This is a genomic window from Streptomyces sp. NBC_00122 (assembly GCF_045160845.1).
Classification (GTDB): Bacteria; Actinomycetota; Actinomycetes; order Streptomycetales; family Streptomycetaceae; genus Streptomyces.
On record NZ_CP108191.1, the window covers coordinates 655,001 to 880,394 of the forward strand.

216 protein-coding genes, 7 tRNA genes, 3 pseudogenes and 1 riboswitch (1 of these 227 only partly in view) are annotated in these 225,394 nt (G+C 72.0%); of the genes and pseudogenes, 70 read left to right on the forward strand and 156 right to left on the reverse strand.

Annotation, left to right across the window (positions count from 1 at the left end; genetic code table 11):
* Positions 1-685: 685 nt before the first annotated feature.
* Both OG737_RS03070 and ptsP read left to right on the forward strand, forming a co-directional pair.
* Positions 686-1,135, forward strand: a complete 450-nt coding sequence (locus OG737_RS03070) for a PTS glucose transporter subunit IIA (RefSeq protein WP_328924579.1) — start codon at positions 686-688, stop codon at positions 1,133-1,135.
* Positions 1,136-1,210: 75 nt separating this feature from the next.
* Positions 1,211-2,881: a phosphoenolpyruvate--protein phosphotransferase gene (gene ptsP / locus OG737_RS03075; protein ID WP_405921159.1), complete on the forward strand. Its 1,671-nt coding sequence runs from the start codon at positions 1,211-1,213 to the stop codon at positions 2,879-2,881.
* A gap of 112 nt (positions 2,882-2,993) precedes the next feature.
* On the opposite strand, the gene OG737_RS03080 is transcribed toward ptsP, so the two are convergent.
* Entirely contained in the window at positions 2,994-3,971 is a 978-nt protein-coding gene (locus tag OG737_RS03080; protein WP_405921160.1) for a hypothetical protein, read from the reverse strand.
* A 66-nt stretch (positions 3,972-4,037) separates the two neighbouring features.
* Positions 4,038-6,020, reverse strand: a complete 1,983-nt coding sequence (locus OG737_RS03085; RefSeq protein ID WP_405680287.1) for an acetoacetate--CoA ligase — start codon at positions 6,018-6,020, stop codon at positions 4,038-4,040.
* A 211-nt stretch (positions 6,021-6,231) separates the two neighbouring features.
* Here OG737_RS03085 and OG737_RS03090 point away from each other — a divergent pair, with 211 nt between their 5' ends.
* Positions 6,232-8,610, forward strand: coding sequence for a glycoside hydrolase family 31 protein (locus OG737_RS03090; protein WP_328924583.1), 2,379 nt, complete (start codon positions 6,232-6,234; stop codon positions 8,608-8,610).
* Here the strand turns inward: OG737_RS03090 and OG737_RS03095 are convergent.
* On the reverse strand, positions 8,598-9,110 hold the full coding sequence (locus tag OG737_RS03095) for an NUDIX domain-containing protein (protein ID WP_405680286.1): 513 nt from the start codon (positions 9,108-9,110) through the stop codon (positions 8,598-8,600). The two genes, OG737_RS03090 and OG737_RS03095, sit on opposite strands and share 13 nt — an antisense overlap.
* Before the next feature lie 22 nt (positions 9,111-9,132).
* Here OG737_RS03095 and OG737_RS03100 point away from each other — a divergent pair.
* From OG737_RS03100 to OG737_RS03115, 4 genes and pseudogenes are all read left to right on the forward strand, one after another.
* Positions 9,133-9,523, forward strand: a pseudogene (locus OG737_RS03100) (M15 family metallopeptidase); the annotation flags it as partial.
* 13 nt (positions 9,524-9,536) lie between these two features.
* Entirely contained in the window at positions 9,537-9,875 is a 339-nt protein-coding gene (locus tag OG737_RS03105; protein WP_328924585.1) for a DUF962 domain-containing protein, read from the forward strand.
* 60 nt (positions 9,876-9,935) lie between these two features.
* Complete coding sequence (locus tag OG737_RS03110; protein WP_405680284.1) at positions 9,936-10,397, forward strand: Zn-ribbon domain-containing OB-fold protein; 462 nt, start codon at positions 9,936-9,938, stop codon at positions 10,395-10,397.
* The gene (locus tag OG737_RS03115) at positions 10,394-11,584 is read left to right on the forward strand and encodes a lipid-transfer protein (RefSeq protein ID WP_405680282.1); all 1,191 of its coding nucleotides are present in this window, start codon (positions 10,394-10,396) and stop codon (positions 11,582-11,584) included. Before OG737_RS03110 ends, OG737_RS03115 begins: the two co-directional genes overlap by 4 nt.
* Before the next feature lie 205 nt (positions 11,585-11,789).
* Here OG737_RS03115 and OG737_RS03120 read toward each other — a convergent pair whose 3' ends face one another.
* From OG737_RS03120 to OG737_RS03135, 4 genes are read right to left on the reverse strand one after another with little or no spacing between them, the layout of a single operon-like run.
* Positions 11,790-12,416, reverse strand: coding sequence for an ATP/GTP-binding protein (locus OG737_RS03120; RefSeq protein ID WP_388568946.1), 627 nt, complete (start codon positions 12,414-12,416; stop codon positions 11,790-11,792).
* The gene (locus tag OG737_RS03125; RefSeq protein WP_328924588.1) at positions 12,397-12,837 is read right to left on the reverse strand and encodes a DUF742 domain-containing protein; all 441 of its coding nucleotides are present in this window, start codon (positions 12,835-12,837) and stop codon (positions 12,397-12,399) included. Before OG737_RS03125 ends, OG737_RS03120 begins: the two co-directional genes overlap by 20 nt.
* 10 nt (positions 12,838-12,847) lie before the next feature.
* Positions 12,848-13,285: a roadblock/LC7 domain-containing protein gene (locus OG737_RS03130; protein ID WP_328924589.1), complete on the reverse strand. Its 438-nt coding sequence runs from the start codon at positions 13,283-13,285 to the stop codon at positions 12,848-12,850.
* Complete coding sequence (locus OG737_RS03135; RefSeq protein ID WP_405680281.1) at positions 13,282-16,074, reverse strand: nitrate- and nitrite sensing domain-containing protein; 2,793 nt, start codon at positions 16,072-16,074, stop codon at positions 13,282-13,284. The genes OG737_RS03130 and OG737_RS03135 overlap by 4 nt, the downstream gene beginning before the upstream one ends.
* Before the next feature lie 418 nt (positions 16,075-16,492).
* Here OG737_RS03135 and OG737_RS03140 point away from each other — a divergent pair, with 418 nt between their 5' ends.
* Positions 16,493-16,969, forward strand: coding sequence for a hypothetical protein (locus OG737_RS03140; RefSeq protein WP_328924591.1), 477 nt, complete (start codon positions 16,493-16,495; stop codon positions 16,967-16,969).
* 94 nt (positions 16,970-17,063) lie between these two features.
* Here the strand turns inward: OG737_RS03140 and OG737_RS03145 are convergent, their stop codons facing one another.
* The 4 genes from OG737_RS03145 to OG737_RS03160 are packed head-to-tail and all read right to left on the reverse strand — an operon-like array spanning position 17,064 to position 24,356.
* Positions 17,064-21,743: a hypothetical protein gene (locus OG737_RS03145; RefSeq protein ID WP_405921161.1), complete on the reverse strand. Its 4,680-nt coding sequence runs from the start codon at positions 21,741-21,743 to the stop codon at positions 17,064-17,066.
* A gap of 59 nt (positions 21,744-21,802) precedes the next feature.
* The gene (locus OG737_RS03150) at positions 21,803-22,702 is read right to left on the reverse strand and encodes a hypothetical protein (RefSeq protein WP_328924593.1); all 900 of its coding nucleotides are present in this window, start codon (positions 22,700-22,702) and stop codon (positions 21,803-21,805) included.
* Positions 22,699-22,854, reverse strand: coding sequence for a hypothetical protein (locus tag OG737_RS03155; protein ID WP_328924594.1), 156 nt, complete (start codon positions 22,852-22,854; stop codon positions 22,699-22,701). The genes OG737_RS03150 and OG737_RS03155 overlap by 4 nt, the downstream gene beginning before the upstream one ends.
* A complete protein-coding gene (locus tag OG737_RS03160) occupies positions 22,851-24,356 on the reverse strand; it encodes a hypothetical protein (protein WP_328924595.1) in 1,506 nt (501 codons plus the stop codon). Before OG737_RS03160 ends, OG737_RS03155 begins: the two co-directional genes overlap by 4 nt.
* Positions 24,357-24,472: 116 nt before the next feature.
* Between OG737_RS03160 and OG737_RS03165 the strand changes: the two genes are divergently transcribed.
* The 5 genes from OG737_RS03165 to OG737_RS03185 all read left to right on the forward strand — a co-directional run bounded on the left by OG737_RS03165 (position 24,473) and on the right by OG737_RS03185 (position 28,025).
* Positions 24,473-25,240, forward strand: coding sequence for a 5-oxoprolinase subunit PxpA (locus OG737_RS03165; RefSeq protein WP_328930198.1), 768 nt, complete (start codon positions 24,473-24,475; stop codon positions 25,238-25,240).
* On the forward strand, positions 25,237-25,854 hold the full coding sequence (locus tag OG737_RS03170; RefSeq protein WP_328924596.1) for an allophanate hydrolase subunit 1: 618 nt from the start codon (positions 25,237-25,239) through the stop codon (positions 25,852-25,854). The genes OG737_RS03165 and OG737_RS03170 overlap by 4 nt, the downstream gene beginning before the upstream one ends.
* A complete protein-coding gene (locus OG737_RS03175; protein WP_405921162.1) occupies positions 25,851-26,717 on the forward strand; it encodes a biotin-dependent carboxyltransferase family protein in 867 nt (288 codons plus the stop codon). Before OG737_RS03170 ends, OG737_RS03175 begins: the two co-directional genes overlap by 4 nt.
* 73 nt (positions 26,718-26,790) lie before the next feature.
* A complete protein-coding gene (locus tag OG737_RS03180) occupies positions 26,791-27,363 on the forward strand; it encodes an RNA polymerase sigma factor (RefSeq protein WP_405921163.1) in 573 nt (190 codons plus the stop codon).
* The gene (locus OG737_RS03185) at positions 27,360-28,025 is read left to right on the forward strand and encodes a hypothetical protein (RefSeq protein WP_328924599.1); all 666 of its coding nucleotides are present in this window, start codon (positions 27,360-27,362) and stop codon (positions 28,023-28,025) included. The genes OG737_RS03180 and OG737_RS03185 overlap by 4 nt, the downstream gene beginning before the upstream one ends.
* Positions 28,026-28,185: 160 nt before the next feature.
* Here OG737_RS03185 and OG737_RS03190 read toward each other — a convergent pair whose 3' ends face one another.
* Positions 28,186-29,583 carry a HEAT repeat domain-containing protein gene (locus tag OG737_RS03190; RefSeq protein ID WP_328924600.1) on the reverse strand — a complete coding sequence of 466 codons (1,398 nt, stop codon included), beginning with the start codon at positions 29,581-29,583 and terminating at the stop codon, positions 28,186-28,188.
* Between the two features lie 339 nt (positions 29,584-29,922).
* Positions 29,923-30,345: an ankyrin repeat domain-containing protein gene (locus OG737_RS03195; protein WP_405680278.1), complete on the reverse strand. Its 423-nt coding sequence runs from the start codon at positions 30,343-30,345 to the stop codon at positions 29,923-29,925.
* 297 nt (positions 30,346-30,642) lie between these two features.
* Between OG737_RS03195 and OG737_RS03200 the strand changes: the two genes are divergently transcribed.
* Positions 30,643-30,837, forward strand: a complete 195-nt coding sequence (locus tag OG737_RS03200; RefSeq protein WP_030031218.1) for a hypothetical protein — start codon at positions 30,643-30,645, stop codon at positions 30,835-30,837.
* Positions 30,838-30,906: 69 nt separating this feature from the next.
* Positions 30,907-32,475, forward strand: coding sequence for a hypothetical protein (locus tag OG737_RS03205; RefSeq protein WP_328924602.1), 1,569 nt, complete (start codon positions 30,907-30,909; stop codon positions 32,473-32,475).
* Between the two features lie 43 nt (positions 32,476-32,518).
* Here the strand turns inward: OG737_RS03205 and OG737_RS03210 are convergent, their stop codons facing one another.
* A complete protein-coding gene (locus OG737_RS03210; RefSeq protein WP_328924603.1) occupies positions 32,519-34,021 on the reverse strand; it encodes a PLP-dependent aminotransferase family protein in 1,503 nt (500 codons plus the stop codon).
* Positions 34,022-34,202: 181 nt separating this feature from the next.
* Between OG737_RS03210 and OG737_RS03215 the strand changes: the two genes are divergently transcribed.
* The 3 genes from OG737_RS03215 (at position 34,203) to OG737_RS03225 (ending at position 37,113) form a co-directional block, all read left to right on the forward strand.
* The gene (locus tag OG737_RS03215) at positions 34,203-34,973 is read left to right on the forward strand and encodes a glycerophosphodiester phosphodiesterase (protein ID WP_405680274.1); all 771 of its coding nucleotides are present in this window, start codon (positions 34,203-34,205) and stop codon (positions 34,971-34,973) included.
* 68 nt (positions 34,974-35,041) lie between these two features.
* On the forward strand, positions 35,042-36,424 hold the full coding sequence (locus OG737_RS03220) for an MFS transporter (RefSeq protein WP_405921164.1): 1,383 nt from the start codon (positions 35,042-35,044) through the stop codon (positions 36,422-36,424).
* A 314-nt stretch (positions 36,425-36,738) separates the two neighbouring features.
* Complete coding sequence (locus OG737_RS03225) at positions 36,739-37,113, forward strand: RNA polymerase-binding protein RbpA (protein ID WP_007262928.1); 375 nt, start codon at positions 36,739-36,741, stop codon at positions 37,111-37,113.
* A gap of 139 nt (positions 37,114-37,252) precedes the next feature.
* Here the strand turns inward: OG737_RS03225 and fxsA are convergent, their stop codons facing one another.
* The 4 genes from fxsA to OG737_RS03245 all read right to left on the reverse strand — a co-directional run bounded on the left by fxsA (position 37,253) and on the right by OG737_RS03245 (position 41,177).
* Positions 37,253-37,843, reverse strand: a complete 591-nt coding sequence (gene fxsA, locus OG737_RS03230; RefSeq protein ID WP_405921165.1) for an FxsA family membrane protein — start codon at positions 37,841-37,843, stop codon at positions 37,253-37,255.
* 88 nt (positions 37,844-37,931) lie between these two features.
* The gene (locus OG737_RS03235; protein WP_328924607.1) at positions 37,932-38,720 is read right to left on the reverse strand and encodes a polyprenol monophosphomannose synthase; all 789 of its coding nucleotides are present in this window, start codon (positions 38,718-38,720) and stop codon (positions 37,932-37,934) included.
* A gap of 329 nt (positions 38,721-39,049) precedes the next feature.
* A complete protein-coding gene (locus OG737_RS03240; RefSeq protein ID WP_328924608.1) occupies positions 39,050-40,678 on the reverse strand; it encodes an amidohydrolase in 1,629 nt (542 codons plus the stop codon).
* 58 nt (positions 40,679-40,736) lie between these two features.
* Positions 40,737-41,177 carry an Lrp/AsnC family transcriptional regulator gene (locus tag OG737_RS03245; protein ID WP_030011705.1) on the reverse strand — a complete coding sequence of 147 codons (441 nt, stop codon included), beginning with the start codon at positions 41,175-41,177 and terminating at the stop codon, positions 40,737-40,739.
* A gap of 216 nt (positions 41,178-41,393) precedes the next feature.
* Here OG737_RS03245 and OG737_RS03250 point away from each other — a divergent pair, with 216 nt between their 5' ends.
* Entirely contained in the window at positions 41,394-41,843 is a 450-nt protein-coding gene (locus tag OG737_RS03250; protein ID WP_405921166.1) for a hypothetical protein, read from the forward strand.
* An 18-nt stretch (positions 41,844-41,861) separates the two neighbouring features.
* Here the strand turns inward: OG737_RS03250 and OG737_RS03255 are convergent, their stop codons facing one another.
* The 12 genes and pseudogenes from OG737_RS03255 to OG737_RS03310 all read right to left on the reverse strand — a co-directional run bounded on the left by OG737_RS03255 (position 41,862) and on the right by OG737_RS03310 (position 52,662).
* Positions 41,862-42,956 (reverse strand): phosphotransferase family protein, encoded by a 1,095-nt coding sequence (locus OG737_RS03255; protein WP_328924610.1) that lies wholly within the window; start codon positions 42,954-42,956, stop codon positions 41,862-41,864.
* Positions 42,957-42,985: 29 nt separating this feature from the next.
* Positions 42,986-44,119, reverse strand: coding sequence for a hypothetical protein (locus OG737_RS03260; protein ID WP_405680272.1), 1,134 nt, complete (start codon positions 44,117-44,119; stop codon positions 42,986-42,988).
* 634 nt (positions 44,120-44,753) lie between these two features.
* Entirely contained in the window at positions 44,754-44,882 is a 129-nt protein-coding gene (locus OG737_RS03265; protein ID WP_328924612.1) for a hypothetical protein, read from the reverse strand.
* A gap of 70 nt (positions 44,883-44,952) precedes the next feature.
* Positions 44,953-46,125 (reverse strand): acyl-CoA dehydrogenase family protein, encoded by a 1,173-nt coding sequence (locus tag OG737_RS03270; RefSeq protein ID WP_405680271.1) that lies wholly within the window; start codon positions 46,123-46,125, stop codon positions 44,953-44,955.
* Between the two features lie 146 nt (positions 46,126-46,271).
* Entirely contained in the window at positions 46,272-46,967 is a 696-nt protein-coding gene (locus OG737_RS03275; protein WP_405680270.1) for a TetR/AcrR family transcriptional regulator, read from the reverse strand.
* A 145-nt stretch (positions 46,968-47,112) separates the two neighbouring features.
* Positions 47,113-47,889, reverse strand: coding sequence for a class I SAM-dependent methyltransferase (locus tag OG737_RS03280; RefSeq protein WP_328924615.1), 777 nt, complete (start codon positions 47,887-47,889; stop codon positions 47,113-47,115).
* A gap of 48 nt (positions 47,890-47,937) precedes the next feature.
* A complete protein-coding gene (locus OG737_RS03285; protein WP_405921167.1) occupies positions 47,938-48,951 on the reverse strand; it encodes a transporter in 1,014 nt (337 codons plus the stop codon).
* Positions 48,948-49,772, reverse strand: a pseudogene (locus OG737_RS03290) (ABC transporter ATP-binding protein); the annotation flags it as partial. The pseudogene OG737_RS03290 and the gene OG737_RS03285, both read right to left, overlap by 4 nt.
* A gap of 98 nt (positions 49,773-49,870) precedes the next feature.
* A complete protein-coding gene (locus OG737_RS03295) occupies positions 49,871-50,335 on the reverse strand; it encodes a GntR family transcriptional regulator (protein WP_328924618.1) in 465 nt (154 codons plus the stop codon).
* 155 nt (positions 50,336-50,490) lie between these two features.
* A complete protein-coding gene (locus tag OG737_RS03300; RefSeq protein ID WP_328924619.1) occupies positions 50,491-50,643 on the reverse strand; it encodes an SCO1431 family membrane protein in 153 nt (50 codons plus the stop codon).
* A gap of 141 nt (positions 50,644-50,784) precedes the next feature.
* Positions 50,785-51,213: an SPW repeat protein gene (locus tag OG737_RS03305; protein WP_328924620.1), complete on the reverse strand. Its 429-nt coding sequence runs from the start codon at positions 51,211-51,213 to the stop codon at positions 50,785-50,787.
* Positions 51,214-51,300: 87 nt separating this feature from the next.
* Entirely contained in the window at positions 51,301-52,662 is a 1,362-nt protein-coding gene (locus OG737_RS03310) for a peptidase C39 family protein (protein WP_328924621.1), read from the reverse strand.
* A 121-nt stretch (positions 52,663-52,783) separates the two neighbouring features.
* Between OG737_RS03310 and OG737_RS03315 the strand changes: the two genes are divergently transcribed.
* Entirely contained in the window at positions 52,784-53,419 is a 636-nt protein-coding gene (locus tag OG737_RS03315) for a hypothetical protein (protein ID WP_328924622.1), read from the forward strand.
* A 357-nt stretch (positions 53,420-53,776) separates the two neighbouring features.
* Positions 53,777-55,696 carry an AAA family ATPase gene (locus OG737_RS03320; RefSeq protein WP_328924623.1) on the forward strand — a complete coding sequence of 640 codons (1,920 nt, stop codon included), beginning with the start codon at positions 53,777-53,779 and terminating at the stop codon, positions 55,694-55,696.
* A 46-nt stretch (positions 55,697-55,742) separates the two neighbouring features.
* On the opposite strand, the gene OG737_RS03325 is transcribed toward OG737_RS03320, so the two are convergent.
* The 10 genes from OG737_RS03325 to ribD form a co-directional block, all read right to left on the reverse strand.
* Positions 55,743-56,822, reverse strand: a complete 1,080-nt coding sequence (locus tag OG737_RS03325) for a hemolysin family protein (protein WP_328924624.1) — start codon at positions 56,820-56,822, stop codon at positions 55,743-55,745.
* A complete protein-coding gene (locus OG737_RS03330; protein ID WP_328924625.1) occupies positions 56,819-58,255 on the reverse strand; it encodes a hemolysin family protein in 1,437 nt (478 codons plus the stop codon). Before OG737_RS03330 ends, OG737_RS03325 begins: the two co-directional genes overlap by 4 nt.
* Before the next feature lie 203 nt (positions 58,256-58,458).
* Positions 58,459-58,923, reverse strand: a complete 465-nt coding sequence (locus tag OG737_RS03335; protein WP_328924626.1) for a PH domain-containing protein — start codon at positions 58,921-58,923, stop codon at positions 58,459-58,461.
* A 37-nt stretch (positions 58,924-58,960) separates the two neighbouring features.
* The gene (gene hisG / locus OG737_RS03340) at positions 58,961-59,809 is read right to left on the reverse strand and encodes an ATP phosphoribosyltransferase (RefSeq protein WP_328924627.1); all 849 of its coding nucleotides are present in this window, start codon (positions 59,807-59,809) and stop codon (positions 58,961-58,963) included.
* A 57-nt stretch (positions 59,810-59,866) separates the two neighbouring features.
* A complete protein-coding gene (locus tag OG737_RS03345) occupies positions 59,867-60,145 on the reverse strand; it encodes a phosphoribosyl-ATP diphosphatase (protein ID WP_328924628.1) in 279 nt (92 codons plus the stop codon).
* Between the two features lie 35 nt (positions 60,146-60,180).
* Positions 60,181-60,666, reverse strand: a complete 486-nt coding sequence (gene ribH, locus OG737_RS03350) for a 6,7-dimethyl-8-ribityllumazine synthase (protein WP_328924629.1) — start codon at positions 60,664-60,666, stop codon at positions 60,181-60,183.
* A gap of 61 nt (positions 60,667-60,727) precedes the next feature.
* The gene (locus OG737_RS03355; protein ID WP_328924630.1) at positions 60,728-62,026 is read right to left on the reverse strand and encodes a bifunctional 3,4-dihydroxy-2-butanone-4-phosphate synthase/GTP cyclohydrolase II; all 1,299 of its coding nucleotides are present in this window, start codon (positions 62,024-62,026) and stop codon (positions 60,728-60,730) included.
* Complete coding sequence (locus OG737_RS03360) at positions 62,023-62,676, reverse strand: nicotinamide riboside transporter PnuC (protein WP_405921168.1); 654 nt, start codon at positions 62,674-62,676, stop codon at positions 62,023-62,025. Before OG737_RS03360 ends, OG737_RS03355 begins: the two co-directional genes overlap by 4 nt.
* A complete protein-coding gene (locus OG737_RS03365) occupies positions 62,673-63,296 on the reverse strand; it encodes a riboflavin synthase (RefSeq protein WP_328924632.1) in 624 nt (207 codons plus the stop codon). Before OG737_RS03365 ends, OG737_RS03360 begins: the two co-directional genes overlap by 4 nt.
* A 1-nt stretch (position 63,297) precedes the next feature.
* The gene (ribD, locus tag OG737_RS03370; RefSeq protein ID WP_405680263.1) at positions 63,298-64,434 is read right to left on the reverse strand and encodes a bifunctional diaminohydroxyphosphoribosylaminopyrimidine deaminase/5-amino-6-(5-phosphoribosylamino)uracil reductase RibD; all 1,137 of its coding nucleotides are present in this window, start codon (positions 64,432-64,434) and stop codon (positions 63,298-63,300) included.
* A 149-nt stretch (positions 64,435-64,583) separates the two neighbouring features.
* Positions 64,584-64,714, reverse strand: a riboswitch (FMN riboswitch).
* A gap of 314 nt (positions 64,715-65,028) precedes the next feature.
* Here ribD and OG737_RS03375 point away from each other — a divergent pair.
* From OG737_RS03375 to OG737_RS03390, 4 genes are all read left to right on the forward strand, one after another.
* The gene (locus OG737_RS03375) at positions 65,029-67,410 is read left to right on the forward strand and encodes a chitinase C-terminal domain-containing protein (protein WP_405921169.1); all 2,382 of its coding nucleotides are present in this window, start codon (positions 65,029-65,031) and stop codon (positions 67,408-67,410) included.
* Positions 67,411-67,612: 202 nt separating this feature from the next.
* Complete coding sequence (locus OG737_RS03380) at positions 67,613-68,383, forward strand: NAD(P)H-binding protein (protein WP_328924634.1); 771 nt, start codon at positions 67,613-67,615, stop codon at positions 68,381-68,383.
* A gap of 116 nt (positions 68,384-68,499) precedes the next feature.
* Complete coding sequence (locus OG737_RS03385; RefSeq protein WP_328924635.1) at positions 68,500-68,688, forward strand: hypothetical protein; 189 nt, start codon at positions 68,500-68,502, stop codon at positions 68,686-68,688.
* Complete coding sequence (locus OG737_RS03390) at positions 68,682-68,873, forward strand: CorA family divalent cation transporter (RefSeq protein ID WP_328924636.1); 192 nt, start codon at positions 68,682-68,684, stop codon at positions 68,871-68,873. The genes OG737_RS03385 and OG737_RS03390 overlap by 7 nt, the downstream gene beginning before the upstream one ends.
* Positions 68,874-68,920: 47 nt before the next feature.
* Here the strand turns inward: OG737_RS03390 and OG737_RS03395 are convergent, their stop codons facing one another.
* Positions 68,921-70,081: an ROK family transcriptional regulator gene (locus OG737_RS03395; protein WP_328924637.1), complete on the reverse strand. Its 1,161-nt coding sequence runs from the start codon at positions 70,079-70,081 to the stop codon at positions 68,921-68,923.
* A gap of 56 nt (positions 70,082-70,137) precedes the next feature.
* Here OG737_RS03395 and OG737_RS03400 point away from each other — a divergent pair, with 56 nt between their 5' ends.
* From OG737_RS03400 to OG737_RS03410, 3 genes are all read left to right on the forward strand, one after another.
* Positions 70,138-71,352 (forward strand): MFS transporter, encoded by a 1,215-nt coding sequence (locus OG737_RS03400; RefSeq protein WP_405921170.1) that lies wholly within the window; start codon positions 70,138-70,140, stop codon positions 71,350-71,352.
* A gap of 62 nt (positions 71,353-71,414) precedes the next feature.
* Positions 71,415-72,809: a solute carrier family 23 protein gene (locus OG737_RS03405; protein ID WP_328924639.1), complete on the forward strand. Its 1,395-nt coding sequence runs from the start codon at positions 71,415-71,417 to the stop codon at positions 72,807-72,809.
* A gap of 76 nt (positions 72,810-72,885) precedes the next feature.
* Positions 72,886-73,539: a DUF5995 family protein gene (locus OG737_RS03410; RefSeq protein ID WP_328924640.1), complete on the forward strand. Its 654-nt coding sequence runs from the start codon at positions 72,886-72,888 to the stop codon at positions 73,537-73,539.
* On the opposite strand, the gene OG737_RS03415 is transcribed toward OG737_RS03410, so the two are convergent.
* The 4 genes from OG737_RS03415 to OG737_RS03430 form a co-directional block, all read right to left on the reverse strand.
* Positions 73,526-74,719 (reverse strand): GDSL-type esterase/lipase family protein, encoded by a 1,194-nt coding sequence (locus OG737_RS03415; RefSeq protein ID WP_328924641.1) that lies wholly within the window; start codon positions 74,717-74,719, stop codon positions 73,526-73,528. The two genes, OG737_RS03410 and OG737_RS03415, sit on opposite strands and share 14 nt — an antisense overlap.
* A 174-nt stretch (positions 74,720-74,893) precedes the next feature.
* Entirely contained in the window at positions 74,894-76,591 is a 1,698-nt protein-coding gene (locus tag OG737_RS03420) for an NAD(P)/FAD-dependent oxidoreductase (RefSeq protein WP_328924642.1), read from the reverse strand.
* 50 nt (positions 76,592-76,641) lie between these two features.
* On the reverse strand, positions 76,642-77,442 hold the full coding sequence (locus OG737_RS03425) for a carbon-nitrogen hydrolase family protein (RefSeq protein ID WP_328924643.1): 801 nt from the start codon (positions 77,440-77,442) through the stop codon (positions 76,642-76,644).
* Positions 77,443-77,627: 185 nt separating this feature from the next.
* Positions 77,628-78,011 carry a hypothetical protein gene (locus OG737_RS03430; RefSeq protein WP_328924644.1) on the reverse strand — a complete coding sequence of 128 codons (384 nt, stop codon included), beginning with the start codon at positions 78,009-78,011 and terminating at the stop codon, positions 77,628-77,630.
* Positions 78,012-78,379: 368 nt separating this feature from the next.
* Between OG737_RS03430 and OG737_RS03435 the strand changes: the two genes are divergently transcribed.
* Together OG737_RS03435 and OG737_RS03440 are read left to right on the forward strand one after the other, a co-directional pair.
* Positions 78,380-79,081, forward strand: coding sequence for a GNAT family N-acetyltransferase (locus tag OG737_RS03435; RefSeq protein WP_405921171.1), 702 nt, complete (start codon positions 78,380-78,382; stop codon positions 79,079-79,081).
* Between the two features lie 80 nt (positions 79,082-79,161).
* Positions 79,162-79,455: a WhiB family transcriptional regulator gene (locus OG737_RS03440; RefSeq protein WP_328924646.1), complete on the forward strand. Its 294-nt coding sequence runs from the start codon at positions 79,162-79,164 to the stop codon at positions 79,453-79,455.
* A 69-nt stretch (positions 79,456-79,524) separates the two neighbouring features.
* Here the strand turns inward: OG737_RS03440 and OG737_RS03445 are convergent, their stop codons facing one another.
* The gene (locus OG737_RS03445) at positions 79,525-79,980 is read right to left on the reverse strand and encodes an Lrp/AsnC family transcriptional regulator (protein ID WP_007262967.1); all 456 of its coding nucleotides are present in this window, start codon (positions 79,978-79,980) and stop codon (positions 79,525-79,527) included.
* Between the two features lie 10 nt (positions 79,981-79,990).
* Positions 79,991-81,445, reverse strand: coding sequence for an amino acid permease (locus tag OG737_RS03450; RefSeq protein ID WP_328924647.1), 1,455 nt, complete (start codon positions 81,443-81,445; stop codon positions 79,991-79,993).
* A gap of 456 nt (positions 81,446-81,901) precedes the next feature.
* Between OG737_RS03450 and OG737_RS03455 the strand changes: the two genes are divergently transcribed.
* From OG737_RS03455 to OG737_RS03485, 7 genes are all read left to right on the forward strand, one after another.
* The gene (locus OG737_RS03455) at positions 81,902-82,918 is read left to right on the forward strand and encodes a GDSL-type esterase/lipase family protein (protein ID WP_328924648.1); all 1,017 of its coding nucleotides are present in this window, start codon (positions 81,902-81,904) and stop codon (positions 82,916-82,918) included.
* A 124-nt stretch (positions 82,919-83,042) separates the two neighbouring features.
* Positions 83,043-84,020 (forward strand): SCO0930 family lipoprotein, encoded by a 978-nt coding sequence (locus OG737_RS03460; RefSeq protein WP_405681456.1) that lies wholly within the window; start codon positions 83,043-83,045, stop codon positions 84,018-84,020.
* A 109-nt stretch (positions 84,021-84,129) separates the two neighbouring features.
* Positions 84,130-85,002, forward strand: coding sequence for a LytR/AlgR family response regulator transcription factor (locus tag OG737_RS03465; protein ID WP_405921172.1), 873 nt, complete (start codon positions 84,130-84,132; stop codon positions 85,000-85,002).
* Positions 85,003-85,194: 192 nt separating this feature from the next.
* Positions 85,195-85,470: a hypothetical protein gene (locus OG737_RS03470; protein WP_328924651.1), complete on the forward strand. Its 276-nt coding sequence runs from the start codon at positions 85,195-85,197 to the stop codon at positions 85,468-85,470.
* A gap of 121 nt (positions 85,471-85,591) precedes the next feature.
* The gene (locus OG737_RS03475; protein ID WP_328924652.1) at positions 85,592-87,322 is read left to right on the forward strand and encodes a cation acetate symporter; all 1,731 of its coding nucleotides are present in this window, start codon (positions 85,592-85,594) and stop codon (positions 87,320-87,322) included.
* A complete protein-coding gene (locus OG737_RS03480) occupies positions 87,319-88,554 on the forward strand; it encodes a sensor histidine kinase (protein ID WP_405921173.1) in 1,236 nt (411 codons plus the stop codon). Before OG737_RS03475 ends, OG737_RS03480 begins: the two co-directional genes overlap by 4 nt.
* 57 nt (positions 88,555-88,611) lie before the next feature.
* Positions 88,612-91,419 carry a LuxR C-terminal-related transcriptional regulator gene (locus tag OG737_RS03485; protein ID WP_405921174.1) on the forward strand — a complete coding sequence of 936 codons (2,808 nt, stop codon included), beginning with the start codon at positions 88,612-88,614 and terminating at the stop codon, positions 91,417-91,419.
* Here OG737_RS03485 and OG737_RS03490 read toward each other — a convergent pair.
* Entirely contained in the window at positions 91,380-91,931 is a 552-nt protein-coding gene (locus tag OG737_RS03490; RefSeq protein ID WP_405921175.1) for a sigma-70 family RNA polymerase sigma factor, read from the reverse strand. The genes OG737_RS03485 and OG737_RS03490 overlap by 40 nt on opposite strands.
* Positions 91,932-92,204: 273 nt before the next feature.
* On the reverse strand, positions 92,205-93,647 hold the full coding sequence (locus tag OG737_RS03495) for a GuaB1 family IMP dehydrogenase-related protein (protein WP_405921176.1): 1,443 nt from the start codon (positions 93,645-93,647) through the stop codon (positions 92,205-92,207).
* A gap of 257 nt (positions 93,648-93,904) precedes the next feature.
* Between OG737_RS03495 and OG737_RS03500 the strand changes: the two genes are divergently transcribed.
* Positions 93,905-95,104: a serine hydrolase domain-containing protein gene (locus tag OG737_RS03500; RefSeq protein ID WP_405921177.1), complete on the forward strand. Its 1,200-nt coding sequence runs from the start codon at positions 93,905-93,907 to the stop codon at positions 95,102-95,104.
* A gap of 4 nt (positions 95,105-95,108) precedes the next feature.
* On the opposite strand, the gene OG737_RS03505 is transcribed toward OG737_RS03500, so the two are convergent.
* The 27 genes from OG737_RS03505 to OG737_RS03635 form a co-directional block, all read right to left on the reverse strand.
* Positions 95,109-96,266: an XdhC family protein gene (locus OG737_RS03505; RefSeq protein ID WP_328924658.1), complete on the reverse strand. Its 1,158-nt coding sequence runs from the start codon at positions 96,264-96,266 to the stop codon at positions 95,109-95,111.
* A complete protein-coding gene (locus OG737_RS03510) occupies positions 96,266-97,579 on the reverse strand; it encodes a transposase (protein WP_328924659.1) in 1,314 nt (437 codons plus the stop codon). The genes OG737_RS03505 and OG737_RS03510 overlap by 1 nt, the downstream gene beginning before the upstream one ends.
* Before the next feature lie 72 nt (positions 97,580-97,651).
* Positions 97,652-98,299 carry a TMEM175 family protein gene (locus tag OG737_RS03515; protein WP_328924660.1) on the reverse strand — a complete coding sequence of 216 codons (648 nt, stop codon included), beginning with the start codon at positions 98,297-98,299 and terminating at the stop codon, positions 97,652-97,654.
* 97 nt (positions 98,300-98,396) lie between these two features.
* Positions 98,397-98,738, reverse strand: coding sequence for a nuclear transport factor 2 family protein (locus OG737_RS03520; protein WP_257557273.1), 342 nt, complete (start codon positions 98,736-98,738; stop codon positions 98,397-98,399).
* A gap of 15 nt (positions 98,739-98,753) precedes the next feature.
* The gene (locus OG737_RS03525; protein ID WP_405921178.1) at positions 98,754-100,280 is read right to left on the reverse strand and encodes an ATP-binding protein; all 1,527 of its coding nucleotides are present in this window, start codon (positions 100,278-100,280) and stop codon (positions 98,754-98,756) included.
* A complete protein-coding gene (locus tag OG737_RS03530) occupies positions 100,277-101,524 on the reverse strand; it encodes an MFS transporter (protein WP_328924662.1) in 1,248 nt (415 codons plus the stop codon). The genes OG737_RS03525 and OG737_RS03530 overlap by 4 nt, the downstream gene beginning before the upstream one ends.
* Before the next feature lie 60 nt (positions 101,525-101,584).
* Positions 101,585-102,412 carry an FAD binding domain-containing protein gene (locus OG737_RS03535; RefSeq protein WP_328924663.1) on the reverse strand — a complete coding sequence of 276 codons (828 nt, stop codon included), beginning with the start codon at positions 102,410-102,412 and terminating at the stop codon, positions 101,585-101,587.
* On the reverse strand, positions 102,409-104,814 hold the full coding sequence (locus OG737_RS03540; RefSeq protein ID WP_405921179.1) for a xanthine dehydrogenase family protein molybdopterin-binding subunit: 2,406 nt from the start codon (positions 104,812-104,814) through the stop codon (positions 102,409-102,411). Before OG737_RS03540 ends, OG737_RS03535 begins: the two co-directional genes overlap by 4 nt.
* Positions 104,815-104,819: 5 nt before the next feature.
* A complete protein-coding gene (locus tag OG737_RS03545; protein WP_405921180.1) occupies positions 104,820-105,335 on the reverse strand; it encodes a (2Fe-2S)-binding protein in 516 nt (171 codons plus the stop codon).
* Complete coding sequence (locus OG737_RS03550; RefSeq protein ID WP_328924666.1) at positions 105,320-106,039, reverse strand: NAD(P)-binding domain-containing protein; 720 nt, start codon at positions 106,037-106,039, stop codon at positions 105,320-105,322. Before OG737_RS03550 ends, OG737_RS03545 begins: the two co-directional genes overlap by 16 nt.
* Positions 105,976-107,460: an aldehyde dehydrogenase family protein gene (locus OG737_RS03555; RefSeq protein ID WP_328924667.1), complete on the reverse strand. Its 1,485-nt coding sequence runs from the start codon at positions 107,458-107,460 to the stop codon at positions 105,976-105,978. Before OG737_RS03555 ends, OG737_RS03550 begins: the two co-directional genes overlap by 64 nt.
* A gap of 33 nt (positions 107,461-107,493) precedes the next feature.
* Positions 107,494-108,234: a type 1 glutamine amidotransferase domain-containing protein gene (locus tag OG737_RS03560; protein ID WP_328924668.1), complete on the reverse strand. Its 741-nt coding sequence runs from the start codon at positions 108,232-108,234 to the stop codon at positions 107,494-107,496.
* 69 nt (positions 108,235-108,303) lie between these two features.
* Complete coding sequence (locus OG737_RS03565; protein ID WP_328924669.1) at positions 108,304-109,047, reverse strand: MinD/ParA family protein; 744 nt, start codon at positions 109,045-109,047, stop codon at positions 108,304-108,306.
* The gene (locus OG737_RS03570; RefSeq protein ID WP_328924670.1) at positions 109,048-110,304 is read right to left on the reverse strand and encodes a PP2C family protein-serine/threonine phosphatase; all 1,257 of its coding nucleotides are present in this window, start codon (positions 110,302-110,304) and stop codon (positions 109,048-109,050) included.
* Complete coding sequence (locus OG737_RS03575) at positions 110,286-110,759, reverse strand: anti-sigma regulatory factor (protein ID WP_328924671.1); 474 nt, start codon at positions 110,757-110,759, stop codon at positions 110,286-110,288. The genes OG737_RS03570 and OG737_RS03575 overlap by 19 nt, the downstream gene beginning before the upstream one ends.
* Positions 110,756-111,067: an STAS domain-containing protein gene (locus OG737_RS03580; protein WP_328924672.1), complete on the reverse strand. Its 312-nt coding sequence runs from the start codon at positions 111,065-111,067 to the stop codon at positions 110,756-110,758. The genes OG737_RS03575 and OG737_RS03580 overlap by 4 nt, the downstream gene beginning before the upstream one ends.
* Before the next feature lie 16 nt (positions 111,068-111,083).
* Positions 111,084-113,219: a glycogen debranching protein GlgX gene (glgX, locus tag OG737_RS03585; RefSeq protein WP_328924673.1), complete on the reverse strand. Its 2,136-nt coding sequence runs from the start codon at positions 113,217-113,219 to the stop codon at positions 111,084-111,086.
* Positions 113,216-113,566 carry an STAS domain-containing protein gene (locus tag OG737_RS03590; protein WP_328924674.1) on the reverse strand — a complete coding sequence of 117 codons (351 nt, stop codon included), beginning with the start codon at positions 113,564-113,566 and terminating at the stop codon, positions 113,216-113,218. The genes glgX and OG737_RS03590 overlap by 4 nt, the downstream gene beginning before the upstream one ends.
* A 37-nt stretch (positions 113,567-113,603) precedes the next feature.
* Positions 113,604-115,427 carry an AGE family epimerase/isomerase gene (locus tag OG737_RS03595; RefSeq protein WP_328924675.1) on the reverse strand — a complete coding sequence of 608 codons (1,824 nt, stop codon included), beginning with the start codon at positions 115,425-115,427 and terminating at the stop codon, positions 113,604-113,606.
* A gap of 1 nt (position 115,428) precedes the next feature.
* Positions 115,429-115,905, reverse strand: a complete 477-nt coding sequence (locus tag OG737_RS03600; protein WP_328924676.1) for a VOC family protein — start codon at positions 115,903-115,905, stop codon at positions 115,429-115,431.
* Positions 115,905-116,516, reverse strand: a complete 612-nt coding sequence (locus tag OG737_RS03605) for a DJ-1/PfpI family protein (RefSeq protein WP_328924677.1) — start codon at positions 116,514-116,516, stop codon at positions 115,905-115,907. The genes OG737_RS03600 and OG737_RS03605 overlap by 1 nt, the downstream gene beginning before the upstream one ends.
* Positions 116,509-118,137 carry a GMC oxidoreductase gene (locus OG737_RS03610; protein ID WP_328924678.1) on the reverse strand — a complete coding sequence of 543 codons (1,629 nt, stop codon included), beginning with the start codon at positions 118,135-118,137 and terminating at the stop codon, positions 116,509-116,511. The genes OG737_RS03605 and OG737_RS03610 overlap by 8 nt, the downstream gene beginning before the upstream one ends.
* Positions 118,138-118,151: 14 nt before the next feature.
* Positions 118,152-118,523: a nuclear transport factor 2 family protein gene (locus OG737_RS03615; RefSeq protein WP_328924679.1), complete on the reverse strand. Its 372-nt coding sequence runs from the start codon at positions 118,521-118,523 to the stop codon at positions 118,152-118,154.
* A 16-nt stretch (positions 118,524-118,539) separates the two neighbouring features.
* On the reverse strand, positions 118,540-118,995 hold the full coding sequence (locus OG737_RS03620) for a nuclear transport factor 2 family protein (protein WP_328924680.1): 456 nt from the start codon (positions 118,993-118,995) through the stop codon (positions 118,540-118,542).
* A gap of 22 nt (positions 118,996-119,017) precedes the next feature.
* Positions 119,018-119,452, reverse strand: coding sequence for a nuclear transport factor 2 family protein (locus OG737_RS03625; protein WP_328924681.1), 435 nt, complete (start codon positions 119,450-119,452; stop codon positions 119,018-119,020).
* 40 nt (positions 119,453-119,492) lie between these two features.
* Positions 119,493-121,136: a thiamine pyrophosphate-binding protein gene (locus tag OG737_RS03630; protein WP_328924682.1), complete on the reverse strand. Its 1,644-nt coding sequence runs from the start codon at positions 121,134-121,136 to the stop codon at positions 119,493-119,495.
* Between the two features lie 33 nt (positions 121,137-121,169).
* A complete protein-coding gene (locus OG737_RS03635) occupies positions 121,170-121,994 on the reverse strand; it encodes a type 1 glutamine amidotransferase domain-containing protein (protein WP_328924683.1) in 825 nt (274 codons plus the stop codon).
* A gap of 277 nt (positions 121,995-122,271) precedes the next feature.
* Here OG737_RS03635 and OG737_RS03640 point away from each other — a divergent pair, with 277 nt between their 5' ends.
* The 5 genes from OG737_RS03640 (at position 122,272) to OG737_RS03660 (ending at position 125,707) form a co-directional block, all read left to right on the forward strand.
* On the forward strand, positions 122,272-122,544 hold the full coding sequence (locus OG737_RS03640; RefSeq protein ID WP_328924684.1) for a UBP-type zinc finger domain-containing protein: 273 nt from the start codon (positions 122,272-122,274) through the stop codon (positions 122,542-122,544).
* Positions 122,541-124,253, forward strand: a complete 1,713-nt coding sequence (locus tag OG737_RS03645) for an FAD-dependent oxidoreductase (RefSeq protein WP_328924685.1) — start codon at positions 122,541-122,543, stop codon at positions 124,251-124,253. Before OG737_RS03640 ends, OG737_RS03645 begins: the two co-directional genes overlap by 4 nt.
* Before the next feature lie 59 nt (positions 124,254-124,312).
* Positions 124,313-124,831 carry a hypothetical protein gene (locus tag OG737_RS03650; RefSeq protein ID WP_405921181.1) on the forward strand — a complete coding sequence of 173 codons (519 nt, stop codon included), beginning with the start codon at positions 124,313-124,315 and terminating at the stop codon, positions 124,829-124,831.
* Between the two features lie 73 nt (positions 124,832-124,904).
* Positions 124,905-125,228 (forward strand): antibiotic biosynthesis monooxygenase family protein, encoded by a 324-nt coding sequence (locus tag OG737_RS03655; RefSeq protein WP_328924687.1) that lies wholly within the window; start codon positions 124,905-124,907, stop codon positions 125,226-125,228.
* A 2-nt stretch (positions 125,229-125,230) separates the two neighbouring features.
* Entirely contained in the window at positions 125,231-125,707 is a 477-nt protein-coding gene (locus tag OG737_RS03660; protein WP_405921182.1) for a group II truncated hemoglobin, read from the forward strand.
* An 88-nt stretch (positions 125,708-125,795) separates the two neighbouring features.
* On the opposite strand, the gene OG737_RS03665 is transcribed toward OG737_RS03660, so the two are convergent.
* The 5 genes from OG737_RS03665 to rpe all read right to left on the reverse strand — a co-directional run bounded on the left by OG737_RS03665 (position 125,796) and on the right by rpe (position 128,808).
* Positions 125,796-126,194 (reverse strand): barstar family protein, encoded by a 399-nt coding sequence (locus OG737_RS03665; protein WP_328924689.1) that lies wholly within the window; start codon positions 126,192-126,194, stop codon positions 125,796-125,798.
* Entirely contained in the window at positions 126,191-126,613 is a 423-nt protein-coding gene (locus tag OG737_RS03670; protein WP_405921183.1) for a ribonuclease domain-containing protein, read from the reverse strand. Before OG737_RS03670 ends, OG737_RS03665 begins: the two co-directional genes overlap by 4 nt.
* Positions 126,614-126,663: 50 nt before the next feature.
* On the reverse strand, positions 126,664-126,885 hold the full coding sequence (locus OG737_RS03675) for a CarD family transcriptional regulator (RefSeq protein ID WP_189740325.1): 222 nt from the start codon (positions 126,883-126,885) through the stop codon (positions 126,664-126,666).
* An 81-nt stretch (positions 126,886-126,966) separates the two neighbouring features.
* Positions 126,967-127,983: a sugar-binding transcriptional regulator gene (locus OG737_RS03680; RefSeq protein WP_388567098.1), complete on the reverse strand. Its 1,017-nt coding sequence runs from the start codon at positions 127,981-127,983 to the stop codon at positions 126,967-126,969.
* Between the two features lie 138 nt (positions 127,984-128,121).
* On the reverse strand, positions 128,122-128,808 hold the full coding sequence (gene rpe / locus OG737_RS03685) for a ribulose-phosphate 3-epimerase (protein WP_328924691.1): 687 nt from the start codon (positions 128,806-128,808) through the stop codon (positions 128,122-128,124).
* 133 nt (positions 128,809-128,941) lie between these two features.
* Here rpe and OG737_RS03690 point away from each other — a divergent pair, with 133 nt between their 5' ends.
* Together OG737_RS03690 and OG737_RS03695 are read left to right on the forward strand one after the other, a co-directional pair.
* Positions 128,942-130,246, forward strand: coding sequence for an MFS transporter (locus tag OG737_RS03690; protein ID WP_405921184.1), 1,305 nt, complete (start codon positions 128,942-128,944; stop codon positions 130,244-130,246).
* A gap of 60 nt (positions 130,247-130,306) precedes the next feature.
* Positions 130,307-130,405 (forward strand): annotated as a pseudogene (locus OG737_RS03695) (DNA-binding response regulator); the annotation flags it as partial.
* A gap of 2 nt (positions 130,406-130,407) precedes the next feature.
* On the opposite strand, the gene OG737_RS03700 reads toward OG737_RS03695, so the two are convergent.
* The 9 genes from OG737_RS03700 to fmt all read right to left on the reverse strand — a co-directional run bounded on the left by OG737_RS03700 (position 130,408) and on the right by fmt (position 139,202).
* Entirely contained in the window at positions 130,408-131,835 is a 1,428-nt protein-coding gene (locus OG737_RS03700) for a DUF6177 family protein (protein WP_405921185.1), read from the reverse strand.
* Between the two features lie 75 nt (positions 131,836-131,910).
* The gene (locus OG737_RS03705; protein WP_328924694.1) at positions 131,911-132,396 is read right to left on the reverse strand and encodes a hypothetical protein; all 486 of its coding nucleotides are present in this window, start codon (positions 132,394-132,396) and stop codon (positions 131,911-131,913) included.
* A 178-nt stretch (positions 132,397-132,574) separates the two neighbouring features.
* Positions 132,575-132,889, reverse strand: coding sequence for a hypothetical protein (locus OG737_RS03710; protein ID WP_405921186.1), 315 nt, complete (start codon positions 132,887-132,889; stop codon positions 132,575-132,577).
* A gap of 252 nt (positions 132,890-133,141) precedes the next feature.
* On the reverse strand, positions 133,142-133,429 hold the full coding sequence (locus OG737_RS03715) for a hypothetical protein (protein WP_405921187.1): 288 nt from the start codon (positions 133,427-133,429) through the stop codon (positions 133,142-133,144).
* 12 nt (positions 133,430-133,441) lie between these two features.
* Entirely contained in the window at positions 133,442-135,886 is a 2,445-nt protein-coding gene (locus OG737_RS03720) for a hypothetical protein (protein WP_328924697.1), read from the reverse strand.
* Positions 135,883-136,266, reverse strand: a complete 384-nt coding sequence (locus OG737_RS03725) for a DUF6507 family protein (RefSeq protein ID WP_328924698.1) — start codon at positions 136,264-136,266, stop codon at positions 135,883-135,885. The genes OG737_RS03720 and OG737_RS03725 overlap by 4 nt, the downstream gene beginning before the upstream one ends.
* Positions 136,267-136,324: 58 nt before the next feature.
* Positions 136,325-136,504 carry a hypothetical protein gene (locus tag OG737_RS03730; protein ID WP_405921188.1) on the reverse strand — a complete coding sequence of 60 codons (180 nt, stop codon included), beginning with the start codon at positions 136,502-136,504 and terminating at the stop codon, positions 136,325-136,327.
* A gap of 165 nt (positions 136,505-136,669) precedes the next feature.
* Entirely contained in the window at positions 136,670-138,148 is a 1,479-nt protein-coding gene (locus OG737_RS03735) for an RsmB/NOP family class I SAM-dependent RNA methyltransferase (protein WP_405921189.1), read from the reverse strand.
* A 109-nt stretch (positions 138,149-138,257) separates the two neighbouring features.
* Positions 138,258-139,202 (reverse strand): methionyl-tRNA formyltransferase, encoded by a 945-nt coding sequence (fmt, locus tag OG737_RS03740; protein ID WP_328924701.1) that lies wholly within the window; start codon positions 139,200-139,202, stop codon positions 138,258-138,260.
* Positions 139,203-139,453: 251 nt separating this feature from the next.
* Here fmt and OG737_RS03745 point away from each other — a divergent pair, with 251 nt between their 5' ends.
* The gene (locus OG737_RS03745; RefSeq protein ID WP_328924702.1) at positions 139,454-139,975 is read left to right on the forward strand and encodes a hypothetical protein; all 522 of its coding nucleotides are present in this window, start codon (positions 139,454-139,456) and stop codon (positions 139,973-139,975) included.
* A 179-nt stretch (positions 139,976-140,154) separates the two neighbouring features.
* On the opposite strand, the gene OG737_RS03750 is transcribed toward OG737_RS03745, so the two are convergent.
* The 14 genes from OG737_RS03750 to pyrR all read right to left on the reverse strand — a co-directional run bounded on the left by OG737_RS03750 (position 140,155) and on the right by pyrR (position 156,737).
* On the reverse strand, positions 140,155-142,254 hold the full coding sequence (locus OG737_RS03750) for a primosomal protein N' (RefSeq protein WP_328924703.1): 2,100 nt from the start codon (positions 142,252-142,254) through the stop codon (positions 140,155-140,157).
* A gap of 109 nt (positions 142,255-142,363) precedes the next feature.
* A complete protein-coding gene (gene metK, locus OG737_RS03755) occupies positions 142,364-143,572 on the reverse strand; it encodes a methionine adenosyltransferase (RefSeq protein ID WP_328924704.1) in 1,209 nt (402 codons plus the stop codon).
* 195 nt (positions 143,573-143,767) lie between these two features.
* A complete protein-coding gene (coaBC, locus tag OG737_RS03760; protein ID WP_405680257.1) occupies positions 143,768-144,982 on the reverse strand; it encodes a bifunctional phosphopantothenoylcysteine decarboxylase/phosphopantothenate--cysteine ligase CoaBC in 1,215 nt (404 codons plus the stop codon).
* A 111-nt stretch (positions 144,983-145,093) separates the two neighbouring features.
* Positions 145,094-145,366, reverse strand: a complete 273-nt coding sequence (gene rpoZ / locus OG737_RS03765) for a DNA-directed RNA polymerase subunit omega (protein ID WP_004948662.1) — start codon at positions 145,364-145,366, stop codon at positions 145,094-145,096.
* A gap of 63 nt (positions 145,367-145,429) precedes the next feature.
* Positions 145,430-145,993: a guanylate kinase gene (gene gmk, locus OG737_RS03770; RefSeq protein WP_328924706.1), complete on the reverse strand. Its 564-nt coding sequence runs from the start codon at positions 145,991-145,993 to the stop codon at positions 145,430-145,432.
* Positions 145,994-146,054: 61 nt separating this feature from the next.
* Positions 146,055-146,378, reverse strand: coding sequence for an integration host factor (locus OG737_RS03775; protein WP_008740406.1), 324 nt, complete (start codon positions 146,376-146,378; stop codon positions 146,055-146,057).
* Positions 146,379-146,715: 337 nt separating this feature from the next.
* Entirely contained in the window at positions 146,716-147,558 is an 843-nt protein-coding gene (gene pyrF / locus OG737_RS03780) for an orotidine-5'-phosphate decarboxylase (protein WP_328930201.1), read from the reverse strand.
* Between the two features lie 2 nt (positions 147,559-147,560).
* On the reverse strand, positions 147,561-148,670 hold the full coding sequence (locus OG737_RS03785) for a quinone-dependent dihydroorotate dehydrogenase (protein ID WP_405921190.1): 1,110 nt from the start codon (positions 148,668-148,670) through the stop codon (positions 147,561-147,563).
* Between the two features lie 79 nt (positions 148,671-148,749).
* Complete coding sequence (gene carB / locus OG737_RS03790; RefSeq protein ID WP_328924708.1) at positions 148,750-152,058, reverse strand: carbamoyl-phosphate synthase large subunit; 3,309 nt, start codon at positions 152,056-152,058, stop codon at positions 148,750-148,752.
* Positions 152,051-153,193, reverse strand: coding sequence for a glutamine-hydrolyzing carbamoyl-phosphate synthase small subunit (gene carA / locus OG737_RS03795; RefSeq protein ID WP_405921191.1), 1,143 nt, complete (start codon positions 153,191-153,193; stop codon positions 152,051-152,053). Before carA ends, carB begins: the two co-directional genes overlap by 8 nt.
* Positions 153,190-153,771, reverse strand: a complete 582-nt coding sequence (locus OG737_RS03800; RefSeq protein ID WP_328924710.1) for a hypothetical protein — start codon at positions 153,769-153,771, stop codon at positions 153,190-153,192. Before OG737_RS03800 ends, carA begins: the two co-directional genes overlap by 4 nt.
* On the reverse strand, positions 153,768-155,054 hold the full coding sequence (locus OG737_RS03805) for a dihydroorotase (protein ID WP_328924711.1): 1,287 nt from the start codon (positions 155,052-155,054) through the stop codon (positions 153,768-153,770). The genes OG737_RS03800 and OG737_RS03805 overlap by 4 nt, the downstream gene beginning before the upstream one ends.
* A gap of 2 nt (positions 155,055-155,056) precedes the next feature.
* On the reverse strand, positions 155,057-156,043 hold the full coding sequence (locus OG737_RS03810) for an aspartate carbamoyltransferase catalytic subunit (RefSeq protein WP_328924712.1): 987 nt from the start codon (positions 156,041-156,043) through the stop codon (positions 155,057-155,059).
* Between the two features lie 118 nt (positions 156,044-156,161).
* On the reverse strand, positions 156,162-156,737 hold the full coding sequence (gene pyrR / locus OG737_RS03815) for a bifunctional pyr operon transcriptional regulator/uracil phosphoribosyltransferase PyrR (RefSeq protein ID WP_328924713.1): 576 nt from the start codon (positions 156,735-156,737) through the stop codon (positions 156,162-156,164).
* Positions 156,738-157,024: 287 nt separating this feature from the next.
* Between pyrR and bldD the strand changes: the two genes are divergently transcribed.
* The gene (gene bldD / locus OG737_RS03820; protein ID WP_007263032.1) at positions 157,025-157,525 is read left to right on the forward strand and encodes a transcriptional regulator BldD; all 501 of its coding nucleotides are present in this window, start codon (positions 157,025-157,027) and stop codon (positions 157,523-157,525) included.
* A gap of 163 nt (positions 157,526-157,688) precedes the next feature.
* Here bldD and nusB read toward each other — a convergent pair whose 3' ends face one another.
* The 16 genes from nusB to rpsD all read right to left on the reverse strand — a co-directional run bounded on the left by nusB (position 157,689) and on the right by rpsD (position 172,079).
* On the reverse strand, positions 157,689-158,117 hold the full coding sequence (gene nusB, locus OG737_RS03825) for a transcription antitermination factor NusB (RefSeq protein ID WP_328924714.1): 429 nt from the start codon (positions 158,115-158,117) through the stop codon (positions 157,689-157,691).
* A 3-nt stretch (positions 158,118-158,120) separates the two neighbouring features.
* Complete coding sequence (gene efp / locus OG737_RS03830) at positions 158,121-158,687, reverse strand: elongation factor P (protein WP_328924715.1); 567 nt, start codon at positions 158,685-158,687, stop codon at positions 158,121-158,123.
* A gap of 59 nt (positions 158,688-158,746) precedes the next feature.
* On the reverse strand, positions 158,747-159,853 hold the full coding sequence (locus OG737_RS03835) for an aminopeptidase P family protein (protein ID WP_328924716.1): 1,107 nt from the start codon (positions 159,851-159,853) through the stop codon (positions 158,747-158,749).
* 98 nt (positions 159,854-159,951) lie between these two features.
* The gene (locus tag OG737_RS03840) at positions 159,952-160,701 is read right to left on the reverse strand and encodes an AAA family ATPase (RefSeq protein ID WP_328924717.1); all 750 of its coding nucleotides are present in this window, start codon (positions 160,699-160,701) and stop codon (positions 159,952-159,954) included.
* A 98-nt stretch (positions 160,702-160,799) separates the two neighbouring features.
* Complete coding sequence (gene aroQ / locus OG737_RS03845) at positions 160,800-161,240, reverse strand: type II 3-dehydroquinate dehydratase (protein ID WP_328924718.1); 441 nt, start codon at positions 161,238-161,240, stop codon at positions 160,800-160,802.
* Positions 161,237-162,355 (reverse strand): 3-dehydroquinate synthase, encoded by a 1,119-nt coding sequence (aroB, locus tag OG737_RS03850; RefSeq protein ID WP_328924719.1) that lies wholly within the window; start codon positions 162,353-162,355, stop codon positions 161,237-161,239. Before aroB ends, aroQ begins: the two co-directional genes overlap by 4 nt.
* Positions 162,352-162,870, reverse strand: a complete 519-nt coding sequence (locus OG737_RS03855; RefSeq protein ID WP_328924720.1) for a shikimate kinase — start codon at positions 162,868-162,870, stop codon at positions 162,352-162,354. The genes aroB and OG737_RS03855 overlap by 4 nt, the downstream gene beginning before the upstream one ends.
* The gene (gene aroC, locus OG737_RS03860) at positions 162,867-164,051 is read right to left on the reverse strand and encodes a chorismate synthase (RefSeq protein WP_328924721.1); all 1,185 of its coding nucleotides are present in this window, start codon (positions 164,049-164,051) and stop codon (positions 162,867-162,869) included. The genes OG737_RS03855 and aroC overlap by 4 nt, the downstream gene beginning before the upstream one ends.
* Before the next feature lie 132 nt (positions 164,052-164,183).
* Positions 164,184-164,375, reverse strand: coding sequence for a hypothetical protein (locus OG737_RS03865; protein ID WP_328924722.1), 192 nt, complete (start codon positions 164,373-164,375; stop codon positions 164,184-164,186).
* A 31-nt stretch (positions 164,376-164,406) separates the two neighbouring features.
* The gene (locus tag OG737_RS03870) at positions 164,407-165,231 is read right to left on the reverse strand and encodes a shikimate dehydrogenase (protein ID WP_328924723.1); all 825 of its coding nucleotides are present in this window, start codon (positions 165,229-165,231) and stop codon (positions 164,407-164,409) included.
* A gap of 6 nt (positions 165,232-165,237) precedes the next feature.
* Entirely contained in the window at positions 165,238-167,010 is a 1,773-nt protein-coding gene (gene mltG / locus OG737_RS03875; RefSeq protein ID WP_328924724.1) for an endolytic transglycosylase MltG, read from the reverse strand.
* 78 nt (positions 167,011-167,088) lie between these two features.
* Positions 167,089-167,559: a Holliday junction resolvase RuvX gene (ruvX, locus tag OG737_RS03880; RefSeq protein WP_030028999.1), complete on the reverse strand. Its 471-nt coding sequence runs from the start codon at positions 167,557-167,559 to the stop codon at positions 167,089-167,091.
* Between the two features lie 2 nt (positions 167,560-167,561).
* The gene (gene alaS / locus OG737_RS03885) at positions 167,562-170,231 is read right to left on the reverse strand and encodes an alanine--tRNA ligase (protein ID WP_328924725.1); all 2,670 of its coding nucleotides are present in this window, start codon (positions 170,229-170,231) and stop codon (positions 167,562-167,564) included.
* On the reverse strand, positions 170,231-170,584 hold the full coding sequence (locus OG737_RS03890) for a DUF6167 family protein (RefSeq protein WP_328924726.1): 354 nt from the start codon (positions 170,582-170,584) through the stop codon (positions 170,231-170,233). The genes alaS and OG737_RS03890 overlap by 1 nt, the downstream gene beginning before the upstream one ends.
* 8 nt (positions 170,585-170,592) lie before the next feature.
* Positions 170,593-171,021: a DUF948 domain-containing protein gene (locus OG737_RS03895; RefSeq protein WP_328924727.1), complete on the reverse strand. Its 429-nt coding sequence runs from the start codon at positions 171,019-171,021 to the stop codon at positions 170,593-170,595.
* 446 nt (positions 171,022-171,467) lie between these two features.
* Positions 171,468-172,079 (reverse strand): 30S ribosomal protein S4, encoded by a 612-nt coding sequence (gene rpsD, locus OG737_RS03900; RefSeq protein ID WP_030026606.1) that lies wholly within the window; start codon positions 172,077-172,079, stop codon positions 171,468-171,470.
* A gap of 313 nt (positions 172,080-172,392) precedes the next feature.
* Here rpsD and OG737_RS03905 point away from each other — a divergent pair, with 313 nt between their 5' ends.
* The gene (locus OG737_RS03905) at positions 172,393-173,007 is read left to right on the forward strand and encodes a DUF2470 domain-containing protein (protein WP_405680253.1); all 615 of its coding nucleotides are present in this window, start codon (positions 172,393-172,395) and stop codon (positions 173,005-173,007) included.
* Positions 173,008-173,033: 26 nt separating this feature from the next.
* On the opposite strand, the gene OG737_RS03910 is transcribed toward OG737_RS03905, so the two are convergent.
* Complete coding sequence (locus tag OG737_RS03910; protein ID WP_328924729.1) at positions 173,034-174,383, reverse strand: replication-associated recombination protein A; 1,350 nt, start codon at positions 174,381-174,383, stop codon at positions 173,034-173,036.
* A gap of 32 nt (positions 174,384-174,415) precedes the next feature.
* Positions 174,416-175,033, reverse strand: coding sequence for a vitamin K epoxide reductase family protein (locus OG737_RS03915; protein ID WP_328924730.1), 618 nt, complete (start codon positions 175,031-175,033; stop codon positions 174,416-174,418).
* Positions 175,034-175,170: 137 nt separating this feature from the next.
* On the opposite strand from OG737_RS03915, the gene OG737_RS03920 reads away from it, so the two are divergent.
* The 4 genes from OG737_RS03920 to OG737_RS03935 are packed head-to-tail and all read left to right on the forward strand — an operon-like array spanning position 175,171 to position 178,739.
* Positions 175,171-176,049 (forward strand): ABC transporter ATP-binding protein, encoded by an 879-nt coding sequence (locus OG737_RS03920; protein WP_328924731.1) that lies wholly within the window; start codon positions 175,171-175,173, stop codon positions 176,047-176,049.
* The gene (locus OG737_RS03925) at positions 176,046-176,903 is read left to right on the forward strand and encodes an ABC transporter permease (RefSeq protein WP_405921192.1); all 858 of its coding nucleotides are present in this window, start codon (positions 176,046-176,048) and stop codon (positions 176,901-176,903) included. Before OG737_RS03920 ends, OG737_RS03925 begins: the two co-directional genes overlap by 4 nt.
* Entirely contained in the window at positions 176,900-178,099 is a 1,200-nt protein-coding gene (locus OG737_RS03930) for a sensor histidine kinase (protein WP_328924733.1), read from the forward strand. The genes OG737_RS03925 and OG737_RS03930 overlap by 4 nt, the downstream gene beginning before the upstream one ends.
* Positions 178,100-178,112: 13 nt before the next feature.
* The gene (locus OG737_RS03935; RefSeq protein WP_328924734.1) at positions 178,113-178,739 is read left to right on the forward strand and encodes a response regulator transcription factor; all 627 of its coding nucleotides are present in this window, start codon (positions 178,113-178,115) and stop codon (positions 178,737-178,739) included.
* A 57-nt stretch (positions 178,740-178,796) separates the two neighbouring features.
* Here the strand turns inward: OG737_RS03935 and hisS are convergent, their stop codons facing one another.
* Both hisS and OG737_RS03945 read right to left on the reverse strand, forming a co-directional pair.
* Positions 178,797-180,059, reverse strand: coding sequence for a histidine--tRNA ligase (hisS, locus tag OG737_RS03940; protein ID WP_328924735.1), 1,263 nt, complete (start codon positions 180,057-180,059; stop codon positions 178,797-178,799).
* Between the two features lie 10 nt (positions 180,060-180,069).
* Positions 180,070-180,792, reverse strand: coding sequence for an MBL fold metallo-hydrolase (locus OG737_RS03945; protein WP_328924736.1), 723 nt, complete (start codon positions 180,790-180,792; stop codon positions 180,070-180,072).
* Between the two features lie 152 nt (positions 180,793-180,944).
* Here OG737_RS03945 and OG737_RS03950 point away from each other — a divergent pair, with 152 nt between their 5' ends.
* Together OG737_RS03950 and OG737_RS03955 are read left to right on the forward strand one after the other, a co-directional pair.
* On the forward strand, positions 180,945-181,727 hold the full coding sequence (locus tag OG737_RS03950) for a peptidylprolyl isomerase (RefSeq protein ID WP_328924737.1): 783 nt from the start codon (positions 180,945-180,947) through the stop codon (positions 181,725-181,727).
* Positions 181,728-181,922: 195 nt separating this feature from the next.
* Positions 181,923-183,152 carry a DUF349 domain-containing protein gene (locus tag OG737_RS03955; protein WP_328924738.1) on the forward strand — a complete coding sequence of 410 codons (1,230 nt, stop codon included), beginning with the start codon at positions 181,923-181,925 and terminating at the stop codon, positions 183,150-183,152.
* 82 nt (positions 183,153-183,234) lie between these two features.
* Here OG737_RS03955 and OG737_RS03960 read toward each other — a convergent pair whose 3' ends face one another.
* The 15 genes from OG737_RS03960 to pgsA all read right to left on the reverse strand — a co-directional run bounded on the left by OG737_RS03960 (position 183,235) and on the right by pgsA (position 198,344).
* Positions 183,235-185,658 carry a bifunctional (p)ppGpp synthetase/guanosine-3',5'-bis(diphosphate) 3'-pyrophosphohydrolase gene (locus OG737_RS03960; RefSeq protein ID WP_328924739.1) on the reverse strand — a complete coding sequence of 808 codons (2,424 nt, stop codon included), beginning with the start codon at positions 185,656-185,658 and terminating at the stop codon, positions 183,235-183,237.
* Positions 185,659-185,894: 236 nt separating this feature from the next.
* A complete protein-coding gene (locus OG737_RS03965; protein ID WP_405681452.1) occupies positions 185,895-186,440 on the reverse strand; it encodes an adenine phosphoribosyltransferase in 546 nt (181 codons plus the stop codon).
* A gap of 5 nt (positions 186,441-186,445) precedes the next feature.
* Positions 186,446-187,501 carry a protein translocase subunit SecF gene (gene secF / locus OG737_RS03970; protein ID WP_328924741.1) on the reverse strand — a complete coding sequence of 352 codons (1,056 nt, stop codon included), beginning with the start codon at positions 187,499-187,501 and terminating at the stop codon, positions 186,446-186,448.
* A 3-nt stretch (positions 187,502-187,504) separates the two neighbouring features.
* Positions 187,505-189,298 (reverse strand): protein translocase subunit SecD, encoded by a 1,794-nt coding sequence (gene secD / locus OG737_RS03975; RefSeq protein WP_328924742.1) that lies wholly within the window; start codon positions 189,296-189,298, stop codon positions 187,505-187,507.
* Between the two features lie 156 nt (positions 189,299-189,454).
* Positions 189,455-189,934 carry a preprotein translocase subunit YajC gene (gene yajC, locus OG737_RS03980; RefSeq protein ID WP_328924743.1) on the reverse strand — a complete coding sequence of 160 codons (480 nt, stop codon included), beginning with the start codon at positions 189,932-189,934 and terminating at the stop codon, positions 189,455-189,457.
* Between the two features lie 165 nt (positions 189,935-190,099).
* Entirely contained in the window at positions 190,100-191,170 is a 1,071-nt protein-coding gene (gene ruvB / locus OG737_RS03985) for a Holliday junction branch migration DNA helicase RuvB (RefSeq protein WP_328924744.1), read from the reverse strand.
* Positions 191,171-191,285: 115 nt separating this feature from the next.
* Positions 191,286-191,909 (reverse strand): Holliday junction branch migration protein RuvA, encoded by a 624-nt coding sequence (gene ruvA / locus OG737_RS03990; RefSeq protein WP_405921193.1) that lies wholly within the window; start codon positions 191,907-191,909, stop codon positions 191,286-191,288.
* A complete protein-coding gene (gene ruvC, locus OG737_RS03995) occupies positions 191,906-192,442 on the reverse strand; it encodes a crossover junction endodeoxyribonuclease RuvC (protein ID WP_328924746.1) in 537 nt (178 codons plus the stop codon). Before ruvC ends, ruvA begins: the two co-directional genes overlap by 4 nt.
* Before the next feature lie 133 nt (positions 192,443-192,575).
* Complete coding sequence (locus OG737_RS04000; protein WP_328924747.1) at positions 192,576-193,328, reverse strand: YebC/PmpR family DNA-binding transcriptional regulator; 753 nt, start codon at positions 193,326-193,328, stop codon at positions 192,576-192,578.
* A gap of 57 nt (positions 193,329-193,385) precedes the next feature.
* Positions 193,386-193,976, reverse strand: a complete 591-nt coding sequence (gene pdxT / locus OG737_RS04005) for a pyridoxal 5'-phosphate synthase glutaminase subunit PdxT (RefSeq protein ID WP_328924748.1) — start codon at positions 193,974-193,976, stop codon at positions 193,386-193,388.
* A 5-nt stretch (positions 193,977-193,981) separates the two neighbouring features.
* Entirely contained in the window at positions 193,982-194,899 is a 918-nt protein-coding gene (gene pdxS, locus OG737_RS04010) for a pyridoxal 5'-phosphate synthase lyase subunit PdxS (RefSeq protein ID WP_215018835.1), read from the reverse strand.
* Between the two features lie 146 nt (positions 194,900-195,045).
* On the reverse strand, positions 195,046-195,585 hold the full coding sequence (locus OG737_RS04015; RefSeq protein ID WP_328924749.1) for a hypothetical protein: 540 nt from the start codon (positions 195,583-195,585) through the stop codon (positions 195,046-195,048).
* Positions 195,586-195,607: 22 nt separating this feature from the next.
* Positions 195,608-196,777, reverse strand: coding sequence for a glycosyltransferase family 4 protein (locus OG737_RS04020; protein ID WP_328924750.1), 1,170 nt, complete (start codon positions 196,775-196,777; stop codon positions 195,608-195,610).
* Positions 196,777-197,679, reverse strand: coding sequence for a phosphatidylinositol mannoside acyltransferase (locus OG737_RS04025; protein WP_328924751.1), 903 nt, complete (start codon positions 197,677-197,679; stop codon positions 196,777-196,779). The genes OG737_RS04020 and OG737_RS04025 overlap by 1 nt, the downstream gene beginning before the upstream one ends.
* Positions 197,679-198,344, reverse strand: coding sequence for a phosphatidylinositol phosphate synthase (pgsA, locus tag OG737_RS04030; RefSeq protein ID WP_328924752.1), 666 nt, complete (start codon positions 198,342-198,344; stop codon positions 197,679-197,681). Before pgsA ends, OG737_RS04025 begins: the two co-directional genes overlap by 1 nt.
* 238 nt (positions 198,345-198,582) lie before the next feature.
* On the opposite strand from pgsA, the gene OG737_RS04035 reads away from it, so the two are divergent.
* The 3 genes from OG737_RS04035 (at position 198,583) to OG737_RS04045 (ending at position 203,046) form a co-directional block, all read left to right on the forward strand.
* A complete protein-coding gene (locus OG737_RS04035) occupies positions 198,583-200,778 on the forward strand; it encodes an elongation factor G-like protein EF-G2 (RefSeq protein ID WP_328924753.1) in 2,196 nt (731 codons plus the stop codon).
* 142 nt (positions 200,779-200,920) lie between these two features.
* On the forward strand, positions 200,921-202,588 hold the full coding sequence (locus tag OG737_RS04040) for a hypothetical protein (RefSeq protein WP_328924754.1): 1,668 nt from the start codon (positions 200,921-200,923) through the stop codon (positions 202,586-202,588).
* Between the two features lie 56 nt (positions 202,589-202,644).
* Positions 202,645-203,046 carry a DUF1992 domain-containing protein gene (locus OG737_RS04045; RefSeq protein WP_328924755.1) on the forward strand — a complete coding sequence of 134 codons (402 nt, stop codon included), beginning with the start codon at positions 202,645-202,647 and terminating at the stop codon, positions 203,044-203,046.
* Here OG737_RS04045 and OG737_RS04050 read toward each other — a convergent pair whose 3' ends face one another.
* On the reverse strand, positions 203,047-203,607 hold the full coding sequence (locus OG737_RS04050) for an HIT domain-containing protein (RefSeq protein WP_328924756.1): 561 nt from the start codon (positions 203,605-203,607) through the stop codon (positions 203,047-203,049).
* A 71-nt stretch (positions 203,608-203,678) separates the two neighbouring features.
* Positions 203,679-205,655, reverse strand: coding sequence for a threonine--tRNA ligase (gene thrS / locus OG737_RS04055; protein WP_328924757.1), 1,977 nt, complete (start codon positions 205,653-205,655; stop codon positions 203,679-203,681).
* A 300-nt stretch (positions 205,656-205,955) separates the two neighbouring features.
* On the opposite strand from thrS, the gene OG737_RS04060 reads away from it, so the two are divergent.
* Positions 205,956-206,516 (forward strand): GNAT family N-acetyltransferase, encoded by a 561-nt coding sequence (locus OG737_RS04060; RefSeq protein WP_328924758.1) that lies wholly within the window; start codon positions 205,956-205,958, stop codon positions 206,514-206,516.
* On the opposite strand, the gene OG737_RS04065 is transcribed toward OG737_RS04060, so the two are convergent.
* The gene (locus OG737_RS04065; protein ID WP_328924759.1) at positions 206,410-207,630 is read right to left on the reverse strand and encodes a hypothetical protein; all 1,221 of its coding nucleotides are present in this window, start codon (positions 207,628-207,630) and stop codon (positions 206,410-206,412) included. The two genes, OG737_RS04060 and OG737_RS04065, sit on opposite strands and share 107 nt — an antisense overlap.
* Positions 207,630-208,232: a DUF4365 domain-containing protein gene (locus OG737_RS04070; RefSeq protein ID WP_328924760.1), complete on the reverse strand. Its 603-nt coding sequence runs from the start codon at positions 208,230-208,232 to the stop codon at positions 207,630-207,632. The genes OG737_RS04065 and OG737_RS04070 overlap by 1 nt, the downstream gene beginning before the upstream one ends.
* A gap of 223 nt (positions 208,233-208,455) precedes the next feature.
* Here OG737_RS04070 and OG737_RS04075 point away from each other — a divergent pair, with 223 nt between their 5' ends.
* On the forward strand, positions 208,456-209,181 hold the full coding sequence (locus OG737_RS04075; RefSeq protein WP_328924761.1) for a 3'-5' exonuclease: 726 nt from the start codon (positions 208,456-208,458) through the stop codon (positions 209,179-209,181).
* 57 nt (positions 209,182-209,238) lie between these two features.
* On the opposite strand, the gene OG737_RS04080 is transcribed toward OG737_RS04075, so the two are convergent.
* A tRNA-Val gene (locus OG737_RS04080) sits at positions 209,239-209,310 on the reverse strand.
* A gap of 38 nt (positions 209,311-209,348) precedes the next feature.
* A complete protein-coding gene (locus tag OG737_RS04085; RefSeq protein ID WP_328924762.1) occupies positions 209,349-209,837 on the reverse strand; it encodes an SRPBCC family protein in 489 nt (162 codons plus the stop codon).
* 114 nt (positions 209,838-209,951) lie between these two features.
* Here OG737_RS04085 and OG737_RS04090 point away from each other — a divergent pair, with 114 nt between their 5' ends.
* A complete protein-coding gene (locus OG737_RS04090) occupies positions 209,952-210,365 on the forward strand; it encodes a hypothetical protein (RefSeq protein WP_405921194.1) in 414 nt (137 codons plus the stop codon).
* Positions 210,350-212,302, forward strand: a complete 1,953-nt coding sequence (locus tag OG737_RS04095; RefSeq protein ID WP_405921195.1) for an SCO7613 C-terminal domain-containing membrane protein — start codon at positions 210,350-210,352, stop codon at positions 212,300-212,302. The genes OG737_RS04090 and OG737_RS04095 overlap by 16 nt, the downstream gene beginning before the upstream one ends.
* A 75-nt stretch (positions 212,303-212,377) precedes the next feature.
* Here OG737_RS04095 and OG737_RS04100 read toward each other — a convergent pair.
* Positions 212,378-212,449, reverse strand: a tRNA-Val gene (locus tag OG737_RS04100).
* 57 nt (positions 212,450-212,506) lie between these two features.
* Positions 212,507-212,983: a TIGR02611 family protein gene (locus tag OG737_RS04105; protein ID WP_328924764.1), complete on the reverse strand. Its 477-nt coding sequence runs from the start codon at positions 212,981-212,983 to the stop codon at positions 212,507-212,509.
* A 177-nt stretch (positions 212,984-213,160) separates the two neighbouring features.
* On the opposite strand from OG737_RS04105, the gene OG737_RS04110 reads away from it, so the two are divergent.
* Positions 213,161-213,574 (forward strand): SsgA family sporulation/cell division regulator, encoded by a 414-nt coding sequence (locus OG737_RS04110; RefSeq protein ID WP_030011909.1) that lies wholly within the window; start codon positions 213,161-213,163, stop codon positions 213,572-213,574.
* A 213-nt stretch (positions 213,575-213,787) separates the two neighbouring features.
* Positions 213,788-214,423 carry a CGNR zinc finger domain-containing protein gene (locus tag OG737_RS04115; RefSeq protein ID WP_328924765.1) on the forward strand — a complete coding sequence of 212 codons (636 nt, stop codon included), beginning with the start codon at positions 213,788-213,790 and terminating at the stop codon, positions 214,421-214,423.
* Here OG737_RS04115 and OG737_RS04120 read toward each other — a convergent pair.
* Complete coding sequence (locus OG737_RS04120; protein WP_328924766.1) at positions 214,364-214,537, reverse strand: hypothetical protein; 174 nt, start codon at positions 214,535-214,537, stop codon at positions 214,364-214,366. The two genes, OG737_RS04115 and OG737_RS04120, sit on opposite strands and share 60 nt — an antisense overlap.
* A 108-nt stretch (positions 214,538-214,645) precedes the next feature.
* Entirely contained in the window at positions 214,646-215,095 is a 450-nt protein-coding gene (locus OG737_RS04125; protein ID WP_328924767.1) for a hypothetical protein, read from the reverse strand.
* A gap of 166 nt (positions 215,096-215,261) precedes the next feature.
* Between OG737_RS04125 and OG737_RS04130 the strand changes: the two genes are divergently transcribed.
* Complete coding sequence (locus OG737_RS04130; protein ID WP_328924768.1) at positions 215,262-215,765, forward strand: DsbA family protein; 504 nt, start codon at positions 215,262-215,264, stop codon at positions 215,763-215,765.
* A gap of 15 nt (positions 215,766-215,780) precedes the next feature.
* On the opposite strand, the gene OG737_RS04135 is transcribed toward OG737_RS04130, so the two are convergent.
* The 3 genes from OG737_RS04135 to OG737_RS04145 all read right to left on the reverse strand — a co-directional run bounded on the left by OG737_RS04135 (position 215,781) and on the right by OG737_RS04145 (position 218,576).
* Positions 215,781-216,605, reverse strand: a complete 825-nt coding sequence (locus OG737_RS04135; RefSeq protein WP_405680242.1) for a GNAT family N-acetyltransferase — start codon at positions 216,603-216,605, stop codon at positions 215,781-215,783.
* An 88-nt stretch (positions 216,606-216,693) separates the two neighbouring features.
* Positions 216,694-217,515, reverse strand: a complete 822-nt coding sequence (locus OG737_RS04140) for an aminodeoxychorismate lyase (protein WP_328924770.1) — start codon at positions 217,513-217,515, stop codon at positions 216,694-216,696.
* The gene (locus OG737_RS04145; RefSeq protein ID WP_328924771.1) at positions 217,512-218,576 is read right to left on the reverse strand and encodes a chorismate-binding protein; all 1,065 of its coding nucleotides are present in this window, start codon (positions 218,574-218,576) and stop codon (positions 217,512-217,514) included. Before OG737_RS04145 ends, OG737_RS04140 begins: the two co-directional genes overlap by 4 nt.
* A 180-nt stretch (positions 218,577-218,756) precedes the next feature.
* On the opposite strand from OG737_RS04145, the gene OG737_RS04150 reads away from it, so the two are divergent.
* From OG737_RS04150 to OG737_RS04170, 5 genes are all read left to right on the forward strand, one after another.
* Positions 218,757-218,829, forward strand: a tRNA-Gly gene (locus tag OG737_RS04150).
* Positions 218,830-218,871: 42 nt separating this feature from the next.
* Positions 218,872-218,945 (forward strand) — tRNA-Cys (locus tag OG737_RS04155).
* 1 nt (position 218,946) lies between these two features.
* Positions 218,947-219,018: transfer RNA gene (locus tag OG737_RS04160), tRNA-Val, on the forward strand.
* Between the two features lie 19 nt (positions 219,019-219,037).
* Positions 219,038-219,109: transfer RNA gene (locus tag OG737_RS04165), tRNA-Val, on the forward strand.
* Positions 219,110-219,161: 52 nt separating this feature from the next.
* Positions 219,162-219,236: transfer RNA gene (locus OG737_RS04170), tRNA-Val, on the forward strand.
* A 231-nt stretch (positions 219,237-219,467) separates the two neighbouring features.
* On the opposite strand, the gene OG737_RS04175 is transcribed toward OG737_RS04170, so the two are convergent.
* Entirely contained in the window at positions 219,468-219,677 is a 210-nt protein-coding gene (locus OG737_RS04175; protein ID WP_388564509.1) for a hypothetical protein, read from the reverse strand.
* Positions 219,678-220,204: 527 nt separating this feature from the next.
* Here OG737_RS04175 and OG737_RS04180 point away from each other — a divergent pair.
* Entirely contained in the window at positions 220,205-221,392 is a 1,188-nt protein-coding gene (locus OG737_RS04180; protein WP_405921196.1) for a serine/threonine-protein kinase, read from the forward strand.
* Between the two features lie 4 nt (positions 221,393-221,396).
* Here OG737_RS04180 and OG737_RS04185 read toward each other — a convergent pair whose 3' ends face one another.
* The 3 genes from OG737_RS04185 to cobT form a co-directional block, all read right to left on the reverse strand.
* Positions 221,397-222,215: an RNA methyltransferase gene (locus OG737_RS04185; protein WP_328924774.1), complete on the reverse strand. Its 819-nt coding sequence runs from the start codon at positions 222,213-222,215 to the stop codon at positions 221,397-221,399.
* A gap of 42 nt (positions 222,216-222,257) precedes the next feature.
* Positions 222,258-223,493, reverse strand: a complete 1,236-nt coding sequence (gene cobA, locus OG737_RS04190; protein ID WP_405921197.1) for a uroporphyrinogen-III C-methyltransferase — start codon at positions 223,491-223,493, stop codon at positions 222,258-222,260.
* A gap of 268 nt (positions 223,494-223,761) precedes the next feature.
* Positions 223,762-225,394, reverse strand: the 3' portion of a protein-coding gene (cobT, locus tag OG737_RS04195) for a nicotinate-nucleotide--dimethylbenzimidazole phosphoribosyltransferase (protein ID WP_405921198.1). The gene runs 1,526 nt beyond the window's last position; 1,633 of the gene's 3,159 nt are visible here — the last part of the coding sequence; the start codon falls outside the window, past its right edge — the gene reads right to left on this strand; its stop codon occupies positions 223,762-223,764.

Consider the following 225,394-nt stretch of genomic DNA (forward strand, 5'->3'; position numbering starts at 1 on the left):
CCGACGCGCCACAACGTCCTCGCTGTGTTGTTGCCTGCAAGTGCTCCACGAGGAAGCCTCACAGGTCTTTTTCAAAGGAACCTCATCCACCGAAGTGGACGGGGTATCAACTTCTGGCGTTGATTTTTGGCACGCTGTTGAGTTCTCAAGGAACGGACGCTTCCTTTGTACTCACCCTCAGTATCAATTACTGGGGCTTTCCTCCGGGCTTTCGTTCTGTGTTCTTGCGTTTTCGATTCTATCAGACTCTTTCGTGTCCGACTTCCTCGGCGCTTTCCAGGTTTGCGCTTTCGCGCTTTCCCTTTCCGGCGATTCCGACTCTATCAGCGATTCCCTGTCTCTCTGACCACTCACCGCATTACCGAAGGGCATGGGAAAAGCAATCGAGATCAAGATCGGAACTGAAGAGGAGGAGTCCCGTCCATCAGACGTTCGCGAGATGTTCACACGGGGCGTCCTGGCGGGAGTCTCGACAGTACAGGCCTGCTGGTGCCCAAGCAAATCGATTCAGGCGTATGGTCTAGTCCACCGGTCTAGTCCACTAGTCTCCGTGCCTAAGGACCAGCCCGGATCAGGACAAGCATCGGGCGAACCCGAACATCCCGTGACATATCCTGCTGAAGAGTACGCCGTTCGCGACAGGTAGTGACGGCGACGCGAGCAGCCCCACCCCTGGGAGGCCCCCATGACCAGCGTGACGTCCCCACTTGCCGGGCGCGCCATCGGACTCGCGGCAGTGCCCGATCCGGTGTTCTCCGGCGCGATGGTGGGACCGGGCACCGCTATTGATCCCGTGCGCGAGCCCTCGGAGGCGGTGTCCCCCGTCGACGGTGTGATCGTCTCCCTGCACCCGCACGCGTACGTAGTAGTCGACGGCGAAGGCCACGGTGTGCTCACGCACCTGGGGATCGACACCGTTCAGCTGAACGGCGAGGGCTTCGAGCTGCTCGTCAACAAGGGCGACACCGTGACCCGTGGTCAGGCCGTCATCCGTTGGAACCCGGCCGCGGTCGAGGCCGCGGGCAAGTCCCCCATCTGTCCCGTCGTGGCGCTCGAAGCAACTGCCGACTCCCTCTCCGCCGTCGTCGAGTCCGGGGACGTAAAGGCTGACGACGCTCTCTTCAGCTGGCAGTGAAGCCCTCCGCCTGCACGGGCGAGTCGGACATCCACCGCGGCGGCTGGGGCCGCCGCTCAATCGGAGACGGGTGAAATGGAGACAACGCTGCGAGGCGTCGGCGTGAGCCACGGGGTGGCTATCGGCGAAGTCCGGCATATGGGTACGGCGGTTCTCGAGCCGCCGGCCAGGCAGATCACCGCGGACGAGGCGGAGCGCGAACAGGGGCGCGCCCGCAAGGCCGTGGAGGCTGTATCGGCCGACCTGACCGCGCGCGGCCAGCTGGCGGGCGGCGAGGCCCAGCACGTTCTCGAGGCCCAGGCGATGATCGCCACGGACCCCGAGCTGATGGCGGACGTCGACCGGCGGATCGCCGTCGGCAGCACCGCCGAGCGCGGTATCTACGACGCGTTCGCCTCCTACCGTGACCTGCTCGCGGGGGCCGGCGAGTACATGGCCGGCCGGGTGGCCGACCTGGACGACGTACGGAACCGCATCGTGGCGCGCCTGCTTGGCGTTCCGATGCCGGGTGTGCCCGACAGCGACGAGCCGTACGTGCTGATCGCGCGGGACCTTGCACCCGCCGACACCGCTCTGCTCGACCCGACCCTGGTCCTCGGCTTCGTCACCGAGGAAGGAGGCCCGACAAGCCACAGTGCGATCCTCGCGCGGGCGCTGGGCGTCCCGGCGATCGTGGCGCTGCCGGGGGCGGGTGAGATCGCCGAGGGTACGATCATCGCCGTCGACGGCAGCACGGGTGACCTGTTCGTCGAGCCGAGCGACGAGAAGCGGGCCGAGCTGGAGGCCGCGGCCGCCGAGCGCAAGGCCGCTCTCGCCGCGTCGTCCGGTCCGGGCGCGACCTCCGACGGTCACAAGGTGCCGCTTCTGGCCAATGTCGGCGGTCCGGCGGACGTGCCGACTGCCGTGGAGGCCGGGGCGGAGGGTGTGGGCCTGTTCCGCACCGAGTTCCTGTTCTTGGACGACAGCAAGAAGGCTCCGTCCGAGGAGAAGCAGATCGAGTCCTACCGCAAGGTGCTCGAAGCCTTCCCCGAGGGCCGTGTCGTCGTACGCGTCCTGGACGCCGGCGCGGACAAGCCGCTGGACTTCCTGACCCCCGCCGACGAGCCGAACCCGGCACTGGGTGTCCGTGGTCTGCGCTCGCTGCTCGACCACCCGGATGTACTGCGTACGCAGCTCACCGCGCTGGCCAAGGCCGCCGAGGGGCTGCCCGTCTACCTCGAGGTCATGGCCCCGATGGTGGCGGACCGGACCGACGCCAAGGCGTTCGCGGACGCGTGCCGCGCGGCCGGGCTGAAGGCGAAGTTCGGCGCCATGGTGGAGATCCCCTCCGCCGCGCTCCGGGCGCGCTCGATCCTCCAGGAGGTCGAGTTCCTGTCGTTGGGCACCAACGACCTCGCCCAGTACGCTTTCGCCGCCGACCGTCAGGTCGGTGCGGTGTCGCGGCTGCAGGACCCTTGGCAGCCGGCACTGCTCGACCTGATCGCCATGTCGGCCGATGCCGCCAGGGCGGAGGGCAAGAGCTGTGGTGTCTGTGGCGAGGCCGCTTCGGACCCGCTGCTGGCCTGTGTGCTGACGGGTCTGGGCGTCACCTCTCTGTCGATGGGTGCCGCTTCCATTCCGTACGTGCGGGCGACGCTCGCCAAGTACACCCTGGCGCAGTGCGAGCGCGCCGCAGCCGCGGCGCGTGCGTGCGACAGCGCGGACGAGGCCCGCGTGGCCGCCCAGGCGGTGCTCTCCGGCGAGTAGCCGCGGAGCGCGGACCGTGTTCGATCGAGGGGCCTTCGCCGGTGGCGAGGGCCCCTCGACCGTTCTGCCGCGCTCCCCTTCCTTCACACTCCCTCTTTAGCGCTCCCCTCTTTCAGTGGTGTGGGCCCGGGCCGTCCACCTCGTAGCCCGGGCAGTATTCGACGCCCGGTTCCGGGGCGACGGGCTCCCCGGTGTCGGCGTCCGTGCAGTAGGCGTTGAACACGGCCGCGGCCGAGAGCACGGCGAGGCGGCCGCGGTCCAGGCGCCAGCCGTGGACCCGGTCCCCGTGGTCCTCGGTGGTGCTGCGCAGTACCAGTCCCCCGGGGCCGCCGAGGGCGAGCCCGGCGGCCAGCACGGTCACGAAGTCGAGGCCGTCACGACCCTCCATCCGGGGCGGCACCCCGGGGTCGGTGCCGGTCTCGGCGTGCAGGACGGCGACGAGCTGTTCCGTCTCCGTCGGCACGCTGCACACGAGGTGGTGCCGACCGGGTCCGGCGCCGGCCATGAGCCGTCGGAGCACGGCCGTGGCGCGCTCGAAAGAGGCTTGGCCGATGTCCTCGCCGCAGTCCGCGCAGCTGCCGACGCCGGCGAGGAGCGCCGTCGCGTATTCCCAGGTGGCCTGCCGGACGGCCTCGTCCACGAGGAGCGGGACGAGTTCGTCGATGGGCCGGCCGGCATGGGGCAGGCCTGCGCCCGTGCCCGCCAGTTCCGCGGTGAACAGGGTGCGGGCCTCGGCGGTGTCAGGGTCGAGGCCGTGCTCCGCGACGTATTCGGCGTACTCCTCGGGATCGAAGAGTACGACGGTGGTGTGGATGCCCTCGGCCGCGAGGGACCGGAGCAGCCCGTCGACGTGGCGGAGGTAGTCCTGGTGGTCGTCGAACACGAAGCTGCGGTAGGCGCGCATGGCCGCGAAGTCCCCGGCGTCGGCCAGGAGGCCGATGGTGCCGGGGACCTCGCGGCGCAGCCTGCGGCGCCGGTCGGTGCCGCTGTTCCTCGCGGTCCGGGCGGTCCGGGTGGACCGAGTGGTCCGAGTGGTCCGCGAGGTCCCGGCGGTGCTGTTCGTCCTGGTGGTGTCTTTCTTCCGTGGCATGGCTCCCCCTGAGTGGCACGGCGATCACTTGCTCACTCAGAGTAATCAGAGCCACTGACAGTGGGCTCAGCCGCGGGTGCGGGTGCGGGCCAGCTCCTCGTAGAAGTAGAGGAGGTCGAGGTTGTCGACGGAGCCCGGGTTGACCGCCTTGGCCAGAGGCGCGCCCTGCAGGAGGCGCTTGACCGGGACCTCGATGCGCTTGCCGGTGAGCGTGTGTGGGATAGCCGGGACCTCGATGACCTCGTCGGGGACGTGGCGCGGGGAGAGCTCGTCGCGGATGGTCGCCTTGATCTTGGCGCGGAGGTCGTCGTCGAGGGCGGCGCCGGGCGCGAGGTGGACGAAGAGCGGCATCCAGTAGCCGCCGTTCGGCTCCTCCAGGCCGATGACCAGGGATTCCTTGATCTCAGGGAGGCGCTCGACGGCCTCGTAGATGTCGGCGGAGCCCATCCGGACGCCCTGGCGGTTCAGGGTGGAGTCGGAGCGGCCGTGGATGATCACCGAGCCGTGGTCGGTGATGGTGATCCAGTCCCCGTGGCGCCAGACGCCCGGGAACATCTCGAAGTAGCTCTCGCGGTAGCGGCTGCCGTCGGGGTCGTTCCAGAACCGGACCGGCATGGACGGCATGGGGTTGGTGACGACGAGTTCGCCGACCTCGCCGACGACGGGCTTGCCTGACGGGTCCCAGGCCTGGAGGTCCGTGCCGAGACAGGCTGCCTGGAGCTCGCCGATGTGGACGGGGAGGGTGGGGACGGCGCCGGCGAAGCAGCTGCAGACGTCGGTGCCGCCGCTGACGGAGGCGATCCACAGGTCCTCGGCGACCTCGTCGTGCAGCCAGCGGAAGCCGTCGGGCGGGAGCGGGGAGCCGGTGGTCGCCACGCACTTGACGGCGGAGAGGTCGAAGTCGCGGGACGGGTGGACCTCGGCCTTGCGGCAGGCCATGACGTACGCGGCGGAGGTGCCGTAGAGGGTGGCCCCGGTCCGCTCGGCGATGCGCCACTGGGCGCCGGTGTCGGGATAGCCGGGACTGCCGTCGTACAGGACGACGGTGGTGCCGGTGAGCAGGCCGGAGACGAGGAAGTTCCACATCATCCAGCCGGTGGAGGTGTACCAGAAGAACCGGTCCTCCGGGCCGAGGTCGCAGTGCAGGCCGAGCTGCTTGAGGTGTTCGAGGAGGATGCCGCCCTGGGACTGGACGATGGCCTTGGGCAGGCCGGTCGTGCCGGAGGAGTACAGGACCCAGAGGGGGTGGTCGAAGGGGACCGCCTCGAAAACGGGCTCGGTGTCCGCGGAGGTCAGGTCCGACCAGGCCAGGGCTCCCTCCGGGGCCTCCGTACCCAGCAGCGGGATGTGGACGACGGCGCGCAGCGAAGGCAGCTCGGCGCGGAGCTCGGCTACGGTGTCGCGGCGGTCGTGCTGCTTGCCGCCGTAGCGGTAGCCGTCCACGGCGAACAGGATGACCGGCTCGACCTGCTGGAAGCGGTCGAGGACGCTGCGGGCGCCGAAGTCGGGGGCGCAGGAGGTCCAGACCCCGCCGACGGCGGCTGTGGCGAGGAGGGCGACGACGGACTCGGGGATGTTGGGGAGGTAGCCGCTGACCCGGTCGCCGGGGCGCACGCCGAGGGCGCGCAGTTCGGCGGCGAGGGAGCCGACCTGGCGGCGGAGGCCGGCCCAGGTGACGGGGGTGGCCTCGTGGGTCTCGTCCACGTACAGCAGGGCGGCGTCGTCGGCGCGGGCCGGGTCCTCGGCGGCGCGCAGGGCGTGCTCGGCGTAGTTGAGGGTGGATCCGGCGAACCAGTGCGCGCCGGGCATGGAGCGGTCGGCGAGGACGGACTGGTACGGGGTGGTGAAGCGGACGTCGAACCACTCGGCGACGGCCTGCCAGAAGGTGTCGAGCTCATCGACGGACCAGGCGTGCAGGGCGGGGTAGCCGCCCTCGACCGGGGCTCCGAAGCGCTCCGCCGCCCAGGCTTGGAAGGCGGTGATCCGGGCCGCGGCGATCCGGTCGGGGCCCGGGGCCCAGAGGGGTTCCGGCTGCGTGGCTGAGGTCATGGGTCGGCTCCCGGTCAAGTCTGCGGCTCGCGCTTCGTGTGCGTACGGTGCCATCGCGCGGGGGGTGGGTGCGCGGCGGCTCACTGGGACGATGCCATGTGATCGACGTCCGCACCAGGGCTGCCCCGGGTGGCCGGGCGAGATCACTTCAAGGGTGAACGGCAGTTGAACGCAGCCCCTTGGGCCGGAGGCCGGTGGCAGGGTGAGCGGCATGAACGGTCGTGATCTGGTGCGTGCGGTGAAGGACATCGGTACGGAGCGCGGACGGCGCGCCTGGCTCTCGTCGTGGCGCCACCGGCGCGCGGACGCGGTGGGGCTCGCGCGCCGGGGCGCTGAGCGGGCGCGGGTGCCGGGGCTGCTGACCGGTACGGAGCCGCGGCCGGGCGGGGGTGTGCTGCGGTTCGCGCGGTCGGAGCTGCTGGTACGGGTCACCGTGGGCGGGGCGGTGTTCTGGGGCTGGGACGGGGCCGGGCCGACTCCCTCGTACGCGGTGGTGGGCACGGGGCCGGAGCCGGATCCGCGGGCGGTGCTGGAGCCGGACACCGAAGGTGGCTGGCGGGTGGTGTCGGAGCGGGTGACGGTGGCGGTGTCCCGGACCGGGGCGGTGGAGGTGCGCACGCCGGGCGGGACCGTCCTGCGGCGTGAGCTGCCGCCGCGGTGGTGGGAGCCGGTGGACGCCGCCGACGGCGACGGGGCGGGGGCGCGGTGGCTGCAGCGGGGCGAGGTGGCGGCGGACGCGCGGTTCTTCGGGCTGGGCGGGCGGGCCGCGGGCCCGAGGCTGCGGGACGGGGTGTACCGGCTGTGGAACACGGACCCGAAGGGCGGCTTCGGGCCGGGTGACGATCCGCTGTACCTGACGATGCCGGTGCAGATGGTGGTGGCGGACGCGGGGACGCACCTGGTGTTCCACGACAACTCGTGGGAAGGCCGGGTGGTGTTGCGCGAGGGCGAGGAGGGCGCCGGTTCGGGGGTGGACCGTCCGGGGGCGAGCGAACTGCGCATGGAGGGCGGGCCGCTCAGGTGCTGGGTGCTGGTGGGGACGCCGGCGCGGGTGCTGCAGGGCTGGTCGGGGCTGACGGGTGCGGCGGCGGTGCCGCCGGAGTGGGCGCTGGGGTACCAGCACGCGCGGTGGGGGTTCGGGAGCGCGGCGGAGGTGCGCCGGGTGGTCGGGGGCTACGCCTCGCGCGGGCTCGCGCTGTCGGCCGTACACCTGGACATCGACCACTACGACGGGCACCGGGTGTTCACGGTGGACGAGGAGCGGTTCCCCGATCTGCCGGGACTGGCAAGGGAGTTGGGGGAGCGGGGGGTGCGGCTCGTCTCGATCGTGGATCCGGCGGTGAAGACGGGGGACGCGGTGCACGCGTCGGGGCGCGCGGTGGGGGCGGGCGGTGCGTTCATACGGGACGCGGCGGGCCGGGAGGTGCGCGGCGAGGTCTGGCCGGGCGAGTGCGTGTACCCGGACTTCACGGATCCGGCGGTGCGGGAGTGGTGGGGCGGGCTGTACGAGGAGCGCCTCGGGCAGGGCTTCGCCGGTTTCTGGCACGACATGAACGAGCCGGTGTCCTTCACCCCCTTCGGGGACGCCACGCTGCCGCGGTCGGCGCGGCACGCGATGGACGGCGCGGGCGGCGACCACCGGGCGGGGCACAACGTGTACGGGCTCGGGATGGCGCGGGCGGGGTGGGAGGGGCTGGTCCGGTTACGGCCCGCCGAGCGGCCGTTCCTGTTCTCCCGGTCGGGGTGGGCGGGCATGCAGAGGTACGGGGGCACGTGGTCGGGGGACGTGGAGACGAGCTGGGAGGGGCTGCGGGCCTCGCTGGCGCTGGTGCTGGGGCTCGGCCTGTGCGGGGTGCCGTACTCGGGCCCGGACGTCGGCGGCTTCGGCGGGTCCCCCTCCCCCGAGCTGTACCTGCGGTGGCTGCAGCTGGGTGCGTACCTGCCGCTGTTCCGGACCCATTCGGCGATCTGGGCGGGGCGGCGGGAGCCGTGGGAGTTCGGGCCCGAGGTGGAGGAGCGGGCGCGCGACCTGCTCGCGGAGCGGGAGCGGCTGCGGCCGTACTTCGTGACGCTGGCCCACCTGGCGCGGCGGACGGGGGCGCCGTACGTGCGGCCGCTGTGGTGGGGCGCTCCGGAGGAGCGGCGGCTGCGGGACTGCGAGGACGCGTTCCTGCTGGGCGACGCGCTGCTGGTCGCCCCGGTGCTGGAGTGCGGGGCGGACCGGCGGGCGGTACGGCTGCCGCGGGGGCGCTGGTACGACACCGTGACCGGTGAGGCGTACGAGGGCCCGGGCCAGATCCTGCTGGACGCGCCGCCGGGACGGATCCCGGTGCTGGCGCGGGCGGGGGCGGTGCTGCCGGTGCGGTCCGCGGCGGGTGACGGCGGGGTGACCCTGGAGGTCTGGGCTCCGGCGCGGGGCCGCACGGGCGGCGGGGTGGTGATCCGGGACCCGGGTCCGGGCTTCGAGCCGGGCGCCGTGGAGCGGTACACCGTGCGGTGGGCCGGGGAGGCGGTGGTGGTGGAGTCGGAGACGGGAGATGCGGTCGAGGGCGTCGTCGTACGGGGTCTCGACGCGGCTCAGCAGGTGTAGCGGCCCGCGAACCAGGCGGAGGCGGCCCGGGTGTGGAGGGGGAAGGCCAGTTCGGTCGGGGTGCGCAGGATGTGCCACCCCGTGGTCTCGTCCGTCGGTGTCGAGGCGGGCAGGCCTGCGGCGGGGCGGAGCGGGAGGAGGCCGAAGATCAGAAGGTGGCCGGCCGGGGAGCTGAGGGTGTCGGCCAGGGTGACCTCCGAGGCGGGGGCCTTGATTCCGGTCTCTTCGCGGAGTTCGCGGACGACGGCGTCGCGCCAGTCCTCGCCGAAGTCGATGAAGCCGCCGGGCAGGGCGATGCCGCCGAGGGCGGGGGCGATGGCGCGGGTGATGACGACGAGGCCGGTGCCCTTCTCGTCTTCGACCGGGAGGAGGGCGACGGCCACCGGGAGCGGGTTGCGGTAGGCGGTGGCTCCGCACGCCTCGCAGGTGCGGGGCCAGTCGGTCGTGGCGTAGCGCGTTCCGCAGGTGGAGCAGTGCGAGTCCCTCAGCTGTTCCGGCATCCCGCGATGGTATGCCAAGGGGCCGGCCGCGGAGGGGTTGCGGCGGGCGCAGCGGGGGCTGCCGCGGCGCGGCTATTCGCGGCGGGTGTACGACTGTTGTCGGCCGCGGCGGGCGGTCGAACGGTTCGTGCGGTGGGCCCGGGGGCCTGACGGCCCGGATGGCCTGGAGGCCAAGGCGGAGTTCTACCCGCACGTGGAGCGGAGCCGGCTGTTCGTCGATCCGCGCTCCCACACCGGCGATCCCCCGGATCTCGGGCGGGGCCCGCACGGGCCGCGAGGTGCTGAGGCGCGCGCTCGGTGAGCAGGGATTCGTCAACCTGCCCGAGGAATGGTGGCACTTCACCTTCAGGCCCGAGGCTTTTCCCGACACGTATTTCGACTTCCCCGTCGCTGTCGCCGCCGTCCGGCCGTGAGTACCGTGCCCGCATGACTTTCAGCTCGTACGAGGAATTCTGGCCGTACTACGTCGCGATGCACTCGCGCGCCGCCACCCGCTGGATCCATCTCGCCGGCACGCTCACCGGGCTCGCGGTGACCGGCTACGGGCTGGCGCGCGGCCGCAGGCGCTATCTCGCCGCGCTCCCGCTCATCGGGTACGGGACGGCGTGGCCGGCGCACTTCCTGATCGAGGGGAACAATCCGGCGACCTTCGGGAATCCGGGGTGGTCGCTGCGCGGGGACGCGCAGATGATCCGGATGATGCTGGCCGGCCGGGACGCGGAGCTGGGCGAGATCGCGCGGAAGTGGCTCGCCGAGAACCGGTGACCCGGTAGCCCGCCCGTGGCAGACTCCTGACGATGCGTCAGTTTCTGTAGGGGAGGGGTCTTGGCACTCACACGTACACCCGTCGTGCGCGGGTGGTTCACCGAAAGCGCCGCGGACGGCGGTTTCCGGCTGCTCGGTACCCGGTGTTCGGCCTGCACCGCGGTGTTCTTCCCGCGCGAGGACGCCTACTGCCGCAACCCGCACTGCCCCGGCGGCGGCGAGCTCGCCGAGGTGCCGCTGTCCCGGCGCGGGCGGGTCTGGTCCTACACCGACGGGCGCTACCGGCCGCCCGCGCCGTACGTGTCCGACCCCGCCGCGCCCTGGGAGCCGTACACCCTGGTCGCGGTGGAGCTGGAGGCCGAGGGGATGGTGGTGCTGGGGCAGGCGGCGCCCGGTGTGGGCGTCGGCGACCTGGCGGTCGGGATGGAGGTCGAGGTGGTGGGCGGTGTGCTGAACGAGGATGCGGACACCGGGACCGCCTGGACCACCTGGCGGTTCAAGCCGGTCGGAGGTGCGGCGTGAGCGCGGACATCGCCGTCCTCGGGGCGGGCATGCACGCCTGGGGCAAGTGGGGCCGCAGTTTCGTCGAGTACGGGAGGGCCGCCGCGCGGGCGGCGCTGGCGGACGCCCGACTGGACTGGTCGGACGTGGGGTCGATCGTCGGCGCCGACACCGTGCGCTCCGGCTACCCGGGCTACGTGGCCGGCGCCACCTTCGCCCGGGCGCTGGGCTGGCAGGGCGCCCGGGTGACCAGCGTGTACGCGGCCTGCGCCTCCGGCGCCCAGGCGATCGGGACCGCCCGGGCGCAGATCCTGGCCGGCCTGGCGGACGTGGTCCTGGTGGTGGGCGCGGACGCGGCGCCCAAGGGTTTCTTCGCGCCGGCGGGCGGCGACCGGCCGGACGATCCGGACTGGCTGCGCTTCCGCGTGCTGGGCGCCACCAATCCGGCGTACTTCGCGCTGTACGCCCGCCGCCGGATGGCCGTGTACGGGGACACACCGGAGGACTTCGCCCAGGTCAAGGTGAAGAACGCGGCCGCCGGGGCGCTCAACCCGAACGCCCGCTACCGCAACACGGTCACCGCGGAGGAGGTCGCCGCGTCGGCGGTGGTCGCCGATCCGCTCCGGCTGCTCGACATCTGCGCCACCTCCGACGGGGGCGCCGCCCTGGTGCTGACCAGCATGGACTTCGCGCGCTCGCGCGGGATCGCGGACCCGGTGCGGATCCGGGCCGTGTCGACGGTGACGCCCACGTATCCGCGTACGGTGCTGGACCTCCCGGACATCGCCACGGACTCGGCGGTGGCCGTCCGCCCCGCGGCGGGCTCCTTCCGGGCTTCGATCGCGCGCGCCGCGTACGAGGAGGCGGGCCTCGGCCCGGACGACGTCTCCCTCGCCGAGGTGTACGACCTGTCCACCGCTCTGGAGCTGGAGTGGTACGAGGACATCGGACTGTGCGGGGAGGGCGAGGGGGCCAAGCTCGTCCGGGAGGGGGCGACGGCGCTGGGCGGGCGGGTTCCCGTCAACACGAGCGGGGGGCTGGCCTCCTTCGGGGAGGCGGTTCCGGCACAGGCCATCGCACAGGTGTGCGAGCTGACGTGGCAGCTGCGCGGTACGGCCGGGGACCGGCAGGTGCCGGGGGCCCGGGCCGGGATCACCGCGAACCAGGGCCTGTTCGGCCACGGGTCGGCCGTCGTCGCCGTGCGCTGAGCGGGCGTTCCCGTGGGTGTCGCCGACGGCTGTTTCCGGAGGTTTTGCCGGCGGGTGTGCCGGCGGGCGTGCCGGAACGCTTGACGGCCCCCGGTGGCGGGTTCACACTCGCTCCACAGTCCGGCACCGCTTCCGGGACACCCGAATCCCCCCGTGAGAGCTGCGGCCCGTACCCCAGTCGGCGGGGGTACGGGCCGCCTCCGTGTCAGGCCCCGGCCGTCAGGCTCCGGCGCCGCGCCCGTGCCAGGGACATCGCGTGTTCCACGACCCCGACGAGCACGTCCTTCACGGACTCCCGGTCCCGCGCGTCGCAGAGCAGCACCGGCACCCCGGCGTCGAGGTCGAGCGCTTCCCGTACGGTCACCACGGGGTGCCGGTCCGCGCCGTCGAAGCAGTTCACGGCGACGACGAACGGGAGCTCACGCCGCTCGAAGTAGTCGATGGCGGCGAAGCAGTCGGCGAGGCGGCGGGTGTCCGCGAGGACGACGGCGCCGAGCGAGCCCTGGGCCAGCTCGTCCCACAGGAACCAGAACCGGTCCTGCCCGGGCGTGCCGAACAGGTACAGGACCAGGTCCTCGCGCAGCGTGATGCGCCCGAAGTCCATGGCCACGGTCGTGGTGTTCTTGCCCTCCACTCCCCCGGTGTCGTCGATGGCGGCGCCCGGCTCCGAGAGGAGTTCCTCGGTCCGCAGCGGTCTGATCTCGCTTACCGCACTGACCAGGGTGGTTTTGCCCACCCCGAAGCCGCCCGCGACCAGGATCTTCAAGGTCAGCGGCTCGACCGGTGACACGGCATGCATGGCACCGGTGCGGCTAGAGCGCCCGAAGGCCATCGATCACCTCACGCAGAATGGATTCATCGGGCAGTTCGGCCGGCGGTACCGGCCGGGTCACATGGACCAGTTCCTCGTCGGTCAGGTCGCCGATCAGGACCCGTACGACGCCGACCGCGAGGTCGAGTTCCGCCGCGAGTTCGGCGACCGACTGCGGCCGGTCCCGGCACAGCCCGAGGATGTGGGCGTGTTCCGGGGACAGCGTCAGGTCCCAGACCGGGTCGTCGGCGGCCGGTTCGGCGACGACGAGCGCGATCAGGTCGAGCCGGTGCTGGCCCGCGTGGCTGGTCCGGCCGCGGGTCATGGCGTACGGACGCACGACGGGACCCGCGTCGTCGTCGAACCAGTGCGCGTGGCCGAGGGCGGGGTCCTGGTCCCCGGCCGGCGTGCGGGTGGGGCGGTCCTGGCCTGAATCGCTCATGCCGTCCGTCTCACCCTCCGGCTGGCAGCCCGGTGCGCGGGGCGATGGCCAGGTGGTCGCCGACTCGCTTGACCATCAGGGTCATCTCGTACGCGACCTGCCCGACGTCGGAGTCGGCGTCGGCGAGCACGGCCAGGCAGCTGCCGTCACCGGCCGCCATGACGAACAGGAACGCCTCGTCGAGCTCGACCACCGTCTGGCGGACCGTGCCGGAGTCGAAGTGCCGCCCGACTCCCTTGGCCAGGCTGTGGAAACCGGAGGCCACGGCCGCCAGGTGCTCGCTGTCCTCGCGGGTCAGGTCCTTGGAGCTGCCGGTGGGCAGGCCGTCGCCCGAAAGGACCACCGCCTTGCGGATGGAACCGACCTTGTCGACGAGCTCGTCGAGGAGCCAGTTGAGCGGGCCGGAGCCGCGGCCCCTGGTGTCGTTTCCGGACTGCGGTGCGGTCATCGACCGTCCCCTTCGTTCTCGTATCCCGGACCGGTGGCGGCGGAGGTGCCTGCATCGGTCTCGGACTGCTGCTGAGCGTGCTGCTTGCGGCCCGCCGTCCAGCCTCGCTGGAGTGCGGACATGCGCGTGCGTACGTCCTCGGCGTCGCGGTCCGCCATCGGGGCGGTGGCCGCGGTGTCGGAGGCGGCGGCCCGGGTGTTCTTGAGCTGCGGGGCCAGGCTGGCCTGGCGCACCCGGCGCGGGAGCCCGGCGCTCGCGGCGCCGGGTGTTGCGGGTGCGCCGGGCCCACCGGGTGCGGGCGCCGGTGCGGGCTGCGGGACCACGGACACCGGGCGCGGCGCCACGCGGCGGCCGTGCTCGGCGACCAGGGTCGGGGTGGGACGGCGGCGCGGCAGCGGGACGGCTCCCGGGGAGCGGGGTCCGTCGGGGCGGAGGGTCTCCGCGCGCTGGGTGTCGAGCCGGACCGGGCCGGTGGGGGGCGGCGTCTCGCGGTCGCCCGGGCGACCGTCGGCCCGCTCCGCGTGCAGGGCGGCGTGGCGGTCCCGGTCCCGGTGCCGGTCGGTGTGCGGGCCGTCCGCCGGGCGCAGCCCCAGCAGGGCGCTGCGCGGGGTGCCGCTCGGCGGGGTCTCGTCGTCCAGGGTGGCCATGGCCGGACGGGCGCCCGCGCCGGACGGGGCGGCGGGCTCCGTGTCGAGGCCGTCCACCGCGTCGAGGCCGAGGACGTCGATCGGGGCTTCCAGTTCGACCGGGCCTCGCAGTTCGGGGGCCGGCAGCGAGCGGCCGGAGCCGGCGGGGGCCCGCTCGACGGCGGCGGGCACGGACCGCGCGGACGGGATCCTGCCGGACCGCCCGGCCTTGCCGGCCGCGTCGAGCCGGATGCCCGTGCCGTTGGTGTCGGGCGCGTCGGTCAGCAGGGCCGCGGGGAGGAAGACCACCGCGGTGGTGCCCCCGTACGGGCTGGGCTGGAGGACGACCTTGACGCTGTGGCGCTGTGCGAGGCGGCTGACGACGAACAGGCCGAGGCGGTCGGTGTCGGAGAGTTCGAAGTCGGGTGTCTCGGCGAGCCGGAGGTTCGCGTCGAGCAGTGCTTCGGGGTTCATGCCGAGGCCGCGGTCGTGGATCTCCAGGGTGAAGCCGTTGGCGACGCGTTCGCCGAGCACCTGGACCGCGGTGTGCGGCGGCGAGAACACGGTGGCGTTCTCCAGGAGTTCGGCGACGAGGTGGGTGACGTCGGCGACGGCGGGGCCGGCGATGCCCAGGCGCGGGAGCCGGCGCACCTCGATGCGCTCGTAGTCCTCGACCTCGGCGACCGCGGCCCGTACGACGTCCATCAGCTGGACGGGCTTGCGCCACTGGCGGGAGGGCGCGGCGCCGGACAGGATCACCAGGCCTTCGGCGTGGCGGCGCATGCGGGTGGTCATGTGGTCGAGGCGGAAGAGGTCGGCGAGCTCCTCGGTGTCCTCGGTGCGGCGCTCCATGGTGTCGAGGAGGGTCAGCTGGCGGTGCAGGAGCACCTGGTTGCGGCGGGCGAGGTTGACGAAGACCTCGGAGACGCCGCGGCGCAGCTCGGCCTGCTTGACGGCGGCCTCGACGGCGGCGCGCTGGAGGGAGTTGAGGGCCTGGCCGACCTGGCCGACCTCGTCCTTCTCGTACTCCAGGTGGGGCGCCTCGGTCTCCACGTCCACCTGCTCGCCCGCGGCGAGGCGGCGCATCACGCTCGGCAGCCGGACGCCGGAGGCCTCGTGGGCCTCCTTGCGGAGCCGGGACAGGTCGCGGACCAGGTCGCGGCCGATGCGGACGGAGAGGAACAGGGAGAAGGCGAGGGCGATGAAGCCGAGGACGCCGGCGACGGCTGCCTGCACCAGGACGTCCATGGCGACGGGTTCGACGCGCTTTTGGTAGCGGTCGCCGGCGTCGGTGCCCATGACGGCGAGCTCGTCGAGGACCTTGGTCGCGGCCTCGTCCCACTGGGCGGCCGTGACGCGCGGGTTCTTGCCCGCGCCGCCGGCGAGGAAGCGCTCCTCCGCGTCGCGCAGCGACTTGGTCTCGGCGGCGCCCCAGTAGTGCTCGAAGCGCTCGCGGTCGGCGGCCGGGAGGTTCGCGAGGTTGAAGTCGTAGAGCAGGGTGCGGTTGGCGGCGAAGTCGGAGACGTGGCGCAGGTCGGCGGCGCTGATGTTCCGCGCGGCGAGCGCGGAGGCGATGACGGCGTCCTCGCGGGAGAGTGTCTCGCGGGCGCGGGTGATGCCGACGAGGGCGCGGCCCTGCTTGTCCATGTCGACGTTCTCCAGCGCGTGGAGATTCATGAGGAACTCGTAGCAGGGGTCGACGAGTCGGCTGTAGAGGTCCAGCGCCTGGCTCGGGTCGAGGGTGTTCTCGTCGACCGAGCGGCGGAGGGCTCCGATGCCGTGCAAGGCGCCCAGGATGGTCCGCAGGCGCTGGGCGCCCTGCGGGCTCAGCTCTTCGATGACCTCGGGGTCGCGGGCGTTCGCGCCCATCTTCTCGACGATCTCGTCGGTGGCGGCGCGGCGCTTGGCGAGCTCCGTGGTGGCGGTGGAGGCACGGGGGTCGCCGATGACGACGAGGGTCTGGCGGCGTTCCTTCTGGATGACGCGGACGACGTCCTCGATGGGATAGCCCACCTTGTCGATGACGTAGGCGACGTCGAGGAGTTGGACGGCCTCGCGGCCGGTGATGACCGTCGCGAAGCCCCAGAGGGCGGTCAGGGAGACGAGCGGCACAAGGAGCAACGCCACGATCTTCCGGCGGATGGACTTCCCGCGAAAGCGCATGGCCTCCCCAGCCTCCCCCAGCTCAACCCCGTTGTCGGGGGGTTCGGTGTTCCGTCATTTAAACGGCGTGAGCCTACTACTGCCCGGGGGCGGCTTCGAAGGCGTGTCCGGACATTTTCGGCCGGACCCCTGGCCGAAGATCGGGAGTTGTCCGATACTTCCGGTCAAGTGCGGCCCGATATGTGGCAGATGACACTTGGTGAGGCGTCAGTTCCCGCAATTGGATGGATGGCTGGAATTATTCGTTCCGCGCTCAACGGGTCCGGTGGTGACGGTGTCCGTGAAGCGGGAATCTCTCGGCGGCGCCGTACGTCTTCTGTTCGGGGGACACGTCGGGGTGGGCGTGGCCGGGTAGGCATGGCGGGGTAGGCGTTGCGGGGTAGGCGTTGCGGACCGCGCGGTGGGGAGTGAGCGGACCATGAACGGATATGTGGGCGGCGACGCGCACGACGGTGGCGCAGGTGCGGGTACGAGTGCCGGGGGTGCCGGCGGCGCGGGCGGCCGTGGGCTGTGGGTCGAGGAGCCGGCCCGACGGCGGAGGATGCCGGATCCGGTGCGGACGTCGGCGGTGCGGGCGGTGCTGATCGTGGCCGTGACACTGACGCAGGCGACGGTCACCTTCTTCCTCACGCTGACCAGCTCGTGGCTGGCCTTCCCGATGGCGCTCGGCGCGGTCGCGGGCACGATCGTGGCCACCTGGGGCGTGCTGGACGTATGGATCACCCGGCAGACCTGGAACCAGCGGTACGGGGTGGTCTCGGAGCCGAGCAGCACGGCCCGCAGCCGCCGCCGGGAGGCCCGCCGGGCCGCCGAGGCCGCCCGTGCGGCCCGCAAGGCCGCCCCGGCGCGAATACCCCGCGAGGACGGCCCCCTCGCGGCGTTCGGCCGCCGCTGACCGCGCACCCGGCGGCCGGCGGATCCCGCCCGGCCGCCGGGACCGTCCTGGCGGCCCCGGACCGCCTCGCGGGCGGAGTCCGGGGCGGCGGGGCTCAGCTTCGGCGGAACATGCGGGTGGCCGTGATCTCGCCGTGGATGGTCTCCGCCTCCGGGGACTGCTGCGGCAGGCCCGGGCGCAGGTGTTCCTCCACGCTGATGTACTTCAGGCCCGCCCTCAGGTCCGCGTCGTTGCGCAGGCGGATGACCAGCGGGAACTCGGCGAGCGCCGTGGTGTCGAACAGGCCCGTGGTGTACAGCAGCTGGACACCGAGCGCGTCGGAGACGGCCCGCTGGAGCTCCAGCAGGTACGTGGCGTTCGCGCGGCCGATCGGGTTGTCGAGGAACAGCGTGCCCGCGTGGCGGTGCTTGTCCCGTCCGCGGTCATTGCTGCGCAGCGCCGCCATCGTGCAGTACAGCGCGATCGCGGCGGTCAGCAGCTGCCCGCCGGAGAACACGTCCCCCATCTGCCCGACCGGCACGCGCTCGGCGCGCAGCACCGCGTCCGGCTTCAGGATCTCCACGGAGATGCCCTTGGGTTCGAGGGCTGCCTGGACACCTCGCAGCAGCAGCGACATGCCGTCGCGGCGGCCCTCGCCGAAGGAGGCGTTGCTGTTCTTCTTCACGGCCGCGCGGGTGGCCTCGTCGATGACCTCGCCGAGCCGCTCGGTGAGCGTGGCCTGGTCCGGCTCCTCGAAGCGGATCCGCAGGAACTCCTGCCCCGACCACTCCCCCAGCCCTTCCGGCAGCTGGGACAGGCGCTGGGCCGAGCGGAGTGTGGCCAGGGCCGATTCCACGAGGCCGCGCAGGCGGTCGACGATGCTGTCGCGGTTGCGCTCCAGCTGCGCCAGTTCGTCGGTGAGGACGCGCAGCCGCGGCGCGAAGGCCGTGGCCCAGGCCGCGGCGTGCTCGGGCAGGGCGGAGGCGGGCAGTTCGCGGATCTGCTGCCGCGCGGGGGTGCGTACCTGCTCGTACCGGTTGGAGTTGGCGTGCCGGACCAGGATGTCGCTCGCCTCGCGCACCGCGGCCTCGGCGGCCGAGAGGTCGGCCGCGCAGCCGCGCAGGGAGCGGCGGGCCTCCGTGGCGGACTGGCGGGCCTCCTCCAGGGAGCCCGGGTGGGGCACCGGCTCCTGCTCGTCGTCGGCGTGCGTGTGGTCACGCAGGAGGTCGCGCAGCATGGCCGCGGTCTCGTCGAAACCGCCGGCGCCGTCCTCGGCGGTGCGGTGGGCCCGCAGCAGGTCCGCGTGGGCGGCCCGGGCGCTCTCCACCGCGGCGGTGTGGGCGGCGAGCTGCGCGGTGGCCGTACGCAGCAGGCCCTGTGCCCGCTCGACGTCCTGGGGGATGAGCTCCTCGGGCAGTTCGGTGTGCGCCTCGCCCTCGGCGGGGGCGTGGCGTTCGGCCTCGCCGCGCAGCCGTCCGAGCTGCTCACTCGCGTGGGAGGCCCGGGTCTCCAGCATCTGGACGAGGGACTCGGCGCGTGCAGCGGCCGCCTGCCGGGAGGGGCCGTCGGCTCCGTCGGTGCTTTCGAGGAGCTGGGCGGCGCGGGTGCGGACCTTGTTGGTGAGGCGGTCGAGTTCGGCGAGGGCGGCGCTCTCGTCGCTCTCGGCGCGGGCCTGTTCGGCACGCAGGTCGGCGCCGACGCCGACCTTCTCGTAGAGCTGGGACGCGGCGCGGTAGGCCTCGCGGAGGTCGGGGAGCGGCGCCTTGACCGTCCCGTCGTCCTCGGGGAGGGGCTCGGGGGCGCCGGCGATCTCGGCACGCTCGGCCCGCAGGGCGCGGGCGGTGCGGCGGGCGTCGTCGGCTGCCCGCTGGGCGGCGCGGCGGTCCTCGTCGGCGGCGCGGGCCCGGTCCAGGCAGACCTCGGCGCGGGCTTCGGACTCGGCGGCCTCGTCGGCGAGCTGACGCAGGCGGGCCTGCCAGCCGGCGCGCTCGCGCAGGCGGAAGGCGAGCCCGGCGAGGGCGTCGGCGACCCGGCGGGCCCGCTGCGCGGTGTCCTGGCGCTCGTCGCGGACCCGGGCCGCGTCGGCGGCGGCCTCGTCGGCCTCCGCCCGTACGGTCCGGGCCTCCGCGAGCTCGGCGTCGGCCTCCTCGGCGAACGCCCGGGCGGCCGCGGCCTGCTGCGCCAGCTCGGCGAGGCGGCCGGCCGGGCAGCCGGTGCGCCAGGAGGCGAGCCGGGCGGCGAGCTCGCGGTCCCCGGCGAGGCGCGCGGCGAGGTCGCGGATCTCGGTGTCCCGGGCGGTGGCGCGGGTGCGCAGCGCCTGGCGCTCCTCGTCGGCGGCGTGCTCGTCGTGCATGGCCGGGTTCGGCGGTACGAGGAACACCGCGTCGTCGTCGGTCTGCGGGACGGGGGCCAGCAGGGCGGCGGCCGTTCCGACGGCGACGGTGGAGCGGGGCAGCAGGGCGGCGCCGGAGAGGACCTCGCGGGCGCGGGTGTGGGTGTCGGGGTCCGTGATGACGACGCCGTCGACGAGTTCGGGGCGGGCGGCGAGGACGGCCGCGTGGTCGGCGGGGTCCACGGACTGCGCGAGGTAGCGCCAGCCGGGGAGGGCGGGGATGCCGTGTTCGCCGAGGTACTCGACGGTGGCGAGGACGTCGGGGCCGGGCGGCAGCAGTCCGCCGTCGCCGAGGGCGCCGAGGATGCGGGCGTCGTCGGCGGCGGCGGTGCGCAGCTCGAACAGCTGGCGTTCGGCCGCCGCGACTCCGTCGGTCAGCAGGTGGTGGAGGTCCTCCGCGTTCCGGTCGAGGTCCTCGGCGGTGAGCCGTCCGGCGGCGGAGCCGTGGTCCTGGGCCGTGCCCGGGTCGCCGGATCGGTCCTGGTGCCCTTCCGGGTGCCCGTCCGGGCGGGAGGCCTCGCCCCGGGGCCCGGGAAGGCCCGGGGCCTGGGCGGGGGTGTCCGGGAGGCCCAGGAGGTCGGCCAGGCGCGGGGAGCCGGCGAGGGAGGCCGCGGCGCGGTGTTCCGCGTCGTGGGAGGCGTCGGCCCCGTCGGCGGCGTCCGCGGCGCGGGCGGCGGTGAGTTCGGCGCGGGATTCCGTGGCGGCCGCCTCACGGGCGGCGTCGGCTGCGGCGCGGGCGGCCTCCCGGGACTCGTCCCAGGCGGCGACCGCGGTCTTCTCGGCGTCGGTGGCCGCGAGGGCGGCGCGGGCCGGGTCGGCGTCGGGCGCGGAGTCGTCGAGCCAGCCGGCCCGGACGGCTTCGGCGGTCTCCTGCTGGACCTCGCCGAGGCGCGAGCGCAGGTGCTCGGCCTCGCTGCGCGCCCGCTGCGCGGCCGTGGCGGCGGCGGTCGCGTCCCGGTGGGCGGCCTCGCCGATGGCCTGCAGCCCGGCGGAACGCTCCTCCTCCTCGTTGGCGACCCGCTCGCCGTGCTCGGCGGCGGTGTGCAGGGCCCGTACGAGCTCGGCGGCGGCCGTGGCGCGCGCGGCCAGCGCCGGGGCGGCGTCCCGCTCGGCCTCCAGGATCGCGGCGGCGACCCGGGCGGAGCGGTCGGCGGCGGCGCGGTGGCGCAGTACGTTCTCGGCGGCCTGCCAGGCGGAGTGCAGCGTGCGCGCTTCGAGGAGTTCGCGGCGCTGGGCGGCGGCGGCCTTGTCGGCGACGGTCAGGGCCAGCGAGGCGTGCCGGTAGGCAAGTTCGGCGGAGACCGCGGCGCTGCGGGCGCGCGCGGACTCGGCGGCGGTGACCTGGTGGGCGGCGCCGGTGACGCGCTGCGCGAGGTCGGCGGCCCGGCCGCGTTCCTCGGTGGCGCGGGCGGACAGCCGCCGGGCGAGGGTGCGCGTACGGCGTTCGGCGCCCGCGTGGACGTCGCGCAGCCGGGAGCGGGTCCCGGCGGCCTCCACGATCTTGGTGAGCAGGTCCACCGAACCGGCGGTGAAGTCCCGCTCGGCCATCAGCTCGGCGCGGCGGCCGAGCTTGTTGCCGAAGCCGTGGACCAGGTCGGCGAGGCCGTCCGTGTCACGGGTGTCGGTGACGGCGCGCAGCAGGAGGTCGGTGAAATCGGAGTCCTTCTTGACCGCGAAGAGACCCGCGGCCTCGCCCTCGTCGGCGTTCATCTCGCGCTGGTAGCGGAAGAGCTCGGGGTCGAGGCCGAGTTCGGTGAGGTGCTCGTTCCAGCGGTCGTGGATCTCCTCGAAGTAGACCTCCAGGTGCGGGTACGCCTTGCCGGACTCGGTGAGGGCGTCGCGGAAGCCCTTCATGGTGCGGCGGCGGCCCTGGGCTCCGGAGGCGCCTTCGACGGGCGGGCGGACCGCGGTGGCCTCGGCGACGGGGAGGTTGTCCAGGCTCAGGCCCGGGCCGGGGCGGAAGGAGTACCAGGCCTCGGCGAACTTGCGCGGGTCGTTGGAGACCTGGCGGCCGCGCCATTCGCTGACTTTGCCGACGACCACGCATTCGCCGGTCTGGGTGTGCTGCCACTCCAGGGCCACGTGGCCGCAGTCGTCGGCGAGCAGGAACTTGCGCAGCACGCCGGAGCTGGCGCCGCCGAGGGTGTTGCGGTGGCCGGGGAGCATCACCGAGAAGATCAGCTTGAGGAGGACGGACTTGCCGCCGCCGTTCTCCAGGAAGAGCACGCCGGCGGGCGCGGGGCGGCGCGGCGGGCCGGTGGGCTCGTCCTCGAAGAACTCCGCCTGGGCCGGCGCCGGGTGGGGCACCGGCTCGCCGACTCCGCGCAGGTCGAGCACGGTGTCGGCGTAGCGCGCGCCGGCGGGCCCGATGGAGTAGAGGCGGATCCGGGACAGCTCGTACATGGCGGCGGACTCTCGTGGTCTTTCGTAGGTCGTACGGGGACGGGGACGGGATGGCTGGCTCAGGCGTGGAAGGGCAGGCCGGCGTCGGCGGCGAGCTCCAGGTCGTCGCCCTCGGGCGGCGGCAGGAGGGTGGCGGAGCCGTCGCTGACGGGGACCACGCCCAGTTCCAGGAGCTCGGCCATGGCCGCGCTGCCCGCCATGTCGCGGACCTGGAGCTGGTAGCGGGGGGTGGTGCGGTAGGTGCCGCCGGCGTCGTCGCCGGTGCGCTGGAGGAAGCCGGACTCGGTGAGGAAGGCGGCGGCCTTGCCGACGATGCCGGTGGTGGACCCGGCGAGGCGGCGGGCGTCCTTGGTGGCGCCGGTCGCGCTGCGGCGGGCGTAGACCCGCCAGGCGGCCTCCAGGCCGGGGGCGTCGGAGGCGGGGTCGGTGTTCTCGCCGAGCTCCTCGGCACGCTCCTCCAGGCGGCGGCAGGTCTGCCGGACGAAGGCGTCGACGCCGTTCACCGTGATGCGGCCGATGTAGCCGTCGTCGGCCAGGTCCTCGGGGCGGGGGAAGGCGAGGGCGGCGACGGCGAGGTGCGCGAGGCCGTGCAGGAAGCGGTCGGCGGAGTCGGCGGCCGTGCGGCGGGCGTAGTCGCCCATGCGGACGGCGAAGACGGAGTCCTCCCCGGCGGCCACGGCCATGCCGGCGCGCGGGGACACCTCCAGCACGACGAGGCCGAGGCCGGTGGCGACGGCGTCGGCGAGGCGGCCGAAGGCGGGGTCCTCGCGGTAGCGGCGCAGCAGCTCGGCGTACTCGGCGTCACGGGCGGGGAGCAGCTTGGGCTGCAGCCCGAAGGCGACGAGCCGGGCCGCGTCGGCGGCGTCGGCGGGGGTCACCGCGGCGGTGGGGGCGAGCGCGACGGGAGCCGACGGCGCCGGCTCGCTCCACGCGGTGTGCTCGGCGTGGTGGTCGCTCACGGGTGGGTCTCCTCGGCGGTGCGGGTGCTGCGGGTTCGGGTGGTGTGGGGTGCGGCGGTGTCGACGGCGGGCCCCCGCACCCCGGGGCGGCGTCGCCACGCCCCGGCGGCGGCCGCCGTTGCCCGCGCGGTGAGGGCGGGCGGCCGGCTCATGCCGCCTCCGCGCGGTCCGCGGCCATGCCGGCCGCGTCGAGCAGCGCGGTGCCGACGATCAGGTCCGCGCCGCCGAACTCGGGATCGTCGAGCTGCGTGCCGTCGTCCACCGCGAAGAGCAGCCGCTCCTCGCCCTGGCGGTATGCCGTGCCGACGGCCGGGCTCGCCGCGTGGACGGCCAGCAGGGCCACCAGGTACGGCAGGTCCGGGTCGCTGCGGCGGGCCTCGGCGAGGAGGCCGGACAGCCGGCGCGGGGCGTCGTGCGGCAGGTCCAGGAGCTCCATCGCGGCGGCGAGCTGCTCCTCGCTGAAGCGGCTGTCGTCCGGTGTCGCGATGAGGTCCGGTTCGGGCATCTCCGCGCCGAGGTGCTCCCGCTCCACGGGCGGGGTGAGCAGGATGTCGACCAGGTCCCCCACGCGCACCGAGACCGGCGTGCGCAGACCCGCGCCGGAGGCGAAGAAGGCGTCCGTCACCCGCCTCGCCTGTTCCAGCGGCAGCGGCAGCAGCGGGGCCACCAGCTGCCCGTACAGATCGATGCCGGAGCGCCGCGCGGGCGCGGCGAAGGCCTGGCGGTCCTGCTCGGCGCGGAAGAGCGGTCCGGCGTCCAGGAGCCGGGACTGGAGCTGGGTGTGGCGGCGGATGCAGTCCTTTACGATGTCGACGAGCTCGGCCGCGCGCCGCTTGTTCTCCGGCTCCTCCGCCTCGTCCCGCGCCTTGCGGATGTTGGTGAGGATCGCGTTCTCGTGGCGGTAGCGGTCGGCGACGTGGTCGAGGGCCTCCGCGATCATGTCGGGGACGGCCTGGAGCCAGTCCACCGCCCGCACGTTGCGCCGCGTCGCGTCGAGCGTGCGGCGCAGGGTCTCCGCGTACTGGACGGTGCGGTAGCGGGCCTGTTCGGCGGCGAGCTGGGCGTCCGCCAGCCGGCCCCGGCTGATCAGCACCTCCAGCTTGACCTCGGCCGCGATCTGGGCGCTGGTGACGTCGGTGTCGAGGGCGCCGACCAGGACGTTGACAGCCTCGTCGGTGGTGCGCAGGTAGACCGCGCCGCCGTAGCCGGGGACCTCTTCGATCAGCTTGAAGTCGTAGTCGCGCCGGACGTAGACCCCGTCCGGGCCGAAGGTGCCGTAGATCGCGCGGAAGCCGCGGTCCACGCTGCCGACGTTGATCAGGTTCTCCAGCACCCAGCGGGCGACGCGCTCGTGCTCGGCCGCCGGGCGGGCCGGGGCCTGGGCGGCGACGCGCGGCATCAGCCTGGCCACTATCTGCTCGTGGTCGGCGCCGGTGTCGAAGTCCATGTTCAGCGTGACCAGGTCGATCGCGGCCAGCGCGACCTCCGCCATCGCGTAGACCCCGTACTCGCCCGCCAGATTGGCTTTGCGTACGTCGAGGTCGTGCAGCGGGGCGGTGCAGGCGAGGGCGCGCAGCCGCCGGGCCAGGCCCTCGTCGGCGGCCGGGCCCGGCGCCGGGGACGGAAGGGTCTTCGCCGGGGCTGGGAGAGTCACGGACAAAGACTAGGCGCTGTCACGGACAACATCCCAAACGGCATGGTTCGGCCGGATCGTCCCCGGGCCGCCTGCTCTACGCTCAGCGCATGGCTTCCATGATCGCATCGACTCCGGTGATCGACCTCAACGCCGATCTGGGCGAGGGTTTCGGCCGGTGGACCCTGACCGACGACGAGGCCCTGCTGTCCGTCGTCACGAGCGCGAACGTGGCGTGCGGCTTCCACGCCGGGGACCCGTCCATCATGCGCCGGGTGTGCGAGCTGGCGGCCGCGCGGGGCGTACGGATCGGGGCGCAGGTCTCCTACCGTGATCTGGCGGGCTTCGGCCGGCGCTCCATGGACGTGCCGGCCGGTGAGCTGGCCGACGAAGTGGCCTACCAGATCGGGGCCCTGGAGGTGTTCGCGCGGGCGGCCGGCTCGCGGGTGTCGTACGTGAAACCGCACGGTGCGCTCTACAACCGCACCGTGCACGACGCCGAACAGGCCTCCGCCGTGGTCGCGGGCGTCCGGATGGCGGCCGGGTCCGGCGCCACGGGCGGCCTGCCGGTGCTCGGCCTTCCCGGATCGCTGCTCCTCTCCGCCGCCGCGGAAGCCGGGCTGGCTCCCGTACCGGAGGCCTTCGCCGACCGCGCGTACACGCCCGCCGGGACGCTGGTGCCGCGCACCGAGCCGGGATCGGTGGTGCACGACCCGGACGCCGTGGTGGCGCGGGCGGTGCGGATGGCCGCCGAGGGGGCGGTCACGGCGGCCGACGGGTCCGAGGTCCCGGTCGCCGCGCGCTCGCTGTGCCTGCACGGGGACACCCCGGGCGCCGCGGAACTCGCCCGCGCGGTCCGGGAGTCGCTGGGCTCGGCCGGGGTCCGGGTGGAGGCCTTCGCGTGAGGACCCTGGTGGTGGGCGGGGAGGCGCTGCTGATCGAGCTCGGCTCGGCGGCCGAGGTCGCCGCGCTCCACGCCGAGCTGCTGCGGCGGCGGGAGGCGGGCGAGCTGGGCGCCGTACGGGACCTCGTGCCCGCGGCGCGCACGGTGCTGCTGGACGGCGTACGGGACCCGGCCGGGCTGGGCGCCCGGATCGCCCGGTGGGAGGTGCCGCCGCTCACGCGGACGCAGGGCCCGCTGGTGACCGTCCCGGTGCGGTACGACGGACCGGACCTGGCCGAGGCCGCCCGGCTGTGGGGGGTGGCTCCCGAAGAGGTCGCGGACATCGTCGGCGGCACCGTCTTCCGGGTGGCGTTCTGCGGGTTCGCCCCCGGCTTCGGCTACCTGACGGGTCTGCCGGAGCGTTTCCACCTCCCCCGGCGGGCCACGCCCCGTACGGCCGTCCCGGCGGGCTCACTGGCGCTGGCGGGCGAGTACGCGGGCGTGTACCCGCGCTCCTCCCCCGGCGGCTGGCAGCTGATCGGGTCCACCGACGCGGTGCTCTGGGATCCGCAGCGGGAACCGGCGGCGCTGTTCGCGCCCGGGGTGCGGGTGCGGTTCACGGAGGCGGCCGGATGAGCGGGCTGCTGGTGGTACGGGCGGGAGCCCTGACGACGCTCCAGGACCGGGGACGCCCGGGGTACGCGCACCTGGGGGTCCCGCGCTCGGGGGCGCTCGACACGGCGGCGCACGCGCTGGCCAACCGGCTGGTCGGCAACCCGCCGGACGCGGCGGCGCTGGAGACGACCATGGACGGGGTCGGGCTGCGGGCCCTCGCCCCGGTGACCGTGGCGGTCACGGGCGCGCCCTGTTCCGTACGGGTGGCAGGCCGCCCGGTGGCCTGGGGAGCCGCGGTCCGGCTGTCGGCCGGTGCGGAGCTGCACGTGGGCCGGGCGGAGTCGGGTCTGCGCGGCTACGTCGCGGTGCGGGGCGGCCTCGCCGTCCCGCCGGTCCTGGGCAGTCGCTCGACGGACCTGCTGTCGGGCCTGGGGCCGCCGGTGCTGTCGGCCGGTATGACGCTGCCGGTGGGTCCCGCCGGGCCGGCCCCCTCCCCCGGGGCGGACGCGTACGGCCTGCCCGGGGCTCCGTCGGAACTGCTGCTCCCCCTGCGGCTGGGGCCGCGGGCGGACTGGTTCACGGAGGCGTCGCTCGCCGGGCTGTGGCGTTCGGTGTTCCGGGTGTCGCCGGAGTCCAACCGCATCGGCCTGCGCACCGAGGCCGGGCCGCCGCTGGTCCGCGGCCGCGCCGGTGAACTGCCCAGCGAGGGCATGGTGCTGGGCGCGGTCCAGGTCCCCCCGGACGGCCTGCCGGTGGTGTTCCTGGCCGACCACCCGGTGACGGGCGGCTATCCGGCGGTGGGCGTGGTCCCGCCGGGCCCGGCCCTGGACGCGGCGGCGCAGGCCCGGCCGGGGGTTCCCGTCCGCTTCCTCCGGTCCCGATGAAACGTTCGAGGGGGCTTCGGCCAAGTACTGGGTGAGGGGGCCGACCGGGTCCCCTACGCAGGGGAGGAACTGGGTGCGCAGCCCACGACACGAGACCGGACCACCGGATCTCACCACGCCCGAGGGATTCGGGGCGTTCTACGAGGAACACATCGACGCCGTACTCGGCTTCGTCACCCGCCGGGTCGCCGACCCGCACCTCGCGGCGGACCTGACGGCGGACATCTTCCTCGCGGCGATGGGATCGGCCGGCGGCTACCGGGGCCACAGGGGAGCTCCGGTCGCCTGGCTGTTCGGCATAGCCCGCAACGTCCTGTCGGGCCACGCCCGGGGGCTGGCCCGCGAGAGCGGCGCGCTGGCCCGGCTCAGTGGGCGCCGCCTCCTCGACGACGAGGACGTCGCCGCGCTGGAGGAACGGATCGACGCCCAGAGGGCTTTCAGGGACCTGGCCGAGCGCCACGCCGCCCTGTCCGAGCCACTGCGTGCCGCGCTCGACCTCGTGGTCGTCGACGAACTCACCCCGGCCGAGGCCGCCCAGGCCCTCGGCATCACCCAGGCGACCATCCGCGTCCGCCTGCACCGCGCCCGGCGCGCCCTGCGCGGCCCGGACTCCCTCGCCGAACCCCAGTTGGAGGCAGCCCGATGAGCGCCAGGCCCAGCGGTTTCGAGGACCGCCTCAAGGCGGCGCTTCTGGCCCGCCTCCCGGAGGCCGCGCCCGCGACCCCCGCCCGGTCCTTCGCCCGGCGGTACGGCATCCCGTTCGCGGTGGGCGCCGCCACGGCCTCCGTGGTCGCCGTCATGACCCTCACGGGCAGCATCCGCACCGGCTCCCTGCCGGCCGGCACGCCGAGCCGTTCGGCCTCGGACGCGCCCGAGATCACGAGGGATCCGGACGGGTCGCTGCGGTTCGATCCGCCCCGGCAGGCGCAGGTCCCGGCCCTGGCCGACCGGCTGAAGGAACTGGGGGTCCGGGCCGTCGCGGTCCCGCTGCTGCCGGAACGCCAGTGCAAGGCGGTCAAGGGCTGGGTCCGAGGCCCGCAGGCCGATCCCGCCGCCGGTCTCTCGCGCGGCGATGACGGACGCACCCTCAAGGTCAACCCGAAGGCGGTCCCCCCAGGACACACACTCTTGGTCACATGGGCGTACTTCCAGCCGTGGTGGGAGGGGAAGCAAGGACTCGCCTTCGGAATCGTGGAGAACGAAGACGTTCCGTACTGCTCGGACGACTACCTGGAGGCCTTCCTCGAGGCGCAGCGGTTGGGGCCCCCCACCCCACCCCCCGGCGTACCGGCCACCCTTTCGCCCTGATTGCGCTGCGCGGCCGCACGCCGTCACAGCACTCGGCCCGGCCCCCCTCTTGTCAGGGGGCCGGGCCCAGTGGTGTCGGTGGGGCCGCCGCAGCACTCGGCCCGGCCCCCCTCTTGTCAGGGGGCCGGGCCGAGTGGCGTCGGTGGGGCCGCCGGCGGAGCTACACGGCGGACTCCGGTGCGATGCGGCTGCGGACCGCCGACTGGACGTCCTCTTCCTCCGCGGGGTCCGCCGCCAGGCGGCGCAGCCGGGGGGCGACGCGTGCGTCGGCTGTTTCGGCCTGGCGGGCCGCGACTTCCCGGGTGGTCTCCTCGCAGTCCCACAGGCATTCGACGGCGAAGCCCGCCGCGAAGGAGGGGTCGGTGCTGGCCAGGGCCCGTGCGGCCCGGCCGCGCAGGTGGGACGAGGCCGTCTCGCGGTAGATGTGGCGCAGTACGGGGGCCGCGCAGCCGATGGCGAGGCGGCCGGCTCCGTCCACCAGGGCGAACAGCCGCCGCGTGTCCGGGCCGGAGCCGCGGACGGTGGAGCGCAGGGCTCCGAGGACCAGGGCGGCGTCCTCGGCTCCGCCCCGGGCGGCCAGGGTGGCCGCGGCGGCCGCTCCCAGGGCGTCGGGGCGGTGGATCCAGCGCCGGGCGCGTTCGACGGCCTCCGGGCCGCACATGCGCTCGTACGCGGCCACGGCCGGCTCGTCGGCGGCGGCTTCGATGAGGTCCAGGACGGCCGGGTTGTCCGGTTCGGCGAGGACCAGGTGGTGCAGGGCGGTGGCGCGGGCGGCTTCGCCGGAGGCTCCGGCGGCCGCCGCGAGGATGGCGGGACGGTCCTCGGGCGCGGCCACGGCGGCGAGGCAGCGCGCGGCGGGCACGTGCAGCGGGGTGCCGCGGCGCAGGCCGTCGGCGGCCCAGTCGAAGACGGCCTGGACGCCCCAGCCGGGCTGGGGGCCCCTGGGCGTCAGCTGGCGCTGCCAGCGGTCGAAGGAGCCTTGCTGACGGGCTGCGCGCAGGCGCTCCCCGTACCGCGGTGACTCCTCCCACAGGCTCCAGGGCCTCGGCTCGTACGCGTCGCGGACGGCAGCGGCCAGCCGCGCCTCGCCCTCCGCCGTGGCGGGGAATCTGGCGAGGACGGATCTGGCGAGGCCGCGCAGCCCCTCGTCGTCGTCGCGCAGGGCGAGCTCGTCGAGGGCCCAGGCCCAGTTCGCCCCGGAGGCGGCGTACCGGCGCAGCAGCATGAGCGCGTCGTCGCGGCCGTACGAGGCCAGGTGGCCCAGTACGGACAGGGCGAGGCCCGTCCGGTGGTCCTCTTCGTCGACGAGGTCGTCGGCGCTGAAGAGGTGGGTCTCGATCTCGCCGAGGGGGCCGTCGAGATCCAGGTACAGCCGGGCGTAGTACAAGGAGCGGTTCTCGACCTGCCAGTCCTGGCGCGGGTCGCGGAGCACGCACTGGTTGAGGGCCGCGAGGGCCTCCGCCCTGGGTGCCGCGAGAGCGTGCAGCGTGCCGTCGCCGCGGCCGCGCTGGAGGAGCCCGAGCAGGGTGCCGCTCGGCGCTATGACTGGTTCGAACATGGGAATGGCCTCAAATCAAGCTGGGGACGCAACCGGGAATCGGGATTCACAGGGCCGCGTAACAGCATGTGAGGACGTCCGCCGTCAGGTTCCGCTCGATGTAGACCATTGCCTTCTCACTCTCGTCGGTGCTCCGCGGCCATGGCGGCCGGTCCGGCAGGGGGGTATGGACACCCGTTGTGTCCAGCCCGCTCCTGCCCGTCCGTCATGTTCGCGAATCGAATCCGTCGCCATGATGACCCAGGCGGTTTGTGCGCCGCGACCACATTTACGGCCGCCGTGACCAACCTGTGAGGTCGGGAAGCGGCCGGGCCCCGCCATGTCACGGGCAAAAACGGATTACTTGGCTCCGAAGAGTTCCAGCAGGTCGGCCTTGGCGAACATGCGCGCCGTGTCCACGGCGGAGGGGGTTCCGGCGTTCGGATCGGCCCCTCCGGCGAGCAGGGCGCGGATGACGGCCTCCTCGCCCTTGAAGACGGCTCCGGCGAGCGGGGTCTGGCCGCGGTCGTTGGCGCGGTCGGCCTCCGCGCCGCGGGCCAGCAGGGCCGCGACGGCGTCGGCGTGGCCGTGGTAGGCGGCGAGCATGACGAGGGTGTCGCCGCGGTCGTTGGTGAGGTTCGCCGGGACCCCGGCGTCGAGGTACGCGGTGAGCGTCTCGGTCTCACCCTGACGGGCGAGGTCGAAGATCTTGGTGGCCAGTTCGATGACGTCCTCGTCGGGGACGTCCTGGGAACCGGGGCCTTCCGCGCTGCGCTCGCTCATCGTTCGTACCGCCTTTCACTCGCTGCTCGTTCCCCCGGGGCCGGGCGGGCAGGGGGGTGCACGGCACTGCGTCCGTACGGGTGAATCGCCAGGGTAGCGCCCGGACCTGCACATGTCCGGGCCAGGCCGAGGCAATGATCACCCTTGCCCCCCTTCACGCCGGACGCGCCAGCCGGGGTGGGCCGGTCCAGTGAAAAACCCCTGGATTCACCCGTATGCACCTTTTGTCGCATTGATACTTCCTGTGAGCCTGGAAGAACTGATGGTGAATGTCCCCACCCACCAGGAGAAACGCACATGGTCCTGTCCATCTCAGGCGTCGTCCTGCTCGGCATCATCTGCTTCCTGTTCTTCAAGAAGGACGGGATGAAGCTGACGCACGCGTTCGTCTGCTCGCTCTTCGGCTTCTTCCTCGCAGGCTCCGCCATCGCCCCCAGCATCACGGCGAGCACGGCGAGCCTCGCGAGCCTGCTCGGCGGGATCAAGCTCTAGGCCGCCGCCGACCGAAGACGCCCAGCCCCACCCGAAGTACCCGAGCATCCACAACTCCAGGAGACGCCCGTGGCCCGGCGCCCACTTCCCCGCATCCTTCAGCGCGGCACCGCGCCGCTGGCCCGGGGCCGCGACATCGCTCGCACGGCCGCCGACAGCGCCACGGACGTCCTCCATCCGCTCCTCACCATCGGACGCGGCCTGCGCGTCCTGGCTTCGGCCGGGCGGCGCAAATGGTCCGAAACCCCCAAGGACAAGCGTGGTCCCGCGCTGTTCCTGGGAGCCGCCTGCGTCCTCGTGGTCGCACTCGTCCCCTACGGACCGCTCACCACCCTGATCACCCTCATGGCGGCGGCGGCCTGGCAGGGACGCGACCGCGCCCCGGTGAAGGCCGGGCCCAGCGATGCCGAGACCGAACGGCTCCGCTCCCTCTACGAAGCCCTCGTGCCGTACTTCTCCATCCCGGAGGATCCGAGCCCGCTCTTCGCCCACGGCGGGGACTGGGACAAGGCCTTCAGCGGCTACGAGTTCGACGAGGCGGGCCGCGTCACCCGGCTCCACATCCGCTACCCGGCCTACTTCACCGATGGCGAGGCCACCTCACGGGCCCGGATCGAGGCATTGCTGCACGCCAAGTCCGGGCGCGGACGGGAGTATCTCTTCGACTGGGACGAGGAGGGCAACCAGCTCGACCTGATGGTGCTGGCGGCGCTGCCGACGGGTGTCGCCGCCCAGCCGTTCGTCACCTCCCCCGGTGAGACCGTCCTCGGCTTCACCGACCCCCGCAGCGTCCAGCGCACCCTGCCCGTCCTGGAGGGCGACGAGCCCCGGGACGTGCCCCCGGTGATCTGGCGCACCGGACCCCGCTCCGGCGAGCCCCACCTGCTGGCCGTCGGCCAACCCGGCAGCGGCACCTCCACCCTGCTGCGCTCCGTCGCCCTGCAGGCCCTGCGGCACGGGGGAGACGTACTGATCGTCGAGGGCGGCGGCAGCGGCGAGTACTCCTGCCTGTCCGGGCGCAGCGGCGTCCTCGGCGTGGAGTGCGGGCCGATCGGAGCACTGTCCACCCTGGAATGGGCCGCCCAGGAGACGGAGCGGCGCCTCATCGCCACCCACCGTGCCCGCGAGGCCGGGCGCCCGGCGCCCGAGGACACCCGCCGTCCCCTGTGGATCCTGCTCGACCGGCCGAGCGTGCTGACACATCTCGCGGCGGCCGAGGGGGCACCCGATCCGCTCGCCCAGCTGCAGGTGCCGCTGCGGCACGGGCGGGCCGCGCACATCACCGTGGTGGTGAGCGAACACTTCGACCACCTGGAGCTGCTGAGCGACGCCGTGTGGCAGCACACCCGCGCCCGCGTCGTACTCGGGCCCGCCGCGATCCAGCAGATCGCCGATGTCCTGGGGCTGCCGCCGCACACCACGCCGACGACCCAGGTGCCGCCGGGGCGCGGCTACGCACGGCTCGGCTCGGGGCCGGTGCACCGGCTCCAGGTGCCCGCCACCCCGGACCCGTACGACGACGCCGCGCACCCGGCCTTCCGCCAGGCCGTGCTGGAGCTCCTGCCGGAGCGGCAGGGTGACGTGACGCTGGGCAAGGCCCGGCGGAGCCAGGCGGTCACCACCTCGGAGATCCCGTGACCCGGCCCCGCACCGGCCAAGAACTGCCTTGTACGGGACCTTCTTACGCCACGAACGTCCGCGGGGGCTCGGCGCCACTGCCTGCCGCGCCCGTGCTGACCAGGGCGGCCGCCGCCGCCAGCCGGGTGGCGGCCTCCTCGGCCACCGGGCCGCCCACGGTGAAGGGCAGCCGGACGTAGCCCTCGAAGGCACCGTCCACGCCGAACCGGGGCCCCGAGGGGACCCGTACACCGACCCGCTCCCCCACCTCGGCCAGCCGGGAGCCCGAGAGGCCGCCGGCGCGGGCCCAGAGGGTCAGACCGCCCCGGGGGACCTCGAACTCCCAGTCGGGCAGTTCCCGGCGCACCGCGGCGACCAGCGCGTCCCGGTTCTCCCTGGCCTGGTCGCGACGGATGCCTACGGCCTCCTGCCAGCCCCCGGACCGCATCAGCCAGTTCACCGCGAGCTGTTCCAGCACCGGCGTGCCCAGGTCCGCGTAGGCGCGGGCGGCGACCAGGCTGCGGATGACGTCGGGGGCGGCGCGGACCCAGCCGATCCGCATGCCGGCCCAGAAGGCCTTGCTGGCGGAGCCCACGGTGATCACGGTGCTGCCTGCCGGGTCGAAGGAACAGACCGGGCGGGGCATCTCCAGATCCGGGTCCAGCCGGAGCTCCAGCATGGTCTCGTCGGCGACGAGGACGGTGCCCGCGGAGCGGGCGGCCTCGACCATCGCGCGGCGCTGCTCCTCGGAGGCGAGGGCTCCGGTGGGATTGTGGAAGTCGGCCACGACGTAGGCGAGGCGGGGGGCGGAGTCCCGCAGGACCTGGCGCCACACGTCCATGTCCCAGCCAGACAGCCCGTCGGCCATGGCGACGGGCACGAGGCGGACCCCGGCCGCGCGCATGAGCTGCAGGATGTTCGCGTACGAGGGCGACTCCACGGCGATCCGCTCGCCGCGCCCGGCGAAGAGGCTGCAGATGGCGTCGATGGCGCCCATCGCGCCGGTGGTGACCATGATCTGCTCGGGCATGGTGGGGATGCCCTGCTCGGTGTAGCGGTCGGCGAGCATCCGGCGCAGGGCGGGCAGGCCGGCCGGGTAGTCGCCGTGGGTGTGCGCGTACGGGGGCAGTTCCTCCAGCGCGCCCTGGACGGCCTTGGTGAGCCAGGGCTCGGGGGCGGGCAGGGCCGCGCAGCCGAGGTCGATCATCGAGCCGAGGGACTCGGGCGGCAGCGGCTCCAGGCCCCGGGCGGGCAGCGGGTTCCCGGCCGGTACGGAGGTCCAGCTGCCGGCGCCCCGGCGGGACTCCAGGAACCCCTCCCCGCGCAGGGCCTCGTACGCGGCGGCGACGGTGGTGCGGCTGAGGGAGAGGGCGACGGCCAGCTCGCGCTCGGCGGGCAGCCGGGCGGCGACCGGGACGCGGCCTTCGAGGACGAGGAGGCGGATCCCGTCGGCGAGGGTGCGGTACGCGGGCAGCTTGCGCGAGCCGGGTGCGGCGGTGCGGTCCTGCTGGGAGGTGATCAGACGGGCGAGCTGTGCGGCACCGACCGCTGAGGTCCATTCGGCCATTGCGTCCGGTCCACCTTCGTCGGATTGGCCTCGACGGGGACGCCTGAGGCCGGGATTGGATTGAAGTCTGCGGACACAGACTGCCACGGGCCGGTCCACCTCCACCAGGGGCGTCCCCGCCTCCGCCCCCCGTTCACCCCGCGTACCAGCAGCACGCCCCGCCACGAGGGATACTGCCGCCGTGACGCACGTACGCCTTCGCCATCCGTATCTGGACCACCCGGCTCCGATTCCCTTCGCACACCGGGGAGGAGCCGCGGACGGGCTGGAGAACACCGCCGCCGCCTTCCGCCGGGCCGCCGAGGCCGGCTACCGGTATTTCGAGACCGATGTGCACGCCACCGCCGACGGGAAGCTCGTCGCCTTCCACGACTCCACGCTGGACCGGGTCACCGACGGGCAGGGCCGGATCGCCGAGCTGCCCTGGAAGCGGATCCGCGAGGCCCGGGTCGGGGGCACCGAGCCGCTGGCCCTCTTCGAGGACCTCCTCGAAGAGTTCCCGGACGCCCGCTGGAACATCGACATCAAGGCCGAGTCGGCGCTGCACCCCCTGGTGAACCTGGTCGCGCGGGCAGGTGTCTGGGACCGGGTCTGCGTGGGCTCCTTCTCCGAGGGCCGGGTGGCGCGGGCCCAGAAGATCGCCGGGCCCCGGCTGGCCACCTCGTACGGCGTGCGCGGGGTGCTCGGCCTGCGGCTGCGCTCGTACGCGATCCCGGCGGCGCTGCGCGTGGGGGCGGTGGCGGCCCAGGTTCCGGAGACCCAGGCGGGGATCCGCGTGGTCGACCGGCGCTTCGTGCGGACCGCGCACGAGCGGGGCCTGCAGGTGCACGTGTGGACCGTGAACGAACCGGAACGTATGGAGGCTCTCCTCGACCTGGGTGTCGATGGCATCATGACCGACCGGATCGACATCTTGCGCGCGGTGCTGGACCGGCGCGGGGCCTGGGCCTGACAAGGGCACGGGTGCCCGCGCGGGCTCCCGGGGGCCGCGCGGTACGGGGACAAGCGAGGGGGCACCGAATGAGTGCGCAGACCGAAGACGAAGCGGAATCCGGCGCCGAGGACGGCAGATCGGCCGCCGCGGCGACGGCGGCGCGCAAGCGCGAGCAGCGGGGCTGGTACTTCTACGACTTCGCCGTATCGGTGTACTCGGCGAGCGTGCTCACCGTGTTCCTCGGGCCGTACCTGACCGCGATCGCCAAGGCAGCGGCGGACACCGAAGGCTTCGTACACCCGCTGGGCGTCCCGGTGCGGGCGGGGTCCTTCTTCGCCTACTCGGTCTCGGCATCGGTGATCCTGGCCGTGGTGCTCATGCCGCTGGTGGGTGCGGTCGCCGACCGGACCGGACGCAAGAAGCCGATGCTGGCGGTGGCCGCCTACACGGGCGCCGCCGCGACCACCGGGATGTTCTTCCTGGGCGGTGAGCGCTACCTGCTGGGCGGGCTGCTCCTGATCGTGGCGAATGCCGCGCTGTCCGTCTCGATGGTGCTCTACAACGCCTATCTGCCGCAGATCTCCACTCCCGACGAGCGGGACACGGTCTCCTCGCGGGGCTGGGCCTTCGGCTACACCGCGGGCTCCCTGATGCTGGTGGTGAACCTGGTGCTCTTCCAGGGCCACGACTCCTTCGGCCTGTCCGAGGGCGAGGCGGTACGGATCTGCCTGGCCTCGGCGGGCCTGTGGTGGGGGGCCTTCGCGCTGATCCCGCTGCGCCGGCTGCGGGACCGCGCCGTGGTCCGCGAGCCCGGGGCGGGTCCGGCCGTCAGCGGCTGGAAGCAGCTCGTCGCGACACTGAAGGACATGCGGCGCTACCCGCTGACCATGTCGTTCCTGCTCGCCTACCTGATCTACAACGACGGCGTGCAGACGGTGATCTCCCAGGCCTCGATCTACGGGTCGGAGGAACTGGAGCTGGAGCAGTCCACCCTGATCGGGGCGGTGCTGCTCGTGCAGGTCCTCGCGGTGGCGGGCGCCCTGGGCATGGGCCGGCTGGCCCGGATCTACGGTGCCAAGCGGACGATCCTCGGCTCACTGGCCGCGTGGGGGCTGACGCTGGCGGCCGGGTACTTCCTGCCGGCCCGGACTCCGGTGTGGTTCTTCGCACTGGCCTCGATGATCGGGCTGGTGCTGGGCGGCAGCCAGGCGCTGTCGCGCTCGCTCTTCTCGCACCTGGTGCCGGCGGGCAAGGAGGCCGAGTACTTCTCCGCGTACGAGATGAGCGACCGCGGGCTGAGCTGGGTGGGACCCCTGGTCTTCGGCCTGACCTACCAGCTCACCGGCAGCTACCGGGACGCGATCATCTCGCTGGTGGTCTTCTTCGCACTGGGTTTCGTGCTGCTGGCCAGAGTGCCGGTGCGGCGCGCGGTGGAGGCGGCAGGCAATCCTGTACCGGAGCGGATCTGAGACCGGATCCGCGAGCGCGCCCGGCCCGGATCCATGAGCGAATTCCGAACGGATTTAGACGTTGAAGCAAAGGGCCGGTAGTGTACGCCTTTGGCCTGCCAGGCGGACCGTTACTGCGCGCTAAAGAAGCGTGGACGTTGGGTGACATCTGCTGCCAGATGTGACAAAACGGGCATTGGTGGGTACAACAAGGGGCGGCACGACGGGCGACGCATGACCCGGAGCGGGAATCTATACCGCCGACCGGACGTTGACCGGATGACGACGACAGCGACACCTGTCCTGTGGGCGACAAAGCCCGGGAGGCACGATTCATGAGTGAGCGAGCTCTCCGCGGTACGCGCCTCGTGGTTACCAGCTACGAGACGGACCGCGGCATCGATCTGGCCCCGCGCCAGGCGGTGGAGTACGCATGCCAGAACGGACATCGATTTGAGATGCCGTTCTCGGTTGAGGCAGAAATTCCGCCGGAGTGGGAGTGCAAGGCGTGCGGCGCCATGGCACTCCTGGTGGACGGGGACGGGCCCGAAGAGAAGAAGGGCAAGCCTGCGCGAACGCACTGGGACATGCTCATGGAGCGGCGCACCCGCGAGGAGCTGGAGGAAGTGCTGGCCGAGAGGCTTGCGGTCCTTCGTTCCGGCGCCATGAACATTGCCGTGCATCCGCGGGACAGCCGCAAGTCCGCCTGACAGCCGGACGTAAACGAACAAGCCGAGGGCCCCGCCACATAGTGTGGCGGGGCCCCTCGGCGTTGCATTTACCCGTCGCCTTTGTCAGGTTTTGCCCGCTTGATGCAGGCTCCTCCCGGACCGGTCGAGTCGGAGTCGCCTACGGGGCGAGCGGGGGCCGGTACGCCGTGTCGCCCGGGCCACCCGTACCGCCCGGCTGCTGCGGCCGGTCCTCGCGGATGACCTCGCCCTGGACGACCTTGCCGTCGGGGTAGTGGATGCGGGTCTGCGTGAAGGCGTCGCCGAAGGAGCCGGCGGGGGCCGAGGCCATCTTGCGCTCCAGCGAACGGGCCGCGCTCCGGCCGATCCATGCCCGGACCGGCGGGAGCAGGCAGAGCAGGCCCGCCACGTCGGAGATCAGGCCGGGCATGATCAGGAGCAGGCCCGCCAGCATGGTGAGGCCGTTGCCCTGGCCGGGCTGCTGCGCGGCGGGCTGCCGTCCCTGCTGGGCCTGCTGGAAAGTGTCCGCGAGGTTCTTGAAGGCACGTCGCCCGGCCCGCTTGATGACCACCACGCCCAGGATCATCCCGCCCGCGAGCAGCGCGGCGACGGCGAGCCCGCCGACCGCGTCGGCGACCAGGCTGAGCAGCCAGATCTCCAGGATCAGCCAGGCGGCGATCGCCAGGGGGAGGAACGTACGGGCGGGTGAGCGCCGCCGGGGGGCCGTCGATGTGGGAACGCCGGTCGTCATGCTCCCAGTGTGCACGGGTCCGTGTAAAAGCGGCCTCAGCCGGAGGTACCGGACATCCCCTAAGGGCTGTCCGGGCCGCTTCCGCAGGTCAGGCCTGTTCCTTGCCCTTGTCCGGTCCCTTGCCCGGGAGCAGCTTGGCCGCCTGGGCCTTGAGGCCCCACTGGGTGACCCGCCACAGGGCCTCCACCACGATGTCCTTGCTCATCTTGCTGTCGCCGAACTCACGCTCGACGAAGGTGATCGGGACCTCCACCACGCGGAAACCCTTCTGCACCGCCCTGCGGGCCAGGTCGACCTGGAAGCAGTAGCCCGCGGAGGCCACCTCCTCCAGGCCCAGGCCCTCCAGGGTCTCGCGGCGGAAGGCCCGGTAGCCGCCCGTCACGTCGCGGATCGGGACGTTCAGCATCAGCCGGGAGTACGTCGACCCTCCGCGCGAGAGGATCTCGCGACTCTTGGGCCAGTTCACGACACGGCCGCCCGGCACCCAGCGGGAGCCCAGGACCAGGTCGGCGCCGGCCAGCGCGGTGAGCAGGCGGGGCAGTTCCTCCGGCTGGTGGGAGCCGTCGGCGTCCATCTCGACGATCACGCCGTAGCCCGCTTCCAGGGCCCAGACGAAGCCGGCGAGATAGGCGGCGCCGAGCCCCTCCTTGCCCTTGCGGTGCAGGACGTGCACGTGGTCGTCGCCGGCCGCCAGCTCGTCGGCGAGCTTGCCGGTGCCGTCGGGGCTGTTGTCGTCCGCGACCAGGATGTGGGCATCGGGCACCGCCGCGCGGACGCGGCCGACGATCAGCCCGATGTTCTCCGCCTCGTTGTAGGTCGGAATGATCACCAAGGCTGTACCGAGCGGCCCGTAGGTCCGCTGTCCGCCGTCGCTCACTGAGTCCCCTTTTGTGCTCTTGCACGTCCTGTACGTCTGGTCGCAGAGGATGACTTTAGAACAGCGATCGGGGCCAGCGGTCCTTCGGGCCGGTCAGACTCCCGCTGGCTGCGGGCCGCCGTGACCGTTGTCTACTGGACCGCCGCGCCCCGACCCCGGGGCCACCCTCCCCCAACTACCGCTGGAGGTGCCCCCACCGGCGAAACCTTCCGTCGCCCCCGAGGCGCGGGCGCGGGTGAAGACGGATCCGTCCGGCACGGGCGTCCTGTGGTGGACCCGGCCGAACCTATCGAGGTCCGGGCGCCCGTACCGAACCGAGGCACATCGGATCACCCCTGTGGGCGTACGAATACCTCCCGCCCGCCGACCACGGTCGCCAGGCACACCGGCAGGTCTGCGCCGGGGGTCAGATCGGGCAGTCCGGGGGTGCCGGAACGGGGGTCCGTGGACCAGCGGGCGACCCGGTCGTCGGGGGCCTGGACGACCAGTTCGGCGGTCTGCCAGACGGCGTAGTCGGCCGGAGCCCCGGGGACCAGCACGCCCGCGTCGTCACGGCCGAGGGCCCGCCAGCCGCCCCGGGTGTGGGCGGTGAAGGCGGCCCGGACGGAGATGCGGTGCTCGGGGGTCCGGTGGAAGGCGGCCGCGCGGACGGTGCCCCACGGGTCGAGCGGGGTGACGGGCGCGTCCGAGCCGAAGGCCAGCGGGACACCGGCCTTGAGCATGGCCGCGTACGGATTCAGGGTGCGGGCGCGCTCGGCGCCGAGCCGGTCGGCGTACATGCCGTCCTCGCCGCCCCAGGCGGCGTCGAAGGCGGGCTGCACGGACGCCGTCAGGCCCAGCTCCGCGAAGGCGGCGATGGTGGCGGGGGTCATCATCTCGGCGTGCTCGACCCGGTGCCGGGCGGCGCGGACCCGCGCCAGGCCGACCTTCTCGGCGGCCGCGCGGACACCCTCCACGACGGCGGTGAGCGCCGCGTCGCCGATGGCGTGGAACCCGGCCTGGAGCCCCGCCTCGGTGCAGGCCGCCACGTGCTCCGCGACCGCGCGCGCGTCCAGGTAGCCGGTCCCGGTGTGCGCGGCGTCGGCGTACGGAGCGTGCAGGCAGGCCGTGTGCGAGCCGAGGGCGCCGTCGACGAACAGGTCACCGGCGGCCCCGACGGCCCCCAGGGCCTTGGCCTGGTCGAGGTCCCGGTCGGCCCAGTACCCGAAGACCCGCGGCCCGGGCCGCTCTCCCGCCAGTGCCAGCAGGTCGCGGAAGTCCTCGGCGGAGGAGATGTCGGGCCCGCCGCACTCGTGCACCGAGCCGATACCGAGCGAGGCGGCCCGGTCCAGGGCGGCCCGCTGTGCCTCGGCGCGCTGGGCGGGGGTGACGGCGGCCAGGGCGGCGGCGCGCACGGCGTGGTGGGCGTCGCGGGTCAGCGGCTCGTCGCCGTCCGGGCTCACGCCGGGGACGAGGTCCAGCAGCGCGGTGGTGACGACGGCCGAGTGCACGTCGATGCGGCTGAGGTAGAGCGGACGGCCGCCGGCGGCTTCGTCGAGCTCGGCGCGGCGCGGGGCCCTGCGCTCGGGCCAGCGGGCGGCGTCCCAGCCGTGCCCGAGGAGCACCCGGTCGGCCGGGCGGCTCGCGGCGTACGCGCGTACGAGGTCCAGCGCGGCGGGCAGGGAACGCGCTCCGGAGAGGTCCAGCCCGGTGAGGGCGAGGCCGGCCGAGGTGGTGTGGACGTGCGCGTCGGTGAAGGCGGGCGTGACGAGCGCCCCGCCGAGGTCGACGACCTCGTCGACGCCCTGCGCGAAGGCGTCGGCCGCGCCTTCGGAGCCGACCCAGGCGACGTGGCCGCGCTCGACCACCATCGCGGTGGCGAACGGGTCCGCGGGGCTGTGTACCTCGCCTCCGCGCAGGAGGACGGTCCTTGTCGGTGCTCCGGCGGCGTCGGCGGAGTCGGCGGTGCGGTCAGTCATGGGGACCAGTCTCGCGCGTCCCCCGGCTCCGCCCGACCGCCGGGTCCCCCCGACGCGGCTAGACGCGGGGCGGGCGGGCCTCGTAGGGCGTGGACAGGACCACCGTGGTGCGCGTCGAGACGTGCGCGAGGGCGCGCAGGCGGCCCAGCAGGTCTTCCAGCTCCAGGGGCGTCGCGACGCGGACCTTGAGGATGTAGTTCTCGTCGCCCGCGACGCTGTGGCAGGCCTCGATCTCGGGCACGCCGGCCAGCCGGTCGGCGATGTCGTCCGGGGCACTCGGGTCGAACGGCTTGACCGAGATGAAGGCCGTCAGCGGCAGCCCGACGGCTTCCGGGTCGACCACGGCCGCGTAGCCGCGGATCACCCCGCGCTGTTCCAGCCGGCGTACTCGCTGATGGACCGCCGACGTCGACAGTCCCGTGGCCTTGCCCAGATCCGTGTAGCTCATCCGCCCGTCCCGCACGAGCAGATCCACGATCTGGCGGTCCAGCTCCTCCATTGCGCTCATAGCCGCTCAACTTAAGCCCAACGGCATCCCAGGCACAGTGCTGTCCGCCCACTGGAGGCATCTGCGCCAGGCATGTGACCAAGGCCACAAGGGTATGCAGGCGTACGCGGGACTGTTGTGGTTACTCGTGCCGCGCGACGGGAAGTGCTTGCTTTGGCCGAGGCCGAAGAACCAGCCCGCCCGGCCCACCCAAGGGGGAGTACATCCATGCTGAACACCACGCGCGCCGGTCGCACCGAACCGGAGCCCCTCGAACCCGCCGATTCCGAGGACGGTGAGTATCTCGAATACCTCGACGACAGCGAGGGCTTCGAGATCCACCACGCCGTCTGCCCCGACTGCGGCCAGTCGATCGCTCTCGTCGCCGACGAGGAGTACCTGCCGCAGCACGCGCTCTGCCTGACCCCGTGGAACCCCTTCGGTCTCACGGTGTGCGCGGGCACCGGGCGCCCCGTCTGCGACGCGCTGCCCACCGTCGGCATGATCCAGCCGGTGGGGGCGCAGGAGCTGGAGCCCGTGGTGCTCCTGAGCCTGCCGCAGGGGCTCGACTGGCGGACGCAGCCCTTCTCGCACGCCGGCGGTCCGGGCTCGCGTCCGGTCCGCATCGTGAGCCCCGTGCTGCCGCAGACGCGACAGCAGCACGTGCAGGCGGCCTGACCCGGCCTTCCGCCGGGCCTACTCCCAGTACGTTCCCTGCACCATGGCGGCCAGGCTGGCGTGGTGCAGGATCAGGCTGTCCGGATCCGCCGGGATCTCGACCTCTCCGAAGTACGCCTGCCGGTAGGCGATGCGCAGCATCACGATCCCGTGCCGCAGGGCCGCGTACAGGGTGTGGAACTCCATGTCCCGCGGGGTGTGGCCGGTGAGTTCGGCGTACCGCCGCTCCAGGTCCTCACGGCGCAGGAAGTCCGGCAGGCCGGGCTGGCCGAAGCCGACGGTGAGGTCCTGGAAGAACCGGTGGAGGTAGACGGTCCAGCCGAGGTCCACCTCGCGCGGGGCGTACGCCGCCATCTCCCAGTCCAGGACGGCGGCCGGCGTGAAGCCGTCGTAGATGACGTTGCCGATGCGGGCGTCGCCCCAGTTCAGGACGGCCGGGCCCTCGTCCCGCGGCCACAGCTCCTCCAGGCGGGCGAACGCCCGCTCGATGAGCGGGGACGGGGCGAGCCCGCCCACCACCCAGGCGTAGTAGGCGCGTTGGGCGTCGACGTGGCGGCGCAGCGGGCTCCCCTCGCCCTTCGGGAGCAGGAACTCCGCTTCCGCGCGCGGGAACTGGTCGTGCAGGCGGGCCAGCAGGGAGATGCTCGCCTCCTGGAGCTCGGCGCGCTCGGCATCGGTCGCGGCGTGCAGCCAGTTGCCCTCGTAGGTGTAGGGCATGACGTCCGGCGGGACCCGTCCCTCGGCCCGGGCCATCACGAAGAACGGCGCCCCGAGCGGCCCGGGGTCCTCCTCCAGCCACTGCACGCGCGGGACGGGCAGGTCCGTGTGCTCGGCGACCAGGCCCATCACACGGTGCTGGCGCGGCATGTCGTACGTCGGGAAGACGCTGTAGGCGGCCGGGTCGGCGGCGAGCCGTAGCGCGCAGGCGCGGAGCGGGGCATCGGGGTGCTCTATGTCGAAGAGCAGCGTCTCGCTGGACATGCCGTTGGAGCCGGGAACGGAGACGTTGGTGACCTCCACGCCGGGGAGTCTGGTGTCCAGCCAGGCGGCGAGACGCCGGCCGAGCTCTTCGGGCTCCCGGGTGGAGGTGCGCGGACGTGGAGCGGTGGCCATGGATACCCCTTTCCTACTGGGCGACTTTCCTACTGGGCGACGGAGGAGTAGTCGGTGAAGCCGCTCGGGTCGTGCCGGCCGAAGCTTCCGTGCTCGAAGATGCCGTGGCCGGTCCGCCCGTCGAGGGTGAAGCGGGCCGAGTGGTCGGTGACCCCGAAGGCGGCCATGGGGTGGGCGGTGGGGTCGGAGAGGTCGTAGACGCGGCGGTCGGTCCAGCCGCGGCCCTGCCAGGTGCCGTGCTGCCAGTCGGCGGCGGGCGGGTAGCCGGCGCCGACGGCGAGCGGGGAGGAGTTCAGGATCTCCACGCCGAGTTCGAGGGGCTTGCGGGCCGGGTCGGTGAGGTGGACGACGGCGCTCTCGGGGTGCCGGCTCCCGGGCCGGTAGCGGATCTCGGTGTGCGGCCAGCCGAGCTGGACGTCGTGGCGGCCGCTGCCCTCGGGGAAGACCTGGACCGCCTCGCTCAGGGTGCGGTGGCCGTCGGCGTCCTCCTGGGCGATGACCATCAGGAAGCGGTCCTCGAAGCGGACGGGGATCCAGAGCCAGTGGAAGCCCTCGGGCCGGTACTCCTCGGCGGCCCGGCCCCCGTCCTCACCGGGGATCGGCCGCACGCCCCAACTGCGGTCGCGGGTACCGGTCCACTCCCCCGGCGTGAGGATGAACTCCTCGCCCTTGGCCCGGATGACACCGCTCACGCTGCCGGCCTGGACGAACCGGCGGCCCTCCAGCATGAGGCGGTCGCCGCGCCGCTGGATGTGGTGCGGTTCCCAGACGGCGGGAAACTCGGCGGTCCACGTGACGTCGTACGAGAGCCCGTCCGGGTCGTCGGGGTCGGCGGCGCAGCGCAGCGTGAGCTGCTTGAGCGGGGCGTCGACGGTGATGCCCAGAGGGCCGACGGAGAGGTTCATCCGGTCGTCGGTGAGGGCGTCGGAGGCACGGACGGCGAGGAGTTCGTCGCCGACGCGGAGGGTGGCGTAGGCGTCGATGACCCCGGCATTGGGGTAGACCCCGAGGCCGAGGATCAGGACGGCGCGGCCGGAGTGGTCGAAGACGTGGAAGATGCAGCGGTCGTAGGCGTTGCGGTCACCACTGACGAGGTGCTTCATCGACAGGGGCGCCTGGTGGATGGGGTACTCGTCGAGGCCGATGGGCCGGTCGGCGGGCATGGCGGACCTCCGGGACGGGGCGTGCGGGACAGATTTGACGGTACGTCAGAAACCGGTCTCGGGGCCAGAGGTCTGACACGAACTGACAGGGTGGCAAGGGGTGTCGGAGGGCGGGGGCTTCGGGGGCTTCGGGGGGGGCGCGACGCCCGCTGGTCGGCATCAAGGACGCGGGGCGGGATCACGGCGGGCTGTTGCCCCTGGACCGGATCAGAGAAGGACTGGAGGCTTCCCGTCCGTCCCCGATCCCGCCCAAGGGGCAGCAGCCCGCCCGAAGCCACCGACCACATCCCTGACCACACCCAGGGACAGCAGCCCGCCACGCCCCCGCCACGCGTCCCTGATCCCGCCCAGCGGACATCCCGCCCCCGAAGCCCCCGCCCCACGTCCCCGATCCCGACCCAGCGGACGCCCAGCAGGCCCCCCGCAGGCGCCCGCCTCCCCACCCCGGGGACCCCCTCGAACGGATCCCCGGGGCGGGGAGGCGATTACTCGTGGGCCGCGTGCCGCGTTGGCCCGGCATGACCACGGTTGAGACTTCCACTCCACGGACGGGACGCCGTCGGCGGCCGACGCTGCCCGGTTACGAAGAATCGGTTCAGCAGGGATCCCGGCAGCGGCATCCCGATGCGCCCATCTACAGCGCGCTGATCGCCCGCTGGGCCGAGGACGGCCGGACCGTGCCGGGGCGGCGGGACCCGGAGTGGTCCCGGATCAGCACCTCCCCGATCTGGCCCAGCGGCCCGTTGTTCGGGAGCTGACCCACGGCGCGAGCAGCGCCGCCGCCCGTCCAGGTGCACGGCGGAAACCGGCCCTGCACCCGCAGGCTCCGGCAGCTAGCGCGTTTCCGGACCGGCCAGGTGGCGGGCGATGACCATGCGCTGGATCTGGTTGGTGCCCTCGACGATCTGCAGGACCTTCGCCTCCCGCATCAGCCGCTCCACCGGGAAGTCCGCGGTGTAGCCGTAGCCGCCCAGGACCTGGACCGCGTCCGTGGTGACCGCCATCGCCGCGTCGGTGCAGAACAGCTTGGCCATGGCGGCCTGCCGGGAGAACGGCTTGCCCGCGTCGCGCAGCCGCGCCGCCGCGAGGTACAGCGCCCGGCCCGCCTCGATCTTGGTGGCCATGTCGGCCAGCATGAAGCGCAGCCCCTGGAAGTCCGCGATCGGGTGCCCGAACTGCTTGCGGTCCAGCGCGTACACCAGGGCCTCGTCCAGCGCCGCCTGGGCGACGCCGATGGCGCAGGCTGCGATGCCCAGGCGCCCCGCGTCGAGTGCGGCCAGGGCGATGGTGAAGCCCTGCCCCTCCTCGCCGATGCGGCGCGAGTCCGGAACCCGTACGCCGTCGAAGTGGAGCTGCGCCGTGGGCGAGCCCTTCATGCCCATCTTCTTCTCGGGCACGGCCGCGGTCAGGCCGTCCGCGTCGCCGGGGACCAGGAAGGCCGTGATGCCCTTGGGGCCCTCGGCGCCGGTGCGGGCGAGGACGGTGTAGAAGTCGGCGACGCCGCCGTGGGTGATCCACGCCTTGGTGCCGCTGATGATCCAGTCGTCGCCGTCGCGCACCGCCTTGGTGGTGAGCGAGGCGGCGTCGGAACCCGCGGCCGGCTCGGAGAGGGCGTAAGCGCCCAGCAGGCCGCCGCCGAGCATCGCCGGCAGGTGGGCACCCTGCTGCTCCTTGGTGCCGTAGCCGGCCAGGCCGTGGCAGGCCAGGGAGTGCACGCTGACCCCGAGCCCGACGGTCAGGCGGGCCGCGGCCAGCTCCTCCAGGACCTGGAGGTAGACCTCGTAGGGCTGCTCGCCGCCGCCGTATTCACCGGGGTACGGGAGGCCGAGCAGCCCGGCCTCCGACAGCAGCGTGAAGATCTCGCGGGGGAACCGCCCGGAGTCCTCCTCCTCGGCGGCCACGGGACGGATCTCCCGCTGGGCGATCTCGCGTACGAGGGCGAGGAGGTCCCGGGACTCCTCGGTGGGCAGCTGACGGTCCACCGGCTGCGGGGCGCGGTCTGTCATGGCGGCGCTCTCCTCCCTGGTCGGGCACGGCGGCGGCGCGTGAGGTGTGGGACGCGACGCCGGGTCTCGGTGCTCTCACAGCCGATGCTGCCCTCCGGATCACGGAAGGGCCTGTTCAGCGGCTGCGGCGGCTTGAGTATGCCCGATCAGGGGCTTCCCGTCACCGGGGCAAGATCACCAAGCTGTTCGGACGGCCCTTCGGGGGCGGGAGGTGCCGGGCACTCCGGGACGAACTCCTCGATCACGGTCAGCGTCGCGCGCAGCTGGCGTACGAGCAGGGCGCCCAGTTCGGCGCGGCCCGGCTGGCCGGCCGCGTCCGCGACGAGGCCGCCGATCCACTCCAGGGTGATCCCCTCGACCGAGGAAAGCCAGCCCAGGAGGGCGAGCCGGGCGATCTGCGGGAGCGTGCGACGCCCGTACGCGCCTTCGGCGATGGTGGCGACCAGCTCCTCGCGGACGGCGTCGCGGATGGCCAGCACCTCGGCGTCGGAGCCGACGCCGCCGGTGGCGATGGTGCGGTAGGCGGCGTGGTGGTGCTCGGCGTAGGAGAGGTAGCCGTCGACGGTCCGCCGGACCCGTTCGGCGCCCGGGAGCTCGGTGTCCCCGCCGGCCCGGGCGACGAGCTCGGCGACCGAGTCCTCGACGATGGCGAGGTAGTAGCCGCGCTTGCTCTTGAAGTAGTAGTAGACGAGCCCCTTGGCGACGCCCGCCTGCTTGGCGATGTCGTCCATGGACAGCGCGTCGTACGAGGTGTGGGCGAACAACTTGCGTCCGGTCGCTATGAGTTCGGCCCGGCGGACCTGCGAACGCCCGGTCGCACCACGCTGTTGACTATTGTTCAAATTCAGCCCTAGCCTCGAACCGCCACAAGATGCCTGAAGTATGGCAGTACTTCCCCTACTCACCGGACTGACCGCGGGCGGTCCGGCGGAGATCCCGGACCGGCGCAGGCGGGGCGGGACCCGCCCGGCGCCGGTCCGGGCGGGGTCAGCCGGCGGTGACGCGGATCTTGGACTGGCCGTGTCCGAGCCGCTCCCAGTCGTCCATGAAGCGGGCGGTGAGGCCGTGCTTCGCGGCGAGGTCCACCAGGGTCCGGGTGCGGTAGTAGAAGTCCTCGCGCAGGACCTGGTGCTCGGTGCCCTCGGTGCGGTCGAAGGTGAAGTCGAACCAGCCGCCCGGGGCCAGTACGCGCTCCACGTGGGCGAGGCACTCGTCGATGATCTCGATCGGCGAGTGGGAGAAGACGCTGTGGGCGTGCACGATGTCGAAGTGGCGCTCGGGCAGGAAGTCCAGGGTGAGGTCCCGGGTGATGGTCAGGTGCGGCAGCTTGTCCTGGAGGCCCTGTCTGGTCAGGGTCTCCTTGGCGGAGATGAGGATGTCGGGCGAGATGTCGATGCCGTAGTAGTGGCCGGTGTCGAGGTGTTCGATGAAGCGCCAGCCGGCGCGCAGGTTTCCGCAGCCGATGTCGAGCATGCGGTGGGCGGGCGTGAGGCCGTGCTCCACCAGGTAGTCGAACTGCATCCGGCCCAGGGCCAGCCAGCGTTCGTGGGTCTGGCTGCCGACGGCGGCCTCGGGGTTGCGGCCGGTGTCGGAGGCCATGACGGCCCGGTAGTAGCCCACGTGGTCGGGGTGCTTGTGGCGCAGCCAGGCGTCGCGGGCGGCGCGGCGTACGTACGGGGCGATGCGGGTCGGGTTGCTCAGCGCGTAGCGGACCTTGTGGGTGACGCTGGCGCGGTCGGCGTGAAGGTTCTTCTTCGTGGCCATGAGGGTTCCCCTGTGGGTGTCGGGCGGGAAGGGGCCGGGCGGTCAGACTCAGGCGGGCGCGGTGACGGCCGCGGTGGTGGCGGTGACGGTCGCGGCGGCGCGCGCCGTCGCGGTGGGGCGGCGCAGGACGTACAGGACCAGGGCCACCAGTGCGGCAGCGGCGCCCAGGTAGAGCGCGGTCTCGATCCACTGGAAGGTCCAGAAGTCGCTGCTGGGATAGACCTTGTGGTAGCGGGCGACGAAGTCGTTCTCCGCCATGCACTGCCGGAGCTCCTCGCCGGAGGTCTGGCAGACGGGGGTGTTGATGTCGTGCTCCCGCCCGTCGGGGGTGAGGTAGCCGAATTCCCCGGTGGACCAGGCGCTGCCGACCATCTTCTTGGGCGTCATGCCCGGGGTGATCCGCGTCTCGGGGTCGATCCAGCTGGTCCGCAGGAGCCTGGTGAGCACGGTCGCCGTACCGATCGCGGCGACGGTCACCGCCATGGCGGGCAGGGTGCGGCGGACCAGCAGGCCGACGGCCGTGCCGACGGCGAGGCCGAACAGGGCCAAGGCCACGGAGGCGGGTCCGGTCGCGTTGTAGATGTAGGCGTCGTACCAGTAGAGGCCGTCCAGGGTGTTGGAGACGGGCGACCACCACCAGGCGACGAGCGCGGCGATCTGGAGGGAGGCGATCACGGCGAAGACCGCGGCGAGGCCGAAGCGGGCGGCGAACCAGCGGCGGCCGCTGACGCCCTGGGTGAGCGCGAGCTTGAAGGTGCCGGTCTCCATCTCGCGGCCCAGCAGCGGGGCGCCCCAGAACGCGCCGATGAGGGTGGGGAGGGCGAGTCCGAGGGTGCCGAGGGCTCTGATCGAGTCGGTGCTGCCGTTCAGGACCACGAAGGTGCCCAGGCTTTCGCAGCCCCCGTTCCAGCCCTTGCAGGGGACGAAGCCGTAGTCGTCGATCTGGGTCATCATCTCGGAGCGCTGGTACGCGGCCCAGGCCGTGACGGCCAGGAGGAACACGGTGGCGACGCCGATCATCAGTCGCTGCTGGCGCCAGGCCAGCCACAGGACGCCCTTCACGCGGCCGCCTCCGTACGGTCGGTGCGCGGGGCGCCCGGGGCGCGCAGGTGGGCGAGCAACAGGTCCTCCAGGGACGGGGTTTCGCTGATCCAGCGCTCTTCGCCGCCCGGGCCGGAGCCGCGAACGGGGCCGCGTACGAGGGCGGTGATCTGACGGCCGGCGGTGACGGCGTGGACGACGGCGTCCCGGTCGAACTCGCGGGGCAGGCCGTCGGTTTCGATCGGGTCCGCGCGGCCGGTGAGCCGGGTGTGCGCGACGCAGAGCTCCTGGGCGTCGCCTGCGAGGCGTACGGCGCCGTCCTTGAGGAGCAGGACGTGATCGCAGACGTCCTCCAGCTCGGACAGGACGTGCGAGGACATGACGATAGTGACGCCGCGGTCGGCGGCCTCGGCCATGAGCAGGGCCGTGACGTCGTGCCGGGCCACCGGGTCGAGGTCGGCGAGCGGCTCGTCCAGGAGCAGGAGGCGGGCGCGTTTGCCGAGGGTGAGCGCCAGGGCGACGCGGGTGCGGTTCCCGCCGGAGAGGGAGCCGACGCGGCTGGTGAGGGCGATGCCTCCGGCCCGTACGAGGCGTTCGGCGGCGGCCTGGTCCCAGCGGCGGTTCAGTTCGCGGCCCAGGCGCAGGGTGTCCTCGACGGTGAACCGCGGGTGGAGCGGCTTCTCCTGGGCGAGGAAAGCCGTGCGTTCGCGGGCCTCGCGGGATCCCGGGGTGTGGCCGAAGACGCTTATGTGCCCGGTGGTGGGGCGCTGCAGGCCGGCCGCGAGCTGGAGCAGGGTGCTCTTGCCGGCGCCGTTGGGGCCGACGAGTGCGGTGACGCGCCCGGCGGGCAGGACGAGATCGCAGTCCCTCAGGGCGCTGCGGCCGCGGAACTCCCTTCCCAGCCGCGTCGCCTTGAGTGCCGTAGCGACGGTCGGGTCGCTCACGTGGTGTCCTCTCTGCCAGGGGATCCGGAGTGCGGTCCGGGTCCCGGTCCGGATGCGGGCGCGGGTCCCGGTCCGGGTTCGGGTGCGGTGAAGCTTTCTTCCACGGCGGCGGCGATCAGGGCCGTGATGTCCTCGCGGTCCAGGCCGGCCTCGCGTGCCCGGGCCATCCAGGCCGCCAGGTCGAGACGCAGCGGCGAGTCGGCGGCCGCCTCGGGGCGGGACAGGGAGCGGCGTACGAAGGTGCCCGCGCCGGGACGCGGCTCGACGAGCCCTTCGCGCTCCAGCTCCCGGTACGCCTTGAGCACGGTGTTCGGGTTGATCGCGGTGGCCTCGACCACCTCCCGGGCCGTGGGCAACCGGTCGCCGGGCTCCAGTACGCCGAGCCGAAGGGCCTGTTTGACCTGGGTGACGAGCTGCAAATAGGTGGCGACACCGCTGCGCCGGTCGACGCGGAACTCCATGTCCTCCACCTCATTCCACTAACTGGTTAGTGGAATAGTGCAGAGGTGATCCACTTCCGTCAAACCGGCGCGCCCGGAGCGTCGGCGCGGGAACGTGAGAACGCCCGCCACGAGGAACGTGACGGGCGCGCGAGAGGGGTGGGGCGGGAGAGCGGTTACAGCAAGCCGAGCTGGGTGACGAACATGGCGACCACGACCACGAGCGTCCAGCCGAGCACGTGCTCCAGCCAGGAGGAATCGTCCTTGGGCCCGCCGGTGCGGACGAGGTTTCGGACACGGGCGGCGGGGGCGGCGGTGTTGGCGGTCATGGTGTCCAATGTGCCAGCGTTCGCGGCTTTCGCGGTAGAGACGATGGTCACTCATGGCGCGGGTCACGCCACCGGGCCCCGGCCGCCCCGGCGTGTGCGGTGCGGCTGGGGCCCGGCGGGCGTACCCTTCCGGCGTCCCGGTCAGATGCGTGACTCGCGACTGGCCATGCCCGCCATCGCGAGGCCGAGGCACAGGGCCACGGCGCCGGTGATCACGTTGTTGACCACCGTACGGGTCGTGTCCATCTCACCGGCGATGGCCCACGGGGCGACGATCGTCCACGCACCGAGGGCGACCGCCGTCCACGCCATCGCGTGGGTGCGCTCGTATGCAGAACCCAGACCGCCCATGCACAGGCAGTACGCCAGGCCCGTGATCAGGTTGTTGATGGCAAGCGGGAGGAGGAGGATGCCGAACCCCGCGATCCACGGCGAGGCGGCCAGGTACAGACCCGTGATCAGGGCCAATGCCTCCACGGCCTGCGCTGCGGGAGTGCTGGTCACCCGCTCGAAGCGCGTGCGCATCTCTGCGAGGTCGGGGTGGTGCTCGATGCTCGAATGGGTGGTCATGGTTGGCCGCCTCTCCTTGAGAAGCCTTTATCTCCCATTTACCCCATTATGTTCCGCCCATTCGGGCCGTCAGGTCAAAGGTGAATTTCAGAGCACTCCCACCGCCCGCAGCGCCGCGGCCTGAGCCGGGCCCGGCGCGGCCGGGGCGTAGAGGTAGCAGACGCCTCCGGTGCCCGACACGACCTTGCCGGCCGCGTTGTGACGCTTGGTGCGGAGCCAGATGTTCTCCCACTCGCGGCGCCGGTAGACGCGGCGCACGGAGGCGTCGTCGGGCGAGTTGGGGTCGTTGGCGACGATGTCACCGGCGGCCGTGAACCCGATGACGGTCATCAGGTGGCCCGCGGTGCCGTATCCGGCGCCGGTCAGTTCCTCGGGGCGGAAGGACTGCGAGGTGATGGCGGGGATGCCGGCCCTGACCAGGGTCTCCAGTTCGGCGAGGGAGGTGAGGCGGGTGACGACCCCGGCGAGCCCGGGGTAGGTGGCCGCGTAGGCGGCGTTGAAGGGCCAGTTGCCGCAGCCCTTGTAGGCGGCGTCGTAGGTGGACCGCGCGGCGTGGCACACCTGCGGGTCGGAGTACTTCGGGTCGACCCAGCCCAGCGAGGTGGCGGCGGCCCTGCGGCCCCAGAACTCGATGATCATCTGGGAGGAGGTGGGGCTGCACCAGGCCTCGCCCCCGTTGTCGTATTCCGGGTAGCGCCCGGCGTGGATCTCCTGCGAGTAGCGCGGGACCTTCAGCTCGTGGGCCTGGCCGGAGGGCGGCGAGGCCGGCACCGTGAACCGGTCCGGAACGTCGGAGAGCATGGCGCCGGCCAGCCGGACGGTGGGCCCGCGGTCGGCGCCGGGCCTGCGGTACAGCGTCAGGCGCAGCTGCCAGTCGGTGACGCGCAGGCCCTCCGCCGGGGCGTCGACGGCCAGGGTGTCGGTCCAGACGGTGGACCTGCCGTCGGTCTGGCCGTCCACGGAGGTGCGGCGGATGTCGCCGTCCCCGGAGGCCCAGCGGCCCATGACGTACCAGGGGGTGGCGGTGCCGTCGTTGTAGGTGCCGCGCAGTTCGGTCTGGATCCAGGTGCCGGCGGGGGTGCGGGCGTTCCAGGAGGCGACGGCCTCGGTGGCGGGCACGGCGGAGCGGTGCACCGGGGAGGTCCAGGTGGCGTACTCCCAGGTGCTCTTCTTCCCGGTGTGCGGATCGGCGTACTCGGTGCGGCCCGCAGCGGTCTCGATCCGCAGGCCGGCCCGGGCGCCGCCGACGGCGGCGGTGCCCTGGTGGACTCCGGCCTTCCAGTGGTCGTACGAGAACCAGAACCGGTTGTCGACGGTGCGGCCCCCACCTCGCGGGACCGCGGGGGCGGCGGCCGCGGCGCTGCCGCCGGAGACGGTGGCGGCGGTGGCCGCGGTGGCGACCGCGAGTGCGGCGACGAGTACGGCCCTGCGCGGTGTGGGTGCGGTCATCGCGAGGTTCCCCCAGGGTGGGTCGGTGCTTCGATGGGCTCACCCTTCCAGTTCCCGGCGGCCCGGCGGCGAAGCCACCGGTCGTGTCGGTCCTGTGGAGCGCCTGTCCTACGCTGGTCGGGTGGAGCCACACCAGTCACTTGAGTCACTCGCGCGGGAACTTGAGGCACTGCCCCCGTCCCTCGGCCCGGTGCGGCTGATCGGGATCGACGGGCACGCCGGTTCCGGCAAGAGCACCTTCGCGGACCGGCTCGCCGGGGCGCTCGGCGACGCACCCGTGCTGCACCTGGACGACGTGGCCACCCATGAGGAGCTGTTCGGCTGGCAGCGGCGGCTGCGCGCGCAGGTGCTGGAGCCGCTGGCCGCCGGGCGGCCCGCGCACTGGGCCCCGTACGACTGGGTGGAGCGCCGCTTCGGCCCGGGGCGGGTGCTGGAGCCGGCGCCGGTGCTGCTCGTCGAGGGGGTCGGGGCCGGCCGAAGGGCGCTGCGCCCGCATCTGGCGCGGCTGCTGTGGATGGAGACGCCGCGCGAGCAGTCCTGGGGGCGCGGGCGAAACCGGGACGGGCGTGAACTTTCCGACTTCTGGGACGGATGGGAGCGCGCGGAGCTCGCGCACTTCTCGGATGACCCTTCGCGCCCCTTCGCCGACACCCTGGTACGCCAGAGCAGTACGGGATACGAGTGGTCTTCAGAGACCGGTGTGACCCCGCGAATCACCTCTTCCGTCACCGAAGGTGACGGACTCCCCCGGGCCTGAGCGGCCCCGGAATTCCGCTCCGCCGGGCCTCCACCGACCCGCTTGACCTGGGGCCCGAAACGGTCGTACGTTCTCAATGCGCGGCCTTTCGCGGCCGCCGCGGACACGAAGCCCCCGGTTGTTCCCCCGTGATCGGGGGCTTCGTTCTGCCCCCGGACTCCGCCCGCACGGACTCCCCCTTCACCCTGAGTGACCGGGTGAGCCCGGGGCGCACACGGGAACCGGGCCCGTCGCGCCCTACGTAAGGCGCGAAACCGCAGGTACGATGCAGCCCTGATTTCATCGGCGCAGTGGGCAACTCGCGCGCTCGAAGCGGGGGTTGCCGCGCACCACGGGGGCTGGCTTGTGGGGGACGTGATGGATTTCGGCACGCCGGGCAGCACACACGCCCCGGCCGAACTCGCCTGGCTGCGCGGAGTCGACGCCTGCACCATGGGCGCCTATCCGCAGGCCGAGGAGGAGTTCCGGGCGGCCGTACGGCTCGACCCCGCGATGGCCGACGCCTGGCTGGGCCTGCACGCGCTGCGGGTCGACACCACCAACGCGTTATTGCGCATGTACGCGCACCGGGACCGCTTCGGCGAACAGCGGGCCCGGCACCGCCGGACGCTGAATTCCTGGTACTGGCTGGGCTGGTGGGTGCAGCCGGTGCTGGAGAGCCGGCGGGACCTGCTGCTGGCCCACGCCTCGCACTGGCTGGACGGCCGCCACGTGCCCGAGCTGGACCAGGCACTGGCCGCGCTGCCTCCGGTGGACGCCGATCCGCAGGTGCGCTTCCTGCACGCCTGCCGGGCCTACCTGGTCAAGGACTGGGAGCAGCTGGTGCGGCACACCGAGCCGCTGGTGGACGATCCGCTGCTGGGCATCGAGGCGGGGCTGTTCGGCGGGATGGCGCGGGTCCGGCTGGAGATGTACGGGCAGGCGGAGCCGATGCTGTCGGCGGCGCTGATGCGGTGCCGGAGCGAGCAGCCGCAGCGCAAGGAGCTGCGGTACTGGCTGGCGCGGGCGCACGAGGGCACCGGGCGCAGTGCGGCGGCGCTGCCGCTGTACCGGGCGGTGCACCGGGTGGACCCGGCGTTCATGGACACGGCGGCCCGGCTGACGGCCATCGAGGACGGCGACGACACCGACGGCATGGCCGGGATGGCCGAGGGCGCGGCCGGATACGCCGGGTTCGGGAGCTACGGCGGCCACGGCCCGTCCCCGGCGGGCGGGAACTTCGCGGCGGTGACGCTGGGCGGCGGGCCCGTCCAGGACATCGCGGCGGACGGCCAGGTCGAGCCGGACCCGCTGACCGGTCCGCCGCCGCCCACGGGCCGGGCAGAAGGCGTACGGCGCAAGGTGTCCGTCCCGCCGCAGGGCGCGCCCGCGGGCCTGCCGGCCGGACCCCCCGACCCGGAGGCGCTCGCCGAGGCGCTGGCGGAGCTGGAGCGGATGGTGGGGCTGGAGCCGGTCAAACGGCAGGTGAAGGCGCTCTCCGCGCAGTTGCACATGGCACGGCTCCGGGCGGGGCAGGGACTGCCGGTGCAGCCGCCGAAACGGCATTTCGTGTTCTCCGGGCCCTCGGGCACGGGCAAGACGACGGTGGCCCGGATCCTGGGCCGGGTCTTCTACGCGCTGGGCCTGCTGGGCGGCGACCACCTGGTGGAGGCCCAGCGCTCCGATCTGGTGGGCGAGTTCCTCGGCCAGACGGCGGTGAAGGCGAACGAGCTGATCGATTCGGCGATCGGCGGGGTGCTGTTCGTGGACGAGGCGTACAGCCTGTCCAACTCGGGCTACAGCAAGGGCGACGCGTACGGGGACGAGGCCCTCCAGGTGCTGCTGAAGCGGGCCGAGGACAACCGGGACCACCTGGTGGTGATCCTGGCGGGCTATCCGGCCGGGATGGACCGGCTGCTGGCGGCGAATCCGGGGCTGTCCTCGCGGTTCACCTCCCGGGTGGACTTCCCCAGCTACCGGCCGCCGGAACTGAGCGCGATCGGCGGGGTGCTGGCGGAGGCGAACGGGGACGCCTGGGACGAGGAGGCGCTGGAGGAGCTGAGCAGCATCAGCGCGCACGTGGTGGAGCAGGGCTGGATCGACGAGCTCGGCAACGGCCGCTTCCTGCGCACCTTGTACGAGAAGAGCTGCGCCTACCGGGATCTGCGGCTGGCGGGCTTCGCGGGCGAGCCCTCCCGCGACGACCTGGCGACGCTGCGGCTGCCGGACCTGATGCAGGCGTACGGGGAGGTCCTGTCGGGCCGCGGCCCCCAGGAACGCCCGGAGCCGCCGCTGTGAGCGCGGCGGCCGCCGGACCCGCCGTACGGCGGGTCCGGCGACGGCGTCAGCCCGTCAGGGCGCCCTCCGAGCGGAGCTCGGGCCGGCGGGCCTGCGGGGGCGTGCGGTGGGCCGGGTCGCGGACCTCGCCGACCAGCATCTCCAGGACGTCCTCCATGGCGACGAGGCCCAGCACCCGCCCGGACGCGTCCGCGACCTGGGCGAGGTGGGTGGCGTCCCGCCGCATGACGCTGAGCGCGTCGTCGAGCGGGAGGGTGGCGGACAGGGTGGTCATCCGGCGCCAGACCCGCTGGGGCACGGCCCGCTCCCGGTCCTCCAGGTCCAGTACGTCCTTGACGTGCAGGTAGCCCATGAAGGCACCGCTGGCGGAGCAGACGGGGAACCGGGAGTACCCGGTGCGCACCGTCAGCCGCTCGATCTGGCGCGGGGTGACCGAGGGATCGACCGTGACGATGCGGTCCCGGGCGAGGAGCACGTCGGTGACCGGGCGGCTGCCCAGTTCCAGCGCGTCCTCCAGGCGCTCCTGCTCGACCGGCTCCAGGAGCCCGGCCTGCCGGGAGTCCTTGAGCAGCCTGCCGAGCTGGGCGCTGGTGTAGACGGCCTCGACCTCGTCCTTGGGCTCGACCTTGAAGAGCCGCAGGACGAGCTTGGCGCAGGCGCCGAGCGCGGTGGTGACCGGCCCGCACAGGCGGGCGAAGGCCACCAGGCCGGGGCTGAACCACAGGGCGGTCTTCTCGGGGGCGGCCATGGCGAGGTTCTTGGGGACCATCTCGCCGATGACCAGGTGCAGGAAGACCACGGCGGCGAGCGCGAACGCGTAGCCGAGGGGGTGGACCAGGCCCTGCGGTACGTGGACGGCGTGGAAGACGGGCTCCAGCAGCCGGGCCACGGTGGGTTCGGCGACCGCGCCGAGGGTGAGCGAGCACATGGTGATGCCGAACTGCGCGGCGGCCATCATGCGGGGCAGGTTCTCCAGGCCGTGGAGCACCTGCCGGGCCCGCTTGGATTCGGCCGCCAGGGGCTCGATCTGGCTGCGCCGTACGGAGACGAGTGCGAACTCGGCGCCGACGAAGAAGCCGTTGGCGAGGACCAGCAGCAGGGCGAAGAGGAGCTGGAGCGCGTTCATCGGGTGGCGCCTTCCAGCTCTGCCGGATGCGGGGCCGGTTCGTCGGCGCGGCTCGCGCCGAGCCGCGCCGGGGCGGCGGGGCCGGATCCGGAGGCGGACGCGTGCGGACCGGCGGCGGGGGCCGGTGTCAGCCGGACCAGCCGGACCCGTTCCGCGCGGTTGCGGCCGACCTGACGGACGGACAGCCGCCAGCCGGGCAGCTCCGCCCGGTCCCCGGGGGCGGGGATCCGGCCGAGGAGGTCGGCGACGAGGCCGGCGACGGTCTCGTACGGGCCGTCGGGCACCTCCAGGCCTATCCGGCGCAGGGTCTGCACCCGGCAGCTGCCGTCGGCCTCCCAGGAGGGGCGGCCGTCCTCGGCGGGTACGGCGGCGAGTTCGGGGCCCTCGTCCTCGGCGAGGTCGTGCTCGTCGCGGACCTCTCCGACGAGTTCCTCCACGATGTCCTCCAGGGTGACCACACCGGCGGTGCCGCCGTACTCGTCGACGACCACGGCCATCGGCTGTTCGCTGCGCAACCGTTCCAGCAGCGGCTGCACCGGCAGGGAGCCAGGAACCAGCAGCGGGGCGACGCAGATCCGCGCCACGGTGGTGCGGCCGCGCTCGGACTCGGGGACGGCGAGGGCGTCCTTGAGGTGGACCACGCCGGTGACCTCGTCGATGCGGTCCCGGTAGACCGGGAAGCGGGACAGGCCGGTGGCGCGGGTCAGGTTGAGCACGTCGGCCGCGGTGGCCGTGTTCATCAGGGCGCTGACCTTCACCCGGGGGGTCATGACGTGCTGGGCCGTGAGCTCGCCCAGCGAGAGGGTCCGTACGAAGAGGTCGGCGGTGTCCTGTTCGAGGGCGCCGGCCTGGGCCGAATGGCGGACCAGGGAGACCAGTTCGCCGGGCGTGCGGGCGGAGGCCATCTCGTCGGTCGGCTCCACGCCGAGCGCCCGTACGAGGCGGTTGGCGACGGCGTTGAGGCCGGCGATGACCGGCCGGAAGGCGCGGGAGAAGGCGTTCTGGGGGCCGGCGACGAAGCGGGCCACCTGGAGCGGCCGTGAGACCGCCCAGTTCTTCGGGACGAGCTCGCCGACGACCATCTGGACGGCGGAGGCGAGCAGCATGCCGATGACCACGGAGACGCCGGACGCGGCCCCTTCGGGGAGGCCGGTCGCGGCGAGCGGCCCGGCCAGCAGTGCGGCGAGGGCGGGCTCGGCGAGCATGCCGACCACGAGGGAGGTGATGGTGATGCCGAGCTGGGTGCCGGAGAGCTGGAAGGACAGCTCTCGCAGGGCCTCGACCACCGTGCGGGCACGGCGGTCACCGTCGGCTGCGGCGCGCTCGGCCTCGGGCTTCTCCACCGTGACGAGCCCGAATTCGGCTGCCACGAAGAAGCCGTTGGCGAGGATCAGGACGAAAGCCGCGCCGAGCAGGAGTAGCGGGATGGTCATGCCGCCGCCTCCGCGGGGAGGGCGGCGCGGGTATTACCGGACGATCCGTCCATTGCTGGAGGGAGTCACTCCTCAAGTCGCAGGTGACCCGCAGGACCCAGGGGGCCCCGGGGCATGTGGGAGGGCGCATGGCTGCGCCCCGTCACCAGGGTAGTCATTGAGATCGTGGCCGCAACGGTACGCAGCCACGAGACTCGGCGGACTCAGTGGTCGTTCGATCCGGTTCCCCGGGTTTCGGCGAGGGCGCGCAGGGCGCGGGCGTCGCCGATCGCCTGGGCCTTGGCGACCCCCGGCTGGATGCCGAGGGCGGGCAGGCTGGTGCCGTCGCTGAGGTCGAGGAACACCCACGGGTCGCCGGGGCGGAGGTTGACGCGCAGGATCTGCGCCCATTCCAGCCGGCGGGTGGTGGTCAGGTTGACGACGGTGACCCCGGCCTCGTCCGCGACCACCTTGGGGCGGCTGAGCAGGACGGGGACGGAGCTCAGCAGGACGGCGGTGAAGACGAAGCTGATCCGCTCCCCCGCGCTGAGGTTCTCCAGCAGGAAGGCGACCGCCGTGATGGTGAGGAACATGGCGAACCCGGCGCTCAGCAGGACGGCCCGGGTGCGGGTCGGCCGGAAGGTGACCGGCAGGGCGGGCGGTGCGGGCTGGGCGGCGGGCTCGGTCATGCGTGTCGGTGCCTTCTGGGGGTCGCGTGGGGGTCGGTCAGAGCCGGCAGGCGTGGATCGACGTGGTGAGGATCGCGCGCGCGCCGAGCTCGTACAGGTCGTCCATGATCCGCTGGGCCTCCTTGGCCGGGACCATGGCACGGACCGCGACCCAGCCCTCGTTGTGCAGCGGGGAGACGGTCGGCGACTCCAGGCCCGGGGTGAGGGCGACCGCGCGCTCCAGGTGCTCGGCGCGGCAGTCGTAGTCCATCATCACGTAGCTGCGGGCCACCAGGACGCCCTGGAGGCGGCGCAGGAACTGCTGGGCCTGCGGGTCGTCGGCGTCGGTGCCGTTGCCGCGGATGACGACGGCCTCGGAGGTGAGGATCGGCTCGCCGATGACCTCCAGGCCCGCGTTGCGCAGGCTGGTGCCGGTCTCGACGACGTCCGCGATGATCTGGGCGACGCCGAGCTGGATGGCGGTCTCGACCGCGCCGTCGAGGTGGACGACGGAGGCGTCGATGCCCTTCTCGGCGAGGTGCTTGGCGACGATTCCCTCGTACGAGGTCGCGATGGTCATCCCGTGGAAGTCCTCGGGGCCCTTCGCGGTGCCGGGGAGGGTGGCGTAGCGGAAGGTGGACCGGCCGAAGTTCAGCGGCAGGATCTCCTCGGCGCTGGCGCCGGAGTCGAGCAGCAGGTCGCGGCCGGTGATGCCGATGTCGAGCTTGCCCGAGGAGACGTAGATCGCGATGTCCTTGGGGCGGAGGTAGAAGAACTCGACCCCGTTCTCGGGGTCGACGACCACGAGCTCCTTGGACTCCTTGCGCATCCGGTAGCCGGCCTCATGGAGCATCGCCGACGCCGGTCCGGAGAGTGAACCCTTGTTGGGGACGGCGATGCGCAGCATGGGGCTTCCTTTGATGCGTGGATGTGCGTGGATACGGGCGGGTTCGCGTACCGGGGATCAGAGGTGGGAGTAGACGTCGTCGAGGGAGATCCCGCGCGCCACCATCATCACCTGGACGTGGTAGAGCAGCTGGGAGATCTCCTCGGCGGCGGCTTCCTTGCCCTCGTACTCGGCGGCCATCCAGACTTCGGCGGCCTCCTCGACGACCTTCTTGCCGATGGCATGGACACCCTTGCCGACCAGCTCGGCGGTACGGGAGGTGCTCGGGTCGCCGTTGGCCTTGGCCTGGAGCTCGGTGAAGAGCTCTTCGAAGGTCTTGAGGGATTCGTTCGCCATGATGGTCCTCAGAATACGGGGTTCCCCTACGCCACTCAGCGCCAGGGTTCGCTGACGGTCCGCAGGGTCATGGCGGTGGAGACGGCGGCGGTGACCGCTTCGTGCCCCTTGTCCTCATTCGACCCTTCGAGCCCGGCGCGGTCCAGCGCCTGCTCGTCGTCGTCGCAGGTCAGTACACCGAAGCCGACGGGGACTCCGGTGTCGATCGACACCTGTACCAGGCCTTGGGTGACGCCCTGGCAGACGTAGTCGAAGTGCGGGGTGCCGCCGCGGATGACCACACCGAGGGCGACGATGGCATCGTAACCGCGACCGGCGAGTACCTTCGCCACGACGGGGAGCTCGAAGCTGCCGGGGACGCGCAGCAGCGTGGGCTCGTCGATGCCCAGCTCGTGCAGGGCCCGCAGGGCGCCGTCGACCAGTCCGTCCATGACCTTCTCGTGCCACTGGGCCGCGATCACGGCGACTCGGAGGTCTCCGCAGTTCTTCACGCTCAGTTCGGGTGCGCCCTTGCCGCTCACAGCTCTGCTCCTCGGTGGTTCGTGTGCCGGTGTTCCCGTGTGCCGGGATTCGGGTGTGTGGTTACTGGTTGCCGCAGGCGGAGGTGGTCACGGCCCCCTCCAGCCAGGGGAGGTCGTGGCCCATCCGGTCCCGCTTGGTGCGCAGGTACCGCAGATTGTGCTCGCCCGCCTCCACCGGCATCGACTCCCGGCCGGTGACCGTGATGCCGTGCCGTACGAGGGCGGCGGACTTGTCGGGGTTGTTGGTCAGCAGCCGGACGCTGCGCACGCCGAGGTCGGCGAGGATCTGGGCGCCGGCTCCGTAGTCGCGGGCGTCGGCGGGCAGGCCGAGCTCCAGGTTGGCGTCGAGGGTGTCGCGGCCGCGCTCCTGGAGCTCGTACGCGCGCAGCTTGGACAGCAGTCCGATGCCGCGGCCCTCGTGGCCGCGCAGGTAGACGACGACTCCGCGGCCCTCGGCCTTGATCCGCTCCATGGAGGCGTGCAGCTGGGGGCCGCAGTCGCAGCGCTGGGAGGCGAAGATGTCGCCCGTCAGGCACTCGGAGTGCATCCGGACCAGGACGTCCTCGGCCCCGTCGCCCGTGCCGATCTCACCGTGGACGAGGGCGACGTGCTCGACCCCGTCGACGGTGGAGCGGTAGCCGTACGCGGTGAAGTCGCCGAAGGCGGTCGGCAGGCTGACCTCGGCCTCGCGGCGCACGGTCGGCTCGGCGGAGCGGCGGTAGGCGATCAGGTCCTCGATGGAGATGATCGTCAGACCGTGCTTGCGGGCGAAGGGGATCAGCTCCGGCAGGCGCAGCATGACGCCGTCCTCGCCGGCGATCTCGACGATGGCGCCGACCGGGCGAAGGCCCGCGAGGCGGGCGAGGTCGACGGCGGCCTCGGTGTGGCCGTTGCGGACCAGCACGCCGCCGGGCTTGGCGCGCAGCGGGAAGACGTGGCCGGGGCGGACGAAGTCGGCGGGCTGGGAGACGCCGCCCGCGAGCAGCCGCAGGGTGGTGGCGCGGTCGGCGGCCGAGATGCCGGTGGTGACGCCGTGGGCGGCGGTGGCGTCGACGGAGACGGTGAAGGCCGTCTGCATGGACTCGGTGTTGTTCTGGACCATCTGGGGGAGTTCGAGCCGGTCCAGCTCGGGGCCCTCCATGGGGGCGCAGATCAGGCCGCGGCACTCGCTCATCATGAAGGCGATGATCTCGGGGGTGGCCTTCTCGGCGGCGATGACGAGGTCTCCCTCGTTCTCGCGGTCCTCGTCGTCGACGACGACGATCGGGCGGCCCGCCGCGATGTCGCGGATGGCCTGCTCGACGGGGTCGAGGCGGAAGGTCTCTTCGGGGATGTCGGGCACGGGCTTGAGGGTGGTCATGCCGTTGCTCCTTCCATGGCCGGGGCGGTGGTGGTGCGCGAGCGCTGGTACCAGTCGTAGGCGCCCCACAGCACGAGGGCGAAGTACACGACGTAGACGAGGCCGGAGAAGGCCAGGCCGTTGTTGAAGGCGAGGGGGACGCCGACCAGGTCGACGAGGAGCCAGGCGAACCAGAACTCGACGATGCCGCGGGCCTGGGCGACCATCGCGACGATGGTGCCGACGAAGATGTACGCGTCCGCCCACGGGCTCCAGGACAGGTGCGGGAAGAGCGTGAAGAGGCCGCCGACGGCGAGGGTGCCCAGCGCCGCTCCGGCGAGGAGCAGGCCGCGCTCCTTCCAGGTGGCGGTGCGCACGGCGATGGAGCCGTCCTGCGCCTGCTGCTTGCCGCGCTGCCAGGCGCGCCAGCCCCACACCGCCACGCCGATGACGAGCAGTTGCTTGCCGACGCCGCCGGAGAGGTGGGCGGAGGCGTAGGCGGCGATGAGGATCAGGCCGGACAGGAGCTGGGCGGGCCAGGTCCATAGGGAGCGGCGCCAGCCGAGGGCGAGGGCGGCCAGGCCCATCAGGTTGCCGATCATGTCGGACCAGATGACCTTCTGGCCGAAGACGGTGAACGCCTCCGTGTTGAGCCAGGTCAGGGCGCTCACCGGTCGTCCCCCGTCGCGTGCAGCGGGTTCACGCCGGCGGCCAGCAGGCGTTCGACGTACTTGGCGAGGACGTCGACTTCCAGGTTGACCGGGTCGCCGCTCTGCTTGATGCCGAGCGTGGTCAGCGCGAGGGTCGTGGGGATGAGGCTGATGGTGAACCAGTCGGCTGCGGCCTCGACCACGGTGAGGCTGACGCCGTCGACCGTGATGGAGCCCTTCTCGACGACGTACCGCGAAAGGTTCTCCGGAAGGGCGATCTTGACGATCTCCCAGTGCTCCGAGGGTGTCCGGGAGAGGATCGTGCCGGTGCCGTCCACGTGCCCCTGGACCAGGTGGCCGCCGAGCCGCCCGCCGAGCGCCATCGGGCGCTCCAGGTTGACGCGGGAGCCCTCGGTCAGGGCGCCGAGGCTGGAGCGGTTCAGGGTCTCCTGCATCACGTCGGCGGTGAACTCGCCGTCGGCGGTCTCCACGACGGTCAGGCAGACGCCGTTGACGGCGATGGAGTCGCCGTGCTTGGCGTCCTCGGTGACGAGGGGGCCGCGCAGGCGGAAGCGGGAGGCCTCCGCGAGCTGCTCGACGGCGGCGACCTCGCCCAGTTCTTCGACGATTCCGGTGAACACTTCAGTGCTCCTTGGTGGCGGGGGCGGTGACGGGGACTGCGGTGATGCGGAGATCGGGGCCGATGCGGACGGCCTCGGTGATGTCGAGGCGCAACGCACCGGAGATGTTCTTGATTCCGGCGTCGGCGAGGGCCGCGGGGCCCGCGCCGAGCAGGGCCGGGGCGAGGTAGCCGATGACGCGGTCGACGGCTCCGCCTTCGAGGAAGGCTCCGGCCAGGACGGGCCCGCCTTCCAGCAGGACGGACCGCACGCCGCGCAGGTTCAGGTGGGCGAGGAGGTCGTGCACGCCGATGCGGCCGTCGTGCAGGGGCAGCCGGAGCAGCTCGACGCCGGGCAGGTGCCGGGTGTCGGCGTCCTCGCCGACGACGAGCAGGGTGGGCGCGGCGCCGTCGAGGATGCGGGCGGTCGGCAGGACCGTGGCGCGGGTGTCGAGGGCGATCCGCAGCGGTTGCGTGGCGCCGTCGATGCCGCGTACGGCGAGGTGCGGGTCGTCGGCGCGCAGGGTGCCGCCGCCCACCAGGACGGCGTCGCTCTCGGCGCGCAGCCGGTGGACGTCGCCGCGGGACTCGGCGGAGGTGATCCAGCGGCTGCTGCCGTCCGCGGCGGCGCTGCGGCCGTCGAGGGTGGCGGCGTACTTCCAGGTGACGTGCGGCCGCCCCAGGCGTACGGAGGTCAGCCAGGCCGCGTTGCCCGCCTCGGCCTCCTCCCGCAGCAGCCCGGCCGTGGTGTCGACCCCGGCGGCGCGCAGGGTGGCGGCGCCGCCGCTGGCCTGCGGGTTCGGGTCGGGGACGGCGTAGACCACACGGGTGATCCCGGCCTCGACGAGGGCGCGGGCGCAGGGGCCGGTACGGCCGGTGTGGTTGCAGGGCTCCAGGGTGACGTACGCGGTGCCGCCCCGGGCGGCCCCGCCCGCCGCGCGCAGCGCGTGGACCTCGGCGTGCGGGCCGCCGGCCCGCTCGTGCCAGCCTTCGCCGACGACGGTGCCCGCGGCGTCGGTGACGACGCAGCCGACGACCGGGTTGGGGCTGGTGGAGCCGAGTCCGCGGGCGGCGAGTTCGACGGCTCGGCGCATGGCACGGGTGTCCGCGTCGGGTGCCGCGTGCGCTGCGTGTGTCGCCACCGGGTCCTCCTGCCTCATCGGGCACGGACTCCGGGGCCTGTCGGGATACGACAGATGAAGCGGTACAGCGCACACGGGGACGCCGAGGCCGGAAAACGGTTCGATCAGGCATATCCGCAGGGATATGCCGACGAACCGCCGACGGCGGCGTACCGGTCACTGGCCCGCCGCGCACTGCCTCCCATCCGGACTTTAACCGTCGGTCCAGGAATCTCACCTGGTCAACCGGCCGCTGGCTGCGGACGGGTCGCGGACTATAACCGCCGGTTCGGAATTACACCGACCCCGGAGTGCGCTGCTTACTGGTACTGAAGCCAGTCTGCCACGGGTGATCGGCGGCCATGCGGGTGAAGCGCTGTGGCCTGGGTCACAAGAAAGCCATTCTTGAGCGAACGTATTGCGCCACCGACACCCCACCCGTATGCCGCCCTCGCTTCCGGACGCGCTTTGGTCCAGACCTATTGACGGGTTGGTCTAGTCCTCTTAACGTTCCCCTCATCTTCCCCGGGAACAGCCCGTCAGATGTGCGCACGTCACGGGCCAACCAGAGCTGTCCTTCTGCCTGTTGCTGCCCTGTCGTGTCCTGCCATCCTCCCCTCCCCAGGAGGCACCATGCTGTCCCCCACACGTACGAGAGCGATGCTCCTGGCATCCGGCGCCGCAATCGCCGGACTGCTGCTACCGGCGCTCTCGACAACCTTCTCGCACGCTGCCTGGGGGTCCCCCCAGACGGAGTCCGGGGGAGAGAGCTGTCGCCCCGACGGGCTGTACAAGACGGCGGGTGTCGACGTCCCGTACTGCTCGGTGTACGACTCCGAAGGCCGCGAGAAGATGGGCGCCGACCACCAGCGACGCGTCATCGGCTACTTCACCGGCTGGCGCACCGGCAAGGACGGCACCCCCGCCTACCTCGCCAACAACATCCCGTGGTCCAAGGTCACCCACCTGAACTACGCCTTCGCCCACGTGGGCGGCGACAACAAGATCTCCGTCGGCGCGGGCGGCCCGAACAACGCCGCCACCGGGATGACCTGGCCGGGCGTCGCGGGTGCCGAGATGGATCCGTCCCTCCCGTACAAGGGCCACTTCAACCAGCTGACCAAGTTCAAGAAGCAGTACCCGAACGTCAAGACGCTGATCTCGGTCGGCGGCTGGGCCGAGACCGGCGGCTACTTCGGCGACGACGGCAACCGCGTCGCCTCCGGCGGCTTCTACTCGATGGCCACCAACGCAGACGGCTCGGTCAACCAGGCCGGCATCGACACGTTCGCGGACTCCTCGGTCGAGTTCATCCGCACGTACGGGTTCAACGGCGTCGACATCGACTACGAGTACCCGACCACCATGAAGGACGCGGGCAACCCGCTGGACTGGCAGCTCTCCAACGCCCGCCGGGCCGGCCTCGTCAAGGGCTACGACGCCCTGATGAAGAGCCTGCGCGAGAAGCTCGACCGGGCCGGCGCCACCGACGGCAAGCACTACCTGCTCACGGTCGCCGCACCCTCCTCCGGCTACCTCCTGCGGGGCATGGAGACCTTCCAGATGCAGAAGTACCTGGACTACGTCAACATCATGTCCTACGACCTGCACGGGGCCTGGAACGAGTTCGTCGGCCCGAATGCCTCGCTGTTCGACGACGGCAAGGACGCCGAGCTGGCCGCCGCGAACGTCTACGGCAGCTCCCAGTACGGCGGCATCGGCTACCTCAACACCGACTGGGCCTACCACTACTTCCGCGGCTCCATGCCGGCCGGCCGCATCAACATCGGCCTGCCGTACTACACCCGCGGCCACAAGAACGTGCAGGGCGGCACCGACGGCCTGTGGGGCAAAGCCCCCGCGACCACCTGCCCGGCGGGCGCGGGCCTGACCAAGTGCGGTGACGGCGCGGTCGGCATCGACAACCTGTGGCACGACAAGGACACCAACGGCGTCGAGGCGCCGGCCGGCTCCAACCCGATGTGGCACGCCAAGAACCTGGAGAAGGGGATCGTCGGCGACTACGTCACCTCGTACGGCTTCCCGGCGAACACGACGCTGACCGGCACCTACGCCCGCAAGTACGACGCGACGCTGGTCGCGCCGTGGCTGTGGAACGCGCAGAAGAAGGTCTTCCTGTCCACCGAGGACGAGCAGTCGGTGGCGGCCAAGGCCGACTACGTGGTGGACCGCGGCATCGGCGGCACCATGGTCTGGGAGATGGCAGGCGACTACGGCTGGAACGCCGCGAAGGGCCAGTACGAGATGGGCTCCACGCTCACCTCGCTGATGTACGACAAGTTCAAGGCGGCCGCCCCGTACGGCGCCAGGAAGTCGGACACCGCGCTGCCGGCGCAGGCCGTGGACGTCAAGACGGAGTTCACCGAGTTCAAGCTGGGCGACTCCAACTACCCGATCACCCCGAAGATCAAGATCACCAACAGCACCGGGACGACGCTGCCGGGCGGCACCGAGTTCCGGTTCGACTACTCGACGTCGGCCCCGAACAACGCCTCCGACCAGTCCGGCTTCGGCACGACGGTGATCAGCAGCGGCCACACCGGCAGCAACGTCGGCGGCCTGAAGGGCGACTTCCACCGGGTGTCGCTGAAGCTCCCGGCCTGGCAGACGCTGGCCCCGGGCGCCTCGGTCGACCTGGCGTTCAACTACTACCTGCCGGTCTCCACCCCCTCCAACTGGACGGTGAACATCTCCGGTACGACCTACGCGCTCGCCGGGGACCTGGCGCGCGGCGTCACGGTGGTGCAGCCGGGCAGCACCGCGCCGCCGACCACACCGCCGACCACTCCCCCGCCGACCACGCCGCCCCCGACCACCACGCCTCCGACGGGCGGTACCTGCACCGGCACGGCCTACGTGGCGGGTCAGATCTACAACAGCGGCAACGTCGTCTCCCACAAGGGCCACTACTGGAAGTCCCAGTGGTGGACGCAGAACGAGGAGCCCGGCACCACGGGCGAATGGGGCGTCTGGAAGGACCAGGGCGCCTGCTGACACCCGCCGGGTGACGTGCGCGACGTGAAGACGTGAAGACCCGGTGGCCCGGCGGCCACCGGGTCCTCGCACGTGGCCCCGGGCATGCGGACGGCCGCGCGTGCGCGCGGGCCGGAACCCGTTCGGCGGCGGCTGTCACGTTTCCGGGGGCTGTCCGGTCTTTTCTGGTGAGGACAACGTTTCCAGCGAAGGGCAGGACCCCATGAGCACCATCCTCGTCACCGGAGGCACCGGAACCCTCGGCGCGCTCGTCGTCACCCGGCTCCGGGACGCGGGCCACGAGGCCCGCGTACTGAGCCGGCACTCCCCGGACCACCCGGTCGACCTGCGGGACGGCAGCGGGCTGGCCGCGGCCATGGCGGGCGCGGAGGTCGTCGTGCACTGCGCGAGCAACACGCGCGGCGGGGGCAAGAGCGACGAGGTGGCCGCCGGACACCTGATCGAGGCGGCCCGGCGGGCGGGGACCGTCACGAACGTCGTCTACATCTCGATCGTCGGCGTGGACGTGGTCCCCTTCGGCTACTACCGGATGAAGCTGAAGGTGGAGCGGATGCTGGAGGAGTCCGGGCTGGGCGTCACGATCCTGCGCACGACCCAGTTCCACGACCTGGTGGCGCAGGTGGTGGGCATGGCGGCGAAGCTGCCGGTCGTGCCGCTGCCGAGCGGGGTCCGGGTGCAGCCGATCGCGGCCCGGGAGGTGGCGGACCGCCTGGCGGAACTGGCCGTCCCGGCCCCGGCGGGCCGCGTCCCGGACATGGGCGGCCCGGAGATCCGCACCCTGCCGGAGCTGGGCCGGATCTACCTCGCGGCGACGGGGCGCCGCCGCCGGGTGGTCCCCCTGCCGCTGTGGGGCAAGGCGTACGAGGGCTTCCGGCGCGGTGGCAACCTGGCGCCGTCCCACGCGGTCGGCAAGATCACCTTCGCCGAGTTCCTGACGGCCCGGGCGGCGAAGGCGGCTGAGGTCGGGGGCTGAGGCCATGGGCTGGGGCCGCCATGTGGAGTCTTCGGTGCGCCCGCCCGGACCCGATAAGGGATATTGGGCGAGATACCGTGACAAATGATCCACAGCATGCCCCACGCTGAGGGACGATGATCGTTTCGGTGGTGTCCATGCCGGAGGGCATCGCGCGGCGCACCCCGGTGTCGGAAGCCCGTGAGCGCCTCGCGGAAGCCCGTTTCCTGTTCGTGGACGCGGAGCTGCCCGAGGAGGCGCCGCCCGGGGAGCAGCCCGTCGCCGCGACTGCTCGGCCTGGAGGCCGACGACCTGCCGTGTGCTGACCTTCCTGACGGGGTTCTTCGGCATGAACTTCGCCTACCTGACGGACGAGACGGAGAGCAGGGCCGTCTTCTGGCTGCTCGCCGTGGGCCTCCAGGTGGTCTTCCTCGCCGGCGCGCTCTACGTACTGCACCGCACCCGCCTCTGGCGCAGGCTCCGCGACGACGAGAGCGTCGACGACGGGTAGGCGGCCCGGACGGTGCGGAGGAGGGGTCAGGGAGCGGGGAGCGGGGTTCAGGGCGCGAAGAGGTCCGCCTGGGCGGCTTCGCGGGCGGCCAGGCGGGCGCCCGTGAGGACCGCCGGGTCGCCGAGTGCGGTGGCGCGGACCTCCATCGGCACGGGGGTGAGCCCGCTCAACTCGCGGGCGACCGCGGCCGCCAGGCCGGCCCCGCCCGCGTGGCCGAGCCCGCCCGCCAGGACCAGGCATCCCGGGTCCAGGACGGCCGCGACGGCCGCCGCGCCCAGGGCGAGCCGCTGGGCCAGCACCTCCAGGAAGTCCTCGCCCGCGGCGCCCGCCACCGCCTCCTCCAGCGGCCCGGCGTACCCGTGCTCCGCGGCGAGCGCGGCCACCGCGTCCCGGCCGACCAGCGCGTGGAAGCCGCCGCCGCAGCCGGTGGCCGAGGGCAGGCCGGCGGTGCCCGGGACCGGGAGGAAGCCGATCTCGCCCGCGCCGCCGGAGGCGCCCCGGCGCAGCCGCCCGTCCAGGACGACCGCCGCGCCGACGCCTCCGCCGAGCCACAGCAGGACGAAGGAGTCCAGGTCCTGCGCGGCGCCGACGCGCTGCTCGGCGAGGGCCGCGAGGTTGGTCTCGTTCTCCACGGCCACCGTGGCCGGCAGCCGCCGCTGGAGGGCCGCCACCAGGTCCCCGTGCCAGGCCGGCAGCCCGACGGTGCTGCGCAGTTCGCCGCCGGACGGGGTGACCAGGCCCGGGGCCCCGACCACCACCGTGTGCAGCTGGTCCGCGCCGGCCTCCCGGGCGAGGGCCTCCAGCCGGGACACGGCTTCGTCGACCGCGTCCACCGGGAGCGCGGCCCGGGCCAGCGGGCGGCCCAGCAGGTCCGCCACGACCGCGGTCGCGCTGTCCGTCCGTACGTCCAGGGCGGCCAGGTACGCACGGCCGGCGACGATCCCGTACAGCCGCGCGTTGGGGCCGCGGCGCTGTTCGCCCGACTCCCCCACGACCTCGATCAGCCCGGCCCGGGTCAGCCGCTCGACGAGATCGGCGACCGAGGGGCGGGACAGGCCGGTCATCGCCTTGAGCTGAGTGGCGGTCAGCGGCCCTTCCTCCTGCAGGAGTCGCAGGGCGAGCCGGTCGTTGATGGCCCGGGCCGTGCTCGGCGACGCGGGCGACGGAGCGGCGGGGGTCAGCACCTTGGCGGGAGTCACGGCGCCCATCTTAGGTACCTCGTCGACGTTAACTATCAGGCAGGGTCCCTGATAGTTTAGTTCTCATGACAGGGGAACCCGACCTCAGCCCGGCGCGCCTGCGCCGGGCCCGCTTCGCCATCGCCGCCGTCTTCTGCGCCCACGGCGCCGTCACCGGCTCCTTCGCCACCCGCATCCCCTGGATCCAGGACCACGCCCAGCTCAGCGCGGGCGCCCTGGGCCTGGCCCTCGCCTTCCCCGCCCTGGGCGCGGCGCTCGCGATGCCGCTGGCGGGGCGGATCAACCACCGTTTCGGCGCCCGCGCCGCGCTGCGCGCACTGCTGGCACTGTGGACCCTGTCGCTGATCCTCCCGAGCCTCGCCCCGAACCTGCCCACCCTGTGCTTCGCGCTCTTCGTGTACGGGGCCACCTCCGGCATGTCGGACGTGGCGATGAACGCGCTCGGCGTGGAGACCGAGAACCGGCTGGGCCGCTCGATCATGTCCTCGCTGCACGGAATGTGGAGCACGGGCGCGCTGCTCGGTTCGGCCGCCGGAGCCGTCGCCGCCCAGGCGGGGGCGGGCGCCCAGCTGCACCACCTGATCGCCGCGCTGACCCTCACCGCGGCCGGGCTGATCGCCGTACGCGGGGTGCTGGACCTGAGGAGCGATCAGGAGGCGCAGGCCCCGGCGCACTTCGCGCTGCCGCCGAAGTCCGCGCTGTTCATCGGGGCGATCGGCTTCTGCGCGGTCTTCGCGGAGGGCGCGAGCCTGGACTGGTCGGCGGTCTACCTGCGGGACGTCCTGCACACGGACGCCGGCCTGGCGGCGGCCTCCACCACCGCCTTCGCGCTCACCATGGCCGTCACCCGGCTCGCCGGGGACCGGGTGGTGGACCGGTTCGGGGCGGTGCGCACCGTCCGGGCCGGCGGAGTGGCGGCCACCGCGGGCGGGCTGCTCGTCGTGACGGCCGGCCATCCCGCGGCGGCGCTGGCCGGCTTCGGGCTGATCGGGCTCGGCATCGCGGTGGTGGTGCCGCTGGCCTTCGCGGCGGCGGCGCGCAGCGGTCCGGCCCCGGCCCAGGCCATCGCGGGTGTCGCGACGATCACGTACACATCGGGACTGATCGCCCCGTCGGCGATCGGGGCGGTGGCGGACGCGACCTCGCTCGTGGTCTCCTTCGGACTGGTCACCCTGCTGGCGTTCGCGCTGGTCGCGGGGGCCGCCGTACTGCGGCAGAAGCCGGCCGCACCCCGGACCTCCGATACCAATCGGGACGAACCCGCTGGAATCCGCCCGTAATATATCGCTGGCCGCCTCGCGGCCCGGAAGCTCGGCCAGCGGCGGAACGGAAGTGGTGGAACATGGGCCTCGGCGTGCGCTGGACCCTGCACGGAGACGGGCGGACCCCCGCCCCCGGCGCGGTGGTCCGGCCGGACGAGCGGCTTTCGTGGCCGCGGACCGCGGGGCTCGGCGCCCAGCACGTCGTCGCGATGTTCGGGGCGAGTTTCGTCGCGCCGGTACTGATGGGCCTGGACCCGAACCTGGCCATCATGATGTCCGGCGTCGCGACGGTGATCTTCCTGCTGGCGACGCGCGGCCGAATCCCCTCGTACCTGGGCTGCTCCCTCTCCTTCGTCGGTGTCGCGGCGGCGATCCGTGCCTCGGGCGGCGACAGCGCGGTCGTGACCGGCTCCGTCTTCGTCGTGGGCGCGGCGCTGTTCCTGGCGGGCCTCGCCGTGCAGCGCTTCGGGGCGCGGATCATCCACGCGACGATGCCGCCGGTGGTGACGGGCGCGGTGGTGATGCTGATCGGCTTCAACCTGGCGCCGGTGACGGCTTCGACGTACTGGCCGCAGGACCAGTGGACGGCGCTGCTGACCATGCTGGTCACGGGGCTCGCCCTGGTCTGCCTGCGCGGGTTCTGGTCGCGGATCGCGATCTTCCTGGGACTGGTCTTCGGGTACGGGCTCTCCTGGATCCTCGACCGCGTCCTGGGCAAGATCCACTCCACGGTGGGCGGCGGCGAGGCCGTGGACCACTGGCGCCTGGACCTCTCCGGGGTCGGCACGGCCGACTGGATCGGGCTGCCGTCCTTCCACGCTCCGCAGTTCGAGTGGTCGGCGATCCTGATCGCCCTGCCCGTGGTGATCGCGCTGATCGCCGAGAACGCCGGTCACGTCAAGGCCGTCGGGGAGATGACCGGCGACCCGCTGGACGACGAGCTCGGCACCGCCATCGCGGCCGACGGCGCCGCGTCCATGCTGTCCACGGCGGTCGGCGGGCCGCCGAACACGACGTACTCCGAGAACATCGGCGTCATGGCGGCCACCCGGGTCTACTCCACGGCGGCGTACTGGGCGGCGGCCGGGTTCGCGCTGCTCTTCGGCCTGTGCCCCAAGTTCGGGGCGGTCGTCGCCGCGATCCCCGGCGGGGTGCTGGGCGGCATCACCGTCATCCTGTACGGCATGATCGGCCTGCTCGGCGCCCAGATCTGGATGAGCGGCCGGGTGGATCTGCGCAATCCGCTGAACCTGGTGCCTGCCGCGGCGGGCATCATCATCGGCGTCGGCGGGGTGAAGATGCAGATCACCGACAGCTTCGAACTGGGCGGTATCGCGCTGGGCACGATCGTGGTGATCACCGGCTACCACACGCTGCGGTACTTCGCCCCGGCACACATGAAGGAGCAGGAGCCCCTGCTCGACGAGGGCACCTCCGCCTACGATGATCAGGACGGCCCGGACACGCCGCGTTGACGCGGTTTCGCCCGAACCGGCGAAGCGTACGGCCAAGTTCCCCGGATCCGGCCCGGCGCCTGCGACCCTGCCTCCCATGGAAGCGGTGCTGGCGCGGATGCGCGCCCTGGACGAGCGGCTCCCGCCGCAGGACGGTGTCGCCGTCTTCAACCGGGTCTACCTGACGGTGACGCAGACCCTGCACCGGCGGATCGAACACGGCGGGTTCCCGGCGCCGCGGCGGGCACAGACCCTCAGTGTGCGGTTCGCGGAGCGGTACCTGGCGGCGGTGGAGGCGGACCGGGCTCCGGCCTGCTGGCGGCCGCTGCTCCAGTACCGGCGCCACCCCGGGATCCGGCCGCTCCAGCACGCGCTGGCCGGGATCAACGCGCACATCGGCCACGACCTGGCGGTGGCGGTCGTGTCCACCTGCCGCGCCCTGGACTGCGAACCGGCCGCCCTCGAAGCCGATTTCGACCGGGTCGGCGACATCCTGGTCGCCCTGGAGGAGCACATCCGGGAAGAGCTGATGCCGGGCCCGGACCTCCTGGAGATCGCCGACCCGCTCACCCACCTGGTCGGCTCGTGGAGCCTGGAGCGCGCCCGCGCCGGTGCCTGGGCGGCGGCCCGCCTGCTGTGGACGCTGCGCCGCTCCCCCGACCTGGCCGAGGAGTTCCGGGAGTCCCTCGACGCGGGCGTCGGCCTGGTCGGCCGCTGCCTGCTGACCCCGGGCCGGCTCAGCCGCCTGTGACGGCGAACGGACCGCTGCCGCCGAAGGCCAGTTCCGCGAAGCGTTCGCCGATGCGGCGATGACCGGCCGGGTCCGGGTGGAGCCTGTCGGGCAGGGGCAGTTCGGCGAAGTCCGCTTCGCCGTAGAGGGCGCGGCCGTCGAGGTGGTGCAGGTTCGGGTCGTCGGCCGCCCGCTGCGCGGTGACGCGCGCCAGTTCGTCGCGGATGACGCCGAGCGTCAGCCGCCCGGCGGCCCGGTCCGCCGGGTCGCCGAGCGCCCGGAAGCGCAGCTCCCCGCCCTCGAAGTCCGGCCCGGTGGGACCCGGGGTGTCCTCGTGGATGGGACACAGCACGGGAGAGACGACCAGCAGCGGGGTGGTGGAGTGCCCCTCGCGGACGGTGTCGAGGAATCCGTGCACGGCCGGGACGAAGGCGCGTAGGCGCATCAGGTCGTGGTTGACCAGATTGATGCCGATCTTGAGGCTGATCAGGTCCGCGGGAGTGTCCCGGATGGCGCGCGCGGTGAAGGGGTCGAGCAGGGCGTTGCCGCCGAATCCCAGATTGACCAGCTCCACGCCGCCCAGGGCGGCAGCGAGCGCGGGCCAGGTGCCGGTCGGGTCGGCGGCGAAGGAGCCGTGGCTGATGGAGCTGCCGTGGTGCAGCCACACCCTGCGGCCGCGGTCGGGGAGGGCCTCGACCGGGGCGTCGGTGCGCAGGGCGATGAGCTCGGTGACCTCCGTATGGGGCAGCCAGATCTCGATGTCCTTCATCCCGGCGGGGAGCCCGGTGAACCGGACGGTGCCGGGCGGGCCGGGCCGCAGGACCGCGGACCCGGTGGCCATGTCGACGACGCTCACGTTGCCGCCCGCCACGCTGCCCCGGCCGGCCGGGCGGCCGTCGACGAGCAGCTCGTACACACCGTCCGGGCGGGCCGGGGCGCCCTGGTAGACCACCTTGGTGGGGAGCGCGTCCAGCTCGACGGCGCTGGCCCCGGTCCGGAAGGCGAGGCGCACCCCGGAGGGCTGGGCCTCGACCGCGGCCAGGTTCGCGTCGGGGAACTGCCCGCGCGCGCGGGCGGGCAGCCGGTGCGGGAGCACGCCGTGCGCGGTGCGTTCCACGTCGAGGGCGCCGCGCAGCAGGTGCGCCTCGACGGCGGTGGTGATCCATCGGGCCGTGCCGGCCTGGTCGGAAGGGGCGTTCATGCCCCCACCCTGCCGACCCCGGGCCCGCCCCGCACCCGCTTTACGCGGGCGGGCGCTCACGCCGGGCATGAGCGGGCATGAGTACGGGCCGCCGCCGCGATGTTTGCGCGGGGGCGGCCCGTGGTCACGGGGTCCGGGGCGTGGGTGTCACCGCCGGAGTCCGGGAGGGGGAGGTCAGTCCTCCGGGAGTTCGACCGGGGCGATGTCGTCGTAGACGTCGCCCGGGCCCGGGTTGGTGGAGTCGGTCGTGCCGCCCAGGTGGTGCATGACGCCCCAGACCGCGTTCAAGGCGGTCTGGACGGCGCCCTCGGCCCAGCCTGCCGTCCAGGAGATGTCGTCGCCCGCGAGGAAGATGCCGCGCTTGTCCTCGGGGAGGCGGTCCTGCATGAAGTGGGTGAACAGGCGTCGCTGGTAGCGGTAGTGGCCGGGGAGGTTGGCCTTGAACGCGCCCATGAAGTAGGGCTCGTTCTCCCAGGACACGGTCACCGGGTTGCCGATGATGTGGCGGCGGATGTCGACCTTCGGGTAGATCTCGCCGAGGGACTTCAGCATGACCTCCATCCGCTCGCTCGCGGACAGCGGCAGCCACTTCAGGCTGTCGTCGCACCAGGTGTACGAGAGGCAGATGACGGCGGGCTTGTCCGGGCCGTTGTCCAGGAGGTACGTACCGCGCGTCATGCGGTCCGTGAGGGTCATCGACATGACGTCGCGACCGGTCTCCTCGTCCTTGTCCAGCCAGAACGGCCGGTCCACCGGAATGAAGAGCTTCGAGCTCTCCATGTAGTGGGTGCGCTCCATCGCGGTCCAGTGGTCGATCGGGAACAGCGAGTCGTCGCAGGCGATCTTGGACAGCAGCATCCAGGACTGCGCCGTGAAGATCGCGGCGCGGTACGTACGGATGTCGCCCGAGGAGTCGGTGACGGTGATGCGGTTGCCGGCCGTGCGGTGCAGGCGGGTCACCGCGGGGCGCGGGGTGCCCTCGTGCAGGGAGGACAGCGAGGTGCCCTGCGCCCAGTGGACGATCTTCTCGGGCTCGCGCTCCCACAGGCGCATCGGGAGCTGCTGCGAGCCGCCCACGATGCCGCGGTGGTGGTCGTCCGCCTCGGTGTAGACGACTCGGAGGATCTCCAGGATGGAGTTCGGGAAGTCGGTGTCCCAGCCGCCGGTGCCGAAGCCGACCTGGCCGAAGATCTCGCGCTTGCGGAAGGACTGGAAGGCCTCGGACTTGCAGAGGAAGCCGTAGAAGGTCTCGTCGTCGAGCTTCTCGACGAGCTTGGCCCAGATCTCGCGGATGCGCGGGACGTCCCGCTCGCGCATCGCGGTGTTCATGTCGGAGAAGTCGGCGCCCTCGTCGAGGCAGGCGTTCCACGCTTCGGCGACATCGCGGTAGATCTGCGGGAGGTCGGCGATGGTCTCGGCGTAGTGGGTCTCGCCCTTGAGGTCCACGACCGTCGAGGGGGTGGCCTCGGCGAGCGGGTTCGGGAAGGGCTCGGTGACCAGGCCGACGAGGTCGATGTAGTGCTGCAGGGCCGTGGAGGACGGCGGGAAGCGCATGGCGCCCATCTCCGCGGTCAGGCCCTCGGTGCCGGCGCCCTCGAAGCCGACGGTGCGCAGCCGGCCGCCGATCTGGTCCGCCTCGTAGACGACGGGCTTGAGGCCCATCTTCATCAGCTCGTAGGCCGAGATGATGCCGGACAGGCCGCCACCGATGACGGCGACCTCGGTGCCGTGCTCGGTCGCCGGTATCTGGCCGAGGCCCGCCGGGTGGGCGAGGAAGTCGTCGTACGCGTACGGGAAGTCCGGCCCGAACATGGTGATCGGGGGCTGTCCGTCGCTGTGCGGGACGGCGGTGGTGGGCACCGTGGACGTCATGGGGTACGACTCCTTGCGGGGGTGGGGCAGGGGGAGGGCGCTGGCGGGACTCAGACGAGGGAGGCGTAGAGCCCGGGGCGGCGGTCGCGCAGGTACGGATTGTTCTCGCGCGAGGCGGCCAGCAGCTCGGGATCGGCCTCGCCGAACACCAGCTCCTCGCCGCGGCCGGCCCGGGTCCGGGTGACCCCGTCGGGGCTCGCCAGGCAGCTGAGTCCGACGAACTCGAACTCGCCTTCCGGGCCGGTGCGGTTGACGTACGCGATGTACATCTGGTTCTCGAAGGCCCGTACGGGGACGAGCTGTTCGGCGACGAACTGGAACGGGTGCATCTGCGCGGTCGGCACCAGCAGGAAGTCGGTGCCGGCGAGCGCGTGCGCCCGGACGTTCTCGGGGAACTCCACGTCGTAGCAGATCATGATGCCGATGCGGAGGCCGTTCAGGTCCGCCTGGACGACGGGGGTGTCGCCGGGGGTGAAGGCTTCCTGCTCGAAGCAGCCGAAGAGGTGGGTCTTGCGGTAGTTCGCGAGCCGGGCGCCGTCCGGGCCGACGAGCTGCGCCGCGTTGTACACGGTGTCGCCGTCCCGCTCGGGGTAGCCGTAGAGGACCGCGATCCCGTGACGGCGGGCGATGCCGCCGATGACGTGGGCGGACTCGCCGTCGGCGGGCTCGGCGAGACCGGCGACGTCCTCGACCGCGAGGGCGTAGCCGGTCAGGAACATCTCCGAGGTCACGAGGAGCCCGGCCCCGCCCTGTGCGGCGCGCGCGGCGGCCTCGTCGAGCGCCTTGAGGTTCTCGGCGGTGTCGCCGAGCCGTCCGGAGCTCTGGAGGAGGGCGGTGCGCAGCGGGGGCATGGACTACCTCTGTGGCAGGAGGGGTGGGGTCCTTAGACGGTACGTTCGCGCGTTCGACCCGGACAAGCCGTGACCGTTGCGCTGCGCGCATCGATTCGTTGCGTGTTCCACCACTTGCCCGGAGATTCGTTGCGCGGCGTTCCGCGGGGGCCCTGCGGGCCTGGTGAGAGCCCCCGCGATCCCTCTCAGGAGCCCGTGCGGAAGGCCGGGTGCGAGGCCAGGAAACGGAGATCGTCGAGGATGTCGGGGGCGTGGTCGGAGACCACCCGGCCGCTCCAGGTGTCGACGAGGGCGGGGACGGTCCGGGTGCCGTCGAAGTGGTGGCCCGCCGCCTCGTACGCGAGGCGCAGCTCGGTGTGCCCGGGCGCTGCGGTGTCGTCGCCGAGGACGGTGGCGCCGACGGAGTCCTCGATGCCCAGCAGGGCGAGGGCACCCGTCACCTGCCGGGAGCGCGGACAGTCGGCGGAGAGGTACAGGCGGTAGCGGTGCGGGACGGGGGAGAAACCGGTCCCGATGCGGCCGCGGAGGGCGGGCGCCGGACCGGTTCGGGGCAGGACGGTGTACGACATGGCTCTCCTGGGGCGGGGCGCGCGGAAGTGGCCTGAGCGGGGCGGTGCTCCCGGCGGCGCGGGGCGCGGGCCGGGTCGCCCGTGTGGGTCCGAAAGAGGCTCAGCCTCGCGCGGTGAATGCGCTGCACACCCGCAGGAGGTCGATGTGCAGGCGCCGGGTCAGCCACCAGCGGCGGAGGGTCCCTGTGTCCACCGGTCCCGCCCCCGTCCCGTCCTCGCGAGGCCCGTCCCGCGGTCGTTAGGCTTCCCGGGGCGGGCGCCGGCCGTCGCGGCCGTCCCCCGCAGTCTCGTGGCGGCACATGGGGCCGTCAAGAAGGCGGTGACGGCCGGTTTCGCCGCCGCACCGACGGAAAGGGAGTTCCGCACCGATGTCCCCCGAGGTACCCGACGTACTCGACAACCCGGTCTGGGCCGCGCTGACCGGACCGCACCGCACCTTCGCCGAGCACGGGCCCGCGGGCCTGGCCGCCCGCTACGCGCAGGACGCGAGCCCGTTCGCGGCGCTCGCCGACCCGCGGGACCCCCGCGCGTGGGCGGATCTTGCGGCGCTGGCCGGCCCCGGTGAGGGGGTCTGGGTGACCGGGCTGCTGACCCCGCCGCCGGGCTGGGAGACCGTGGCGGCGATTCCCGGCGTACAGCTGGACGGCCGGGGGGTACGGGCCGAGGCCGCGCCCGAGGCGGCCGCGCTGGGGCCGGGCGACGTGCCGGAGATGCTGGAGCTGGTCGAGCTGACCAGGCCGGGCCCGTTCATGGACCGGACCGTCGAACTGGGCACGTACCTCGGGATCCGGCACGAGGGGCGGCTCGTCGCGATGGCCGGGGAGCGGATGCGGCCGACGGGCTGGTCGGAGATCAGCGCGGTGTGCACGCACCCGGACCACCGGGGCCGGGGCCTGGCGGGCCGGCTGATACGGGCGGTCGCAGCCGCGGTACGCGAGCGCGGGGACAGCCCGTTCCTGCACGCGGCGGCGGAGAACACGGGGGCGGTGCGGCTCTACGAGTCGATGGGGTTCACCCTGCGGCGCCGGCCGGACTTCCTGGGGCTCCGTACGCCGGCCAAGGAGGCGTGACCCACGGGCCGTCGGCCACGGCGGGGTTTCGCGGGGCGTCCAGCGGTCAGACGCGGGACAACCCACGGAAAGGAACTGCCATGACCGACGTCTCACGCCTGCCCGGCGCCGCGCACCACTTCTGGCAGTGGCAGTCCCGGGCGGCCTGCCGCGATCTGGGCTCCGGCCGCTTCTTCCATCCCGCCGGAGAACGCGGCGAGGACCGGGAGGAGCGGGACGCCGCCGCCAAACGGGTCTGCGCGGGGTGCCCGGTGCGGGCCGCCTGCCTCGATCACGCGCTGCGCACCCGTGAGCCGTTCGGCGTCTGGGGCGGGCTCACGGAGGAGGAACGGCACGCCCGGCTCGCCGGGGTGGAGCCGGCTCTGCGGGCCTGAGCGGCGGCGGGGACGTGCCCTACTTCCCCGAGGCCGCTTGGCCGTGCGGGCCTGTCTACGCGGGCCTGGCTAGGCGGGCGCGCCCGAGGTGAAGCGGCGCAGGAGCGGGGAGAGGACCAGGACGGACTTGGTGCGTTCCACGAAGGGTTCGCCCGCGATGCGTTCCAGTACCCGCTCGAAGTGCCGCATGTCGGAGGCGAAGACCTGGACGAGGGCGTCCGCGTCGCCGGTGACGGTCGACGCGGACACCACCTCGGGGTACCGCTCCAGACCTCGCCGGATGTCGTCCGGCGAGGTGTTGTGGCGACAGTAGATCTCGATGAAGCCCTCGGTCTCCCAGCCCATCGCGGCGGGGTCCACGCGGACCGTGAAGCCGGTGATGGCGCCTTCGGCCCGCAGCCGGTCCACGCGCCGCTTCACGGCGGGGGCGGAGAGACCGACCTCGGAGCCGATGTCCGCGTAGGAGCGGCGGGCGTCCTCGGCCAGGGCGTGCACGATGCGTTCGTCGAGATCGTTCAGTCGCACTGCGGGTGGATCACTTCTCTGCTGTGGCCAGTGTGGAGCGGCGAATGCCGTACAGGAAGTAGACCACGAGGCCGACGGCCATCCAGACACCGAAGGCGACCCAGGTCGCGCCCGGCAGGCTGTACATCATGTAGGCGCAGGCGATGAAGCCGAGGATCGGCGGGACCGGGTACCACGCCACCTTGAAGGTGCGCGGCATGTCGGGCTTGGTGCGGCGCAGGATGACGACGGCGACGTTGACCAGGGCGAAGGCGAAGAGCGTACCGATGCTGGTCGCGTTGGCGAGCTCACCCAGGGGGATGAACGCGGCGAGGGCGCCGCAGAAGATGGAGACGATCACGACGTTGGCGCGCGGGGCGCCGGTCTTCTCGTCGACCTTGGCGAAGACCTTGGGGACCAGGCCGTCGCGGGACATCGCGAAGAGGATGCGGGTCTGGCCGTAGAGGACGGCGAAGACGACGGAGGCGATGGCGACCACGGCGCCGGCGGCGAGGACGACGCCCCAGACGCTGGTACCGGTCACGTTGGTCATGATCTGGGCCAGGGCGGCCTCGGTGCCCTCGAAGTCCTGCCACGGCATGGCGCCGACGGCGACGAAGGCGACGAGGACGTACAGGACGGTGACGATGCCCAGCGAGAGCATGATCGCGCGGGGCAGGTCCTTCTTCGGGTTCTTGGCTTCCTCACCGGCGGTGGAGGCGGCGTCGAAGCCGATGTACGAGAAGAAGAGCGTGGAGGCGGCGGCGCTGATGCCGGTGACGCCGAGCGGGGCGAGCGGGGCGTAGTTGCCGGACTTGATGCCCATGACGCCGATGCCGATGAAGAGCACCAGCGTGACGATCTTCACCGCGACCATGATCGAGTTGATCATGGCGCTCTCCTTGGCGCCGCGCATCAGGAAGACCATGGCGAGCAGGACCACGACCAGCGAGGGCAGGTTGATCCAGCCTCCCTCGCCGAGCGGGGCGCCGAGCTTCTCCGGGATGGTGATGCCTATGGTCCCGTCGAGGAGCTCGTTGAGGTACTGGCCCCAGCCGACGGCGACGGCCGCCACGGAGACGGCGTACTCCAGGACCAGGCACCAGCCGCAGATCCAGGCGATGAACTCGCCCATGGTCGCGTAGGAGTACGAGTACGAGGAGCCGGAGACCGGCACGGATCCGGCCAGCTCCGCGTAGGAGAGGGCCGAGAACAGCGCGGTCAGGCCCGCGATGATGAAGGAGATCGTCACGGCCGGGCCGGCCTTGGGGGCGGCCTCGCCGAGGACGACGAAGATGCCGGTGCCCAGGGTGGCGCCGATGCTGATCATCGTCAGCTGCCACATGGTGAGCGAGCGGCGCAGCGTGCCGCCCTCACCCTGGCCGCCCTCGGCGACCAGCTGCTCGACCGGCTTGCGGCGCAGCAAAGGATGGGCAGGCTTGCGGGGCTCGGAGGTGAGCGGTGGCGCCTGGCCGGTTTCGAGCACGGGGGGACTCCTTTGACACTGCGGGTGGGGATAAGGCGTCGACCGCAGCGGTCCTGAGCAGGAGCAGGCGCGCGGAAAGCGCGCCTGGGCATGGGGGACCGCCGAGCAGGCGGTCCGCGCCACTCCACGTACAGCGAGTGAGCCTACGAGCTGAGGGATAGCGCCCGTAATGCACCATCCTTGCACATTGGCGAATGATCGTTGCGCGGATCTGTCCCGGATGGCCCTTTGTTGCGCACGGATGATCGATCACTGCGCGGTAACGCTCCGCTTCCTTTTCTTGACAGTTCATCAGATCTGCCGCAGCGTGCCGCCGGGGCCGGGCGGCCCCACTGGTCCGCCCGCCGGCGGTCGATCCGGGCTCCGGCGGGGTACGGGTGAACCCGGCGGCCCGGGAGCGGGGCGGGGGCGCGGCGCCCGGCCGCGGATCCCGCACCCGGCGAACGGAGGAGACGCGTGAGAGGACCGAGCGGCGCCGACGAGGAGTGGCAGGACCCCGGACCCTTCCTGCGCGGAGTGGCCTGGCTGGACAAGGGGCGCCCGGTACGGGCCGACCCGGCCGACACCATGCGGCTGCCCTGGGACACCGGCGAGCGGGCCACCCTGCCCATAGGCGTCCGGCTGGAGTTCACCACCGAGACGGCGCGGGCGGTGGAGATCCGCTACCGGGCCACGGTTCCCGGTCCCACCGACGCCCTGCGCGACCTCTCGCACGGCTTCGCCCTGTGGGACCGGCACGGGGTGGTCCGCGAGGTGTTCACCGAACCGGCCGGCGAAGCCGTCGTACGGATCGAACTGCCCGGCGGTGCCGGCCCGTTCACCATCCACCCGCCCGAGACCCAGTCCCCGCTGATCCTCGGCCTGCGCGGAATGGGCGGCCCGCTCGCCCCGCCGCCGCCCGCCCCGCGCTGGATCGTGCACGGCGACTCCATCACCGAGGGCTGGTGGTCCACCCGCCCCGCCCACGGCTGGCCCGCGGTCACCGGCCGGGCGCTGGGCTGGGACACCGTGAACCTCGGCTACGCGGGCGCCGCCCGCGGGGAGCTCGCCACCGCCGAACAGCTCGCCGCCCTGCCCGCCGACGTCATCACCCTCGCCTTCGGCACCAACTGCTGGTCCCGGGTGCCCTTTTCCGCCCCGCTGCTCTACGAGACCACCCGCGCCTTCCTCGACCTGGTCCGCCAGGGGCACCCGCGGACCCCGATCCTGCTGGTCTCCCCCGTCCTTCGGCCCGACGCCGAGCGCACCCCGAACAAACTGGGCGCCACCCTGGGCGCCCTGCGCGACGCGATGGAGCGCGCCACGCGGGACCGGATGGCCGCCGGGGACGGCCGCCTCGCCGTGCTCCCGGGCCGTGACCTGCTCGGTCCCGAGCACCTGGCGGACGGACTCCACCCCAACGACGCCGGACACCAGGTACTCGGCCTCGCTGTGGCCACGGCTCTGCGGCGGACCGGGTTCGGTACCGGGTGAGTGAAACAGCCCACACGAATCCGCTTGAACAGATCGACCCCGACAGGGCGTGTCCTTCGCACAGTTGCCGACGCACCGGAGACGGGCGACGGACACGGAGACACCACACGTGGGAGAGATCAAGATGGGCATCAAGCGCGGAACCACCCTGGCCGCCGTGGCAGTCGTCGTCACCCTCACGGCGACAGCCTGCGACGGCGGGTACGAGTCCAAGGCCGGCGACGCGAAGCCGGCCGGGGCCGCGGCCGCGGCCCCGGCCTCCGGAGCCGGCGGCTACGGCTCCGACTACGGCGCGGGGGACGCCGCCGGAGCGGGAGATGCCGCCGGAGCGGGCACCAAGGCCGCCGGGCAGCTGGCGATCGCCCAGAACGAGGAGCTCGGCTCCGTCCTCGCCGACAGCGCCGGATTCACCCTCTACCGCTTCGACAAGGACACCGCCAAGCCGCCGAAGTCCAACTGCGAAGGGGACTGCGCGAAGACCTGGCCGGTGGTCGCGGCCGGCGACGCCACCGCCGCCGCGGGCATGGACGCGTCGGTGCTCGGCGAGGTGGTTCGCAGCGACGGCAGCAAGCAGCTGACCGTGGGGGGCTGGCCGGTGTACCGCTACAGCAAGGACACCAAGGCGGGCGAGACCAACGGGCAGGGCGTCGGCGGGACCTGGTTCGCGCTTGCGCCCGACGGGAAGAAGGCCGCGAAGCAGGCGACTGCCGCACCGGCTGCCCCGGCAGGTGCGGGCGAGGCCTCGGGCGCCCTGACCGTGGCCAAGGACCCCAAGCTCGGCGAGCACATCGTCGACGGCAACGGGATGACCGTCTACCGGTTCAAGAAGGACACCGCCTGGCCGATGGCCTCCAACTGCACCGGTGACTGCGTGGCCAAGTGGCCGGTGGTGCCCCCGGTGGACAAGGCCAACGCCAAGGGCATCGTGGAGAAGGGCTACTCCGTGCTGGACCGCCCCGACGGCAAGAAGCAGCAGGCGATCGACTGCTGGCCCGTCTACACCTTCTCCGGCGACAAGAAGGCCGGCGACATCAACGGGCAGGGCGTCGGCGGCACCTGGTACGCGGTCTCCCCCGACGGCAAGCTGATCACCACCTCCTGACCGCCACCCCTTCCCCCACTCACGAACCGCGCGGCCCCCTGCCCCCCCCCCCCGGCAGGCGGGCCGCGCACCGTTCCGCCCCGGCGCCGTCGTCCATAGACTCCACCGCATGCTGCGCGTACTGGCCGTCGACGACGAGAAGCCGCTCCTGGAGGAGCTCCTCTACCTGTTGCGCTCCGATCCCCGGGTGCGCAGCGCGGAGGGGGCCTCGGACGCGACCGAGGCGCTGCGCCGGATCACCCGGGCGCTGGAGACCGGCCCGGACGGGGCCGACGCCATCGACGTGGTCTTCCTCGACATCCACATGGCCGGGCTGACCGGGCTGGACATCGCCCGGCTGCTGGCCGGGTTCGCGCGGCCGCCGCTGATCGTGTTCGTCACCGCCCACGAGGGGTTCGCCGTGCAGGCCTTCGACCTCAAGGCCGTGGACTACGTACTCAAGCCCGTACGACCGGAGCGGCTGGCCGAGGCCGTGCGGCGGGCGTGCGCGCAGCTGGGCCGGGCCGGAGAGGCTCCGGCGGCCGCCGGACAGTGGGTGCCGGCCGGTCCGCCCGCCGCCGCCGTTCCCGCCTCACCGGCCCCGTCGGCCCTGCCGGCCGTGCCGGTGCCGCGCCGCCCGGCGGCCGAGGTCACCGTCGCCGACCGCGCGCCGGAGCAGATCGCCGTCGAACTGGGCGGGGTCACCCGGTTCGTGGCGATCGCCGACATCGCCTACGTCGAGGCCCAGGGCGACTACGCCCGGCTGCACACCGACGAGGGCAGCCATCTGGTCCGGATCCCGCTGTCCACGCTGGAGGAGCGGTGGGCGGCGCGCGGGTTCGTCCGGATCCACCGCCGTCATCTGGTGGCCCTGGCCCGGATCGACGAGCTGAGGCTGGACGCGGGCACCACCAGCGTCCGGGTGGGCTCGGCGGAGCTCCAGGTGAGCCGCAGGCACGCGCGGGAGCTGCGGGACCTCCTGATGCGCCAGGCGACCGGCTGAGCCGGCCGGCGTGCCCGCGCCCGACCGTCGGCCGGGCGACGGCGACCGTCCGGCGGCGCGGCAGCGCCGTTCGTCGCACGCCGAGGGGCGTACGGCGATCCGCCGGAACCGTCGGCCGCACCGGCCCGGTGAACGGCCCTCCGGGGTCACCGCCCCCGCGTATCGTGGATCTTCCGGCGCGGGAGGAGCGAGATGTCCGAAATCCAGGCGCTGCTCGACGCCCTCACCGGACTGCCCCGCACCCGGCCCACCGGGCCCGACGAGGCCGAGGCACTGCTGGCCCGGCTGCGCAGCGCGGCCGCCCGCTGGGCCGACATCCTGTACGAGGCCGGCGAGGGCGTCCGCGACCAGGTGCCGCCCCGCGCGGAGGCGGCGCTGACGCTGGCCTTCCGCCGCGCCGAGGAGTCGTACGTGGAGCTGGAGATCGCCCTGCGCGACTGCGCGGAACACCGCGACCCGGTGATCTGAGCCGCGGGGCCCCACCCGGTCCGAATCGTGCCTGTTGCCCTGTCAGGGGGCGTGCGTAGACTCCCGTCACCCTCCCCCTCGCGTCGCCGGGGGACCGCACCCCCTGCCGAAGGACCGCCCGGTGAACCAGACGTACGCGCTGACCGCGGTCACCGTCGTCGTACTGGTCACGGTCCTGGTCGGCGCCCTGGGGCTGCGGATATCCCGGACCACCTCCGACTTCTACGTCGCCTCGCGCACGGTCGGGCCCCGCCTGAACGCGGCGGCCATCAGCGGGGAGTACCTCTCCGCCGCGTCCTTCCTCGGGGTGGCCGGGCTGGTGCTGCTCCAGGGTCCGCAGATGCTCTGGTATCCGGTGGGCTACACCGCCGGGTACCTGGTGCTGCTCGTGCTGGTGGCGGCCCCGCTGCGCCGATCGGGCGCGTACACGCTGCCGGACTTCGCCGAGGCCCGGCTCGAGTCCCAGGCGGTGCGCCGGATCGCGGTGCTCTTCGTCATCGGGGTCGGCTGGCTGTACCTGCTGCCGCAGCTGCAGGGCGCGGGGCTGACCCTGGCGATCCTGACCGGAGCCCCGCACTGGGTGGGCGGGGTGGTCGTCGCCGTCGTGGTGAGCGCCGCCGTGGCCGCCGGCGGGATGCGCAGCATCACCTTCGTGCAGGCCTTCCAGTACTGGCTCAAGCTCACCGCCCTGCTGGTCCCGGCCTTCTTCCTGGTCGCCGCGTGGGCCGGGGACGGTGCGCCGCGGGCCTCCTTCGACGCCCCGGCCGTCTTCCGCGAGCACACCGCCGTCACGCTGGCCGAGGACGTACGGCTGTCGGTGGAGGCGCCGCTCACGGTGACGGTGACCGGGCAGGTGGACGGGCGGACGTACGAGGCCGCCCCGGTGACCCTGGCCGCCGGACAGCACTCCGTACGGGCCCGCGCGCGGCTGGAGTTCAGCCCGGACACGCCCGTCCCCGACACCCGGGCGGAGGCGGGCCTCGGGGTGTCCAGCTGGTCGGAGCCGCTGTCCGGGGACCGCCGGGAGTACCGGCTGTACGCGACGTACGGGCTGATCCTGGCCACCTTCCTCGGCACGATGGGCCTGCCGCACGTCGCGGTGCGCTTCTACACCAGCCCCAACGGGCGGGCCGCGCGCCGCACCACGCTGGTCGTGCTCGGGCTGGTCGGGGTCTTCTACCTGCTGCCGCCGGTGTACGGGGCGCTGGGCCGGATCTACGCACCCGAGCTGGCCCTCACCGGCGACGCGGACGCGGCGGTGCTGGTGCTGCCCGAGCGGATGCTGGGCGGGCCGCTCGGGGACCTGCTGGGGGCGCTGCTGGCCGGGGGCGCCTTCGCGGCCTTCCTGTCGACGGCCTCGGGGCTGACCATGGCGGTGGCCGGGGTGCTGCACCAGGACCTGCTGCCGGCCCGCGGGGTGCGCAGCTTCCGCTTCGCGGTGCTGCTGGCGATCCTGGTGCCGCTGGGCGGGAGCGTTCTGGCGCGCGACGTACCGGTGGCGGACGCGGTGGGGCTGGCCTTCGCGGTGTCGGCCTCGTCGTTCTGTCCGCTGCTGGTCCTGGGCATCTGGTGGCCCCGGCTGACGCCGCCGGGTGCGGTGGCCGGGCTGGTCACGGGCGGCGGGGCGGCGCTGAGCGCGGTACTGGCGACCCGGGGCGGCCTGGCCCCGGCGGGCTGGATGCACACGCTGCTGGCGTGGCCGGCGGCGTGGTCGGTGCCGCTGGGGTTCCTGACGATGGTGCTGGTGTCGCTGGGCACCCGGTCGAGGATCCCGGGCGGGACGGCGGCCACCCTGGCGCGGCTGCACCTGCCGGAGGACGTGGCCGGGGACCGGACGGCGGGCGCCCGGTGACGGGGGCGGTGGTCGCGGTGCTGGCGGTGGCGGGCGCGGTCCTGCTGCTGGGCGCGGGCTGGGCGGCGGGCCACCGGCACGCCCGGCGCGGTGAGCGGGCCGCCGGCCTCGATCTCGGGACCCCGGTGGAGCGGGCCACCTTCCACACCCTGCACACGGCTTCGCTCGCCGCTCCCCCGCTGCGCGCCGGGCTGACCGAGGACGCCGCCCGCAAGGCCGCCCGGCGGCTGCGGTCACTGCTGGGCACGGAGGCGCTGTGCCTGACCGACCGGGAGTCGGTGCTGGCGTGGGACGGTCCGGGCGCCGATCACCACGAGCGGCGGGCGATGGCCCGGGTGGCGGTGATGCTGGCGTCGGGGCGGAGCCAGAGCGTGCGGACCGAGTGCCAGCGGCCGGACTGTCCGCTGAAGTGGGCGGTGGTGGCCCCGCTCACGGGCGAGGACGGGATGCTCGGCGCGCTGGTGGCCTACGGGTCGCGGGAGTCGGCGGTGCTGGTGCGGGCGGCGACGGAGGTCGCGCGGTGGGTGTCCGTACAGCTGGAGCTCTCGGAGCTGGACCGGTCGCGGACCCGGCTGATGGAGGCGGAGATCAAGGCGCTGCGGGCGCAGATCTCCCCGCATTTCATCTTCAACTCCCTCGCCGCGATCGCCTCGTTCGTCCGGACGGATCCGGAGCGGGCCCGGGACCTGCTGCTGGAGTTCGCGGACTTCACCCGGTACTCCTTCCGGCGGCACGGTGATTTCACCACGCTCGCCGAGGAGTTGCGGTCCGTCGAGCAGTATCTGGCGCTGGCCGGAGCCCGGTTCGGGGACCGGCTGAAGGTCACCCTGCAGGTGGCACCGGAGGTGCTGCCCGTGGCGCTGCCGTTCCTGTGCCTCCAGCCGCTGGTGGAGAACGCCGTCAAGCACGGACTGGAGGACTCCCCGCGGGACTGCCGGATCACGATCACCGCGCGGGACGCGGGTGCGGAGGCGGTGATCACGGTGGAGGACAACGGCGTCGGGATGGATCCGGCCCTGCTGCGCCGGATCCTGGCCGGGGAGCACCGGGGTTCCTCGTCCGGCGTCGGGCTGCCCAACGTCGACGAGCGGATCCGGCAGGTGTACGGGGACGCGTACGGGCCGGTGATCGAGACGGGCGTCGGAGCCGGCATGAAGGTCACCGTGCGCATACCCAAGTACCGTGCGGGTGTGCACAGTTCACCGCCGGGCCAGCCGCCTCACCGGTACTGACGGCGGCGGCCGTGGCATCCTTCGACCGGCGCGACGTGACCGGAAGGGATTGCCGACGTGCGGGTCGGACGGGAACAGCAGCGTGACGAGTTACGGGAATGGGTGCGCGGGGGTGCGCACGGCGGCGGCGCTCACGGGGCCTGCCTGATGGTGGAGGGCGAGCCCGGCGCGGGCCGGACCGCCTTCGTACGGGAGGCACTGGTGCTGGCGGCGGCGCTGGGCTGCCGGGTGCGGTACGCGGCGGCCGACGCGCTCGCGGCGGACCTGCCGCTGCGTGCCGCACTGGACTGCGTGCACCCTTCGGGCCCGGCCCGGGCCGCCGTCGTCGCGCTGCTGCGGGAGGCCGAGCGGGCGGCGGCACCCGGCGGCGCCCTGCTGGCGGCGATGGACCTGCTGGTGGCCGGGGTCGAGGAGTGGTGCGCGCAGCGGCCGCTGCTGCTGGTGCTGGATGACCTGCACTGGGCGGATACGGCCAGTCTGCTCCTGTGGCGGCGCCTGGCCCGCACGGCGGCGGCAGGGCGGCTCCCGCTGCTGCTGGCGGCGACCAGGCGGCCGCTGCCCCGCCGGCCCGGGGCGCAGCGGCCGTGCGCGGCGCCACATGGACACACGGTCCGGCTGGAGCCGCTGACCGCGGCGGAGTCGGCCGAGCTGGTCCACGGCCTGCTGGGGGCGCCGCCCGGGCCGCGGCTGCGGGAGGCGGCGGAGCAGGCGGGCGGCAATCCCCGGTTGCTGCGGGACCTGCTCGCCCAGTGGTCCGGGCTCGTCCGGGTCGAGGGCGGCTGCGCCGAACTGTCCGTCCCCGTGGCCGAGTTGCCGCCGCCGCCCGCTTCCCTGGCGCACGGGCCCGACTTCCTCTCCGGCCCGGCGCGCACCACCCTGCGGCATGCGGCGCTGCTGGGCCCGGCGTTCACCGCGCGCGAGCTGGCCCTCGTACAGGCCAGGCCCGCACGGGAGTTGCTCGCGGATCTGGAGGAGCCGCTGCTGGCGGGGCTGCTGGAGGACATCGGGGACCGGCTGCGCTTTCGCCATCCGGCGCTGCGGCGGGCGCTGTACGCGCAGACGCCGGGGGCCCTGCGCACGGCCCTGCATCAGGACGCCGCGCGGGCCTTCGCCGAGGCGGGGCTGGCCCCGGCCCGGACCGCCGGGCAGCTGCTGTGCGCCGGCCGGCTGAGCCCCTGGGCGGTGCGCTGGCTCGCCGCTTCGGCGCCGGCGCTGATCGCCGAGGCCCCGGGCGTCGCGGCCGAGCTGCTGGAGCGGGCCGTGGCACAGGGCGATCCGCGGGAGCGGGAGACCCTGGAGGCACTGGAGGAGCAGCTGGCGGACGCGGCACTGATGCTGCGGCGAACGGAGTCCGCGGCCCTCCTCGACGCGCTGCGGGCCCGGACCACGGATGCCGACCGGCGGGCGGCGGTGGACTTCAAGCTGGTCTCGGCGCTGATGATCCAGGGGGACATGGACCGTTCCCTGGCGGTGACCGAGCGGGCCCTGGCGGAGGAGTTCCCCTCGGCCGTCTGGCGGCTTCGGCTGGAGGCCTGCCGGGTGCTGGCGCTGGCCGATCTGCACCGGCCGGCCGAGGCGTTCGCGCTGGCCGGGCCGGTGGTGGCGGGCGCTCGGCGGCTGGGCGATCCGCTGTGCGCGGCGGAGGCCCATCACGCGATGTCGTTCGCGCTGTTCCACCTGGGGCGCGGCCGGGACTCGCTGCACCACGTCGCGGAGGGGATCGCGTACGCGCGGCGCAGTCCGGCGGCCAACGACATGCGGCTGCTGCTGCTGGCGAACCAGGCGGAGGGCCACCTGCGCTTCGACGAGCCGGAGACCGTGGCGGCGGCCCTGCGGGAGGCGCGGGAGCTGGCGGCCGCGACCGGCTCGACGGGGCGGCTGGTGGTGACCGAGGCCCGGCTCGCCGAGTTCCACTACCGGCTCGGTGACTGGGACGAAGCCGTGTCCGGCGTGGCCAGGGCGCGTGCGCTGCCGGTGTCCGACGGCTGGCTTCCGGTGGTGGTGCACGGGCTGCGGGCGCTGGTACTGGGCCACCGCGACGAGCTGGAGGCGGCGGGCGCGGAGCTCGCGGAGCTGCCGGCCGACGCCTTCGGTACGCCCGCGGCACGCCGGTACGCCTCCCACGTGCTGCTGGCCCGGGCCCTGTTGGCGGAGCGGGACGGCCGCCCGGCCGACGCGCTGCGCGCGCTGCTGCCCGAGCTGGCCGATGACGCGCGGGACGCGGTGTCGTACGAGCGCCCCTGGGTGCTGTCGGAGATCGTCCGGCTCGCCCTGGAGAGCGCGCAGACGGGTACGGCGCGGGAGGCGGTGGCGGCGTGCGGGCGCGTGGCGGCGGCGCTGCCCGGCTACCCGGGTCCGGCGCTGGCCCTGCTGCGCTGCCGGGGCCTGTTCGCGCAGGATCCGGAGCTGCTGGCGCAGGCCGTGGCGCACGGGGAGCGCGGCGGGTGGCCGCTGGTGCTGGGTCACACCCTGGAGGACCTGGCGGTGGCCCGGGCCTGGCACGGCGATCTGGCGGGGTCCCGGTCGGCGCTGACGCGCGCGGTTGCGGCGTACGAGGACCTGGGCGCCCGGTGGGACATCGCCCGGGCCGATGCCCGGCTGCGGAGCCTGGGGGTGCGCCGCGGCAGCCGGTCGGCGCGGCGGCGGCCGGCGAACGGCTGGGAGGCGCTGACCCCGGCCGAGCTGAAGGTGGCGCTGCTGGTGGCGCAGGGCCGTTCGAATCCGGAGATCGCGAGCGCGCTGTTCCTGTCGCGCAGGACGGTGCAGACGCACGTGTCGCACATCCTGGCCAAGCTCCAGGTCCGCTCCCGTGCGGCGGTGGCGGCTCAGGCGGCGGCCCGTCCCGAGGGTGCGCCGGGTCCGTAGCCGGGCATGGCGGCGCGCAGCGCCCGTAAGGCGTAGTACGTACGGGACTTCACGGTCCCGGGGGGAACTCCGAGCACCTGGGCGGCCTCGCAGACGGAGGCTCCGCGGAAGTAGATCTGCACCAGCACGGCGCGGTGCTCGGGGCTGAGCAACAGCAGGGCTCCGCGCAGGTCCAGGGAGGTGACGGCCTCCTCGGTGCGGTCGTCGGCGGCCGGCGAGTGCTCCAGGGCGTCCGGCCCGACCTCGGCGGGGCGTACCTGGCGGGCCCGCCGGGCGTCGATGGCCAGGCGCCGGCCGACGGTGTAGAGCCAGGGCCGCACGGAGGCGTGGGCGCTCTCCAGCGCCTCGGGGTGGGTCCAGGCGCGGAAGAGCGTCTCCTGGAGGAGGTCCTCGGCGCGCTGCCGGTCGCCGAAGGTCAGGCCGAGGAGGAAGCCGTAGAGGGCCTTGCCGTGCTCGCTGTGCAGCCGGGCGAGGGCGTGTGCGTCGGTGCGACGGGTGAGGGTGCTGGTCACGGGGGTGCCCCTTCCAGGTCGGATGACCTGAGCGTGACGGAGCCGTGCCGTGGAGTTATCCGCCGCTTGGCGTATCCCGCCCCGCCGGTCGCCGACCGGTCGGTCGGACGAGCCGAACGGTCGACCGGCTCCGCCGGGGCTGTGGTGCGCGCCGCGCGCGAACGCCGACCCGCGGAAGCTTCCCGGGACGGGCCGCGCCCCGGGAAACGGCCGTGGCCCCCGGGACCGTCCGTGGGGACGGGCCCGGGGGCCACGGGAGGAAGAGCGGGGGAACTAGCTCCAGCTGGCGTGCAGCGGCTTGCCCTCGGCGTAGCCCGCGGCCGACTGGACGCCGACCACGGCGTTCTCCTCGAACTCCGCGAGGGATCCGGCGCCGGCGTAGGTGCACGACGACCGGACACCCGCGATGATCGAGTCGATCAGGTCCTCGACGCCCGGACGGGCCGGGTCGAGGAACATGCGCGAGGTGGAGATGCCCTCCTCGAACAGACCCTTGCGGGCCCGGTCGTAGGCCGACTCCTCGCTCGTACGGTTCTGCACCGCACGCGCGGAGGCCATGCCGAAGGACTCCTTGTAGAGGCGGCCCTCGGCGGACTGCTGGAGGTCGCCCGGGGACTCGTACGTACCGGCGAACCAGGAGCCGATCATGACGTTCGACGCGCCGGCGGCCAGGGCCATCGCCACGTCGCGCGGGTGACGGACGCCGCCGTCGGCCCACACGTGCTTGCCGAACTTCTTGGCCTCGGCCGCGCACTCCAGCACCGCGGAGAACTGCGGGCGGCCCACGCCGGTCATCATGCGGGTGGTGCACATGGCGCCGGGGCCCACACCGACCTTGATGATGTCCGCGCCGGCCTCGATCAGGTCGCGCACGCCCTCGGCGGCGACGATGTTGCCGGCCACGATCGGGACCTGCGGGTCCAGCGCGCGGACGGCCCTGATCGCGTTGATCATCGATTCCTGGTGGCCGTGCGCCGTGTCGATGACGAGCGTGTCCACGCCCGCGTCGAGCAGCTGCTTGGCCTTGGCCACGAAGTCGCCGTTGATGCCGACGGCGGCCGCGATGCGCAGCTTGCCGTTGGCGTCGGTGGCCGGGGTGTACAAGGTCGCGCGCAGCGCGCCCTTGCGGGTGAGGATGCCGACGAGCTTGCCGTCCTTGTCGACGGCCGGTGCCAGCTTGCGGTGGCCTGCGTCGAGCTTGTTGAAGGCCTCGCGCGGGTCGATGTCGGCGTCGATGAGCAGCAGCTCCTTCGACATGACCTCGGAGAGCTGGGTGAAGCGGTCCACGCCGGTGAGGTCGTGGTCGGTGACGACGCCGACCGGGCGGCCCTCGCCGTCGACGACGACGCCGGCGCCGTGGGCGCGCTTGGGCAGCAGGGACAGCGCGTCGGCGACGGTCTGGGTGGGCGCCAGCGTGATCGGGGTGTCGAGCACGAGGTGGCGGGTCTTCACCCAGGAGATGACGTCGGTGACGACCTCGATCGGGATGTCCTGCGGGATGACGACGATGCCGCCGCGGCGGGCGACCGTCTCGGCCATCCGGCGGCCCGCGATGGCGGTCATGTTCGCCACGACGAGGGGAATGGTGGTGCCGGTGCCGTCGGGCGCGGAAAGGTCGACGCCCTGACGGGAACCGACCGCGGAGCGGCTCGGCACCATGAACACATCGTCGTACGTCAGGTCGTACGGCGGCTTCTGGTCATTGAGGAAACGCACGTGCTGAACATCCCAGTCGATCGGAGGTACCCCGACCTGTCAGCCGAGGAAACGCACGTACTTCATTCTCCCACGACCTGCCGTTTACACGGTCCGGGCCGATCGTCCAGGACATACCGGGCCGTGTGGTCGGTTCCTACAGGACCTTGGTCCCGGGCGCGCGCGGGATGCGCCGGACGGGCGGAGACTGGAGACCGGAGAAGGGGAGTGGGGAGAGGAAACGCAGGCTCCAGGTCTCCGAGGAGAGGCGTCCCGACATGCGACGCAGTCCCGCCCGTGCGTTGGCCGCGGCACTGCTGCTCGTCCTCGCGTCGGCTCCGGCCGCCGCCTCGGCCCCGGTTGACCAGGCTCCGCCGCCCGCGGCGGTCTCCGCCCGGTACGGGGACGACTGCCCGCAGGAGGGTCTCGGCCCCGAGCTGACCGCCAAGCTGGACCAGGCCATCGAGCGCACCCGGAAAGAGGCCGGCGTACCCGGAGTGATCGTCGGGCTGTGCCTGCCCGGTCGGGGCAGCTACATCCGTGCCACCGGCGTCGCCGACACCGCCACGAGCCGGCCGATGCAGACCGGCCTGCTCATGCGCATCGCCAGCGTGACCAAGACGTTCACGGTCACCGCAATACTCGAACTGGTCGACGACGGCCTCGTCGGACTCGACGACCCGATCTCCAAGTACGTCGCCGGCGTCCCCGACGGCGGCCGTATCACCCTGCGGCAGATGGCCGAGATGCGCAGTGGCCTGTACCCGTACACCGCCGACCCCGACTTCGTGCAGGCGCTGGTCGCCGGCCCCGAGCGCCAGTTCACACCGCAGGAACTGCTCGCCTACGCCTTCCGGCACCCCAACACCTCCGGGCCCGGGGAGAAGTTCCAGTACTCCAACACCAACACCGTCCTGCTCGGCCTGGTGGTGGAGAAGGTGAGCGGGCTCAGCCTGGCCGACTTCATCGACAAGCGGGTCGACGGCCCCGCGCACCTGCGCCGCACGCTGTTCCCGCTCGCGGCCGAGTTCCCGTCCCCTCACGCACACGGCTACACCGATCTGACCCCGACCGGCGCGAAAACCGACGCCACGGACTGGAATCCGAGCTGGGGGTGGGCGGCCGCCGCGATGATCTCCGACCTGGACGACCTCCGGCGCTGGGCTCAGGTCCTCGCCACCGGCACGCTCCTGTCCCCCGCCACCCAGGCGGAGCGGCTGAAGATGCTCCCCACCGGCATTCCCGGCAACGACTACGGGCTCGGCATCTTCGACAACCACGGATGGATCGGGCACAACGGCTCGCTGCCCGGATACGAGAGCGTGAGCGTCTACCTCCCCTCCGATCGGGCGACCCTGGTCATCCTGATCAACACCGACATCCACCACGAGGGCAGCGAGCCGAGCACGCTCATCGCCAAGACGATCACCGGCATCGCGACCCCGGACAACGTGTACGACATCCAGCCCCAGGACTGAGCGGTCATCCCCGTACGGCCGCCCGGACGGCCTGCGCCGTACGCCGGTGCACCGGACCGCTGCGTTGCGCCAGCGGGAGGACCGAGCCGCCGTGCCGGACCGCCGTGAACTCGGCGGCTATGGCCAGGGCCGTCTCCTCGGGGGTCGCGCCGCCCAGGTCGAGGCCGATCGGGGAGCGCAGCCGGTCCAGGGCGGCCTGCGGCACTCCTTCCTCGCGCAGGCGCGCGGCCCGTTCGGCGTGGGTGCGCCGCGATCCCATGGCGCCGACGTAGGCGAGTGGCAGCCGCAGGGCGAGCGCGAGCAGGGGTACGTCGAACTTGGCGTCGTGGGTGAGGACGCACACGGCGGTACGGGAGTCCAGCCGGCCCGCGTCCCGCTCCCCGGCCAGGTGCCGGTGCGGCCAGTCCACGACCACCTCGTCGGCGTCGGGGAAGCGGGCCGGGGTCGCGAAGACGGGCCGGGCGTCGCACACGGTGACGCGGTGGCCGAGGAAGGCGCCGATCCGCGCCAGGGCCGCGGCGAAGTCGATGGCTCCGTAGACGATCAGCCGGGGCGGTTCGGCGGCCGATTCGACCAGCAGGGTCAGCGGCTCTCCGCACAGTCCGCCGGCCGTGCCGAGCTCGACGGTGCCGGTGCGCCCGGCCAGCAGCAGCGCCCTGACCTGCCCGGTGGCGGCCCGGTCCAGCTCCGCGCCCGCACCCAGGGTGCCCTCGTGCGATCCGTCGGCGTGCACGGCGAGAGCCCGGCCGAGCTGGGACTGGGGGCCGCGGACCACCCGGGCCAGCGCGGCCCGCGTCCCGCCGGCGGCGGCGTCGAGCACCGAGCCGAGGACCGGGCGCACCGGGTCGCGCCCGCGCACCGGCGTGACCAGGACGTCCAGGACTCCCCCGCAGGTGAGACCCACGGCGAAGGCGTCGTCGTCGCTGTAGCCGAAGCGGTGCAGGCCGCCCTGGCCGGATTCGATCGCGTCGAGGCACAGCTCGTGCACGGCGGACTCCACGCAGCCTCCGGAGATGGAGCCGAGCGCGGTGCCCCGGTCGTCGACGGCGAGTGAGGCGCCCGGTCCGCGTGGCGCGCTGCCGCTGACGGAGACGACGGTGGCCAGGGCGAATTCCCGGCGCGCGGCACACCACGCGCGTAGCTCGTCGGCTATGTCGAGCATCAGCGGATGTACTCACGGCGCGGGGTCTGGCCGGGAATGAGCGGCCGGGGCGGCATGACGGCGGGAGCCGACGGCCGGGGGAGGGTCGGCCGGGCCGCGGCGGCGGACCGGGTGGCGGCGGAGCGGGCGACTCCGGTGTAGGCGTCGTGCACCGGGTCGCGCGCGCCCAGGAGTTTCGCGGCGTGGGCGACGCTGGCCAGGGTGGCGTGGTGGTGCCAGCCGCGGAAGGAGCGGCCCTCGAAGTCCCGGATCCCCACGGGTTCGCAGGTCTCGGCGAAGTCGAGGGAGACGCGGTCGGTGAGCTTGGCGAGCAGGAACAGCTGGGCGAGGGGCCGGTCGCCGATGTTGGTGATCCAGAACTCGGAGGGCAGCAGGGCGGCTTCGGTCCAGGCTCCCACCAGCAGCAGCGGGGTCGACGGTACGGGTGCCGGCCGGTCCTCGCTGGGGGTGGCGAGGATGGTGGCCGAGGTCAGCAGGGTCACCGCGCCTTCGGCCCGGCCGTGCCGGGTCCATTCGACGACGCGGCGCTGGGAGCGCAGGGAGTCGATGAGCTCGCGGGCGGGCGCGGTGTGGGGGCCCGGCTTGTGGCGGCCGGCACCACCGAAGGAGACGGGCAGCGAGCCGTCGACCTTGAAGACGAAGGGGATGTCCTGCAGGGCGAAGGACTCGATGCTCTGCGGGAGGTCGCCGTTGGCGACTTCCATCACCACGGGCCGGCGCTGGAGTTGCCAGCTGGCGGCCATGCGCTGGACGGCGTGTACGGCGTCCTGGGCGGGGGTGAGGGAGCGGGCCGTGTCGGGGATTCCGGCCCTGCGGCGGCGCAGGAGTTCGCTGGTCCAGGGCCCGGGGAGGGTGAGGGTCCATTCGACCGGGAAACTCGCCTCGCTGGAGGCGAGCCAGATCCCGCTGGCCTGCTGACAGTTGGCGGTGCGGCCGAGCTGGGGGACGAACTGCCGGCCGACACCGACCGAGCGGTCACCCGCCTTCTCTATGACCATGGGCTGGAGCACCCAGGCCAGCGGGCGCTGCGCGGTGCGTTCGAGGTGCTGGGCGAGGGAGCGGCGGACCGGGGTCCAGTCCCAGGGGGACTTGCTGATGAACTGCTGAAGACTCTGCTCGACGGAACTGGCTCCTGTTCCGGCGATGTTACGGATGGTTTTCTTTCCGGTGGTCCGCACCAGGCCGTTCAGATAAACGCGGGCCCAGTTTCGCTGGTCCCGCCGGGGTAAGGACTCGAAGAGAAGAGAGATCAGGACGTCGATCAATTCGGAGATTTCCTTCGTGGAATCCTCCGGCAGGACTACGCGAGCCATCTGGGCCTCCCCCGCGACCAGCTAGATCCAATACCCTACTTTACCGCGGAGAACGGCCGTAGGCCCCGGCGGCTACTTCCTGAGGTCGCTGGCAGTATCGAGCCGCTCTTCCTCTACCACGAGTGGGATGGGGATCTGGTTCGCCGCATAGTAGAGCGCGATCAGGAAGTGTGCGACAAGCGTGAGCGGTGCGGAGAAGAACGCGAGGAGCACGGTCAGGGGGTAGGCGATGGCGCCGAGGCCGAAACGCACCCTGGTCGCCCGCGCACCTTCCTTGTCGACCTGCTCGTGGAAGAGGTGCCCGACCTGGGTGACGTACCACCAGAAGGCCAGGAACGCCAAGGCGTAGGCCACGGTGACGAGACTGTAGAGCACGGCTGCGGCGTTGGCCGAACCGCCTTCCTCCATGAGGTGCTCGGCGAGCACATTGGTCGTGTACGGAATCACCGACACCACCATCAGCACCAGGAGATTCAGGAACAACAGAGGGCGGTCGACGCGCTTGAGGTGACTGAAGATGGTGTGGTGATTCACCCACATCACACCGATAATGAGGAAACTCACCACGTACGCGGCGTAATGCGGCCACTGTTCACGGACCCCGTGCCAGAAATCGGATCCCGTTTCCTCCGGAACCTTCAATTCCAGGACGAGGATCGTAATGATGATGGCGAATACGCCATCACTGAATGCCTCGACCCGTCCGGTTTCGCGTTCCATGGCCTCCCCTTCGCCACTGCATATATCTACGACTCGCGCATACGGGGAGGGCGTACGTCCCCCGCCCTCCCCGCACACGCTACCCAGATTCCGGCCGTCAGCCGCCGAATCCGGCAGTCTGCCGCCAGATTCGGCCATCGCGGACGACAAGTGTCCCGAACGCGTGCTCCGGTTCACCGTTCAGGTTCATGATCGCCCGGTAGAAGATGGTGTCGTCCGTCTCGATGTACTCCTGGAGTTCCACCAGCGTGGGCTTCACGGTGAGATAGCCGGTGAACGTCTCGCGAACGGCGTCGATGCCCACCGAGACCCCCTCGAAGCGCAACAGCACCGCGTCGTCGGTGTAGTTCTTCATGACCGCCTCGATGTCCAGGGCGGCCAGCGCTTCCATCTGGCGGACGAACACCGGGTGCAGCTTGGAGATGTCGTACTTGGCCATGTCGACTCCGTTCATTCAACTGGTGGAGGAACTGCTGGAGGGGCTGGTCGGGGAACTGGTCGATGTGGGTGTTTCGGCAGGTGAGGCGCAGGACTGGGCGCTCCCGGCGAACGGCAGCCGCACGACCATCCGGGTCTCGCCCGGGCGCGAGCGGGCCGTGATCGACCCGTGGTGCCGCTGGGTCACGATGCGGTAGCTGAGGTGCAGCCCCAGGCCCGTGCCCTTGCCCACGTCCTTGGTCGTGTAGAAGGGTTCGAAGATCCGCGGCAGGGATTCCTCCGGGATTCCGCGGCCCGTGTCGGTGATCTCCACGACCATGCAGACGCCTTCGGCGCGGGCGCGCAACGTGAGCACGCCGGCCCCTTCCATGGCCTCGGCGGCGTTGTCGACCAGGTTGGTCCACACCTGGTTCAACTCGCTCGGATAGCCCGTCAGTTCGGGCAGGTCCGGCTCGTACGCGCGCACGATGCTGATCCCGGCGAGCTTGGCACGCAGCACGACCAGCGTGTTCTCCAGCCCGTCGGTCACCGGGAAGCGCTGTTCGGGCGCGCGGTCGAGATTGGCGTAATCCCGGGTGGCGGAGACGAGTTGGGAGATGCGCGGGCCGGCCGCCCGTAGTTCCGCGGCGAGCGAGCGGATCTCCAGCAGCGCCGCCAGGTGGTCCAGGGCGGCGGCGAGGGCGGGCTCGCCGACGCCCTCCAGCCGCTCCAGCAGCCAGCCCAGCTCCAGCCCGAGGTCCGCCACTCCCGAGCCGAGCAGGCCGGACCGTTCGGTGCCCGCCTCCTCCGCCCAGTCGGCGATCTCCTCCTCGGCGTCGGCCTGGGCGAGCGGGTCGGTGATGTCCGGCGGCGGCAGCTTGTCCAGTTCCTCCGCGAGCCGGTCGAAGACGGAGCGCTCCGCCCCGCTGGCGGCCGCGCCCCAGGCCTGGGCCGTGCGGGTGAGCCGGTCGAGGGCGGGGGCCAGCTCCTGCGCGGCCCGGGCCACGGCGGCCGCCGGGTTGTTCAGCTCGTGGGCCAGGCCCGCGGCGAGGGTGCCGAGCGCCTCCACGGTGGCCCGCTTGCGGGCCTGCACCTCGGAGGACTTGATCCGCCAGGCCAGTACGGGGATCAGTACGGCGGCCACCCCGTGGCAGCGGGTCAGCATCTCGAAGAAGACCGGCTTCGCGTAGGCCACGACGGTGGTCGACGGCCCGCTCGCCGCCGCGGTGGCCACGTAGGAGCCCTCGGTCAGCAGCGGCAGTTCGCCGGTGAACCGGTGGGCGGCCGACGGTTTGCCGTCGTGGTCCTCGGCGGCGGCGCTCTCCTCCTCGGTGGAGTGCCGGGTGAGCACCTCCTCCCGGCCGTCGACGACCTTGGTGACGACCAGCCCGCCCGAGAGCAGGACGTGGAAGCCGGTCGCCTCCTCGCCGTCCCGGAAGAGCACCTCGCCGTCGGCGAGCACCCGGGGCTCGGAGACCGAGACCAGCCAGTCCAGCTGGTCCTCGGTGATCCCGGCGAAGATCTCCAGCCCGCGCAGCGCGGACCTCAGTTCCAGGGCGTTCACGCGGGACTCCCCTCGGCCCGGGTGCGGGCGGCGAGCCGCAGGGTGACCAGCAGGGCCAGCGCGCACACCCCGGCGACGGCGGCCATGAAGCCGACCGAGGTGCGGTGCAGCCCGTGGATGTTGGTGAGCATCCCGGCGAGGACCGCCGGGACGCTCATCGCGAGGTACGCGAAGACGTATACGGCGGCGGTCAGTTCGCCGCGGTGCGCGGGGTCCGCCAGCGCGCTCAGCGCCCGGAAGGAGCCGAGGAAGGCGGCGCCCCAGCCGCTGCCGAGGACCGCCGTGGCCACCAGGAACACGGCGGCCGAGCCGAGACCCAGCGCGAGCAGGACCAGGGCGAGCCCGGCGAGCAGTCCGCACAGCCCGAGCACGGCCGTGTGCAGGGCCTCGGTGCGGCCCAGCATCAGCTGGGCCGCGGTGGCGGCGCCCGCGAGGAGTGCGACCGTGGCGCCGCCGACGAGGTAGTTGGTCGACTCCAGGAGCGAGAGGGCCAGGTGCGGGCCCAGCGAAAGGTAGAAGCCGCCCACGGACCAGACGGCGACGATGGTCAGGACGAGGACGGCGAACCGGCCGCGGGCGCCGGCCGGCACGTGGATCCGGTGCGGGACCACCCGGAAGCGGCCACCCGCCCCCGGTGCGCTCTCGCGCATCCGGACCACGCCGACCAAGGTCACGGCGAAGGCCCCGACCAGCAACAGGTAGCTCAGTACGGTCGGCGCGGGCGCGTACTGGACGAGGAGGCCGGCCCCGATCCCGCCGAGCCCGATCCCCACGGTCGGCCCGGCGCTGTTGACCTGGGCGCCGAGCGCGGGCCGGGACACGGGGCTGAGTTCCAGCAGGGCGGCGCCCATCGCCCCGGTGGCCAGGCCCACGGCGAGCCCCTGCACGGCGCGGGCGGCGAGCAGCAGCCCGAGCCCCTGGGCCGAGGCGAACAGGCCCATCGAGACGATCGCGAGGAGCAGGCCGGCGGCCAGCACCGGGCGCCTGCCGAGGGTGTCGGACAGCGACCCGAACAGCAGGAGCCCGGCGAGCACGGTGACCGCGTACAGCGCGAACACCACCGTGATCATGCCGGAGGACAGGTCCCACTTCTCCTGGTAGAGCACGTAGAGGGCGGAGGGCACGGAGGAGGAGAGCATCAGCAGGACGAGGACCGCGCCCACCACCCAGAAGCCGGAACCTCTGGGCGCACTGGCCGCTGGTGCGGCTGGGTGCACGCTGACTCCCGTGGTCGTTTTCGACATGTCGGCCACTGCTTGCTCAACTCCCCCGTGATGGACCCCGCGTGGGACCCGTGATGACGGTCAGGCGAGGGCCTGGGCCCTCGCCAGCGCGCGGGCCGTGAGCACCCCCGCGAGGTGGCCGAGGTATTCGGCCGAGGTGCCGCGCCCGGGGACGAAGAGCTCCCGGGGCTCGGCGCGGAACGCCGCGAGTACGGCGTCCGTGGTGTACGGGCCCCCGCGCAGCCGGTCCTCGACCGCGCGCAGCCGCAGCGGGCGGGCGGTGGCTCCGGTGACGGCGATGCGCGGTCCGTCGGGGGTGATCCGTACGGCGGTGGCGCACACCGGGTAGCGGGTGGCCCGGTCGGCGGTCTTCTCGAAGGCGGCGGCCCGTCCCGCGGCGGGCACCAGCAGGGCGGTGACGACCGTGCCGGCGGGTGCGCCGGCGGCCGCGAACTCCTCGGCGGGTACGGTCGACCGCCCGCCGGGACCGGCGAGTTCGACCTCGCCGTCGGCGGCGATGGCGGCGACCGGCAGGTCGGTGGCCCGGCCGCCGGCGGCGAGGTTGCCGCCGACGGTACCGAGGTTGCGGACCTGGGGGTCGCCGTTGGCGCGGGCCGCGGCGGCCAGTTCCGGTGCCCCGGCGAGCACCAGCGGGTCGGCGGAAAGCTCGGCGAGCGTGGTGAGGGATCCGATCCGCAGCCGCGGTCCGTCGGGGGTGCGCGTGATGCCCCGCAGCTCCTCCAGCCGCCGGATGTCGACGAGCAGCCCGGCCTGGTCGGCGCCGGCACGCAGGTCGGGCAGCAGGCTCTGGCCTCCTGCCAGTACCCGGGCGCCGCGCGTCCCGGACAGCAGGGTGAGCGCCTCGTCGAGGCCCGCGGGCCGGACGTAGTCGAATTCGGTGAGGATCACTGGGCTTCCCCTCTCAGGCGGCGCCAGACCTTCTCGGGGGTGAGCGGCATGTCGATGTGCGTGACGCCCAGGTCGGAGAGGGCGTCGACGACGGCGTTGACGACGGCCGCGGCGGGCGGGACGGTGGCGATCTCGCCGGCGCCCTTGGCGCCGAGCGGGTTGTGCGGGCTGGGCGTGCACGTCTTGTCGAGGGAGAAGAACGGCGCGTCGGTGGCGCGCGGCAGGGCGTAGTGGTTCAGGTCGGCGCTGACGAGCAGCCCGTTCTCGTCGTACTCGGCGGCCTCCATGAGGGCCTGGCCGAGCCCGTGGACGATGCTGCCCTCGATCTGGCCGAGGACCACCTTCGGGTTGCCGATGTTCCCGGCGTCGTCGACCGCGGTGTAGGCGACGACCTCGGTCTCGCCCGTCAGCTCGTCCACCTCGACGACCGCGACGTGGGTCCCGAAGGGGTAGTTGAAGTCCGGCGGGTCGAAGTGGGTGGTCTCGTCGAGCGCGGGCTCGATCTCCGGGGGCAGACCCCAGCCGTACCACATGGCCATCGCCAGCTCGGCGAAGGTCTTGGTGTTCTCCGCGTTGCCCTCCTCGAAGACCTTGCCGCCCTCGTAGACGACCTTGTCCTCGGGGATGCCCAGGAAGACCGCGCCGGCCTTGACCAGCTTGGCCTTGATCTTCCGGGCGGTGAGGGCGACGGCGGGCGCGGCCATGCTGTAGGAGCGCGAGCCGTAGGTGCCCTGTCCGTACGGGGCCTTCAGCGTGTCCCCCTCGTACACCTGGACCTGGGCCGGGTCGATGCCGAGCTCGTCGGCGGCGACCTGCGCGAAGACGGTGCCGTGGCTCTGGCCGGTGGAGGCGGAACCGACGGTGACGGTGACCTCGCCGGTCGGGTGGACGCGGACGTTCGCGCTCTCCCAGGTGCCGCCGAGCATGCCCTCCTTGGACATCCGGGTGGAGGGGCCGACCCCGCAGATCGCGACGTACGTGGCGATGCCGACGCCCAGGCGCTTGCCGCGGGTGCGGGCCTCCGCCTTGCGTGCGGGCATGTCGGCGTAGCCCGACAGCTCGATGGCCCGGTCGAAGTTCAGCTGGTAGTTCCCGGAGTCGTAGGTCCAGCCGAGGCCGTTGTCGTACGGGAACTTCTCCGTCGGCACCAGGTTCTTGCGCCGCACCACCGCCGGGTCCATGCCGATCTCGGAGGCGTACCGGTCGACCAGGCGTTCCATGAGGAAGGCGGCCTCGGCGCGCCCGCTGCCGCGCTGGGCGCCGAGCGAGACGGTGTTGGTGAAGGCGGCGTAGACCTCGCAGAAGGCGGCGTCGATGTCGTACATCCCGCTGATGGAGCGGCCCATCAGGGCGGTGGCGACGCCGGGGCCGATCGTCGAGGGGTACGCGCCGAGGTTGGCGTAGCTCGTGCAGCGCACGGCGGTGATGCGGCCGTCGCGGGTGCCGGCGAGGACGACGTGCTGGCGGTGGTCGCGGCCCTGCACGGTGGAGTTCATCAGCCCGGTACGGGTGTCCACCCACTTCACGGGCCGGCCGAGCGCCTTGGACAGCAGCAGGACCAGCGCCATGTCGGGGTACAGGTACCCCTTGGTGCCGAAGCTGCCGCCGACGGTCGGGGCGATCACCCGGAGTTTGTTGAAGGGGATGCCGAGGACCAGCGCGGAGAGCAGGAAGCGGTGGTTGTGCGGTCCCTGGGTGGAGGCGTAGAGGGTGTACTCGCCGGTGGCGGCGTTGTAGTCGCCGACCGCTCCGCGCGGCTCGATGGGGCTGTTGATGGTGCGCTGGTTCACGAGGTCGAGCTCGACGGTGACCTCGGCCTCGGCGATGGCCGCGTCGGTGCGGTCCTTGTCGCCGCAGGTCCAATACGCGTTCAGATTGCCCGGGACGGCCTCGTGCAGCTGGGGCGCGCCCTCGGCGAGCGCCTCGTCGGCCCGGGTCACCACGGGCAGCGGCTCGTACTCGACGGCGATGGCGGCCAGCGCGGCGGCGGCCTGGCGCGGGGTCTCGGCGACCACCACGGCGATGGGGTCGCCGACGTGGCGCACGGTGTCGCCGGTGAGGACCGGGCGGGCGCCGGGAAGTCCGTAGGGGTGGGGCGGGAAGTGGCTCTCGACCCCGCCGGGTATCCAGATGCACGGCAGCGGCATGACGTCGGTGAAGTCGGCGGCGGTGGCCACCTTCAGCACGCCGGGCAGCTGCTCCGCCGCCTTCGTCTCGATGGAGAGGATCTTCGCGTGGGCGACCGGGCTGCCCAGGATGGCCATGTGGGCCGTGCCCGGCAGGTCGATGTCCCCGACGTACGTGGCCTCGCCGCGCAGGAGCTGCGGGTCCTCGCGGCTGTCCAGCGGCTTGCCGAGGATGCCGTTCCCCTGGAGAGCGCTCTCCCCCGTCACTGTGGTCATGTCCCTCACGCCTCCTGTCCGGCAGCGGCGGAGCCGGCGGGCGCTTCGGCGCGGGCGGCCGCGCAGGCCCTCTGCACTCCGCGGACGACGCTGTGGTAGCCGGTGCAACGGCACAGGTTGCCGGTGAGCCACTCACGGATCTCGGGCTCGGTGGGGGCCTCGCCGCCGGCCGTGCTGTCGACCAGCTCGCCGAGGGCCATGACCATGCCGGGGGTGCAGAACCCGCACTGGGTGCCGTGCTCCTGGCGCAGTGCCTCCTGCAGCCCGGTCAGTTCGCCGCCGGCCGTGGTGACGCCCTCGATGGTGGCGACCTCGGAGCCGGCGGCCGAGGCGGTGAGGATCAGGCAGCTCTTGACCGACCTGCCGTCCAGCTGGACGACGCAGGTGCCGCACTGGCCGGTGTCGCAGCCGACTTTGGTGCCGGTCAGTCCGAGGCCGTCGCGGAGTCGTTCCACGAGCAGTTCGTTCGGCTGCGCCGAGAACTGCTCGGGTCTTCCGTTCACGTTCAGTGTGATATCCATGCCAGCGCCTGCGCTTCCGTGAGCGGCCGGTTGAAGAGGGGCCCGCCGGGCTGCTGGAGAATTCCCCCGGAGTGCAGCGGGCCGGTGTCTACGGGCGCGAATCCGAGATCCGTGATGATTCCCGCGACGATTTCCTTCGCTTTCCCGTCGTCGCCCGCCGTGAAATGCGCCAGGCGCTCACCGGCAGCGGTGCCGGCGACTGCGAGAGTTTCGAAGTGCATGGTGTTGAGGGATTTCACGACCTGTGCGCCCGGATACCACTCGGCGACCAGGTCGCTGGAGCCCCGGCCGCCGAGGTCGGCGGGGGCGCCGGGGCCGCTGAACGCGTTCGTGGCGTCCACCAGCACCTTGTCCTGTACGACGTGCGGCTGCAGCAGGCCCCGCACGCTGTCGAACGGCACCATCAGCACCAGGAGTTCGGCCTGCCCGGCGGCCTTGAGGGGGTGCGCCGCCGAGGCCGCCGGGCCCAGTTCGGCCACGAGCGGGCCGAGGGTCTGCGGGCCCCGGGCGTTGGCCAGCACGACTTCGTGGCCTGCCGCCACCAGGATCCGTGCGAGGACCGTGCCGATCCGTCCGGTGCCGATGATGCCTGTCCGCATGTGACGCTCCTCGATCTCTGGATTCCGCGCGGCCCGCGGTGTCAGTCCATGCCGATCCAGACCGACTTGGTCTGGGTGTAGCTCTCCAGCGACTCGGGTCCGCATTCGCGGCCGTAGCCGGAGGCCTTGTAGCCGCCGTAGGGGACGGAGGGGTCGTACTGGTTGTAGCAATTGACCCAGACCGTGCCCGCCTTGATCTGCGAGGCGACGCGGTGGGCGCGCCGCAGGTCCTTGGTGTGGACTCCGGCGGCGAGGCCGTACGCGCTGTCGTTGGCGATGCGTACGGCGTCGTCCTCGGTGTCGAAGGGGATGATCGACAGGACCGGCCCGAAGATCTCCTCCTGGGCGATCCGCATCCCGTTGTCGACGCCGGTGAAGACGGTCGGCAGGAAGTAGAGGCCCTGGCTGGAGGCGCCCTCGGGGGTCCACCCGCTGCCGCCCGTGCGCAGGACCGCGCCTTCCTTCTCGCCGACCTCTATGTACGAGCTGACCTTGTCGAACTGGCCGCGGTGGGCCAGCGGCCCGAACAGCGTGGCGGGGTCGCGGGGGTCGCCCGGCTTGAGGGCGGCGGCCCGGCGGACCAGGCGTTCGACCATCTCGTCGTGGATGGGCCGGTGCAGGAGCAGGCGGGAGCCGGCGGTGCAGATCTCGCCCTTGTTGTAGTAGATGCCGAAGAAGGCGAGCTCCTCGGCGGCATCGAGGTCGGCGTCGGCGAAGACGATGTTGGCGGACTTGCCGCCGAGTTCCATCGTCACCTTCTTCAGGGTGCCGGCCGCCTTGCGGATGATGGACTGGCCGACCACGGTGGAACCGGTGAAGGCGATCTTGTCGATGTCCGGGTGGTCGGTGAGGGTCTCCCCCAGTTCCACGCCAGGACCGGTGATCACGTTCAGCACACCGTCCGGGATCTCCGCCTCCTGGAAGAGCTCGGCGATCTTCAGGGCGGTGAGCGGGGTGGCCGGGGAGGGCTTGTGGACGACCGTGTTCCCCGCCGCCAGCGCCGGTGCGATCTTCGTCATCGACAGCAGCAGCGGGAAGTTGAACGGGGTGATGGCGCAGACCACGCCCAGCGGCTCGCGCAGGGTGTAGGCCAGCTGCCCGCCGGCCGGCGCCCGCGAGGAGCCGTCGACGCGGGTCACCGCACCGGCGTAGTAGTGCATGAGCTGGGCGGCCATGGGAGCGTCGACCGTGCTGGAGAACGCGAACGGCTTGCCCATGTCCACGGTCTCCAGCAGGGCGATCTCCTCCAGGTCGCGCTCGATGAGCTCACCGACCCGGTTCAGCCTGAGCGCGCGCTCCTGGGCGGAGAGTCTGCTCCACGGACCTTCCTCGTACGCCTTGCGGGCGGCGGCGACGGCCGCGTCCGCGTCGGCGGCGGTGGCCTGGGCCACCGGCACGATCTCCTGGCCGTCCACGGGGCTGATGTCCGGTTCGGTACGGCCGTCCTGGGCGGGAACCCATTTGCCGCCGATGAACAGTTTCCCGGGGTTGGCCAAGGGCTGGTCGCTGAGCGCGCGCTTGGTCATGGCTGCCTTCCGGTGTCGGATGCGGGGGCGGTACTAGCCCTTCGCGAGCTGCGATAAGAACGTCTCGGCGAGGGCCTTGGAGGAGTACGGGTTCTGACCGGTGGTCAGTTTGCGGTCCACGACGACGTGCGAGTCCCAGATCGCCTCGGCCTTCTCGTAGCGGGCGCCGAGCCGGGTGAGCTCGACCTCCAGGATCAGCGGGAGTCGGCCGGCCATGTTGGTGACGAGCTCCTCGCTGTGCGAGAAGGCCGTCATCCGGTAGCCCTCGAAGGGCCAGCGGCCTTCGCCGTCGCGCAGCGCGAGCAGCGAGGTGTGGCCGTGGCACACGGTGGCGAGCGGCTTGTCCTGGGCGATGATCCAGCGCAGGATCTGCGCGAGTTCGTCGGACTTCGGCAGGTCGCCGATCGCGCCGTGACCGCCGCTGATGTACACGCCGTCGTAGTCGGCGATGTCCTTCTCGGTCAGGGACTCCAGCGCGATGGGGGCCTTCAGCTGGGGGGTGTTCCCGATGACCCGGACGTACTCGGCGGCGTTGGCCGCGTCCTCGTCCGGCGAGCCCTGCGGCCGGACCCACTGGAGGAACTGGGGATCGATGCTCGTCTGGTCGACGGTCGGAACCTGGCCACCGATCGTCGCGACGTCCACGGCGTGGCCCGCGGCCTTGAACAACGTAAAGGGAACGACGAATTCCTCGGCCCAGAATCCCGAGGGGTGCTGTTCGCCGTCCAGTAGATGGAGCGTGGCCTTGGCCGTCATGACGACGAGAATCTTCATGATTCTCTCCTTGTTCTGGATTCGCTGCCGATTCAACACGGCGCCCGCAGGGGGCGTAAGGGGACGGCGTCAGGCCCGCGATACTTCGTCACGTGCGTCCAACGCCGAGATGATGGTGCGGAATTCACCGACCAGGGGGTGGTCGGGATGGGCTTCTGCGAATATGCGCTCTCCGTACAGCGCCGCCATTTCCGGCGAGTACGGAAGGATCCCGGCCAGGGGTGCGCAGTAGACCTCCTCGGCGCGCCGCCGGGCCTCTACCCGGTCGATGCCCTCGGGGGCCATGCTCAGCACCACGGTCCGCCGGCAGGCCAGGCGCCCCGCGAGGGCGATGGTCTCCTCGACCCCGGAGAGGTCGATCCGGTCGGCCCGGGCCATGATCATCAGTACGTCGGCGCTCGCCATGGCGGTGACCGACTCGTTGTTCAGCCCGGCGTGGGTGTCGAGCAGCAGTACGTCGAGGGCGTAGTGCCCGGCCAGCCGGTCGAACCCCTCCGGGAGCAGACCCACGTCGTAGCCGCTGGTCATGAGCTCGCGCAGGGCCGCGGTGCCGGTCCGGGCCGGTACGACGTACAGCCCGGGCGCGCCCACCTGCTGGGCCGCCGCCTCGATCTCGCAGCGGCCGAGCAGGTAGTCGGCCAGGGAGGCGCCGGGTCCGAGCCGGAACAGCAGGTCCAAGGTGGGTGACTGGATGTCGGTGTCCACCACTCCCACCCGGCGCCCCCCGGCCGCGATCAGCAGCGCGAGGTTCGCCAGTACCGAGGACTTGCCCGTCCCACCGCGGTGCGAGTGCACCACGATGGTGCGGGTCACTTAGGCCACCACCTTGTGACGGGCACCGTCCGCGTACGGCCCCCGCGCCGCGCGTGGCCGGTGCAGGGCCAGCATGGTGACGTCGTCGTGCTGTTCGGCGGTGCCGGTGTGCTCTCGCACCGCCCAGTCCATCCGGTCGACCACGTCCTTGCCGCTCACCGGGGCGCCGGCGAGCAGTTCCAGCATCCGTTCGTCGCCGAGGAAGCTGCCGTTGGGGCAGCGGGCCTCGGGGACGCCGTCCGTGAAGGCGAAGAGCGTGTCGCCGTGGTCCAGCTGGGCGTAGCCCAGGGTGTACACGCAGTCGGGCAGGACCCCGACGGCCGGGCCGGTGACGTCCAGCGCGATGGGCCGGCTGCCGTCGGCGCGCAGCAGCAGCGGCGGGTTGTGGCCGCCGTTGATGTAGACGAGGCTGCCGGTCAGCGGGTCGAGCACGCCGAAGAACAGGGTGGCGAAGTAGCCCTGGCGCAGGTGGTTGCGGGTGAGGTAGCCGTTGGTGGCGGTGACCGCGTTGAGCAGCGGGGTGGCACCGACCACCGGGATCCGCCGGCTGCCGCCCGCGCGTCCGGCGACCAGGTGCTGGAGGCCGCTGTTCTCCGCGGTGTGCCGCAGCAGCGAGCGGATGAGCGCCATGAAGAGCGCCGCCCCGACCCCCTTGTCGCAGACGTCGGCGACGACGAAGGCGAGCCGGCGGCCGCGGGAGATCTCGAAGACGTCGTAGAAGTCCCCGGCGACCTGGCGTGCGGGCCGGAACCGGACGTCGATCTCCCAGCCGTCCGGGACGGGCAGCGATTCGGGCAGGAACCCGGCCTGGATCTCCCGGCCGATCTCCAGCTCCTTCTCGTAGCCCATGAGTTCGGCGCGGGCGTCGGCTTCGCGCAGGGTGCGGCCGAGTCCGGCGCGCTCCGAGCAGCTGTGCAGGCGGGCCCCGACCAGGGTGGGCAGGAAGGGAGGTACGAGGTAGTCGTGCCCGATCCGGACGTGTTCCTCCAGGGCGGCGAACTCGGTCACCGTCCAGACGACCACGATGGGGGCCCCGGCCCAGCGGCGCAGCCGGCGTACGGCCGTCCGCACGGACTCCCCGTCGGATTCGGCCGGGGCGAGCAGCACGTCCGCGACGGGCAGCAGCTCCTGCGGGCCGTCCCGGAGCTCCGTCAGCGTGCGGGTGACGAGTTCCGCGTCCATGGTCCGCAGCGCCGTCAGCAGCTCGGGCGGCGGTGGCGGGTACTCGTCGAGGATGATCACGGTCGTGGAGGGCATGGGTCCGTCCCCTCAGCCTTCACTGTCAGCATGCTGATGTTGCGGCCGTCCCTGTGCGCATAGCTGAACTCGTCCACGCTGGTCAGTGCCAGATGGATGCCGAGACCGCCGATCCGCCGGTCCTCGGGGGCGACCCCGGGGACGGGCGGGAGGCGGCCTTCGACGGGGTCGAAGGCGGGTGCGGCGTCTTCGATGGTGATCTGCACCCCGCCCGGGCCGGAGCGGCCGCGGACGGTGATCCGTCCGTCGCCGCCCCGGTACCCGTGCATCACGATGTTCGTGGCCAGCTCGTCCACGGCCAGCCGGAGCCGGTAGGCGGCGCCCTTGTCCAGGCCCGCCCGTCCGGCCAGCCGCAGGACGAACGAGGCGATCTCGCCCAGTGCCCCCACCGTCGCGGGCACCTCCAGTACGACGGGCGTCCTCGCCAGTTCGACCATGTCACTCACGGTGGTCACTCATCGGAGAGGAGGATGCTGCGGTCGAGCCCTGCCGTCCGGATGGTCCGGGACACGGGCTCGATGGCACCGACCACCTTGATGGTGACGTTGTTCGCGACCTTCTGCTGGGCGAAGACCAGGGAGCGGAGTCCGGCGCTGGCCATGTAGCCGACGCCGGCCATCCTGATCTCGACGGTGCTGGTGCCGTGTCCGGCGGCCTTCTCGATGGTCTGGTGGAAGTCCGGCGCGGTCTTGGCGTCCAGCTCGCCCGTCAGCTCGATCACGGTGGTGTCGCCCTCGATGCTCAGGGACACGGAAAGCGGCATGTCAGGTCTCCTTCGGTCACAGCATCTCGGGATCATTGGTACGGCCCACCAGGATCACGACCGACCGCGGGCCGATCAGGTACTTCCCGGCGTTGTCCAGTTCCTGCTCGGTACCCGGAGTGCGGATGTCGTACGGTGCCTCGGCCCCCGTGTCGGCGAACAGGTGCCAGCTCCGCCCGCCGGGCAGCGCGGGCAGTTCCAGGTCGTGCGACTCCCAGTGCGAGTTCATGGCCACGTACACCACGTCGTCGTCACCGGCGCCGCAGCGGGCCACCGCGAGCAGCCGGCTCTCGGCCGACCAGTCGGGCTGCCAGGCCCGCTCCCCGTGCCAGCTGATGTCCGGCAGGCCGTTCTCGCGGACCTGTCCGGTGGGGTGGGCGGTGGAGCGCAGCTCGCGGTGGTGCTTGCGGAATTCGATCATCTCCCGCGTGAACCGGAGCAGTTCGGCGTTGTCGTCGACCTGGTCCCAGTCGAACCACGAGAGCTCGTTGTCCTGGCAGTACGTGTTGTTGTTGCCCTGCTGGGTGCGTGCGACCTCGTCCCCGGCCAGCAGCATCGGGATGCCCTGGCTGGTGAAGAGGATCGCGAGGGCGTTCTTCATCTGGCGCAGCCGCAGCGCGCTCACCTCGGGGTCGTCGGTCGGCCCCTCGGCGCCGCAGTTCCAGCTGGCGTTGTCGTTGCCGCCGTCGTTGTTGCCCTCGCCGTTGGCCTCGTTGTGCTTGTCGTTGTAGGAGACCAGGTCGGCGAGGGTGAAACCGTCGTGCGCCGTCAGGAAGTTGACGGACGCCGAGGTCCCGCGGCTGGAGTAGAGGTCCGGCGAGCCGGCGATGCGGGTGGCCAGTTCGCCGGTCACCCCGGGGTCGCCCTTGAGGAAGCTGCGCACGGTGTCGCGGTACTTGCCGTTCCACTCCGCCCAGCGGCCGTACGCCGGGAAGTTGCCGACCTCGTAGAGGCCGCCCGCGTCCCAGGCCTCGGCGATGAGCTTGGTGTGCCGCAGGACGGGGTCGAAGGCGAGCAGTTCCAGCAGCGGCGGGTTGGGCAGCGGGGTGCCGTCCAGGGCCCGGCCGAGGATGGCCGCGAGGTCGAAGCGGAAGCCGTCGATGTGGTAGTCGGCGACCCAGTGGCGCAGGCAGTCGAGCACGTAGTTGCGCACGACGGGGTGGTTGCAGTTGACCGTGTTGCCCGTGCCGCTGAAGTTGAAGTAGTACCCCTCGGGCGTGAGCATGTAGTACGTGGCGTTGTCGAGCCCCTTGAAGGAGATCGTCGGCCCCTGCTCGTTGCCCTCGGCGGTGTGGTTGAAGACGACGTCGAGGATGACCTCGATGCCGGCGGCGTGCAGGTCCTTGATCAGGGTGCGGAACTCGTCGCCCTGCATCCCGTACCGGCCGGTGGCCGCGTAGCCGGCCTTCGGCGCGAAGAACGAGATGGTGTTGTAGCCCCAGTAGTCGAAGAGCTTCTCGCCGGTCTCCGGGTTGGAGCGCGGGTTGTCGCTCTCGTCGAACTCGAACACGGGGAGCAGCTCGATGCAGTTCACCCCGAGTTCCTTGAGGTACGGGATCTTCTCGCGCAGCCCCGCGAAGGTGCCGGGGGCGGTGACGCCCGAGGAGGGGTGCCGGGTGAAGCCGCGCACGTGGGTCTCGTAGACGACGAGGTCCTCGGCGGGGATGCCCAGCGGGGTGTCGTCGCCCCAGTCGAAGTCCTGGAGGCAGACCCGGGAGCGGTACTGGTAGCCGCGGCTGCGGTCCGGCTCCACGCCCCACACGTCGCGGCCGGCGATCAGCCGGGCGTACGGGTCGGAGAGTACCTGCCGGGCGTCGAAGCGGTGGCCGGTGACCGGGTCGTAGGGGCCGTCGGCCCGGTACCCGTACTCGATGTTCTCGTGGTCGAGGCCGAAGACCGTCATGGCGAAGACGCTGCCGGTGCGGAATTCCTCGGGGAACTGCAGCTCGGCCATCGGCTCGGGCTCTCCGCGCTTGTAGATGACCAGGGTCATGGAGGTGGCCTGGTCGGAGAAGACGGAGAAGCTGACCCCGCCGGGGACCACGTTGGCCCCGAACGGGAACGGTTTGCCCGCGCGGACGCGGTACCCGCCCACCTCGTGGGTCGGGTACGCGTCGACGCGCAGGACCTGCTCGGACTGGGACTCGCTCATCGCGCGGCCTTGGCCTTGGCCTTGGCGGCCGCGGCGGCGGCCTCGCCGGTCTCGAAGAAGTCGAGGAAGCCGGTGGCCGACATGACGAACCGGACTTCCTCGCTCACCCCGTAGAGGGTGACGGCGACGCCGGCGTGCTGCGCCTCGCGGTAGACGACGAGCAGGGTGCGCAGGCCCGCGCTGGAGACGTAGGTGACCGCCGTGAGGTCGATCTTCAGCGGCTTGCCCTCACGGACCAGCGGCAGCAGGGCCTGGAGCAGCGCTCCGGATGTCTCGCTGTTGATCTCACCGGTGGCGACGAGCACGGTGCCCGTCTTGTTCCGGCGTTCCTTGACGTTGAGAGTCATTGCATTCCCCTCTGTTTGGGGCGCCCCCCGTTGAGCGCTACTTCTTGGCCACTGGACGCAGCCGGACCTTGACCTTCACCCGCCCCTGGACATCGGGCAGCCGTACGGTGAGGGCTTCGGCGTCGAAGTCCGTGTACGGCTTCTCGTCGATCTCGACGGACGCGATCCGCACCGAGCCGGCCGGGAGCAGGTCGGGCGAGACGCGCAGGACGCGGTCGGGCAGGTTGGTCGGGTCGGGCTGGAAGTGGAAGTCCATCTCCCGGCCGTTGACGAGGAGGTTGTTGTAGACGGCGGAGAGGTAGCAGAGCTCCGCCGAGTGGTACATGGACATCGAGTGGCTGCCCTTGAGCCGCTCGGTGCCGAGCAGGTACGGCGTACCGCTGGCGAGCACGTTGAAGTAGACGGCGCCCTCGTCGTGGTCGAGGAAGAAGGTGTTGTAGAAGGCCTGCGCCTGCCGGGCCTCGCGCAGGTTCGCCTCGCCGCCGACCGTGCCGTTCAGGATGAGGTAGGCGAGGATCGCCTGCTCCTGCTGCCACCAGGCCTTGCGGTCGTGCCAGGCGAAACGATACGTCTCCTGGTCACCGGACTTGACCCGCTCGACGACGTCGTACCAGCCGCCGCGCTGCACGTCGCTGCCGACCGCCGGCATGATCTCGCCGATCTTCTTGGCGAGCTGCTCGTACGCCGGCTTGGCCTTCAGCGAGTTCATCCGCATCAGGTTCCAGGCGATCTTCAGGTTGTGGCCGACGACGGCGCGGTCCTGCTGCCAGCTGTGCGCCTTGTCGTGCGACCAGTCGCGGTTGAAGCGCTCCTGGACGAAGGGGCTGTTCTTGTAGTCCGGGAACTTGTCCGCGATGGTGTCGAAGGTGTACTCGAGGAAGTCGGCGTACTTCTGGTCGCCGGTCGCCAGGTACAGGTTGATCAGGTACGCGGGCGCGTGGTCGCCGACCGAGTTCCAGTTCTTGCGCTCGGCGTTCTCACCGAGGGACTCGTGGTCGGCGCTGAAGAGGATCGGGTCGATGTGCGAGTAGTAGCCGCCCTGCTCCGGGTCGAAGAAGAACTTGTCGAACAGCCGGATGGTGGCGTCCGCGTCGTTCTTGATCCGGATGTCACCGGTGACGCGGTACGTCTGGATGGGGCCGGCCAGCGCGTAGATCTGCTCGTACATCGGGATCGCGTCGTAGTCGTCGGAGAACTCCGAGGTGAACAGCTTTCGCTCGCTGTCCCCGTCGACGCTGATGCCGTGGTACCAGAAGACCACGTCCTCCTCGCTGTCCACGACCCGCATGTGCTTGCGCAGGTACTCGGTGCCGCGCTCGGCGACCTCCAGGTACTCGTCCTTGCCGGTCAGCAGGTAGGCCGAGGCCATGCCGTAGACCAGGCGGGAGATCGTGTCGGTCTCCTGGACGTGGCTCGCGGTCTTGTCACCGCCGAGCCGGATCTCGGTGCGGTACTCGGTGAAGTCCACCGGCCCGTCGCCGAACTGCGCCCGCTTGTAGAAGTCGGCCAGCGACTCGATCTGCTTGATCCACCAGCTGGGCTCCTCGAAGCGGAAGTCCTCGGCGCCGCGGCCCAGGAACACCAGGCGCTTGGCGTCGAAACGCCCGCCGTGCTCCGGGTAGTGGACTCCGTAGACGAAGAGGAACCGGCCGGGCGAAAGCATCTCGTCGATGTGCCCGGACGCGTCGATGTAGGGCTCGTCCAGGTTGCGCACCAGCTCGGCGCTGGGGTCACCGGCGAGCGAGACGTCGAACGCACGCCCGTCGGAGGTCTTCAGACCCAGTACGCGCGAGCCGGAGTCGAAGCGGGTGACGTATCCGGCGATGGTGTCGGAGAAGGAGAAGCTCACGGCATCCGCCATGTCATGCACCGTCCTTGTCGTGAGAGCCCTCGTGAGTACGGTCGTGAGTGCTGTCGTCCTCGTATCCCTGGCTGACTTCGACGATCACTCCGTCGGGGTCGCGGATCCACACGGTCCGCCAGCCGCAGATGAAGTCGTCGAAGTCCAGCGGCCCCAGGGTCACTTCGGCCGCGTCGCCCAGCTCGGCCAGGAACGCGTCCACGCTGTCGGTCTGGAAGGCCAGGTGGCGCATCCGCCCCGGGGCCTGCGGCCCGTCTCCGGCTACCGCTGGGGGGACCCCCAGTGCCGGGCCGGCCGGTTCGGCGCCGGCCGCGAAGAGCTCCAGGTACGCGTCCCCCTTGCGCAGGAACACGATCTGGGCCTCCCCCAGGTCGACCACCCGGGCCCGGGTGAAGCCGAAGTAGCGGGTGTAGAACTCCTCGGTGGTCTTCTGGTCCGTGCAGTTCAGGCCCACGTGCGACCAGACCAGCCCGGCCATCAGGCCTGCCCCCGGCCCCGCCCGGCCGCGATCAGCTCGATGATCCGGCGGGCGAAGAGGTGGTGGTGGGCGCCGGTGCGGCCGGTGACCAGGTCCCCGTCGACCACCACGTCCTCGTCGACGTACTCTCCGCCCATGTTGCGGACGTCACCGATGAGGTTGTTGTGGCAGACCACCTTGCGGCCGCGGATCTTGCCGGGGATCGAGGAGGCCAGCCACATGCCGTGGCAGATGATCCCCTTGAGGACCGTCGGCTCCTCGAAGGCCCGGCGCAGCAGCTCCGTCGCCGGGGCCAGCTGGTCCACGTCCTCGGTGTAGCGCAGCCGGTCGGCCACCATGCCCGAGGGCACGATGATCGCCGAGTACCGGCGCAGGTCCTCGTCGCTCAGCCCCTCCAGGGACTGGCTGGCGGTGAAGGGCGCCCGGTACTCGTGGCCGGAGAAGGTGATGGAGTCGTTGCCCCACAGCCGGGTCAGGAAGTCGACCTCGGCGCCTTCCTCCGCGAACCGGTGCTGGTAGTAGAAGATCTCCGGCTCGTAGAAGTCGCTCTCGACCAGGACCGCGATGCGGGTCCCGCTCAGCGCGCCCTCACGCAGGACGGCATCAGGCACGGGACACCCCCTTCAGGAAGTCCGCCGCGCGCTCGGCGATCATCGCGATGGCGGTGTGGCAGTTGCCCGACGGGACCGCGGGCATCACGCTCGCGTCGACGACGCGCAGGTTCCGTACGCCGTGCACCCGCAGCTCGGGGTCGACGACGGAGAGGTCGTCGATGCCCATCCGGCAGGAGCCGGCCTGGTGGTGGTAACTCTCCGACTTCTGCTTCGCGAAGGTGCGCAGGTCGTCGTCGGTCACGGTGCCCGGCCCGGGCTGGAGCTCCTGCTTGTACCAGGGTGAGAAGGCGGAGGTCGCGAAGATCTCCCGGGCGATCTTGATGCCCTGCACCATCCGCTCCAGGTCCCAGCGGTCGCCCAGGTAGTTCGGGTTGATCAGCGGGTGGGCCAGCGGGTCGGCGCTGGCGAGCTTGATCCAGCCGCGTGAGACGGGCCGTACGACACCGGGCAGGATGGACACCGTGTTCGGGTGGTCCTGGCCGACGATCACGTCGAAGGGCACGTGGACGAAGGCGATCTGCAGGTCCGGCGCGGGCAGTCCCGGCTGGGAGGACAGGAACAGAGCGCTCTCCGACAGGTTCTGCGCCGGCGGCGGGAGCTCCTGGGTGACCTCGGCCATCAGACCGGTCAGGACGTGGTTGTGGAAGTTCTCGCCGACCCCGGGCAGGGCCGCGGTGACCTCGATGCCGTGTTCGCGCAGCTGGTGCGGGTGCCCGATGCCGGAGAGCAGCAGCAGCTTGGGGGATTCGATCGCCCCGGCGGCCACGATCACCTCCCGGCGGGCCCGTACGGTGTGCGGGCCGGGCTCGGCGGTGGCGCTGTGGCTGTCGCGGACGGTGCGGCCCGGGACGTCGCTGCCCGAAAGCGTGGCGGGGGCCTGGAGCTGGACGTACTCGACGCCCGTGCAGGTGTCCCCGTCGAACAGCAGCCGGGTGCTCTGCGCACTGGTGCGCAGGGTCAGGTTGGGGCGGTCGAGCGCGGGCTCCAGGTACGCGGCGAGGGTGCCCTGGCGGCGGCCGTCGGCCACGTCGATGTGGTGCCAGCCGGTGCCGAAGAGGCCGCGGCGGGGACCGTCGGTGTTGAAGTCGGCGATCTCCTGGTGCCCCAGCTCGACGGCCGCGTCGATGAAGGCGCGGGAGACCGGGTTGGGGCCGTGCTGCCCGGCGTTGGTGATGCGCTGCGGGCCGCGGGTGCCGGTGGTGGCGGCGGTGGCGTCCTCCTGGCCCTCCAGGAGGGAGAAGTACGGGAGCACGTCCTCGTGCGCCCAGCCGGCCGCGCCCTGGTAGGCCCAGTTGTCGAAGTCCGAGGCGTGGCCCCGGATGTGCATCATGATGTAGAGGTTGCTGCTGCCGCCGGGGGCCTTGCCGCGCGGTTCGTACGTGCGGCGGCCGCCCAGGCCGGGCTGCGGGGTGCTGGTGTAGCCCCAGTCCACGGGCCCGCCGAGCAGCTTGTACCAGGAGGACGGGTCGTCCACCTCGGGCGGGATACGGGATCCGCCCGCCTCCAGGACGAGGACGCTGACGTCCGGGTCCTCGGAGAGGCGGCTCGCCAGCACGCTGCCCGCGGTGCCGGATCCCACGACGACGTAGTCGTACTCTTCGGTCTCGGAGACACCCACGAGATCTCCCCCCCTCAGCCCTGGCTCAGGACCTGGAAGGGGACGGTGTCGTGGTAGTTCGCCATGTAGGCGATCTTCCCGTCCGCGATCCGGAAGAAGTTCATGACCTCGGCCTCGATGGACTCTCCCGAGGCGCTGACCGCGGTCAGGTGGGAGACGGCCGCGGCCTTCTCCCCGTCGACGAGGAAGTGCACGGGCTCGTTCCGGAAGACCCGGTACATGGTGCCCATGCCCTTCATCATCGAGCGCAGCAGTTCGAGGCCCTCGATGTGGCCGGCCAGCTGCTCGTCCATGACCTGGTCGTCGGCGAACAGGTCGCACCAGCGGTCCCAGTCCCCCGCGTTGGCGTACTCGTAGTACTTCGTGAGAATCTCTCGCGCATCCATGGCGTCGCTCATTCCCCTATCGGTCCCTGCGGGTTCCGTCCGGCGCGAACGGCGCCCAGAACTGGCTGAAGGCGGACGCCGAGTCGCCGAAGAGCCCGTCGCGGCCCTCGACGATCCGGCCGTCCTGCCACCGCATGAAGTGGAAGACCGGGTAGTCCATCCGCTCGTACGGGGACCGGCTGTCCTCGGCCGCGCCGTCCCGCAGGGCGACGTTGCGGCACACGTCGGCGGAACAGTCCTCGCCGACGAGCACCGCTTCCAGGTCCATCCGGAAGGTGCCGCCCGTGAGCTTGTGGGTCTGCCCCATCAGCTCCAGGAAGGCGTCCAGGCTCTCGTACCAGCCGGCGAGCGGGTGGTTGCCCGGTACCAGCCAGCGCAGGTCCTCGGAGTAGTACTCCAGGATGCGCGCCCGGTCGCCGGAGCCCAGCGCGGCGTAGGCCGCCCGCACCCGCTCCCGTGTCACTTCGGTCATCGTGGCTTCTCCTTCGCCCGCGTCAGAGGGAGCCGGAACCGGGCATCGGAGCCAGGTCGTTGACGGTGTACTGCTTGATCAGCGGTCCGTCGGGACCGGCGACCACGGTCCAGGTCTGGTCGGCGTCGAAGCCGAGCCACTGGCTCCGCGCCGCCGGCGGGTCCCAGATCTTGGCCTGCCAGTTGACGAGCACCCGGACGATCGCCCGGTCGCCCTCGATGACGGGCTCCACCTTCGTGACCGTGTGCACCTCGTCGAAGAACCGGTTCGTGACGGCCTCGTACCAGCGGCCGAAGCCCTGGTGGCCGAGGAAGGTGTCCTCGGGGACCTTGAACTCCAGGTCCTCGGTGATCAGGGCGAGCACCTCGTCCAGCCCTACGTGCCTGTCCAGCGCCACGTACCAGTCCTCGGCGAAACTGCGGATCGCGTCCTCGGTCAACTGCCGCTCGGCGGGCATGCGGTCTCCTCCTGTTCCGTGTGCTGCGTGACTGCTCTGGTCAGATCTGGATGTCGACGAGGAACGGACCGGGGTGGGCCAGCATCCGGCTCACGGCGGCGGCCGCCTCGTCCGGCTTCTCCACCCGCATCCCGCCGGCGCCGAGCGACCGGGCCAGCCCGGCGAAGTCGATCTCGGGGTGGGAGAGGTCGAAGGAGCCCGGGAATCCGTGCTCGGGGATGTCCCGCTCCCGCCAGTACTGGGCGATGTTGTCGTCCAGCAGCCGGTACTTGCGGTTGTTGCAGACCACGAACTTGGCCTCGATGCCGTGCCGGGCCGCCGTCCACAGCGCCTGGTAGGTGTACATCGACCCGCCGTCGCCCGCGAAACCGACGACGAGCCGGTCCGGGCGGGCGAGCTTGGCGCCGACCGCGCCCGGGAAGCCCACGCCCAGCGATCCGCCCCGGGTGAGGTGGTAGTCGCCCGGGCGCTCGGCCGGCAGGTACTTCGTGACCAGCGGGGAGGTGGTCAGCGCCTCGTCGAAGACGATCAGGTCCCCGCCGGTGCGCTCGGCCAGGGTCCGCAGGAAGACGGTCATCGGCGTGCCGTCGTCCGTCTGCGCCTGCCCGTCGCGGACCCTTTCCCGGGTCCGTACGTCGAGCCGGGCCGCCGCGGCCGCCCGCCGCTGCGGGGTCAGCCGGTGTTCCAGTACGCCGGCCAGCGCGCGCAGCGCCTGCTTGGGATCCGCGGCGAGGCCGAGGTCCACCGGGTGGTTCTTGGCGATCTCGTAGGCGTTGAGGTCGATGTGGACGACCTTCGCGCCTTCCCGGAAGGGGCTCTCCAGCTCGGGGAACACCTCCGGGAAGACATAGGTGCCGACGATCAGCACCCCGTCGGCGTCCCCCACGAGGTCCTTGCTGTGCGGGCCGAACATGTGGCCCGTCTGGCCCCGCCGCAGCGGGTGCGAGGCCGCGATGTTGACCTCGGAGGAGTCGACCTCGTACACGTCGGCGCCCAGCAGCTCGGCGACCGCCGCCAGTTCGTTCTGCGCCCCGGAGAGCGAGACCCCGTCCCCGATGAGGACGACCGGCCGCTCGGCGGAGGCGAGCAGCTCGGCCGCCCGCCCCACCGAGGCCGGCGAGGGCGCCACGTCCGTGAGCGGCACCGTGGCGGGCAGGACGGGCTCGGAGTTGAGCTCGTCCAGCACGTCCATCGGCAGCGCCACGAACACGGGCCCGCGGGGCGGGGTGAGCGCGATCTTCACGGCCCGCCGGATGGTGCGGAGCACGGAGTTCCGGTCGGTGACCCGGGTCGCGTACTTCGTCACCGGCTTGGCCATCGCCACCAGGTCGGACGCCATCTGCGCGTCCATGGCGTCGTAGCGCACCCCGGCGTCACCGGCGACCACGACGAGCGGGGTGTGGCCGCGCAGCGACTGGTAGAGCATGCCGATGCCGTTGCCCAGCCCCACCCCGGAATGCAGCTGGAGGAGCGCCGCGCCGCCGGTCGCCCGGGCGTATCCGTCGGCGATACCGGCGGCCACGGTCTCCTGGAGGGCGAGGATGTACTGGAAGTCCTCCGCCGCGTCCACAGCGTCGAGGAATCCCTGTTCCACCGTCCCAGGATTTCCGAACATCACATTCAGGCCGTCGGCCTTGAACTGCTCGATCAGCCTTTCCCGTCCGGGAGTGGCTCCGGTGTTCATCGAACTCCCCCTCATTCCCACGAGTTGCCGGAATTACCAGCCGTAACGGGTGAGACCGTCCTCCAGGACTTCCACGATCTTCTGTCCCGTGAGGTACGAGTCAGGGGTGGACCGTCCGGTCACGAACGGGAAGTCGACGATGACCGAGACCGGCTTGCCGAAATTCCCGTGGTACGCGCCGCGCGGGCCCGTGGCGTCGCGCAGGATGTACTCCAGCGGATACGGCGGCGGCCCCATGTTGAAGTCGGTACCGAGGAATCCGGTGCCGTCCTTGTAGTCGTACTCCTTGCAGTGGCCGGTCACGTGCTTGCCCCAGATGATGCTCCTGCGGTCGCTCCAGTCCCGCGCGAAGGCGAGGCAGGCGACCCCGTAGCACTCCGCGGCCACGACCTTGCCGGCCCTCTTGAAGGCCAGGATCAGGGCGTGCACGCGCTCGTTGTTGGCGAGGTCGGCGATCGGGCCGCTGCCGCCGACGATGAGGATCGCGTCGTATCCGGCGATGTCGGCGTCGAGCTTGTCCAGATCGCGGTGGTACTGCTCCAGCTTCCGCAGATAGCCCTCGTCGCTCGTGTACGGGCGCTCCGGGACCCACGCCTCGATGTCGAGCGGCGAGTCCAGCCGGCTCGACTGCTCGAACTCCCGGCCCAGCCGGGCGTTCTCCTCTGTGGTGACCGAGCGTCCCAGTGGAGGATCGATGTAGTTCGCGTCGAGGCTCGGCGGAAGAGCGTGTGCACGCTTTCCGGTCGGCGTGGCGAATATGACCTCGTAGCCCCGCTCATCGAACTTCGATACGGGCCCTATCAGTTCTTCGGCCCAGTAACCGTGTTCGGAGACAATGACCAGAATCTTTCTGCTCACGTATTCCTCCAGGCGCCGCCTGTTGTCGTTGGCGTCCCCCACACTGGCCGCGCCCGGAGCCTTCGTCAAAGCGCCGGTGTGCGACTTCGTGAGGTAGCGGCCCACCTCATGGGGGCACCTCAGGAAGTCGTCTCCCGACGTCATGAAGTAGCTTCAGGACTACCTGACTTCGGCCGAATCGGTGAACCATTACCGAGGCCGCGCCCTATCGTCTGGACGCGCCGTGAATCACGGGCGCGCGGAGTAGGAGCCGTCGAGAAGAAGAGGGACGGGGACGATGACGATGGACCTGTTGTGCACCCACATCGATCGGATACGTCCGGTGAAGCCCGGAACCGAGGGCTGCGAGGAGTGCCTCATCGCCGGTGACACCTGGGTGCACCTGCGGATGTGCCTCAGCTGCGGGCACGTCGGATGCTGCGACTCCTCGAAGAACCGTCACGCCACCCGCCACTACCGCACCACCGAGCACCCCATCGCGGCCTCGCACGAGCCCGGCGAGGACTGGGCGTGGTGCTACGCCGACAAGCTGATGCTGGACCCGGCGTGAGCGCGGCGCAGGAGAGCGCGGCCGTCACGGCCGCCGGCGAGCACGTGGAGAACAAGAAGCCGGTCATCCTGGCCGTGGACGACGACCCGCAGGTGCTCCGCGCCGTCCGCCGTGACCTGCGCAGCGCCTACGGCGACCGCTACCGGGTGCTAGGCGCCTCCTCGGCCGCCGACGCCCTGAAGATCCTGGACTCCCTCGACGAGCGCGGCCACGACCCGGCGCTGTTCCTCGTGGACCAGCGGATGCCCGACGTCACCGGGGTCGAATTCCTGCTGGAGGCGGTCAGCCGCTTCCCGGACGCCCGCCGCGTGCTGCTGACCGCGTACGCGGAGACCGACGCGGCGATCACCGCCATCAACCGGGTCCGGCTGGACTACTACCTGCTCAAGCCGTGGGACCCGCCGCACGAGCGGCTCTTCCCGGTCCTGGACGACCTGCTGTCGGACTGGCTGGCCACCTACCGGCCCGCGTACGACGGAATCATCGTCGCCGGTCACCTGGTCTCCCCCGGCACCCACGCCGTGCGGGACTTCTTCACGCGCAACGGCCAGCCGTTCCGCTTCCTCAACGTGGAGCGGGACCCCGAGGCGCTGACCCTGATCGCCGCCCAGCCCGACGCGGCGCTCCCGCTGGTCCGCTTCCCGGACGGGTCGGTGCTCTCCGCGCCCACCGACACCGAGCTCGCCCAGCGCCTGGGCCTGGCGACCACCGCCTCCCGGCCGCACTACGAGTGCGTCATCGTCGGCGCGGGGCCCGCTGGCCTGGCGGCCGGGGTGTACGCGGCTTCGGAAGGCCTGTCGACGCTGATGCTGGACTCCCGCGCCCCGGGCGGCCAGGCCGGCACCTCCAGCCTGATCGAGAACTACCTCGGCTTCCCCTCGGGCCTCTCGGGCGGCGACCTGACCCGCCGCGCCACCATCCAGGCCTCCCGGTTCGGCGCCGAGATCCTGCACCCGGTGGAGGTGGTCTCACTGACCCGGGACGATCCGGCGAAGATCCTCACCCTGGCCGACGGCACGGAGATCTCCGCCGAGACGGTCCTACTGGCCACGGGAGTCTCGTACAACCGCCTCGACGCGCCCGGCGCGGACCGCTTCGAGGGAGCCGGTCTCTACTACGGCGCGGCCACGACCGAGAGCTCGGCGTGCATCTCGCAGCACGTGTTCATCGTGGGCGGGGCCAACTCGGCCGGCCAGGCCGCGGTGCACTTCGCCAAGTACGCCGCCCGCGTGACCATCCTGGTCCGCGCGGCCTCGCTGGACGCGAGCATGTCCCGTTACCTGATCGACGAGATCGACCGCACCCCGAACATCGAGGTGAAGGTCCGTACGACGGTGGTCCGGCTGGACGGCGACGAGCACCTCGAACGGCTGACCCTGCACGACGCGGAGACGGACGAGGACACGGAGGTCCCGGCACGCTTCATGTTCACCTTCATCGGCGCCCGCCCGCACACCGACTGGCTGTCGGGGGTCGTCGAGCGGGACGAGTACGGCTTCGTCCTCACCGGATCGGACCTGATCGCCAACGGTGGCGAGCTCCCGGCCGAGTGGAGTCTGGAACGGGCCCCCTACCCGCTGGAGACCAGCGTTCCGGGCGTGTTCGCGGCGGGCGACGTACGGGCCCACTCGGTGAAGCGGGTCGCGTCGGGCGTGGGCGAGGGCGCGATGGCGGTCAACCTGATCCACCGCTACCGCTCGATGGGCTGAGAGCGAACAGGCGCCGGAACGCTTGCGATCAAGACCACAGCGGACGCAACGTTGATTACATGATTACAGCCGAACAGAGCGAACAGCTCCGCGTGTGGTTCGCCGAGCGTCTGCCGGTGGACGTCTACGAGTCCCTCGTATCGGTCACGGCCGACCGCGAGGAGATCACGGTCGTCGGCACCGTGCCGGCGGCCGAGTCCGTCAAGGAGTTCCGCGAACGCACCCGCGAACAGCGCATCGAGGTCGCCCGCGAGGCCGAGGAGCTCTACCGCCGCAAGGTGGCCTGGGGCGTGCGGGTGGGCGAGGAGACCGCGCTCTTCACCCACCTCGCCGTCCCGGTCATGACCCGTCTGCGCCAGTCCGAGCGCCAGGTCCTCGACACCCTGGTCGCCGGCGGCGTGGCCCGCAGCCGGGCCGACGCCCTCGCCTGGTGCGTCCGCCTGGTGGGCCGCAACACCGACACCTGGCTGGCGGAACTGCGCGAGTCCCTGGACAAGGTCCAGCAGGTCCGCTCGAAGGGCCCGGACGTGGCCGAGTCCCCGGACCCGACGGACTCCAGGAAGTCCGAGTCCGAATGACGGAATCCCCCCACGGGCAAGCATGATCCCGTAAGGCTGGCCACGACCACCATCCAGGGAGAGGCAGCGCACCATGACGACCACCGTCGAATACATCCGCTACCGGATCGCATTGGACGACCAGCAGGCCTTCGAGGACGCGTACACCCGGGCGGCCGAGGCCCTGGCCGCGTCGCCCGAGTGCATCGACTACGAGCTGGCACGCTGCGAGGAGGAGAACGAGCGCTACATCCTCCGCATCCGCTGGACCTCGGTCGACGCCCACCTGGGCGGCTTCCGCAAGGGCGAGCACTTCCCGGCCTTCTTCAGCGCGATCCGGCCGTACGTGACGGCGATCGAGGAAATGCAGCACTACACGGTGACCGACATCGTGGGCACCGGAAAGGCCGCAGGGTAACCATGAGCACGACACCCACCATCTACGATTGGATGGGCGGCGCGGAGGCGATGAACCGTCTCACCGACGCCTTCTACGCCCACGCCCTGCGGGACGAGATCCTGGCCCCGGTCTTCGCCGGCATGGACTCGGAGCACCCGCAGCACGTCGCGGTCTGGCTGTCGGAGGTCTTCGGCGGCCCGTCGGACTACTCCGCCCACCACGGCGGCCACCAGCACATGGCCACCAAGCACCTGGGCCGCGCGATCACCGAGAGGCAGCGCCGCCGCTGGGTGGACCTGCTCCTGGACACGGCCGACGAGGTCGGCCTCCCGACGGACCCGGAGTTCCGCGCGGTGTTCGTCTACTACATCGAGTGGGGCACCCGCATGGCCCTGATCTACTCGGGCGCCAACCCGCCCCCGGTCGACGCGGCCAAGATCCCGGTCTGGTCCTGGGGCCAGACCCCTCCGTGGGTCCCGAAGACCGCGACGGACTGACCCGCTCCGCCCCAGCCGGCCCGGCCTCGCAGGCGTTCGAGGCCGGGGTCTGGGGCGGAGCCCAGGTCCTTCAGCCCCGCCCGGGTTCTCAGCGCCGCCCGGGTCCTTCAGCCCCGCCCGGGCCCGGCCCGGCCAGCAGCACCGTGAGCGGCGGCGCGCCGTCCTGCCCGCGCCAGAAGTCCACGGCCTCCTCCAGGATCTCCAGCAGGGTCTCCCAGTCGCCCGGCCGCTCGGCGGCGTACCCGCGCCACGAGGTCACGGCGACGAGCCGCCCCTCGGCGTCCGGCAGCCACGACAGGTCCCTCAGCGCGTCCGCCAGCGCGTCCCAGTTCCCCCCGAACCACTCCGGCAGCCGCAGGGCGTCCCCGCACCGCCGCATCAGCCCGGCCTTGCCGCGTACGCCGTCCAGGTCCAGCCGCACGGTCGTCCAGTCGGCGGCTTCGGCGGCGGCGAGGGCAGGGGCGAGCGGCTGCGGGTCGAGGGTCATCGGAGAACCGCCTTGAAGGTCTCGTAGTGGTCGTCCGTGTAGAAGAACTCCCCACCCTCGCCCGTCACGATCCGCCGGGCCCCGCGGTCCCGCTCCCCCGGCGTCCTCACGGTGAACTCGTGGTAGTAGCCGCGTTTCTGCCGGGGCAGGGCCTTCTCGAAGTTCCCGAAGACGGTCCCGTCCTGGCGGTACGGATACGGCCCGCCCTTGTCGATGAGCGCGAGCACGTCCAGGGCCTGCCGCGGCAGCTCGGCGGCCCGCACGGTCGCCAGCCCCTTCGCCCACACCGGAGCGCCGGTGCCGGCGGCGGCAGGCGCGGGCTTCTGCCCGCCACAGCCCACCGCACCGACCAGCGCGGCGCACAGGAGCACGGCCCCCAGTACACGAAGCAGCGACCGGGGCACGTTCCGAAAGATCATGCGCCGATCGTGCCAAATATCCGATTCGCTCGCGAATCGCCCGATGGCGTCTAGAGCGCGGCCATCTTGGTGTAGGGACTCAGGATTCGCTTCTGGACCGACCCGAAGTCGACGAGAACAGCGATCCCCTCCTCGATTCCGACGACACGGCCGAGGCCGTGCTCATCGTGAGTGACCCGGTCGCCGACGCTGAACTGCCGGATGGGCTGTTCCACGGGGGCCTTGAACGGGCTGGACGGCAAATGGCGGCGAGGTACTGCTGACTTTGTCATTGAACCCAGTATGCGCCCAGCGGGCCGCCTCGTGGTCCGCCGTTCGGATCTCAATTCCGGCACCATCCGCCCCAGCGGTGGCTACAGGTCGTCGGGGTCGGCCCGCTCCAGCGCCGGCCGCAGCCCCGGGGACGACTCGGTGAGCAGGTAGTCGGCCACCGCCGTATCGGTGACCAGGCTGGTCACCAGACCCGACCGCAGCACCGCCCCGATCGCGGAGGCCTTGCGCAGCCCGCCTGCGATGGCCACGACCTCGGGGATCCGCCGGAGCCGGTCCGCCTCGACGGTGATGCACCGCTCGCCGAGGTCCCGGCCGACCCGCCGCCCCTCGGAATCGAAGAGGTGCGCGGACATCTCGGCCGCCACGCCCAGCGAGGCGTAGTGCTCCCGCTCCTCGTCCGTCAGCATGTCGTGGACGGTGGAGATGCCCGGCTCCCAGGAGCCGATGGAGACGGCCGCGACCGTCACCTTGTCGAAGTACTCGAAAGCGCGCGCGATCCCCGTCTGGTTGCGCAGCGCGGCCGCGGTCGCGGGGTCGGGCAGCAGCATCGGCGCGTAGATCGGGTGCGCGTCCCCGCCCGACACCTGCGCGGCCCGCCGCACCGCCTCCACGGACCCGCGCTCGGCGGTCCCCGCGTCGTACACGCCGGTCAGCTGCACCACGGTGCAGGGCGGCAGCCGGTGCAGGGACGCGGCCATGTGAATGGTCGACCGCCCCCACGCCAGGCCCAGTACGTCGCCCTCGTTGACCAGCTCGCCCAGCAGATCGGCGGCCACCGCGCCCAGGTTCTCCGGATCCGGCGCGTCCTCGGTGGCGTCGGCGGGCGACTCCACCACGACGGCGTGCCTGAGCCCGTACCGGGCCCTGAGCGCGTCCGACCGCTCCGCGTCCAGTTCCGCCGGTACCCGGATCTCGATCCGTACGAGGTCGCGTTCGAGGGCGGTCTCCAGGACCCGGGCCACCTTGAAGCGGCTCACGCCGAACTCCTCGGCGATCTGGATCTTGGACTTGCCCTCCAGGTAGAAGCGGCGAGCCATGGCCGCCGCCTGCACCAGCTCCGCGGGTCCCATCCGCAGGGCTGACCGTCCCGCCGACATTGCAGACACCGCGTTCTCCTCACTGCTGTTCACACTGTCGTGTTCACACTCTCGACTCGCCGTTCATCCTGTCAGATCCGACGGCCGTTGATCAGCCTGTACAGCCCCCGTTCACCGAGCTGTTCATCAACCCTTGGTTCAGTGGTCGCAAGCCCACGGCGCCACGGCGATCGCCGCGCCCGCCTGCTCACGCAGCGTGCTCACGGCGGCCGCCGGATCGACGGCGCCGTACACCGCGCTGCCCGCGACGAAGACGTCGGCACCGGCCTCGGCGCAGCGTTCGATGGTCGAGGCCGAGACCCCGCCGTCCACCTGGAGCCACAGCTCCAGACCGTGCTTGGCGATCAGCTCCCGGGTGCGGCGGATCTTGGGCAGCATGATGTCGAGAAAGGGCTGGCCGCCGAAGCCCGGCTCGACCGTCATGATCAGCAGCATGTCGAGCTCGGGAAGGATGTCCTCGTACTGCTCGATCGGCGTCGCGGGCTTGAGCGCCATGGACGCCCGCGCCCCCTTGGCCCGGATCTCCCGCGCCAGGCGCACGGGGGCCGCTGCGGCCTCGGCATGGAAGGTGACCGAACCCGCGCCGGCTTCCACGTACTGGGGGGCCCAGCGGTCCGGGTCCTCGATCATCAGGTGGAGGTCCAGCGGGATGTCGGTGGCCCGGCTCAAGGACTCCACGATCGGCATACCGAGGGTCAGGTTGGGGACGAAGTGGTTGTCCATGACGTCGACATGCAGCCAGTCGGCCCCCTCGACGGCCTTCGCCTCGTCGGCGAGCCGTGCGAAGTCTGCGGACAGGATGCTGGGATAAATCTGAGCGGCCATGCCCCAAGCCTGCCATGCCTTCGCACGGTTCCGGCCACGACCCCGCAAGTCACACTCGGGGTAGCGCCGCTTAAGTGATCATGGAGAACATTTCACTTGTTCTGCGAGATCGCCTGTGGGCACGTTTGTGTTCATGACATCGATGCCAACACCGGCTCCCGGAGATGCCACCGGCGCGCTCTCCTCTCCCTCACCCTCACCCTCCTCCTCGTCGTCCTCCTCCCTCTCCCCTTCCCCCTCCCCCTGGCGCAACCGGGACTTCCGCACCCTCTTCGGCGCCGCCACCCTCAACCAGCTCGGCACGAACACCGGCTACGTGGCCGTCCCCCTGCTCGCCCTCACCGCCCTCGACGCCACCGCCGCCCAGGTCGGCACCCTCGCCGCGCTGTCCACGCTCGCCTTCCTCCTGATCGGGCTGCCTGCCGGCGCCTGGGTCGACCGGCTGCGCACCCGCCGGGTCCTGATCGCGGCGGACCTCGCCCGGGCGGTCCTCTTCGCCTCGCTCCCGCTCGCGTGGTGGCTGGACGTGCTGACCCTGGCGCAGCTCTACGCGGTCGTCCTGCTGAACGGCTGCGCCACCGTCTTCTCGGACGTCGGCTCGCAGAGCGTGCTGCCCCAACTGGTCGGCCGCGGCGGCCTGGTCCGGGCGAACGCGGCCATGGTGACCCTCATGGCCGCCGCCAACATCGCCGGCCGCGGCGTGGGCGGCGCGCTGATCGCCACCCTGACGGCCCCGTTCGCGCTGGCCTGCGCCTCGGCCGCGTACCTCGCCTCGGCGCTCCGCCTCACCCGGGTCCGGCCGACCCCGGCGCCGCCCGCAACCGCCCGTATCCCGCTGCGGTCCCAGATCGGGGAGGGCCTGCGGCACGTACTGGGCCACCCCGAGCTGCGCGCGCTGGCGCTGGCCGCGACCCTGAACAACCTGGGCAGCGCGGTCCTCAACACCATGCTCCCCGTGCTCTTCGTCCGTGAACTGGGCCTGTCCCCGGCCGCGCTGGGCCTGTTCTGGGCGGCGGGCGGCGTGGGCCTGCTCCTGGGAGCCCGCCTGGCCCGGCCCTTCGCCGCGCGCGTGGGCTACGGCCGCGCCCTGCTGCTGAGCCTGACCCCGGCGGCCCTGCTGGTACCGCTGCTCGACCACGGCCCGTGGCTCTGGCTGGCGGGCGCCGGCTGGCTGCTGGCCATGATGAAGATCGGCTCGGACAACGTCCTCGGGGTCAGCCTCCGTCAGCACCTGACCCCGGACCCGCTCCTGGGCCGCATGAACGCCACTTTCCGCTTCACCCTGACGGGCGCCCTGGCCCTCGGCTCCGCCGCCTCGGGCCTCGTGGCGGAACTGACGTCGCTCCGCACGACCCTGTGGACGGGGGCCGCGATCCTGGCCCTCTCCTTCATCCCGGTCGCGGTCTCCCCGATCCGGCGCAGGAGGACGGGGGTGTGAGGGGCGAAATCCGGTGGCCGGGCGGAACCCGCTGCGCCGTCACACGGCCCGCCCCGGACCGGAGCGGCCGATCCGCTGCGCGTGTTCATCGTGACCACGTTCGACCTCGACGAGTACGTCTACGGGGCGTTGCACGCCGGGGTCGCGGGGACGCTGATCGTCTAGCCGGGCGGCGCCCCGCGCAGATGACGCACGAGCCGCTCGAGGGCGGTCCAGCTCTCGGCGGTCTCGCCGTCGCCGAGCGGGTAGTAGAACGCCGGCCGGGCGCTCGGGCCGAGCCGCACCGGGCGTTCCTTCAGCGGCGTCCTGCTCGCGGTGTCGCGCCCTGCCTCGCGGACCTCCTCGGGGCCCAGCACGAAGGCGTAGGGCAGCGGCGGGCTTTCGAAGTGGGGTGGGGCGCTCAGGTCCCGGCGCGCCGCGCGCAGCTGGCACAGCATGGTCTTCAGCCCGTACCGGGTCACCAGCTCCTCGGCCAGCCCGGGCAGTGCCCCCAGCGGAAGCTCCTCACCGGGGCCGTAGCCCACGGTGAGGGTGATGTCCTCTTCCACACCCTCCGGGGTGCGGATCACGCGCAGGGTGGCGACGGCAGGCCGGTCCGGGGCGCCGACGACGACCGTCCAGGTGGACCGGGGAGCGCGCTCGTACGCCAGGTCGGTCAGCTGCCGCCGCGACCAGGTCAGGCCGGCCGGCTCCGACGTCCCCCAGCCGGCCGGCGGGCCGCCGGTCAGCGCCCGCCAGGCGGCTTCCAGCGCGCCGCCGAGAACGAGGTCCTCTGTCGGGCGGTGCAGGGCACGGAAGGAGACGACGAGCTGACGCTCGCCGGTGGGTCCGGCCTCCGTGAACGCGTCCGATACCCGGGTCTCACCGTTCTCGTCCCGGGCCGGGGAGAAGGCGTCGTCCTGCCAGGTCAGTACCGCGCCGGTCAGCCCGTCGTAGTAGCCGCACCGCTCGTCCTGCACCACCCAGCGCGAGGGCATGGACTCCAACAGCATGCGGGTGGGGAGGGAGAGGCGGCAGTGTGGCGGGGTGACGATCTGCAGCGACCGGTCGCTCTCCAAAGTGGCCCGCAGCGCCTCGGAGAGCCAGCTCGTCATGGGGACGACCGGGCGGTCCTGGAGGACGACCGCTGCCGCGTCGGTGAGCATGTCCACGGCCGGCTGGGCGGCGGCGGGGACCGGTACGGCAGTGACGCCCGAGACGTCGACCGGGCGGGCCGCGCCGGCGGTGCCGGGGGCGTCCGGCGGATAGACCCGGCCGCCCAGAAGCATGGTCATCCGGGCCGCGAAGGCACCCGCGAGCTCCTCGGCCTGGGGGACGCCCACGGCGGCGCGGGCCTCGATCCACCACGCCGGGCCGTCGCCGGACGGCTCGGCGCCGGGCCCCAGCAGCCGCGCCGCCTCGCCCGGCACCTGGAGCAGCAGCGGCACCTCGATCGAGACGAGCGGCCGGCCCTCGGCGTCGCACAGTTGGACCACGGCACCCTCGCCGGTGGTGTCGACCCGCAGGTCCGGGCCGCCCGCGAGCAGGCCCGCCAGGACGCTCAGCGCGTCCGGCATGCGCTCGGTGAGCGCGATCACGTCCTTGGTCATGCAGTGTTCCTCTTGGTCATCTCTGGTCGGTGGTCGTCTCGGTGTCGCCGTCCGCGGCGGCGGGCGCCGCCCGGATCAGTCGGTCGCTTCGGTCGTCGTCGTCCTGAGCAGCGCCTTGGCGCGGACGAGGAGGTCGTCGTCCGCCAGTTCCACGGAGCCTGCTTCGGCGTCGGTCACGACGCGCCGCAGGATCCTGCTCCATTCGCCGACGAACTCCTGTGCCCCCACCGTCACATCGCCCCGCTCGGTGAGTGACGACTCGTGGTTCCCCAGCGTGCTGTGCCAGCGCGCCCGGATCCTCAAGTCGCCGCCCTCACGGGTCAGCTCCCATTCGGCGGAGAAGGTGTCCGATCCCCAGAAGACCCCGGCTCCGGAGAACTCCGGGCGCCGGACCTCTTCGAGCAGCGGCACCAGATCGTCGAGCAGCACTGCGATGTCGTAGCGGTACGTCAGCCGAATCGGCACCCGGTTCCACACGAGGACGGCGTCCTCGGCTCCGGAGGAGTACATCTCACCGACGGCCTTCTCCCCGTCGGCCGGCGCACGCACCCCACGGCCCACGACATCCTCTTCGAACACCCGCTCGTTGCCGACGGCCAGCAGGTACTCGCCGCACTGCCGACCCTCCGGACGTACCGCATCGGTGCGGTTCGACTCCGCCGGTCGATGACGCCGGGGGCCTCGAAGCCCGCATCCGGACAGGTGATGACGGGGACACCGCGGGCGCTGCGCTGTCGGCTCAGGCCGCGAGCAGGGCCTTGGCGCGGAGGAAGAGGTCGCCGTCGTCCAACTCCATAGACTCCGCCTCGATATCGGTGAGGATCCGCCGCAGAACCTTCGCCCACTCGTTTACGAATTCCTGTGTATGGACCACCACGTCGCCCCGCTCCGCCAGGAGCGACTCGTGGCTCCCGAGCGTGCTGTGCCAGCGCGCCTGAATCCGCAGCGAATCGCCCTCGCGGACCATCCTCCATCCGGCCGAGAATGTGTCGCCCCCCCAGAAGACCTCGCCCTCCGGGCATACCGGCCGCTGGATTTCCTCGAGAAGGGGCACCAGGTTCCAGGTTCCAGGTTCCAGACGAGGATGGCGTTTCGGCCTCGGAGGGGGACATCTCACCAACCGCATCAGCCATGTCGGCGACGGATTCACGCGTCCGAATGGCCGGGCAACCCGCCTGGATCGAGAAACTCACCTTCGTTCCCATCGCACCGTCGTCCGTACCCCATGGAGACGGGGTGGCCGGCGCACCGCCCCAGCCGTGCACCGGCCGCCTCCGCAGACCCGCCGACGAAGCCCTACCCGCCGTTAGCCCGGCGGCATGGGCTGCTCCGGCCCATCGTTGAACAGATAGTCATACATTGCCCGGAGGTAAGCATTCAGGGTTTCCCGGTCGGGGAATTCGATGTCGGTCAGCCGCTCGTATTCGGCCGGCCCAAAGGAGTCGTCTGTGATGATCTCCTCGAATCCCGTGCGGATCAATTCCACGTAAGCGTCGCTGAAGCTCAGCAGAGTGGGCCTCAGATGACTACTCGTCTCATACCCCCGCTCAAGATCCAGGTTTACTCTGAGAAAATTCTTGAAACGCGCGTCCATTGAAATCTTTCTCTACGGATGACGGCCGTGCGCCGGATTGGCGAACATGGTGTGGAGACGGTATTGCCCGTCAGGCATCAGTCGATAAACAGGCAGGATGGTTCCGCCCTCGAAGTCCACCGGCTTGAATTCGCCCAGGTTAGCCGGGTCACGATAGTAGCCGGTGAACCTCTCCTCTGCTCCGGGCCCGAGTACGTCCTCGATCGGCGTCTCCATAGCCTCACTTCCGGTACGCGCCATCTCGTCGCGGAAGTAGGCATCGGCGCGCACCATGTCTTCTGCGTTGTCGAAACGCGTCGCGAACGCGCCGACTCGGTGGGCACCGCCGCTCACACCGTCCACCGTGGTCCCGGTCAACGGGTCGATGTTGTTTTCGGACTTGACCAGACCCGGATAGTTCGAGTTCGGCCCGTACATCTTCGGCGCCCCGTTGCTGTCGCGGGCCACCGTGCCGAGCCGGTCGGTCAGGGCTTTGTCATCAGGGTGGAGGTGGCGGCCCGGTGCGTGCCCCTGGCCGCCCTGCTGGTCGTCCAACTCCTTGATGCGATCGTCGACCACCTTGGGGTCCATCGGCTGGTCTCCGGCGCCACCGGGCGAAGCGTCGGGTGCGTCGCCCTGGCCGCCTTCACCCGGGTTGCCCGAGGCGTCGTGGCCGCCGCCGTCACCCTGGTGCGCAGCGCCCGACCCGTCACCCTGGTGCGGACCGCCCGAGCCGTGGCCGTCGCCGCCCGTCGAGGTGGTGTCGCCGTGGGTGGCGGTGCCGCCGCCCGCCGCGCCCGGGTCGGTGCCGCCATGGGTCCCGGAGCCACCGCCGCCTGGCGTGGTGTGACTGTTGTGGGCCGTGTTGTGGCCCGTGCCGCCCGGGGTGTGGGTGGCCGTGCCACCGACGGAGTGGTTGGCCGTGCCGCCCGGGGTGTGGGTGGTGCCACCCGTCGAGTGGGATCCGCCGACCGGGTGTGCCGAGCCGGTCGGGTGGCCGGTCCCGTTCTCCACGTGGCTGGGGCCGCCCGCGCCCTCGAGCACCTTCTCCCTGACGGGAACGGTCTCGTGCTCCTTGACGTTGGGCAGGTCGTCCTTGTGCGGCTCCCTGACGGGTTCGGTGTCGGCAACGACGTTGCCGTGTTCGTCCCTGATGTGGCCGTCATTGCCGATGACGCGCTTGTTGCCCGCATGGTCGACGTACTCGTGGCCGGGGGGCGCCTTCTCGCCGGAGCCGGCGGGAGTCGAGGGCGAGTCCCCCGTGTGCCCGGGAGCCGGGGCCGCGTCGGCCGGGTGCGGCGACGTCCCCGTGGGCATGTTCCTGGCCATGTCGTCGACGCCCGCCCGGCTGGCTTTGAAGCCCTCCATGAGGTCGCCGACCTTGATCTTGGTGATGCCCGCAGCCTTGCCGAGGTAGCTCATCGGATCGACGAGCGCGCCCGCCTTGCCGATCACGGTCAGGGCCTCCGCGCCCGCGCCCAGCTTTCCGGCCTGGCCGGCCTTGCCGAGCTTGAGGAACGTGCCCGAGCCGAGGGTCACGACGTTGAACAGCACCGTCCCGAACGCACGCGAGGGGTCCTTGCCCCACTCGTCCCACGCGACCAGCGACTTGCCGAAGTTGCGCAGGGCCGCCTTCTGGCGTTCACGGTCACTGTGGTCTTCCGGGCCGAACATCTTGTCCAGCGCCCAGTCGTACGGCGTGATGATGTACCCGCTGACGCCGCCGAAGACATCACCGATGCTCGACCACGTCTTCTTGAAGTTGTCCCAGTCGAAGACGTTGACCATGCTGCCCAGGCCCTTGAGCGTGCCCACGACACCGTCGACGAAGAAGCCCTTCAGCGCGCCGCCGACGTTGTCCTTCGTCCACTCCCAGGCAGCCCGGAGCCCCGTGTATTCACGCTCGTCCGCGGTTCCCCAAGGCGTCTCCTTGGCGTCCTTGACGTCGCTGTCCCTGAAGCCGTACATGCCGGCCTTGTGCGAACCGTCGTCGACGTCGAAGTGCGTACCGCCCACCAACGCGGTGATCTTGTTGGCCGCATCACGCTCGACGCCCTGGAACGCCACCCACGTCGTACCGACCTCACGGACGAGGCGCGCGTTCTCGTCGACCTTGCCCTGGTCCTGCTGCCAGTCGTCGTCGTCCTTGTTGTCCGCGACGAACTTCACCGCATCCGTGCGGAGTTGCTTCATCTTGGTCACCAGCGGACGGGCGCTCGACGCGAAAGTCGTCAGCGCACCGCTGGCGGACTCCAGCTTCTTCGCGAACTCGTCCGCCTTGTCCCGCACCGGAATCGTCGAGTTGAGCAACTCCTCCTGCTCAGGAGCGTCATAGACCGGATCCAACGCCTGAAAGGCGCTGTGAACGTCCTTGCCCGTACCGCGAATGCTGGAGGCGGTCTTCTTCAGCGAAGCCGCATGCGTCTCCAGATTCTCCAGGTTGCCCGTGAAGGTAGGTATCTTCCCCGGATCGATCACTTCTTGGGGCCCTTCATCTCTTCCGGAGTCGGAGCCTTGGAGTACTCGTCCTGCTTGTTCTTCGCCATCTGCAGGTCGCCCTTGACGTACTCCTCAGTGGCCAGGCGCGCCCCGGTGATGGACTTCCCCGTCCGCACGGGAAGGAACTTCAGGTCGTTCTCGGTTCGCTGCTGGAACTCCTGCAACGCCTGAGCCACAGGACCGAAGGCGCCCCCCTTGGGGATCTCGGTCCCGCCCAGAACCATCGTGCCCGCCGACGTCGCGGCGCCCACCAAGCCGTCGCCGTAGGACTCGAACTCTTCCTCGAACTTGCCGCCCGCCTCGGCGGTCTTGCTCAGGACTTCACGAACGCCATCCGGCTTGATGTCCCATGTGGACACGTGTTGCCCCCCGTTCTGTAAAACGTTTCTTCCCAGTGCCCCGACGTCAGCCGATGCGTCAGCCGATGGCGTCGACGGCGGCCTTGGCCCTGACCTGCGGCCGATGCGCCGCGCCGTCGTTCGTCTCCATCGTCGAGCGCGGCAGCACGATGCACCGAAATTCGCCCGCCGCCATTCCGCACTGGTGTGCCATGTCTATCAACTTGGCATTGCTGTCTGCAAAGTGAGTACGGGTCACACCCGCATACCTGTTACTGAGCAGTGACATTCCCCGCGGAATCAGCCATCACTGTCACGCGCTTGTGACACAGCGCGGATCGGCCTCGCCGACGGGACCCATGGAAACGGATCGAGGGCTCACAGCAGCAGCTGCAAGCCCTCGATCCGCCAGGAGCGGCGGCCCCTACGCCGTGCGTCGCAGCAGCGCCAGGTACATCGCGTCCGTACCGTGCAGGTGCGGCCACAGCTGTACGTCCGGGCCGTCGCCCAGGCCCGGTACGCCCGCCATGTACGGCCGGGCGTCGATCAGTTCGGCGGACACCGGGGCCTGGCCCGCGCCCCGGCCCTTCAGGACGTCGTCCACGACCACACGCGTCTCCGCCAGGTGCGGCGAGCACGTCGCGTAGCCCACGACACCGCCCACCCGCACCGCCGACAGAGCCTCCCGCAGCAGCGCCCGCTGGAGCGGCGCGAAGCCCTCCAGATCCTCCGGGCGGCGGCGCCAGCGGGCCTCCGGGCGGCGGCGCAGGGCACCCAGGCCCGTGCACGGCACGTCCATCAGCACCCGGTCGAAGGAGCCCGGCCGCCACGCCGGCCGGGTGCCGTCCGCCGCGATGACCTGGTACGGCCCGGGGTTGCCGGACAGGGCCTTCCCCACCAGGCGGGCCCGGTGCGGCTGCTTCTCGGAGGCCAGCAGGAACGCCCCGCGCTGCGCCGCCAGCGCCGCCAGCAGCGCCGCCTTGCCGCCCGGGCCGGCGCAGCCGTCGAGCCAGCGCTCGTCCCGGCCCTCGACCGGCACGGCCGCCAGGGCCATCGCCACCAGCTGGCTGCCCTCGTCCTGGACACCCGCGCTGCCGTCGCGCACGGCCTCCAGCGCGCCCGGCTCGCCGCCCTCGGCCATCCGCACGGCGTACGGGGACCAGCGGCCCGGCAGCGCGGACTCCTCGCCCACCGCCTCGAGCAGCTCTTCCGGGGTGGACCGCCCCGGCCGGGCCACCAGCGTGACCTCCGGCCGCTCGTTGTCCGCCTCCAGCAGGTCCTCGATCCCGGCGCGCCCGCCGCCCAGCGAGTCCCACAGGGCGCTGACGATCCACCGCGGGTGCGAGTGGTACACCGCGAGGTGTTCCTCGGCGTCGTCCTCGTACGGCGGCGCCACCCGCTCCAGCCAGCCGTCCAGGTCGTGCGCGGCGATCTTGCGCAGTACGGCGTTCACGAACTTCGCGCGCCCGTCCCCGAGCACCACCCGGGCCAGCTCCACGCTCGCCGAGACGGCCGCGTGCGTGGGGATCCGGGTTCCCAGAAGCTGGTGCGCGCCGAGCGAGAGCACGTCCAGCAGCGGCGGGTCCACCTCCCGCAGCGGCCGGTCGATGCACGCCTTGATCACGGCGTCGTAGGTGCCCTGCCGGCGCAGCGTCCCGTAGACGAGCTCGGTGGCCAGTGCCGCGTCGCGCGCCTGGAAGCTCTCGTCCTGACGGGCCTTGCGCAGCAGCGGCGGCAGCACGAGGTTGGCGTACGCGTCGCGCTCGTCCACCGCCCGCAGCACCTCGAAGGCCAGCAGCCGGACGGGGTCCTTCTGGGGCCGGCGGTACGGCTTGGCCTGCTTGCCGGACGGCTTGCCGCCGCCCGCGGGACGCCGACTGGGCTGACGAGGCTGTTCGCTCACGTGAAAGGTGCTCCGGAGATACGAGTGCTACGAGTGCTACGAGTGCTACGAGTGTGCAGGCAGGACAGAGAGGGGCAGCGAGGCCGCCGGTGTGACGCAGCGGCTGGGTTCAGCCTACGTCGGCGCCGCCGAGCCGCTCGCCGGGCGCGATCCGCACCCCGCGCGCCCAGTCTGCGCCCCGCATCGGCTTCTTGCCCTGCGGCTGCACCCACAGCAGCTCCACGGCGTGCGAGCCGGTGCCGACGTAGATGTTGTTCTTGGCCGGAGCCAGCACGCCGGGCTCCAGGTCCGTACGGTCGGGCACCAGGCCGACCGAGATCAGCTTGAGCCGCTCCCCGCGGAAGACGGTCCAGGCACCCGGTGCCGGGGTGCAGCCGCGCACGACGCGGTCGGCGCGCATCGCCGGGGCCGCCCAGTCGATCCGGGCGTCCTCCACGGTGATCTTGGGCGCGAGCGAGATCCCGTCGGCGGGCTGCGGGACGGCGCGCAGGGTGCCGTCCTCGATGCCGTCCATGGTCGCGGCCAGCAGTCCGGAGCCGGCGAAGGCGAGCCGGGTGAGCAGGTCGCCGCTGGTGTCGGTCGGCCGGATCTCCTCGGTCAGGATGCCGTAGACGGGGCCGGAGTCGAGGCCTTCCTCGATCAGGAAGGTGGAGGCGCCGGTGAGCTGGTCCCCCGCCATGATCGAGTGCTGTACGGGCGCGGCGCCGCGCCAGGCGGGCAGCAGCGAGAAGTGCAGGTTGACCCACCCGTGCTTGGGGATGTCCAGGGCACTCTTGGGCAGCAGCGCCCCGTACGCGACGACCGGGCAGCAGTCCGGACCGATCTCGCGCAGCCGGGCCTGGAAGTCGGGGTCGCGCGGCCGGGCCGGCTTGAGGACCTCGATCCCGGCCTCCTCGGCGCGCTGGGCGACGGGGCTGGCGACGAGTCGACGGCCGCGGCCGGCGGGTGCGTCGGGCCGGGTGACGACGGCCGCGACCTCGTGCCGCCCGGAGGCGATGAGTGCGTCCAGGGCGGGCACGGCGACCTCGGGGGTGCCTGCGAAGACGAGCTTCACTGGGGTCCTACCTCGCTATCTCGGCTGTCAGCAGCGCACCAGTCTATGGGGCGTACCGCCTGGGGATGTCCTGTGCCCGTCAGGGGGCGTACGCACACACACGCGCCCTTCGCATATGCCGACACGCCCCCTGAGCGTGACCTGGGCGCCGGGTGGCGCGTTGGTCAAGAGAGATTGACCAAAACGGGCCGCTTCGCGAACGGTTTCCGCGGCCCGATCCGCCCTTCAGCACCGGTTCGAGAGGCTTCTTCATGGCCGACCACGCCACCCACGACGCCCAAGCCCGGGCCAGCCTGCACCTTCTGGTGCGGGACATCGAGCGGGTTCGCCGGCAGGTGGATGCCCTGCGTACGCTCACCGCCCAGCTCGGCAATGTGTACCGCCCGCGCCGCTCCGGCCCGTCCACGGGCTTCGTCGTGTACGGCCGGGCGCCCGCGCCCACCGTCCGCCTCGCCCAGGAGCTGCGGGACAGCGTCGAGACGCTGGTCACCGCCGCCGTGGACTTCGACCGTTCGCTCGGCTTCTCGTGGGACGCGGTCGGCTCGGCGCTGGGTGTCACCAAGCAGGCCGTGCACCGGCGCTACGGCGCCCGGCGCGCGCAGGCCGCGGAATCCGCGGAGCCTGCGGCCGAGGGAACGACCACCCGGCCCCTGGGTCCGCTCCCCACGATCCCGGCGGCCCGATCGGTCCCGCCGCAGCCGCAGCGCGAGGACTCCCAGCCCGCCGTGAGCACCCCCCGCTCGCCGGCCTTCCCCGGCCCCCGCAACGGGTGACCGCCGCCCTCAACGGCTGACAGCCGCCCGCCGCCGGGACGCCGACCCCCGACGGCACCAGCCGGGCCCCGACCCCGGCGGAGCGCCCCACGGGCCCCCCCGCCGGGGTCGTCCGCCGTCCCGGTTCCACCCCGGCGGCATGCGGCCGGGGTGGAACCCGGGCAGCGGCAGCCGGTCCGTCAGCCGATGTCCAGCGGGTCGATGCGGACCCGGACCGACTCCGATGCCGGGACGCCCCGCGCCATACGGGCTGCCTGCGCCGATTTCAGGGCGGCCGCCAGGGCCGCGCCGCTGCCCGGCGGGACCCGGACCAGCGCCCGCTCTCCCGGCGAGGGCTCACCGCGCCGCCCCGGGAGCGGCACCGGGCCGAGGATCTCCGCGTCGGGCGGCAGCCCGGCGCCGGCCAGGAAGGTCTCGACCGCCTCGCCCCGACCCGCCACCGCCGCCATCCGCGACACCGGCGGGAAACCGAGCTGGGCCCGTTCCGCGAGTTCGCGGACGGCATGGCCCACCGGGTCCCAGCGCACCAGTGCCTGTACCGGCCGCAGCGTCGGCTCGGCGACCACGACGACCTGGCCGGCGCCCCGGACCAGCGACGCGGCCGCGATCCACCGCCGCAGCGCGTCCTCGCCCGCCCGCAGGTCGGGCCGGGTCAGCATCGCCCAGCCGTCCAGCAGCAGCGCCGCCGCGTACCCCTCCCCCGCCGCGACCGGTTCCGCCCCCGGGGTGCACACGATCAGCGCCGGCCGGTCCGGCACCTCGTCCAGGACGTGGTCGCGCCCGGACGTCCGTACGGGCACGGCCGGAAACGCCCGCCCCAGCTCCTCGGCGGTCCGCCGCGCGCCGACCACCTGGGCCCGCAGCCGGAACGACCCGCACTCCTCGCAGTGCCAGGACGGTTCCGCCCGCCCGCACCACCCGCACTGCAGGTCCCGCTCGTCGGGGGCCTCCAGCGGCCCGGCACAGACCGTGCAGCGGGCCGGCGTACGGCAGCGCTCGCACGCCAGCCGGGGCACGTAGCCCCGCCGTGGCACCTGGACGAGCACGGGCCCGGTCCGCAGCCCTTCCCGTACGGTCTCCCACGCCAGGCTCGGCAGCCGCGCCGCCCGGGCCGCCTCGTCGCGGGCCAGCAGTTCGTCTCCCACGGTGCGGATCCGGGGCGCGCAGGCCCGCACCGTCTCGCGGTCGGCGACCAGCGGCCGCGCCCAGCCGGACTCGACCAGCTGGGCGGCCTCCACGGTGCAGCTCGTGCTCCCGGCCAGGAAGGCGCAGCCGTCGCTGACGGCGCGCAGTTCCAGCACCTCCCGGACGTGCGGGAAGGGCGCGCGGTCGTCGCTGTGGCTGGAGTCCCCGTCGTCCCAGACGGCGACCAGCCCGAGGTCCCGTACGGGCGCGAACATCGCCGCCCGGGTGCCGACGACGGCCCGCACCGAGCCCCGGCTCACGGCGAGCCACTGCCGGTAGCGCTTCTCGGGCCCGGACTCGGCGGTCAGCAGCGCGTGCCGCCCCTCGCCGAGCAGCGCGGTGAGCGCCGTGTCCACGCGGGCGGCGGTCCGCCCGTCGGGCACCACGGCGAGGGCCCCTCGGCCGGAGGCGAGGGTGGCGGCCATGGCACGGGCGAGCTCGTCGGCCCAGCCGGGGCCGGGCAGGGCGGTCCAGACGGCGCGCGGAGTGCCACCGGTGGCGAGGGCGCGTATGAAGGCCGGGCCGGAGCCGTACCGCTGCCAGCCGCCGGGGTCGGGCGCGGCGGGCGGGGGCAGCGGCTCGGGCGAGGGCTTGGCTTCGGCACGGGCGTTGCGAGGGGGCAGGGCGAGCTGGAGCACGTCGGCCAGGCTGCCCGCGTACCGGTCGGCGACGGCCCGGGCGAGCGCCAGCATGCGCGGTCCGAGCACCACCTCGGGCGAGACGACGTGGGCGAGCGCGGCCAGCGCCCCGTTGTAGTCGGACTCGGCGCGGCGCTCGACGATGAAGCCGTCGATGAGGCCGCCGCCCTCGCGGCGGCCTCCGTGCACCTGGTGGGAGCCGGCGCCGAAGCGGACCCGGACGCGGACGCCCGGCTGCGCGGCCTCGGAGAGTTCGGCGGGGACGGCGTAGTCCCAGAGCTGGTCGAGGTGGAGCACACCCTTGTTCACGAGGATGCGGGCAACGGGCAGCTCCTCGGCGAGGGCGGCCCCGCGCCAGGTACGGGGCTTCGCCTTGGGCGCCTTGGCCTTCGCCTCGGCGACCATCTCCCGGATCAGCGCCAGCTGCTCCGGCGGGGAATCGTTCGCGCTGCTCACACCAGCATTCTTACCAAACGCGACCGACAACGGCCGGGGCGGCGGCTGCGTCCCCCGGGCATGCGAACGGCCCCGGACCAGGTGGTCCGGGGCCGTTCGGCGAGTGGTCCTACAGACCGGCGGCCGCGCGCAGCGCGTCCACGCGGTCGGTGCGCTCCCAGGTGAAGTCCGGCAGCTCGCGGCCGAAGTGGCCGTAGGCGGCGGTCTGGGCGTAGATCGGGCGCAGCAGGTCCAGGTCGCGGATGATCGCGGCCGGGCGCAGGTCGAAGACCTCGCCGATCGCGTCCTCGATCTTCTGGACCTCCACCTTGGCGGTGCCGAAGGTCTCGACGAACAGGCCGACGGGCTCGGCCTTGCCGATCGCGTACGCGACCTGGACCTCGCAGCGCGAGGCGAGCCCGGCGGCGACGACGTTCTTCGCGACCCAGCGCATCGCGTACGCGGCGGAGCGGTCGACCTTGGACGGGTCCTTGCCCGAGAAGGCGCCGCCGCCGTGGCGGGCCATGCCGCCGTACGTGTCGATGATGATCTTGCGGCCGGTCAGGCCGGCGTCGCCCATCGGGCCGCCGATCTCGAAGCGGCCGGTCGGGTTGACCAGCAGCCGGTAGCCCTCGGTGTCGAGCTTGATGCCGTCCTCGATGAGCTGGTTCAGGACGTGCTCGACGACGAACTCGCGGATGTCGGGAGCGAGCAGCGAGTCCAGGTCGATGTCCGAGGCGTGCTGCGAGGACACGACGACCGTGTCCAGGCGCACGGCCTTGTCACCGTCGTACTCGATGGTGACCTGCGTCTTGCCGTCGGGGCGCAGGTACGGGATGGTCCCGTTCTTGCGGACCTCGGAGAGCCGCTTGGAAAGCCGGTGCGCGAGGTGGATCGGCAGCGGCATCAGCTCGGGCGTCTCGTCGCAGGCGTAGCCGAACATCAGGCCCTGGTCGCCGGCGCCCTGCTTGTCGAGCTCGTCCTCGTCGCCCTCGACCCGCTTCTCGTACGCCGTGTCGACACCCTGCGCGATGTCCGGGGACTGCGCGCCGATGGACACCGACACGCCGCAGGAGGCGCCGTCGAAGCCCTTCTTGGAGGAGTCGTAGCCGATCTCGAGGATCTTGTCGCGGACGAGCTGCGCGATCGGCGCGTACGCCTTCGTCGTCACCTCTCCCGCGATGTGCACGAGACCCGTGGTGATGAGGGTCTCCACGGCCACGCGCGAGGTCGGGTCCTCGGTGAGGAGCGCGTCGAGGATCGTGTCGCTGATCTGGTCAGCGATCTTGTCGGGGTGGCCCTCGGTCACAGACTCCGAGGTGAACAGACGACGGGACACAACGCTCCCTGGGGTTGCAGCGGCTGCTGGCTGATCATTTGGCGGAACCATATCGGGGGCTGCGCCCGATCACGTTCCGAATGCAGTTTATCGGTCACTACCGATGAACGGACCACCCGTCTCGCCTTATGGGAGCCGTGTGACCTGCGGCACTCCATTCTGGCGTACGGATGTGGCCAGGCAAAGAGATCCACCTCAGGCGCGTCGCGCCGGAAGGCGGGCCGCCACCTGGTCCCACACCAATTCCGCGAGACTCTCCTTCGGACCATAGGGGACCTGAGTCTCCGACCCATCCGAGGCCAGGATCACAGCCTCATTCTCCTCCGAACCGAAGGTCTTGGCCTCACCGACCTCATTGACGACGAGAAGATCACATCCCTTGCGCCGGAGCTTGGCGCGCCCGTTGGCGAGGACGTCATCGGTCTCCGCGGCGAACCCCACGACGACCTGGCCGTCCCGGGCCCGGTCGGCCGAGACCTCGGCGAGGACGTCTGGATTGCGCACGAGCGCGACCGGCGCCGGCTCCTGCCCGTCCTTCTTCTTGATCTTCCCGCTCGCGTACTCGGCGGGCCGGAAGTCGGCCACGGCCGCGGCCATCACCACGGCGTCGGCGTCCGCCGCCGCCTTGAGGACCGCCTCCCGCAGCTGTACGGCCGTCCCCACGCGTACGACGTCCGCCCCGGCCGGGTCGGCCAGCGCGGTGTTGGCCGCCACCAGGGTGACCCGGGCGCCGCGCGCGACGGCGGTACGGGCGAGCGCGTACCCCTGCTTGCCGGAGGAGCGGTTGCCGAGGAAGCGGACCGGGTCCAGCGGTTCACGCGTGCCGCCCGCGCTGATCACCACGTGCCGGCCGGCGAGGTCCGGCTCGGACACGCCGCGCGCCAGGACCCTGCGGCACACCTCGTAGATCTCCTCCGGGTCGGGCAGCCGGCCCTTGCCGGTGTCCTTGCCGGTGAGCCGGCCCACGGCCGGTTCGATGACGACCGCTCCGCGCCGCCGCAGCGTGGCCACGTTCTCCTGGGTGGCGGGGTGCTCCCACATCTCCGTGTGCATGGCGGGGGCGAAGACCACCGGACAACGGGCGGTGAGCAGCGTGTTCGTGAGCAGGTCGTCGGCCAGTCCGTGGGCGGCCTTGGCCAGCATGTCGGCGGTGGCCGGGGCGACCACGACGAGGTCGGCGGACTGCCCGATCCGTACGTGCGGCACCTCGTGGACGGTCTCCCACACCTCGGTGGAGGCGGGATTCCCGGACAGGGCGGCCCAGGTGGCCTCGCCGACGAAGTTCAGGGAGGCCGCCGTGGGCACCACCCGCACCTCGTGCCCGGACTCGGTCAGCAGGCGCAGCAGTTCGCACGCCTTGTAGGCGGCGATCCCGCCGCTGACCCCCAGCACGACCTTCGGCTTACCCACCGGACACTCCCCTTCAGGATCCATCTCACTGTGACACCTATGGGGCCTATGACACACCACAGGCCCGGCAGATGCTCTGCCGGGCCTGTGGTGAAGAGATTTCTCGGTGCCTTACTGAGCCGGGGCCTCGATGGCCTCGGAGGTCAGCAGACCCGCGTTGATCTCGCGCAGCGCGATCGAAAGCGGCTTCTCGTGGACGTGGGTGTCCACCAGCGGGCCGACGTACTCGAGCAGGCCCTCACCGAGCTGCGAGTAGTACGCGTTGATCTGACGCGCGCGCTTGGCCGCGTAGATCACGAGGCTGTACTTCGAGTCAGTGGCCTCGAGCAGCTCGTCGATCGGCGGGTTGATGATGCCCTCGGGCGCAGTGATGGAAGAGGACACGCTCTACCTTCCGAAGAATGGGTGAAAGATCAAGCATTGACCGACATGAACATCGATCAACGATCAGACAACTTCCATCAAGGCTAGCAGCTCACGGGCCACGTCCTCGACGGAGGTATTGACAAGGGTGGTGTCGAACTCGGACTCGGCAGCCAGTTCGATCTTGGCCGACGCGAGCCGTCGCTCGATGACCTCGGCCGACTCGGTGCCCCGGCCGGTGAGCCGGCGGACCAGCTCGTCCCAGCTCGGCGGGGCCAGGAAGACCAGCTGCGCTTCGGGCATCGACTCGCGGACGAGCCGGGCGCCCTGGAGGTCGATCTCCAGCAGGACCGGTTCGCCGTTCTCCAGGCGTTCCAGTACCGCGCTGCGCGGTGTGCCGTAGCGGTTGCCCGCGAACTCGGCCCACTCCAGCAGCTCGCCATTGGCGATCAGCTTGTCGAACTCGTCGTCGTTGACGAAGAAGTAGTGGACTCCGTGTCGCTCACCGGGCCGCGGCTTGCGGGTGGTGGCCGACACCGAGAGCCATACCTCCGGGTGGACCTTGCGCATATGCGCGACGACCGTGCTCTTGCCGACCCCTGAGGGGCCGGAGAGCACGGTCAGCCGCGGACGAACCTCTGCTGCCATAGAGCGATTATCCAGGTTCCCGGGACTGCATGAGAACGCCGGAAGAACTCCGGGCGACGCGTCAGCCGGCAGGAGTGCCGAACTCACGCTCCAGAGAAGCGATCTGGTTGGAACCGAGACCTCGGACACGCCGGGACTCGGAGATGCCGAGGCGCTCCATGATCTGCTTGGCGCGCACCTTGCCCACGCCAGGCAGGGACTCCAGCAGGGCGGAGACCTTCATCTTGCCGATGACGTCGTTCTCCTGGCCCGTCTTGATGACCTCTTGGAGCGAGGCGCCGGAGTGCTTGAGTCGATTCTTCACCTCGGCCCGCTCCCGGCGAGCCGCGGCGGCCTTTTCGAGCGCGGCTGCGCGCTGTTCAGGGGTAAGGGGCGGAAGAGCCACGCCTACGTCACCTCGGATGTCGAACTGTCGGATACGGACCGGTGGAGAACCCGCAGGCACCCCACCAGGCGAGCTCCCGAACAGCGATAAAACTCGTTCGCTGCACGTTCACTCTGCTCGGAGACTAGCGGCCAAGACCGCTCCAGTCAGCGAGAACGGACGAAAAGTCCTGGTCAGCCTCCGCCGAACCGTACATCACGGACAAAATGCCCCTGTTTTGTCCGGTGAAAGACGTTCGAATTTCGTCAGGCCGTGCGATCTCGCCGTCCGGCGACACCCGTGAGCGGACCGAATCCGTGTGCGGGAGGCCCGCACACGGACGGACCGGGCGGCGGGATCAGGCGGAGACGGCCTCGCGGATCTCGTCCGCGAACTGCCGCGCCGAGGCCCTCAGGGCCGCCACGTCCGGACCGTTCTTCAGCACGCCCCGCGACACGTTCGGCACGACGTTGCGCACGGCCTTCCCGAACACCGCCGGCAGGTCCGCGGCCGTCGCGCCCTGCGCGCCGATGCCGGGGGCCAGCAGCGGGCCGTTGATGTCCAGGTCGAAGGAGGACAGATCGCCCAGCGTGGCGCCGACCACGGCTCCGAAGGAGCCCATCGGTGCCGCGCCCTCGTTCTCCGCCGCGAGGTGCGCCAGCATCGTCGCGCCGATCGTCCGGCCGTCCTCGCGCAGCGCCCGCTGGACCTCCGCGCCCTCCGGGTTCGAGGTCAGCGCGAGGACGAAGAGACCGGCCCCGGACTCGCGTGCCAGGTCCACCGCCGGGCGCAGGGACCCGTAGCCGAGGTACGGGGAGACGGTGAGGGCGTCCGAGAAGAGCGGCGAGGACGGCGAGAGGAAGGTCTCCGCGTACGCCGCCATCGTCGAGCCGATGTCGCCCCGCTTCGCGTCCATCACGACGAGGGTGCCCGCCGCCCGTGCGTCGGCCACGCTCCGCTCCAGCACCGCGATGCCGCGCGAGCCGAACCGCTCGAAGAAGGCCGCCTGCGGCTTGAAGACCGCCACCTGGTCGGCCAGCGCCTCCACCACGGTGCGCGAGAACCGCTCCAGGCCCGCGATGTCGTCGTTCAGGCCCCAGGAGGCCAGCAGGGCCGCGTGCGGGTCGATGCCCACGCACAGCGGGCCGCGGGAGTCCATCGCCGCGCGGAGGCGGGTACCGAACGGGGTCACGGGGGTCACGGTCACTGCGCGGCCTTTCGGTTCTCGGCGCCCACCGCTTCGGCCAGCGTCGCGTACGGGCTGTTGGCCAGGCGCGCGGCCAGGCCCTTGTGGATGGCGCGGGCGTAGAAGGGACCCTCGTAGATGAAGGCGCTGTAGCCCTGGATCAGCGTGGCACCGGCCAGGATCCGCTGCCAGGCGTCCTCGGCGTTCTCGATGCCCCCGACGCCGACGAGGACCAGCCGGTCCCCCACACGGGCGTACAGGCGCCGCAGGACCTCCAGGGAGCGCTCCTTGACCGGCGCGCCCGACAGTCCGCCGGTCTCCTTCACCAGGGACGGTGCGGACTTCAGGCCGAGGCCGTCGCGCGCGATGGTCGTGTTGGTCGCGATGATGCCGTCCAGGCCCAGTTCCAGGGCCAGGTCCGCGACCGCGTCGACGTCCTCGTCGGCCAGGTCCGGGGCGATCTTGACCAGCAGCGGGACCCGGCGGTCGGTGACCACCCGGTCGGCGGCCTCCCGTACAGCCGACAGCAGCGGGCGCAGCGACTCCGTCGCCTGGAGGTTGCGCAGGCCCGGCGTGTTCGGCGAGGAGACGTTGACGACGAGGTAGTCGGCGTGGCGGGCGAGGCGCTCGGTCGAGGCCACGTAGTCGCCCACCGCCTCCTCCTCGGGCACGACCTTGGTCTTGCCGATGTTGACGCCGACGACCGTCTTGAAGACCGGGTTGCGGGCCGCCAGCCGCGCGGCGACGGACTCCGAGCCCTCGTTGTTGAAGCCCATGCGGTTGATCAGCGCGCGGTCCGGCACCAGCCGGAACAGCCGCTTCTTCGGGTTGCCGGGCTGCGCCTGGGCGGTGACCGTGCCGATCTCGACGTGGTCGAAGCCGAGCATCGACATGCCGTCGATGGCGACGGCGTTCTTGTCGAAGCCGGCCGCGAGGCCGAAGGGGCCGTGCATGCGCAGGCCGAGCGCCTCGGTGCGCAGGGAGGCGTGGCGCGGGGCGAGCCAGGCGGCGGCGAAGGTGCGCAAGCCCGGGGTGCGGGCGGCGAGGCGGATCCAGCGGAAGGCCATGTAGTGGGCCTGTTCCGGGTCCATCCGCTTGAAGACCAGGTTGAAGAAGAGCTTGTACATCGGGGGAGGTTCCTCCGTCCGGTCATGGGAAGGGGGACACCCGTTGTGAAACCGGTGTCCCCCTTCCTCGTACGGGCTGCTAGTCGCGGGCCGCGGTCAGGTGCTCCGCGTGCTCCTGGAGGGAGCGGACGCCCACGTCGCCGTGGCCGAGCGCCTCGATGCCCTGGACGGCCGCGGCGAGCGCCTGGACCGTGGTCAGGCACGGGACGCTGCGCGCCACGGCCGCCGTGCGGATCTCGTAGCCGTCGAGGCGGCCGCCGGTGCCGTACGGGGTGTTGACGATCAGGTCGACCTGGCCGTCGTGGATCAGCTGGACGATGGTCTTCTCGCCGTTCGGGCCCTCGCCCTCGCTGAGCTTGCGCACCACGGTGGCGTTGATGCCGTTGCGGCGCAGCACCTCGGCGGTGCCGGAGGTGGCCATCAGCTCGAAGCCGTGGGCGACGAGCTCGCGCGCCGGGAAGATCATCGAGCGCTTGTCGCGGTTGGCGACGGAGATGAAGGCGCGGCCCTTGGTGGGCAGCGGGCCGTAGGCGCCGGCCTGGGACTTGGCGTAGGCGGTGCCGAAGACGGCGTCGATGCCCATGACCTCGCCGGTGGAACGCATCTCCGGGCCGAGGACGGTGTCCACGCCGCGGCCGTGGATGTCGCGGAAGCGCGACCACGGCATGACGGCCTCCTTGACGGAGATCGGCGCGTCGATCGGCAGGGTGCCGCCGTCGCCGGTCTTCGGGAGCAGGCCTTCGGCGCGGAGCTCGGCGATGGTGGTGCCGAGCGAGATGCGGGCGGCGGCCTTGGCGAGCGGGACGGCGGTCGCCTTCGAGGTGAAGGGGACGGTCCGGGAGGCGCGCGGGTTGGCCTCCAGGACGTAGAGGATGTCACCCGCCATCGCGAACTGGATGTTGATCAGGCCGCGGACGCCGACGCCCTTGGCGATGGCCTCGGTGGAGGCGCGCAGGCGCTTGATGTCGAAGCCGCCGAGGGTGATCGGGGGCAGGGCGCAGGCCGAGTCGCCGGAGTGGATGCCGGCTTCCTCGATGTGCTCCATGACGCCGCCGAGGTAGAGCTCGGTGCCGTCGTAGAGGGCGTCGACGTCGATCTCGATCGCGTCGTCGAGGAACCGGTCGACCAGCACGGGGCGGGTCGGGGAGATCTCGGTGGACTCGGCGATGTACGCCTCCAGCCGGGCCTCGTCGTAGACGATCTCCATGCCGCGGCCGCCGAGCACGTAGGACGGGCGGACGAGGACCGGGTAGCCGATCTCGTCGGCGATGGCCTTCGCACCCGTGAAGGTGGTGGCGGTGCCGTGCTTGGGGGCGGGCAGGCCCGCGTCGGCGAGGACCTGGCCGAAGGCGCCGCGGTCCTCGGCGGCGTGGATGGCCTCGGGCGAGGTGCCTACGACGGGTACGCCGTTGTCCTTGAGCGCCTGGGCGAGACCGAGGGGGGTCTGGCCGCCGAGCTGGACGATGACGCCCGCGATGGGGCCGGCCAGCGACTCGGCGTGGACGATCTCCAGCACGTCTTCGAGCGTCAGCGGCTCGAAGTACAGGCGGTCGGAGGTGTCGTAGTCGGTGGAGACGGTCTCCGGGTTGCAGTTGACCATCACGGTCTCGTAGCCGGCGTCGCTGAGGGCGAAGGAGGCGTGGACGCAGGAGTAGTCGAACTCGATGCCCTGGCCGATGCGGTTCGGGCCGGAGCCCAGGATGATGACCGCGGGCTTCTCACGCGGGGCGACCTCGCTCTCCTCGTCGTACGAGGAGTAGAAGTACGGGGTCTTCGCGGCGAACTCGGCGGCGCAGGTGTCGACCGTCTTGTAGACCGGGCGGACACCCAGCGCGTGCCGGACCTCGCGGACGACGTCCTCGCGCAGGCCGCGGATCTCGGCGATCTGGGCGTCGGAGAAGCCGTGGCGCTTGGCCTCCGCGAGGAGCTCGGGGTGGAGCTTGTCGGCGGCGGCCAGGTCGTCCGCGATCTCCTTGATGAGGAAGAGCTGGTCGACGAACCAGGGGTCGATCTTCGTGGACTCGAAGACCTCTTCCTGGGTGGCGCCGGCGCGGATGGCCTGCATGACGGTGTTGATGCGGCCGTCGGTCGGGCGGACCGCGGTGGCCAGCAGCTCGGCCTTGTCACCGGGCTCGCCGACGAAGGTGAACTGCGAGCCCTTCTTCTCCAGCGAGCGCAGGGCCTTCTGGAGGGCCTCGGTGAAGTTGCGGCCGATGGCCATGGCCTCGCCCACCGACTTCATGGTGGTGGTGAGGGTGGAGTCGGCGAGCGGGAACTTCTCGAAGGCGAAGCGCGGGGCCTTGACGACGACGTAGTCGAGGGTCGGCTCGAAGGAGGCCGGGGTCTTCTCGGTGATGTCGTTGGGGACCTCGTCGAGCGTGTAGCCGATGGCCAGCTTGGCGGCGATCTTGGCGATCGGGAAGCCGGTGGCCTTCGACGCGAGCGCCGAGGAGCGCGAGACGCGCGGGTTCATCTCGATGACGATGACGCGGCCGTCGACCGGGTCGATCGCGAACTGGATGTTGCAGCCGCCGGTGTCGACCCCGACCTCGCGGATGATCGCGATGCCGATGTCGCGCAGCCGCTGGTACTCGCGGTCGGTGAGCGTCATCGCCGGGGCGACGGTGATCGAGTCACCGGTGTGGACGCCCATCGGGTCGAAATTCTCGATGGAACAGACGACGACGACGTTGTCCTTGGTGTCGCGCATCAGCTCCAGCTCGTACTCCTTCCAGCCGAGGATGGACTCCTCCAGGAGCACCTCGGTGGTCGGAGAGAGCATCAGGCCCTGGCCGGCGATGCGGCGCAGCTCCTCCTCGTCGTGGGCGAAGCCGGAGCCGGCGCCGCCCATGGTGAAGGAGGGGCGGACGACGACGGGGTAGCCGCCGAGCGTCTCGACGCCCGCGATGACGTCGTCCATGGTGTGGCAGATGACCGAGCGGGCGGACTCGCCGTAGCCGATCTTGGCCTTGACGGCCTCGACGACGCCCTTGAAGAGGTCGCGGTCCTCGCCCTTGTTGATGGCCTCGACGTTGGCGCCGATGAGCTCGACACCGTACTTCTCCAGCACACCCTGCTCGTGCATGGAGATGGCGGTGTTCAGCGCGGTCTGGCCGCCGAGGGTCGGGAGCAGCGCGTCGGGGCGCTCCTTCGCGATGATCTTCTCGACGAACTCGGGGGTGATCGGCTCGACGTACGTGGCGTCGGCGATCTCCGGGTCGGTCATGATCGTCGCGGGGTTGGAGTTCACCAGGATGACCCGCAGGCCCTCGGCCTTGAGGACGCGGCAGGCCTGGGTGCCGGAGTAGTCGAACTCGGCGGCCTGGCCGATGACGATCGGGCCGGAGCCGATGACCAGGACGGACTGGATATCGGTGCGCTTAGGCACGCTCGGCCTCCATCAGGGATACGAAGCGGTCGAAGAGGTACGCGGCGTCGTGCGGGCCCGCGGCCGCCTCGGGGTGGTACTGGACGGAGAAGGCCGGCTGGTCGAGCAGCTGGAGGCCTTCGACGACCTGGTCGTTCAGGCAGACGTGGGAGACCTCTGCGCGGCCGTAGGGGGTCTCGGAGACCTTGTCGAGGGGCGCGTCGACGGCGAAGCCGTGGTTGTGCGCGGTGACCTCGACCTTGCCGGTGGTGCGGTCCTGGACCGGCTGGTTGATGCCGCGGTGGCCGTACTTCAGCTTGTAGGTGCCGAAGCCGAGCGCACGGCCGAGGATCTGGTTGCCGAAGCAGATGCCGAAGAGCGGGGTCTTGCGCTCCAGTACGGCCTGCATGACGGCGACGGGGCCGTCGGCGGTGGCCGGGTCACCCGGGCCGTTCGAGAAGAAGACGCCGTCCGGCTGCACCGCGTAGACGTCCTCGACGGTGGCGGTGGCGGGCAGCACGTGCACCTCGATGCCGCGCTCGGCCATCCGGTGCGGGGTCATGCCCTTGATGCCGAGGTCCACGGCGGCCACGGTGAACTTCTTCTCACCGATCGCGGGGACGACGTACGCCTCCTTGGTGGCGACCTCCGCGGACAGGTTGGCGCCGGTCATCTCGGGCGCCTGGCGCACCTTGGCGAGCAGCATGCCGTCGTCGGCGATCGCGTTGCCGGAGAAGATGCCGACGCGCATGGCGCCGCGCTCGCGCAGGTGGCGGGTCAGGGCGCGGGTGTCGACGCCGGAGATCCCGACGACGCCCTGCGCGACCAGCTCCTCGTCCAGCGAGCGCCGGGAGCGCCAGTTGGACGGGACGCGGGCGGGGTCGCGTACGACGTAACCGGACACCCAGATGCGGGAGGACTCGGGGTCCTCGCCGTTGACGCCGGTGTTGCCCACGTGCGGGGCGGTCATCACGACGACCTGGCGGTGGTACGAGGGGTCGGTGAGGGTCTCCTGGTAGCCGGTCATGCCGGTGGAGAACACGGCCTCACCGAAGGTCTCCCCGTGGGCGCCGTAGGCGCGGCCGCGGAAGATCCGACCGTCCTCCAGGACGAGTACGGCGGGAGTTTTGGCTGCTCCCCTGGTGGAGGTCGTCATCGTTCGGCGCCTTCCGTCGTGATGGATTGGTTCATGAGATTGACGGCTTCGACCCAGGCGGCGTGTTCGGCCGCGCGGTCGGAGCGGAATCCGGAGTCGATCAGCTTGTCGCCGTGCGCCCATGTGACGACGAGCAGACCGCCCTCGGTGAGTACCTTGCCCGCGATTCCCTTGTCGAGGCGGGCGCCGCGCAGCTGCGCGGCCGGTACGAAGAAATCGGTGGCACCCGGACGGACCACGTCGAGGCCCGCGTCGGTGAGCGTGAGCTCGACCCGGCTGCGGACGCCCAGACCGTGGGCGACGATCCGGTCGAGCCACTGCCCGGCGGTGGTGGACCCGTGGTACCGGCCGGTCAGGGCCAGCCGGTGCTCGGGGAGACCGTCGGGCGCGGCGGGCAGCTCCGGCAGATCGTTCTGCAGAGCGCCGCGCCATTTCCAGCCTTGCCGCATCAGCCAGTACACGAACGCGATGAAGACGACCAGGCCGACGACCCACGCCATGCGTGCGCCGAAGCTGGTCACCTCCGCCGACTGACGTTCGGCGGCCTCGGCGGCCAGTTGGATTACTGCAGGTGTCACGCCAGCGTCCCGTCCACGACCGTTGCCCGGCCCCGCAGGAAGGTGTGAGTGACGCGACCCGGCAGCTCACGGCCCTCGTAAGGCGTGTTGCGGCTGCGGGAGGCGAAGTGTGCGGGGTCCACGACACCACGGTACGAGGTATCGACCAAGGTCAGGTTCGCGGGTTCACCTGCCGAGACGGGGCGGCCGTGGTTCTCCAGGCTGCCGATCCGCGCGGGGGCGAAGGACATCCGCTCCGCGACGCCCGCCCAGTCGAGCAGCCCGGTCTCCACCATCGTCTGCTGGACGACGGAGAGTGCGGTCTCCAGACCCACCATGCCCATGGCGGCGGCGGCCCACTCGCAGTCCTTGTCCTCGTGCGGGTGCGGGGCGTGGTCGGTGGCGACGATGTCGATCGTGCCGTCGGCGAGCGCCTCGCGCAGGGCCATGACGTCGCGCTCGGTGCGCAGCGGCGGGTTCACCTTGTAGACCGCGTTGTACGAGCGGACGAGCTCCTCGGTGAGGAGCAGGTGGTGCGGGGTGACCTCTGCGGTGACGTCGATGCCGCGGGCCTTGGCCCAGCGGACGATCTCGACGGAGCCGGCCGTGGAGAGGTGGCAGATGTGCACGCGGGAGCCGACGTGCTCGGCGAGGAGGACGTCGCGGGCGATGATCGACTCCTCAGCGACCGCCGGCCAGCCGCCCAGACCCAGCTCGGCGGAGACGACGCCCTCGTTCATCTGGGCGCCCTCGGTGAGGCGGGGCTCCTGGGCGTGCTGGGCGACGACGCCGCCGAAGGCCTTCACGTACTCCAGGGCGCGGCGCATGATCACGGCGTCGTCGACGCACTTGCCGTCGTCGGAGAAGACGGTGACGCGGGCGGCGGAGTCGTGCATGGCGCCCAGCTCGGAGAGCTGCTTGCCCTCCAGGCCGACGGTGACGGCGCCGATGGGCTGCACGTCGCAGTAGCCGGACTCCTTGCCCAGGCGCCAGACCTGCTCGACGACGCCGGCGGTGTCGGCGACCGGGAAGGTGTTCGCCATGGCGAAGACGGCGGTGTAGCCGCCGGAGGCGGCGGCGCGGGTGCCGGTGAGGACGGTCTCGGAGTCCTCGCGGCCGGGCTCGCGCAGGTGGGTGTGCAGGTCGACGAGGCCGGGCAGGAGGACCTGGCCCGCGGCATCGATCACCTGGGCGTCCGCGGCTTCGAGACCGGTACCCACCTCGGCGATGGTCTCGCCGTCGATCAGGACGTCCTGCGCCTCGCCGCCGAGTACCTTCGCCCCACGAATAAGGATCTTGCTCATGATTACTTGTTCTCCTCGGTGCGGGCGGCGGTGGTGGTGACGGCGGGCTCGGATCCGCCCAGCAGCAGGTACAGGACGGCCATCCGGGTGGACACGCCGTTGGCGACCTGCTCGACGGCCGTGCAGCGGTCGGAGTCGGCGACCTCGGCGGTGATCTCCATGCCGCGGTTCATCGGGCCGGGGTGCATCACGATGGCGTGCTCGGGCATCTTCGCCATGCGGTCGCCGTCGAGCCCGTACCGGCGGGAGTACTCACGCTCGGTCGGGAAGAAGGCGGCGTTCATGCGTTCGCGCTGCACACGCAGCATCATCACCGCATCGGACTTCGGCAGCACCTCGTCGAGGTTGTACGAGACCTCGCACGGCCAGCTCTCGACGCCGATCGGGACCAGCGTGGGCGGGGCCACTACGGTGACCTCGGCGCCGAGGGTGTGGAGCAGCTGGACGTTGGAGCGGGCGACGCGGCTGTGCAGGACGTCGCCGACGATGGTGATCCGGCGGCCGTTCAGGTCCTTGCCGAGACCGGCGTCGCGGCCGACGAGGCGGCGGCGCATGGTGAAGGCGTCCAGCAGGGCCTGGGTGGGGTGCTCGTGGGTGCCGTCTCCGGCGTTGACCACGGCGGAGTCGATCCAGCCGGAGGTCGCGAGCCGGTAGGGGGCGCCGGAGGCGTGGTGGCGGATGACGACCGCGTCGGCGCCCATGGCCTCCAGGGTCAGCGCGGTGTCCTTCAGGGATTCGCCCTTGGAAACCGAGGAGCCCTTGGCGGAGAAGTTGATGACGTCGGCGGAGAGCCGCTTGGCGGCCGCCTCGAAGGAGATCCGGGTGCGGGTCGAGTCCTCGAAGAAGAGGTTGACGACGGTGAGGCCGCGCAGGGTGGGCAGCTTCTTTATCGGCCGGTCCGCGACGCGGGCCATCTCCTCGGCGGTGTCGAGGATCAGGACGGCGTCGTCGCGCGTGAGATCGGCGGCCGAGATGAGGTGGCGCTTCATCTGGATGGCTCCGTAGGTCGGAAGGGCAGGCAGGCAGGCGTGCTGACTGGCGGGGGGTGCGGGGCGGGGCAGGGCAGGCTGCGGCGCGGACCCCTCGGGGCCCGGTCAGTCGTACGGACTACTGCCCGGCTGCCTGGGCGGTCCGCTGGCCGAGCAGCACGGCGTCACGGCCGTCCTCCTCCTGGAGCTGGACCTTGACGGTCTCCCGCAGCGACGTGGGGAGGTTCTTGCCGACGTAGTCGGCGCGGATCGGCAGTTCGCGGTGGCCGCGGTCGACGAGGACGGCGAGCTGTACGGCGCGGGGGCGGCCGAGGTCGCCGAGCGCGTCGAGGGCGGCGCGGATGGTGCGGCCGGAGAAGAGCACGTCGTCGACGAGGACGACGAGACGGCCGTCGATGTCGTCGCCGGGGATCTCGGTACGGCCGATCGCGCGGGCCGGCTTCATGCGCAGGTCGTCGCGGTACATGGTGATGTCGAGGGAGCCGACCGGGATCTTCGTGCCGGTGATCTCTTCGAGCTTGGCGGCCAGCCGGCGGGCGAGGTACACACCGCGGGTGGGGATGCCGAGGAGCACCACGTCGTCGGCGCCCTTGGCGCGTTCGACGATCTCGTGGGCGATGCGGGTGAGGACCCGCGCGATGTCCTGCGCTTCGAGCACGGGGCGCGTGGAATCGCTCATCTGCTGGGTGTCCATGAAAAGGACCTCCTTCTCCGCCTCACGGGACGGACCTTAAAGGACGTCTGATGTACGCCTCCCACGGTACCAGGAGGCGGGCGGTGACCCGTCACCGGGCTGATGCGCGGGGCCTCTCACGGGGCTGCTGGGGCAGCCCTGGAGACGGCTGTGATCACCATTCGGCTTGACGCATCCAAGTAACGCTGCGTAACCTCACAGTGAGTTACCAGCCGCGGCGGAGCCGCACGTGGTCCATGTCGTCACAGCGTCCATGTCGTCACAGCGTCACAGCGTCCGGGAGCGTTATGTCCAGCGAATACGCCAAACAGCTCGGGGCCAAGCTCCGCGCCATCCGCACCCAGCAGGGCCTTTCCCTCCATGGTGTCGAGGAGAAGTCCCAGGGCCGGTGGAAGGCCGTAGTGGTCGGTTCGTACGAGCGCGGGGACCGCGCCGTGACCGTCCAGCGCCTCGCCGAGCTGGCGGACTTCTACGGGGTTCCGGTGCAGGAACTGCTGCCGGGGACGACTCCCGGCGGAGCCGCCGAGCCGCCGCCGAAGCTGCGCCTCGACCTGGAGCGCCTGGCCGGCGTGCCCGCCGAGAAGGCCGGCCCGCTCCAGCGCTACGCGGCGACGATCCAGAGCCAGCGTGGCGACTACAACGGCAAGGTGCTGTCGATCCGCCAGGACGACCTGCGCACCCTGGCCGTCATCTACGACCAGTCCCCTTCCGTCCTGACCGAGCAGCTGATCAGCTGGGGCGTGCTGGACGCGGATGCCCGTCGCGCCGTGGCGCACGAGGACATCTAGTCCCCGGTCCCTGGACCAGCAGAAACGTTACCGGTGGGTGCCGGGAGACCCGAGAGGTCTCCCGGCATCCGCCGTTTTTGTGTCCGGCCGCAGTGGCCGGACACGAGCGGAGGGGCCGCAGCGCATGCGCTGCGGCCCCTCCGCTCAGTCGAACCCCCGGACGTCAGTCGCGGCGGAGGTTCGGCTTCAGTTCCTTGAAGCGGGCCAGCAGCCCGTTGACGAACGAGGGGGACTCGTCCGTCGAGAACTCCTTCGCCAGCTGGACGGCCTCGTCGATGGCGACGGCGTCAGGGGTGTCGTCCACCCAGATCAGCTCGTAGGCACCGAGCCGCAGGATGTTCCGGTCCACGACCGGCATCCGGTCGAGGTCCCAGTCCACGGCGTAGGTGACGATCAGGTCGTCGATGCGGTTCACCTTGTCGGCGTAACCCTCGACGAGATCCATCGTGAAGGCGCTGACCGGCGGCTGCCGGTCGTCCGACCGCGCGTGGCGGATCCAGTCCGCGAGGACCTCGCGCACGGGCACGCCGCGCTGGTCGGCCTCGAAGAGGATCTGGAAGGCGCGCTTGCGCGCATTGCTCCGAGCAGCCACGGGTTAGTTGCTCTTCCGGCCGAGGTAGTCGCTGGTGCGGGTGTCGACCTTGACCGTCTCGCCGGTGTTGACGAAGAGCGGGACCTGGATCTCGTGGCCGGTCTCCAGCGTGGCGGGCTTGGTGCCACCGGTGGAGCGGTCGCCCTGGACGCCCGGGTCGGTGTGCTCGATCTTGAGCTCGACCGCGGCCGGGAGCTCGACGTAGAGGACTTCGCCGTCGTGCTGCGCCACGGAGGCGGTGAAGCCCTCGATCAGGAAGTTGGCGGCGTCGCCGACAGCCTTCTTGTCGACCATCAGCTGGTCGTAGGTGGTCATGTCCATGAAGACGAAGTACTCGCCGTCCATGTACGAGAACTGCATGTCGCGCCGGTCGATCGTGGCCGTCTCGACCTTCGTGCCGGCGTTGAAGGTCTTGTCCACGACCTTGCCGGAGAGCACGTGCTTGAGCTTGGTGCGCACGAAGGCCGGGCCCTTGCCGGGCTTGACGTGCTGGAACTCGACGACGGACCAGAGCTGGCCACCGTCGAGCTTGAGCACCATGCCGTTCTTGAGGTCGTTCGTGGAAGCCACGGTTGCGGAATCTCCTGCACTGGAAGACCACGGGTGCGCGCACAACCCGGCGGAGCGGGCTAGAGCGCGAGCAGCTCCTTGGTCGTAATGGTGAGTAGCTCGGGACCGCCGTCCGCCTCGGGGCGCACGACGAGCGTGTCATCGATCCGGACACCTCCCCGGCCCGGGAGGTGAACCCCCGGTTCGACGGTGACCGGCACGCAAGCGTCCAGTTTACCCATTGCCGTAGGTGCAAGCTGCGGGTCCTCGTCGATTTCGAGACCCACGCCGTGTCCGGTCGACGGAGCGAGGGCTTCCCCATGGCCCGCGGAGTCCAGTACGGACCGTGCCGCATGATCCACATCACGGTACGCGGCCCCCGGCACCAGGGCCTCGCGCCCGGCCCGCTGGGCGGCGAAGACCAGGTCGTACAGCTCGATCTGCCAGTCCGCCGGGGTGGTGCCGATCACGAACGTACGGCCGATCTCGCACCGGTAGCCGCGGTAGTTGGCGCCGAGGCAGACGGTGAGGAAGTCCCCCTCCTCCACCCGGCGGTCGGAGGGCCGGTGCCGGGAGCGGCCGGAGTGCGGGCCGGTGCCGACGGAGGTCGGGAAGGCGGGCCCGTCCGCCCCGTGGTCGACCAGGCGCCGCTCCAGCTCCAGGGCGAGGTGGCGTTCGGTGCGCCCGACGAGGATGGACTCCAGCAGTTCGCCCAGCGCCTGGTCGGCGATCTCGGCGGCGATCCGCAGGCAGGCGATCTCCTCCTCGTCCTTGACGAGGCGCTGCTGCTCCACCGCGGTGCCGAGGTCCGCGAGGCGCAGCCGGGGCGCGACGGACTGCAGGGCGCGGTGCCGGGCCACCGTGAGGTGGTGCTCCTCGACCGCGAGCGAGTCGGCGCGCGTGGCGGCGGCCATGTCGCCCGCCGCGACGGCCGGATCCCCGCCGGGGCCCGACAGCACGGAGACCCGCAGCCGCTCGTCGAGACGGCCCTCGTCGGCCTCGCCGGTGGGCGCGGCGCCGCAGAACAGCACGTCCTCGGTGGGCCCGACGAGCAGTACGGCGCCCAGCGGGGAGGCTCCGGACAGGTAGCGGACGTTCGCCGGACACGTGATCAGTGCGGCGGCGTTCCCCGCGGCGGCGCAGCGGTCGCGGAGCGTGCCCCGGCGGGCGGCGTACACGTCTGACATGTCTTCGAGCGTACGAGCGCATCGCGCATCCGGCCTGATGAGCGCGTCCGGACGTGCGCCGTCGAGGGGCGTGGGGGCCGGGCGCGAGGGCCCGGCGCCTAGGTCAGCGCGCGCGCCAGCGTCTCGTCGAGGGCGCGCGCCGTCCCCTCGACGTCGAGGTGCGAGTTGTCGATGATCGGCAGGCCGGAGCCGTACCAGCCCGCCATGCGGCCGTGGATCCGCGCGACCTCCTCGTCGGAGAGGCGGCGGTTGCCGGAGCGGGCCGCGTTGCGCTCCAGGACGATCTCCAGACCGGGCAGCAGCACCACGGGCAGCAGCGCGGGGCCCACGTGGCGCTTCCAGCCGCCCAGCCCGACCACCGGCCGGTCCGGGAAGACGGCGTCGTCGAGGATGCAGGAGATCCCGTTCGCCAGGTAGTTGCGGGCGGCGAACCCGCATGTCCGGCGGGCCAGGCGGTACTGGGCCTCGGAGTGCTCGTTCCAGCCCGCCTGCGGGTCCGCGAAGCCCGAGCACACCCACTCCCGGACGTCGTCCAGGCTGATGTGCGCGGTCGGCACGGGCCGGGTGCTCGCCCAGTGCCGGGCCACGGTGGTCTTCCCCGCGCCGGCCGGGCCGATCAGCAGCACCGCCAGGGTGGCCCCGCCCGTGCCCGCCACTGCGGGCGGCAGCGGGATGTGCCCGGTGGGCTCCGGGACGGGCGCCACCGGCGGCGGGAGCGGGGGCTGTGAGTGGGCGGGGGGCGAACCCGGCCAGCCCTGCGCCGGGGGTATCGGCGGTTGCGGGGGCGCCGCCGGGTGCGGTCCCGGCTGCCCCCAGCCGGCGCTCCCGCCTCCCACTCCGTGCTGCATCCGGTGCCACTCCGTCTCGTTCCGGCGACTGATGCGAGAACGTTATATGACCCCGGGGCCCGAATCGTCCACCAGTCCGGCCCGGTCCGGCCGGAGCCTCAGTCGCCGACCTCGTCAGCGAGCGCGCGCAGCGCCAGCCGGTACGACCCGATGCCGAAGCCCGCCACCGTCCCGGTCGCCACGGACGCGATGACCGAGGTGTGCCGGAACTCCTCGCGTGCGTACGGGTTCGAGATGTGCACCTCGATCAGCGGCGCGGTGCGCTGGGCGGCCGCGTCCCGCATGGCGTACGAGTAGTGCGTGAAGGCCCCCGGGTTGATGACCACGGGGATCTTGCCGTCGGCCGCCTCGTGCAGCCAGCGCACCAGCTGCCCCTCGTCGTTGGTCTCGCGGACCTCGACGTCGAAGCCGAGCTCCTCCCCCAGCGTGCGGCAGCTCTCCACCAGCCCCGCGTACGAGGTGGCCCCGTACACGTCGGGCTCGCGCGAACCGAGCCGCCCCAGGTTCGGGCCGTTCAGCACGAGGACGCGGCGGCTCACGCCGACACCTCGCCGTAGGCGGCGATCAGGTGCGCCGGGTCGGGGCCCTCCAGGACGGTCGGCTTGCCCAGCCCGTCCAGGACGATGAAGCGCAGCAGGTTGCCGCGGGACTTCTTGTCGACCTGCATGGTCTGGAGCAGCTTGGGCCACTGGTCGCCGCGGTAGGTCAGCGGCAGCCCGACCGCGGCCAGGATCTCCCGGTGCCGGTCGGCCGTCGCGTCGTCGAGGCGGCCCGCGAGCCGGCCGAGTTCGGCGGCGAAGACCATGCCGACGGACACGGCGGCGCCGTGGCGCCACTTGTAGCGCTCGTTCTTCTCGATGGCGTGCGCGAGGGTGTGGCCGTAGTTGAGGATCTCGCGGAGACCGGACTCCTTGAGGTCGCTGGAGACCACGTCGGCCTTGACCTGGATGGAACGCACGATCAGCTCGGCCGTGTGCGGGCCGGCGGGCGTACGGGCCGCCTGCGGGTCCGCCTCGATCAGGTCGAGGATCTTCGGGTCGGAGATGAATCCGGCCTTGATGATCTCGGCGAGACCGCTGACGTAGTCGTTGACGGGCAGCGAGTCCAGGGCGGCCAGGTCGCAGAGCACACCGGCCGGCGGGTGGAAGGCGCCGACGAGGTTCTTGCCCTCGGCGGTGTTGATGCCGGTCTTGCCGCCGACGGCCGCGTCGACCATCGCGAGGACGGTGGTCGGTACGGCGACCCAGCGCACGCCGCGCAGCCAGGAGGCCGCGACGAAGCCCGCGAGGTCGGTGGTGGCTCCGCCGCCGACGCCGACGATGGCGTCGGTGCGGGTGAAGCCGGACTGCCCGAGGGCCTTCCAGCAGTACGCCGCCACCTCGATGGTCTTGGCCTCCTCGGCGTTCGGCACCTGGATGGCGATCGCCTCGTAGCCCTGCTCGGCCAGGTCGTCGCGCAGCGCCTCACCGGTCGAGGCCAGCGCCTCCGGGTGGATCACGGCGACCCGCTGGGCCTTCGTACCGATCAGGGTGCCGAGTTCGCCAAGCAGCTGCCGGCCGACCAGCACGTCGTACGCGTCGTGTCCGGCTCCCCCAGCTACCGCTGGGAGGGGCCCCCACGCGCCGACGTGGATCCGCGTCACCTGGTCTGTCATACGTCCTTCAACTCCAGAGCGTCGAGGACCGCCTGGGCGACCTCTTCGGGGGTGCGGTCGTCGGTGGCCACCACGACGCGCGCGACTTCGGTGTACAGGGGGCGCCGGGCGTCCATCAGCTCGCGCCACTGCCGGCGCGGGTTGACGGCGAGCAGCGGGCGCGCGGCGCCGAGGCCCACGCGCCGTACGGCTTCCTCGACGTCCATCGACAGATAGGCCACGGGCAGGCCGGCCAGCAGCTCGCGGGTGCCTTCGTCGAGGACGGCGCCGCCGCCGAGGGCGAGGACGCCCGCGTGCTCGGCGACGGCGGCCGCGACCGCCTGCCGCTCCAGCGCGCGGAAGTACGGCTCGCCCTCGTCGACGAAGATGTCGGAGATCTCCCGGCCCTGGGCCAGGGCGATGTCCGCGTCGGTGTCCCGGTAGGGGACGCCGAGGCGCTCGGCGAGCAGCGCCCCCACCGTGGACTTGCCGGACCCCATGGGGCCGACGAGGACGACCAGTGGTCCGGCCGTCACCGGATCTGCAGGTTGTCGAGGTACGAGCGGACGTTGCGGCGGGTCTCCGGGACGGAGTCCCCGCCGAACTTCTCGACGACCGCGTCGGCCAGGACGAGGGCGACCATGGCCTCGGCGACGATGCCGGCGGCCGGCACGGCGCACACGTCGGAGCGCTGGTGGTGGGCCACCGTCGCCTCACCGGTCGCCACGTCCACGGTCGCCAGCGCGCGGGGCACGGTGGCGATGGGCTTCATGGCGGCCCGTACGCGCAGCAGCTCGCCGGTGGTCAGACCGCCCTCGGTGCCGCCGGAGCGGCCGGAGGTGCGCTTGATGCCCTCGGGGGTGGAGACGATCTCGTCGTGCGCCTTCGAGCCGGGCACGCGGGCGAGTTCGAAGCCGTCGCCGACCTCGACGCCCTTGATGGCCTGGATGCCCATCAGGGCCGCGGCGAGGCGGGCGTCGAGACGGCGGTCCCAGTGGACGTGCGAGCCGAGGCCGACGGGGACTCCGTACGCCAGCACCTCGACGACGCCGCCGAGGGTGTCGCCGTCCTTGTGGGCCTGGTCGATCTCGGCGACCATCGCCTTGCTCGCGTCGGCGTCGAGGCAGCGCACCGGGTCGGCGTCGAGCTTGTCGACGTCGGCGGGGGTCGGGTAGACGCCGTACGGGGCCTTGGCCGCGGCCAGTTCCACCACGTGAGAGACGATCTCGATGCCCGCGACCTCCTTGATGAAGGAACGGGCGACGGCGCCGAGGGCGACGCGGGCGGCGGTCTCACGGGCGCTGGCGCGCTCCAGGATCGGCCGGGCCTCGTCGAAGCCGTACTTCTGCATGCCCGCGAGGTCGGCGTGGCCGGGGCGCGGACGGGTCAGCGGCGCGTTGCGGCCGGTGTCCTTGAGCAGCGAGGGGTCGACCGGGTCGGCCGACATGACGGTCTCCCACTTGGGCCACTCGGTGTTGCCGATCATGACTGCGATCGGGGAGCCCTGGGACAGGCCGTGACGGACGCCGCCGAGGAAGGTGATCTCGTCCTGCTCGAACTTCATCCGGGCACCGCGGCCATAGCCGAGCCGGCGCCGGGCCAGGTGATCGGCCACCAGCTCGGTGGTGACCGGGACGCCGGCGGGAAGACCCTCCAGCGTCGCGACCAGTGCCGGTCCGTGCGACTCTCCTGCGGTCAGCCAACGCAACCTGCTCAACGATGCTCCTCATGCTCGCGCCTGGTACAGCGACGGCGCGATCGGGTGCGCGGCCCGGACCCGCCTCACCCGATCCTCCCACGTCCGGAGGGGTTTATCGGGCCCCGGTCCAGCTATCGGACGCCTGAGGCGTCAGCGGGCCCGCCGGCCGCGCTCGCGCTGCCAGGTGATCCCGTACCAGAGGACGACGGAACCGAAGAGTCCGAGGATGAGCGCCTTGGCCCACAGGGGCAGGGTGCCGAACGCCACCCTGACCATGCTGAAGACGACGAAGGGAAGATCCCACTTCGACGCGAGTACCAGGTCCGTGCTGTTCCCGTCCATGCCGCCCCCTGTGAATACGCAGGTGGAAAGCCTAACGGGCGGCGAGCGCCAGCTCTCCGGCGGCCCTCATGGCGGCGAGCGGACCCGGGGTCCGGCCCGTCATCAGCTCGACCTGGAGCACGGCCTGGTGGACGAGGAGGTCGAGTCCGCCGACGACGTGGCCGCCCTGCCGTGACCAGGCCGCGGCCAGCGCGGTCGGCCAGGGGTCGTAGAGGACGTCGAAGAGGGTGCCCGCCCCGGCCGGTACGGACGCCGCCAGGGCGTCGGTCGTACCGGCCGGGGTGGTCGCGATCACCAGTGGCGCGGCCAGACCCTCGGCCGCCTCGGACCAGTCGGCGGTGCGGACGGGGACGCCGAGCCGCTCGCCCCACTGCCGCATCTCGTCGGCGCGGGCGCGCGAGCGGACGTACACCGTGACCTCACCGGTGCAGATCCGGGAGAGGGCCGCGAGCGCCGAGGAGGCGGTGGCGCCGGCGCCGAGGACGGCGGCGGACGGCACCTTCTCGATGCCGCGCTCGTGCAGCGCGGCGACCATGCCCGGGATGTCGGTGTTGTCACCGAGGCGCCGGCCGTCCCGGGTGAAGACGACCGTGTTCACCGTCTCGACCGAGGCGGCCGTGTCGCTGATCGCGTCGAGCAGCGGGATGATCGCCCGCTTCAGCGGCATGGTCAGCGACAGCCCGGCCCACTCGGGGCCGAGGCCGGTGACGAACTCCGGGAGCGCGGCCTCGTCGATCTCGAAGCGGTCGTACGACCAGTCGTCGAGGCCGAGCTCCTGGTAGGCGGCACGGTGCAGCACCGGCGAGAGGGAGTGCTCGATGGGCGAACCCAGCACCGCGGCCCGTATCCGTGACATGTCCTGCTACCCGCCGTTCTTCTGCTTCTGCCGCGCCTGGAACTCGTCGACGAGCTTCAGGTGCTCCTCGTAGGTCTGGGTGAAGGTCGTCTTGTCGCCGTCCACCGAGACGAAGAACATCCAGCCGCCGTGATCGGGGTTGAGCGTAGCGCTCAGGGCGTCCGCGCCCGGGTTCCCGATCGGGCCGGGAGGCAGGCCCTTGACGAAGTGCGTGTTGTACGGGTTGTCGAGCGCCCTCGCCTCCTTGATGGAGAAGTTGATGTCGCTCTTGCCCTTGATGTAGTTGTACGTCGAGTCGAACTCGAGCTTCTGGTTCGTGACGTCGTTCGTCTTCTTCAGGCGGTTGTAGACGACCTCGGACATCTTCCGGAAGTCGTCGTGGCTCTTGCCCTCGGCGTTGACGAGACTGGCGACCGTCACCACCTGGAGCGGGTTCTCCAGGCCCAGTTCCTTGGCCTTGCCCTCGACGCCCATCTCCGAGTACTTGTCGCTCGCGTTCTTGACCATCTGCTTGAGCAGGGACTCGGGGGTGCTGTCCTTGCTGAGGTCGTAGCGCGTCGGGTACAGGAAGCCTTCGAGCGGGTCGATGAGCTTCGGGTTGTTGCCCGCCCAGGCCGGCAGTCCGAGGTTCTTCGCCTCGCGCTGGGCGATGTCCTTGGTGGTGCCCTCCGGCTTGCCCAGCTTCTTGTCGATCGCCTCGTACACCCTGGCGTTGCGCATGCCCTCGGTGACGGTGATGACGTTCAGCTTGCTGGGGTCGATCATCAGCGCGACGGCGGCGGCACCCGACATCTTCTTCTTCATCGGGTAGACACCGGGCTGGATGGCCTTGCCCTTGGGATTGGCTCCCGCGGCGTCGACGAAGGCCTGGGCGCTGGCGACCACGCCGGCGTCCTTGAGGATGCGGCCCATCTGTCCCAGGCCCGCGCCCTTGGGGATCTCCACGTCGACCATCTCGTCGACGCCCTCGCCCGCGAAGTCCTCGGCGGCGCCGAACCTCGCCTTGAGGTACGTGTAGCCGTAGTAGCCGCCACCGCCGACCACGCCGATGATGACGACCGCGGCGATCAGGCAGGCCATGCCGCTGCGCTTCTTGGGCTTGCCGCCCTTCTTGCGGCCCTTGCCCGACGGATCGTCGCCGTCGTCGTCGCCGTCCTGGCCTCCACCGCCGGCGAAGAAACCGCTCTCGGGCTCCTCCTCCGGCTCCTCGGCCGGTTCCGGCTCCAGGTGGCGCCGGCCCGGGGGCTGCGGCGGAGGGAAGGCTTCCGGCGTCGCGTACGCGTCAGGGGCACCGTCGGGGTAGCCGGCCGCGGGCTGTTGGGCGTACGGGTCGACGCCCGCGTAGGCGTCGACCTGCGCGGCGGACAAGTACTGGCCCTGGCCGGTGTCCCAGACCTGGGAGTCGTACACCGGCTGCTGGGGCGCCTGGGGCGCGTAGGACTGCTGCTGCCCCTGGTACTGCGGGTACTGCCCCTGGCCCTGCTGCGGCTGCTGATACTGCGGTGACTGCGGCTGCGGGTACTGCTGCGGCTGCTGCTGCGCGTACTGCTGCTGGTTCTGGGCCTGCTGGGGGTACTGCTGCTGGTACTGCGGATCCTGCGGGTACTGCTGCGGATTCTGCTGGTACTGCTGTGGGTTCTGCTGGTACTGCGCTTGCGGATCGTTGCCATACGGCGCCTGGCCCTGCTGGGTCTGGTGCCCGGTCCACCCCTGGTCCCCGTACAGGGGATCCTCAGGGTGCCACGGTTCGGAGCCGTGGCCCCGGCCATACTCAGTCATCGGTCCCCTAGTGCCGCGAGACGAAGGCGACGGCTGTTCGAATGCCGTCTCATCGCGCGGAACGTTACCGTATCGCGATCAGACAACCACTTCGACGCACTCGCCGGGAGGATTACCCGATACCCGTTCGGTCTCAAGAGCGTTCTGGAGGATCACCACCGCAGCTGCCTGGTCGATCACCGAACGGCCCTTCTTGGCGTTCCTTCCGGAGGCCCGCAGACCCTGCGCCGCGGTGACCGTCGTCATCCGCTCATCGACCAGACGGACCGTCACCGGCTTGATGCCCTTGGCCAGTTCGTTCGCGAAGGCGCGCACCTTGGCCGCGGCCGGCCCCTCCCGCCCGCTGAGCGAGCGGGGCAGGCCGACCACGACTTCGAGGGGCTCGTACTCCTCGACGAGCTGCCGCAGCCGCCGGTGGGCGAAGGGGATGTCCCGGCCCGGAACGGTTTCCACCGGTGTGGCCAGGACCCCGTCGGGGTCGCACGAGGCGACCCCGATCCGGGCGTCCCCGACGTCGATCGCGAGGCGGCGGCCGCGGCGCAGAGTCATGGTCAGACCGTCTCGACGACGAGGCGCTCGACCGCGGCGATGGCCTCGGGGATGGCGGCCGGGTTCTGGCCGCCGCCCTGGGCGACGTCCGGCTTGCCGCCACCGCCGCCACCGAGGGTCTTGGCGGCCGTACGGACCAGGTCGCCCGCCTTGAGACCGCGCTCGCGGGCGGCCTCGTTGGTGGCGATGACCGTCAGCGGGCGCCCGCCCGCCGTGGTGAACAGGGCCACGACGGCCGGACGGTCGCCCTGGATGCGGCCGCGGACGTCGAGGACCAGCTTGCGCAGGTCGTCGGCGCCGGTGCCGTCCGGCACCGTCCCCACGACGAGGGCGACGCCGCGGATGTCCTGGGCGTTCTCGGCGAGCCCGGCGGCGGCCTGGAGGACCTTCTCCGCGCGGAACTTCTCGATCTCCTTCTCGGCGTCCTTCAGCTTGCCGAGCATGGAGGCGATCTTCTCCGGCAGCTCCTCCGGACGGCCCTTGACCAGATCCTGGAGCTGGGCGACGACCGTGTGCTCCTTGGCGAGGAAGTTGTACGCGTCCACGCCGACGAGGGCCTCGACGCGGCGCACGCCGGAGCCGATGGAGGACTCGCCGAGCAGCTTCACCAGACCCAGCTGGGCGGTGTTGCCGACGTGCGTGCCGCCGCACAGCTCCTTGGAGAAGTCGCCGATGGTGACGACGCGCACGCGCTCGCCGTACTTCTCGCCGAACTCGGCGATGGCGCCCTGCTTCTTCGCCTCGTCGATGCTCATGATCTCGGCGGTCACGTCGAGTTCGCGGGAGAGCACGTCGTTGATCTTCTGCTCGACGTCGGTGAGGACCGAGCCGGGGACGGCGTTCGGCGAACCGAAGTCGAAGCGGAAGCGGCCGGGCGAGTTCTCGGAGCCGGCCTGGGCGGCCGTCGGGCCCAGCGCGTCGCGCAGCGCCTGGTGGGTCAGGTGCGTGGCCGAGTGGGCACGGGCGATGGCCCGGCGGCGGTTGACGTCGATGGCGGCGTACGCGGAGGCGCCCACCGTCACCTCGCCGACCTGGACGGAGCCCTTGTGCACGGAGACGCCCGGGACCGGCTGCTGCACGTCGCGGACGACGATGACGGCGCCGGAGTCGAGCTTGATGCGGCCCTGGTCGGCGAGCTGGCCGCCGCCCTCGGCGTAGAACGGGGTGCGGTCGAGGACGACCTCGACGTCGTCGCCCTCGGAGGCGGCGGGCGCGGAGACGCCGTTGACCAGGAGGCCGACGATGGTGGACTCGCCCTGGTTGGTGGCGTAGCCGGTGAACTCGGTGCCGCCGGCGTTGTCGGCGATCTCCCGGTAGGCCGACATGTCCGCGTGGCCGGTCTTCTTGGCCTTGGCGTCGGCCTTGGCCCGGTCGCGCTGCTCCTGCATCAGGCGGCGGAAGCCGGGCTCGTCCACGGAGAGGCCCTGTTCGGCGGCCATCTCCAGGGTGAGGTCGATCGGGAAGCCCCAGGTGTCGTGGAGCAGGAACGCCTTGTCGCCGGAGAGGACCGTGCCGCCGGCGGCCTTGGTCTCGGTCACGGCGGTGTCGAGGATGTTCGTGCCGCCCTTGACGGCCTTCAGGAAGGCGGCCTCTTCGGCGAGCGCGACGGTCTCGATGCGCTTGCGGTCGGTGACGAGCTCCGGGTACTGCTGGCCCATCGTGTCGATCACGACGTCCACGAGGTCCTGGACGACCGGACCGGTGGCGCCCATGAGGCGCATGTTGCGGATGGCGCGGCGCATGATGCGGCGCAGCACGTAGCCGCGGCCCTCGTTGCCGGGGGTGACGCCGTCGCCGATGAGCATGACGGAGGTGCGGATGTGGTCGGCGACCACGCGCATGGACACGTCGGTGTCCTTGGCCGCGCCGTACCGCACGCCGGTCAGCTCGGTGGCCTTGTCCATGACCACGCGCAGGGTGTCGGTCTCGTACATGTTCTGCACGCCCTGCAGGATCATGGCGAGACGCTCGAGACCCAGACCGGTGTCGATGTTCTTCGACGGCAGGTCGCCGAGGATCGGGAAGTCTTCCTTCCCGTCGCCGGCTCCGCGCTCGTACTGCATGAAGACCAGGTTCCAGATCTCCACGTAGCGCTCGTCGTTGACGGCCGGGCCGCCCTCGACGCCGAACTCGGGGCCGCGGTCGTAGTTGATCTCGGAGCACGGGCCGCAGGGGCCCGGGACGCCCATGGACCAGAAGTTGTCCTTCTTGCCCAGGCGCTGGATGCGCTCGGCGGGCACGCCGATCTTCTCGCGCCAGATCTGCTCGGCCTCGTCGTCGTCGAGGTAGACGGTGATCCAGAGCTTCTCCGGCTCAAGGCCGTAGCCGCCGTCCGCCACGGAGCTGGTGAGCAGCTCCCAGGCGTACTTGATGGCGCCTTCCTTGAAGTAGTCGCCGAAGGAGAAGTTGCCGCACATCTGGAAGAACGTGCCGTGGCGGGTGGTCTTGCCGACCTCTTCGATGTCCGGCGTACGGACGCACTTCTGCACGCTGGTGGCACGGGGGGCCGGGGGCTTGGTCTCGCCGAGGAAGTACGGCTTGAAGGGGACCATGCCCGCGTTGACCAGCAGCAGAGTCGGGTCGTCCGCGATGAGCGACGCCGAAGGGACAACGGCGTGACCGCGCTCCTCGAAGAAGCTCAGCCAGCGGCGGCGGATTTCAGCCGACTCCATCAGTGGTCCTCATTCCGGTTGTACGAATGCTTCGGTCGGTGGTTGGTCTTGTCATTGTCGATGGCGCGCAGCCGCCGCTGCCCCGGGAGGGCGGTGACGTTGCCGGTCAGGGCCGGGCGGTCGGCGTCCTGGGTCAGCCCCAGTGCATCGTTCAGCTCGTCCTCGCGCTGCGTCATTCCCGCCTTGACGTCGAGGGCGAAGTCCTTGAGGCGGTGGCCCGCCTCCAGCGCCTTGTCGGCGGCCTGGGCGGCAAGGCTCTCCGGCGTCAGCTTCTTCAGCTGGCGGTTGACCTTGGTGGTGGCCCACACGCCGGCGGCGGCGCCTGCGGTGAACCAGAAGGCTCGGCGGAACATCGGCGGTCTCAGCCCTTCTGCTTCCGGCGCCGGGCCGTCGGCACGGTACGGCCGACGATCACGGTACGCCGGGTGGTCTTCTGCGGTACCTCGTCCGTCCGGCCGAGCGCCTTGCGGACGCCGTAGCCGAAGGCCGCGACCTTGACCAGCGGCCCGCCGAAGGTGGAGGCCACGGTGGAGGACAGCGCGGAGGCGTTGGAGGTGACCTCCTGGACGTCGCTCGCGATCGCGTCGACCCGGTCGAGCTGGGTGCGCGCGGAGCGGACGGTGGTGGAGGCGTCGGCCAGCAGCGGGACGGCCTGGTCGGTCACGTCGGCCACCAGCTTGGTGGTCGCCTTGAGCACCTGCGCCAGCCTCACCAGCACCACGGCCAGGAAGGAGACCAGGATGGCCCAGAAGACGGCCACGAGGATCCCGGCCACCTCTCCACCGGACACGTCACACCGCTCTCTGTCTGTACTTGGAGTCTGCACTTGAACTGCGACAAGGTTCGCCTCCGACCCTATCGCGCCGGAGATCCCCGGCCGTACCGGAATTCCGGGTCCGCACGGGATCGCCTCGTACGCAGAGCTTGCGGACCAGTACTCTCCGTGTCCCGTGCGACAGACGACGTGCGGCAATCTTCCCTCGGATCCGGGCGGGTTCGTCGGGCGGGGTGCCGAACTGGCCGGGCCGGGGCGGCTCCTGGAGACCTCGCGGCTGGTCACGGTGACCGGCGTGGGCGGGGTGGGCACGTCGCGGCTGGCGCTCGTGGCGGCCCGGGCGGCGGTGCTCCGGGGCGCGGCGGAGCAGACGTGGGCCGGGGCGCCGCGGAACGCGGAAAGCCCGCCGCCCCCCGGAGGGGACGGCGGGCTTCCACCAGCCTGTGAGGCCTACGCCTGCATCAGCGGGCGTAGTACTCGACGACGAGCTGCTCGTCGCAGATGACCGGGATTTCCTTGCGGTTCGGGTCACGGTCCAGGCGGAAGGCCAGGGCCTTCAGGTTGACCTGCAGGTAGCGCGGGGTCTCGCCCTCGCCTGCGTAGCCACCCTCACGGGCAACCTGGAACGGAACCTTCTCGCGGCTGCGCTCGCGCACGGTGATGACGTCGTCCGGGCGGACACGGAACGACGGCTTGTCGACCTTGGCGCCGTTGACCTCGATGTGGCCGTGAACGACCATCTGGCGGGCCTGGTAGATGGTGCGGGCGATGCCCGAACGCAGAACCAGGGCGTCGAGACGACGCTCGAGCTCGACGACAAGCGCCTCGCCCGTCTTGCCTTCGGCCTTCTTGGCGCGGTCGTACGCGCGGGCCATCTGACGCTCAGAGATGTCGTACTGAGCGCGCAGACGCTGCTTCTCCAGCAGACGGACCTTGTAGTCCGAGTTCTGCTTGCGGCCACGGCCGTGCTCGCCCGGCGGGTAGGGGCGGGCCTCGAAGTACTTGACGGCCTTCGGGGTCAGCGCAATGCCGAGGGCACGCGACTTCTTGACCTTGGGTCGCTTCTGGTTCACGGGGAACCTACCTCCATGTAAGTTAGGTGAGGCTTACCTTAGCGAGGAGGACGTAATGTCTCGACCACATGGGATCCCCCTGCCCAGTGCGCGCCGCAGTTCGGATTCCAACGAAACGGAATCCGCTTGCGCCGACGATAAGCAAGGTCAGCCGCGTCCCAGGGAAGGCGTTCGGCAGCTCACCGGAGCCGAACGCGTACGAACCCTCGTAGAGTCCAACGCCTCAGTATCCCTCACGCTCCCCGGTGCTTGTGACCAGGACGAGCTCGGGACAGGGGCGCCGGCCGCACGGACCGTCACCCCGGACGGGGACGTGATTCTCCTTGTTTCCGGGGAATCCGCGGCTGCCAGGGCAGCCGCTCACGCCCAGGACGACGACCTCACCGCCGTGATCGAGATCACGGATGTGGCGCCGGTGTCCGTGCAGCATCGTATCCGAGGCCGCGCCTGGCTGGCCGGGTGGCTGACCCCGGTGCGCGGCGACGACCGCGCGGCCTGCGCGGCGCTGCTCGCGGAGCGCCATCCGGTGGGTGAGCTGCTGGGACTGGCCGAGGCCCGCTGGAGGCTGCTCCGCCTGGAGGTCGGCGAGATCTCGGTGGACGATCTGTGGGGCGCCGAGCACGTGGACCCGGAGGACCTGGCCGCGGCGGAGCCGGACCCGATGGTCGCCCACGAGGCGGAACTCCTCCAGCACCTGCACTCCGCCCACGGCGACCGGATCGGCGAACTGTGCGGGCTGCTGGGTCCGCGGGAGGCGCGGGACATGGCGGCCGTCCCGCTCTCCCTGGACCGCCTGGGCCTGCGCGTGCGCTTCACGGGCGGCGCGGCCGGCTCCTTCGACGCCCGTTTCGACTTCCCCGAGCCGGTCGCGGACATCTGCGACCTGCGCCGTGCGATGCACACCCTGTTCACGGCGGCGGGCCACTAGGGCCCGTCGCCGCCCCGCCGGCACGCTCACGCGCCGCGCAGCCGCTCCCGGACCTTCTCCACGACGTCCGCGTAGCGGGCCTCCGCTCCGTACCGCGTCGGCTCGTAGTACCGCTTCCCGTGGATCTCGTCGGGCGCGTACTGCTGGGCCGCGATGGCCCCCGGCACGTCGTGCGGGTACACGTACCCCTGCGCGTGCCCCAGCTTGGCCGCGCCCTTGTAGTGCCCGTCCCGCAGGTGCGGCGGGACCGAGCCCGCCAGCCCGGCCCGGACGTCGGCCAGCGCCGCGCCGATCGCGGTCGTGGCGGTGTTCGACTTCGGGGCCAGCGCCAGCGCGATCGTGGCGTGCGAAAGGGTCAGCGCGGCCTCCGGGAAGCCGATCATCGCCACCGCCTGGGCCGCGGCGACCGCGAGCGGCAGGGCCGTCGGGTCCGCCAGGCCGATGTCCTCGCTCGCCGAGATCATCAGGCGCCGCGCGATGAACCGGGGGTCCTCCCCCGCGTCGATCATCCGGGCCAGATAGTGCAGCGCCGCGTCCACGTCCGAGCCGCGGATCGACTTGATCAGCGCGCTCGCCACGTCGTAGTGCTGGTCGCCGTCCCGGTCGTACCGGACGGCGGCCCGGTCGACCGCCTCCTCCACCGTCTGGAGGGTGATCTCGTCCTCGCCCTTGGCGATGGCCGACCCGGCCCCCGCCTCCAGCGCCGTCAGCGCCCGCCGGGCGTCGCCCCCGGCGATCCGCAGCAGGTGCGCCTCGGCGTCCGCCGGCAGGGTCACCGCCCCGCCGAGCCCCCGCTCCTCCTCCAGCGCCCTGCGCATCAGCGCGCTCAGGTCGCCGTCCGTCAGCGGCTCCAGCGTCAGCAGCAGCGAGCGCGAGAGCAGCGGGGAGATGATCGAGAAGTACGGGTTCTCCGTGGTCGCGGCGATCAGCGTCACCCAGCGGTTCTCGACGGCCGGGAGCAGCGAGTCCTGCTGCGCCTTGCTGAAGCGGTGGATCTCGTCGAGGAAGAGGACGGTGTCCTTGCCGTAGCCGCCGGCGGCGCGTTTCGCGCCCTCGATGACCGCCCGTACCTCTTTGACTCCCGCCGTGATGGCAGACAGCTCCACGAACCGCTTCCGGGTGGCCTGGCTCACCACGTACGCCAGCGTGGTCTTCCCGATGCCCGGCGGGCCCCAGAGGATCACCGAGGAGGCTCCGGCCGGACCGCCCGCGCCCTCCCCGACCAGCCGCCGCAGCGGTGATCCGGGCTTCAGCAGGTGCTGCTGGCCGACGACCTCGTCCAGGGTGCGCGGGCGCATCCGGACGGCGAGCGGAGAGCTCGCGGGATCCTTCTCCTGGCGGTCTTCGGCGGCGGCGGTGAACAGGTCTGGTTCCACACCGAAAGCCTATGCGAGCCCACCGACAGTCCTTACGAGGTCCAGAAGTCCCACCAGCGCGTCAGGATCAGCATGCCGATGATCCCGATGTGCAGCACCGGGAGCACCCAGGTGAACTCGTCGAAGAAGCTCTTCAGCCAGCCCGGCGCGGGCAGCAGCCCCTGGCGCACGTTGTGCGAGGTGACGTACCAGAACATCACGATCGTGGCGACCCAGGCCAGGCAGCACCACAGGCAGAGCGAGTTGATGTTGTACAGCGACTGGTACATCAGCCAGGCGCAGAAGACGACGCCGAAGAGGGTGCCCGCGTTGAAAGTCAGCCAGTACCAGCGGCTGAACCGCGCCCCGGCCAGCATGCTCATGCCGACGCAGATCACGATGCCGTAGGCGACCAGACCGAGCATCGGGTTCGGGAAGCCGAAGACGGCCGCCTGCTCGCTCTTCATGATGTTGCCGCAGGAGACGATCGGGTTCAGGCTGCAGCCCGGCGTGAAGTTCGGGTCCTCCAGCAGCTTGAACTTGTCGATCGTGATCACCCAGGCGGCGAGCAGGCCCGCGGCGCCCGTGATCACCAGCAGCCAGGCCAGCGCCCGGCTCCCCCCGAAGGTGGTCCTCGGGGCGGTGTCCGCGTCCGTAGGTCGTGTCGTCATACCGCCCACTCCACATCTGCAAGGTCGACAAGCACCGGCCATTGTGCCGTACGTGACTGTGTGTCCACCGTTCGACGGACATAAGTACGTACGCGAGGGGGGACCGGCGGCGCGGATTCCGGCGGAGCATTCGAGGCATGACACAGAACGCGGTGGAAGTACGGGGGCTTCGCAAGCAGTACGGCGAGGTCGCCGCGGTCGACGGACTGGACCTGACGATCCGCCCGGGCGAGGTCTTCGGCCTCCTCGGGCCCAACGGAGCGGGCAAGAGCACCACGGTGGAGATACTCCAGGGCCACCGTGAGCGGGACGGCGGTGAGGTCCGCGTCCTGGGCGCGGACCCGGCGACGGCCGGACGGGCCTGGCGCTCACGCGTCGGGATCGTCTGGCAGGACGAGTCGGCGCCCGCCGAACTGACGGTACGGGAGACGGTCGAGCACTTCGCCCGTTACTACCCGGCCCCGCGCGACCCGGCGGAGGTCATCGCGCTGGTCGGCCTGGAACACAAGCGCGACCAGCGGGTGAAGGGCCTCTCCGGCGGCCAGCGGCGCCGCCTCGACGTGGCGCTCGGGGTCATCGGCGGTCCGGAACTCCTCCTGCTCGACGAGCCGACCACCGGCTTCGACCCGGCTGCCCGCCGCCAGTTCTGGGACCTGATCCGGCTGCTGGCCGACGGGGGCACGACCATCGTGCTCACCACGCACTACTTGGAGGAGGCCGAGGCCCTCGCCGACCGCCTCGCGATCGTGGCACGCGGCCGGATCGTCGCCGAGGGCGAACCGGCCGGTCTGCGCGCCCGGTTCGGCACCGGCGCCACCGTCGAGTGGACCGACCCCGACGGCACCCCGCGCGAGATCCGGACCGAGACCCCCACCCGTACCGCCCGGGAGCTGATGGTCCGCTTCGACGGCGAGATCCCGGGCCTGAAGATCACCCGCCCCACCCTGGAGGACGTGTACCTGCGCCTCACGGGCCAGCTCACCCAGCCCGAGCCGCAGCCGGAGGAAGCACGATGACCACCAACGCCACCGCCACCGACACCGACACCACTGTCACGCGGGCGGCGAAGGCCCTGCCCGGAGCCTGGGCCCTCGGACTGAGCCGCGGCGCGCTGGAGATCAAGCAGTTCGTCCGCCAGCGCGACGCGGTGATCTTCACCTTCGCCTTCCCCGTCGTCTTCCTCGCCCTCTTCGCCTCGATCTTCGGAGAAGCCGTCGAGGGCACCGGGATCACCGCCTCCCAGCTCTACGCGGCGGGCATGGTCGCGGCGGGCATCATGTCCACCAGCTTCCAGTCGCTCGGCATCTCCATCGCCGTCGAACGGGACGAGAAGGTGCTGCGCCGTCTGCGCGGCACCCCGATGCCCCCCGCCGCCTACTTCCTCGGCAAGGTCTGGATGGTGCTCGTCACCGGACTCGCCGAGACCGCGGTCCTGCTCCTCGTCGGCTCCACCCTCTTCGGCCTGGACCTGCCGTCCTCCGCCTCCAAGTGGCTCACCTTCGCGTGGATCTTCGCGCTCGGCCTGACGGGCTGCGCCCTGCTCGGCATCGCCATCAGCAGCCTGCCCAAGTCCGGCAAGAGCGCCAGTTCCGTGGTCGTCCTGCCCTTCCTGATCCTCCAGTTCATCTCGGGTGTGTTCATCCCGGTCCACCAGATCCCCGACTGGCTGCTGAACATCGGGGCGCTGTTCCCGCTCAAGTGGATGTGCCAGGGTCTGCGCGGGGTGTTCCTGCCCGAGTCCGCCGCCGTCCTCGAACAGGCCGGCGGCTGGGAGTACGGGAAGACGGCGCTCGTGCTGGGGGCCTGGGTTGCCGGAGGATTGGTGCTGTGTCTGCTGACCTTCAAGTGGAAGAGCCGGCGCGACGGTTGAGCGGCTTCGTGAAGACGGCCGGAGCGCGCGAGTCCCACGTGTGGGACCGTGCGTTCCTGCCGTGGGACCTGTATGTCGGGGTCGTGTGGCTGGCGACCGTGGCCCTCGTACTCGGCGCCGAATTCCCTTCACTGCCCTACCGGATCCCCGCTGTCGCCCTGCTCGCCCTGCTGATCCCCTGGTACGCGTGGGCCGGGCGGCCGCTGCTCCTGCTGGAGCCGAATGCCGAACCCCGCCGCGCCGCCCGCTACCTGGGCGTGACCCTCGTTCTCTTCCTGCTGGCCGCGTCACTGGTCGGCGAGACCCGGCTGATCACCTTCGCGCTCGCCCCGCACTTCTTCATGCTGGTGCCTCTTCGCCGGGCGGTCGCCGCGATGGCGGTGCTGTCCCTGGCGCCGGTGGCCGGTTGGGCGCTGCTGTGGCGGCCCGACGGGCATCAGCTCTTCCTCGGGGCCGTGGCCGCCGTGACCACCTTCGCCTTTTCCGCCTTCCTCGGCGCCTGGACCACCCGGATCATCCAGCAGAGCGTGAACCGGGCCGGGCTGATCGCCGAACTCGACGCCAGCCGCGAGGAGGTGGCCCGGCTCTCCGCCGAACGCGGCGCCCTCGCCGAAAGGGAACGCATGTCCCGCGAGATCCACGACACCCTCGCGCAGGGCTTCACCAGCCTGCTGATGCTGGTGCAGGCGGTGCAGTCCGAGCTGGACACGGATCCGGCCGAGGCCCACCGCCACCTGGAGCTGATGGCGGTGACCGCCCGGCAGAACCTGGCCGAGGCCCGGGCCCTGGTGTCCGGCGGGGCGCCCGCCGACCTGGACGCGGGTTCGCTGCCGGACGCGGTACGCCGTCTCGCGGCACGGCACGACCCGCCCGCGGCCGTCACGGTGACCGGGGACGTCCGGCCGCTGCCGCCGGCGCTGGAGGTGGTGGCACTGCGCACCTGCCAGGAGTCCCTGGCGAACGCGGCCAAGCACGCGGGTCCCCGGGCCGCCGCCGCGCTGTCCCTCGCCTACGGTGAGGCGGAGTTGACGGTCTCTGTCCGGGACTCCGGCCGGGGCTTCGATCCGGCGGCCCCCTCCCCCGGCTACGGCCTGCGGGGGCTGCGCGCCCGTGCGGCGGAGGCCGGCGGGACCGCGTCGGTCGACAGCGCGGTGTCCGGGGGCACCACCGTCACCGTCACCCTGCCGATCCGCTGAGGAGCCGTACGACATGATCCGCATCCTGCTGGCCGACGACCACCCGGTGGTACGGGAGGGCCTGCGCGGCATGCTCAGCGCCGAGCCGGACCTGGAGGTCGTCGCGGAGGCCGCCAACGGTCCGCAGGCCGAAGCCCTGGCCGCGCGGCTGGTGCCCGCCCTGGACCTGATCCTGATGGACCTGCGGATGCCCGGCGGCGACGGGGTGGAGTCCATCGCCCGCATCACCGCGGCCGGGCTGCCGGTCCGGGTGGTGGTGCTGACCACGTACGAGAACGACCGCGACATCCTGCGCGCGGTGGAGGCGGGCGCGGCGGGCTACCTGCTGAAGGACATGGCCCGTGCGGAACTGGCGGAGGCGGTCCGCGCGGCCGTCCGCGGCGAGACCGTCCTGGCCCCGTCGGTCGCGGGCCGCCTGGTCGACCACCTGCGCACCCGCCCGGAGCGGCCGCACCTGTCGGAGCGCGAGGTATCGGTCCTGCGCCTGGTCGCGGAGGGCGCGACGAACGCGGAGATCGGCCGCCGCCTGTTCGTGGCGGAGTCCACGGTCAAGACCCACCTGCTGCGGGCCTTCGCGAAGCTGGAGGTCGCGGACCGCACGGCGGCGGTGACGACGGCCATGCGGCACGGCCTGCTGTGACGCGGGCGGCCGCGGTCCGGGGGAGCTCCCCGGGCCGCGGCCGCCCGCGTACGCGTATCAGGCCAGGCGGGCCTGGACGGTGGCGACGATCTCGGCCACGGGCACGGCCATCTGGTCGCCGGACTCCATGTCCTTCAGCTGCACGACGCCCTCGGCGAGGTCCCGCTCCCCCGCCACGACGGTCAGCACGGCACCGGAGCGGTTCGCGTTCTTCATGTGGCTCTTGAGACCCTTCGAGCCGTACGAGAAGTCCGCCGCCACACCTGTCCTCCGCAGCTCGGTGACCGCGGCGAAGAGCACCTTGCGCGCCTCGTCGCTCAGCGCCACCGCGAAGACGCTGGTGGCCGCCGGAATATCGAGCTCGACGCCTTCGGCCTCCAGGGCCAGCACCGTGCGGTCCACGCCCAGGGCCCACCCGACCGAGGGAAGCGCCGGGCCGCCGATCATCTCGGACAGACCGTCGTAGCGGCCGCCGCCGCCGACCGCGGACTGCGAACCCAGACCGTCGTGGACGAACTCGAAGGTGGTGCGGGTGTAGTAGTCGAGCCCGCGCACCAGCTTCTCGTCGTCCTCGAATGCCACGCCCGCAGCCGTGATCAGCTCACGGACCTCGGAGTGGTACGCCTTGCACGCGTCACACAGGAAGTCCCGCAGCATCGGCGCGCCCACCAGCTGCTTCTGAACGGACTCCCGCTTGTCGTCGAGCACCCGCAGGGGATTGATCTCGGCCCGGCGCAGGGTCTCCTCGTCCAGGTCCAGACCCCGCAGGAATCCCTGGAGCGCCTCCCGGTAGACGGGACGGCACTCCTGATCGCCCAGCGAGTTCAGCAGGATGCGGAAGTTGCGCAGGCCCAGCGAGCGGTACGCCTGGTCGGCCAGGATGATCAGTTCGGCGTCCAGCGCCGGGTCCTCGGCGCCGATGGCCTCGGCCCCGACCTGCGAGAAGTGGCGGTAGCGGCCCTTCTGCGGGCGCTCGTAGCGGTAGTACGAGCCGGAGTACCAGAGCTTGACCGGCAGGCCGCCGGCCTTGTGCAGATTCGCCTCCAGCGCGGCGCGCAGCACGGAGGCGGTGCCCTCCGGACGAAGCGCCAGATTGGCGCCGCCCTTGGTCGTGAGGGTGTACATCTCCTTGGTCACGATGTCGGTGGACTCGCCGACTCCGCGGGCGAAGAGGTCCACGTCCTCGAAGCCGGGCGTCTCGACGTATCCGTAGCCGGACGTGCGCAGCGGGCCGGAGATGGCCTCGCGGACGGCCAGGTACTTCGCCGAGTACGGCGGGATCAGGTCGTACGTGCCCTTGGGGGCCTTGAAGGTGCTCACGAAGCTCTCGTCACATTCCTCGTCGTGGGGCGGGAGCGGCGCCCCTGGCGTCCGCTCCCAGGCCGGCGGCGACCTCCCGCAGGTACGGGTTGGTCGCGCGCTCGCGGCCGATGGTGGTCTGGGGACCGTGGCCGGACAGCACCACGGTCGAGTCGTCGAGCGGCAGGCACACGCGGCCCAGCGACTCGAGGATCTCGGCGTGGGAGCCGCCGGGCAGGTCGGTGCGTCCGATGGAGCCGGCGAAGAGCAGGTCGCCCGAGAAGAAGACCGGCGGGATGTCGGCCAGCTCGGGCATCCGGAAGGTCACCGACCCCTTGGTATGCCCCGGCGCGTGCGCCACGGAGAAGTCCATTCCGGCCAGTTTCAAGCCGGCGCCGTCGGTCAGCTCACGGACGTCGTCCGGCTCGCCCACGGTCAGTTCGCCCATGAGCGGCATCCCGATCGAGCGGCCCAGCGCCTTCTCCGGGTCGCTCATCATGTAGCGGTCCTCGGGGTGGATCCAGGCCGGTACGTCGTGTGCTCCGCACACCGGGACCACCGAGGCCACATGATCGATGTGGCCATGGGTCAGCACGACCGCGACGGGCTTGAGCCGATGCTTCTTCAGCGTCTCCTCGACGCCCTGGGCGGCTTGGTGGCCCGGGTCGATGATGACGCACTCCTCACCGGCGGCGGGGGCGACCACGTAACAGTTGGTCCCCCAGGCCCCGGCGGGGAACCCGGCAATCAGCACGTTCGTCCTCAATCGTCGTCCGGCGGGAGCTGCAGTTCGGAATGCTGCTGCTCAGAGCCTACCGGCGCCCCTCATTACACAGCGAACCCATATACGGTACGGCCTAACCCAGCCCGGACAGCAGTACCAGACACGTACAAGGAGACGACCCGGTGGTCACGAGCGATCAGCGGCGGCGACAGCTCGCCAGGGAGAAGTACGAGCGCCAGCAGAAGCGCCGGGCAGAGGCCCGTCGCAAGGCGCGCCAGCGCACGGCGATCATCGGCGCGGCGGTGGCCGTGGTCGTCGCGACGCTGGTCGGCCTCATCGTGGGCGGCGTCTTCGACAAGGACAAGAAGGACCAGGCAGCGAACCCGGCGGCGAGCCCCTCGGCCGCGCCGACGCCCAAGCAGTCCCCCTCGCCCGAGATGGCCATCGACCAGAAGGCGAAGTACACCTTCGCCCTGAAGACCAGCGCGGGCGACATCAGCTTCGCGATGGACGCGGCGAAGACCCCGCAGACCGTGAACTCCTTCAAGTCGCTCGCCGACAAGGGCTACTTCGACAACACGAAGTGCCACCGGCTGACGAGCGGCGGGATCTTCGTGCTCCAGTGCGGTGACCCCGAGGGCACCGGCATGGGCGGCCCCGGCTACACGATTCCGGACGAGAACCTGGACTCCCTCGGCAAGGCGAACGACCAGGGCCAGGTGATCTACCCGGCCGGCACGGTCGCGATGGCCAACACCGGCCAGCCCGGCTCCGGCGGCAGCCAGTTCTTCCTGGTCTACAAGGACAGCCCGCTGGCGCCGTCGTACACCCCGTTCGGCAAGATCGACGCCGCCGGCCTGAAGGTCCTGGAGGAGATCGCCAAGGCCGGCACGGCCGACGGCGGCCAGGACGGCGCCCCGAAGAAGGAAGTCAAGATCGAGAAGGGCACCGTCACCCAGAACTGACCGGAAGCAGGCCAACCCCGGGCCCGGGCCCCGCGTCCCGCGCGTACGTCGATATTCCGTCGTGCGGGATGCGGACAGGCGGCCCGGCGGTCGCCTATGTTGGCGTTGTGCAGGGCGGGCGCTGCCCGCCCCAGGAAACTGTGGACGATGCCCAGGGGGTGAACCCCTCGCAAGGCATCAGGTGGAGGAGGCGCTGTGAGCAGCGACCCGTGGGGCCGAGTCGACGAGACGGGCACCGTGTACGTGCGTACTGCCGATGGCGAGCAGGTCGTCGGATCGTGGCAGGCCGGCACCCCTGAGGAGGCCCTGGCCTATTTCGAGCGCAAGTACGAGGGCCTGGTGGTCGAGATCGGCCTCCTCGAAAAGCGGGTGCGGACCACCGATCTGTCCGCCAAGGACGCGCAGACGGCGATCGACCACCTGCGCACGCAGGTCGACGAGCACCATGCCGTGGGCGACCTGGACGCTCTTCGCGTACGGCTGGACAAGCTGGTCGCGACGGTGGAGTCGCGGCGCGAGGAGCGCAAGGCGCAGAAGGCCAAGCAGACGGACGAGGCCCGCGCGGCCAAGGACGCCCTGGTCGTCGAGGCCGAGGAACTGGCGCAGAGCGACCAGTGGCGCAGTGCCGGCGAGCGGCTGCGCGCCCTGGTGGACATCTGGAAGGGTCTGCCGCGGCTGGACCGCAAGTCGGACGACGAGCTGTGGCACCGCTTCTCGCACGCCCGCTCCGCCTTCTCCAAGCGCCGCAAGGCGCACTTCGCCTCGCTGGACGCGCAGCGCGAGGATGCCCGCAAGGTCAAGGAGAAGCTGGTCGCGGAGGCCGAGTCGCTGTCGAAGTCGACCGACTGGGGTCCGACGGCCGCCCGCTACCGCGAGCTGATGGCGGACTGGAAGGCGGCGGGCCGGGCGCAGCGCGAGTCCGAGGACGATCTGTGGAACCGTTTCCGCGGGGCCCAGGACGTGTTCTTCGCGGCGCGCAGCGAGGTGTTCGCGGAGCGCGACGCCGAGCAGGTGGAGAACCTGAAGCTGAAGGAGGAGCTGGCCGTCGAGGCCGAGAAGCTCGTCCCGATCACCGACCTGAAGGCGGCCCGTGCCGCGTTCCGCTCCCTCAACGAGCGCTGGGAGGCCATCGGCCACGTGCCGCGGGACGCCCGGCCGAAGGTCGAGGGCCGGATGCACGCGGTGGAGCGGGCCATCCAGGAGGCCGAGGAGGGCGAGTGGCGTCGTACGAACCCGGAGGCGCGGGCGCGTGCGGCCGGTCTGACGGGCCAGCTCCAGGCGGCGGTCGACAAGCTGCGTGAGCAGATCGACGCGGCGCGCGCGGCGGGCAACAACGCGAAGGCCGACAAGCTGTCCCGGGAGCTGGAGGGCCGCCAGGCCCTGCTGGACCAGGCGCTGAAGGGCCTGGAGGAGTTCGGCGGCTGACAGGGCCCCTTACGCCGTAGGACATGACGGTGGGCGCCACCCCCTCGGGGTGGCGCCCACCGTCATGTCAGGGCTCGGGCGGCTACGGCCGGCGGGCCGAGGTGACGCGGTAGACGTCGTACACGCCCTCCACACCCCGAACGGCCTTCAGGACGTGCCCCAGGTGCTTGGGGTCGCCCATCTCGAAGGTGAAGCGGGAGGTGGCCACCCGGTCGCGCGAGGTCTGGACGGCCGCCGAGAGGATGTTCACGTGCTGGTCCGACAGGACCCGGGTGACGTCGGACAGCAGCCGGGACCGGTCCAGCGCCTCGACCTGGATGGCGACCAGGAAGACGGAGGACTGGGTGGGGGCCCATTCGACCTCCAGCATCCGCTCGGGCTCCTGGGAGAGGGAGTCCACGTTGACGCAGTCGGCCCGGTGAACCGATACGCCGCTGCCGCGCGTGACGAACCCGACGATCGGGTCGCCGGGGACCGGGGTGCAGCAGCGGGCCAGCTTGACCCACACGTCGTCGACGCCCTTGACGACCACGCCCGGGTCGGCGTTCTTGCGGCGCGTGCCCCGGGTCCGGGAGGGCGGGACGCTCTCCTCGATGTCCTCGTTGGCCGCTTCCTCGCCGCCGAGGGCCTGCACCAGCTTCTGCACGACGCCCTGCGCGGCCACGTGGCCCTCGCCGATCGCCGCGTACAGGGAGGAGATGTCGGGGTAGCGCATCTCGTGCGCGAGGGTGACGAGCGAGTCGCCGGTGAGGATGCGCTGGATCGGCAGGTTCTGCTTGCGCATGGCCCGCGCGATGGCGTCCTTGCCGTGCTCGATGGCCTCCTCGCGGCGCTCCTTGGAGAACCAGGCGCGGATCTTGTTGCGGGCCCGCGGGGACTTGACGAAGCCCAGCCAGTCGCGCGAGGGTCCCGCGCCCTCGGCCTTGGAGGTGAAGACCTCGACGAGGTCGCCGTTGTCCAGGGTCGATTCGAGCGGGACGAGGCGGCCGTTGACGCGGGCGCCTATGGTCCGGTGGCCGACCTCGGTGTGGACGGCGTAAGCGAAGTCCACGGGGGTGGCTCCGGCGGGCAGCGCTATCACGTCGCCCTTGGGGGTGAAGACGAAGACCTCGTTGCGGGAGAGGTCGAAGCGCAGCGAGTCGAGGAACTCGCCCGGGTCCTCGGTCTCCTTCTGCCAGTCCAGCAGCTGGCGCAGCCAGGCCATGTCGTTGACCGTGTCCTGGCCGGCGCTGCCCTTGGCGGCCTGCGGGACGTCGGTGCGGACCTTGGAGGTGCCGGCGACGGTCTGCTGCTTGTACTTCCAGTGCGCGGCGATGCCGTACTCGGCGCGGCGGTGCATGTCGAAGGTGCGGATCTGGAGTTCGACCGGCTTGCCGCTGGGTCCGATGACCGTCGTGTGGAGCGACTGGTACATGTTGAACTTGGGCATCGCGATGTAGTCCTTGAACCGGCCGGGGACCGGGTTCCAGCGCGCGTGCACGGTGCCGAGGGCGGCGTAGCAGTCCCGTACGGTGTCCACCAGCACCCGGATGCCGACCAGGTCGTAGATCTCCGCGAAGTCACGGCCGCGGACGATCATCTTCTGGTAGACGCTGTAGTAGTGCTTCGGACGGCCCGTCACGGTGGCCTTGATCCGGGCGGCTCTGAGGTCGACCATCACCTCGTCCGTGACGACGGCGAGGTACTCGTCGCGCTTGGGCGCCCGCTCGGCGACCAGACGGACGATCTCGTCGTACATCTTCGGGTAGAGGATCGCGAAGGAGAGGTCTTCGAGCTCCCACTTGATGGTGTTCATGCCCAGCCGGTGCGCCAGCGGGGCGTAGATCTCAAGGGTCTCGCGGGCCTTCTTCTCCTGCTTCTCCCGCTTGAGGTAGCGCATGGTGCGCATGTTGTGCAGGCGGTCGGCGAGCTTGATGACCAGGACGCGCGGGTCCTTGGCCATGGCGACGACCATCTTGCGGACGGTCTCGGCCTGCGCGGCCTCGCCGAACTTGACCCGGTCGAGCTTGGTGACGCCGTCGACGAGGAGGGCCACGGCGTCGCCGAAGTCGCGGCGCAGGTCTTCGAGGCCGTACTCGGTGTCCTCGACGGTGTCGTGGAGCAGGCCGGCCATCAGGGTGGCCGGGTCCATGCCGAGCTCGGCGAGGATCGTGGTCACCGCGAGCGGGTGGGTGATGTACGGGTCGCCGCTCTTGCGCTTCTGGCCGCGGTGCCAGCGTTCGGCGACCTGGTAGGCCTGCTCCAGCTGGCGCAGCGTCGCCGTCTCGATCTTCGGATCGTTGCTGCGGACTATGCGGAGCAGGGGCTCCAGGACCGGGTTGTACGCGGTGGAACGCTGGACGCCGAGGCGGGCGAGCCGGGCGCGCACCCGGTTGGAGGACCCGGCCGACTTCGCCGACGCGGGCTTGACCGGCGGGGCCGGCGGGGGCGTGGCGGCGGGCGCCGCGGCCTGCTCGGCCTGCGGGTCGGGCTGCGCGGCGGAGAGTGGCTGGACCTCGTCTGGCAAGAGCGCTCCTCACGGGGGTCCCCCCAGACGGAGTCTGGGGGAGGGTCCGGTGCCCGTGTCCGGTCCGGATAACCCATCGTAGCGAGGGTTGCGCCCCGTCGTTCCCCCGAGCCTCGGCCTGGACCGGTCCGGCGCCGCTCCGCTGCCGGGGGCCGGCCCCCGGCGGCGGGGCCGCACGCGAAAGCGGCGGGTACCCGGGGTGTCCCGGATACCCGCCGCTTGCGGCATGCAGGTGGTCAGACCACGATCAGCGCGTCCAGCGGGGCCGCCGCGAGCGCATCGGCCAGCTTGGCCCGCCCGGGCAGGAACGACAGTTCCATCAGGACCGCCACCCCGGCGACCTCGGCCCCGGCCCGCCGGATCAGCGAGAGCGAGGCTTCGGCGGTGCCGCCGGTGGCCAGCACGTCGTCGATGACCATGACCCGGTCACCGGCCGCCAGATCCTCCGCGTGGACCTCGATCTCCGCGGTCCCGTACTCCAGCTCGTAGGACTGCGCCAGCGTCGCGCCCGGCAGCTTGCCGGCCTTGCGCACCGGCACGAAGCCGATCCCGGCCGCCACGGCCACGGGGGCCGCCAGGATGAACCCGCGCGCCTCCAGCCCGACGATCTTCGTCGCGCCGTACCGCCCGGCCAGCTCCACCAGCACGCCCGTCAGCGCGGCGAACGCCTCCGGGTCCGCCAGCAGCGGGGTGATGTCCTTGAACATCACGCCCGGCTTCGGGTAGTCCGGTACGTCCTTGATCCGGCTGAGCAGCAGCTCGCGTACGTCCTCGGAGAGCAGCCCGGTCACCGGCGCCGCCCCGCGCGGCCCTGCGCCACGACCTGCGGCCCGCCGTCGGACTCGTAGCCCTCGTCCGCGGACTCGCCCTTGGCCGCCGCGGCCGCCCGCTTGGCGAGCACCCGCTTCTTCAGGGCCTTCATCGCCGGCTCGCGCTCCTTGAGGTCCACGACCAGCGGGGTCGCGATGAAGATCGAGGAGTACGCACCGGCCGCGAGGCCGACGAACAGCGACAGCGAGATGTCGTTCAGCATGCCGGCGCCCAGGAAGCCGCCGCCGATGAACAGCAGGGCCCCGACCGGCAGCAGCGCCACGACCGTGGTGTTGATCGAACGGACCAGCGTGCCGTTGATGCTGCGGTTGGCGATCTCGCTGTACGTGTAGCGGGTCTGCTTCGTGATGTCCTTCGAGCCCTCCTTCAGACCGTCGAAGACGACGACGGTGTCGTAGAGGGAGTAACCGAGGATCGTCAGCAGACCGATGACCGTACCCGGGGTGACCTCGAAGCCGACCAGCGCGTACACGCCGACGGTGATCGTGAGGTCGTGGATCAGGGCGATCAGTGCCGCGACCGCCATCCGCCACTCGAAGGCGATGGCGAGGTAGATCACGACGAGGACCATGAAGATGCCGAGGCCGGTCCAGGCCTTGTTCGCGATCTGCTCACCCCAGCTGGGGCCGACCAGGTCCGCGTTGATGTCCGCCTCGGTGACCTTGAGGTCGGTGGCGAGCTGCTTCTTCACGTCGGTCGCGGAGTCGGTGTCCAGACCCGAGATCTGGATGCGCAGCCCGCCGGTGCCGAGCTCCTGGACGATCGCGTCGTGGCCCGAGGCCTTCTCCGCCTCCTCGGTCGCCTTGGCGACGGAGACGGCCGTCTTCGGGGTGGTGAAGACGGCACCGCCCTTGAACTCGATGCCCATGTTGAGGCCCTGAACGGCCAGGGCCACGATCGCCGTGATGGTGATCAGGACGGAAACGCCGTACCAGAGAAAGCGCTTGCCGACGAAGTCGTATCCGACCTCACCCTTGTACAGCTTGGCGCCGAGGTCTCCCAGCTTCGACATCTCTCACGCCTCCTTTGCGTCGACGGGGGCGGGGGCGGAACCGGTACGACGGGACCGGCGCAGCGGGGGCTTGACGCCGAGCCGCTTCGGGTCCAGCCCGGACCACGGGTGACCGCTGGCGAAGAACTTCGTGCGCGCCAGCAGCGTCATGACGGGCTTGGTGAAGAGGAACACCACGACCACGTCGAGCAGGGTGGTCAGACCCAGCGTGAAGGCGAAGCCCTTCACCTTGCCGACGGTGACGATGAACAGCACCGCGGCGGCCAGGAACGACACGAAGTCGGAGACCAGGATGGTGCGCCGGGCACGCGGCCAGGCGCGCTCGACGGCCGGCCGCAGGGTGCGGCCCTCGCGGATCTCGTCCCGGATGCGTTCGAAGTACACGATGAACGAGTCCGCCGTGATGCCGATCGCCACGATCGCACCGCAGACGGCGGGCAGGTTCAGCGCGAAACCGATGCCCTTGCCGAGCAGCGCCATGATCGTGTAGGTGAGGATCGCGGAGACTAGGAGGCTGATGATGGCGACGAACGCCAGGCCCCGGTAGTACACCAGCAGGTAGACCACCACGAGGAGCAGGCCGATGGCGCCGGCGATCAGACCGGCCTTCAGCTGCTCGCCGCCGAGCGCGGCGGTGACGGTGGTGACGCTGTCCTCGCTGAAGGAGAGCGGCAGGGCGCCGTACGAGAGCATGTTGCCCAGGTCCTGAGCGGACTGCTGGGTGAAGCCGCCGGAGATCTCGGCGTTGCCGCCGGTCAGCGCCTGGCTCACGGACGGGTCGGAGATGACCTGGCCGTCGAGCACGATCGCGAACTGGTTCTGCGGCGCCTGCTTGGTGGCCAGCTCGCCGGTGATCTTGGCGAACTTGTCGGCGCCCTTGTCGGTGAACTGCATCGTGACGATCCAGGCACCGCGCTGGGGGTCGATGATCCCCTTGGCGTCCTTGACGTCCTGGCCGTTGACCTGGGCCGGGCCGAGGATCCACTTGCCCCAGGCGGTACCGCGCTGGCCACAGGCGACGATCGGGTCCTCGGGCTTGGCGCCCTTGCCGGCGGCCGCGCGCTGCTCCTCGTTGGTGCAGTCCAGCTTCGCGAAGCTGTCCTGCAGGGTCTTGGCGGCCTGCTCGTCGGCGGACGGCGGCGTGGCCGGCGCGGAGCCCGAGGGGGTCGGGGCGGCCTTGTCGTCTGCCTTCTTCGACTCGCTCGCCGAAGGCGAGGGAGAGGGGGCGTTCGGGGCCTTGAGGGCCTCGCTGAGCGCACGGCCCTGGGAAGTGGCGCTGGACGACGGGGTGGCCGACGGGGAGGACTTGCCGTCCGCGGCCTTGGGAGCGCCGGAGCCGCTCGCGGAGGGGCTCGGGCTCTGGGTGCCCTCGGGGGCGGCCGGGGAGCCGTCGGCGAAGGCGAGGACCGGGCGGAAGTACAGCTGGGCGGTGGTACCGACCTGCTCGCGCGCCTGCTTCTCGTTCGTCCCCGTGGGGATGTTCACGATGATGTGGTCGCGGCCCTGCGTCTGGACCTCGGCCTCCGAGACGCCGAGACCGTTGACGCGGCGCTCGATGATGCCGACCGCCGTGTTCATGTTGGTCTCGTTGATCGCGTCCGGCTTGCCGGGCTCGCTCTTGGCCCTGAGCGTGATGCTCGTACCGCCGGCGAGGTCGATGCCGAGCCGGGGAGTCGTCTGCTTCGAGAGGAACATCCCCGCGGTGAGCGCCACCATCGCGATCAGGATGATCGCCAGGGCGCGCCCCGGCCTCCCCTGAGCCCCCGTGGGCCGCCGGCCCTTCTTCGGTGCTGCCACCTTGTCGTTTCTCCCTGTCCAACCGCCCCGCGCCGGGTCAGCGCGCGGACGGCCACGAAATGTGTGGTGGGGACCCCTGCCCCCCGCAGAAGTGGGTCACTGACCGGGACCGCGACGGCCGCCGATCAGGCGCCCTCGCGGTCCCCGGCCCGCGCGCTACTTCGCGCCGGCCTCGCCGTCGGTCTTGCCGTCCTTGGGCTCGTCGTCGCCCTTGGGCTCCTCGTCCTTCTTGCCCAGGTCGAGCTTGGGAGCCTCGGCCTCGTCCTCGTCCTTCGTGAGGTCCGCCTTCGGGGCCTCGGTCAGGGAGGAGGCGTCGTCCGGGACGACCGGCGCGTCGTGCTCCGCCTCGTCGCCGGTGCCGTGGACGATGCGGTTGTACTCCGCGTCCTCCAGGACGGCGCCGATGGCGTTCTTCGCGTAGATCGCGTGGACGCCGGGAGCCACCTCAAGAGTGACGGTGTCGTCACCGATCTCCTTCACCGTGGCGTACATGCCGCCGATGGTGCGGACCCCGGTGCCGGGCGTCATGTGGTCGCGCATCTGCGCGGCCTGGGACTGCTTCTTCTTGGCGGAGCGGGTCATCAGGACCATCGCCCCGATGAGCACGATGAACGGGAGGAATGTCACGAGATTCACGGGACGGAGATCCTTCGCACGACCGCACGCGGACGGCGGCCTTTTCTACGGGGGTGGGCATACCGACCTGAAGGGTCGGCATCGGCGGAGTCTAGGCGAGTCCGCACCGATGGAACAACGCCCAGCATGGCACCGCAGTTCCTGAGGGGTCGAACCTCCGCGCCGTCAGGCCCCGAACAAGCCCTGTTGTCCGCTTGATCCACTCCCGTGCTGCTGCGGCGGTACGAGTCCCAGGTGAGCCCAGGCGGCAGGGGTCGCCACGCGTCCCCTGGGGGTGCGCGCGAGCAGCCCCTCGCGGACGAGGAAGGGCTCCGCGACCTCCTCCACGGTCTCCCGCTCCTCGCCGACGGCGACGGCGAGGGTGGACAGGCCGACGGGCCCGCCGCCGAAGAGCTTGAGCAGCGCTTCCAGGACGGCCCGGTCCAGCCGGTCGAGCCCGCGCCCGTCCACCTCGTAGACCTGGAGGGCGGTACCGGCCACCTCGCGGTCGATCACGCCGTCGGCCCGGACCTGCGCGTAGTCGCGGACGCGGCGCAGGAGGCGGTTGGCGATGCGCGGGGTGCCGCGGGAGCGGCCGGCGATCTCGGCGGCGCCGGCGGTGTCGATCTCGACGTCGAGGAGGCGGGCGGAGCGGTGGATGACGCGCTCCAGCTCCTCGGGGGCGTAGAACTCCATGTGCCCGGTGAAGCCGAAGCGGTCGCGCAGCGGGGGCGGCAGCAGTCCGGCCCGGGTCGTCGCCCCGACGAGGGTGAAGGGCGGCAGTTCGAGCGGGATCGCGGTCGCGCCGGGCCCCTTGCCGACGATCACGTCGACGCGGAAGTCCTCCATGGCCATGTAGAGCATCTCCTCGGCCGGCCGCGACATGCGGTGGATCTCGTCGAGGAAGAGGACCTCGCCCTCCTGGAGGGAGGAGAGGATGGCCGCGAGGTCGCCGGCGTGCTGGATGGCGGGGCCGGAGGTGATGCGGATGGGCGCGCCCATCTCGGCCGCGATGATCATCGACAGGGTGGTCTTGCCGAGGCCGGGGGCGCCGGAGAGCAGGACGTGGTCGGCGGTGGCGCCGCGCTGGCGGGCCGCCTTGAGGACGAGGTCCAGCTGCTGGCGGACCTTCTCCTGGCCGACGAACTCGCCGAGGTCCTTGGGGCGCAGGGCCGCCTCGACGGCGGTGTCCTCGCCGTCGGCGGCGGCCGCCACCAGCCGCTCGGTCTCGGCGTCGGTCTCGTCGTCCCAGTTCACGGTGTCAGTCTGCCTTCTCGGTATGCACGGTGGGTCTGTGGTGTGCGGCCGGATCCAGCCCTCCGGCGTTTGGGGAGCGGGGCCGGGGGCGGAGCCCCGGGAGCGGGGCCGCAGGTCAGCGGGCGCGGTTCAGGGACTGCAGGGCCGCGCGCAGGAGCTGCGGCACCGGGGCCGACCCGCCCGCGGCGATGGCGGCCTCGGCCTGCGGCGTCACCGCCAAGACGGCTTCCTCCGCCTCTCGCGAGGCATAGCCGAGGCCGATCAGCGCGGCGCTGAGCTGCTCGGTCCAGGGGGCGGGTCCGGACGCGGCGGCCCGCTGGGAGCCGACCACCGGGGCGGGGGCGCCCAGCTTGCCCTTCAGCTCCAGCAGGAGCTTCTGCGCGCCCTTTGGCCCGATCCCCGGCACCGCCGTCAGCGCCTTCGCGTCCCCCGAGGCGAAAGCCGCCCGCAGGGCGTCCGGGCTGTGCACCCCGAGCATCGCCTGTGCCACCCGCGGTCCGACCCCGCTCGCCGTCTGCAGCAGTTCGAATACCTGCCGCTCGTCGTCGTCGGCGAAGCCGTACAGCGTGAGCGAGTCCTCCCGTACGACCAGGGAGGTGGCCAGCCGGGCGTGCTCGCCGATCCGCAGGCCGGAGACGGTGTTCGGCGTGCACTGGACGGCCATGCCCACTCCCCCGACCTCGATCACGGCCAGGTTGGGGGCGAGCGCGGCGACCGGGCCGCTGACGAAGGCGATCATCGGGTACGGCCTTTCGAGCCAGAGGCGTGCAGGGCGACCGCCTGCTGGAGGCGGTTCTGGGCGGGGGCCCGCCAGATGTGGCAGATGGCCAGGGCGAGCGCGTCGGCGGCGTCGGCCGGCTTCGGCGGTGCGTCCAGCCGGAGCAGCCGCGTCACCATGGCGCCGACCTGGGCCTTGTCGGCCCGGCCGCTGCCGGTGACGGCGGCCTTGACCTCACTCGGCGTGTGCAGGGCGACCGGTATCCCGCGCCGTGCGGCGCAGAGCATGGCGACGGCGCTCGCCTGGGCGGTGCCCATCACGGTGCGGACGTTGTGCTGGCTGAACACCCGCTCCACCGCGACGACTTCGGGCCGGTGGGTGTCGAGCCATTCCTCGATGCCCTGCTCGACGGCGACGAGCCGACGGCCCAACTCGGCGTCCGCGGGCGTCCGTACGACGCCCACACCGAGCATGGTCAGGGGACGACCGGCGACACCCTCGACGACGCCGACGCCGCACCGCGTCAGCCCCGGGTCCACACCGAGAACTCGCACCCTGCCCCCTGCCGTTCGACCATCTGTCCGTGCAGGCTATCCGGCCCCACCGACATCGGCACAAAGCGACGGCGGGCCGCCGGGGTGTGTCCCCGTCGGCCCGCCGTTCGAAAGGTGAGCGGTCGCCCGCCGGTCAGGCGTCGACCTTCTCCATGACCTCGTCCGAGACGTCGAAGTTGGCGAAGACGTTCTGCACGTCGTCGCTGTCCTCCAGCGCGTCGATCAGCTTGAAGATCTTGCGCGCGCCCTCTTCGTCCAGCTCGACCTGCATCGAGGGGACGAAGCTGGCCTCGGCCGAGTCGTAGTCGATACCGGCGTCCTGGAGAGCGGTACGGACCGCGACCAGGTCGGTGGCCTCGCTGATGATCTCGAACGTGTCGCCGTTGTCGTTGACCTCTTCGGCACCGGCCTCGAGCACCGCACCGAGCACGTCGTCCTCGGACAGCTCGCCCTTGGGCAGGATGATGACGCCCTTGCGGTTGAACAGGTACGAGACCGAGCCCGGGTCGGCCATCGAGCCGCCGTTGCGGGTCATGGCGACCCGCACGTCGGACGCGGCGCGGTTGCGGTTGTCGGTGAGGCACTCGATGAGCACCGCGACACCGTTGGGACCGTAGCCCTCGTACATGATCGTCTCGTAGTCGGCACCGCCGGCCTCAAGGCCACCGCCGCGCTTGACCGCGGAGTCGATGTTCTTGTTCGGGACCGAGCTCTTCTTGGCCTTCTGAACGGCGTCGAAGAGCGTCGGGTTGCCGTCGATGTCAGCGCCGCCCATACGGGCCGCGACCTCGATGTTCTTGATCAGCTTCGCGAAGAGCTTGCCGCGCTTGGCATCGATCACGGCCTTCTTGTGCTTCGTCGTAGCCCATTTAGAGTGGCCGGACATCCGCCTGTCTCCTTCGCGTAACCAACAGTGTTCGTCTCCGATCCTACCGGGACCCGGTTACAGCCCCGCGCGCACCATGTCGACGAAGTACGCGTGGACTCGGTCGTCGCCGGTCAGTTCGGGGTGGAACGAGGTGGCGAGGACGTTGCCCTGGCGCACGGCGACCGTGTGGCCGTCGTACGTGGCGAGCACCTCGGCGGCGCCGCCGACGGACTCGACCCACGGCGCGCGGATGAAGACGCCCTCGACCGGGCCGTCCGCTATGCCGGCGAAATCGATCTTCGCCTCGAAGGATTCGTTCTGGCGGCCGAAGGCGTTGCGGCGGACGATCATGTCGATGCCGCCCAGGGTCTCCTGGTCCTCACGGCCGTCGAGCAGCTTGTCGGCCAGCATGATCATGCCGGCGCAGGTGCCGTAGACGGGCATGCCGGCGCGCACGCGCTCGCGCAGCGGCTCCAGCATGCCGAACAGCACGGCGAGCTTCGACATGGTCGTGGACTCGCCGCCGGGGATCACCAGGGCGTCGACCTCGGCGAGCTCCTCGGGACGCCGGACCGGCCTGGCCACGGCGTCCGCCGCGGCCAGGGCGATCAGGTGCTCCCGTACGTCGCCCTGGAGGGCCAGGACTCCGATGATGGGGGTGGTCATGGTGACTACCAGCCGCGGTTTGCGTAGCGCTCGGCCTCGGGGAGGGTGTCGCAGTTGATGCCGACCATGGCCTCGCCCAGGTTGCGGGAGGCGTCCGCGATGATCTTCGGGTCATCGTAGAAGGTGGTGGCCTTCACGATGGCGGCGGCGCGCTTGGCCGGGTCGCCGGACTTGAAGATGCCGGAGCCGACGAAGACACCCTCGGCGCCGAGCTGGCGCATCAGGGCGGCGTCGGCCGGGGTGGCGACGCCACCGGCGGAGAACAGGACGACGGGGAGCTTGCCGAGCTCGGCAACCTCCTTGACGAGCTCGTACGGGGCGCGCAGCTCCTTGGCGGCGGCGTACAGCTCGTTGTTGTCGAAGCCGCGCAGCTTGGCGATCTCGTTCTTGATCTGGCGCAGGTGGCGGACGGCCTCGACGACGTTGCCGGTGCCGGCCTCGCCCTTGGAGCGGATCATGGCCGCACCCTCGGCGATGCGGCGCAGGGCCTCGCCCAGGTTGGTGGCGCCACAGACGAAGGGGGTGGTGAACGCCCACTTGTCGGAGTGGTTGACCTCGTCGGCCGGGGTCAGGACCTCGGACTCGTCGATGTAGTCGACGCCGAGGGACTGCAGGACCTGGGCCTCGACGAAGTGCCCGATGCGGGACTTGGCCATGACGGGGATCGAGACGGCCTCGATGATCTCTTCGATCATGTTCGGGTCGGACATGCGGGCGACCCCGCCGTCCTTGCGGATGTCGGCCGGGACCCGCTCCAGGGCCATGACGGCCACGGCGCCGGCGTCCTCAGCGATCTTCGCCTGCTCGGCGTTGACCACGTCCATGATCACGCCGCCCTTGAGCTGCTCGGCCATGCCGCGCTTGACGCGCGAGGTGCCGATGGCCGACTCGGCGGACTGGGGGGAGGTGGGAAGCGTGCTCACGGATTGACCTCACTCGAAAGGAACTCGAACGGAAGACGGGGCCTACTGGACTACTCGGCCGAGGAAACCCCACCGACCAGTCCACAACAAGGGCCAATGTGGAGCCTGTGGCCTCTTCACTTGTCCCCTGCGGCCCTACCGGCTGTCTATACAGGCCGCTCCGCCAGATCCGCCGGAGGCTCGTCGTCCATTTCGAAGGCGAGCGGGAAGGGGGCGTGCCCGGCCAGCCGGAACCAGCGGACCTTGCGGTGCCTGCGCAGGGCGCGGGCGGCCCGGACGGCGTCGTTGTGGAACCTCCGCGCCATGGGCACCCGGCGAACGGCCGCGGCCAGGTCCTCGGTGGCCTCCGCCCCGCCCGGAGCGGCCTTCAGCACCTCGACCTGGTCGGCGTCGAAGACGGCCCGCAGCGCCTGGCTGAGCTCGCTCTCGGCGACCTCGCGGTGCTCCTCCTCGGCCTGCCGGGCGCCGTGCGCGGCCTCGTAGAGGACCAGGGAGGACGCGGGGTCGAGCACCCCGGAGGTGGCCACCTCCAGCACCACGGAGGCCCGCCGCACGAGCTGCGCGTCGAGCGCGGCCCGCGCGGCGTCCATCCGCGAGTGCAGCCGGTCCAGCCGGCCGGCGGTCCAGCTGAGGTAGACCCCGATGACACCGAGAGCCAGGGCAATCCAGACAAGGGTTTCGATCACGGGCCGCGACTCTACCGGCCTGTCAGGAGGACAAGTCCCGCGAGAACCCCAGGCGGGTACGGAGCGGGACGCGTTCGTCCGTGGCGACCGCCGCCGCGCCGTCCGTGACCGTCTCGTAGACCGCCAGGATGTCCGCGCCGACCGTGGACCAGTCGAAGCGCCGCACGTGCGCCGAGCCGCGCGCGCTGAGCTCCTCCCGGCGGGCCGGGTCCCGCAGCAGGGCGATCGCCCCGGCGGCGAGCGCGTCCGGGTTCTCGTTCGTGAAGAGGTCGCCGGCGCCGCCCTGGTCCAGGACCTGCGCGAAGGCGTCCAGGTCCGACGCCAGGACCGCCGCGCCCGCCGACAGGGCCTCGACGAGGATGATGCCGAAGCTCTCCCCGCCCGTGTTCGGGGCGACGTACACGTCGACGCTGCGCAGCAGCCGCGCCTTGTCCTCGTCCGAGACCATGCCGAGGAACTCCACCCGGGAGCGCAGCTCCGCGGGCAGCGTGGCCACCGCCTCCTCCTCGTCGCCGCGGCCCGCGACGAGCAGCCTTACGTCCGGGCAGGCCTCCACGATCCGCGGGAAGGCCGCCATCAGCACCGGCAGGCCCTTGCGCGGCTCGTCGATGCGGCCGATGAACCCGAGGGTCTGGCCGCTCCACGACGGATTCGGCTCGGCCTTGGCGAAGAAGTCCACGTCGACGCCGTTCGGGATCACCACCGCGTCCCCGCCCAGGTGCTCCACCAGCGTGCGCCGCGCGTACTCGCTCACCGCGATCCGCGCGCTGATCTTCTCCAGAGCCGGCTGGAGGATCGGGTACGCCGCGATCATCGCCCGCGACCGCGGGTTCGAGGTGTGGAAGGTCGCCACGATCGGCCCCTGCGCCGCCCAGCAGGACAGCAGCCCCAGCGAGGGCGAGGCCGGCTCGTGGATGTGGATCACGTCGAAGGTGCCTTCGTGCAGCCAGCGCCGGACCCGGGCCGCCGACAGGAAGCCGAAGTTCAGCCGGGCCACCGAGCCGTTGTACGGCACCGGAACCGCCCGCCCCGCGGAGACCACGTACGGCGGGAGCGGGGTCTCGTCGTCCGCCGGGGCCAGGACCGACACCTCGTGGCCGAGGCGGATCAGGTGCTCCGCCAGGTCCCGGATGTGGAACTGGACGCCTCCGGGCACGTCCCACGAGTACGGGCACACGATGCCGATCTTCACTACGGGCGCTCCTCCAGGTCGTCCAGCCACAAACGCTGCAGCATGTGCCAGTCCTCCGGGTGCTCGGCGATGCCCCACGCGAAGGTGTCCGCCACGGCCTGCGTCATGGCGGTGGTCTTCTCGGTGCGCGTCCCGGTCTTCGGCACCTCCACCTCGGGGTGGATGCGGCCGTACATCTTCGGCGTGTCGCCGTAGTGCAGGGTGGCCGGCAGCAGCACGGCACCCGTCTGCTGGGCCAGCAGCGCCGGCCCGGCCGGCATCCGCGTCGTGGAGCCGAAGAAGTCCACCTCGACCCCGGAGGCCGACAGGTCCCGGTCCGCCACCAGGCAGACCAGGCCGCCCGAGCGGAGCCGGCGGGCGAGGGTCCCGAAGGCGGCTCCGCCGCTGTGCGGCAGGACCTCCATGCCCAGGCTCTCGCGGTAGGCCACGAAGCGGTCGTAGAGCGACTCGGGCTTGAGCCGCTCGGCGACCGTGGTGAACGGGACTCCGATGTGGCCTATGGCCCAGGCCCCGGCGAGGTCCCAGTTGGCGAGGTGGGGCAGGGCGACGATGACCCCGCGCCCGGAGGCGAGGGCCTCGCGCAGGAGGTGCTCGTCCGTGAATTCGACGTCCGTGCTGAACCGCTTCGGGTCCATGGTGGGCAGCCGGAAGGACTCCATCCAGTACCGCATGTACGAGCGCATGCCGGCCTTGGACAGCTCCCGCAGCCGCTCCGGCCCCGCCTCGGGCACCACGCGCGCCAGATTGGACTCCAGCCGCAGCACGCTCTTGCCGCGCCGCTTCCACGCGAAGTCCGCTATCCGGCGGCCGAGGGCCACCGCGGCCGGCTCGGGCAGCTTCTTGACCCCGGCCCAGCCGAGCCCGTACAGCCCGTCGACCAGCTTGTCCTGCGCCGCGCCCATCAGGCCGCACCGCCCTCGGCCGAGGCGGCCGCCGCGTCGGCCTCGGCCGACTCGCGACGTACGGTGACCACCCGCTGGATCAGCGTGACGAGGGAACCCACCGCCACGACCCACAGCGCGACCGGGAGCAGCACCCCGATCCAGGACGGCACACCGAAGGTCTGCAGCCCGGACAGGCCGGCCGCGACCAGTGTGATCACCAGCCGCTCGGCCCGCTCGATGAGCCCGTTGACGGCCACCGGCAGCCCGATCGACTCGCCGCGCGCCTTGGTGTACGAGACCACCTGGCCGCTGGCCAGGCAGAAGATGGCCACCGCGCACAGCGCGTTGTCGTTGCCGGAGCCCGCGTACCAGAGTGCGAGTCCGCCGAAGATCGCCGCGTCCGCCACCCGGTCCAGGGTGGAGTCGAGGAAGGCGCCCCACCGGCTGGAGACGCCGGCCTGGCGGGCCATGTTCCCGTCCACCAGGTCGGAGAAGACGAAGAGGGTGATGGTGATCGTGCCCCAGAAGAATTCCCCCCGGGGGAAGAAGACCAGCGCTCCCGCCACCACTCCGGCCGTGCCGATCAGGGTGACCGCGTCCGGGCTCACCCCCCGCCGGAGCAGAAATGCGGCGAATGGCGTGAGAACACGCGTGAAGAATGCACGCGCGTACTTGTTCAGCATGGCCTTCCCGGAGGGTCGCTGGGCCGCACGGCCACCACGGCCACCGGCTGGCCCATCGTAGCCAGCACGCCGCCCCCCGGACGCCGCGCACCCACCGGTTCGGGTCACCTAAGACGTACGTCACGTCACGGACCTCCGCCTGTACCCCCCGGGTACGACGTATGGACGCGGTGTGACAGCAGTGCAAAGCTCGAAGAGCCCCGTTTCTTCCTCCGTACCACCGGGAGGCACGAGCATCATGGGAGCCACATCACACCAAGCCGGAGCCGCCGGCAGGGCACTGACGGCCGACCGCCCCTCTTCCGTACGGAACGTCGTGCTGGTCGGCCACAGCGGATCCGGCAAGACCACGCTGGTCGAAGCCCTCGCCCTGACCGCAGGAGCGGTCAACCGGGCCGGCCGGGTCGAGGACGGCGCCACCGTCTCCGACTACGACGAGATCGAGCACCGCCGACAACGCTCCGTCCAGCTGTCCCTCGTCCCCGTCGAATGGGGCGGAATCAAGATCAACATCCTGGACACCCCCGGATACGCCGACTTCGTCGGAGAACTCAGGGCCGGTCTGCGCGCCGCGGACGCGGCCCTTTTCGTCGTCTCGGCCTCGGACGGGATCGACGGAGCCACCCGCATGGTCTGGGACGAGTGCGAGGCCGTCGGCATGCCCCGCGCCATCGTCGTCACGCACCTGGAGGCCGCCCGCGCCGACTACGCCCAGATGACCGACGTCTGCGGACAGATCTTCGGGGCCGACGACCCCGACGCCGTCATCCCGCTCTACCTCCCCCTGCACGGCCCCGCGGGCCCCGACGGGCACTCCCCGGTCACCGGCCTCCTCGGTCTGCTCTCCCAGCGCGTCTACGACTACGCCTCCGGCGAGCGCGCGGAACGCGATCCGGATCCCGCCGAGGTCGACCTCATCTCCGGCGCCCGGTCCCGCCTCATCGAGGGGATCATCGCCGAGAGCGAGGACGAGGGCCTCATGGACCGCTACCTCGGCGGCGAGGACATCGACATCAAGACCCTGGTCGACGACCTGGAGCGGGCGGTCGCCCGCGGCACCTTCCACCCCGTCCTGATGGCCGCCCCGGCCACCGACGGTGCCAGGCAGGGCCTCGGCACCGTCGAACTGCTCGAACTGATCACCGGCGGCTTCCCCACTCCCCTGGAGCGCGGCCCCGTCACCGTCACCACCCCCGACGGCTCCGGCCGCCCCGCCGTCTCCTGCGATCCCGACGGCCCCCTGCTCGCCGAGGTCGTCAAGACCTCCTCCGACCCCTACGTCGGCCGCGTCTCGCTCATCCGCGTCTTCTCCGGCACCCTGCGCCCCGAGCAGACCGTCCACGTCAGCGGGCACGGCCTCACCGACCGGGGCCACGAGGACCACGACGTCGACGAACGGATCGGCACGCTGACCTCGCCCTTCGGCAAACAGCAGCGCATCCTGGACCGGGGCATCGCCGGTGACCTCGCCTGCGTGGCCAAACTCACCCGCGCCGAGACCGGCGACACCCTCTCCGCCAAGGACGATCCGCTCCTCATGGAGCCCTGGGCCATGCCGGACCCCCTCCTGCCCCTCGCCATCGAGGCCCACAGCAAGGCCGACGAGGACAAGCTCTCGCACGGCCTGGCCCGCCTCGTCGCCGAGGACCCCACCATGCGGTTGGAGCAGAACCCGCACACCCACCAGGTCGTCCTGTGGTGCCTCGGCGAGGCCCACCAGGACGTCGCGCTGGAGCGGCTGCGCAACCGCTACGGCGTCCAGGTCGACGCCGTGCCCCACAAGGTGAGCCTGCGCGAGACCTTCGGCGCCAAGGCGGCGGGGCGCGGCCGGCACGTCAAACAGTCGGGCGGCCACGGCCAGTTCGCGATCTGCGAGATCGAGGTCGAGCCGCTCCCGCCCGGCAGCGGCATCGAGTTCGTCGACAAGGTCGTCGGCGGCGCCGTACCCCGCCAGTTCATCCCGTCCGTGGAGAAGGGCGTACGCACCCAGGCCGCGCGCGGGGTCTCGGCCGGCTATCCCCTGGTCGACGTGCGCGTCACCCTCCTCGACGGCAAGGCGCACTCGGTGGACTCCTCCGACGCCGCCTTCCAGACCGCGGGCGCGCTGGCCCTGCGCGGGGCCGCCGCCGAGGCCCGCATCGAACTCCTCGAACCGGTGGCGGAGCTCGCCGTCGTCGTCCCGGACGAGTACGTCGGCCCGGTCATGAGCGACCTCGCCGGCCGCCGTGGCCGCGTCGTCGGCACCGAACAGGCGGGCGGCGGGCGCACCCGGATCCGCGCCGAGATCCCCGAGATCGAGATCGGCCGCTACGCCATCGAGCTGCGCTCCGTCTCGCACGGCACGGGCCGCTTCGCCCGGGCGTACGCCCGCCACGAGCCCATGCCGCCCCAGATCGCGGACAAGGTGCGCGAACAGGCCGAGAAAGGAATGTAATTGACATAGCGTCGGGAGACGCCGCCCACCCGACCAGCTTGCGGTGGGCGGCATTTCCCTGTCCCATGACCATGGGGCGAGATGCGTCGATAGGCTCGTCGGCGCAACAAAAGAGCACGAACGCGCAGCGATGGGGGCAGCGGTGGCGGACGACGGATTCGACTTCAGGCCCGGAGCACAGATCCCGCTCCAGGGCGGCGGGGGGCAGACGGCAGCGACCAACGCCCTCGCCTCGGCCGCGTACCGCGACGGCGGGAACGACACGAAGCTGGCGAAAATACTCGACGCCAACAGCGAGAACCACCCCGCCACGGTCAAGCCCCCGAAGATCTCCCTCTTCGAGCCCAACCTCGGCGAGGCCTTCTGCCGCGCCGTCGAGGCCCGCACCCTCGGCTCCGGCCGCAAGCCGCTCATCCAGTCCTTCGGCGCCGACCCGCAGACCGTCGTGGAGCACTGCCTGGCGGCCTCCCGCATACGCAAGGAGCGCGACGGCAAGCTCCGCCTGATCATGCTCGTCTGCGGTGTGGTGTTCCTCCCCGGCCTGCTGCTGTGGCTGGGCCTGTTCCAGCTCCGCAAGAGCCTGGCCTCCGGGGACAAGAAGCACGCGTCGTGGCTCGGCACCGCGATCCTGGTCGGCATCGCCCTCGTGGTCGCCGTCCTGATGTTCAAGCTGCCCTTCACCGGCTTCCTCGGCCTCTACCTCCGCGGCATGATCATCGCTCCGGCCCTGGGCTGGCTGCTCGCCCGCCGGATCTGCGAGAGCACCGCCGCCGACCTGCGCGCCCGCTGGGACGGGCTGCTGGCCGGTGACGGGATCGGTGCCAAGATCCCGGAGGCGGTACCCGGAAACCCGGACGAGAAGGCCCGCGAGGACCTGCGCCACCAGCTCGCCAAGCTGACCGCGGAGGACCGCAGCAACCACGTCTTCTACGCGGGCCCCAAGGGCCTGCTCGGCATGGGTACCCGGTGGGGCAGCTGGCAGATGGCCGAAGAGCTCGCCCCCAAGACCGAGGGCGCCGAGATCCACCCCTTCCGCAGCTGGGACGTCGTCCGCGCGATCGACACCCAGCTGCGCAAGCTGGAACGCGGCCCCCTGCACACCGGCGGCTTCCCGGCGGCCGCCATCCAGCACTGGATCGTCACCCCGATCGGCGAGGGCGCCGCCGAGGTGGCCCGCCCCACCGGCGAGAACACCGACAACTTCCTGATCAAGCCGCACGAGATCACCCGGATCTGCAACGAGCAGCAGTTCAGCGCGGGCAACCGGCACTACCTGGGCATCCAGTACCCGCTCTGGGACGGCCAGCTCGTGATCAACATGCTGGTCACCGTCACCGTGCTCTACAAGACGCTGCGCGTGGACGTCACCGCGCACGCCCTGGGGCCCGTGCACGGCCTGTTCACGACGAAATCCGCGGCCCCGGTGGTGGAGGTGCCCAAGAGCATCCGGTTCTGGGAGACCGTGGAGCGCCCGCTGCCGCTGGTGGACGCCCAGGAGGTCGTACGCCTCGCCGTACGGGCCCCGCTGAGCTGGTTCCCGCCGATCCTCGACTTCTTCGGCGGCAAGCTGGTCCTGCCCGAGCCCTTCGGCCTGCGGCACGTGTGGGCCGGCTCGATGTGGCGCCACCGCTTCATGGCGGACGACGCGCTGCGCACCGTGGCACCGGTCCTGCGCGCGGTGCACGCCGCCACCTTCAAGGTGCTGGAGGACAACGGCGTCGACACCGACCGCTTCACGAACCGTTCCTCGATCATGAGCGGCCTGATCCAGGAGCCGGCGCCGCGCAAGGCGGACGTGTACGACGCGTAGGGACGCGTGGGTAGGCTCGAGTGACCGAGGTGACCCGCGAGGGCCGAGGAGGGACGATGACCGAGCGCAAACCGCCTGGTGTGGACATCGAGTCCTGGGTGGACCGGCAGATCAGAGAGGCGGCCGACCGCGGCGACTTCGAGAACCTGCCGGGCTGGGGCAAACCCCTGGCCTCGCTCGACGCGCCGTACGACGAGATGTGGTGGATCAAGCAGAAGATGCACCGCGAGGGCTTCTCCGCCCTGCCCCCCGCGCTCGCGCTGCGCAAGGAGGCCGAGGACGCGCTGGAGGCGGTCCGCGCGGCCCCGTCCGAGCGCCAGGTGCGGGCCGTCCTCACGGAGATCAACGAGAAGATCCGCGCGGCACTGCGCATGCCGCCGCCTGGCCCGCCGCTCGGCCTCACCGAGTTCGACGTCGAGGACGTCCTGCGGACGTGGCGGGAGACCCGCCCGTCCTGATCAGTCGGTGGGCCAGGCGTCCGCGAGCATCTGGCGGGTGTCCGCGAGGAGTTGGGGCAGCACCTTGGTGTGGCCGACGACCGGCATGAAGTTCGTGTCCCCGCCCCAGCGGGGCACGATGTGCTGGTGCAGGTGCGCGGCGATGCCGGCCCCGGCGGCCGCGCCCTGGTTCATGCCGATGTTGAAACCGTGCGCCCCGGACGCCTTGCGCAGCGCGATCATCGCCCGCTTCGTGAGATCGGCGAGCTCGGCCGTCTCCGGACCGTCGAGCTCGGTGTAGTCGGCCACGTGCCGGTACGGGACGACCATCAGGTGGCCGCCGTTGTACGGGTAGAGGTTCAGCACGGCGTAGACGTGCTTGCCGCGGGCCACGACCAGCCCGTCCTGGTCGGACATGTCCGGAATCCCGCAGAAGGGACAGCCGTCGCCGGCCTCCGGGCCGCTCGGCTTGTTCTCCCCCTGGATGTAGGCCATCCGGTGGGGCGTCCACAGACGCTGGAACGCGTCCTGCGTGCCCACACCGATCTGCTGCTCCGGCTCAGTCGTCATGGCGGCAAGCATATGACCTTGCCTTCGGGTACGAGGAAGGCCCCCGGAAAGTGATCACTTCCCAGGGGCCTTCCAGCGGCGCGTCAGACCTGGACGCGGTCCGCGACGACCTTGGCCAGCTTGGCCAGCGCCTCGTCCTTCGCGATGCCGTTCTCCTGCGAACCGTCGCGGTAGCGGAAGGAGACCGTGCCCGCGGCCATGTCCTCGTCACCAACGATGATCATGAACGGAACCTTGAGCTTCTGGTGGTTGCGGATCTTCTTCTGCATGCGGTCGGAAGAGGCGTCCACCTCGACCCGCAGGCCCATCTTCTTCGCCTCGGCGGCGAACTCCTGCAGGTACTCGACGTGCCCGTCGCCGATCGGGATGCCGACCGCCTGGACCGGGGCCAGCCACGGCGGCATGGCGCCCGCGTAGTGCTCCAGCAGCACGGCGAAGAACCGCTCGATCGAGCCGAACAGCGCGCGGTGGATCATGACCGGGCGCTGGCGCGAGCCGTCCGGGGCCGTGTACTCCAGGTTGAACCGCTCCGGCAGGTTGAAGTCCAGCTGGACGGTCGACATCTGCCAGGTACGGCCGATGGCGTCCCGCGCCTGCACGGAGATCTTGGGGCCGTAGAAGGCCGCGCCGCCCGGGTCGGGGGTCAGCGGGAGGCCCTGCTTCTCGGCGACCTGCTGGAGGACCGCGGTGGCCTCCTCCCAGACCTCGTCCGAGCCGACGAACTTCTCCGGGTCCTTGGTGGACAGCTCCAGGTAGAAGTCGGTCAGACCGTAGTCGCGCAGCAGGTTCAGCACGAAGGTGAGCGTGCGGTCGAGCTCCTCCGCCATCTGCTCACGGGTGCAGTAGATGTGCGCGTCGTCCTGGGTGAAGCCGCGGGCACGGGTCAAGCCGTGCACGACGCCCGACTTCTCGTACCGGTACACGGTGCCGAACTCGAACAGGCGCAGCGGCAGTTCGCGGTAGGAGCGGCCGCGCGCGTCGAAGATCAGGTTGTGCATCGGGCAGTTCATGGGCTTGAGGTAGTAGTCGGTACCACCGTCGAGCTGCATGGGGGGGTACATGCCCTCCGCGTACCAGTCCAGGTGGCCGCTCTTCTCGAAGAGGGCGCCCTTGGTGGCGTGCGGGGAGTAGACGAACTCGTAGCCCTCCTCCTCGTGCCGGCGGCGCGAGTAGTCCTCCATGGTGCGGCGGATGATGCCGCCGCGCGGGTGGAAGACGGCGAGGCCGGAGCCGATCTCGTCCGGGATGGAGAAGAGGTCCAGCTCGTTGCCGAGCTTGCGGTGGTCGCGCTTCTCGGCCTCGGCGAGGAAGTCGAGGTGCGCCTTCAGCTCGTCCTTCGACGGCCACGCGGTGCCGTAGATGCGCTGGAGCATCGGGTTCTTCTCGCTGCCGCGCCAGTAGGCGGCGGCGTTGCGCATGAGCTTGAAGGCCGGGATGTTGCGGGTGGTGGGCAGGTGGGGACCGCGGCAGAGGTCCTTCCAGCACAGCTCGCCGGTCTTCGCGTCGAGGTTGTCGTAGATGGTCAGCTCGCCGCCGCCCACCTCGACGTTCGCGCCGTCGTCGGTGGACGCGGCACCCTTGATGCCGATGAGCTCCAGCTTGTACGGCTCGTCGGCGAGCTCCTCGCGGGCCGCCTCGTCGGTGACCACGCGGCGGGCGAACTTCTGCCCGCGCTTCTGGATCTCCTGCATCTTCTTCTCGATGGCCTTGAGGTCATCGGGGGTGAAGGGCTTCGCGACGTCGAAGTCGTAGTAGAAGCCGTTCTGGACCGGCGGGCCGATGCCCAGCTTGGCCTCGGGGAAGAGCTCCTGCACGGCCTGCGCCATGACGTGCGCGGTCGAGTGGCGCAGGATGTTCAGGCCGTCCTCGGAGGAGATCTCCACCGGCTCGACGGTCTCGCCGTCCTGCACCTCGTAGCTGAGGTCCTTCAGGTCACCCGCGACGCGCGCGGCGACGACGGTGCGCTCGCCGGCGAAGAGCTCGGCCGCCGTAGTGCCCGTGGCCACCACGCGCTCGTCCCGCTCGGAATCGCGTTGGATGATCACACGGACGTCTGACACCGGTCTCTCCTGACTCTGGGGGCACCTCCCAGCGGTAGCTGGGGGCGGGATGCGCGAGCGAACGCTGCGCGCCTGAATCGTACCGAGCCGAGTGGCTGCGCCGCTAAACGGTTACTCCCGGGCCCCGCCCCGCCCCCGGGTTCGCGGGCCCGGGCCGCGCCCAGGACCCCGTGGCAGGCGAAGCCGGCCGTGGGGTGGGGCCGCTCGGGCACACTCGAAGCGGGCCTGACGGCACCGGCTAGGCTCCGGCTCGCGCGGGCGCAGCCCCGAGACTCCGCCCCTGCCCCCGGAGGGATCCGTATGCCGAGTCCGCAGATCCGACCGCTGGACCTGACCGACGACGCCACCGCCGACGCCGTGCACCGGATCGGCCGGGCCGCGTACGCCGTCGAGGCGGAGATCATCGGCTTCGACGGGATCCCCGCCCTGCGCGAGAGTCTCCCCGAGATGCGCGCGCAGGCACTGCGCTGGGTCGGGGCCGTCTCCGGGGGCAGGGAGCTGGCCGGCTTCCTCGCCTGGGAGGAAGGGCCCGACGGCGGCGTCTGCATCGACCGGCTCTGCGTGGCCCCGGCCTTCTTCCGCCGCGGCGTCGCCTCCCTGCTGCTGCGCCACGCCCTGGCCGAGCTGTTCCCCGGCCGCCCGGTCCACGTCACCACGGGCGCCGCCAACGCCCCCGCCGTCCGCCTCTACGAGGGCCTCGGCTTCAGCCGGGGCGCGGACTTCTCCCCCGCCCCGGGCCTGACCATGGCCTCCTTCAGTCGTCCGACGGCAGCACGTCCTGAGGGTCGAAGGGGTCGTCGAGCGACTTCATCAGGCGGTCCCGCTCGACCTCGTCCAGCGGGACCGGCGTCACGTCCGTGACGTCGGTGAGCCGCCGGAAGCCGCCGCGCCGCTGCAGCCGCCCGCTGACCCGGACCGGCAGGCCGACCAGGTGCGCGTGGCCCGCCACCCGGTACGCCTCCTCGTCGAGGACGACCCGGACGTACGGGATCTCCGCCCCGGCGAGGACCCGTACCCGGACCGTGCCCCCGCCCCCCGCCGCGGAACGCCGCATCCGCACCACCGCCCCCGCGATCCGCACCGGCACCGCCGGCTCGTCCCGTGTGTAGCGCGCCGCCGCCTCGCGGAGCACCGGCAGGTCGCCGGGCGAGAACTCCACCGGCTCCGGCCGGGCCGCGCACCCCGCCGGGACCCCCGCCGCCGGCGCCCAGGCCAGGGCGATCCGCGCCCCCTCCGAACCCCGGACCAGCGCGATCAGCGCGTCGGCCAGCTCCCGGCTGACACCGGCCTGCACCGCGGCGTCGAAGGCCTCCATGCCGCCCGTGGCCCGCCGGTAGTCCACCGCCTCGCGGGCGGCGTGCAGCGCGTGGTGCAGCTGCGTCACGGTGCCCCGGCCCCCGTCCACGGGGACGTACGCGGTCAGCCGCCGCCCGCCGGGGGCGGGCCCCACCAGGATCCCGTCCAGTGCCCGTTCGGCCTGCGCCCGGTGCCGGGCCCCGTAGTACCCGGCCCTCGCGCGCGCGGCGAGCGCCCCGGCCAGCAGGAGCTGCCGGGCGGCCGAGCGCAGCCGTTCCTGGACCGTCCAGTCGGCCTCGCCCTGTATCCCGTACGCCCCCTCGGGGAACTCCCGCTCCCAGCGGATCTCGTCGCTCGGCACGCTGAGCCCGTACAGCACCTCCCGCGCCGACGGCACGGCGCTGCGCGCGAGCGCGGTCAGCGCCTCCTCCAGCAGGTCGGAGCAGTCGGGGAAGGCGCGGCTCTCGGGGACGAGCAGGCTCGTCCCGCCGCTGACCGATGAGTGTCCGGCGGGCGGGGTCCAGCGCCCGTACCGGCCGACGGCCCCGCCGCGCCGCAGCCAGCCGTGCCGGTGCAGCAGCGCGCCGAGCACCGCCGGATCGACGTGAGCGGGGTCGGGCGCTCCCGGGGCGAACTCCGGGGACGACAGCGGTTCGAGGTGCGACGAGTGCCAGTTCATCAGGGTGTCCCTCCCGACCCGACCCGGGTCATGATCTCGCACAGCGCCCGGTCGTCGAAGATCCGCGTGGTCGGGATCCGTACGGTCGTCCGGCGCCGGCCGGTCACGGGGTGTCCGGCGAGGTTGGTCCAGTAGCAGCAGTGCCGCAGGTCGAGCCGGTCGTGCCCGGCGGCGAGCCACTGGTCGCGCTCCCGCGGGACGAGCATCACGACGAGGATCTTGTGGACGGCGACCGGGGTGCGGGCCAGCTTCACCAGGTGCTCGTTGTCGAGGGTGAAGGCGAAGGTGGGCCCGGCCGGCCGCGGCGGTATCTGGTAGGTCGCCTTCAACTGCACCTTGATGGTGACCTCGTCGTCGACGACGTGCTCGGGGGCTCCGTGGCTGACGTGCCAGTCGATGCCGTTGTCCGGAAAGGGCTGGGAGAGCGAGCAGCCGGCCGCGGCGGCGACGGCGTGCAGGTATCCCACCTGAAGGGTCTCCATGCAGGCGGTGGTGGCGAGTGTGCCGCGCAGCGGTCCGGTCCGCGCGTCGCCCGGCGTACCGGTGCGCGGATCGATCTGCCCCGCCAGCACCCCGCCCGGTTCGGGCTGCGCGAGCGCCATGGCCGGCTCCCCATGCCTTCCGGGCTCTGCCGTGGGTGGTGGGTGGGGTGACGACCGGTCATGTGTACGGCCCCCCAAGAGGGTTGTCTCCGCACCCGGGTCCCGGCAAACGGCGTACGCGGCAAACAGCACGGGTATCACCGATGCGGGCGAAGGTGGCGGGTTCTTGAGGCAGCGGTGCCCAAGTGCGCCCCATCTGCCGACCGGGAACGAGGAGTTCGCCATGACACGCTGGTACGAGGGCCCGCTGGCCGCATTCGACACGGAGACCACCGGAGTGGACGTCGAGCAGGACCGGATCGTGTCCGCCGCGCTCATCGTGCAGGAGTGTGCGGGCGGGCGCGCCCGCACCACGCGCTGGCTGGTCAATCCCGGCATTCCGGTGCCCCCGGGTGCCACGGAAGTGCACGGCCTCACCGACGAACACCTCCAGCGCCACGGGCGCTGGCCGGCGCCGGTGGTGGAGGAGATAGCCCGGGCGCTCGGCGAACAGCAGCTGGCCGGCCGGCCGGTGGTGGTGATGAACGCGCCGTTCGATCTGACGCTGCTGGACCGGGAGTTGCGCCGGCACCGGGCGTCGTCGCTGGCGCGGTATCTGGACAACCGGCCGCTGACGGTGCTGGATCCGCGGGTCCTGGACAAGCATCTGGACCGGTACCGCAAGGGCCGCCGGACCCTGACGGACCTGTGCGCGCACTACGGGATCGAGCTGGAGGGCGCGCACGACGCGGCGGCGGACGCGCAGGCGTCGCTGGAGCTCGTACGGGCGGTGGGGCGCAGGTTCGCGGCCCGGCTGGAGCGGCTGACCCCGGCCGAACTGCACACGCTGCAGCAGGTGTGGCACGCGGCACAGGCGCGGGGGCTGCAGGCGTGGTTCGCGCGCCAGGGGACGCCCGAGTCGGTGGATCCGCACTGGCCGCTGCGGCCGGACCTGTCGACGGCGGCGTGAATCAGGGCCCTTGCATGCGGAAGGCCGGTCCGTCTAAGACGGACCGGCCTGTCCCGGTGGGCGATACTGGGATCGAACCAGTGACCCCTTCGGTGTGAACGAAGTGCTCTCCCGCTGAGCTAATCGCCCGGGAACGGACTGAACAATACAGAAGCCTTGGGGCTGGTTCAAACCGCTTCCGGCGGAGCGGCCAGCCGGGCCGCGAGACCGCGCCGGCCGGCCCGCATCATGAGGGCGTGGTTGAGCCGGAACACCGGCCGCCCGGGCAACGCGAGGCGCCGCATCAGCGGCAGCCGCACCTCGACCTCCTGCTCGTACAGCGCGCGGGTCCGCGCGCCGCCGGCCCCGCGGCGCGGCCGTACGGTCCACCGCGCCCAGCCGTCGAGGTCACCGGCCAGCGACACCTCCAGGACCCCGCGGGCGGGGTCGCGCAGGAGCTCGGAGGCGGTGACGCGCAGCGCGTACGGCAGGACCGAGCGGACGGTCGCGGTGCCGGTGCGGTCGTCGACCGGTTCGACCCGGCGGATCTGGGGCCACCAGTGCGGGTACTCCCCCGGCTCCTCCAGCACGGCGTAGACGCGTGCGGGCGGGGCGTCGAGGTCCCACACGCTGCGGAAGCGGTAGCGGCTCCATCGGTCCCAGCGGCTGCGGTCCATGGATCCAGTCTGGCCCGCCGGGGGTGTGCGCATGCCTGCTTCGCACGTACTCAGCGCACGTCTGAGTACGCACACCCATGTCCTGACCACGTGAGCGCCGCCACACTCCGGACTATGAACACGCCTCTGCCACCGGTCGAAGAGCTGGCGCTCATCGACCGCGAACTGGCCCAACTGGACGCGCGGCGGCTGTACTTGCTGGGCCGCCGGGACTGGCTGGTGCGCCTGCTGCACCAGCCGTCGACGGGTCCTGCCGTCTGGGCGGCTCCCGGGCGCGGGCCCGCGCCCGCTCCCGCCACGGAGGCCTCGGCCCCGAGCGCGCAGAACGTGCTGCTCGCCCTGGGCGCGGTGCTGCTGGCCGTGGCGGCGCTGGCCTTCACGCTGCTGAGCTGGGGGTCCCTCGGGATCACCGGGCGTTCGGCGGTGCTGGCCGCGGTGACCGCGGCGGCGCTGGGCGCTCCCGTGCCGCGCTGCGCCGCGGTCTGGGCTCGACGGCGGAGTCGGTGGCGGCGGTGGGACTGCTGCTGACCGTGCTGGACGCGTACGCGCTGTACGCGGTCGGCATGCCGGGCACGGACGGCACCTCGTACACCGCCGGGGCCGCCGGGGTGCTGGCGGCGGTGTGGGCCGGGTACGGCCTGGCCCTGCCGAAGCTGCGGATCGCGCTGCCCGCGGCGGTGCTGGCGGCGCAGTTCCCGCTGCCGCTGGCCGCGCTGGCCGCGCAGGGGGGACCGCTGGAGACCGGCTGGGCGCTGCTGGCGACGGCCGCGCTGGACGCGGCCCTCGCGCTGCGGGCCCGGGCGGCGGCCGTCCCGGGGGCGCTGCTCGCGACGGCGGCGCTGCTCGTCGGAGCGGCGGACTCCTGGTCGGCGGCCACCGCGGCCGACGCCGTGGCCCCGGCGGGGCTGCTGCTGGCGGGCGCGGCCCTGGGTACGGCTGCGGCGTGGCGGGAGCCGCGCGCCCTGGCCGCGGCGCTCGTGGGCGGCCTCGCGGTGGTGGTGGCGCTGGGCGGTGTGGCGCGGCCGTCGCTGGATCCGGCGTGGGCGGTGGTGGCGCACCTGCTGGTGGCGCTCCCGCTGCTGGCGGGGGTACGGGTGCACGCGCTCCCGGCGGCGGTGCGGCGCGGGCTGGCCCGGGCCGGTGCGGTGGTGGCCGCTCTGGCCGCGCTGGCGGGCTGGTCGGCGGTGGCGCCGACGCTGCTGACCCGGATCCGGGTGCTGGACGAGGTGTGGGCGGCGACGAGCCCGGCCGGGGATCCGTTCGTGCCGGGGGCGGCGGTCCCGGTGACGCTGCTGATCGCGGCGGGCGCGGCCTGGTGGCTGTCCCGGACGCTGTCCCGGCCGGAGCCGGCGGTGGCGGCGGTGGCCTCGGCCTGGGCCGGCTTGTTCACGGCCCCTGAGCTGCTCGGCCTCCCGGTCGCGGCGGTGTTCGCCGCGCAGACGGCGGTGACGGGCGCCGCGGGCGTCCTCGCCCTGCGCTCACGGGGGCGCGGGGCCGGGATCGCGGCCGCCGCGTGCGCGTCGGCCGGCGGCGTGATCGTGTCCGTGGCCGCGCTGGACGGCCGGGCGGCGACCTTCGCGGTGTGGGGGCTGCTGGCCGCGGGCTGTGCGGCGGGGGCGGCGTACGGGCCCGCTCCGCGCCCGGTCCGCTCGGGGGCGACGGTGTGCGCGGTCGCGTACGCCACGGGGCTGCTGGCGGCGGCGGCCGCGGTGACGGACCTGGCCGTGGCCTGGTGGGCGCTCCCGGTGCTCGTGGTGCCCGCGGTGGTGGCCGCGGTCGGGCCGCGGCTGGGCTCCGTGCGGGTGCCGTCGGAGATCGCTGCGGCCGTGGCCGGCGCCGCGGCGGTGGCCACGGCGGCCGGCCGGGCCGGGACGCTGGCGCTGGTCCTGGCGCTGGCCGGGGTGATCTGCGCGGGGGCCGCGGTACGGGCGGACCGGCGCGTTCCGGCCGGCTGGGCGGCGGGGGCGCTGTTCGTCGCGGCGACCTGGGTCCGGCTGGCCGACTCCGGGGTCGTGGTTCAGGAGGCGTACACACTGCCGGTGACGGTGCCCGCCCTCGTGGTGGGCCTCCTGCGGCGCCGTACGGACCCGTGTGCGTCCTCCTGGACGGCGTACGGCCCCGGGCTGGCCGCGACCCTGCTGCCGAGCCTGCTGGCCACCCTGGGGGCCTCTCCGGCCGGGGAGGCGCAGTGGCTGCGGCCGCTGCTGCTGGGCCTGGCCGCACTGGCGGTGACCCTGGTGGGCGCCCGCCACAGGCTCCAGGCCCCGCTCCTGCTGGGCGGCGCCGTGCTCGCGGCGGTGGCGCTGCACGAGCTCGCCCCGTACGTGGTGCAGGTCGCGGGGGCGCTCCCGCGCTGGGTGCCGCCGGCCCTGGCGGGCCTGCTGCTGCTGGCGGTGGGGGCCACGTACGAGAAGCGGCTGCGCGACGCCCGCCGTCTGCGGGACGCCATCGGGCGGCTCGGATGAGCCGCCCGGACGTCCCGGGGCCGGGAAACGCCAGAGGCCCGGAGACTGTGAAAGTCTCCGGGCCTCTGGTCCGGGTGGGCGATACTGGGTTCGAACCAGTGACCCCTTCGGTGTGAACGAAGTGCTCTCCCACTGAGCTAATCGCCCGGACGCACCGCAAACATTACCGCATGTCAGCGGTGCTCCATGACCACCATCGGTCCGTCACTGGTCCTTGAGGTTCCAGGGCAGGACGAGCCCGTACTTCCACAGGTAGAAGCCGATCAGCGCGGCCGCGATCACGAGGCCCGCGCTCGTCAGGATGATGTTGCGGCGGCGGACCTTCGGGTCGAGCGCCTTCTGTGCCGCTTCGGTGACCTTGCGCTTGGTCCAGCGCAGCACGAGGTGGGCCCAGGCGAACTCGGTGGCCCAGATCGCCAGGCCCGCGAAGATCGCCACCCAGCCCGGTCCGGGCAGGACGAGCATGGCGACGCCCGCCGCGATGACGGCGAGGCCGACGACGAAGACGCCGACCTGCCAGCTCAGGTGCAGGCTCCGGCGGGCCTTGATGAAGGCGGGCGCCTTCGACACGTGCGGCGCTTCCGGCGTGGCTTCCTTGCCGGACGCGTCGGAGGCCGAAGTGTCGGCTGCGGTCGCGTCGGCTGCGGACCCATCGGTCTCGCGGTTACTCCCCGTATTCATGGGGACGAATCTACCGGAGCCGGAAGCACACGTGAATGGTGCTTTGGATCCGCCGTACGAGGGACCCAGAGGTCCGCAAAACGGTCAGAGGGGTTTACAACGGCACCGTAGGTGGCATGTCGATTTCGCCGACGTGCGAATCCCCGAGCGCACACTGAGCGAAAGGCCCTGGCGCTTATGAACACCACGGTCAGCTGCGAGCTGCACCTGCGCCTCGTTGTGTCGAGCGAGTCCTCACTGCCTGTTCCCGCGGGCCTGCGGTATGACACGGCCGACCCCTACGCCGTGCACGCCACCTTCCACACCGGCGCCGAGGAAACGGTCGAATGGGTATTCGCCCGCGACCTCCTCGCGGAGGGCCTTCACCGGCCCACCGGTACCGGCGACGTCCGCGTCTGGCCCTCCCGCAGCCACGGTCAGGGCGTCGTCTGCATCGCCCTGAGCTCACCGGAGGGAGAAGCGCTGCTCGAAGCACCCGCCCGAGCACTCGAGTCGTTCCTCAAGCGGACGGACGCCGCGGTCCCACCCGGGACCGAGCACCGGCACTTCGACCTCGACAAGGAGCTCTCCCACATCCTGGCCGAAAGCTGAGCCAGGCCTACAGCCGATCGACACCGTCCGACTCGGGGCGACGGTGTGCGTCGGACAACCACATACGGCAGTGCCGGCGCTGTTCACGCGGGAGCCACCCGCGCGGACGGCGCCGGTGTGCGTGGAGACCCCCTTCCGCAGCAACCCGCTAGAGTCGGCCCCCATCGGCGGCAGCAGCCCGTCACCGCAGGCCCGGCCCTTGAGGGAGACCCCGTGCAGATCCCCCACGACACCCGTCGCGCGCTCGACGTCGTCGTCGCGCTGGTGAACACAGCGGCCGAGGCGGACCAGCCCGACGGACTCTCGGACGTCAGCGCGCTGCGCGACTTCGTCCAGGAGTACGCGATCAGCGACGTCGGCGATCTGGGCGTCCGCGACCTGGCCGGGGTCCGTACGGTGCGCGGCAAGTTCGCACAGGTCTTCGCCGCGCCGAACTCGCGTGCGGCCTCCGTGCTGATCAACGAACTGGTCGCGACGGCCGGCACCACCCCGCAGCTGACCGACCACGACGGCTACGACTGGCACGTGCACTACTTCGCGCCGGGCGCCTCGGTGGGCGACCACCTGGCGGCCGACGGCGGCATGGCGCTGGCCTTCATCGTGGTCTCCGGCGAGCAGGAACGGCTGCGGCGCTGCGAGGCCCCGGACTGCCGGCGCGCCTTCGTGGACCTGTCGCGGAACCGCTCGCGGCGCTACTGCGACAGCCGGACCTGCGGGAACCGGCTGCATGTGGCGGCGTACCGGGCCCGGCGCAAGGAAGCCGACGCGGGCCCGTCGGAGCAGGGACCGTCAGAGCAGGAACAGATCGTGCACGGCGGCGAGCAGCAGCAGGACGCCGATCACGGCTAGGAAGATCATCAGGGGCGGCTGGGAGAGGGCGAAGAGGCAGCCTCGCGGCTCCTCGGCGACAGGGGCGGGTACCGGCGCGGGCGCCGAAGGCTCACTCTGGGATGTCTCGAGCATGTCGGGCCGATGATGGCGCAGCGCGCCGCCGTCCGTCCCTCAACACGCCAAGATCCGCCCGGCACTTCGCCCGATCTCGTGGACCCGGGCGCCCCCGGCCCCGACCGGTCAGATCCCGTGCTTCTTGAGGATGGCCTCGATGTCGGAGAAGTCGTCCGCGGGGGCGGCGGCCGGCGGGTTCTGGCGCCCGGTGGGCTGGGGGCGGCTGCCGGCGCCGAGGGACGGCGCGGAAGCGGCCGGGGCGACGGCCTCCCGGGCCGTGCTCCCCTTGGCGGCCTTGGCCGGCTTCTCGGACGTCCCGAGCCTGCGGCGCTCGACACGGCGGGTGGTGGCGAGGAGCAGCCAGGCGAGCCCGAGCAGGCCGAAGCCGGCCCAGACGGTCGGATTGAAGACGATCCCGGACACCCACTCCACGAGGCCCGTCATCACGAGGGCGACGGGCACCAGCGCGTACGCGGCGATCCGCGTCGCGGCCAGGAAGCGCCGGCGGTAGGCGGTCAGCGCGGCGATGCCCAGGCCCGCCGCGGACACCGCGGCACATATGGTCTCGGCGAGCATGCGGTCCTCCAGGTGTGGGCGGTCTGTCCCTATCCATCCTGCCCCGGGGGCACCGTACGGGCCAGGTCCACGGCCGCCGCCGCACGGATCTCCGGGACATCTCCGGGTCGCGCCTCCTCCCCGGGTACCGGTGGGTGGGGACGTGCGGGCCTGGGAGACTGTCCGCATGACCGATTCCGTGATCCTCGAAGTCTGGTGCGAACTGCAGTGCCGGGACTGCCACAGCGCGCTGGACGACGTACGCGCCCTGCGGGCCCGCTACGGCGACCGGCTGGACATCCGGCTGCGCCACTTCCCCCTGGAGAAGCACAAGCACGCCTTCGCCGCGGCGCAGGCCGCCGAGGAGGCCGTGGAGCAGGGGCAGGGCTGGCCGTACGCGGAGGCCGTGCTGGCGCGCACCGCGGAGCTGGGCGAGCGCGGCGAGCCGGTGCTGCTGGACGTGGCGCGTGAACTGGGTCTCGACGTCGAGGAGTTCGACACCGCCCTGATCGACGGGCGGCACATCCTGATCGTCGACGCCGACCAGGCGGAGGGCAAGGCGATCGGCGTGAGCGGCACCCCGACGTACGTGATCGGCGGCGAGCGCCTGGACGGCGGCAAGAGCCAGGACGGCCTGCGCGCCCGGATCGAGGAGATCGCGGACCGCCTGCTGGCCTCCGGCCAGGCCTGATCCGTCCGACAGGCCCTAGATCAGGTCCTTGGCGTAGTTGAAGCTGGTGGGGCGGTAGCCGAGGGACTCGTACAGGCGCAGAGCCGGGGTGTTGGCGGTGAACACGTGCAGCCCGAGCACGCGGTGGCCCTGGGCGAGGGCCGTGCGCTCGGCGAGCAGCATCAGGTGGCGGCCGTGCCCCCGGCCCCGGTACGCGTCCTCGACCTCGACGTCGAAGACGTACGCGCCCTCGTCGCCGGGTGCGAGCCACACATGGCCGACGGGCGCCCCGGCCGCCTCCAGGACGACGAAGTGGGTTCCGGGGGTGGCCAGGCCCTGCGGCAGCAGGGCCTCGTGGTCGGCCCCCGACTTCGCGTGCGCGGCCTGCGCGGACATGCCGCGGCTGGTCCAGCTGGCGGCGTAGGACTCGATGGCCCCGGCGTTCCAGACCTCGTACTCGGCGTCCGTCATCGGGCGGCCGAGCACTCCTTCGGGCACGGCGGGCGGCTCGGCCGGCAGGCCCTTGGCCATGTTGCGGCTGTATTCGGTGTACCCGAGGGCCTCGGCCATGCGCAGGCCGCCCGCCGAGTCGGCCGGGACCGCGACGCGGACCCGGCGGCAGCCCCAGCCGCGCAGCACTTCCTCGGCGGCGAGCGCGGCCACCGTGGCCCTCCCCCGCCGACGGTCGCCCTCGTCGACGCTCAGGTCGCGGATCTCGCCGACCGTCGGTCCGAAGGGGGTGTCGGAGGTGATCAGCAGGGCGCCGACGCGCCTGCTGTTGACCCGGATCTCGTACGGGCGCGTCCGCGCCCCCGTCGTGGTCTGCTGGAGCGGCCCGGACGGCCGCAGGGTGGTGGTCATTGGTCGAGTTCTACCCGCCCCGGGGCCGCCGCGACAGCCTTTATCCGTCCGAAGGCACCCGACGTGCTCCAACGGATTCCAACGGCTTCTAGGGGTCGAGTTCCGTGCCCGCCTTGGCGTCGAAGATCCGCATGGCCTCGGCCGTGACCGGGCCCGGGCCGACGGCGAGCTCCCGGCCGTCGATCCGCGTGACCGCCTGGACGTCGCGCAGCGAGGAGGTCAGGAAGACCTCGTCGGCCTGCTCCAGCACCTCGAAGGGCAGGTCGGTCTCCTTGGCCCCGGCCCATTCGACGACGAGGGCGCGGGTGATGCCGGCCAGGCAGCCCGAGGCCAGGGGCGGGGTGTGCAGCCGGCCGTCGAGCACGACGAAGACGTTCGAGCCGGTGCCCTCGCAGAGCCGTCCGACGGTGTTGGCGAGGAGCGCCTCCGAGGCCCCGGCCCGGGCGGCGGTCGCCAGCGCGACGACGTTCTCGGCGTACGAGGTGGTCTTGAGGCCGGCCACGGCGGAGCGCTCGTTGCGGACCCAGTCCACCGTGACGACGGCGGTGGTGTCCGGACGGCGGGGGGACTCCACCACGGCGGCGATCAGGGTGGGCGCGGCCTCGCCGCGGTCGGAGCCGAGCGGGGAGACGCCGCCGGTGTAGGTGACGCGCAGCCGCCCGAACGGCACCGGGTTGGCTTCCAGTACGGCCGCGCAGGCCCGGCGCACCTCGTCGTGGTCGGGGTCCGGCAGGCCCAGTCCGCGGGCCGAGCGCGTCAGCCGGTCCAGGTGGCGGGTGAGCGCGAAGGGCTTGCCGCGCTCCGCCTTGAGGGTCTCGAAGACGCCGTCACCCACGGTCAGCCCGTGGTCGAAGACGGACACCCTCGCGTCGTCGACGTCCCGCAGCGCTCCGTCGAGCCAGATCTTCACCGTACGGCCCCTCTCATGGTCCCGTTCTCGTGGGTTCCAGACGCTACCCGCAGCAGGCGGGCGGCCTTCAGTTCCGTCTCGGCCCACTCGCGGTCGGGGTCGGAGCCCCAGGTGATGCCCGCGCCGGTGCCGAACAGCAGGCGGGGGCCGCCGGGGGCTTCCCGGTCGATCCAGAAGGTGCGGATGCCGACGGCCAGCTCGCCGGTGCCCTGGTCGGCGTCGACCCAGCCGATGCCGCCGCAGTAGGGGCCTCGGGGAGCGGTCTCCAGGGCCTCGATGATCCGCAGGGCGGAGGATTTGGGCGCCCCGGTGACGGAGCCGGGCGGGAAGGTGGCGGCGAGCAGCTCCGGCCAGCCGACGCCGTCGGCGAGTTCGCCGCTCACGGTGGAGACGAGGTGGACCAGGCCGGGGTGCTCCTCGACGGCGCACAGCTCGGGGACGGTGACGGAGCCCGTGGCGCAGACCCGGCCGAGGTCGTTGCGTACGAGGTCCACGATCATCACGTTCTCGGCGTGGTCCTTGGGGAGCAGGTCTTCGGCGGTGCGGCCGGTGCCCTTGATGGGGCCGGAGTCGACGCGGCGGCCGGTGCGGCGCAGGAACAGCTCCGGGGAGGCGGTGGCGATCTCGACGCCGTGCGCGGGGAGCCGAATCGTTCCTGCGTAGGGCGCGGGGTTGCCGCGCGCGAGGAGCGCGGTGAGCGCGTCGACATCGGCATCGGCCGGGTGGGGCAGCGGCGCGGACATCACCCGGCAGAGATTGGCCTGGTAGACCTCGCCGGCGGCGATGTGCTCGCGGATGCGGCGGACGCCGGCCACGTACGCGGCCCGGTCGAGCGAGGAGGACCACTCGTCGGCGGCGGGACCCCGCCAGGCGCCCGGTGCGGGCGCGGGAACGGGGTCGGGGCGTATGTCCCCGAAGCGCGCGCAGACGAGCCGCCCTTCGAAGTCGGCGGCCACCGCCCAGAAGCCGCTGGAGTCCAGGGCTGCGGGGTCGCTGGTGACATCTCGGAGGTCGGTCGCGAGAAGGCCGCCGAAGCGGGCCAGAGGAGGCAGGTCGTGCACGGCTGCGAGTCTATGACCGGTGACGCGGCGGCGCCGGTGGGGTGAGCGGGAGGTGACCGGTGGTGATCGAGCGGCAGCACGCTGCGGAAACGCGTTTTTGAGCTGGCTCGGTAATCCGCTAGAGTTCAACACGTCGCCAGGGAGCGAAGGGGAAAAACCCCGGAGCGAACACGGTGACCTGCGGACGTAGCTCAGTTGGTAGAGCACCACCTTGCCAAGGTGGATGTCGCGAGTTCGAGTCTCGTCGTCCGCTCGAAGTGGGGGATTTCCTTCCCGAGAACCCCTGCAGCTCCATGGTGGAGTGGCCGAGAGGCGAGGCAACGGCCTGCAAAGCCGTCTACACGGGTTCAAATCCCGTCTCCACCTCCAAGGACGATTAGCTCAGCGGGAGAGCGCTTCCCTGACACGGAAGAGGTCACTGGTTCAATCCCAGTATCGTCCACTGATCCGCAAGGATCCCCGCGCGATTAGCTCAGCGGGAGAGCGCTTCCCTGACACGGAAGAGGTCACTGGTTCAATCCCAGTATCGCGCACGCAGCACCACGCATTACCTGCATGACCTGCGACTTTCGAGTCGTGGAGCCCGCGCGATTAGCTCAGCGGGAGAGCGCTTCCCTGACACGGAAGAGGTCACTGGTTCAATCCCAGTATCGCGCACCACCCGGAAGCCCCGGCCGTCTCGACGGCCGGGGCTTCCGCGTTCCTCCTGACCGCCTTGCGGATCGCCTCCAGGACCGGGGGCCGCACACAAAAAGGGTGCTGCCGGTACGACTCCCCAGTCGCACCGGCAGCACCCTTCACCTGCCGTCCGTCGCCACGCCCCCGTCCCCACGGGGTGTGGCAAAGGCGGATGTCCCGGCCCGGGCCGCTCTCCCGGACCTGGGGCGCCGCTCAGCGCCCCAGCATCGCGCCCACGGACGACGCCTGCGCCGCCACCTGCTCGAAGCCTCCGAAGAGGAAGAGCAGGAGAGCGGCCAGGGGGAGCACCATCGCCGCGGCCACCAGCGGGTGGCGCGTACCGGACTCATGGCCGTTGAACGCGAATGCCTTGCGTCCCTGCCGTGCGATGTCCGCCATGGTCCTCTCCCTGTCGTCTGGCAGCGGCGGGCTTGTGACCTCGGGGGACGAGTGCGCCACCCGCCGCTTGTCTTCAACACTAGGCACACGGAAGGCTCCTGGCCTCATGCCCTCGTACCCATTGCCGGGCCTCCAGGAGGATGACGGGGTCACCCCCGTGTACTCCCCTGGGTGGAGACCGGTTCCCCGGCCTCGGGGTCTTCCCGGAGGGGGTCACCAGAGCGTAGTGACTTCGCTCACTGCCGTCACTCCCTGTTCATGCGTGTACGACGACGAGGAGCGGCGAAGATCGACTCGCGGGCGGTCGGCGGACGGCCGCCCCCGGCCGGGGCGGAGAGGGCGCCGGACTCCCAATCCCCTTATCCGAAAGGGCGTTTGGCCCGGCCGACCCGCTCCCCGCCCGAGCCGGGCCCTGTCCCTGATGCTCCCTCAAGTGTGCTGTGCAGCACTGACAACCGAATCCCCCGGCGAGGGCGCGGCCTCTGAGCGCACATGCCGGATGGTCCGTAAGCTGTGCCACGTCAACAGGACGACCGGGCAGCGGGGTAGACATGGCGATGATGCGGCTCCGGCGCGAGGACCCGCGTGTCGTCGGCTCGTTCAGGCTGCACCGACGGCTCGGGGCCGGCGGTATGGGCGTGGTCTACCTGGGGTCCGACCGGCGCGGGCAGCGCGTCGCGCTCAAGGTCATCCGGCCGGATCTGGCCGAGGACCAGGAGTTCCGCTCCCGGTTCGCCCGCGAGGTGTCCGCCGCCCGGCGGATCCGCGGCGGGTGCACCGCCCGCCTGGTGGCCGCGGACCTGGAGGCCGAGCGGCCCTGGTTCGCCACCCAGTACGTCCCCGGGCCCTCCCTGCACGACAAGGTGGCCGAGGAAGGCCCCCTGACGGCCGCGCAGATCGCCGCCATCGGCGCCGCGCTCTCCGAGGGGCTGGTCGCCGTGCACGAGGCGGGAGTCGTCCACCGGGACCTCAAGCCCTCGAACATCCTGCTCTCCCCCAAGGGCCCCCGGATCATCGACTTCGGGATCGCCTGGGCCACCGGGGCCAGCACCCTCACCCACGTCGGGACGGCCGTCGGCTCCCCCGGTTTCCTCGCGCCCGAACAGGTGCGCGGCGCCGCCGTCACCCCGGCCACCGACGTCTTCGCCCTCGGCGCCACCCTCGCCTACGCGGCGACGGCGGACTCGCCCTTCGGGCACGGCAGTTCCGAGGTCATGCTGTACCGCGTGGTGCACGAGGAGCCGCACCTCGTCGGGGTTCCGGACGCGCTCGCCCCCCTCGTACGGGCCTGCCTGGCCAAGGATCCCGAGGAGCGGCCCAGCACGCTCCAGCTTTCGATGCGGCTCAAGGAGATCGCGTCGCGCGAGGCGCAGGGCCTGTCCGACGGGCGCCCGCCGGCGCAGCGCGCCCGTGCGGAGCAGCCCACCGGCCGGCTTCCCGAGGAGTACGCGGAGCGCACGGAGCGTCGTACGGGCGGCAGCACCACGCCCCGGGCCCAGGGTGAGCCGCAGAGCGGACCGCACTCGCGGCCCTCGTCCTCCCGCAACCCGCGGGGTGCGGCGGGCCCGTCCTCCCGGCCGACCGCGGGGCGTACGGGCGGCCGCCCGGCCCCCCGTACGACGGGGGCGGGGCGGCGCCCTTCACGGCCGGACCCGAAGCTGATGCGGCAGCGGCTGATCGTGTTCGTCGTGGTGACGCTGATCGTGGCCCTGGGCATCGCCGCCGCCCAGAAGCTCTGATCCGCTACGGGGCTTCGCGGCCCTGGGCCACGGCGTAGAAGGCGACCGCGGCCGCGGCGCCCACGTTCAGCGAGTCCACGCCGTGCGCCATGGGGATGCGCACCCATTCGTCGGCGGCGACCAGTGCCTGCGTGGACAGGCCGTCCCCTTCGGCGCCGAGCATCAGCGCCACCCGCTCCAGGGACTGGGGCGCGGCCACGTCGATCGGCGAGGCCTTCTGGTGCGGGGTCAGCGCGAGCAGCTTGAAGCCGGCCTCGCGGACCGAGTCCAGGCTCTTGGGCCAGGCTTCCAGACGGGCGTAGGGGACGGAGAAGACCGCGCCCATGGAGACCTTCACCGAGCGGCGGTAGAGCGGGTCCGCGCAGTCGGGCGACAGCAGCACCGCGTCCATGCCGAGGGCCGCGGCGCTGCGGAAGATGGCCCCGATGTTGGTGTGGTCGTTGACCGCTTCCATGACGACCACGCGGCGTGTGGTGGCGAGCAGGTCCTCGGCCGTGGGCAGCGGCTTGCGCTGCATGGAGGCGAGGGCGCCGCGGTGCACGTGGTAGCCGGTGACGCGTTCGGCGAGCTCCGGACTGACGGCGTAGACCGGGGCGGGGAGTTCGTCGATCACGTCGCGCATGACGTCGACCCATTTCGCCGAGAGCAGCATCGAGCGCATCTCGTACCCGGCGTCCTTGGCCCGTCTGATGACCTTCTCGCCCTCGGCGATGAAGAGCCCTTCCGCGGGCTCGCGCCTGCGCCGCAGTTCGACGTCGGTCAGGCCCGTGTAGTCGCGCAGGCGCGGGTCGTCGGGGTCCTCGACGGTGATGAGATCAGCCACAGGGTGATACTGCCTTGTCCGGGGTGTGGTGCCAACGGCCTGTCAGGCGCTGGTGGTGGGGAGGGCCGGGGTGCCGACGCGGACGACCTCTCCGATGACGATGACCGCGGGTGGGCGGACCTGCTGCTCGCGGACGGTCTCGCCGACCGTGGCGAGGGTCGCGTCCACCCGGCGCTGGGTGGCGGTGGTGCCTTCCTGGACCACCGCGACGGGGGTGTCGGCGGAGCGGCCGTGGCGCACGAGCGCCTCGGCGATCAGGCCGATCTTGTCGACGCCCATGAGGATCACCAGGGTGCCGGTGAGCTTGGCGAGGGAGGCCCAGTCCACGAGCGAACGCGGATCGTCGGGGCCGACGTGGCCGCTGACCACGGTGAACTCGTGGGCCACGCCCCGGTGGGTGACCGGGATGCCGACGGCGCCGGGCACCGAGATGGAGCTGGAGATGCCGGGAACGACGGTGCAGGGGATGCCGGCCTCGGCGAGGGCCTGGAGCTCCTCCATGCCGCGGCCGAAGACGTACGGGTCGCCGCCCTTGAGCCGGACCACGGCCTTGCCGGCCTTGGCGTGCTCGATCAGGGCGTTGTTGATGGCCTCCTGGGCCATGTACCGGCCGTACGGGATCTTCGCGGCGTCGATGACCTCGACGTGCGGGGGGAGCTCGTCGAGCAGGTCGCGGGGGCCGAGCCGGTCGGCGATGACGACATCGGCCTCGGCGAGGAGGCGGCGGCCGCGCACGGTGATGAGGTCGGGGTCGCCGGGGCCGCCGCCGACGAGGGAGACGCCGGGGGTCGACTTGTGCCGGTGGCCGGGGGCGGCGAGGGTGCCGTCGCGCAGGCCCTCGACGACGGCGTCACGGACGGCGGCGGAGCGGCGGGGGTCGTTGCCCGTCAGCACGGCGACGGTGACGCCCTCGATGCGGCCGGTGGCCGGGGTCCAGGCGGTGGCGGCGGAGGCGTCGTCGGCCCGCACGCACCAGACGCGCTCGCGCTCGGCCTCGGCGGAGGCGCGCTCGTTGGCCTCGCGGTTCTGGGTGGCGATGAGGGTGTACCAGGCGCCGGCGAGGTCGCCGTCCTCGTAGCGGCGGCGCTCCCAGCGGATCTCGCCGGTCTCGGCCATGGCGTCCACGGAGGGGGTGGCCGACGGCGAGACGAGCAGGACGTCGGCGCCGGCCGCGATCAGCGCGGGGAGGCGGCGCTGGGCGACCTGTCCGCCGCCGATGACGACGACGCGGCGGCCGGCCAGACGGAGTCCTACGGGGTAGGCGGGGTGTTCGGCCATGGCGGTGCGGCTCCTGAGGGCGGCGGTTCTCTGCGTGCCGCTGCGGCGCTGGAGCGGCGGTGTACTGACGTGCGGTTATGTACTAGCGGGTCCACCATACGGCCCGGGCCGTATGGTGGCGCGGGGCAGTCCCCGCGGGGCTCTCCCTGCCCGCCCCTTCCCGGACCGGGGCTCCGACCCGGACCCCGCTCCTCGAACGCCGGAGGGGCCGGCATTCGGCCCCGCAGGGCCGTTGCCGGGGGCGGAGCCCCGGCAACGGCCGCGCGGGCTACTTCTCGGTGACTCCGGCGGAGTCGAACGTGGCGACCTCGTGCATCGCGCGGGCCGCGCTCTGGACCAGAGGGAGGGCCAGGAGCGCGCCCGTGCCCTCGCCGAGGCGGAGGTCCAGGTCGACCAGGGGACGCAGGCCGAGCTTGTTCAGGGCCGCCACGTGGCCCGGCTCCGCGCTGCGGTGGCCCGCGATGCACGCCGACAGGGATTCGGGGGCGATGGCGCGGGCCACCAGGGCGGCCGCGCCGGCGCTGACGCCGTCCAGGATGACCGGCGTGCGCAGGGAGGCACCGCCGAGGAGGAGACCGACGATCGCCGCGTGCTCCAGGCCGCCGATGGCCGCGAGGACGCCGACCGGGTCCGCCGGATCCGGCTGGTGGAGTTCCAGGGCGCGGCGTACGACCTCGACCTTGCGAGCATGGGTCTCGTCGTTGATGCCCGTGCCGCGGCCGGTGACCTCCGCCGGGTCCACCCCGGTGAAGACCGAGATCAGCGCGGCGGACACCGTGGTGTTCGCGATGCCCATCTCGCCGGTGAGCAGGGCTTTGTTGCCCGCCGCGACCAGGTCGCGGGCGGTCTCGATGCCCACCTCGATCGCCGCGACCGCTTCCTCGCGGGTCATCGCGGGGCCGACGGACAGGTCGGCCGTGCCCGGGCGGACCTTGCGGGGCAGCAGGCCGGGGGTGGCGGGCAGGTCGCCCGCGACGCCGACGTCGATCACGCACACCTCGGCGCCGACCTGGTTGGCGAAGGCGTTGCAGACCGCTCCGCCGCCCAGGAAGTTGGCCACCATCTGGGTGGTGACCTCCTGCGGCCACGGGGTGACGCCCTGGGCGTGCACGCCGTGGTCACCGGCGAAGATCGCGACGGCGGCGGGCTCGGGGATCGGCGGCGGGCAGACCCGGGAGAGGCCGCTGAGCTGGGCCGAGATGATTTCGAGCATGCCCAGGGCCCCGGCGGGCTTGGTCATGCGCTTCTGCCGCTCCCACGCCTCGCCGAGCGCCTTCGCGTCGAGCGGGCGGATGCTGGCGACCGTCTCCGAGAGCAGGTCGTGCGGCTCCTCGCCGGGCAGCGCGCGGCGCCCGTACGTCTCCTCGTGGACGACCCACGAGAGCGGCCGGCGCTTCGACCAGCCGGCCTGGGCCAGCTCGGGCTCGTCCGGGAACTCGTCGACGTAGCCCACGCACAGGTACGCGACGACCTCCAGGTGCTCCGGCAGGCCGAGCTCGCGGACCATCTCGCGCTCGTCGAAGAAGCTGACCCAGCCGACGCCGAGGCCTTCGGCGCGCGCGGCGAGCCAGAGGTTCTCGACGGCGAGGGCCGAGGAGTACGGGGCCATCTGCGGCTGGGTGTGCCTGCCGAGGGTGTGGCGGCCGCCGCGGGTGGGGTCGGCGGTGACGACGATGTTCACCGGGGTGTCGAGGATGGCCTCGATCTTGAGTTCCTTGAACTGCTTCGCCCGGGCCTTGGGCAGGGAGTTCGCGTAGGCCTCGCGCTGGCGCTGGGCGAGCTCGTGCATCGTCTGGCGCGTCTCGGCGGAGCGGATGACGACGAAGTCCCAGGGCTGGGAGTGTCCGACGCTGGGCGCGGTGTGGGCCGCCTCCAGGACGCGCAGGAGCACCTCGTGCGGG

What these genes read in the sequence shown, in the direction of transcription:
- OG737_RS03405 (WP_328924639.1), top strand. Translation starts at nt 71,415, where the DNA reads ATGGGCCTCGGCGTGCGCTGGACCCTGCACGGAGACGGGCGGACCCCC.
- OG737_RS03095 (WP_405680286.1), bottom strand. Translation starts at nt 9,110, where the DNA reads ATGCCGGAACAGCTGAGGGACTCGCACTGCTCCACCTGCGGAACGCGC.
- OG737_RS03295 (WP_328924618.1), bottom strand. Translation starts at nt 50,335, where the DNA reads ATGGAGTTCCGCGTCGACCGGCGCAGCGGTGTCGCCACCTATTTGCAG.
- OG737_RS03465 (WP_405921172.1), top strand. Translation starts at nt 84,130, where the DNA reads ATGCTGCGCGTACTGGCCGTCGACGACGAGAAGCCGCTCCTGGAGGAG.
- bldD (WP_007263032.1), top strand. Translation starts at nt 157,025, where the DNA reads ATGTCCAGCGAATACGCCAAACAGCTCGGGGCCAAGCTCCGCGCCATC.
- OG737_RS03125 (WP_328924588.1), bottom strand. Translation starts at nt 12,837, where the DNA reads ATGAGCGATTCAGGCCAGGACCGCCCCACCCGCACGCCGGCCGGGGAC.
- OG737_RS03260 (WP_405680272.1), bottom strand. Translation starts at nt 44,119, where the DNA reads ATGCCCGCCGACCGGCCCATCGGCCTCGACGAGTACCCCATCCACCAG.
- OG737_RS04025 (WP_328924751.1), bottom strand. Translation starts at nt 197,679, where the DNA reads ATGGGCGCGGCGCAGGACAAGCTGGTCGACGGGCTGTACGGGCTCGGC.
- OG737_RS03140 (WP_328924591.1), top strand. Translation starts at nt 16,493, where the DNA reads ATGAACGGATATGTGGGCGGCGACGCGCACGACGGTGGCGCAGGTGCG.
- OG737_RS03190 (WP_328924600.1), bottom strand. Translation starts at nt 29,583, where the DNA reads ATGTTCGAACCAGTCATAGCGCCGAGCGGCACCCTGCTCGGGCTCCTC.
- rpe (WP_328924691.1), bottom strand. Translation starts at nt 128,808, where the DNA reads ATGGCCGCTCAGATTTATCCCAGCATCCTGTCCGCAGACTTCGCACGG.
- OG737_RS03270 (WP_405680271.1), bottom strand. Translation starts at nt 46,125, where the DNA reads ATGACAGACCGCGCCCCGCAGCCGGTGGACCGTCAGCTGCCCACCGAG.
- OG737_RS03785 (WP_405921190.1), bottom strand. Translation starts at nt 148,670, where the DNA reads ATGTACAAGCTCTTCTTCAACCTGGTCTTCAAGCGGATGGACCCGGAA.
- OG737_RS04045 (WP_328924755.1), top strand. Translation starts at nt 202,645, where the DNA reads ATGACCGAGCGCAAACCGCCTGGTGTGGACATCGAGTCCTGGGTGGAC.
- OG737_RS03590 (WP_328924674.1), bottom strand. Translation starts at nt 113,566, where the DNA reads ATGACTCTCAACGTCAAGGAACGCCGGAACAAGACGGGCACCGTGCTC.
- OG737_RS03620 (WP_328924680.1), bottom strand. Translation starts at nt 118,995, where the DNA reads ATGACCGAAGTGACACGGGAGCGGGTGCGGGCGGCCTACGCCGCGCTG.
- OG737_RS03325 (WP_328924624.1), bottom strand. Translation starts at nt 56,822, where the DNA reads ATGAACGCGCTCCAGCTCCTCTTCGCCCTGCTGCTGGTCCTCGCCAAC.
- OG737_RS03560 (WP_328924668.1), bottom strand. Translation starts at nt 108,234, where the DNA reads ATGAAGATTCTCGTCGTCATGACGGCCAAGGCCACGCTCCATCTACTG.
- OG737_RS04065 (WP_328924759.1), bottom strand. Translation starts at nt 207,630, where the DNA reads ATGAACTGGCACTCGTCGCACCTCGAACCGCTGTCGTCCCCGGAGTTC.
- OG737_RS03925 (WP_405921192.1), top strand. Translation starts at nt 176,046, where the DNA reads ATGACCACCAACGCCACCGCCACCGACACCGACACCACTGTCACGCGG.
- OG737_RS04000 (WP_328924747.1), bottom strand. Translation starts at nt 193,328, where the DNA reads ATGTCCGGCCACTCTAAATGGGCTACGACGAAGCACAAGAAGGCCGTG.
- OG737_RS03105 (WP_328924585.1), top strand. Translation starts at nt 9,537, where the DNA reads ATGACTTTCAGCTCGTACGAGGAATTCTGGCCGTACTACGTCGCGATG.
- hisG (WP_328924627.1), bottom strand. Translation starts at nt 59,809, where the DNA reads ATGCTGCGCATCGCCGTCCCCAACAAGGGTTCACTCTCCGGACCGGCG.
- aroB (WP_328924719.1), bottom strand. Translation starts at nt 162,355, where the DNA reads ATGACAGACCAGGTGACGCGGATCCACGTCGGCGCGTGGGGGCCCCTC.
- OG737_RS03185 (WP_328924599.1), top strand. Translation starts at nt 27,360, where the DNA reads ATGAGCGCCAGGCCCAGCGGTTTCGAGGACCGCCTCAAGGCGGCGCTT.
- ribD (WP_405680263.1), bottom strand. Translation starts at nt 64,434, where the DNA reads ATGAGGCAGGAGGACCCGGTGGCGACACACGCAGCGCACGCGGCACCC.
- OG737_RS03865 (WP_328924722.1), bottom strand. Translation starts at nt 164,375, where the DNA reads ATGGACGGGAACAGCACGGACCTGGTACTCGCGTCGAAGTGGGATCTT.
- OG737_RS03500 (WP_405921177.1), top strand. Translation starts at nt 93,905, where the DNA reads ATGCGACGCAGTCCCGCCCGTGCGTTGGCCGCGGCACTGCTGCTCGTC.
- OG737_RS03715 (WP_405921187.1), bottom strand. Translation starts at nt 133,429, where the DNA reads ATGGACGCGCGTTTCAAGAATTTTCTCAGAGTAAACCTGGATCTTGAG.
- OG737_RS04105 (WP_328924764.1), bottom strand. Translation starts at nt 212,983, where the DNA reads ATGAATACGGGGAGTAACCGCGAGACCGATGGGTCCGCAGCCGACGCG.
- OG737_RS03625 (WP_328924681.1), bottom strand. Translation starts at nt 119,452, where the DNA reads ATGCCCGCCGAGCGGCAGTTGACCGAGGACGCGATCCGCAGTTTCGCC.
- carA (WP_405921191.1), bottom strand. Translation starts at nt 153,193, where the DNA reads ATGACGACCTCCACCAGGGGAGCAGCCAAAACTCCCGCCGTACTCGTC.
- OG737_RS03555 (WP_328924667.1), bottom strand. Translation starts at nt 107,460, where the DNA reads ATGACCAAGCGCGCGCTCAGCGACCAGCCCTTGGCCAACCCCGGGAAA.
- OG737_RS03580 (WP_328924672.1), bottom strand. Translation starts at nt 111,067, where the DNA reads ATGCCGCTTTCCGTGTCCCTGAGCATCGAGGGCGACACCACCGTGATC.
- OG737_RS03085 (WP_405680287.1), bottom strand. Translation starts at nt 6,020, where the DNA reads ATGACCTCAGCCACGCAGCCGGAACCCCTCTGGGCCCCGGGCCCCGAC.
- ruvA (WP_405921193.1), bottom strand. Translation starts at nt 191,909, where the DNA reads ATGATCGCCTTCGTCAGCGGCCCGGTCGCCGCGCTCGCCCCCAACCTG.
- OG737_RS03595 (WP_328924675.1), bottom strand. Translation starts at nt 115,427, where the DNA reads ATGGCGGATGCCGTGAGCTTCTCCTTCTCCGACACCATCGCCGGATAC.
- gmk (WP_328924706.1), bottom strand. Translation starts at nt 145,993, where the DNA reads ATGGCAGCAGAGGTTCGTCCGCGGCTGACCGTGCTCTCCGGCCCCTCA.
- OG737_RS04090 (WP_405921194.1), top strand. Translation starts at nt 209,952, where the DNA reads ATGAACACGCCTCTGCCACCGGTCGAAGAGCTGGCGCTCATCGACCGC.
- OG737_RS03640 (WP_328924684.1), top strand. Translation starts at nt 122,272, where the DNA reads ATGACGATGGACCTGTTGTGCACCCACATCGATCGGATACGTCCGGTG.
- OG737_RS03395 (WP_328924637.1), bottom strand. Translation starts at nt 70,081, where the DNA reads ATGGGCGCCGTGACTCCCGCCAAGGTGCTGACCCCCGCCGCTCCGTCG.
- glgX (WP_328924673.1), bottom strand. Translation starts at nt 113,219, where the DNA reads ATGAGCGAGTCCCAGTCCGAGCAGGTCCTGCGCGTCGACGCGTACCCG.
- OG737_RS03380 (WP_328924634.1), top strand. Translation starts at nt 67,613, where the DNA reads ATGAGCACCATCCTCGTCACCGGAGGCACCGGAACCCTCGGCGCGCTC.
- OG737_RS03540 (WP_405921179.1), bottom strand. Translation starts at nt 104,814, where the DNA reads ATGACCACAGTGACGGGGGAGAGCGCTCTCCAGGGGAACGGCATCCTC.
- OG737_RS04135 (WP_405680242.1), bottom strand. Translation starts at nt 216,605, where the DNA reads ATGACCACCACCCTGCGGCCGTCCGGGCCGCTCCAGCAGACCACGACG.
- OG737_RS03890 (WP_328924726.1), bottom strand. Translation starts at nt 170,584, where the DNA reads ATGTTCCGCCGAGCCTTCTGGTTCACCGCAGGCGCCGCCGCCGGCGTG.
- secF (WP_328924741.1), bottom strand. Translation starts at nt 187,501, where the DNA reads ATGTCGAAGCTGGGAGACCTCGGCGCCAAGCTGTACAAGGGTGAGGTC.
- OG737_RS04075 (WP_328924761.1), top strand. Translation starts at nt 208,456, where the DNA reads ATGACACGCTGGTACGAGGGCCCGCTGGCCGCATTCGACACGGAGACC.
- OG737_RS03840 (WP_328924717.1), bottom strand. Translation starts at nt 160,701, where the DNA reads ATGCAGCACGGAGTGGGAGGCGGGAGCGCCGGCTGGGGGCAGCCGGGA.
- OG737_RS04120 (WP_328924766.1), bottom strand. Translation starts at nt 214,537, where the DNA reads ATGCTCGAGACATCCCAGAGTGAGCCTTCGGCGCCCGCGCCGGTACCC.
- fxsA (WP_405921165.1), bottom strand. Translation starts at nt 37,843, where the DNA reads ATGACGACCGGCGTTCCCACATCGACGGCCCCCCGGCGGCGCTCACCC.
- OG737_RS03915 (WP_328924730.1), bottom strand. Translation starts at nt 175,033, where the DNA reads ATGACGACACGACCTACGGACGCGGACACCGCCCCGAGGACCACCTTC.
- OG737_RS03545 (WP_405921180.1), bottom strand. Translation starts at nt 105,335, where the DNA reads ATGGATATCACACTGAACGTGAACGGAAGACCCGAGCAGTTCTCGGCG.
- OG737_RS03680 (WP_388567098.1), bottom strand. Translation starts at nt 127,983, where the DNA reads ATGTCGGCGGGACGGTCAGCCCTGCGGATGGGACCCGCGGAGCTGGTG.
- OG737_RS03345 (WP_328924628.1), bottom strand. Translation starts at nt 60,145, where the DNA reads ATGGCGAACGAATCCCTCAAGACCTTCGAAGAGCTCTTCACCGAGCTC.
- OG737_RS03135 (WP_405680281.1), bottom strand. Translation starts at nt 16,074, where the DNA reads ATGCGCTTTCGCGGGAAGTCCATCCGCCGGAAGATCGTGGCGTTGCTC.
- OG737_RS03650 (WP_405921181.1), top strand. Translation starts at nt 124,313, where the DNA reads ATGATTACAGCCGAACAGAGCGAACAGCTCCGCGTGTGGTTCGCCGAG.
- OG737_RS03335 (WP_328924626.1), bottom strand. Translation starts at nt 58,923, where the DNA reads ATGACCGAGCCCGCCGCCCAGCCCGCACCGCCCGCCCTGCCGGTCACC.
- OG737_RS03080 (WP_405921160.1), bottom strand. Translation starts at nt 3,971, where the DNA reads ATGCCACGGAAGAAAGACACCACCAGGACGAACAGCACCGCCGGGACC.
- OG737_RS04130 (WP_328924768.1), top strand. Translation starts at nt 215,262, where the DNA reads ATGACCGATTCCGTGATCCTCGAAGTCTGGTGCGAACTGCAGTGCCGG.
- OG737_RS03155 (WP_328924594.1), bottom strand. Translation starts at nt 22,854, where the DNA reads ATGAGCCGGCCGCCCGCCCTCACCGCGCGGGCAACGGCGGCCGCCGCC.
- OG737_RS03425 (WP_328924643.1), bottom strand. Translation starts at nt 77,442, where the DNA reads ATGCCCCCGCTGCGCACCGCCCTCCTCCAGAGCTCCGGACGGCTCGGC.
- OG737_RS03120 (WP_388568946.1), bottom strand. Translation starts at nt 12,416, where the DNA reads ATGGCCTTCGGGCGCTCTAGCCGCACCGGTGCCATGCATGCCGTGTCA.
- OG737_RS03420 (WP_328924642.1), bottom strand. Translation starts at nt 76,591, where the DNA reads ATGACGTCCACGGTGCCCACCACCGCCGTCCCGCACAGCGACGGACAG.
- OG737_RS03375 (WP_405921169.1), top strand. Translation starts at nt 65,029, where the DNA reads ATGCTGTCCCCCACACGTACGAGAGCGATGCTCCTGGCATCCGGCGCC.
- OG737_RS03550 (WP_328924666.1), bottom strand. Translation starts at nt 106,039, where the DNA reads ATGCGGACCCGAGTCGCTGGAGAGCTACACCCAGACCAAGTCGGTCTG.
- OG737_RS03240 (WP_328924608.1), bottom strand. Translation starts at nt 40,678, where the DNA reads ATGACTGACCGCACCGCCGACTCCGCCGACGCCGCCGGAGCACCGACA.
- OG737_RS03665 (WP_328924689.1), bottom strand. Translation starts at nt 126,194, where the DNA reads ATGACCCTCGACCCGCAGCCGCTCGCCCCTGCCCTCGCCGCCGCCGAA.
- pyrR (WP_328924713.1), bottom strand. Translation starts at nt 156,737, where the DNA reads ATGGACACCCAGCAGATGAGCGATTCCACGCGCCCCGTGCTCGAAGCG.
- OG737_RS03515 (WP_328924660.1), bottom strand. Translation starts at nt 98,299, where the DNA reads ATGGAACGCGAAACCGGACGGGTCGAGGCATTCAGTGATGGCGTATTC.
- OG737_RS03460 (WP_405681456.1), top strand. Translation starts at nt 83,043, where the DNA reads ATGGGCATCAAGCGCGGAACCACCCTGGCCGCCGTGGCAGTCGTCGTC.
- OG737_RS03280 (WP_328924615.1), bottom strand. Translation starts at nt 47,889, where the DNA reads ATGGCCACGAAGAAGAACCTTCACGCCGACCGCGCCAGCGTCACCCAC.
- OG737_RS04070 (WP_328924760.1), bottom strand. Translation starts at nt 208,232, where the DNA reads ATGGCGCTCGCGCAGCCCGAACCGGGCGGGGTGCTGGCGGGGCAGATC.
- OG737_RS03220 (WP_405921164.1), top strand. Translation starts at nt 35,042, where the DNA reads ATGAGTGCGCAGACCGAAGACGAAGCGGAATCCGGCGCCGAGGACGGC.
- pgsA (WP_328924752.1), bottom strand. Translation starts at nt 198,344, where the DNA reads ATGCTGAACAAGTACGCGCGTGCATTCTTCACGCGTGTTCTCACGCCA.
- OG737_RS03245 (WP_030011705.1), bottom strand. Translation starts at nt 41,177, where the DNA reads ATGGAGGAGCTGGACCGCCAGATCGTGGATCTGCTCGTGCGGGACGGG.
- OG737_RS03090 (WP_328924583.1), top strand. Translation starts at nt 6,232, where the DNA reads ATGAACGGTCGTGATCTGGTGCGTGCGGTGAAGGACATCGGTACGGAG.
- OG737_RS04180 (WP_405921196.1), top strand. Translation starts at nt 220,205, where the DNA reads ATGGCGATGATGCGGCTCCGGCGCGAGGACCCGCGTGTCGTCGGCTCG.
- OG737_RS04035 (WP_328924753.1), top strand. Translation starts at nt 198,583, where the DNA reads ATGGGAGCCACATCACACCAAGCCGGAGCCGCCGGCAGGGCACTGACG.
- OG737_RS03195 (WP_405680278.1), bottom strand. Translation starts at nt 30,345, where the DNA reads ATGAGCGAGCGCAGCGCGGAAGGCCCCGGTTCCCAGGACGTCCCCGAC.
- OG737_RS03615 (WP_328924679.1), bottom strand. Translation starts at nt 118,523, where the DNA reads ATGGATGCGCGAGAGATTCTCACGAAGTACTACGAGTACGCCAACGCG.
- OG737_RS03175 (WP_405921162.1), top strand. Translation starts at nt 25,851, where the DNA reads ATGAGCGGGCTGCTGGTGGTACGGGCGGGAGCCCTGACGACGCTCCAG.
- OG737_RS03870 (WP_328924723.1), bottom strand. Translation starts at nt 165,231, where the DNA reads ATGTCACGGATACGGGCCGCGGTGCTGGGTTCGCCCATCGAGCACTCC.
- OG737_RS03675 (WP_189740325.1), bottom strand. Translation starts at nt 126,885, where the DNA reads ATGACAAAGTCAGCAGTACCTCGCCGCCATTTGCCGTCCAGCCCGTTC.
- alaS (WP_328924725.1), bottom strand. Translation starts at nt 170,231, where the DNA reads ATGGAGTCGGCTGAAATCCGCCGCCGCTGGCTGAGCTTCTTCGAGGAG.
- OG737_RS03070 (WP_328924579.1), top strand. Translation starts at nt 686, where the DNA reads ATGACCAGCGTGACGTCCCCACTTGCCGGGCGCGCCATCGGACTCGCG.
- OG737_RS03520 (WP_257557273.1), bottom strand. Translation starts at nt 98,738, where the DNA reads ATGGCCAAGTACGACATCTCCAAGCTGCACCCGGTGTTCGTCCGCCAG.
- OG737_RS03410 (WP_328924640.1), top strand. Translation starts at nt 72,886, where the DNA reads ATGGAAGCGGTGCTGGCGCGGATGCGCGCCCTGGACGAGCGGCTCCCG.
- OG737_RS03505 (WP_328924658.1), bottom strand. Translation starts at nt 96,266, where the DNA reads ATGCTCGACATAGCCGACGAGCTACGCGCGTGGTGTGCCGCGCGCCGG.
- OG737_RS03250 (WP_405921166.1), top strand. Translation starts at nt 41,394, where the DNA reads ATGCTGAACACCACGCGCGCCGGTCGCACCGAACCGGAGCCCCTCGAA.
- OG737_RS03320 (WP_328924623.1), top strand. Translation starts at nt 53,777, where the DNA reads ATGGATTTCGGCACGCCGGGCAGCACACACGCCCCGGCCGAACTCGCC.
- OG737_RS03670 (WP_405921183.1), bottom strand. Translation starts at nt 126,613, where the DNA reads ATGATCTTTCGGAACGTGCCCCGGTCGCTGCTTCGTGTACTGGGGGCC.
- OG737_RS03225 (WP_007262928.1), top strand. Translation starts at nt 36,739, where the DNA reads ATGAGTGAGCGAGCTCTCCGCGGTACGCGCCTCGTGGTTACCAGCTAC.
- OG737_RS03745 (WP_328924702.1), top strand. Translation starts at nt 139,454, where the DNA reads ATGGCCGACCACGCCACCCACGACGCCCAAGCCCGGGCCAGCCTGCAC.
- OG737_RS03935 (WP_328924734.1), top strand. Translation starts at nt 178,113, where the DNA reads ATGATCCGCATCCTGCTGGCCGACGACCACCCGGTGGTACGGGAGGGC.
- OG737_RS03805 (WP_328924711.1), bottom strand. Translation starts at nt 155,054, where the DNA reads ATGAGCAAGATCCTTATTCGTGGGGCGAAGGTACTCGGCGGCGAGGCG.
- OG737_RS03330 (WP_328924625.1), bottom strand. Translation starts at nt 58,255, where the DNA reads ATGACCATCCCGCTACTCCTGCTCGGCGCGGCTTTCGTCCTGATCCTC.
- OG737_RS03435 (WP_405921171.1), top strand. Translation starts at nt 78,380, where the DNA reads ATGTCCCCCGAGGTACCCGACGTACTCGACAACCCGGTCTGGGCCGCG.
- OG737_RS04050 (WP_328924756.1), bottom strand. Translation starts at nt 203,607, where the DNA reads ATGCTTGCCGCCATGACGACTGAGCCGGAGCAGCAGATCGGTGTGGGC.
- OG737_RS03510 (WP_328924659.1), bottom strand. Translation starts at nt 97,579, where the DNA reads ATGGCTCGCGTAGTCCTGCCGGAGGATTCCACGAAGGAAATCTCCGAA.
- OG737_RS03300 (WP_328924619.1), bottom strand. Translation starts at nt 50,643, where the DNA reads ATGACCGCCAACACCGCCGCCCCCGCCGCCCGTGTCCGAAACCTCGTC.
- OG737_RS03920 (WP_328924731.1), top strand. Translation starts at nt 175,171, where the DNA reads ATGACACAGAACGCGGTGGAAGTACGGGGGCTTCGCAAGCAGTACGGC.
- OG737_RS03310 (WP_328924621.1), bottom strand. Translation starts at nt 52,662, where the DNA reads ATGACCGCACCCACACCGCGCAGGGCCGTACTCGTCGCCGCACTCGCG.
- OG737_RS04085 (WP_328924762.1), bottom strand. Translation starts at nt 209,837, where the DNA reads ATGGACCGCAGCCGCTGGGACCGATGGAGCCGCTACCGCTTCCGCAGC.
- OG737_RS03660 (WP_405921182.1), top strand. Translation starts at nt 125,231, where the DNA reads ATGAGCACGACACCCACCATCTACGATTGGATGGGCGGCGCGGAGGCG.
- OG737_RS03530 (WP_328924662.1), bottom strand. Translation starts at nt 101,524, where the DNA reads ATGTCGAAAACGACCACGGGAGTCAGCGTGCACCCAGCCGCACCAGCG.
- OG737_RS03415 (WP_328924641.1), bottom strand. Translation starts at nt 74,719, where the DNA reads ATGAACGCCCCTTCCGACCAGGCCGGCACGGCCCGATGGATCACCACC.
- OG737_RS04110 (WP_030011909.1), top strand. Translation starts at nt 213,161, where the DNA reads ATGAACACCACGGTCAGCTGCGAGCTGCACCTGCGCCTCGTTGTGTCG.
- OG737_RS03430 (WP_328924644.1), bottom strand. Translation starts at nt 78,011, where the DNA reads ATGTCGTACACCGTCCTGCCCCGAACCGGTCCGGCGCCCGCCCTCCGC.
- OG737_RS03210 (WP_328924603.1), bottom strand. Translation starts at nt 34,021, where the DNA reads ATGGCCGAATGGACCTCAGCGGTCGGTGCCGCACAGCTCGCCCGTCTG.
- OG737_RS03690 (WP_405921184.1), top strand. Translation starts at nt 128,942, where the DNA reads ATGACATCGATGCCAACACCGGCTCCCGGAGATGCCACCGGCGCGCTC.
- OG737_RS03700 (WP_405921185.1), bottom strand. Translation starts at nt 131,835, where the DNA reads ATGACCAAGGACGTGATCGCGCTCACCGAGCGCATGCCGGACGCGCTG.
- OG737_RS03655 (WP_328924687.1), top strand. Translation starts at nt 124,905, where the DNA reads ATGACGACCACCGTCGAATACATCCGCTACCGGATCGCATTGGACGAC.
- OG737_RS03570 (WP_328924670.1), bottom strand. Translation starts at nt 110,304, where the DNA reads ATGCCCTCCACGACCGTGATCATCCTCGACGAGTACCCGCCACCGCCG.
- OG737_RS03385 (WP_328924635.1), top strand. Translation starts at nt 68,500, where the DNA reads ATGATCGTTTCGGTGGTGTCCATGCCGGAGGGCATCGCGCGGCGCACC.
- OG737_RS03630 (WP_328924682.1), bottom strand. Translation starts at nt 121,136, where the DNA reads ATGAACACCGGAGCCACTCCCGGACGGGAAAGGCTGATCGAGCAGTTC.
- OG737_RS03355 (WP_328924630.1), bottom strand. Translation starts at nt 62,026, where the DNA reads ATGACCACCCTCAAGCCCGTGCCCGACATCCCCGAAGAGACCTTCCGC.
- pdxT (WP_328924748.1), bottom strand. Translation starts at nt 193,976, where the DNA reads ATGACCACCCCCATCATCGGAGTCCTGGCCCTCCAGGGCGACGTACGG.
- ruvX (WP_030028999.1), bottom strand. Translation starts at nt 167,559, where the DNA reads ATGACTCTGCGCCGCGGCCGCCGCCTCGCGATCGACGTCGGGGACGCC.
- OG737_RS03200 (WP_030031218.1), top strand. Translation starts at nt 30,643, where the DNA reads ATGGTCCTGTCCATCTCAGGCGTCGTCCTGCTCGGCATCATCTGCTTC.
- OG737_RS03600 (WP_328924676.1), bottom strand. Translation starts at nt 115,905, where the DNA reads ATGGCCGGGCTGGTCTGGTCGCACGTGGGCCTGAACTGCACGGACCAG.
- OG737_RS03255 (WP_328924610.1), bottom strand. Translation starts at nt 42,956, where the DNA reads ATGGCCACCGCTCCACGTCCGCGCACCTCCACCCGGGAGCCCGAAGAG.
- OG737_RS04125 (WP_328924767.1), bottom strand. Translation starts at nt 215,095, where the DNA reads ATGCTCGCCGAGACCATATGTGCCGCGGTGTCCGCGGCGGGCCTGGGC.
- OG737_RS03470 (WP_328924651.1), top strand. Translation starts at nt 85,195, where the DNA reads ATGTCCGAAATCCAGGCGCTGCTCGACGCCCTCACCGGACTGCCCCGC.
- OG737_RS03145 (WP_405921161.1), bottom strand. Translation starts at nt 21,743, where the DNA reads ATGTACGAGCTGTCCCGGATCCGCCTCTACTCCATCGGGCCCGCCGGC.
- OG737_RS03440 (WP_328924646.1), top strand. Translation starts at nt 79,162, where the DNA reads ATGACCGACGTCTCACGCCTGCCCGGCGCCGCGCACCACTTCTGGCAG.
- OG737_RS03130 (WP_328924589.1), bottom strand. Translation starts at nt 13,285, where the DNA reads ATGACCGCACCGCAGTCCGGAAACGACACCAGGGGCCGCGGCTCCGGC.
- OG737_RS03835 (WP_328924716.1), bottom strand. Translation starts at nt 159,853, where the DNA reads ATGTCAGACGTGTACGCCGCCCGCCGGGGCACGCTCCGCGACCGCTGC.
- mltG (WP_328924724.1), bottom strand. Translation starts at nt 167,010, where the DNA reads ATGACTGAGTATGGCCGGGGCCACGGCTCCGAACCGTGGCACCCTGAG.
- OG737_RS03305 (WP_328924620.1), bottom strand. Translation starts at nt 51,213, where the DNA reads ATGACCACCCATTCGAGCATCGAGCACCACCCCGACCTCGCAGAGATG.
- ptsP (WP_405921159.1), top strand. Translation starts at nt 1,211, where the DNA reads ATGGAGACAACGCTGCGAGGCGTCGGCGTGAGCCACGGGGTGGCTATC.
- cobA (WP_405921197.1), bottom strand. Translation starts at nt 223,493, where the DNA reads ATGGCCGAACACCCCGCCTACCCCGTAGGACTCCGTCTGGCCGGCCGC.
- OG737_RS03810 (WP_328924712.1), bottom strand. Translation starts at nt 156,043, where the DNA reads ATGAAGCGCCACCTCATCTCGGCCGCCGATCTCACGCGCGACGACGCC.
- OG737_RS03400 (WP_405921170.1), top strand. Translation starts at nt 70,138, where the DNA reads ATGACAGGGGAACCCGACCTCAGCCCGGCGCGCCTGCGCCGGGCCCGC.
- OG737_RS04060 (WP_328924758.1), top strand. Translation starts at nt 205,956, where the DNA reads ATGCCGAGTCCGCAGATCCGACCGCTGGACCTGACCGACGACGCCACC.